General features: G+C 60.2%; 235 protein-coding genes, 21 pseudogenes and 1 riboswitch (2 of these 257 cut by a window edge). Of the genes and pseudogenes, 138 read left to right on the forward strand and 118 right to left on the reverse strand.

The window, feature by feature from the left end; all coding sequences use genetic code 11:
* The 3 genes and pseudogenes from HB778_RS30690 to HB778_RS30700 form a co-directional block, all read left to right on the forward strand.
* Positions 1–66 (forward strand): annotated as a pseudogene (locus tag HB778_RS30690) (DNA alkylation repair protein) (it extends 640 nt beyond the left edge of the window).
* Complete coding sequence (locus tag HB778_RS30695) at positions 26–604, forward strand: GNAT family N-acetyltransferase (RefSeq protein ID WP_183459353.1); 579 nt, start codon at positions 26–28, stop codon at positions 602–604. The pseudogene HB778_RS30690 and the gene HB778_RS30695 overlap by 41 nt, the downstream one beginning before the upstream one ends.
* Positions 605–649: 45 nt before the next feature.
* A complete protein-coding gene (locus HB778_RS30700) occupies positions 650–1,213 on the forward strand; it encodes a DUF3299 domain-containing protein (RefSeq protein WP_183459355.1) in 564 nt (187 codons plus the stop codon).
* Positions 1,214–1,219: 6 nt separating this feature from the next.
* Here HB778_RS30700 and HB778_RS30705 read toward each other — a convergent pair whose 3' ends face one another.
* The 4 genes from HB778_RS30705 to HB778_RS30720 form a co-directional block, all read right to left on the reverse strand.
* Complete coding sequence (locus tag HB778_RS30705) at positions 1,220–1,711, reverse strand: Lrp/AsnC family transcriptional regulator (RefSeq protein WP_006205209.1); 492 nt, start codon at positions 1,709–1,711, stop codon at positions 1,220–1,222.
* A gap of 107 nt (positions 1,712–1,818) precedes the next feature.
* Entirely contained in the window at positions 1,819–2,493 is a 675-nt protein-coding gene (locus HB778_RS30710) for a uracil-DNA glycosylase family protein (RefSeq protein ID WP_183459357.1), read from the reverse strand.
* Positions 2,433–3,044, reverse strand: coding sequence for a glutathione S-transferase (locus HB778_RS30715; RefSeq protein ID WP_183459359.1), 612 nt, complete (start codon positions 3,042–3,044; stop codon positions 2,433–2,435). The genes HB778_RS30710 and HB778_RS30715 overlap by 61 nt, the downstream gene beginning before the upstream one ends.
* 33 nt (positions 3,045–3,077) lie before the next feature.
* Entirely contained in the window at positions 3,078–3,701 is a 624-nt protein-coding gene (locus tag HB778_RS30720) for a thermonuclease family protein (RefSeq protein WP_183459361.1), read from the reverse strand.
* Between the two features lie 76 nt (positions 3,702–3,777).
* Here HB778_RS30720 and HB778_RS30725 point away from each other — a divergent pair, with 76 nt between their 5' ends.
* Positions 3,778–5,298, forward strand: coding sequence for a sensor histidine kinase (locus HB778_RS30725; RefSeq protein WP_183459363.1), 1,521 nt, complete (start codon positions 3,778–3,780; stop codon positions 5,296–5,298).
* A gap of 31 nt (positions 5,299–5,329) precedes the next feature.
* On the opposite strand, the gene HB778_RS30730 is transcribed toward HB778_RS30725, so the two are convergent.
* Positions 5,330–6,328, reverse strand: a complete 999-nt coding sequence (locus HB778_RS30730) for a nicotinate-nucleotide--dimethylbenzimidazole phosphoribosyltransferase (RefSeq protein ID WP_183459365.1) — start codon at positions 6,326–6,328, stop codon at positions 5,330–5,332.
* 196 nt (positions 6,329–6,524) lie between these two features.
* Between HB778_RS30730 and HB778_RS30735 the strand changes: the two genes are divergently transcribed.
* Together HB778_RS30735 and HB778_RS30740 are read left to right on the forward strand one after the other, a co-directional pair.
* Entirely contained in the window at positions 6,525–6,755 is a 231-nt protein-coding gene (locus HB778_RS30735; protein WP_010909481.1) for a DUF1289 domain-containing protein, read from the forward strand.
* 9 nt (positions 6,756–6,764) lie between these two features.
* Positions 6,765–7,472: a TIGR02281 family clan AA aspartic protease gene (locus HB778_RS30740; RefSeq protein ID WP_183459367.1), complete on the forward strand. Its 708-nt coding sequence runs from the start codon at positions 6,765–6,767 to the stop codon at positions 7,470–7,472.
* A 2-nt stretch (positions 7,473–7,474) separates the two neighbouring features.
* Here HB778_RS30740 and dusA read toward each other — a convergent pair whose 3' ends face one another.
* Positions 7,475–8,473, reverse strand: coding sequence for a tRNA dihydrouridine(20/20a) synthase DusA (gene dusA, locus HB778_RS30745; RefSeq protein WP_183459369.1), 999 nt, complete (start codon positions 8,471–8,473; stop codon positions 7,475–7,477).
* Positions 8,474–8,588: 115 nt separating this feature from the next.
* Between dusA and HB778_RS30750 the strand changes: the two genes are divergently transcribed.
* Complete coding sequence (locus tag HB778_RS30750) at positions 8,589–9,650, forward strand: site-specific integrase (RefSeq protein ID WP_183459371.1); 1,062 nt, start codon at positions 8,589–8,591, stop codon at positions 9,648–9,650.
* A gap of 115 nt (positions 9,651–9,765) precedes the next feature.
* Here the strand turns inward: HB778_RS30750 and HB778_RS30755 are convergent, their stop codons facing one another.
* The 5 genes from HB778_RS30755 to HB778_RS30775 form a co-directional block, all read right to left on the reverse strand.
* Complete coding sequence (locus tag HB778_RS30755; RefSeq protein ID WP_244661677.1) at positions 9,766–10,215, reverse strand: NAD(P)/FAD-dependent oxidoreductase; 450 nt, start codon at positions 10,213–10,215, stop codon at positions 9,766–9,768.
* Between the two features lie 754 nt (positions 10,216–10,969).
* A complete protein-coding gene (locus tag HB778_RS30760; RefSeq protein WP_183459373.1) occupies positions 10,970–11,239 on the reverse strand; it encodes a hypothetical protein in 270 nt (89 codons plus the stop codon).
* A gap of 531 nt (positions 11,240–11,770) precedes the next feature.
* Complete coding sequence (locus HB778_RS30765; protein WP_183459375.1) at positions 11,771–12,103, reverse strand: hypothetical protein; 333 nt, start codon at positions 12,101–12,103, stop codon at positions 11,771–11,773.
* 17 nt (positions 12,104–12,120) lie between these two features.
* The gene (locus HB778_RS30770) at positions 12,121–13,299 is read right to left on the reverse strand and encodes a porin (protein WP_183459377.1); all 1,179 of its coding nucleotides are present in this window, start codon (positions 13,297–13,299) and stop codon (positions 12,121–12,123) included.
* A 372-nt stretch (positions 13,300–13,671) separates the two neighbouring features.
* Positions 13,672–14,379 carry a hypothetical protein gene (locus tag HB778_RS30775; protein ID WP_183459379.1) on the reverse strand — a complete coding sequence of 236 codons (708 nt, stop codon included), beginning with the start codon at positions 14,377–14,379 and terminating at the stop codon, positions 13,672–13,674.
* A gap of 730 nt (positions 14,380–15,109) precedes the next feature.
* Between HB778_RS30775 and HB778_RS30780 the strand changes: the two genes are divergently transcribed.
* The 13 genes and pseudogenes from HB778_RS30780 to HB778_RS43140 all read left to right on the forward strand — a co-directional run bounded on the left by HB778_RS30780 (position 15,110) and on the right by HB778_RS43140 (position 29,136).
* Positions 15,110–16,084, forward strand: coding sequence for an ArdC family protein (locus HB778_RS30780; RefSeq protein ID WP_183459381.1), 975 nt, complete (start codon positions 15,110–15,112; stop codon positions 16,082–16,084).
* 141 nt (positions 16,085–16,225) lie between these two features.
* Positions 16,226–18,346 carry a ParB/RepB/Spo0J family partition protein gene (locus HB778_RS30785; RefSeq protein WP_183459383.1) on the forward strand — a complete coding sequence of 707 codons (2,121 nt, stop codon included), beginning with the start codon at positions 16,226–16,228 and terminating at the stop codon, positions 18,344–18,346.
* A 70-nt stretch (positions 18,347–18,416) separates the two neighbouring features.
* On the forward strand, positions 18,417–19,457 hold the full coding sequence (locus tag HB778_RS30790) for a DUF7146 domain-containing protein (protein WP_183459385.1): 1,041 nt from the start codon (positions 18,417–18,419) through the stop codon (positions 19,455–19,457).
* Positions 19,458–19,794: 337 nt separating this feature from the next.
* Positions 19,795–20,727, forward strand: a complete 933-nt coding sequence (locus tag HB778_RS30795; protein WP_183465275.1) for a DUF2493 domain-containing protein — start codon at positions 19,795–19,797, stop codon at positions 20,725–20,727.
* 302 nt (positions 20,728–21,029) lie between these two features.
* Positions 21,030–21,194, forward strand: a complete 165-nt coding sequence (locus HB778_RS30800; protein ID WP_183459386.1) for a hypothetical protein — start codon at positions 21,030–21,032, stop codon at positions 21,192–21,194.
* Positions 21,195–21,548: 354 nt separating this feature from the next.
* Complete coding sequence (locus HB778_RS30805) at positions 21,549–22,499, forward strand: MurR/RpiR family transcriptional regulator (protein ID WP_183459388.1); 951 nt, start codon at positions 21,549–21,551, stop codon at positions 22,497–22,499.
* Positions 22,500–22,545: 46 nt separating this feature from the next.
* The gene (locus tag HB778_RS30810) at positions 22,546–23,994 is read left to right on the forward strand and encodes an amidase (RefSeq protein WP_183459390.1); all 1,449 of its coding nucleotides are present in this window, start codon (positions 22,546–22,548) and stop codon (positions 23,992–23,994) included.
* A gap of 252 nt (positions 23,995–24,246) precedes the next feature.
* Positions 24,247–25,594: pseudogene (locus tag HB778_RS41795) on the forward strand (ABC transporter substrate-binding protein).
* A gap of 22 nt (positions 25,595–25,616) precedes the next feature.
* On the forward strand, positions 25,617–26,150 hold the full coding sequence (locus HB778_RS30820) for an ABC transporter permease (RefSeq protein ID WP_183459394.1): 534 nt from the start codon (positions 25,617–25,619) through the stop codon (positions 26,148–26,150).
* A gap of 86 nt (positions 26,151–26,236) precedes the next feature.
* Positions 26,237–26,605, forward strand: a complete 369-nt coding sequence (locus tag HB778_RS30825) for an ABC transporter permease subunit (protein ID WP_244661678.1) — start codon at positions 26,237–26,239, stop codon at positions 26,603–26,605.
* Positions 26,602–27,453 carry an ABC transporter permease gene (locus HB778_RS30830; RefSeq protein WP_210308051.1) on the forward strand — a complete coding sequence of 284 codons (852 nt, stop codon included), beginning with the start codon at positions 26,602–26,604 and terminating at the stop codon, positions 27,451–27,453. The genes HB778_RS30825 and HB778_RS30830 overlap by 4 nt, the downstream gene beginning before the upstream one ends.
* Position 27,454: 1 nt before the next feature.
* Positions 27,455–27,943, forward strand: a complete 489-nt coding sequence (locus tag HB778_RS43135; RefSeq protein WP_348524637.1) for an ATP-binding cassette domain-containing protein — start codon at positions 27,455–27,457, stop codon at positions 27,941–27,943.
* On the forward strand, positions 27,928–29,136 hold the full coding sequence (locus HB778_RS43140) for an ATP-binding cassette domain-containing protein (RefSeq protein WP_348524638.1): 1,209 nt from the start codon (positions 27,928–27,930) through the stop codon (positions 29,134–29,136). Before HB778_RS43135 ends, HB778_RS43140 begins: the two co-directional genes overlap by 16 nt.
* 713 nt (positions 29,137–29,849) lie before the next feature.
* On the opposite strand, the gene HB778_RS30840 is transcribed toward HB778_RS43140, so the two are convergent.
* Positions 29,850–30,092 (reverse strand): hypothetical protein, encoded by a 243-nt coding sequence (locus tag HB778_RS30840; protein WP_183459398.1) that lies wholly within the window; start codon positions 30,090–30,092, stop codon positions 29,850–29,852.
* 247 nt (positions 30,093–30,339) lie between these two features.
* Here HB778_RS30840 and HB778_RS30845 point away from each other — a divergent pair, with 247 nt between their 5' ends.
* The 3 genes from HB778_RS30845 (at position 30,340) to HB778_RS30855 (ending at position 32,489) form a co-directional block, all read left to right on the forward strand.
* Positions 30,340–30,888: a hypothetical protein gene (locus HB778_RS30845; RefSeq protein WP_183459400.1), complete on the forward strand. Its 549-nt coding sequence runs from the start codon at positions 30,340–30,342 to the stop codon at positions 30,886–30,888.
* A gap of 478 nt (positions 30,889–31,366) precedes the next feature.
* Entirely contained in the window at positions 31,367–32,110 is a 744-nt protein-coding gene (locus HB778_RS30850) for a hypothetical protein (protein ID WP_244661679.1), read from the forward strand.
* Positions 32,111–32,291: 181 nt separating this feature from the next.
* Entirely contained in the window at positions 32,292–32,489 is a 198-nt protein-coding gene (locus tag HB778_RS30855; protein WP_183459404.1) for a hypothetical protein, read from the forward strand.
* Here HB778_RS30855 and HB778_RS30860 read toward each other — a convergent pair.
* The 3 genes and pseudogenes from HB778_RS30860 to HB778_RS30870 all read right to left on the reverse strand — a co-directional run bounded on the left by HB778_RS30860 (position 32,486) and on the right by HB778_RS30870 (position 35,104).
* Positions 32,486–33,031 (reverse strand): SOS response-associated peptidase, encoded by a 546-nt coding sequence (locus HB778_RS30860; protein ID WP_183459406.1) that lies wholly within the window; start codon positions 33,029–33,031, stop codon positions 32,486–32,488. The two genes, HB778_RS30855 and HB778_RS30860, sit on opposite strands and share 4 nt — an antisense overlap.
* A gap of 445 nt (positions 33,032–33,476) precedes the next feature.
* Positions 33,477–33,952, reverse strand: a pseudogene (locus HB778_RS30865) (ferritin-like domain-containing protein).
* A gap of 186 nt (positions 33,953–34,138) precedes the next feature.
* The gene (locus HB778_RS30870) at positions 34,139–35,104 is read right to left on the reverse strand and encodes a DMT family transporter (protein WP_183459408.1); all 966 of its coding nucleotides are present in this window, start codon (positions 35,102–35,104) and stop codon (positions 34,139–34,141) included.
* Positions 35,105–35,206: 102 nt separating this feature from the next.
* On the opposite strand from HB778_RS30870, the gene HB778_RS30875 reads away from it, so the two are divergent.
* On the forward strand, positions 35,207–35,848 hold the full coding sequence (locus HB778_RS30875; RefSeq protein WP_183459410.1) for a CGNR zinc finger domain-containing protein: 642 nt from the start codon (positions 35,207–35,209) through the stop codon (positions 35,846–35,848).
* 109 nt (positions 35,849–35,957) lie between these two features.
* On the opposite strand, the gene HB778_RS30880 is transcribed toward HB778_RS30875, so the two are convergent.
* Together HB778_RS30880 and HB778_RS30885 are read right to left on the reverse strand one after the other, a co-directional pair.
* Positions 35,958–36,476: a DUF4112 domain-containing protein gene (locus HB778_RS30880; protein ID WP_348524639.1), complete on the reverse strand. Its 519-nt coding sequence runs from the start codon at positions 36,474–36,476 to the stop codon at positions 35,958–35,960.
* Complete coding sequence (locus HB778_RS30885) at positions 36,373–36,861, reverse strand: YidB family protein (RefSeq protein WP_183459413.1); 489 nt, start codon at positions 36,859–36,861, stop codon at positions 36,373–36,375. The genes HB778_RS30880 and HB778_RS30885 overlap by 104 nt, the downstream gene beginning before the upstream one ends.
* 239 nt (positions 36,862–37,100) lie before the next feature.
* Here HB778_RS30885 and HB778_RS30890 point away from each other — a divergent pair, with 239 nt between their 5' ends.
* Entirely contained in the window at positions 37,101–38,099 is a 999-nt protein-coding gene (locus HB778_RS30890) for a L,D-transpeptidase family protein (protein WP_183459415.1), read from the forward strand.
* Between the two features lie 85 nt (positions 38,100–38,184).
* Here HB778_RS30890 and HB778_RS30895 read toward each other — a convergent pair whose 3' ends face one another.
* From HB778_RS30895 to HB778_RS30905, 3 genes are all read right to left on the reverse strand, one after another.
* A complete protein-coding gene (locus HB778_RS30895; protein ID WP_183459417.1) occupies positions 38,185–38,541 on the reverse strand; it encodes a hypothetical protein in 357 nt (118 codons plus the stop codon).
* Between the two features lie 626 nt (positions 38,542–39,167).
* Complete coding sequence (locus tag HB778_RS30900; protein WP_183459419.1) at positions 39,168–40,226, reverse strand: YihY/virulence factor BrkB family protein; 1,059 nt, start codon at positions 40,224–40,226, stop codon at positions 39,168–39,170.
* An 842-nt stretch (positions 40,227–41,068) separates the two neighbouring features.
* The gene (locus HB778_RS30905; protein WP_432421276.1) at positions 41,069–41,629 is read right to left on the reverse strand and encodes an ABC-type transport auxiliary lipoprotein family protein; all 561 of its coding nucleotides are present in this window, start codon (positions 41,627–41,629) and stop codon (positions 41,069–41,071) included.
* Positions 41,630–41,814: 185 nt separating this feature from the next.
* Here HB778_RS30905 and HB778_RS30910 point away from each other — a divergent pair, with 185 nt between their 5' ends.
* On the forward strand, positions 41,815–42,450 hold the full coding sequence (locus HB778_RS30910; protein WP_183459423.1) for a DUF2062 domain-containing protein: 636 nt from the start codon (positions 41,815–41,817) through the stop codon (positions 42,448–42,450).
* Positions 42,451–42,791: 341 nt separating this feature from the next.
* On the opposite strand, the gene HB778_RS30915 is transcribed toward HB778_RS30910, so the two are convergent.
* Both HB778_RS30915 and HB778_RS30920 read right to left on the reverse strand, forming a co-directional pair.
* The gene (locus HB778_RS30915; RefSeq protein WP_183459425.1) at positions 42,792–43,067 is read right to left on the reverse strand and encodes a hypothetical protein; all 276 of its coding nucleotides are present in this window, start codon (positions 43,065–43,067) and stop codon (positions 42,792–42,794) included.
* Positions 43,068–43,237: 170 nt separating this feature from the next.
* Positions 43,238–43,447, reverse strand: coding sequence for a cold-shock protein (locus HB778_RS30920; RefSeq protein WP_010916200.1), 210 nt, complete (start codon positions 43,445–43,447; stop codon positions 43,238–43,240).
* A 905-nt stretch (positions 43,448–44,352) separates the two neighbouring features.
* Between HB778_RS30920 and HB778_RS30925 the strand changes: the two genes are divergently transcribed.
* From HB778_RS30925 to HB778_RS30970, 9 genes and pseudogenes are all read left to right on the forward strand, one after another.
* Positions 44,353–45,309 carry a magnesium transporter CorA family protein gene (locus tag HB778_RS30925; RefSeq protein ID WP_183459427.1) on the forward strand — a complete coding sequence of 319 codons (957 nt, stop codon included), beginning with the start codon at positions 44,353–44,355 and terminating at the stop codon, positions 45,307–45,309.
* A gap of 200 nt (positions 45,310–45,509) precedes the next feature.
* A pseudogene (locus HB778_RS30935) lies at positions 45,510–46,350 on the forward strand (PRC-barrel domain-containing protein).
* Between the two features lie 272 nt (positions 46,351–46,622).
* On the forward strand, positions 46,623–46,928 hold the full coding sequence (locus HB778_RS30940) for a GlsB/YeaQ/YmgE family stress response membrane protein (protein ID WP_183459429.1): 306 nt from the start codon (positions 46,623–46,625) through the stop codon (positions 46,926–46,928).
* 617 nt (positions 46,929–47,545) lie between these two features.
* Positions 47,546–47,992 carry a chemotaxis protein CheB gene (locus tag HB778_RS30945; protein WP_183459431.1) on the forward strand — a complete coding sequence of 149 codons (447 nt, stop codon included), beginning with the start codon at positions 47,546–47,548 and terminating at the stop codon, positions 47,990–47,992.
* A gap of 826 nt (positions 47,993–48,818) precedes the next feature.
* Positions 48,819–50,318, forward strand: coding sequence for an IS21 family transposase (istA, locus tag HB778_RS30950; RefSeq protein ID WP_183459433.1), 1,500 nt, complete (start codon positions 48,819–48,821; stop codon positions 50,316–50,318).
* Positions 50,308–51,084, forward strand: coding sequence for an IS21-like element helper ATPase IstB (gene istB / locus HB778_RS30955; protein WP_210308052.1), 777 nt, complete (start codon positions 50,308–50,310; stop codon positions 51,082–51,084). Before istA ends, istB begins: the two co-directional genes overlap by 11 nt.
* Positions 51,081–51,302: a hypothetical protein gene (locus HB778_RS30960; protein ID WP_183459435.1), complete on the forward strand. Its 222-nt coding sequence runs from the start codon at positions 51,081–51,083 to the stop codon at positions 51,300–51,302. The genes istB and HB778_RS30960 overlap by 4 nt, the downstream gene beginning before the upstream one ends.
* A gap of 91 nt (positions 51,303–51,393) precedes the next feature.
* Positions 51,394–54,633 (forward strand): CheR family methyltransferase, encoded by a 3,240-nt coding sequence (locus HB778_RS30965; RefSeq protein ID WP_244662017.1) that lies wholly within the window; start codon positions 51,394–51,396, stop codon positions 54,631–54,633.
* 13 nt (positions 54,634–54,646) lie between these two features.
* Positions 54,647–54,985, forward strand: a complete 339-nt coding sequence (locus HB778_RS30970) for a response regulator (RefSeq protein ID WP_244661680.1) — start codon at positions 54,647–54,649, stop codon at positions 54,983–54,985.
* Here HB778_RS30970 and HB778_RS30975 read toward each other — a convergent pair.
* Positions 54,975–55,949: a chemotaxis protein CheB gene (locus tag HB778_RS30975; RefSeq protein WP_183459441.1), complete on the reverse strand. Its 975-nt coding sequence runs from the start codon at positions 55,947–55,949 to the stop codon at positions 54,975–54,977. The two genes, HB778_RS30970 and HB778_RS30975, sit on opposite strands and share 11 nt — an antisense overlap.
* A 602-nt stretch (positions 55,950–56,551) precedes the next feature.
* Here HB778_RS30975 and HB778_RS30980 point away from each other — a divergent pair.
* Complete coding sequence (locus tag HB778_RS30980) at positions 56,552–57,646, forward strand: L,D-transpeptidase family protein (RefSeq protein ID WP_244661681.1); 1,095 nt, start codon at positions 56,552–56,554, stop codon at positions 57,644–57,646.
* A gap of 180 nt (positions 57,647–57,826) precedes the next feature.
* Here the strand turns inward: HB778_RS30980 and HB778_RS30985 are convergent, their stop codons facing one another.
* Both HB778_RS30985 and HB778_RS30990 read right to left on the reverse strand, forming a co-directional pair.
* Positions 57,827–58,837 carry a sensor histidine kinase gene (locus tag HB778_RS30985; RefSeq protein ID WP_183459445.1) on the reverse strand — a complete coding sequence of 337 codons (1,011 nt, stop codon included), beginning with the start codon at positions 58,835–58,837 and terminating at the stop codon, positions 57,827–57,829.
* Positions 58,838–58,988: 151 nt separating this feature from the next.
* Positions 58,989–59,195 carry a hypothetical protein gene (locus HB778_RS30990; protein WP_244662029.1) on the reverse strand — a complete coding sequence of 69 codons (207 nt, stop codon included), beginning with the start codon at positions 59,193–59,195 and terminating at the stop codon, positions 58,989–58,991.
* 455 nt (positions 59,196–59,650) lie between these two features.
* On the opposite strand from HB778_RS30990, the gene HB778_RS30995 reads away from it, so the two are divergent.
* Positions 59,651–60,151 (forward strand): DUF982 domain-containing protein, encoded by a 501-nt coding sequence (locus tag HB778_RS30995; protein ID WP_183459447.1) that lies wholly within the window; start codon positions 59,651–59,653, stop codon positions 60,149–60,151.
* Between the two features lie 1,854 nt (positions 60,152–62,005).
* On the opposite strand, the gene HB778_RS31000 is transcribed toward HB778_RS30995, so the two are convergent.
* Entirely contained in the window at positions 62,006–62,350 is a 345-nt protein-coding gene (locus HB778_RS31000; RefSeq protein ID WP_183459449.1) for a hypothetical protein, read from the reverse strand.
* A gap of 196 nt (positions 62,351–62,546) precedes the next feature.
* On the opposite strand from HB778_RS31000, the gene HB778_RS31005 reads away from it, so the two are divergent.
* Together HB778_RS31005 and HB778_RS31010 are read left to right on the forward strand one after the other, a co-directional pair.
* Positions 62,547–63,446: a transglutaminase family protein gene (locus HB778_RS31005; protein ID WP_183459451.1), complete on the forward strand. Its 900-nt coding sequence runs from the start codon at positions 62,547–62,549 to the stop codon at positions 63,444–63,446.
* Between the two features lie 69 nt (positions 63,447–63,515).
* Entirely contained in the window at positions 63,516–64,325 is an 810-nt protein-coding gene (locus HB778_RS31010; RefSeq protein WP_183459453.1) for a transglutaminase-like domain-containing protein, read from the forward strand.
* A gap of 304 nt (positions 64,326–64,629) precedes the next feature.
* Here the strand turns inward: HB778_RS31010 and HB778_RS31015 are convergent, their stop codons facing one another.
* Together HB778_RS31015 and HB778_RS31020 are read right to left on the reverse strand one after the other, a co-directional pair.
* Complete coding sequence (locus tag HB778_RS31015; RefSeq protein WP_244661682.1) at positions 64,630–64,806, reverse strand: DUF982 domain-containing protein; 177 nt, start codon at positions 64,804–64,806, stop codon at positions 64,630–64,632.
* Between the two features lie 83 nt (positions 64,807–64,889).
* Complete coding sequence (locus HB778_RS31020) at positions 64,890–65,330, reverse strand: hypothetical protein (RefSeq protein ID WP_183459457.1); 441 nt, start codon at positions 65,328–65,330, stop codon at positions 64,890–64,892.
* Here HB778_RS31020 and HB778_RS31025 point away from each other — a divergent pair.
* Together HB778_RS31025 and HB778_RS31030 are read left to right on the forward strand one after the other, a co-directional pair.
* Positions 65,329–65,634, forward strand: a complete 306-nt coding sequence (locus tag HB778_RS31025) for a hypothetical protein (RefSeq protein WP_183459459.1) — start codon at positions 65,329–65,331, stop codon at positions 65,632–65,634. The two genes, HB778_RS31020 and HB778_RS31025, sit on opposite strands and share 2 nt — an antisense overlap.
* Before the next feature lie 145 nt (positions 65,635–65,779).
* A complete protein-coding gene (locus tag HB778_RS31030) occupies positions 65,780–67,450 on the forward strand; it encodes a PAS domain S-box protein (RefSeq protein WP_244661683.1) in 1,671 nt (556 codons plus the stop codon).
* Between the two features lie 691 nt (positions 67,451–68,141).
* Here the strand turns inward: HB778_RS31030 and HB778_RS31035 are convergent.
* Positions 68,142–69,098, reverse strand: a complete 957-nt coding sequence (locus HB778_RS31035) for a PRC-barrel domain-containing protein (protein WP_348524640.1) — start codon at positions 69,096–69,098, stop codon at positions 68,142–68,144.
* A 177-nt stretch (positions 69,099–69,275) separates the two neighbouring features.
* Between HB778_RS31035 and HB778_RS31040 the strand changes: the two genes are divergently transcribed.
* The gene (locus HB778_RS31040; protein WP_183459460.1) at positions 69,276–69,527 is read left to right on the forward strand and encodes a GlsB/YeaQ/YmgE family stress response membrane protein; all 252 of its coding nucleotides are present in this window, start codon (positions 69,276–69,278) and stop codon (positions 69,525–69,527) included.
* 185 nt (positions 69,528–69,712) lie between these two features.
* Complete coding sequence (locus HB778_RS31045; protein WP_136619715.1) at positions 69,713–69,976, forward strand: YMGG-like glycine zipper-containing protein; 264 nt, start codon at positions 69,713–69,715, stop codon at positions 69,974–69,976.
* 835 nt (positions 69,977–70,811) lie between these two features.
* Here the strand turns inward: HB778_RS31045 and HB778_RS31050 are convergent.
* Positions 70,812–71,288 carry an Hsp20 family protein gene (locus HB778_RS31050; protein ID WP_183459462.1) on the reverse strand — a complete coding sequence of 159 codons (477 nt, stop codon included), beginning with the start codon at positions 71,286–71,288 and terminating at the stop codon, positions 70,812–70,814.
* 738 nt (positions 71,289–72,026) lie between these two features.
* Here HB778_RS31050 and HB778_RS31055 point away from each other — a divergent pair.
* On the forward strand, positions 72,027–72,338 hold the full coding sequence (locus HB778_RS31055; RefSeq protein ID WP_348524641.1) for a hypothetical protein: 312 nt from the start codon (positions 72,027–72,029) through the stop codon (positions 72,336–72,338).
* 422 nt (positions 72,339–72,760) lie between these two features.
* On the opposite strand, the gene HB778_RS31060 is transcribed toward HB778_RS31055, so the two are convergent.
* From HB778_RS31060 to HB778_RS31070, 3 genes and pseudogenes are all read right to left on the reverse strand, one after another.
* A complete protein-coding gene (locus HB778_RS31060; RefSeq protein ID WP_348524642.1) occupies positions 72,761–74,179 on the reverse strand; it encodes an OmpA family protein in 1,419 nt (472 codons plus the stop codon).
* 1,854 nt (positions 74,180–76,033) lie between these two features.
* Entirely contained in the window at positions 76,034–76,537 is a 504-nt protein-coding gene (locus tag HB778_RS31065) for a hypothetical protein (RefSeq protein ID WP_183459464.1), read from the reverse strand.
* A gap of 85 nt (positions 76,538–76,622) precedes the next feature.
* Positions 76,623–77,026, reverse strand: a pseudogene (locus HB778_RS31070) (host attachment family protein).
* A 215-nt stretch (positions 77,027–77,241) separates the two neighbouring features.
* On the opposite strand from HB778_RS31070, the gene HB778_RS31075 reads away from it, so the two are divergent.
* Positions 77,242–77,457, forward strand: a complete 216-nt coding sequence (locus HB778_RS31075) for a MerR family DNA-binding protein (protein ID WP_183459466.1) — start codon at positions 77,242–77,244, stop codon at positions 77,455–77,457.
* 16 nt (positions 77,458–77,473) lie between these two features.
* On the opposite strand, the gene HB778_RS31080 is transcribed toward HB778_RS31075, so the two are convergent.
* From HB778_RS31080 to HB778_RS43145, 3 genes are all read right to left on the reverse strand, one after another.
* Positions 77,474–78,280, reverse strand: a complete 807-nt coding sequence (locus tag HB778_RS31080) for a sulfite exporter TauE/SafE family protein (RefSeq protein ID WP_183459468.1) — start codon at positions 78,278–78,280, stop codon at positions 77,474–77,476.
* Between the two features lie 66 nt (positions 78,281–78,346).
* Positions 78,347–78,886 (reverse strand): cation transporter, encoded by a 540-nt coding sequence (locus HB778_RS31085; protein ID WP_183459470.1) that lies wholly within the window; start codon positions 78,884–78,886, stop codon positions 78,347–78,349.
* A gap of 372 nt (positions 78,887–79,258) precedes the next feature.
* On the reverse strand, positions 79,259–79,441 hold the full coding sequence (locus tag HB778_RS43145) for a hypothetical protein (protein ID WP_342633877.1): 183 nt from the start codon (positions 79,439–79,441) through the stop codon (positions 79,259–79,261).
* 168 nt (positions 79,442–79,609) lie between these two features.
* Between HB778_RS43145 and HB778_RS31090 the strand changes: the two genes are divergently transcribed.
* Together HB778_RS31090 and HB778_RS31095 are read left to right on the forward strand one after the other, a co-directional pair.
* Positions 79,610–79,876 carry a hypothetical protein gene (locus HB778_RS31090; RefSeq protein WP_183459472.1) on the forward strand — a complete coding sequence of 89 codons (267 nt, stop codon included), beginning with the start codon at positions 79,610–79,612 and terminating at the stop codon, positions 79,874–79,876.
* An 83-nt stretch (positions 79,877–79,959) separates the two neighbouring features.
* Entirely contained in the window at positions 79,960–80,172 is a 213-nt protein-coding gene (locus HB778_RS31095; RefSeq protein ID WP_183459474.1) for a hypothetical protein, read from the forward strand.
* Between the two features lie 102 nt (positions 80,173–80,274).
* Here the strand turns inward: HB778_RS31095 and HB778_RS41815 are convergent, their stop codons facing one another.
* From HB778_RS41815 to HB778_RS31110, 3 genes are all read right to left on the reverse strand, one after another.
* Positions 80,275–80,493 carry a cytochrome P460 family protein gene (locus tag HB778_RS41815; protein ID WP_244661684.1) on the reverse strand — a complete coding sequence of 73 codons (219 nt, stop codon included), beginning with the start codon at positions 80,491–80,493 and terminating at the stop codon, positions 80,275–80,277.
* 572 nt (positions 80,494–81,065) lie between these two features.
* A complete protein-coding gene (locus tag HB778_RS31105) occupies positions 81,066–81,371 on the reverse strand; it encodes a DUF982 domain-containing protein (RefSeq protein WP_244661685.1) in 306 nt (101 codons plus the stop codon).
* Between the two features lie 84 nt (positions 81,372–81,455).
* A complete protein-coding gene (locus HB778_RS31110; RefSeq protein WP_183459478.1) occupies positions 81,456–82,283 on the reverse strand; it encodes a class I SAM-dependent methyltransferase in 828 nt (275 codons plus the stop codon).
* A 182-nt stretch (positions 82,284–82,465) separates the two neighbouring features.
* Here HB778_RS31110 and HB778_RS31115 point away from each other — a divergent pair, with 182 nt between their 5' ends.
* Entirely contained in the window at positions 82,466–83,056 is a 591-nt protein-coding gene (locus tag HB778_RS31115) for a recombinase family protein (RefSeq protein ID WP_348524643.1), read from the forward strand.
* Positions 83,057–83,368: 312 nt separating this feature from the next.
* On the opposite strand, the gene HB778_RS31120 is transcribed toward HB778_RS31115, so the two are convergent.
* A complete protein-coding gene (locus tag HB778_RS31120) occupies positions 83,369–83,548 on the reverse strand; it encodes a hypothetical protein (RefSeq protein ID WP_183459480.1) in 180 nt (59 codons plus the stop codon).
* 43 nt (positions 83,549–83,591) lie between these two features.
* Positions 83,592–84,026, reverse strand: a complete 435-nt coding sequence (locus HB778_RS31125; protein WP_244661686.1) for a hypothetical protein — start codon at positions 84,024–84,026, stop codon at positions 83,592–83,594.
* Between the two features lie 189 nt (positions 84,027–84,215).
* Here HB778_RS31125 and HB778_RS31130 point away from each other — a divergent pair, with 189 nt between their 5' ends.
* Entirely contained in the window at positions 84,216–84,410 is a 195-nt protein-coding gene (locus HB778_RS31130) for a hypothetical protein (protein WP_183459482.1), read from the forward strand.
* A 527-nt stretch (positions 84,411–84,937) separates the two neighbouring features.
* Here HB778_RS31130 and HB778_RS31135 read toward each other — a convergent pair.
* A complete protein-coding gene (locus HB778_RS31135) occupies positions 84,938–85,222 on the reverse strand; it encodes a hypothetical protein (RefSeq protein WP_183459484.1) in 285 nt (94 codons plus the stop codon).
* A gap of 178 nt (positions 85,223–85,400) precedes the next feature.
* Positions 85,401–85,625, reverse strand: coding sequence for a DUF768 domain-containing protein (locus HB778_RS31140; protein WP_183459486.1), 225 nt, complete (start codon positions 85,623–85,625; stop codon positions 85,401–85,403).
* A gap of 684 nt (positions 85,626–86,309) precedes the next feature.
* Here HB778_RS31140 and HB778_RS31145 point away from each other — a divergent pair.
* The gene (locus HB778_RS31145; protein ID WP_183459488.1) at positions 86,310–86,576 is read left to right on the forward strand and encodes a hypothetical protein; all 267 of its coding nucleotides are present in this window, start codon (positions 86,310–86,312) and stop codon (positions 86,574–86,576) included.
* Positions 86,577–87,153: 577 nt separating this feature from the next.
* On the opposite strand, the gene HB778_RS41820 is transcribed toward HB778_RS31145, so the two are convergent.
* Positions 87,154–87,444 carry a hypothetical protein gene (locus HB778_RS41820; protein ID WP_244661687.1) on the reverse strand — a complete coding sequence of 97 codons (291 nt, stop codon included), beginning with the start codon at positions 87,442–87,444 and terminating at the stop codon, positions 87,154–87,156.
* A 479-nt stretch (positions 87,445–87,923) separates the two neighbouring features.
* Here HB778_RS41820 and HB778_RS31155 point away from each other — a divergent pair, with 479 nt between their 5' ends.
* Positions 87,924–88,226, forward strand: coding sequence for a hypothetical protein (locus tag HB778_RS31155; RefSeq protein WP_183459490.1), 303 nt, complete (start codon positions 87,924–87,926; stop codon positions 88,224–88,226).
* 111 nt (positions 88,227–88,337) lie between these two features.
* Here the strand turns inward: HB778_RS31155 and HB778_RS31160 are convergent, their stop codons facing one another.
* The 7 genes and pseudogenes from HB778_RS31160 to HB778_RS31185 form a co-directional block, all read right to left on the reverse strand.
* Positions 88,338–89,066 (reverse strand): ABC transporter ATP-binding protein, encoded by a 729-nt coding sequence (locus tag HB778_RS31160; RefSeq protein ID WP_183459492.1) that lies wholly within the window; start codon positions 89,064–89,066, stop codon positions 88,338–88,340.
* On the reverse strand, positions 89,066–89,197 hold the full coding sequence (locus HB778_RS43530; protein ID WP_432421277.1) for a hypothetical protein: 132 nt from the start codon (positions 89,195–89,197) through the stop codon (positions 89,066–89,068). The genes HB778_RS31160 and HB778_RS43530 overlap by 1 nt, the downstream gene beginning before the upstream one ends.
* A gap of 156 nt (positions 89,198–89,353) precedes the next feature.
* A pseudogene (locus HB778_RS43535) lies at positions 89,354–89,829 on the reverse strand (ABC transporter ATP-binding protein); the annotation flags it as partial.
* 2 nt (positions 89,830–89,831) lie between these two features.
* On the reverse strand, positions 89,832–90,791 hold the full coding sequence (locus tag HB778_RS31170) for a branched-chain amino acid ABC transporter permease (RefSeq protein WP_244661689.1): 960 nt from the start codon (positions 90,789–90,791) through the stop codon (positions 89,832–89,834).
* Complete coding sequence (locus HB778_RS31175) at positions 90,791–91,702, reverse strand: branched-chain amino acid ABC transporter permease (protein WP_109660147.1); 912 nt, start codon at positions 91,700–91,702, stop codon at positions 90,791–90,793. The genes HB778_RS31170 and HB778_RS31175 overlap by 1 nt, the downstream gene beginning before the upstream one ends.
* Positions 91,703–91,821: 119 nt before the next feature.
* Positions 91,822–92,904: a branched-chain amino acid ABC transporter substrate-binding protein gene (locus tag HB778_RS31180; protein WP_244661690.1), complete on the reverse strand. Its 1,083-nt coding sequence runs from the start codon at positions 92,902–92,904 to the stop codon at positions 91,822–91,824.
* Positions 92,905–93,090: 186 nt separating this feature from the next.
* Positions 93,091–93,726 (reverse strand): RraA family protein, encoded by a 636-nt coding sequence (locus HB778_RS31185; protein ID WP_183459496.1) that lies wholly within the window; start codon positions 93,724–93,726, stop codon positions 93,091–93,093.
* A 241-nt stretch (positions 93,727–93,967) separates the two neighbouring features.
* On the opposite strand from HB778_RS31185, the gene HB778_RS31190 reads away from it, so the two are divergent.
* Genes HB778_RS31190 through HB778_RS31210 form a run of 5 tightly spaced genes read left to right on the forward strand, consistent with a single transcriptional unit; the run spans position 93,968 to position 98,619 of the window.
* Complete coding sequence (locus HB778_RS31190) at positions 93,968–94,744, forward strand: SDR family NAD(P)-dependent oxidoreductase (protein ID WP_183459503.1); 777 nt, start codon at positions 93,968–93,970, stop codon at positions 94,742–94,744.
* 6 nt (positions 94,745–94,750) lie between these two features.
* Positions 94,751–95,413 (forward strand): 5-oxoprolinase subunit PxpB, encoded by a 663-nt coding sequence (gene pxpB, locus HB778_RS31195; RefSeq protein WP_183459507.1) that lies wholly within the window; start codon positions 94,751–94,753, stop codon positions 95,411–95,413.
* Positions 95,410–96,390 (forward strand): biotin-dependent carboxyltransferase family protein, encoded by a 981-nt coding sequence (locus tag HB778_RS31200; RefSeq protein WP_183459508.1) that lies wholly within the window; start codon positions 95,410–95,412, stop codon positions 96,388–96,390. The genes pxpB and HB778_RS31200 overlap by 4 nt, the downstream gene beginning before the upstream one ends.
* A complete protein-coding gene (locus HB778_RS31205; protein ID WP_183459509.1) occupies positions 96,387–97,550 on the forward strand; it encodes an epoxide hydrolase family protein in 1,164 nt (387 codons plus the stop codon). Before HB778_RS31200 ends, HB778_RS31205 begins: the two co-directional genes overlap by 4 nt.
* A 37-nt stretch (positions 97,551–97,587) precedes the next feature.
* On the forward strand, positions 97,588–98,619 hold the full coding sequence (locus HB778_RS31210; RefSeq protein ID WP_183459510.1) for an Ldh family oxidoreductase: 1,032 nt from the start codon (positions 97,588–97,590) through the stop codon (positions 98,617–98,619).
* A 54-nt stretch (positions 98,620–98,673) separates the two neighbouring features.
* Here the strand turns inward: HB778_RS31210 and HB778_RS31215 are convergent, their stop codons facing one another.
* The 6 genes and pseudogenes from HB778_RS31215 to HB778_RS31240 form a co-directional block, all read right to left on the reverse strand.
* On the reverse strand, positions 98,674–98,964 hold the full coding sequence (locus HB778_RS31215; protein ID WP_183459512.1) for a DUF1330 domain-containing protein: 291 nt from the start codon (positions 98,962–98,964) through the stop codon (positions 98,674–98,676).
* Positions 98,965–99,036: 72 nt separating this feature from the next.
* Positions 99,037–99,843, reverse strand: coding sequence for a LamB/YcsF family protein (locus HB778_RS31220; protein ID WP_183459514.1), 807 nt, complete (start codon positions 99,841–99,843; stop codon positions 99,037–99,039).
* 11 nt (positions 99,844–99,854) lie between these two features.
* On the reverse strand, positions 99,855–100,250 hold the full coding sequence (locus HB778_RS31225) for a biotin attachment protein (protein ID WP_183459516.1): 396 nt from the start codon (positions 100,248–100,250) through the stop codon (positions 99,855–99,857).
* A complete protein-coding gene (gene accC / locus HB778_RS31230; RefSeq protein WP_183459518.1) occupies positions 100,240–101,613 on the reverse strand; it encodes an acetyl-CoA carboxylase biotin carboxylase subunit in 1,374 nt (457 codons plus the stop codon). The genes HB778_RS31225 and accC overlap by 11 nt, the downstream gene beginning before the upstream one ends.
* Positions 101,614–101,618: 5 nt before the next feature.
* On the reverse strand, positions 101,619–102,059 hold the full coding sequence (locus HB778_RS31235; RefSeq protein WP_183459520.1) for an acetyl-CoA carboxylase biotin carboxyl carrier protein: 441 nt from the start codon (positions 102,057–102,059) through the stop codon (positions 101,619–101,621).
* Between the two features lie 8 nt (positions 102,060–102,067).
* A pseudogene (locus tag HB778_RS31240) lies at positions 102,068–103,269 on the reverse strand (pyridoxal phosphate-dependent aminotransferase).
* A gap of 183 nt (positions 103,270–103,452) precedes the next feature.
* Here HB778_RS31240 and HB778_RS31245 point away from each other — a divergent pair.
* Positions 103,453–104,631 (forward strand): NAD(P)/FAD-dependent oxidoreductase, encoded by a 1,179-nt coding sequence (locus tag HB778_RS31245; RefSeq protein WP_183459522.1) that lies wholly within the window; start codon positions 103,453–103,455, stop codon positions 104,629–104,631.
* Between the two features lie 106 nt (positions 104,632–104,737).
* On the forward strand, positions 104,738–105,391 hold the full coding sequence (locus HB778_RS31250; protein ID WP_183459524.1) for a GntR family transcriptional regulator: 654 nt from the start codon (positions 104,738–104,740) through the stop codon (positions 105,389–105,391).
* 54 nt (positions 105,392–105,445) lie between these two features.
* Here HB778_RS31250 and HB778_RS31255 read toward each other — a convergent pair whose 3' ends face one another.
* From HB778_RS31255 to HB778_RS31275, 5 genes are all read right to left on the reverse strand, one after another.
* Positions 105,446–105,895: a VOC family protein gene (locus HB778_RS31255; protein ID WP_183459526.1), complete on the reverse strand. Its 450-nt coding sequence runs from the start codon at positions 105,893–105,895 to the stop codon at positions 105,446–105,448.
* A 6-nt stretch (positions 105,896–105,901) separates the two neighbouring features.
* Positions 105,902–106,681 carry an SDR family NAD(P)-dependent oxidoreductase gene (locus HB778_RS31260; RefSeq protein ID WP_183459528.1) on the reverse strand — a complete coding sequence of 260 codons (780 nt, stop codon included), beginning with the start codon at positions 106,679–106,681 and terminating at the stop codon, positions 105,902–105,904.
* Between the two features lie 97 nt (positions 106,682–106,778).
* Entirely contained in the window at positions 106,779–108,257 is a 1,479-nt protein-coding gene (locus HB778_RS31265; protein ID WP_183459530.1) for an aldehyde dehydrogenase, read from the reverse strand.
* A gap of 8 nt (positions 108,258–108,265) precedes the next feature.
* Complete coding sequence (locus HB778_RS31270) at positions 108,266–108,853, reverse strand: thiamine pyrophosphate-dependent enzyme (protein WP_183465281.1); 588 nt, start codon at positions 108,851–108,853, stop codon at positions 108,266–108,268.
* Positions 108,854–108,858: 5 nt separating this feature from the next.
* Complete coding sequence (locus tag HB778_RS31275; protein WP_183459532.1) at positions 108,859–109,431, reverse strand: thiamine pyrophosphate-binding protein; 573 nt, start codon at positions 109,429–109,431, stop codon at positions 108,859–108,861.
* A 100-nt stretch (positions 109,432–109,531) separates the two neighbouring features.
* Between HB778_RS31275 and HB778_RS31280 the strand changes: the two genes are divergently transcribed.
* The 22 genes and pseudogenes from HB778_RS31280 (at position 109,532) to HB778_RS31380 (ending at position 129,671) form a co-directional block, all read left to right on the forward strand.
* The gene (locus HB778_RS31280) at positions 109,532–110,467 is read left to right on the forward strand and encodes a LysR family transcriptional regulator (RefSeq protein ID WP_183459534.1); all 936 of its coding nucleotides are present in this window, start codon (positions 109,532–109,534) and stop codon (positions 110,465–110,467) included.
* 104 nt (positions 110,468–110,571) lie between these two features.
* Positions 110,572–111,720 (forward strand): acyl-CoA dehydrogenase family protein, encoded by a 1,149-nt coding sequence (locus tag HB778_RS31285; RefSeq protein WP_183459536.1) that lies wholly within the window; start codon positions 110,572–110,574, stop codon positions 111,718–111,720.
* 11 nt (positions 111,721–111,731) lie between these two features.
* On the forward strand, positions 111,732–112,472 hold the full coding sequence (locus HB778_RS31290) for an NAD(P)H-dependent oxidoreductase (RefSeq protein WP_183459538.1): 741 nt from the start codon (positions 111,732–111,734) through the stop codon (positions 112,470–112,472).
* Positions 112,465–113,595: a CaiB/BaiF CoA transferase family protein gene (locus HB778_RS31295; RefSeq protein ID WP_183459540.1), complete on the forward strand. Its 1,131-nt coding sequence runs from the start codon at positions 112,465–112,467 to the stop codon at positions 113,593–113,595. Before HB778_RS31290 ends, HB778_RS31295 begins: the two co-directional genes overlap by 8 nt.
* A gap of 11 nt (positions 113,596–113,606) precedes the next feature.
* Positions 113,607–114,449 (forward strand): FAS1-like dehydratase domain-containing protein, encoded by an 843-nt coding sequence (locus HB778_RS31300; RefSeq protein WP_183459542.1) that lies wholly within the window; start codon positions 113,607–113,609, stop codon positions 114,447–114,449.
* On the forward strand, positions 114,443–115,279 hold the full coding sequence (locus tag HB778_RS31305; protein ID WP_183459544.1) for an HpcH/HpaI aldolase/citrate lyase family protein: 837 nt from the start codon (positions 114,443–114,445) through the stop codon (positions 115,277–115,279). Before HB778_RS31300 ends, HB778_RS31305 begins: the two co-directional genes overlap by 7 nt.
* Positions 115,280–116,653 carry an MmgE/PrpD family protein gene (locus tag HB778_RS31310; RefSeq protein WP_183459546.1) on the forward strand — a complete coding sequence of 458 codons (1,374 nt, stop codon included), beginning with the start codon at positions 115,280–115,282 and terminating at the stop codon, positions 116,651–116,653.
* A 57-nt stretch (positions 116,654–116,710) separates the two neighbouring features.
* Positions 116,711–117,460 (forward strand): electron transfer flavoprotein subunit beta/FixA family protein, encoded by a 750-nt coding sequence (locus HB778_RS31315; protein ID WP_183459547.1) that lies wholly within the window; start codon positions 116,711–116,713, stop codon positions 117,458–117,460.
* A gap of 20 nt (positions 117,461–117,480) precedes the next feature.
* Positions 117,481–118,419 (forward strand): electron transfer flavoprotein subunit alpha/FixB family protein, encoded by a 939-nt coding sequence (locus tag HB778_RS31320; protein WP_183459549.1) that lies wholly within the window; start codon positions 117,481–117,483, stop codon positions 118,417–118,419.
* A 79-nt stretch (positions 118,420–118,498) separates the two neighbouring features.
* Positions 118,499–118,594, forward strand: a pseudogene (locus HB778_RS41835) (carboxylating nicotinate-nucleotide diphosphorylase); the annotation flags it as partial.
* A gap of 100 nt (positions 118,595–118,694) precedes the next feature.
* Positions 118,695–119,696, forward strand: a complete 1,002-nt coding sequence (gene bioB / locus HB778_RS31325) for a biotin synthase BioB (RefSeq protein WP_432421213.1) — start codon at positions 118,695–118,697, stop codon at positions 119,694–119,696.
* Positions 119,693–120,831 (forward strand): annotated as a pseudogene (locus tag HB778_RS31330) (8-amino-7-oxononanoate synthase). The gene bioB and the pseudogene HB778_RS31330 overlap by 4 nt, the downstream one beginning before the upstream one ends.
* Positions 120,828–121,463 (forward strand): dethiobiotin synthase, encoded by a 636-nt coding sequence (gene bioD / locus HB778_RS31335; protein ID WP_183459551.1) that lies wholly within the window; start codon positions 120,828–120,830, stop codon positions 121,461–121,463. Before HB778_RS31330 ends, bioD begins: the two are co-directional and overlap by 4 nt.
* Positions 121,463–122,728, forward strand: a complete 1,266-nt coding sequence (locus HB778_RS31340; RefSeq protein ID WP_183459553.1) for an adenosylmethionine--8-amino-7-oxononanoate transaminase — start codon at positions 121,463–121,465, stop codon at positions 122,726–122,728. The genes bioD and HB778_RS31340 overlap by 1 nt, the downstream gene beginning before the upstream one ends.
* Positions 122,725–123,708, forward strand: coding sequence for a beta-ketoacyl-ACP synthase III (locus HB778_RS31345; RefSeq protein WP_183459555.1), 984 nt, complete (start codon positions 122,725–122,727; stop codon positions 123,706–123,708). Before HB778_RS31340 ends, HB778_RS31345 begins: the two co-directional genes overlap by 4 nt.
* Before the next feature lie 56 nt (positions 123,709–123,764).
* Positions 123,765–124,217, forward strand: a complete 453-nt coding sequence (gene panD, locus HB778_RS31350; protein WP_183459557.1) for an aspartate 1-decarboxylase — start codon at positions 123,765–123,767, stop codon at positions 124,215–124,217.
* Between the two features lie 104 nt (positions 124,218–124,321).
* Positions 124,322–124,438: riboswitch (TPP riboswitch) on the forward strand.
* Positions 124,439–124,542: 104 nt separating this feature from the next.
* Positions 124,543–126,378, forward strand: a complete 1,836-nt coding sequence (thiC, locus tag HB778_RS31355; RefSeq protein WP_183459559.1) for a phosphomethylpyrimidine synthase ThiC — start codon at positions 124,543–124,545, stop codon at positions 126,376–126,378.
* Positions 126,375–127,376: a glycine oxidase ThiO gene (thiO, locus tag HB778_RS31360; protein ID WP_183459561.1), complete on the forward strand. Its 1,002-nt coding sequence runs from the start codon at positions 126,375–126,377 to the stop codon at positions 127,374–127,376. The genes thiC and thiO overlap by 4 nt, the downstream gene beginning before the upstream one ends.
* A complete protein-coding gene (gene thiS, locus HB778_RS31365; protein ID WP_183459563.1) occupies positions 127,345–127,542 on the forward strand; it encodes a sulfur carrier protein ThiS in 198 nt (65 codons plus the stop codon). Before thiO ends, thiS begins: the two co-directional genes overlap by 32 nt.
* Before the next feature lies 1 nt (position 127,543).
* Positions 127,544–128,317 carry a thiazole synthase gene (locus HB778_RS31370; RefSeq protein ID WP_183459565.1) on the forward strand — a complete coding sequence of 258 codons (774 nt, stop codon included), beginning with the start codon at positions 127,544–127,546 and terminating at the stop codon, positions 128,315–128,317.
* On the forward strand, positions 128,314–128,919 hold the full coding sequence (locus HB778_RS31375) for a thiamine phosphate synthase (protein ID WP_183459567.1): 606 nt from the start codon (positions 128,314–128,316) through the stop codon (positions 128,917–128,919). The genes HB778_RS31370 and HB778_RS31375 overlap by 4 nt, the downstream gene beginning before the upstream one ends.
* A complete protein-coding gene (locus tag HB778_RS31380) occupies positions 128,910–129,671 on the forward strand; it encodes a hydroxymethylpyrimidine/phosphomethylpyrimidine kinase (protein WP_183459569.1) in 762 nt (253 codons plus the stop codon). Before HB778_RS31375 ends, HB778_RS31380 begins: the two co-directional genes overlap by 10 nt.
* 1,346 nt (positions 129,672–131,017) lie before the next feature.
* Here HB778_RS31380 and HB778_RS31385 read toward each other — a convergent pair.
* From HB778_RS31385 to HB778_RS31395, 3 genes are all read right to left on the reverse strand, one after another.
* Positions 131,018–131,164: a hypothetical protein gene (locus HB778_RS31385; RefSeq protein WP_183459571.1), complete on the reverse strand. Its 147-nt coding sequence runs from the start codon at positions 131,162–131,164 to the stop codon at positions 131,018–131,020.
* 385 nt (positions 131,165–131,549) lie between these two features.
* A complete protein-coding gene (locus tag HB778_RS31390) occupies positions 131,550–131,819 on the reverse strand; it encodes an exopolysaccharide production repressor protein (RefSeq protein WP_183459573.1) in 270 nt (89 codons plus the stop codon).
* A gap of 930 nt (positions 131,820–132,749) precedes the next feature.
* Complete coding sequence (locus HB778_RS31395) at positions 132,750–133,181, reverse strand: hypothetical protein (RefSeq protein WP_183459575.1); 432 nt, start codon at positions 133,179–133,181, stop codon at positions 132,750–132,752.
* Between the two features lie 67 nt (positions 133,182–133,248).
* On the opposite strand from HB778_RS31395, the gene HB778_RS31400 reads away from it, so the two are divergent.
* Positions 133,249–133,668: a hypothetical protein gene (locus HB778_RS31400; protein ID WP_183459577.1), complete on the forward strand. Its 420-nt coding sequence runs from the start codon at positions 133,249–133,251 to the stop codon at positions 133,666–133,668.
* A gap of 299 nt (positions 133,669–133,967) precedes the next feature.
* Here the strand turns inward: HB778_RS31400 and HB778_RS42915 are convergent, their stop codons facing one another.
* The 6 genes and pseudogenes from HB778_RS42915 to HB778_RS31430 all read right to left on the reverse strand — a co-directional run bounded on the left by HB778_RS42915 (position 133,968) and on the right by HB778_RS31430 (position 138,394).
* The gene (locus HB778_RS42915) at positions 133,968–134,549 is read right to left on the reverse strand and encodes a CatB-related O-acetyltransferase (protein WP_183459579.1); all 582 of its coding nucleotides are present in this window, start codon (positions 134,547–134,549) and stop codon (positions 133,968–133,970) included.
* A 70-nt stretch (positions 134,550–134,619) separates the two neighbouring features.
* Positions 134,620–134,955, reverse strand: coding sequence for a hypothetical protein (locus tag HB778_RS31410; RefSeq protein ID WP_183459581.1), 336 nt, complete (start codon positions 134,953–134,955; stop codon positions 134,620–134,622).
* Complete coding sequence (locus tag HB778_RS31415) at positions 134,945–135,385, reverse strand: hypothetical protein (RefSeq protein WP_183459583.1); 441 nt, start codon at positions 135,383–135,385, stop codon at positions 134,945–134,947. The genes HB778_RS31410 and HB778_RS31415 overlap by 11 nt, the downstream gene beginning before the upstream one ends.
* A 229-nt stretch (positions 135,386–135,614) precedes the next feature.
* Positions 135,615–136,379: pseudogene (locus tag HB778_RS31420) on the reverse strand (IS5 family transposase).
* Positions 136,380–136,493: 114 nt separating this feature from the next.
* On the reverse strand, positions 136,494–136,970 hold the full coding sequence (locus tag HB778_RS31425) for a hypothetical protein (protein WP_183459586.1): 477 nt from the start codon (positions 136,968–136,970) through the stop codon (positions 136,494–136,496).
* Between the two features lie 992 nt (positions 136,971–137,962).
* Positions 137,963–138,394 (reverse strand): hypothetical protein, encoded by a 432-nt coding sequence (locus HB778_RS31430; protein WP_183459588.1) that lies wholly within the window; start codon positions 138,392–138,394, stop codon positions 137,963–137,965.
* A 92-nt stretch (positions 138,395–138,486) separates the two neighbouring features.
* Between HB778_RS31430 and HB778_RS31435 the strand changes: the two genes are divergently transcribed.
* Positions 138,487–138,861 carry a hypothetical protein gene (locus HB778_RS31435; RefSeq protein ID WP_183459590.1) on the forward strand — a complete coding sequence of 125 codons (375 nt, stop codon included), beginning with the start codon at positions 138,487–138,489 and terminating at the stop codon, positions 138,859–138,861.
* Here the strand turns inward: HB778_RS31435 and HB778_RS31440 are convergent.
* The 4 genes from HB778_RS31440 to HB778_RS41855 all read right to left on the reverse strand — a co-directional run bounded on the left by HB778_RS31440 (position 138,828) and on the right by HB778_RS41855 (position 142,447).
* Positions 138,828–139,496 (reverse strand): class I SAM-dependent methyltransferase, encoded by a 669-nt coding sequence (locus tag HB778_RS31440; RefSeq protein WP_183459592.1) that lies wholly within the window; start codon positions 139,494–139,496, stop codon positions 138,828–138,830. The two genes, HB778_RS31435 and HB778_RS31440, sit on opposite strands and share 34 nt — an antisense overlap.
* Before the next feature lie 146 nt (positions 139,497–139,642).
* Positions 139,643–140,221: a glycosyltransferase family 25 protein gene (locus HB778_RS41845; protein WP_348524644.1), complete on the reverse strand. Its 579-nt coding sequence runs from the start codon at positions 140,219–140,221 to the stop codon at positions 139,643–139,645.
* Positions 140,137–141,387 (reverse strand): glycosyltransferase family 2 protein, encoded by a 1,251-nt coding sequence (locus tag HB778_RS41850; RefSeq protein ID WP_244662019.1) that lies wholly within the window; start codon positions 141,385–141,387, stop codon positions 140,137–140,139. The genes HB778_RS41845 and HB778_RS41850 overlap by 85 nt, the downstream gene beginning before the upstream one ends.
* On the reverse strand, positions 141,329–142,447 hold the full coding sequence (locus HB778_RS41855) for a glycosyltransferase (RefSeq protein ID WP_244661691.1): 1,119 nt from the start codon (positions 142,445–142,447) through the stop codon (positions 141,329–141,331). The genes HB778_RS41850 and HB778_RS41855 overlap by 59 nt, the downstream gene beginning before the upstream one ends.
* 1,088 nt (positions 142,448–143,535) lie before the next feature.
* Here HB778_RS41855 and HB778_RS31450 point away from each other — a divergent pair.
* Positions 143,536–143,850, forward strand: coding sequence for a hypothetical protein (locus HB778_RS31450; RefSeq protein ID WP_183459594.1), 315 nt, complete (start codon positions 143,536–143,538; stop codon positions 143,848–143,850).
* A 91-nt stretch (positions 143,851–143,941) separates the two neighbouring features.
* Positions 143,942–144,391: pseudogene (locus HB778_RS31455) on the forward strand (DUF4347 domain-containing protein); the annotation flags it as partial.
* Between the two features lie 320 nt (positions 144,392–144,711).
* Here the strand turns inward: HB778_RS31455 and HB778_RS31460 are convergent.
* The gene (locus HB778_RS31460; protein WP_183459596.1) at positions 144,712–147,813 is read right to left on the reverse strand and encodes a DUF4573 domain-containing protein; all 3,102 of its coding nucleotides are present in this window, start codon (positions 147,811–147,813) and stop codon (positions 144,712–144,714) included.
* 511 nt (positions 147,814–148,324) lie between these two features.
* On the opposite strand from HB778_RS31460, the gene HB778_RS31465 reads away from it, so the two are divergent.
* From HB778_RS31465 to HB778_RS31480, 4 genes are all read left to right on the forward strand, one after another.
* Positions 148,325–148,504, forward strand: a complete 180-nt coding sequence (locus HB778_RS31465; RefSeq protein ID WP_183465329.1) for a hypothetical protein — start codon at positions 148,325–148,327, stop codon at positions 148,502–148,504.
* A 283-nt stretch (positions 148,505–148,787) separates the two neighbouring features.
* Positions 148,788–151,082: a peptidase domain-containing ABC transporter gene (locus HB778_RS31470; RefSeq protein ID WP_244661692.1), complete on the forward strand. Its 2,295-nt coding sequence runs from the start codon at positions 148,788–148,790 to the stop codon at positions 151,080–151,082.
* An 86-nt stretch (positions 151,083–151,168) separates the two neighbouring features.
* Positions 151,169–152,530 (forward strand): HlyD family type I secretion periplasmic adaptor subunit, encoded by a 1,362-nt coding sequence (locus tag HB778_RS31475; protein ID WP_183459598.1) that lies wholly within the window; start codon positions 151,169–151,171, stop codon positions 152,528–152,530.
* Positions 152,531–152,556: 26 nt separating this feature from the next.
* A complete protein-coding gene (locus HB778_RS31480; RefSeq protein WP_244661693.1) occupies positions 152,557–154,725 on the forward strand; it encodes a tetratricopeptide repeat protein in 2,169 nt (722 codons plus the stop codon).
* A gap of 401 nt (positions 154,726–155,126) precedes the next feature.
* On the opposite strand, the gene HB778_RS31485 is transcribed toward HB778_RS31480, so the two are convergent.
* Positions 155,127–156,080 carry a transcriptional regulator GcvA gene (locus HB778_RS31485; RefSeq protein WP_244661694.1) on the reverse strand — a complete coding sequence of 318 codons (954 nt, stop codon included), beginning with the start codon at positions 156,078–156,080 and terminating at the stop codon, positions 155,127–155,129.
* Positions 156,081–156,239: 159 nt separating this feature from the next.
* On the opposite strand from HB778_RS31485, the gene HB778_RS43540 reads away from it, so the two are divergent.
* Entirely contained in the window at positions 156,240–156,365 is a 126-nt protein-coding gene (locus HB778_RS43540; RefSeq protein WP_432421278.1) for a DUF1127 domain-containing protein, read from the forward strand.
* A gap of 101 nt (positions 156,366–156,466) precedes the next feature.
* Here the strand turns inward: HB778_RS43540 and HB778_RS31495 are convergent, their stop codons facing one another.
* Both HB778_RS31495 and HB778_RS41860 read right to left on the reverse strand, forming a co-directional pair.
* Complete coding sequence (locus tag HB778_RS31495) at positions 156,467–157,036, reverse strand: type II toxin-antitoxin system VapC family toxin (RefSeq protein ID WP_183459602.1); 570 nt, start codon at positions 157,034–157,036, stop codon at positions 156,467–156,469.
* 1 nt (position 157,037) lies between these two features.
* Positions 157,038–157,448, reverse strand: coding sequence for a hypothetical protein (locus tag HB778_RS41860; protein ID WP_244661695.1), 411 nt, complete (start codon positions 157,446–157,448; stop codon positions 157,038–157,040).
* Between the two features lie 230 nt (positions 157,449–157,678).
* Here HB778_RS41860 and HB778_RS31505 point away from each other — a divergent pair, with 230 nt between their 5' ends.
* Complete coding sequence (locus HB778_RS31505) at positions 157,679–158,071, forward strand: XRE family transcriptional regulator (protein WP_432421214.1); 393 nt, start codon at positions 157,679–157,681, stop codon at positions 158,069–158,071.
* A 145-nt stretch (positions 158,072–158,216) separates the two neighbouring features.
* Here the strand turns inward: HB778_RS31505 and HB778_RS31510 are convergent, their stop codons facing one another.
* A complete protein-coding gene (locus HB778_RS31510) occupies positions 158,217–160,298 on the reverse strand; it encodes a sensor histidine kinase (protein WP_183459604.1) in 2,082 nt (693 codons plus the stop codon).
* 153 nt (positions 160,299–160,451) lie between these two features.
* Here HB778_RS31510 and HB778_RS31515 point away from each other — a divergent pair, with 153 nt between their 5' ends.
* Positions 160,452–160,724 (forward strand): hypothetical protein, encoded by a 273-nt coding sequence (locus HB778_RS31515; protein WP_348524645.1) that lies wholly within the window; start codon positions 160,452–160,454, stop codon positions 160,722–160,724.
* Positions 160,725–160,730: 6 nt separating this feature from the next.
* Here the strand turns inward: HB778_RS31515 and HB778_RS31520 are convergent, their stop codons facing one another.
* On the reverse strand, positions 160,731–161,036 hold the full coding sequence (locus tag HB778_RS31520) for a hypothetical protein (RefSeq protein WP_183459606.1): 306 nt from the start codon (positions 161,034–161,036) through the stop codon (positions 160,731–160,733).
* Between the two features lie 359 nt (positions 161,037–161,395).
* Here HB778_RS31520 and HB778_RS31525 point away from each other — a divergent pair, with 359 nt between their 5' ends.
* Entirely contained in the window at positions 161,396–161,617 is a 222-nt protein-coding gene (locus HB778_RS31525; RefSeq protein WP_183459608.1) for a hypothetical protein, read from the forward strand.
* Positions 161,618–162,516: 899 nt separating this feature from the next.
* A pseudogene (locus HB778_RS31530) lies at positions 162,517–162,938 on the forward strand (CBS domain-containing protein).
* Between the two features lie 145 nt (positions 162,939–163,083).
* On the opposite strand, the gene tnpC reads toward HB778_RS31530, so the two are convergent.
* From tnpC to tnpA, 3 genes are read right to left on the reverse strand one after another with little or no spacing between them, the layout of a single operon-like run.
* A complete protein-coding gene (gene tnpC / locus HB778_RS31535) occupies positions 163,084–164,655 on the reverse strand; it encodes an IS66 family transposase (protein ID WP_183454979.1) in 1,572 nt (523 codons plus the stop codon).
* A gap of 54 nt (positions 164,656–164,709) precedes the next feature.
* Positions 164,710–165,063 (reverse strand): IS66 family insertion sequence element accessory protein TnpB, encoded by a 354-nt coding sequence (gene tnpB, locus HB778_RS31540; protein ID WP_183454978.1) that lies wholly within the window; start codon positions 165,061–165,063, stop codon positions 164,710–164,712.
* Complete coding sequence (gene tnpA, locus HB778_RS31545; protein ID WP_183455045.1) at positions 165,044–165,493, reverse strand: IS66-like element accessory protein TnpA; 450 nt, start codon at positions 165,491–165,493, stop codon at positions 165,044–165,046. The genes tnpB and tnpA overlap by 20 nt, the downstream gene beginning before the upstream one ends.
* Before the next feature lie 761 nt (positions 165,494–166,254).
* On the opposite strand from tnpA, the pseudogene HB778_RS41865 reads away from it, so the two are divergent.
* A pseudogene (locus HB778_RS41865) lies at positions 166,255–166,398 on the forward strand (site-specific integrase); the annotation flags it as partial.
* 165 nt (positions 166,399–166,563) lie between these two features.
* Here HB778_RS41865 and HB778_RS31550 read toward each other — a convergent pair.
* Positions 166,564–166,794 (reverse strand): aminotransferase class V-fold PLP-dependent enzyme, encoded by a 231-nt coding sequence (locus tag HB778_RS31550; RefSeq protein WP_244661696.1) that lies wholly within the window; start codon positions 166,792–166,794, stop codon positions 166,564–166,566.
* Positions 166,795–166,947: 153 nt separating this feature from the next.
* Here HB778_RS31550 and HB778_RS31555 point away from each other — a divergent pair, with 153 nt between their 5' ends.
* Positions 166,948–167,355, forward strand: a complete 408-nt coding sequence (locus HB778_RS31555; RefSeq protein ID WP_183459610.1) for a hypothetical protein — start codon at positions 166,948–166,950, stop codon at positions 167,353–167,355.
* A gap of 250 nt (positions 167,356–167,605) precedes the next feature.
* Here the strand turns inward: HB778_RS31555 and HB778_RS31560 are convergent, their stop codons facing one another.
* A complete protein-coding gene (locus tag HB778_RS31560) occupies positions 167,606–167,950 on the reverse strand; it encodes a sunset domain-containing protein (protein ID WP_244661697.1) in 345 nt (114 codons plus the stop codon).
* Positions 167,951–168,111: 161 nt separating this feature from the next.
* On the opposite strand from HB778_RS31560, the gene HB778_RS31565 reads away from it, so the two are divergent.
* The 7 genes from HB778_RS31565 (at position 168,112) to HB778_RS43545 (ending at position 175,037) form a co-directional block, all read left to right on the forward strand.
* Positions 168,112–168,297 carry a hypothetical protein gene (locus HB778_RS31565; protein ID WP_111549063.1) on the forward strand — a complete coding sequence of 62 codons (186 nt, stop codon included), beginning with the start codon at positions 168,112–168,114 and terminating at the stop codon, positions 168,295–168,297.
* 695 nt (positions 168,298–168,992) lie between these two features.
* Complete coding sequence (locus HB778_RS31570) at positions 168,993–169,292, forward strand: VOC family protein (RefSeq protein WP_244661698.1); 300 nt, start codon at positions 168,993–168,995, stop codon at positions 169,290–169,292.
* Entirely contained in the window at positions 169,277–169,837 is a 561-nt protein-coding gene (locus HB778_RS41870; protein WP_244661699.1) for a PAS domain-containing protein, read from the forward strand. Before HB778_RS31570 ends, HB778_RS41870 begins: the two co-directional genes overlap by 16 nt.
* Before the next feature lie 119 nt (positions 169,838–169,956).
* Positions 169,957–170,454: a sensor histidine kinase gene (locus HB778_RS41875; RefSeq protein ID WP_244661700.1), complete on the forward strand. Its 498-nt coding sequence runs from the start codon at positions 169,957–169,959 to the stop codon at positions 170,452–170,454.
* A complete protein-coding gene (locus HB778_RS31580) occupies positions 170,451–171,557 on the forward strand; it encodes a YihY/virulence factor BrkB family protein (protein ID WP_432421215.1) in 1,107 nt (368 codons plus the stop codon). The genes HB778_RS41875 and HB778_RS31580 overlap by 4 nt, the downstream gene beginning before the upstream one ends.
* A gap of 501 nt (positions 171,558–172,058) precedes the next feature.
* Positions 172,059–174,389 carry a cation:proton antiporter gene (locus HB778_RS31585; protein WP_432421216.1) on the forward strand — a complete coding sequence of 777 codons (2,331 nt, stop codon included), beginning with the start codon at positions 172,059–172,061 and terminating at the stop codon, positions 174,387–174,389.
* Positions 174,390–174,599: 210 nt separating this feature from the next.
* A complete protein-coding gene (locus tag HB778_RS43545) occupies positions 174,600–175,037 on the forward strand; it encodes a PLP-dependent transferase (RefSeq protein ID WP_183459612.1) in 438 nt (145 codons plus the stop codon).
* A 295-nt stretch (positions 175,038–175,332) separates the two neighbouring features.
* Here HB778_RS43545 and HB778_RS31595 read toward each other — a convergent pair whose 3' ends face one another.
* From HB778_RS31595 to HB778_RS31605, 3 genes and pseudogenes are all read right to left on the reverse strand, one after another.
* Entirely contained in the window at positions 175,333–175,545 is a 213-nt protein-coding gene (locus HB778_RS31595) for a DUF982 domain-containing protein (protein WP_244661701.1), read from the reverse strand.
* Between the two features lie 229 nt (positions 175,546–175,774).
* Positions 175,775–176,208, reverse strand: a pseudogene (locus tag HB778_RS31600) (Hsp20/alpha crystallin family protein).
* Positions 176,209–176,339: 131 nt separating this feature from the next.
* A pseudogene (locus HB778_RS31605) lies at positions 176,340–176,790 on the reverse strand (Hsp20 family protein).
* A 227-nt stretch (positions 176,791–177,017) separates the two neighbouring features.
* On the opposite strand from HB778_RS31605, the gene HB778_RS31610 reads away from it, so the two are divergent.
* Entirely contained in the window at positions 177,018–177,275 is a 258-nt protein-coding gene (locus HB778_RS31610; RefSeq protein ID WP_183459614.1) for a hypothetical protein, read from the forward strand.
* A 204-nt stretch (positions 177,276–177,479) separates the two neighbouring features.
* Here the strand turns inward: HB778_RS31610 and HB778_RS31615 are convergent, their stop codons facing one another.
* Positions 177,480–177,701, reverse strand: coding sequence for a hypothetical protein (locus tag HB778_RS31615; protein WP_183459616.1), 222 nt, complete (start codon positions 177,699–177,701; stop codon positions 177,480–177,482).
* A gap of 700 nt (positions 177,702–178,401) precedes the next feature.
* Here HB778_RS31615 and HB778_RS31620 point away from each other — a divergent pair.
* Positions 178,402–178,690 (forward strand): annotated as a pseudogene (locus HB778_RS31620) (TCP-1/cpn60 chaperonin family protein); the annotation flags it as partial.
* Positions 178,691–178,884: 194 nt separating this feature from the next.
* On the forward strand, positions 178,885–179,088 hold the full coding sequence (locus HB778_RS31625) for a CsbD family protein (protein ID WP_183459618.1): 204 nt from the start codon (positions 178,885–178,887) through the stop codon (positions 179,086–179,088).
* A gap of 111 nt (positions 179,089–179,199) precedes the next feature.
* On the opposite strand, the gene HB778_RS31630 is transcribed toward HB778_RS31625, so the two are convergent.
* A complete protein-coding gene (locus tag HB778_RS31630; RefSeq protein ID WP_183459620.1) occupies positions 179,200–179,484 on the reverse strand; it encodes a hypothetical protein in 285 nt (94 codons plus the stop codon).
* 326 nt (positions 179,485–179,810) lie between these two features.
* On the opposite strand from HB778_RS31630, the gene HB778_RS31635 reads away from it, so the two are divergent.
* Positions 179,811–180,002 (forward strand): hypothetical protein, encoded by a 192-nt coding sequence (locus HB778_RS31635; RefSeq protein WP_183459622.1) that lies wholly within the window; start codon positions 179,811–179,813, stop codon positions 180,000–180,002.
* A 51-nt stretch (positions 180,003–180,053) separates the two neighbouring features.
* Here the strand turns inward: HB778_RS31635 and HB778_RS31640 are convergent, their stop codons facing one another.
* Positions 180,054–180,473, reverse strand: a complete 420-nt coding sequence (locus HB778_RS31640; RefSeq protein WP_244661702.1) for an inorganic diphosphatase — start codon at positions 180,471–180,473, stop codon at positions 180,054–180,056.
* 207 nt (positions 180,474–180,680) lie between these two features.
* On the opposite strand from HB778_RS31640, the gene HB778_RS31645 reads away from it, so the two are divergent.
* Positions 180,681–180,890 carry a hypothetical protein gene (locus HB778_RS31645; RefSeq protein ID WP_183459624.1) on the forward strand — a complete coding sequence of 70 codons (210 nt, stop codon included), beginning with the start codon at positions 180,681–180,683 and terminating at the stop codon, positions 180,888–180,890.
* A 195-nt stretch (positions 180,891–181,085) separates the two neighbouring features.
* On the opposite strand, the gene HB778_RS31650 is transcribed toward HB778_RS31645, so the two are convergent.
* Genes HB778_RS31650 through HB778_RS31660 form a run of 3 tightly spaced genes read right to left on the reverse strand, consistent with a single transcriptional unit; the run spans position 181,086 to position 181,999 of the window.
* Positions 181,086–181,292, reverse strand: a complete 207-nt coding sequence (locus HB778_RS31650; protein ID WP_244661703.1) for a hypothetical protein — start codon at positions 181,290–181,292, stop codon at positions 181,086–181,088.
* Between the two features lie 48 nt (positions 181,293–181,340).
* Positions 181,341–181,487, reverse strand: coding sequence for a hypothetical protein (locus HB778_RS31655; protein WP_432421217.1), 147 nt, complete (start codon positions 181,485–181,487; stop codon positions 181,341–181,343).
* Positions 181,488–181,522: 35 nt separating this feature from the next.
* Positions 181,523–181,999 carry a DUF982 domain-containing protein gene (locus HB778_RS31660; protein WP_183459628.1) on the reverse strand — a complete coding sequence of 159 codons (477 nt, stop codon included), beginning with the start codon at positions 181,997–181,999 and terminating at the stop codon, positions 181,523–181,525.
* Between the two features lie 272 nt (positions 182,000–182,271).
* On the opposite strand from HB778_RS31660, the gene HB778_RS31665 reads away from it, so the two are divergent.
* Positions 182,272–182,448, forward strand: a complete 177-nt coding sequence (locus HB778_RS31665; protein WP_183459630.1) for a Flp family type IVb pilin — start codon at positions 182,272–182,274, stop codon at positions 182,446–182,448.
* Positions 182,449–182,992: 544 nt separating this feature from the next.
* On the opposite strand, the gene HB778_RS31670 is transcribed toward HB778_RS31665, so the two are convergent.
* From HB778_RS31670 to HB778_RS31680, 3 genes and pseudogenes are all read right to left on the reverse strand, one after another.
* Positions 182,993–183,208 (reverse strand): hypothetical protein, encoded by a 216-nt coding sequence (locus HB778_RS31670; protein WP_183459631.1) that lies wholly within the window; start codon positions 183,206–183,208, stop codon positions 182,993–182,995.
* A gap of 150 nt (positions 183,209–183,358) precedes the next feature.
* Positions 183,359–184,626: pseudogene (locus HB778_RS31675) on the reverse strand (IS256 family transposase).
* Between the two features lie 38 nt (positions 184,627–184,664).
* Positions 184,665–184,820 carry a hypothetical protein gene (locus tag HB778_RS31680; protein ID WP_183459633.1) on the reverse strand — a complete coding sequence of 52 codons (156 nt, stop codon included), beginning with the start codon at positions 184,818–184,820 and terminating at the stop codon, positions 184,665–184,667.
* 351 nt (positions 184,821–185,171) lie between these two features.
* Between HB778_RS31680 and HB778_RS31685 the strand changes: the two genes are divergently transcribed.
* The 10 genes from HB778_RS31685 (at position 185,172) to HB778_RS41890 (ending at position 191,909) form a co-directional block, all read left to right on the forward strand.
* Entirely contained in the window at positions 185,172–185,393 is a 222-nt protein-coding gene (locus HB778_RS31685) for a hypothetical protein (protein ID WP_183459635.1), read from the forward strand.
* 9 nt (positions 185,394–185,402) lie between these two features.
* Entirely contained in the window at positions 185,403–185,642 is a 240-nt protein-coding gene (locus HB778_RS31690) for a DUF982 domain-containing protein (protein ID WP_183459637.1), read from the forward strand.
* Positions 185,643–185,808: 166 nt separating this feature from the next.
* Positions 185,809–185,970: a DUF982 domain-containing protein gene (locus tag HB778_RS31695; protein ID WP_244661704.1), complete on the forward strand. Its 162-nt coding sequence runs from the start codon at positions 185,809–185,811 to the stop codon at positions 185,968–185,970.
* 300 nt (positions 185,971–186,270) lie between these two features.
* Positions 186,271–186,825 carry a LytS/YhcK type 5TM receptor domain-containing protein gene (locus HB778_RS41880; RefSeq protein ID WP_244661705.1) on the forward strand — a complete coding sequence of 185 codons (555 nt, stop codon included), beginning with the start codon at positions 186,271–186,273 and terminating at the stop codon, positions 186,823–186,825.
* Positions 186,826–186,838: 13 nt separating this feature from the next.
* The gene (locus HB778_RS31700) at positions 186,839–188,110 is read left to right on the forward strand and encodes a diguanylate cyclase domain-containing protein (RefSeq protein WP_244661706.1); all 1,272 of its coding nucleotides are present in this window, start codon (positions 186,839–186,841) and stop codon (positions 188,108–188,110) included.
* A 77-nt stretch (positions 188,111–188,187) separates the two neighbouring features.
* Positions 188,188–188,475, forward strand: a complete 288-nt coding sequence (locus HB778_RS31705) for a PilZ domain-containing protein (RefSeq protein WP_183459639.1) — start codon at positions 188,188–188,190, stop codon at positions 188,473–188,475.
* 248 nt (positions 188,476–188,723) lie between these two features.
* Entirely contained in the window at positions 188,724–189,329 is a 606-nt protein-coding gene (locus HB778_RS31710) for a hypothetical protein (protein WP_183459641.1), read from the forward strand.
* A gap of 152 nt (positions 189,330–189,481) precedes the next feature.
* The gene (locus HB778_RS31715; protein WP_244661707.1) at positions 189,482–190,171 is read left to right on the forward strand and encodes an EAL domain-containing protein; all 690 of its coding nucleotides are present in this window, start codon (positions 189,482–189,484) and stop codon (positions 190,169–190,171) included.
* Between the two features lie 413 nt (positions 190,172–190,584).
* Positions 190,585–191,358: a hypothetical protein gene (locus tag HB778_RS42920; RefSeq protein ID WP_280515934.1), complete on the forward strand. Its 774-nt coding sequence runs from the start codon at positions 190,585–190,587 to the stop codon at positions 191,356–191,358.
* Between the two features lie 221 nt (positions 191,359–191,579).
* The gene (locus tag HB778_RS41890; protein ID WP_244662030.1) at positions 191,580–191,909 is read left to right on the forward strand and encodes a hypothetical protein; all 330 of its coding nucleotides are present in this window, start codon (positions 191,580–191,582) and stop codon (positions 191,907–191,909) included.
* A gap of 631 nt (positions 191,910–192,540) precedes the next feature.
* Here the strand turns inward: HB778_RS41890 and HB778_RS31725 are convergent.
* Positions 192,541–192,826: pseudogene (locus HB778_RS31725) on the reverse strand (hypothetical protein); the annotation flags it as partial.
* 946 nt (positions 192,827–193,772) lie between these two features.
* Here HB778_RS31725 and HB778_RS31730 point away from each other — a divergent pair.
* Positions 193,773–193,961, forward strand: coding sequence for a hypothetical protein (locus tag HB778_RS31730; protein ID WP_183459643.1), 189 nt, complete (start codon positions 193,773–193,775; stop codon positions 193,959–193,961).
* Positions 193,962–194,791: 830 nt separating this feature from the next.
* Here HB778_RS31730 and HB778_RS31735 read toward each other — a convergent pair.
* From HB778_RS31735 to HB778_RS31745, 3 genes are all read right to left on the reverse strand, one after another.
* On the reverse strand, positions 194,792–194,956 hold the full coding sequence (locus HB778_RS31735) for a hypothetical protein (protein ID WP_183459645.1): 165 nt from the start codon (positions 194,954–194,956) through the stop codon (positions 194,792–194,794).
* Positions 194,957–195,381: 425 nt separating this feature from the next.
* Positions 195,382–195,636: a hypothetical protein gene (locus HB778_RS31740; protein ID WP_183459647.1), complete on the reverse strand. Its 255-nt coding sequence runs from the start codon at positions 195,634–195,636 to the stop codon at positions 195,382–195,384.
* Between the two features lie 383 nt (positions 195,637–196,019).
* The gene (locus HB778_RS31745) at positions 196,020–196,382 is read right to left on the reverse strand and encodes a hypothetical protein (RefSeq protein ID WP_183459649.1); all 363 of its coding nucleotides are present in this window, start codon (positions 196,380–196,382) and stop codon (positions 196,020–196,022) included.
* 469 nt (positions 196,383–196,851) lie between these two features.
* On the opposite strand from HB778_RS31745, the gene HB778_RS31750 reads away from it, so the two are divergent.
* Complete coding sequence (locus HB778_RS31750; protein WP_183459651.1) at positions 196,852–197,406, forward strand: hypothetical protein; 555 nt, start codon at positions 196,852–196,854, stop codon at positions 197,404–197,406.
* Between the two features lie 488 nt (positions 197,407–197,894).
* Here the strand turns inward: HB778_RS31750 and HB778_RS31755 are convergent.
* Positions 197,895–198,767, reverse strand: a pseudogene (locus tag HB778_RS31755) (SDR family NAD(P)-dependent oxidoreductase).
* A gap of 390 nt (positions 198,768–199,157) precedes the next feature.
* On the opposite strand from HB778_RS31755, the gene HB778_RS31760 reads away from it, so the two are divergent.
* The 4 genes from HB778_RS31760 (at position 199,158) to HB778_RS41900 (ending at position 202,991) form a co-directional block, all read left to right on the forward strand.
* Positions 199,158–200,009 (forward strand): FMN-binding protein, encoded by an 852-nt coding sequence (locus HB778_RS31760; protein WP_183459653.1) that lies wholly within the window; start codon positions 199,158–199,160, stop codon positions 200,007–200,009.
* A 25-nt stretch (positions 200,010–200,034) separates the two neighbouring features.
* A complete protein-coding gene (locus tag HB778_RS31765) occupies positions 200,035–200,757 on the forward strand; it encodes an FAD:protein FMN transferase (protein WP_244661708.1) in 723 nt (240 codons plus the stop codon).
* Between the two features lie 447 nt (positions 200,758–201,204).
* On the forward strand, positions 201,205–202,119 hold the full coding sequence (locus HB778_RS41895) for an RnfABCDGE type electron transport complex subunit D (RefSeq protein WP_183465330.1): 915 nt from the start codon (positions 201,205–201,207) through the stop codon (positions 202,117–202,119).
* A gap of 92 nt (positions 202,120–202,211) precedes the next feature.
* Positions 202,212–202,991: an ATP-binding protein gene (locus tag HB778_RS41900; protein WP_244662020.1), complete on the forward strand. Its 780-nt coding sequence runs from the start codon at positions 202,212–202,214 to the stop codon at positions 202,989–202,991.
* A gap of 454 nt (positions 202,992–203,445) precedes the next feature.
* Here the strand turns inward: HB778_RS41900 and HB778_RS31785 are convergent, their stop codons facing one another.
* The 4 genes from HB778_RS31785 to HB778_RS31800 form a co-directional block, all read right to left on the reverse strand.
* Positions 203,446–204,111, reverse strand: a complete 666-nt coding sequence (locus HB778_RS31785) for a response regulator transcription factor (protein ID WP_183459657.1) — start codon at positions 204,109–204,111, stop codon at positions 203,446–203,448.
* Positions 204,111–204,437 carry a PepSY domain-containing protein gene (locus tag HB778_RS31790; protein ID WP_183459659.1) on the reverse strand — a complete coding sequence of 109 codons (327 nt, stop codon included), beginning with the start codon at positions 204,435–204,437 and terminating at the stop codon, positions 204,111–204,113. Before HB778_RS31790 ends, HB778_RS31785 begins: the two co-directional genes overlap by 1 nt.
* A gap of 80 nt (positions 204,438–204,517) precedes the next feature.
* Complete coding sequence (locus HB778_RS31795; RefSeq protein WP_183459661.1) at positions 204,518–205,060, reverse strand: cytochrome b; 543 nt, start codon at positions 205,058–205,060, stop codon at positions 204,518–204,520.
* A 949-nt stretch (positions 205,061–206,009) separates the two neighbouring features.
* Complete coding sequence (locus HB778_RS31800) at positions 206,010–206,525, reverse strand: LysR substrate-binding domain-containing protein (RefSeq protein WP_244661709.1); 516 nt, start codon at positions 206,523–206,525, stop codon at positions 206,010–206,012.
* Positions 206,526–206,803: 278 nt separating this feature from the next.
* Between HB778_RS31800 and HB778_RS31805 the strand changes: the two genes are divergently transcribed.
* The 4 genes from HB778_RS31805 to HB778_RS31820 all read left to right on the forward strand — a co-directional run bounded on the left by HB778_RS31805 (position 206,804) and on the right by HB778_RS31820 (position 209,716).
* Entirely contained in the window at positions 206,804–207,559 is a 756-nt protein-coding gene (locus tag HB778_RS31805; protein WP_432421218.1) for a phosphatase PAP2 family protein, read from the forward strand.
* Complete coding sequence (locus tag HB778_RS31810) at positions 207,556–208,467, forward strand: diacylglycerol/lipid kinase family protein (RefSeq protein WP_183459663.1); 912 nt, start codon at positions 207,556–207,558, stop codon at positions 208,465–208,467. The genes HB778_RS31805 and HB778_RS31810 overlap by 4 nt, the downstream gene beginning before the upstream one ends.
* 28 nt (positions 208,468–208,495) lie before the next feature.
* Positions 208,496–209,308: a metallophosphoesterase family protein gene (locus tag HB778_RS31815; protein WP_183459665.1), complete on the forward strand. Its 813-nt coding sequence runs from the start codon at positions 208,496–208,498 to the stop codon at positions 209,306–209,308.
* 144 nt (positions 209,309–209,452) lie between these two features.
* On the forward strand, positions 209,453–209,716 hold the full coding sequence (locus HB778_RS31820; RefSeq protein ID WP_095198530.1) for a YMGG-like glycine zipper-containing protein: 264 nt from the start codon (positions 209,453–209,455) through the stop codon (positions 209,714–209,716).
* Positions 209,717–209,801: 85 nt separating this feature from the next.
* On the opposite strand, the pseudogene dnaE2 reads toward HB778_RS31820, so the two are convergent.
* A pseudogene (dnaE2, locus tag HB778_RS31825) lies at positions 209,802–210,149 on the reverse strand (error-prone DNA polymerase); the annotation flags it as partial.
* A 27-nt stretch (positions 210,150–210,176) separates the two neighbouring features.
* Positions 210,177–210,968 (reverse strand): class I SAM-dependent DNA methyltransferase, encoded by a 792-nt coding sequence (locus HB778_RS31830; protein ID WP_244661710.1) that lies wholly within the window; start codon positions 210,966–210,968, stop codon positions 210,177–210,179.
* A 943-nt stretch (positions 210,969–211,911) separates the two neighbouring features.
* On the opposite strand from HB778_RS31830, the gene HB778_RS31835 reads away from it, so the two are divergent.
* Complete coding sequence (locus HB778_RS31835) at positions 211,912–212,076, forward strand: hypothetical protein (RefSeq protein ID WP_179297812.1); 165 nt, start codon at positions 211,912–211,914, stop codon at positions 212,074–212,076.
* Positions 212,077–212,089: 13 nt separating this feature from the next.
* Here HB778_RS31835 and HB778_RS43150 read toward each other — a convergent pair whose 3' ends face one another.
* The 4 genes from HB778_RS43150 to HB778_RS31855 form a co-directional block, all read right to left on the reverse strand.
* On the reverse strand, positions 212,090–212,779 hold the full coding sequence (locus tag HB778_RS43150; protein WP_183459667.1) for a hypothetical protein: 690 nt from the start codon (positions 212,777–212,779) through the stop codon (positions 212,090–212,092).
* Between the two features lie 113 nt (positions 212,780–212,892).
* Positions 212,893–213,213: a DUF768 domain-containing protein gene (locus HB778_RS43155; RefSeq protein ID WP_183459669.1), complete on the reverse strand. Its 321-nt coding sequence runs from the start codon at positions 213,211–213,213 to the stop codon at positions 212,893–212,895.
* Positions 213,210–213,377: a hypothetical protein gene (locus HB778_RS31850; RefSeq protein WP_183459671.1), complete on the reverse strand. Its 168-nt coding sequence runs from the start codon at positions 213,375–213,377 to the stop codon at positions 213,210–213,212. Before HB778_RS31850 ends, HB778_RS43155 begins: the two co-directional genes overlap by 4 nt.
* Before the next feature lie 688 nt (positions 213,378–214,065).
* Positions 214,066–214,230 (reverse strand): hypothetical protein, encoded by a 165-nt coding sequence (locus HB778_RS31855; RefSeq protein ID WP_183459673.1) that lies wholly within the window; start codon positions 214,228–214,230, stop codon positions 214,066–214,068.
* A gap of 256 nt (positions 214,231–214,486) precedes the next feature.
* Between HB778_RS31855 and HB778_RS31860 the strand changes: the two genes are divergently transcribed.
* On the forward strand, positions 214,487–214,720 hold the full coding sequence (locus tag HB778_RS31860; protein WP_095198534.1) for a hypothetical protein: 234 nt from the start codon (positions 214,487–214,489) through the stop codon (positions 214,718–214,720).
* A gap of 431 nt (positions 214,721–215,151) precedes the next feature.
* Positions 215,152–215,346 (forward strand): hypothetical protein, encoded by a 195-nt coding sequence (locus HB778_RS31865; RefSeq protein ID WP_183459675.1) that lies wholly within the window; start codon positions 215,152–215,154, stop codon positions 215,344–215,346.
* Between the two features lie 61 nt (positions 215,347–215,407).
* Here the strand turns inward: HB778_RS31865 and HB778_RS31870 are convergent.
* A pseudogene (locus tag HB778_RS31870) lies at positions 215,408–215,569 on the reverse strand (hypothetical protein).
* Between the two features lie 89 nt (positions 215,570–215,658).
* On the opposite strand from HB778_RS31870, the gene HB778_RS31875 reads away from it, so the two are divergent.
* Both HB778_RS31875 and HB778_RS31880 read left to right on the forward strand, forming a co-directional pair.
* On the forward strand, positions 215,659–215,922 hold the full coding sequence (locus HB778_RS31875) for a hypothetical protein (protein WP_183459677.1): 264 nt from the start codon (positions 215,659–215,661) through the stop codon (positions 215,920–215,922).
* Between the two features lie 282 nt (positions 215,923–216,204).
* Positions 216,205–216,450, forward strand: a complete 246-nt coding sequence (locus HB778_RS31880; RefSeq protein ID WP_244661712.1) for a hypothetical protein — start codon at positions 216,205–216,207, stop codon at positions 216,448–216,450.
* Between the two features lie 11 nt (positions 216,451–216,461).
* Here HB778_RS31880 and HB778_RS31885 read toward each other — a convergent pair whose 3' ends face one another.
* A complete protein-coding gene (locus tag HB778_RS31885; RefSeq protein WP_095198539.1) occupies positions 216,462–216,731 on the reverse strand; it encodes a hypothetical protein in 270 nt (89 codons plus the stop codon).
* A 141-nt stretch (positions 216,732–216,872) separates the two neighbouring features.
* Between HB778_RS31885 and HB778_RS31890 the strand changes: the two genes are divergently transcribed.
* Both HB778_RS31890 and HB778_RS31895 read left to right on the forward strand, forming a co-directional pair.
* A complete protein-coding gene (locus HB778_RS31890) occupies positions 216,873–217,154 on the forward strand; it encodes a hypothetical protein (RefSeq protein WP_183459679.1) in 282 nt (93 codons plus the stop codon).
* A 27-nt stretch (positions 217,155–217,181) separates the two neighbouring features.
* Positions 217,182–217,874 carry an SOS response-associated peptidase gene (locus tag HB778_RS31895; protein WP_183459681.1) on the forward strand — a complete coding sequence of 231 codons (693 nt, stop codon included), beginning with the start codon at positions 217,182–217,184 and terminating at the stop codon, positions 217,872–217,874.
* 67 nt (positions 217,875–217,941) lie between these two features.
* On the opposite strand, the gene HB778_RS31900 is transcribed toward HB778_RS31895, so the two are convergent.
* On the reverse strand, positions 217,942–218,430 hold the full coding sequence (locus HB778_RS31900) for a hypothetical protein (protein ID WP_183459683.1): 489 nt from the start codon (positions 218,428–218,430) through the stop codon (positions 217,942–217,944).
* Between HB778_RS31900 and HB778_RS41915 the strand changes: the two genes are divergently transcribed.
* The gene (locus HB778_RS41915; RefSeq protein WP_244662021.1) at positions 218,350–218,529 is read left to right on the forward strand and encodes a hypothetical protein; all 180 of its coding nucleotides are present in this window, start codon (positions 218,350–218,352) and stop codon (positions 218,527–218,529) included. The genes HB778_RS31900 and HB778_RS41915 overlap by 81 nt on opposite strands.
* Here the strand turns inward: HB778_RS41915 and HB778_RS31905 are convergent.
* Both HB778_RS31905 and HB778_RS31910 read right to left on the reverse strand, forming a co-directional pair.
* A complete protein-coding gene (locus HB778_RS31905) occupies positions 218,478–218,696 on the reverse strand; it encodes a DUF768 domain-containing protein (protein WP_183459685.1) in 219 nt (72 codons plus the stop codon). The two genes, HB778_RS41915 and HB778_RS31905, sit on opposite strands and share 52 nt — an antisense overlap.
* Before the next feature lie 322 nt (positions 218,697–219,018).
* On the reverse strand, positions 219,019–219,480 hold the full coding sequence (locus tag HB778_RS31910) for a YidB family protein (RefSeq protein WP_183459687.1): 462 nt from the start codon (positions 219,478–219,480) through the stop codon (positions 219,019–219,021).
* Positions 219,481–220,038: 558 nt separating this feature from the next.
* On the opposite strand from HB778_RS31910, the gene HB778_RS31915 reads away from it, so the two are divergent.
* Together HB778_RS31915 and HB778_RS31920 are read left to right on the forward strand one after the other, a co-directional pair.
* Complete coding sequence (locus HB778_RS31915) at positions 220,039–220,503, forward strand: Hsp20 family protein (RefSeq protein ID WP_183465294.1); 465 nt, start codon at positions 220,039–220,041, stop codon at positions 220,501–220,503.
* Positions 220,504–220,558: 55 nt separating this feature from the next.
* Positions 220,559–220,818: the 5' portion of a DUF982 domain-containing protein gene (locus tag HB778_RS31920; RefSeq protein ID WP_348524646.1), read on the forward strand. The gene runs 169 nt beyond the window's last position; 260 of the gene's 429 nt are visible here — the first part of the coding sequence; its start codon is at positions 220,559–220,561; its stop codon lies beyond the right edge, outside the window.

Here is a 220,818-nt window from a genome sequence, read left to right on the forward strand (position 1 = left end):
AAGGACGCCGTGAAGGAACTGTCGGATGCCAAAACGCTCGAACGCCTCGCCATCAGAAACGTTTGACCTTGCCAATATCCGCTTCATCGAGGTGACGCCGGCAACACGCCGCAATTTCGAGACTTTGTTCGAGCAGCCGGGTGCGCCGAAATACTGCTGGTGCATGGCCTGGCGGCACTCCGGCCGCGAGCACATCCAGAACGATGAAAAGAAGCGTCAGATGACAGCGCTCATCGATGCCGGAACCCCGGTCGGCATCCTCGCCGAGATCGACGGCAAGACCGTCGGCTGGTGCTCGGTTGCGCCGCGCGAGACTTATCGCAGGCTTTCAAAGCAGCAGGATGACAGTGAGACAGGCGTATGGTCGATCGCCTGTTTCTATGTGCCGAGGGTTTTGCGCGGCGTCGGCCTTGCATCTGCCTTGCTCGATGCAGCCATTGACCATGCCTTCGCCAAGGGAGCGCGCATCATTGAGGCCTATCCGGTGGCCGAGGCGTCGCCGAGTTACCGTTTCATGGGCTTTCGCGACATGTTTGCGGCGCGCGGCTTCCACGAGGCCGGCATGGCCGGTTCTCGCCGACATGTGATGCGTCTCGAGCATTGACCTCATGGACCTCGGCGTCTTTACTCCCAGGCAAAGGAAGCGGCCATGAACCATTTCAGATCAAGCTTCGCGCTCGCGGCCGCGCTGTCTCTCTCCGCCGCCGGCGCTTCGGCCGAGACCATGCACATATTCTGGAAGGATTTGCGGCCAGCGAGCCAGGCGGTTGCCGAAGACGCCGGCCTGCCGATGATCGCGGCAAAATTGCCCGATCATGGCGAAACGCTGTCCGTGGATTTGCAGGATAAGACCATACAATTAGCCGGCTATGCATTGCCGGTCGATCGTGACGGCGATCTCGTCTATCAGTTCCTGCTGGTGCCCTGGACGGGCGCGTGCAGCCACATGCCGACGCCACCGCCCAACCAGATCGTGCTGGTCACGCCAGCCCATCCCTACAAGATGTCGCAAGCCTACCAGTCGGTTGCCGTCACCGGTGCGCTGAAGCCGGACATGGAGAAAAGCCAGCTGTTCATTCTCGACGGCGTCAGCGTCATCCAGTCCGGCTACACCGTGCGCAAGGCGGAGGTGGTCGGCGTCGACAGCGTGCCGGACTCCGTCACCTTGCCGGTGAACTCACCGTGGAGTTTCCTCAACAAGAAGAAGAATTGATCGCGCTCAGGCCGCGTTGGCACCCGATTCCTTGTCCAGCACCATGTAGTCGAGCGGGATTTCGGTCGTGTATTTGATCTGCTCCATGGCGAAGGACGACGAGACGTCACGGATTTCGATCTTGGCGATCAGCCGCTTGTAGAAGGCGTCGTAGGCGGCGATGTCGGGCACGACGACGCGCAAGAGATAGTCGACGTCGCCGCTCATGCGGTAGAACTCGACCACCTCGGGAAACTCCTGGATAACCTCGGAAAACCGCCGCAGCCATTCATGGCTGTGCGAGTTGGTGCGGATCGAGACGAAGACGGTGACCCGCACATTGACCTTTTCGTGGTCGAGAATGGCGACGCGCCGCTTGATGACGCCCTCCTCCTCGAGCTTCTGGATGCGGCGCCAGCAAGGCGTGGTCGACAGGCCGACTTTCTTGGCGACATCGGCCACCGCGAGCGTCGCGTCCTCCTGCAGGAGGCGGAGGATTTTTCGGTCAAGGCGGTCCATTAGAGGCTCCTGGAGGAATGTTTATCTATACTCCCTCTTATTCCAGGCTTTCACAAGAAAGAAATTCTGCCAATCGCTACAAAAGCGAGTGATTTCTTGCTGAATGCCTAAGCGAGGCGATAGCGGATTTCCGAACGCAGGAAAGGCAGCAAATCCATTTCAAACCACGGATTCTGCTTCAACCAGCCGCTGTTGCGCCAGGACGGATGCGGCAGCGGCAACACTTTCGCACCGACGGAATTCTCCCAGATGGCGCGCCAGTCCATCACCGTTTCCGTCAGCGAGGGACGGCGCGCGGCGCCCATGTGCCAGGACTGCGCATAGATGCCGATCGTCAGCACCAGGTCGATCCGCGGCATCAGCGCCATCAAGGGCACGCGCCAGGCCGGCGCGCATTCGCGCCTTGGCGGCAGGTCACCGCCCTTGGCATCCTGGCCGGGAAAGCAGAAGCCCATCGGAACGATAGCGAATTTCTCGATGTCGTAGAATTCGTCGCTGGTCACGCCGAGCCAGCTGCGCAATCGGTCGCCCGAGGCATCGGTGAACGGCATGCCCGACAGGTGCACCTTGGTTCCCGGCGCCTGGCTGGCGATCAGGATGCGGGCGCCGGACGAAGGCCGCAGCACCGGTCGCGGCTCATGCGGCAGCGGTTTGCCGACGGGATTTTCGACGCAGATGCGGCAGGCCCGGACCTTTGCGGCAAAACTGTCCAGTTCCACGCTCAAGCGGCGGCACTCGGCCGGCTGGAGATCGCCTGATGCCAACGCAGCACATTGGTGCATTCTTCCGGCACCCTGATGCGCGCCGGCTTCATGAAGTCGATCGCGATCAGGCCGGTGATATCGGCAATCGAATAGCTGTCGCCGGCGGCGAATTCCCGGCTCGCCAACTCGCCGTCGAGGATTTTCAGGAATTCGATTGCCTTTGGTTTATTGGCCTCGCCCCATTCGGGGATCTGCGGAATTTCCCATTCCTTCATCGCTGGATGGATATGGCGAAAGGCCTGCGCGACGCAGCTCAGCAAATTGAACTCCATCCGCCTCTGCCACATCTCGACCTGCGCCTTGCCGAGCGCGCCACGTCCGAACAGGGCCGGCTCGGGATGCAACTCCTCGAAATAGCGGCAGATGGCGACGGATTCGGTGATGACGGTGCCATCATCAAGCTCCAGCACCGGCAGGCGCTGCAAAGGGTTGCGCGAGCTCACCGTCTGGCCCTTGTGCTCCAAAGCGCCCATGTCGACGGACACCAGCGGAACCGTGATCCCCTTCTCGGCAAGGAAAACACGAACCCGCCTTGGGTTGGGCGCCCGGCCTCCATCGAAGAGTTTCATTCGATCCTCCCTTTCCTTCCAAACCAATACGCCTCACCAGAAGCGAAAAATCTCCCGCACGGCGTCGCCGATCGACGCCAGCGTGCCGTGTTTTCGCTCCACGACCTCACCGTGATGGCTGTCGCGCCAGTCCTGCGGCTGGTCGAACGTACCTGCCCAGATACCGGCTTTTGCCGCGCGGGCAGCCGCTTGCTCACTTTCGTAGTCGCCAAAGGCAACGGCCCAGCCCGCCTCGACCTGGGCGCGGTTGAGGTCTATCCCGCCAGCCTTGCAGTCGCCGAGCAGCCGGCCATAGCGGTCCCGCTGCCAGCCGCTGCAGGTGACCGGCTTGCCGGCGATCAGGCGCACCAGCGATTGGCGCGCAAGCGTGCCACAGGCATAGTCAGTGCCGTTTCTGCGGCAGGTCTGGGTGTACTCCGGCGCGTCGATGCCGCGCATGCGGATGCGCTCGGTGCCGAGCGTGATCGAATCGCCATCATTGATGATGGCAGCACCTTGCGTCTGGCGCGTTTCCACCCGATCGAGGCGCGCCGCCAACAGGATCAGCAGCCCCAGTATGAGAGCAGCCAGCCCGTAGTCCAGCACTTTGCGCCACAGGCTTCTCGGGCCTGGCGCCGCGTACCGCCGACGCGATCTCGGCGACCAGGAACGGCTCATATGGCAAACGGTTGGTTAATCATTCGAACGTAGCTTAACACCTTGAAATCGCTGCGCGCATAAATTGAAGCTTTTGATGCCCTTGCAACGCTCGAACACAGCGGACAAGTTCATTGTGGACCGCAGGAAACCCCATCGCAACAGCGATGTGGCGCGCGCGGTGCGCAAGACGCGCGACCGTCTTTCGCAGCAGGCCGGCAATCTCGATTTCGACCGCGAACTGCTGAAACTCCACGCGCGCGCCATGACAAGCGGCGCCGTGGTCATCCCGCTGCTCGTCCTGGCGATCGCCGCGGCCGGCCGGCTCGCCGGCGTCGGCAACGAGATCGGGCTCTGGGCGCTGTTCACGCTCACTGGCTATACGATCGTCGTCTTCATGGCGCGGCGCATTGAGCGTACGGAAGCGTCCGAGCTCAACCCTTTGCAAGCGCAACGGGAATTCCTTGTCGGCCATTTCCTTTGCGGCCTCGGCTGGGGCTGGTTCGTCTGGCTTGGCTGCGGTGTCTGCCAGGTCGACCAGTTCCAGGTGGTCAAGGCGGTGGTGCTGCTGTTTGCCATGGCTGGGACCGCGGTCATGGCCTCATCCCTGAGCGGGGCGTTGCTGGCAACTTTTGCCGTTCCGGTCGCGCTCTATGCCTATGCCGGAGTCAAATTGTGGATGCCGGTCGAGGCGATCATGGCCGGACTGCTCGTCGTGTCGTTGCCTTTCTTCGCCTATATCGCCCGTCACCTCAACCGCTCCTCGCTGATGCTGTTGTCGTTCCGCTCCGAAACGGATGCGCTGATTGCCGAAGTCGAGACCGCGAAGTCGATGTCGGATGAGGCGCGGCGGCGGGCCGAGGACGCCAATCTGGCGAAGTCGCGGTTCCTCGCTTCGATGAGCCATGAATTGCGCACGCCGCTCAACGCCATTCTCGGCTTTTCCGAGGTGATGGCGAACGAGGTGTTGGGGCCGATGAGCAATCCCACCTATCGCGACTACGCCCATGACGTGCATGATTCCGGCCAGCATCTGCTCGACCTGATCAACGAGATCCTCGACCTGTCGCGCATCGAGGCCGGCCGCTACCAGCTCAACGAAGAGCCGGTGATGTTGCTCAACATCGTCGAGGATTGCTGCCACATGATGGAGTTGAAGGCGCGCAACAAGGATATCCGTCTCGTCCAGGATTTCGAACAGACATTGCCGCGGCTGTTCGCCGACGAGCGCGCCGTGCGCCAGATCACGCTCAACCTGTTGTCGAACGCCATAAAATTCACCGCCACCGGCGGCGAGATCCGCGTCCGCGTCGGCTGGACGGCAGGCGGCGGGCAGTACATCTCGATCAAGGACAATGGCCCCGGCATTCCCGAGGACGAGATCCCGATTGTGCTCTCGGCCTTCGGCCAGGGTTCGATCGCCATCAAGAGCGCCGAACAGGGCACCGGGCTCGGCCTGCCGATCGTGCAAGGCCTGCTCGCCATGCATGGTGGCGAGTTCGAGCTTCATTCCAAGCTGCGTGAAGGCACGGAGGCGATTGCCATCTTCCCGCTGAGCCGGGTGATGGAAGAGCTGCCGGCACTGCCGACCGCGGCGGTGGCGGCGCGACGGCGGTAGCACCTTCGTCAGCGCCCTGTGTGCCTCGTGCCTAGCCCCGCACAGCCGCCGCCATGCCCGAACTGGTCATCGCCGCCGCCTTGACCAGGCCTGCGCCAAGTGCTGCCCCTGCCCCTTCGCCATGGCTTATGCGGAGGTCAAGCAGCGGACGGAAGCCAAGCAGCTCGGCGGCCTTGGCGTGCGCAGGCTCCGGCGACAGGCTGGCGAGAAGACAATGGTCTAGCGCTGAAGGGTTCGCGGCATAAAGCACCGCTGCGGCAGCCGTTGCGGCAAAGCCGTCGAGCAGCACCGGAATCTTCTGCATCCGCGCGGCGAGGATAGCGCCGGCTATCGCCGCGAACTCGCGGCCGCCGACCCTGCGCAGCACCTCCAACGGGTCGTCGAGATGGCCGTGGTGAAAGGCCAGCGCCGCATCGACCACATCCGCCTTGCGGGCCTGCATCGCCGGATCGGCGCCGGATCCCGGCCCGACCCAATCGGCACCCCTGCCCCCGAACAGCGCCGCAAACAGGGCGGCGGCGACGGTGGAATTGCCGACGCCGAGATCGCCGAGGCAAAGCAAATCGGTGCCGCCGGCGATCGCTTCCATGCCGAAGGCCATGGTGGCCGCGCAACCGCGCTCGTCGAGCGCGGCGTCATCGGTGATGTCGCCGGTCGGGATGTGCAGGGCGAGATCGAATACCTTTAATCCGAGGTCGTTGGCGATGCAGATCTGGTTGATCGCCGCACCGCCGGCCGCGCAAAGCTCGACCGCGTTGGCGGTCGCCGCCACCGGGCGTGGCGAAATGCCATGCCTGACAACACCATGGTTGCCGGCAAAGACCGCCATCAGCGGTCTTGTCACGGCGGGCGGAGCCCGACCGCTCCAGGCGGCAAGCCACGCGGCGATGTCCTCGATGCGGCCGAGCGAATGCGCTGGCTTGTCGGCTTTGGCAAACAGTGTGCGCACCCGTGCCTCAGCTTTGAGGTCGGCTGCCGGCAGATTGTCGAGCAGGTTGCGGAAATCGTCGAAAGGCAGAGCGCTGATCATGTCGTGAGCAATCATTCCTGGAGTTGGGAGCGGCATAGCCGCGTTGCGTGATCGGCACAACCTCTCCCAAACATCCGCCTTGATTGCCGCAAAGATGGCCTGGGAAGGCGCGATCGCGAGGGCTTGCATTGGCTTTGCCGTTGCACCATGTGGAGATGGAACTCGGGATTCCGAATGGAATCCTCAAGAGAAAGTCATGACGGCCATCGAATCCCCCTGCATCCTTGTCTGTTCGATCGACATGAAAACCGGCTTCTGCTTCGGTTGCGGCCGCACGCGTGAGGAAATCGGCGCCTGGATGGGGATGACGCCCGAAACGCGCCGCAATGTGATGGCCGAATTGCCGGCCCGGCTGGAAACGGTCGAGCGCCGGCCGCGCCGGGAAACGCGCCGCACCCGCATGGCGCGTGAACGCGACGCACTTTAGAGGCACGAAATGAGTAGCCGGCTGTTCTGGATTTTGATGGCGGTGATCGGCGTGGGAGCGGTCCTCCTCATGCTCAACGATTCCGCCGGCAGCACGCTCGGCGTCGAGAACTACGATTTCGGCCGGCTGATCTGGCTTGGCGCCTTCGGCGCCCTGATCGGCGCCGGCCTGCTGCGGTCAGGCCGCCCGTTGGGTGCGATGGCCCGCAACCTTGGCGCCTGGGTGGCAATCGTGCTGGCACTGGTCGCCGGTTACCAATATCGTTACGAACTGCAGGACGTCGCCAGCCGGGTGACCGCCGGGCTTGTTCCCGGCAGTCCGCTGGCTCTCGGCGTTGAAGACGGCCACGCCACCGTAACCCTCGACAAAGCCGACAATGGCCATTTCGAAGCGCGCATCCTGGTCAATGGCAATCCTGTGCGGGCCGTTGTCGATACCGGCGCGACCAGCACGGTGCTGACGTCGGAAGACGCGCAAGCCGCCGGCTTCAACCCGGCCGCGCTCAACTACACGATACCGGTTTCGACAGCCAACGGCATGGCGCGCGCCGCGGCGGTCAAGACCGACGCGGTGGCGATCGGCGGCATCGTGCGCAAGGACATGTCGGTGATGGTCGCGGCACCCGGCATGCTGAGCCAAAGCCTGCTTGGCATGAACTTCGTCGGCTCGCTCTCGGGCTTCGACGTGCGCGGCGACCGCATGATCCTGCGGGACTGAGCTCAGGCCGCCTCGGCCGTCCCTCTACCGAATTCGACCGCGGCGAAAGCCGTCTTCAGCACGTCAGGCCCGGCACCGGGCCGGTTTGCGTCGGTCGACAGGATCTGGCGGTAGCGGCGTGCACCCGGCAATCCGTGGAACAGTCCGACCATATGGCGGGTGACATGGCCGAGCCGCCCACCCTGTTCGATGTGACGCGCCGCATAGCCGGCCATCGCATCGATCAGCGCAGCGAAATCGAAGGCCTCGGGTTTCGCACCGTAGAAGGCGGCGTCGACGCCAGCCAGAATGCCTGGTGTGTGGTAGGCGGCGCGGCCAAGCATGGCACCATCGACATGATCGAGATGCGCCCGCGCCTCTTCAAGCGACTGAATTCCGCCATTGATACCAATGAATTCGTTCGGTTTTTTGGCCTTCAGCCGATAGACCCTGTTGTAGTCGAGTGGCGGGATGTCACGATTTTCCTTGGGACTGAGCCCCTCCAGCCAGGCCTTGCGCGCATGCACCCAAAGCGCGTCTGCGCCGGCATTGAGAACCCCGTCCGCCAGCGCATCGAGCGCCGCCTCGGGATCCTGCTCATCGACGCCGATCCGGCATTTGACGGTGACAGGAATTTTCACCACCGCCTTCATCGCCGCGACGCAGTCGGCAACGAGGCCGGGCACCTTCATCAGGCAGGCGCCGAATGTGCCCGACTGGACGCGGTCGGACGGGCAACCGACATTGAGGTTGATCTCGTCATAGCCGAAGGCTTCGCCAATGCGCGCCGCTTCGGCGAGTTTTGCCGGATCGGAGCCTCCGAGTTGCAAGGCGACGGGATGTTCCAGAGCATCGAAGCCGAGCAGCCTCTCGCGCGCACCGTGGATGACGGCGTCGGCCACCACCATCTCGGTATAAAGCAGCGCACGGCGCGTCAGCTGGCGATGGAAGAACCGGCAGTGCCTGTCCGTCCAGTCCATCATCGGCGCTATGGCCACTCTATGGTCTTGATTTTTCAGCATTTTTTCTTTAACATCAAACCCTTAGAACCTGACGAGTGCACACGAATTTACGCCAGAATACGACCCTTTTCGCCACGTTTCGATCTCTCAGTGCACACGGAGCGCACACGAAAAAATGGCCACCTACACAAAACTCTCATCCGGTTCCTGGCGCGTGCAAGTCCGTCGCAAAGGTCGCTACGTCAGCGAGACCTTCCTGCGGAGAGACGACGCGCGCCGCTGGGCGACCGAAACCGAGCGCCAAGTGGATCGCGGAGAGACGCCGACCAAGTCCCGCATAGCCCGCCTAAAAACCTTCGGCGAGCTCATCGACCTTCATATCGACGACATGTGCGAAGTAGGCAAGTCCCCTCGCCGCTCCAAGGCTGCGGCCCTCGATATGCTCCGAAGACATCTGGGCAAATGCAGCATAGCGGCTCTCGATCGTGAACGGCTCGTTCGTTTTGGCCGTGAGCGAGCCGCCCAAGGCGCCGGGCCGATGACTCTCGGTATCGACATCGGCTTTGTAAAACTTATCCTGTCCCACGCTGCGGCCGTCCACGGTCTGCCGGTCAAGGTGGAACCCGTCGATCTCGCGCGTATCGCGCTTAAGCGCCTCGGCCTTGTCGGCAAGGGGTGCGAGCGCGACAGGCGACCTACCCAAGATGAACTCGACAGGCTGATCGCTCACTTCGATGCAAACCCTCTTCAGATAGCGCCGGTTGGCCGGATTATACGTTTCGCCGTCGCGACAGCGATGCGACAGGAGGAAATCTGCAAGGCGCGTTGGTCCGACCTGGAAAACCGCACGCGGATGCTTCTCATCCGCGACCGGAAAGACCCACGCAACAAGAATGGTAACAATCAGCGCATCCCGCTGTTTGCGGCAACTGGATACGACGCCTGGGCCATTGTCGAGGAGCAGCAGGCAAGGCGCAGCAATGACGATGATCGAATTTTCCCTTTCAATCATAGGTCAGTTGGCACAGCCTTCCGTCGAGGTTGCGCTGATCTCAGTATCCACGACCTTCATTTTCATGACTTGCGGCACGAAGGGACAAGCCGCCTTTTCGAGGCCGGATTCTCGATCGAACAAGTTGCGCTGGTAACTGGGCACAAGGACTGGAAAATGTTGAAGCGCTACACCCATCTGAAACCAGAGGCACTCCACGCTCTATCTCGAGCGCGCGCCGCTTAGGAAGTGAACATCTCGAAGCCCAAATTGAGTATGCATCGTCCGGAATCGAAAGTTGGGCCGGACCAGGTTCGAGCAAAGGATGAACGCCTCTCCGTCCTCGATTGGCGAGTGGCTGTTATCGACAGCAGCGGCACTCGGCTGGCCCGGTCGACATGCCTTGCGCTGCCTGGCGGCGCCCAGCCGTATCAGGCGCTAAACGCCGAAAGCGTTCTGCGCGAAAGAGCGACGGATCAACGAGTGGTTTCGCGCCAGTGATCAGGTCCGCCATCAGCGCCCCGGCGCCAGGTCCCAGGCCAAAACCGTGACCGGAGTAACCCGTAGAGAGGAAGAGACCCTCCACCAACGGCACAGCTCCTATGATCGGAACGGCGTCCGGTGTGACGTCCATCAATCCAGCCCATTCATGCGTTAGCTTTACGCCTTTGAAGGCGGGGAAAGCTTGCGCGAGATGCTCAAGTCCAGCTGCGACGATGCCCTTCGAAGGCTTTGGATCGAGAATTCGATTGATTTCGAAAGGCGTGATTTCGTCTGCTTGCCAATGACGTGGCATGTTCTGGCCGCCCACCGTCGACCTGTGTCAGCAGCCGGACCTAGCCGCGAGAACCGTGAGTGAAGCGATAACCCTACCAGTCAAAACAATCCAAACAAACAGTAAGACAGAAAAGCAACCAACGCATAGAAAATTACACGATCGAATGGAATCATGAACTCTTTTGCCAAAATATCGTAGATTGTCAGTAACATAAAGAGAATTATCGCAGCATATATCTTTCCCATAGAAACCTCGATTAGGTGGAGCGCTGACGCTTGGCATGCCACCCGAGATACGACCGGCAGCGGCTGCGAAACTGCCCCCATAGGTGCCCGAACAATTCGCGCCAAGCCCCGCTGCGCCTATCCGGGCGGCCAATAGGCTCGCCCCGCTACCGTGTGGCACAGGCCGTAGACGATCTGCGAGACGAACCGCTACCCCCGATCCCCCTGTCGCCTTGTGAGCGGCTGCCCGCCACCTGCCCTTTCGAAAGCCCATGAACGGCAATCAAAGCACCGCCCCCAGACACCGCAGAAACGTCCAGTTCTGCCAACTCTCGCATCGCCCTCCTCGCCGATTGGGATATCTCAATCGCAACAGTGAGGCCCACACCGATGCGGGTTCGGCGCCAGCGGTCGGCGCGGCGCTAAGAATGCTGCGATCGGGGTGAGACCCGATCGCAGCACGGCGCATCCATTGGGCGGGAGGATGTGGATGCGCAACTCTAGACGGGCACGAGCAACTACGGAGTTGCTTGGTTCCGAGGCCCGATAAGGCTGGTTCATTTTCAGTCTGTCCGGTCGCCTTTGTGCAAATCTTGCAGATCGAGAAACCACGGCGGCAATCCGTTCGGCTCGTTGCGAAACAGCCGAACAGATTGCCTCGAACTCGCGTTTAACGGCGGCTCAAGATCCCAGTCGCTGACCGAATCATCGACTAAAGACTCCGAAGAGGTTTCAGCCATGCCTCGGGCCCACCAGCCCAAGAGCAGGCCTGTACCGATGCCGATGAAGACCTCGGCAGCGAGCCAGATCTTGCCCCCGAAAAGGAACCCCATGACCACCCCAGAGAGTGACGCCACAACCCAACCAAATAGTGGTGCTCGTCGATCCACTTGCGGCACCGCGTCCGATCGACGAGATGCAAAGACATCGCGACATTTCCGCATCGAATAGACCCCGTCCGTACATCTCAAATTTGTCGCGAAGGTATCGCGCCCTGCATTCACCCACCGCGACCGATCGTGATACCGCTGCGATCCCCTCAGATGGCAGATCGGCTTTGTTTCCCACGACCCAGCGGCTTCTGGTCGTGCGATCTAAATTGCAATGGAGTATTCGCGACACTCCCAAAAAGGGAGAATTGCCAATAGCAATCAGCTTTCGAAATGGGTTTTCATATTGCACCCCTCGCCGGGGGCGGTCTGTCCCGCGTCCCGCCTTCGGCGGCGCTATGCTGACGCTCCTAAGGCCGCCCTGTTGAACCGGTCTCGGGGTCACGAACCGGCTCCGGCAACGAACTGACTTACGTCCGCCTTGGCGGACATTTCATTGCCTGCGCTTTGTACGCCCTCTTTCGTCTGGTCCGCTTACGCGGACAAGGGAAGCGATCCATCTCTGGTCTGAACTGAAACGGTCGCTTCGATGGCTACCAGTGCGCCGCGGGGCGGCAACACGCAGTAGGCCTTGGCGATCAGCATCTTCTTGTTCTCGAGATTCGTTCCCATCGTGATGATGTCTGCCTTGGGAAATTCATCCGAGAACGAGTCCATCGTATCGGCGGTGATCCGGCCGCCGAGATTGTATTGCCTCAAGCGCCGTTCGGCGATGGGCTGACCATCGGCGAGATCGAATGTATTCCGCTTCGCCGGTGCTGCAAATGGGCGGTCATAGCGCGCGCGTTCCGATATCGCGCGCGCCATGATCCAACGTTCGATCGTTAGAACGAGCGCTGGAAGCGCAGGAGACCGCCGACGCTGTTCTTCTTGTCGGCACCCGTAAACGAGGGGTTGACGTAGTTTGCGTCGCCAAACCGGCCTGCATGGAGGTAGTCGACTTCGGCTGTGATCGTGAAGCCGGGGACGATGTCGTAGGCGACGTTGGCTGCAACGGCGACGTTTTTCCAGTCGTCAGCAGAAACCTGCGCGTTGAACGAGGTCTTCTCGTTGAACTTGTAGGTACCGCCGCCCCAGACTGCCCACTTGCCGCCCCACTGCTTGTAGAAGCCGCGACCGTTGGCCGGGGTTGCGTAGCTGTTGTCCGTGAGGTTGTCGTCGGTGCCGTAGCCGCCCATGACGAACAGCGACACTTCGTTGGAAACGTTCACATCCAAGCGAACCTTGCCGGCCACTTCCTCGTAGTTGCTGTCGTAAGCGATGACGCCGCTGATCGCGCCCCAGCCCTGCGTCCACTTCAGACCGCCGACGACGTGCGGAACGTAGCTGTCGATCGTGTCGAAGCCCGAGCCTTCTTCGAGAGAGACCACGGCCGAGAAGCCGTTGCCCGCGTCGAAGTAGTACTGCACGACGTTGGTGTCGAAATCACCGTAGGGAACGAGCGTATCGTTGATGACGCTGCCGGCGTAGCCGATGAACGTATCGAAGGCCGATTCGTCCTTACCGACGCGCAGACCACCGAGCTGGATCCAGGCGAAGTTCAGCGAAACGTCCTTGTTGTGGGCGCCGTTCGGGAGAAAGGTGACGCTACCATCCGGATTGGTGACGGAGTCGGCACCCGACTGGTTGTTGCCGAAGTTGAAGCGGGTCTCGGTGTAGGTCTTCAAGGTGCCCAGCTCGGTTTCCTGGCCGGTCCAGGTCTGCAGCGAGAGGCGGGCATTCTTGTGCCAAGTGTCGTTCTCGCCACTGTCCTTGTGGTCGCCAGACCGTGCGCCATCGATCGAGCCGACGTCGCCGCCGCCGATGTCGTAGCGGACATAGCCGCCGATGCGCAGGCAGGTCTCGGTGCCCGGGATATAGAAGTAGCCAGCGCCGTAGACGTCGCAAATCTTGACGTATTCGGCCGGTTCCGGCTCGGCGACGGTCACAGCGTCGGCGGCGCGAGCACCGGAAACTGCGATCAGGGCCGCAGCTGAGCCGAGAAGAAGGCTCTTGATGTTCATTTTTTCTCCACACAAAGATTAAATAAGGGGCAGAGCTTCTGGCTGAACCAGAGTTTCCCCACCCATCCCTCGATAAAGCTGCGCGGTGCAACTTGATCACGGTGTAATGCTATTCACGACATCGATTTTGGCAAGCTGATTTCCAAGTTATACGGCAATATTGCGAAACAATTGTGGCAATTATACCATCAATTTTTACATTTTATCTGCACAAACTAAGCAACTTGCACAATACAGCTCAGAATGTTCAGCTCGGAATTATTGATGTAGGTGGAAATTAACATGGATAGTATCGCAATTTGACATGCGATCTCTCCGGCTTACCATGGTTTTTGATGAATTGTCAGCGAGACTAATTTGAAAATGGCTTGATCAGCTCGGCTTCATGTGGAGAAAATTTTGCGCGGCCAAGATGACTTCAGCAGCGAGATCTTGTCTTAGCATTTCTATGGGAATTCGGCCGTCAGGCCGAGGTAAAGGCGAGACCAGCCAAAGCCACGCCAGTCTGGAACTGGAAAACAAGGAGAGCACTTGTCGTATTCCCGGAACAGGTCTGCCATCGATGAACTGAGCCAAGGGGAACACATGCTTGCGAGAGCCTTTTCGCAATCCGACTACGTCGTTGTGCCGTTGCCACCAATTCAGTGTCGATCGCGGTATGCCGAAGTGCTCTTCCAGATATGTTGATCCTGCCACCTGGCCCGCCCAGTCAGCAATTCGCATGCTATCGCATTGCTGATCTCGTGCTCTTAGGACTGCAAACTCATGCGCACTGTCGGTTCGCGCGGTGGGCGGAGCCGCATCAGGGGCGTTGGCATCGAAACTTCGCGCTGCTCCATCTGCGAGCTTGCGGATAAATTCGATGGCCAGGGCGGTCAATTCTTCATGGACACCTTGTCGGCAAGGTGTGGAAGGCTGCCCGGCAGGAGCGACATTGCCTGCGCCTGCGATCGATGAGGTTGACCCGCGTTCCTTTATAACTTGATCGCATAGAGTCAGAACGCGCTGCACTTCTTCTGCAACCAAGCTTGAAAGGTCGCGGTGCTGAGGTTCATCTCCAAAACTAAAGGACTTGTTCATCTGAGGCTCCCCCGTCGCGACATGGCAGGATTTTCACCGAAGCCCGGCGGTGACTATCCGCAGCCTTACCTAAGGCGCCTGCTTTTCGCTCACATGTGGCAAATGGCATACACACGCCCCAATAGCGGGTCTTGGAGGCAACGGTCTGCAAACTCAGTTCTCACTCACTTACGGCCCAGTGGCCTTGATTGAACGTGCGCCTGGCGTTCAACGGCACTTCGGCGGCGATTTTGGTGGGTGCAAACCGGCTTCCATGTCTCGGCCACCGAAGTCTCCTGATGCCATTAGGGATGCATCGCAGCATTCGCGACACTCCCAAAAAGGGAGAAGTGCGAATGCCGAGCATCTTTCGAAATGGGCTTTCATAAGGCACCCCTCGCCGGGGGCGGTCTGTCCCGCGTCCCGCCTTCGGCGGCGCTATGCTGGCGCTCCTAAGGCCGCCCTGTTGAACCGGTCTCGGGGTCACGAACCGGCTCCGGCAACGAACTGACTTACGTCCGGCCTGGCGGACATTTCATTGCCTTCGCTTTGTACGCCCCTTTTTGTCTGGCCCGCTTACGCGGACGAGGGAAGCGATCCGTGTCTGGTCTGAACTGAAACGGCCGCTTCAGCGCGTTTAACGGCTCGCTCCGGAAAGGTCTCCGAAAGCAGAGTGAGAGGTGCGGACGATCTTCCGTGACGGGTTGAGGGTCGGGAGAGTGGCTTCCGGCGCCCGTCGCGGAGAACCGCGATGTCCAGAAGAACCGCAGGCTCAAGCGCCGGGTCGAGCAGGTCCAGCCTTTACGACGATATTACCAACAAGATCATCGCTGAACTCGAGGCTGGTCATGTGCCTTGGGTCCAACCCTGGGGCACTTCAGCTGCGAAGGCGCCGCTGGCTATGCCGAGAAATGCCGCCACTGGCAGGCAATATTCCGGGATCAACGTCCTGTTGCTCTGGGGCTCGGTCATCGAGCATGGTTTCCCTGGCCAGAGCTGGCTCACCTTCCGGCAGGCGCAAGCGCTCGGGGGCAGCGTTCGCAAGGGCGAACAAGGCACGACTGTCGTCTACGCCGACCGATTTGTGCCGAACGACGAGAAAAGGCGCGCGCGGGAAACCGGCGATGAAGCTCGACCGATTCCCTTCCTGAAACGCTTCACCGTGTTCAACGCGGCGCAATGCGATGGCTTGCCGGACGACATCACTCTTCTCGCGCCACCTGCACCGCCTGGCATGATCGAGCCCAGGGTCGAGGCACTGATCAAGGCGACGGGTATCGACTTCAGGATCGGAGGCAATCAGGCCTTCTACGATCCAGCCCATGACTATGTCGTGGTTCCGCCGCCGCAGGCCTACAGCGAACCGATCAATTGGCACCGAACCGCGCTTCACGAACTCGGCCACGCCACTGGCCATCGATCGCGTCTCGACCGCGATCTGTCGGCCTCCTTCGGCACCAGAAAATACGCCTTCGAAGAGTTGATCGCCGAGATGAATGCCGCCTTCTGTTGCGCATCGCTTGGCATCAGGCCAACCGTGCGGCATGCCGACTATATCGCCTCCTGGCTGGAAGTGCTGCGCGAGGACAGCCGCGCCATTGTTCGTGCAGCGTCCCAGGCGAGCAAGGCCGCGGACTATCTGCTCGGCTCCGTGCCGGACCATGGCGCGTCGGACAAAAGCGAAAGCGGTGGCCCGATGCCCGTCAATGCCAGGGCGGTCGCATGAGGTCGCCTACGCGGTTCGTCGCGCCGCGCCCGGATGGCGAGGCACAGCGCGCAGACCGAGAGTGACAGGAGGGACGGAATTTCGTGACGGGTTGGAGGCCAAGAGAGAGGCTCCTGGCCGCCCGTCGCGGAGTAAATCCCCATGGCTACTGCGTTCAAAAAGATCACCCTGTCGTCGTCGCGCGACATTCCCTTCAACCAGCTCGTCATTTCCCAGGCGAACGTCCGGCGGATCAAGGCCGGCGTCTCGATCGAGGAGTTGGCGGAGGACATCGCGCGACGGACGCTGCTGCAGAGCATCACCGTCCGGCCGGTGCGCGACGCCGACGGCGTTGAGACTGGCATGTTCGAAATCCCTGCCGGCGGTCGTCGCTATCGGGCGCTCGAGCTGCTGGTAAAGCAGAAGCGTCTCGCCAAGAACGCACCGGTTCCCTGCGTCGTGCGCGAAGGCGGCTTCGCTGAAGAGGACTCGCTGGCCGAAAATATTCAGCGCGCTCCATTGCACCCCCTGGATCAATTTCGAGCCTTCCTCACCTTCCGCGAAAAGGGCCTGTCGGAGGAGGAAATCGCCGCCAATCAGTTTGTCTCGGTATCGGTCGTGAGGCAGAGGCTGCGCCTGGCGTCGGTCTCGCCCAAGCTCCTCGACATCTATGCCGAGGACGGCCTGACCCTCGACCAGCTGATGGCTTTCACGGTCAACGCCGACCATGCCCGGCAAGAACTCGTGTTCGAGCGCCTTGCTCAGAGCTACGACGAGCAGCCGCACACCATTCGTCGGATGCTGACCGAAGGCGCCGTCCGTCCCGCCGACAAGCGTGCGCAATTCGTCGGCCTGGATGCCTATACCGAAGCCGGTGGGATCGTCATGCACGACCTGTTCCAGGGTGACGATGGCGGCTGGCTGCAGGATGTTGGCCTCCTCGATATGCTGGTGGCCGAAAGGCTGCGGGAGCAGTCGGACGAAATCTCGGCCGAAGGTTGGAAGTGGATCGAGGTCGCGCCCGATTTTCCCTACGGTCACACCTACGGACTGCGCCAGCTCCGTGGCGAGCAGCCGGCCCTCACCGACGAGCAACAAGCCACCCGCGACGCCCTTCAAACCGAGTTGAACGGCTTGCAGGAAACTTATGCCGAGGCCGAGGACCTGCCGGGCGAGGTCGACGAACGGCTCGGCGAGATCGAGGCCGCGATCACCGCGCTCGACGATCGGCCGCTGGTTTTCGATCCCGAGGAGATCGGCCGCGCCGGCGCGTTCATCAGCATCGATCGATCAGGCAACCTGCGGGTTGAGCGTGGATATGTTCGGCCCGACGACGAAGTTCCGATCGAAGCGGCAGTCGATGTCGAGACCGGGGACAGTGCCGGTACTATGCCGGCGCGGACTGAGTATGAGGCCGATGGTCTGAGCGCGGATATCGAGACCCCGATGGAATCCGAGGAAGACGACGGCTTGAAGCCGATCCCCGACCGCTTGATGACCGAGCTGACCGCCCATCGCACGCTGGCTCTGCGTCATGCGCTCGGCGAGCAGCCCGATGTCGCCTTCCTCGCGGCGCTTCACGCCCTCACGCTGCGCGCCTTCTATCGCTACGGCTCGGATACCTGCCTCGAGCTCGAGCTGAAAAGCGTTGGCTTCGGCGCTCAGGCGCCGGGCCTGAACGACAGCGGCCTGGCCGCCGCGGTCAATGGCCGGCATCAGAGCTGGGTGGCGGCGCTTCCGAAAGAGCCTGACGAACTGTGGGAGGCGCTGCAGGCGTTCGACGGCGACAGCCGGCATGCTTTGTTTGCCCACTGTGTCTCGCTGTCCGTCAACGCCATCTACGAAGCCTATAATCGCCGGCCGCGTGCGCTCGCGCATGCGGACCAACTCGCTCTGGCCGTCGATCTCGATATGGTGGTGGCCGGCTGGAAGCCAACCGTCGACACCTATCTAGGGCGAGTGACCAAGGCGCGGATCCTGGCTGCGGTTCGCGAGGCAAAGGGCACGCGCGCCGGCGACAGGATCGAGCATTTCAAGAAGGGCGATATGGCCGAGCAGGCACAAGAGTTGCTCGCTGGCACGGGCTGGTTGCCGGAGCCCCTGCGCACGTCCCAACTTGCAGTGGCGGACGCCGATGCTCCGGTCCCTGGGGTCGCCCTCTCCACCGATCGCGCATTCGAAGAAACGGCGGAAAATGACGGCGAAACGGCCATGGCGAAAACCGAGCCGCTGGCCGAAGATGACACAGCCGAGATCGCTCCTCCCTCGATCGCGGCGGAATAACAGACCCCCAACACCTCCACCCGGGGGCCTGCCGGCAACGGCAGGCCCTTTTTTCGTCTGGGAGTGCGCTATGGAACCAATTGCCGAACTTGCGCGACGGCTGGCCGCTCAGGCCGAGACCGTTTGCCGGCACTATCTCTCCAATGGCCGTCGCGAAGGCTGCTACTGGCTTGTAGGCGACGTTCGCAATACGCCGGGACGCTCAATGTTCGTGCGACTGAAAGGCGGTCTCTCAGCCAAGGGGGCCGCGGGCAAATGGACTGATGCCGCGACGGGCGGGCATGGCGATCTTCTCGATGTTATTCGTGAGAGCTGTGGCCTGATCGACTTCAGGGACGTCGTCGACGAGGCGCGCAGCTTCCTCAACTTGCCCCAACCGGAACCGGAGCGAACGGGTCACTGGCCCAAATCGACACCCGCTCCCTTGGGCTCGACGGAAGCAGCACGTCGATTGTTCGCAATGTCGCGACCGATATCGGGCAGCGCTGTCGAGACGTATCTGCGCAAGCGCGGAATTACGACTTTTCACGGCACTGGAAGCCTGCGGTTCCACCCGCGCTGCTACTATCGCCCTGACGAGCAATCGCCGGCTGAGACCTGGCCGGCCATGATAGCCGCCGTCACCGATCTCGATGGCCGTCTGACCGGCTTGCACCGCACCTGGCTCGACCCCTCCGGCATCGACAAGGCGCCGGTCGAAACACCACGTCGCGCTATGGGCGACCTCCTTGGGCACGCGGTCCGCTTCGGGTGGCCAAGCGATATCATTGCAGCCGGCGAAGGCATCGAGACGGTCCTGTCCCTCCAATGCGTCTTGCCCGGCATGCCAATGGCCGCAGCGCTTTCGGCTGCCCATCTCGCCGCAATCCTGTTTCCCGCCACGCTGAAACGGCTCTACATCGTGCGCGACGACGATCCGGCTGGCGATGGCGCACGCGACAGGCTGATTGAACGGGCGCAAATTGCCGGGATCGAGACCTTGGTCCTCTCGCCGGTGTTCGGGGACTTCAACGACGATCTGCGCCGGCTGGGCATCGAGCCTTTGCGAGCAAATGTCCGTGGCCAGCTTGCCCCGCAAGACGCAGGCCGATTTGCAGCGTTCGCAACATAGGCCGGAATGGAGGCGAGCTGCGTCCGGTTCTCTTCGCTCCTCTTGGATGCAGTGAGTTCGGAGAGGCCCGCACACCTGGCCTTCAAGAGGGCGATCGGCCGGCAAGCGGGTCGGACCTGCAATGGCTGCGGCCGGCTATTTTCCGGCGGCCCTCCCCCAAGCGACCCGTCACACGGGACGCCGGCGGGCCTTTCCATCGCGAGGCAAAATAGCCGGCCTTCACCCTCCTCCGCCTATGCTCCGGCCCTCCGCTTCGCTGCGGGTGCAGGTCCGACCCGCTTGCCGCCTTCGTCGCCATGAAGGCCGCGAGGGTCGCGGTCAAACCGACGGAGCATCCATGAGCGAGCAGGACGACGAGCCGCGGCACGCGGCCTCCCCCACCGATTACGTGCTCACCGAATTGCAGCTCTATGGCTACCGGCCCTTCGCGGATGAACCGGATCCCCGGCCCCTTCCCGACGGCAACAGGATGGCCAGCGCCATCGCCGACATCTTTGACGCCCTGATCGTCACTTTGGAGGACACCCGCCTCGAGCCCGACCTGCCTGGTCTCCTGTGGTCGACCGTCAATGTCTTCCACCGCGCGGCCGATCGGATCGAGCGCGAGCTGGATGACAACGAGCAGGCGCAGCGCAGAAGCCAGCGGGAGCAGGACGGCAGCGAGGTGAAATCCGTCGACCTGGAGCGCCTGACAGCCGAGGGGCAGACGCTGATCGAGCATCGAAACGCTTTCGAACAGATGCGAGACCAGGCCGCCGAGCTCTACGAGCGCCACACCGGATCAGCGTGGCGCCCGCGCAGCGGCTCGATGGTCAACCACAAAGCCATGACCTCGGCGATGATCGACAGCCGCGATTTCGTGGCCGCCAGGAAGCGCGCGGCTCAAGAGGTGCTGTTGCCGCCGGGACCGAAGATCGTCGTCACCGGAGGGCTCGACTTCAACGATCATCGGCTAATCTGGGCGACGCTCGACCAGGTTCGCGCAAAGCATCCGGATATGGTGCTCATGCACGGCAAGTCGCCAAAAGGGGCCGAGAAGATCGCTTCGTGCTGGGCAGATCACCGCAAGGTGCCGCAGATCGGTTTCGCACCGGATTGGACGAAACACGCCAAGGCGGCACCTTTCAAGCGCAACGACGCGATTCTGGAGGTCCTGCCGATCGGGGCTATTGTCTTCCCTGGCACCGGTATCCAGGACAATCTAGCCGACAAGGCTAAGCAGCTCGGTATCCCGGTCTTTGACTTTCGCTCCCGAAGAGGCAGCGCATAAGCGCCGTTGGTCGATTCCAATATCCCTGGCCTCCGACGCGAGCGGCACCCGCTCGGCTCGATTCTGACTAAGCGAAACCATTGGAGTCTCGCTGGCATCCTGTTGAAGCGAAATCCAATCCCCGCTCTCATTGCGCTGATCCTTGGTCTGGCCGAGGGCCTGACGCCATCAACCCTTGAAGGGTCGGCTACGCCTGCATGCCGCCGGTCGGCTTTGCCTCCGGTGATTGCAGCCCTCAACCTGACACATCGGGCGCCTGTCGCGCGGGGATGGTCCCCGCCTCCAAGACAGGAGCCGGTAAGATGTCTTCCAACGATGCCTACGCTTTCGCCTTCAGCCTCGCCACAACTCTAATGGCGGTCATTGTCATCTTCAGGGCCGGCGACGGAACGCTCTCCGTCGTGCCAGCCACCGAATTCGACGGCGACGCGGATGTGATCGCTGAAATCGATCCGTTCGACCCTTAGGGATATTGATCCCTCGAACCCAAGACTGACTGCCTTGCGCCGCATCTTCGTCATGGCGCCCGCCTCTGCCGCCTTTCGAAAACTGACGTCGTCAATGTGAACGCTGCAGGCGAGCTTGTGGCAGGCCAGTCTCGGCTCGCTGTCGGCTCAGCGTCGTGATCCGACCTTGAGGCAACCTCATCATCTTAGCAGGTAGTGAAATAAAAATACCGGAATTTCAGATTATCAAATTTATCTTTCACAACGTGTTTTCGCATGCTAGCGTCGTGTCCGTAGCTGGAATGAAGTGCGCTTCCTTGGGCGGCATTTTCCGGTCTGCTCCGAAGATAGGCCTCTCATGGGACGTTGCGGTTGATGAAGACGAAGGCGCCTGGCAATAAGGCTGTGTCTGATGAGACCGAAGTGGCCAGCGCGCTGGAAGCCAGGTTGCGTGAGGGCTGGCTGGATTTCGCCCGGACAGAGCAGGCAATCGCGCGATACCTTCTCGCCAACATCCGCGACATTCCCTTTGAAACCGGCGCCACCATTGCCGCTGGCGCTGCTGTGAGCGAGGCAAGCGTCACCCGTTTCGTGCGGCGTCTCGGCTACGCAGACCTCAAGGAAATGAAACGTGGCCTGCGCTCCGCGCCGAAAGTCGCTGGCTCAGGCCTGGATAGCGCCGAGCTGCGTTTTCGTATCGGCGGAGAGAAGCAGGAGCGGTTGGCCCGCAGCCTGGAGATGGAGCAAGAGGCCTTAGCCGCGGCCTATGGCCTTGCCCAGGGCGAGACGTGGTCCGAAATCGTCAATCTGCTCAGCACCTGCGAGCGCGTGAACTGCGTGAGCTTCCAGGCAGTGAAGGGATTGGGGCTCGATTTCGCGACGCGTCTGCGCTGGGTGCGCAGCGGTGTTCGCTTTGCCGAAGGGTTGGGCGGCACGTTCTCGGAAATCCTCACCGATGGCGGCGAGAATTCTTGCGTCCTGCTGATCGACACCGCGGAATACGCCGCAATGACCTTTCGACTGTGCACTCAGATCAAGCGCCGCAAGATTCCATTGATTATCGTCACCGACAAATACAGTCGCTGGGCATCTGAGTACACAAAGCTAGCGCTCGAAGTGTCGACACGCGTCGATCTGTACTGGGATTCGACGTCCGCGATAAGTTCGGTACTGAACCTACTCACGCATTCCGTGGCCGAGAAACTCGGCAAATCGGCTGAGACGCGGATGAATGAGCTGGAGGATATCGCCGGGATCCTGCGGACCTTTCACAAACCGCCACGGCGCATAGCGCGGCACATCAAAGAGGAAGAAGGCGAAGAATGACGATCGATCACCCTTTGCAGAATTCTTGGACGGTCAGGGCACGGGTATGAAGCTGACGGAATACGCCGCCCATGACGGGCTTGGTCTGGCCGAGCTCCTGCGCAAGCGGGAAATCACGCCGCGCGAGCTGGGAAACTGCATCCTTTCGGGGATCGCCGCGGTCAATCCGCGGATCAATGCCGTTATCGAAACCTATGCCGATGCGATCGAAGCGCTTGGCGAGGCTCCCGGACCAGCGCCTTTCTACGGCATGCCGACATTGACCAAGGATTTCCCCATAGAAGCCGGCCGGCCGGCCGAGTTCGGCAGCGTTTTCACCAAGGGTTTCATCCCGGAAGAGGATGATGCCTTCTGGGTGAAACTGCGATCCGGTGGCCTTGCCAATATCGGGCGCACCACCACCTCGGAATTCGGCATCGCCGCGGCAACGGAATCCTCGCTCTATGGCGCGACGCGCAACCCCTGGGATACCAGCAGGGGTGTTTCGGGATCGAGCGGCGGATCTGCCGCCGCCGTTGCCGCCGGAATCGTTCCTTTCGCGCAAGGCGGCGATGGCGGCGGCTCCATTCGCACCCCCGCTTCCTTTTGCGGTGTCGTCGGCCTGAAGCCGTCCCGCGGCCGGATCAGCGGCGCGCCGGACTCGAATGCGCCAATGCTGGGTCTCTCTATATCGTTCATGCTGGCACGCTCGATCCGGGACACGGCGGTGTTGCTTGATCAGGGATCCGGCGCGGTTGCCGGCGACGCCTATGAGATCGTCCATCCCGCCACCAGCTATGCCCAGGCGATCGAGACGCCGCCCAAGGCTTTACGCATCGCCCTTTGCACGACGTCCTGGTCAGGCTATCCGCTCGACGCCGAAGTTAAGGCGACGGTCCTCGACGTGGGCAAGAGACTGGAGCAGATGGGCCACAAGGTGGTCGAGGCCGGTCCCGCGTTCGACTATGAGCGCTATCTCGCGGCTCAGAAAGTGATCTGGGCAGCCTCCACGGCGCAATCGCTCGACGCGTTGGCGGGCCTGCTGCGACGGCCGGTCGAAGAGAGTGGCCTGCAGCAGACAACACTTGCGGTCTACCGCCATGGCCACACGCTAAACGCAGCGAGCTTGATCGCCGCGATTGCTGTTTATGACAAGATCACCCGGGTGGTTGGTGAATTCCTTGCCGTCCATGACGTGCTGGTGACGCCCACTTGCGCGATTTCACCGGAATTGCTCGGAACCTACAACCCCGATCGTCCTGGCCGCAGCATCGATACGGTGTTTGCGGACATGGCGCCGAAAGAGACTTTCAGCGCGCTCTTCAACGGCACCGGATCGCCGGCAATATCCCTGCCGCTCGGCTGGACACAAAACGGCCTGCCGATCGGAGTGCAGTTTGTCGCCGCATTCGGACGTGACGACCTGCTGCTGCGGCTAGGGGCGGTGCTCGAGGCCGAATACGCCTGGCACCACCGCAAACCATCCGCCCACATCACCCAAGACTGCTTGAACTAACCAGACTGCTTGAACCAACAAGCATGGATTGCCCGGGAACATCATCAACGCAAATGGGAGTCTGTCATGGACCGAAGAGTATTCCTCAAGAGCGCGGCACTTGCCGGCTTCAGCATCGCGACATTGCCGGCGACATTGCTTCGAGCCAATGCCGACGGCAGCAAGGTCCTGCGTATGGCCTACGGAGCCGAGGTTCTCACCCTAGACCCGATCAAGACCACTTATGGACCCGATATCCTCATCCAAGGCATGATGTACGCACGCCTGCTGCACGCCAATCCCGATCGCACCGAAGTCGGCCCGGGCCTGGCCGCGAGCTGGGACATCGGGGATGACGGCAAAACCTATACGTTCCACTTGCGCGAGGCCAAGTTTTCCGATGGGTCGCCGATTACGGCCGAGGACGTGGCGTTCAGTTGGAACCGCATGCGCTTCCAGAAGGACTCCGCCTATGCGGCCCCCCTTCCAGCCGCTGACCAAGATCGAGGCAAAAGATGCCAAGACGGTGGTGATGACGCTCGATCGCAAATTCACGCCTTTCCTGACCCTGACCGAAATCTGGAATACCGGCATCGTGCCGAAGGCGGTGGTCGAGAAAATGGGAGACGACGCTTTCGCCAAGGCACCCGTCACATCAGGGCCATTCAAATTCGTCGAGTTGAAGCCGGGCGACCGCGTGGTCCTTGCCCGCAACAAGCACTACTATCGCGAGGGCGAGCCGAAGATCGACGGCGTCGAATTCCGCTACGTCCCCGACGACAACACCAGGGTCTCGATGTTGCAGGCGGGCGAACTCGATGTCTGCCTCGGAGTGCCCGCCCCGCGCATGGCCGAATTGAAGGCCGCCGGCTTCCGGGCCGATCCTGAAGCTTCGAGCTCCACCTATGACATGCTGATCAACCATTCGGCCGAACCCTTCAACGACCTCCAATTCCGCCAGGCTGTCAGCTATGGCATCGACCGCGCCGCTATCAACGCCGCAGTCACGCTGGGCCTCGGCACACCGGCCAGTTCCATCATGAGCCCGGCGCTCGATTTCTTCGACAAATCGCTGCCGGTCATTGCCCGGGACGTCGAAAAGGCGAAGGCGCTGCTAGCCGCGTCCGGCAAGACCGGAGCCAGTTTCGAGCTCATCCAGAATGCCGGCAGTGCGGACGAGGAAAAGGCCGCTGTGCTGATCCAGGCGCAGCTGGCGGAAGTCGGCATTACCGTCAACATTGCCAAGATCGATTCAACCCAGGCCTGGACCCGTCTCGCCGACGGCGAATATCAGGCGGAAATGAACTGGTGGTACAACGAGACGCGAGACCCGGACAACGCCTTGCGCTGGTGCGTCTGGGGTGCTGGCGACAACAAATCCTATTACACCCGCTACAACAACGAGGCTGTCAACAAGCTGATCGATGAAGCTTCGGGCGAGGCGGACAATGCCAAACGGGCCGAACTTTATGCCCAGATCCAGAAGACCGTGGTCGATGAAGTGGCGCAGGTGGCGCTCTATCACCCGACGTGGCTCAACGCCTACGCTCCGAGCGTCAAGGGACTGATCCTGAACGTCGGCCTGCAGTTCTCGTCCATCGGCGGAACCAGCCTGGATTGATCGGCACTGGATGCGGGGCGGGATGAAGCAGTTCGTCCATGCCTCGCATCAATTTGAGACCAGGATCCCGACCATGAATCGATTCTCCTTCATCCTCAGACGGCCGATTCAATTGATCCCCGTGTTGCTGGGCATCAGTGTGATCACCTTCCTGCTGCTGCAAATGACGCCCGGCGACCCGGTTCGCCTCATGCTTGGCCCGAAGGCCAGCCAGGAGGCGATTGAATTCGTGCGGGCGCGCTACGGTCTCGATCAACCCGTCCCCGTGCAGTATTTCTACTACGTGCTGAATTGCCTGCGTGGCGATTTCGGTCAGTCGATTGCCTTTCGTGGCCCGGTCAGCGGTGTCATCGTCGCACGGATCGCGCCAACGATTTTCCTGATCCTTTATGGCCTCGTTATCTCGCTGCTGTTGACATTCGCGCTCGCGGTCACCGCTGCCCGGCAGCGCGGGCGATGGATCGATCATCTCATCCGTCTCGTCTGCGTTGCGGGTGTTGGCGTGCCATCCTACTTCGTCGGCCTGCTGCTGATCATGGCTTCTGCCTGCGACTGAAGATCTTCCCGGTATCCGGATACGGGCCAAGCTTCGCCAACAATCTGTGGCATCTGTTCCTGCCGGCCCTGACGATCGGCATCGGGGTGACGCCGATCCTCGCCCGCAATCTGCGCGCGACCTTCATCCAGCAAATGGACAAGGACTATGCGGTCGCTTGCCGCTCCAGGGGCCTGCCGGAGAGCTACATCTTTTCCCGGCACGTGTTCTGGAATTCCCTGCTGCCGACCGTCAATCTGCTGGGCGTCGTCGTCGCCTTCTTGATCGGCGGCACTGTCGTTGTCGAGAATGTCTTCAACATTCCAGGGCTCGGCAATCTGCTCATCCGCGGCGTTCTCACGCATGACCAGTTCGTTGTCCAGGCAGTGTCCCTGTTGCTGGCCGTCGGTGTCGTCATATCGAATTTTGCAGTCGACATCTTGACCGCCATTCTCGATCCACGGGTGACATTATGAGCGATCTGATGCAAGGCAGCCGCCCCTTGGCCATGGCGCGAATTCGGACCCTGCCGGCAACCCTGATCATTGGCGGTGCCGTCACGCTGGCCTGGATCATCCTGGCCACGCTGGCGCCGGTGCTGACCAGTTTCGACCCGATCAAGGTCGATGTGATGCAGGCTCTGAAACCACCCGGCGCCGAGCATTGGTTTGGCACCGACGCCATCGGCCGCGATGTGCTGGTTCGGACGCTGTTTGCCGCGCGCTGTGATCTCGCCATGGCCTTCTTCGGCGTGGTCGGGCCGATCGTCCTGGGGACTATCATCGGCCTTATCGCCGGCTATCTGGGCGGCAGGATCGATGCGGTGCTGATGCGCATCCTCGAAGTCACCGTATCATTTCCCTATTTCGTCCTGGTCATCGCCATCGTTGCCGTGCTGGGGCCAGGCCTCAAGAGCTACTTCATCTCGCTCACCTTGGTGAACTGGGTCAGCTATGCACGACTGGTGCGGAGCCAGGCGATGGTGCTGCGCGGCGCCGATTTCGTGCTGGCGGCGCGCGGTATGGGTTTTGGCCATTCGCGCATCATGCTGTTCCACATCCTGCCAAATGCCATCGTTCCATCAATTGTCTTCGTCATGACCGATGCGGTGCTGGCCATCGTGCTTGGATCGTCGCTGGGCTTTCTCGGCCTCGGCGTACAACCCCCGACACCGGAATGGGGCGCCATGATCGCCGACGGGCAGACCTACCTGACCACCGCCTGGTGGATTGCGATCTTTCCAGGCGTCGCCATCTGCCTTCTGGCGCTGGGCCTCTCGTTGACCGCTGATGGTCTCGCCCGCCTCTTGAACACGGAATCCTGAGATGAGCGACCTCGTCAACGTCGAGAACCTCACCATCGACTTCGCCACCAATTTTGGCGATGTCCAAGCCCTGCGCGGCGTCAGCTTTTCATTGAAGGAAGGCGAGGTCCTTGGAATCGTCGGTGAATCCGGCTCCGGCAAGACGGTGGCTTGCAGGGCCATCCTGAAGCTGATTGCCGGCAACGCGCTGGTGAAGTCGGGCCGGATCATGTTCGAGGGCAGCGATGTCCTTGCCATGAAGGATGCCGAGCTGGGGCGGCTGCGTGGCGGGCAAGCGGCGATGATCTTCCAGAATCCGTCAACGCATCTTGATCCCATCATGACGGTTGGGCGTCAGGTTGGCGAGGCGATGGTGGTCCATCAGGGCATATCCTGGCGACAGGCCAATGCGCGGGCGATCGGCCTGCTGGAAGACATGCATATCAAGGACGCGGCCAGGCGGGCGGTGCCTATCCACATGAGCTGTCGGGTGGCATGCGTCAGCGGGTGATGATCGCGGCTGCCCTTGCCTGCGAACCGAAACTGCTGATTGCCGACGAGCCGACGACGGCGCTTGATGTCACGGTGCAGGCTCAGATCCTCGACCTGCTCCGTGGCATCCGGCGCGAACGCAAGCTGTCGATCATCCTCGTCTCTCACGATCTTGGCGTGATCGCGGAAATGTGTGACCGCGTCGTCGTCATGAAGGACGGTGCGGTGCTGGAGATCGGATCTGTCAATCAAATCCTGCGTGAACCCGCCCATGAATACACGAAGCGCCTGATCGCCTCCCAACCCTCGCTGATGAAGCCAACCGCGCATGCCTGTCCCGTGGCAGCGCAACCGCATCTCCTGGTGAAGAACCTTTGCGTGAACTTCTATCCGGGGCAGAGCCTTGTGGCCTGGGCGACGCGCAAGCCGCAGCAGATTGTGCGCGCGGTCGACAATGTTTCGTTGGCGCTGCGTCGCGGCGGGGCGCTGGGGATTGTCGGCGAGTCCGGATCCGGCAAGAGCACCATCGCCCGGGCCATTGCCGGCCTGGTGCAGCCGCAACAAGGGGAGATCGAGGTGGACGGCCAATCGCTCGATCGCGCGCTCGCAAGGCGCCGGCCCGAGCAGGTTCGCAAACTGCAGATGGTGTTCCAGGACCCGTTCATGTCCCTCAATCCAGCCTTTACGGTTGCACAGACCCTGGCCGAGCCGCTGCGGCAACTGAGTGTCTGCCCGGAGGCGGAAATTCCGGCACGCATCCGCGACCTCATGGAAAAAGTGGAATTGCCGCGTCAACTGCTAGACCGCCGCACGACGCAACTTTCCGGCGGCCAGCGGCAACGCGTCGGCATCGCTAGAGCCCTAGCGCTGGAACCGGAGATTTTGATCGCCGATGAAGTCACCTCGGCTCTAGACGTCACCATTCAGGCCCAGGTACTCGACCTCTTTGTGCGGCTGCGCCGCGAATTGTCGCTGACACTAATCCTGATTTCCCACGATCTGGGCGTCGTGCGCTACCTGTGCGAACACGTTGGGGTGATGCAGCATGGTAAGCTGGTTGAGTATGGCAACACGGAAGACGTTCTGGATCGACCTCAGCAGGCCTATACTCACGAATTGATCGCCGCCATCCCAAAGCTCTCGCGTCCAACGAACCGCCGCGGTAGTGCGGATTCATTGAATGACCGGCCCGTTGCGACACCATCTTTTTAGTATAACAGTGAGACGTACTGGGTGGAGATGCACGCAGTCGATGTCCGAGGTCAGTGGGAGGCGAAAGTCCGCATCAGCCAAATGCGTTCCGGAACCAGGCCGCCCGCTTCCCGCCCACACGTGCCAGTCTGCAATGCGCCTAAACGCGGACATTATCGGCCGATCGGCCCGCCACCGCTTGTCGGCAGCGATGCCACGACTTCAACGATCAATGAAACGATCGACGGCAGCGTTTTCGACCGTTGGCGCGCCGAGCCTCACTATAGACCTAAGAATTTGCAGGATTGGGCCGCCAGAACTGGTGTTGATCCGACAACCATCAACCACCCGGTGCTGGCGAACAACCCGCTTAGCGGCGAGCCGAACTTGGGGTGAGCCGCGGACGCCAACCCCACCTTCGCATGAAACCAGCCATTACCTAGAAGATGCCGGAAGCGTGAAGTTCGCTATCGACCCGCATCGTAAGGAGATAGCCTTCCGTCACTCGCATCCGCCGGGATCGAGCACGCCGGAGATCGACACAAGCAAGACCGCAGCGAGTCCGAGACTGATCTCGAACAACGTCCCGGCTCGAATTGCGGCAATGGCAACCGCTTGGCTGCGGGGTATGCGAGGCACGAACCAATGGCGATCAGGACCGCCAATGCCGTCATGGGCGAAACAACAACAACCTTCGCCATAAGCACCGCCCGCAAGCCATTGCCGGTTCGGCATCAGGCGAGCGCCATCCGGGTTGGCGGCGCCCTCGGCGGCCTAAGCACGGCAAAGAAGGCCGGGATGGCGATGAAATAGGTGATCGCTGACCATTGCAGCACGGCACCGAGGCCGAAAGAGGTGGCGATGATCGGTACGGAGGCCGAGCCGATGACGGAAAAGCAGCCATTGATGCCCCAAGCCCAGACAAACAGATGCTCCTTGTCGAGCCTTGCCAGCTGGTGGACAAAGCACTGCGGCAAGGGTGCCTTGATGACTTGAGCGCAACCCTTTCTATCCCGCCGAGCCAGCCATACGAGGTCGCGAACTGCCTCCGAATGGGGTATTTATCCGAAGCCGAGGTGAAACGTCGGGAGGATTACCTTGGCATCCCACTGCGCTAGACGCAGGCATTTTTGGTCCAGCAGTCCGATGATAAATGAACGCCGCTATGTTGATCCTAGTGACACCAGTCGCTTTGATCAGATGCTAACGTGAGGCTGGCGAACGATGCCAAACAAGCTTGTAATGATCATCCGCCACGCCGAAAAGCCGATCCCAGGCGGCCCGGATCTCGGGGTCACCGAGCAGGGCGAGAGTGATCCCGCATCGCTGACAGTGCGTGGCTGGCAACGCGCGGGTGGCCTTTGCCGCTTCTTTTACGCGCCGCCTCCACCTCTGGGCAGACCTGCAACAATTGTGGCATCGGGCATGATCAAAAGGGACGATTCCGGCACTCGGAGCAAGCGGCCGAGCCAGACCATAGCTCCACTGGCAAGGCGCCTTGGCCTCGAACCTGATGTCACTCATTCAAAGGGCCAAGAGCAGCTGGCGGCGGATGCCATCCGCACTGCCCAATCACCGGTGTTGGTTAGCTGGCAACACGAGTCCATTCCTGCTCTGACGGCTGCGCTTGTCGGTGGTACGGAGATCGCTCCGCAATCATGGCCCGATGATGATTTCGACAGCATCTGGGTGCTGGAAGCAGACGAGGCGAATCTCTGGTCCTTCTCGCAGGAACGCCAAGCGCTTCTGGATGGTGATGGCACCGCAAATTGAATTGGGTGACTGCCTTTGAGTCAAACAGCAGAAACGGCAGCCTCTAAACGCATGCTACTGGCAAGCTGACGGACCGCTTTCGTCTCAACTCGATCATTCGACAACTGGCAACGGATGATCGCTTGAAGCACCTTCCTGGCGAGAGCGATGCCAGTATCATTGAGCGAAACCTCGACACGACCAATCATCACGTGCACGTCGTGAACTGAAACCGTCGGCCCCCAAGTGGATTTTGGAGCGCGACTTGGGAGCCGGCATTCGAATTTGACAATACCAGACACAGATCGTGTGGCCGTTGACAACGCCTCCAGTCTTGTCGGTCACGACCAGGGTTGCCACCTTCTCCGTTAACACCTCTGCGTAGGTCAACCGCTCCAAAACGGCCTCTTCAATGGGCTGATCTGGCCGAAGGTCGGCTGCGCCTCGATCGCCTATGCCGCAATGGCGCCGATCGACTTTCTTCCCCTGCCGGCAAAGCTTGAACATTGAGGACGCCACACCGCAAGAGCTCGCACGCGGGATCGCGGCAGCCGAAAGGGTGTTTGCACGCGCCGGCATTACAGCTTTGCAAGGCGCGGAAGGACTGTTCGCGTTGGAAGGCTGGGACATCAAGGGCTTTACAGAAGACGACAAGCCTACCGAGGACGAGGATCGGGCTGCCACCGTCTGGTTGGAAGCCGAGGAGGCTGCGGCGGCGGCATGTTGTGCGGGCTGGCCGGAGGAAAAAGTCCCGCACCATCAGGTCATGGAACTGGTCAATGTTCCCCGCACGAAGCTGCAGGCCGAGGCCATTCCAGACACCTGGCCGGAGCGGAAGCAGCTCTATCCTGAGGTCGTCAAGCGGCTGGAGATCACGACCGGACCGGACCGCCAGATCGATTTCGATATTGCCTTCGTTCTCGGCTGGGTTCCCGAGCGGCCGACGCTGGATCGGGTTGAGCCCCTTTCGGAAGATGGTGACCGTATCCCCTTCTTCACCAGCGACCTTGCCCAGGTCGAAGAGATGGCTCGCAAGGCGCTCAAGGACTGGACAATCGAGATTGACCGGGATCCCTGCGATGCCCACGTTTTCGACCCGGTGGCCGGCGATGACGATGATGAACTGCGCATGGCGGCATGGCGTGATTTCGACGGCTCCTTGCATATGGAAAAGGCGCCGGCAAATCCTGCGATCGCGCTGACGCTGGCAATGATGCGCGGCCAGTCAATGCATTTCGAATAGTGGTCAAGCGCAGTCGGGGCTCACCGACGCCATCGGTGATCGACCGCGACTGGCCACACCAGTGTGCTGCCGGATGACCTCTGCACCGACCGAAACTTCACCATGATCGCGAAGTTCTGCCAGGAACGAGGACTTAAGCACCAGACGCGGCAAGTGCAGGCGATATGGCCGAACGGGAACTATGAAACCTATCGGCTCCATTGCTTCAGATGCGGCATCTGCAAGGGCGTTTCTTCATCACTACTTCGAGGGGCTGATGTTCGATCCGAGGCGAGATCGGGAGAATGGAAAAGTACGCGGCGTTTGGCGCCGCACCGGCGAATACACGCCAGTGCTCGATCTCGGTCCTCTCAGCGTGCCGGAGATTTTGCGCAGCTAAGACCTTTCAGGGCGAACTGTCTCCGCCGAGAGCGATCCCGCCGGCAGCGGCCGCAAAAGCTCGGCCTCAGGTTTTGTCAGATTGATCCAGGCCGCCCAATTCTCGGGCCGAAGAACGACCACCTGACGGTTGTGATATGGCGCGATATCCGGCCCGGGATCGGTCGTCAGCATGGTGAAGGTAGGCGGCTTGTTGCCCACGGCTTCACGCCAAAGCCCAGCGACGGCCATGAATGAAGAGCCGTTGAGCGTGAAGTGATGTTTCTCCTTCGGATATTTCGTGCCTGTGAATTCGAAGAACGCGGACGCAGGAATGAGGCAGCGCTTGCTGTTGCCGAATTGCCGGCCTTCGGAGCGGAAGTTGAAAACAGGCCCGCCCTTTGGTCCGGCAGGCGGAAATCCGAACGTCATCGAGGCCAGTTCGATCGCATCGCCGGCAGCGCGCATTATGGGTGCTGGGTCATTGATGCGAATGTCGTTCGCTTGTGGGAAATCGAGTTCGGTCTGGTGCATCGGGATCTTGAGCGCCAGCGACGCCATCATCCGGCTATATTCAGCCCAGAGTACATGCTGACGTGGGCGACCTGTTTCAGTGAGGCTATCAAGGGCACGATGAAAAACGAAACGGCGCTCAACTGGTTCGCGAGAAGTTGACAAGTTCACCGACGTTGCGATCTCTGATGTCGGTCGAGCGCCCACGGAATCGACAGAGGCAAAAGACTACGCCGACTATTGAAAAACAATCGCCCCGGGTGGTAGGGATCAGCGCACGGCGCCGCTCCATTTATCCATCGTGGGCGTATGACTGCTCGCCGCGTGCCACCGTCTGGTAAGGGTTTTGAAATGATCGGCCGCAGGGCGTTGAGATCGTCGGCCGCAGGAGCTGCGAACCGTTGCTCTCCGCAGCCGACCTGTCGTTGAGGCCGCGACGTTCATCCTCCGAACCGTAGGCCAGGATGGCTGTCGCGGGGGACCTAAGGTCGAGTGATCAACTTGTCCTGTTGATTGATGTAACCGCAAGGTTCGTCAGCTTGTTGTTGGTGGCTTTCTCCTCGTCAAGAATCTCGCTGAGCAGCTTGTGCGCCTCGTCGTGCCCGAGTTCCTTGGCCCATTCCCGCAGAGAGCCGTATCGGGAAATTTCGTAGTGCTCGACTGCCTGGCATGCCGCCAGCAGGCCGGAATCGAGGGCCGTCCCGGACGCTTCCTCCATCAGGCCGTCGGCCTCCTTGATGAGCCCCTCGATAGCGTCGCACTTCTCACCAGACGCCTTCTTGCCAATCGACTTGAACACCTGCTCCAGTTTCTTGATCTGCCCCTTCGTCTCCGCAAGGTGGTCGTCGGCCGCTTTCTTCAGCTTGGCGTCCTTCGCGGCCGCGCCACTTTGGGCAGGGCCTTGGTAATCGCGTTCTCGGCGTAATACATGTCTTGCAGGGTATGCTCGAAAATATCGGCCAGCGTCTTCATCATGATGCTCCTTTTGCCCGAATTGGCTTCGGGAGAAAGTGCGAGCGAAGCCAATGGTTCCGTGTTTTGACGCCGACCTGAGAGACAGACAGCCTTTAGGCCGGGAGCCCCCTGTCGCTTATCGGGCGCTGAACGTCCTCCCGGCTGGAGAATTGGTTAGTCGACGTTCGATCAAGCATTCATTCTTCAATATGCACGAGGCGCGGGAACCAACGGGTGGGCAGGAAGGGATGTTCGCTGGTCTTGCTTGCGCTCGCGCAAAGCGAGAAAGGCCGCGGAGAGCATAACAGCCATGCCGGTGACGTCGATCAGGCTGACCTCCTCACCGTAAGTAACGATGCCAAGCAAAACGGCGATCACGGGTGAGACGAAGGCAAAGGCTCCTGCCCGCGAGCTACCGATGTCGTGCAGGAGACGCATAAACAGCGTGTAGCCTATGAACGAACCAAACAGCACAAGGAACAGCCACCCGACCCAGGCCTGCCAGCCCCAATCGCCTGTGAGCGCCGTGGCCGCGCCTGGCTCCACAACGAGTGAGACGAGGATCAGGAAAGCGCCCCCGAAAAGGGTGGTGAAGCCCGCGATGAAGTCCGACGAATATACCTCAAGAAGCGGTCGAGCGAGCACCGAACCCCAAGCGTAGATTACGGCGGCCGACGCCACCGCCGTCATGGCGAATAGCTGGGTGGTCCTGCCCTGCTCGTCTGAGTGTGTCCATCCTGCAAAGGCCTCGGGACCGAACAAGATACCGAGGCCGACCACACCGAGCAGGATCGCGAAAAGCCTTTGGCTGTCATACCGTTCGTCGCCCAGAAGCAATGCAAAGGCCAGCAGCGCGACGGGTGTCAGCGAAAGCTCGAGCACGGCAGCGGTGCCCGAATCGACATAGCGCATGCCCCAGAAAAGAGGCCCATAGCAAAGCGGTATCATGAACAAGGTAACGAAGAAGAGACGCGGCCAATTCCTCGTCGCCACCCGCGGCAGCGCAGCGCCCCTGAGGCGCGCGGCAACGAGGATCAGCAATCCGGCTACGGCAAAACGCGTGCCTGCAAACATCAGAGGTGGCACGGTGGCGACACCCGCCTTGATACCGATCCACGTCATGCCCCAGATCAAACATAAGACCAGAAAGATCGCCGTGTTGCGCTTCATGGGGAGCCCCTGCACGAGCGTGGATCGTGTAACGCTCAAAAATTGTTTATTCCGTTACAACGTCCTCTTGCCAATTCGGTTCCGCCGACCGATCTTCCGGGCATGGATAGCGTCAAGACTACCGCCGACATGCGTCTGGTTGGGGGGCACGCCTGCCTCGACTTTGTCAACACGGTCGACGCGCGGCGCGAGCGGTGGGGGCCAGACCTCTTGCAGACCTACGCCGATCTGGTCGTCTGGGCCGGACGGGTCGACTTGATCGAGAACGATGAGGCGCGCGGACTGCTCGCCGAAGCTTCCGCTAGGCCAGCCCTGGCGGTGGAGGCGCTGAAGCGTGCCAAAACCTTGCGCGAGGCGCTTTACGCCGCTCTTCATGCCGAGGCGGCAGGTGCAATCGTGCCGGAAGACGCCTTGCAAACCATTCGCGACGCTGTCGCTCAGGCCATGCCGAAGCGCTCGTTTTCCAACGTCGGTGACCGGCTCGCCTGGCAATGGACGGAGAGGAGCAACCTGAACACCATCAGCTGGCGCGTCGCCTTTGGGGCAGCTGAGTTCATGGTGGCGAGGCATGACCGCCGCAGTGTGCGCGAATGCACAGGGCCGAACTGCGGTTGGCTTTTCATCGATACTTCGCGCGGCGGGCGCAGGCGGTGGTGCTCGGACGAGAGCTGCGGCGCACACACCCGCGTCAGGCGCTTCAGGGCAAAGGCGGATGCCGCACGAAGCGCGATCCGCAGAAACTAGCGTCGCAAATTTGCAACAGGCTCAGCTGCCATACGAGGAGCAAGCTCGGTGGCAACATGAGCGACTATGTTTCCGGGAACCCGTGCCACCGCATTCAAGGCTGCGGCCTTTACCTCTGGAGGTGACGGCGAAGTAGTCGGATGTTGCGGTTGTTGGCTTTAAAATAAACGTCGAAGATCGACCCGAGAACAGGAACGCTTCCTACCACTGTATCAAGCAGTACGTTCCCTAACATGCGGCCGACCAAGCCATTTCCAGCCCCGCAGTTTCGGGCTCGCAAGACGATATAGGCCGAGACCAGGCCCGTCGCCACATCTCCGAGTACGGGCACCAGACCCACCAGGGCATCCAGTCCATAGCGAACTGACGTCCCGGGAATGCGCCAGCGGGAATCAAGTAAAGCGGCTAATAGATCCAGCTCGGCGATTGCTTTTTCTGCCTCAGGGTCGCGATGGCCCTGCCCGCGCGTCCCAGCCGCCGGGCGTGTGCGATTTACCAGACCTCCCCGGTCTAGAGTTGTCACTCTAGACATCGCCGGCTGAATTCTTGGCTTGCGGCCAACGGGGCACGTCGTCGAGCAGGGTGGTCTCATCCGAGCCTTGGGCTGGCTCAGGTGGCAAATTGCCATTTGGCGTCATCTTGTTGACAGCCTCGGGCAAATCTCGCGTGATCCTGCGTAGGAGGTCCTCGCGCGAAAGACCCGTCTGCAGCGAAAGGGAAGTGAGCGTGTCTTCGTCTATTGCCGCTTCCACGTCGCTTGGCTGGATCGGCTCGTTCGGCCCGGTGCCAACCCAGGAGTCGACCTTCGATCCTGCCCCTGCCCCTCTGAATCGGTCGAGGATGTCGCCAAGGGCCGTCCCCGACACCCCTTTCGATATCTGATCCAGAATCCCGCCTTGCGGGTCGTTGGGATTACGATTTCCCGCCCCACGGATCATGTCGCCGATCTTGTCGCGATTTTGGTATGCCAGGACGCCAAGCATCGCGATCGCCAATTTTCCCAGATTTGCCATTTTGATCCTCCACGGTTCACATGGAGGAAGGGCTCAGCTTCACAAAAGTTCCGCGAGATCTAATGTGTCGTTGCGGCGCTGTTCGGAGGGTTCGACGAGTCTATCCGACTGGGATGTGAGGACCGTTGCGACATCAAGGTTGTACTAAAGCGTTGAATCACAATGCCTTGCGCCGAGATAACGGAACCAAATAGGCCGTGTCGCGTCATATAGGCAGGTTCCCGTCCGGAGTGAAATTAATGATCAGGCTCCTTGTTGTCGCCGCAGCGTTCCTCCTCGCTTGTGGCGGGGCGGAAGCGGCTAAGCTGGACTTGGCTGCCGTCAACCAGGCGAAATTCGCATCCGACACCCCAAAGGGTTTCAACCCAGCCGTTCTGAAGGCACAGATTCTCTTGGATCGCGCGCGCTTCTCGCCAGGCCTGATCGACGGCCACCTTGGAGAGAGCTTCACCAAAGCGATCAGCGCCTTCCAAACGGCGAACGGATTCCCGTCCGATGGCAAGCTCACCCAGGAAACCTGGGACAAGCTGCTGGCTACGTCCGCGAGCCCGGTCCTGGTCACCTATGAGCTGACGCGCAAGGATGTGCGCGGACCTTTTACAAAGCGAGTTCCGGCTCGCCTGGAGCGCATGGCCCGGCTGTCGAGGCTCGGCTATCGCAATGCGGCCGAGAAGCTGGCGGAGCGCTTCCATATCAGCGAACCCCTGTTGCAAAGGCTCAATCCGGGCATCGGCTTAAGAAAGGCCGGCACGAAGTTGCTGGTCCCTGATATTGGCCGGGGCAACCCTCCCGCCGCCATTGCCGAGGTTGAGGTCGACAAGGAGGCTCGCGTGCTACGCGCGCTTGACCCTTCCGGTAAAGCGCTCGCAGTCTACCCCGCCTCGATCGGGAGCGACGAAAAGCCCGCGCCGAGTGGCCAGGCAGAGGTCAAACGCGTGGTGCACAATCCGACCTATCACTACGATCCCCACTTCGCTTTCAAGGGCGTCAAGACCAAGCGCCCCTTCACCATTGCTGCCGGCCCGAACAATCCGGTGGGGTCTATATGGATCGATCTGTCGATCGAAAGCTACGGCATTCACGGCACGCCCGAACCCGGCAAGATCGGCAAGACTTTCTCGCATGGCTGCATCAGGCTGACGAACTGGGATGCCGAAGACCTCGCCTCGATGGTGCAAAAGGGGACGAAAGTTACCTTCAAGGACGAAATGGCGGACGCTGGCGACACACCGAAGTAGGCATACCGCACCAATCGGGTTGACCTGAAAGTCAGAACGCCTCTACCGTGTCGGAGTTTGGTGCACCGACGCGACGATTTCCGGGCTACTTAGAGAACCATCGGTCTCGACTAGACCCACTAGCGTTGAGGGCGACCCCCAGTAGCAGACCCATCGCGGCGCCGAGAATGAAGGCGGTCGACACAGTTCCAGGATTATCCTGGACGGCCCCCGAAACAGATTGAGCCCCGCTCCGAAGCACCTGAGCTGTACGGCCGGCCCCATCGGCAGCGCTGTCATACCAGCCTCTGGCTTCCTCGACGACCTCTTCTGCGCGCTCTGCCAGCGTCCGATTGATCTTGTTGATCTCGCGCTTCAGTTGAGCAACCTGCTTCTCCAAGGCTTCCTGAGCTTCGCGCTGCGTCGGCCTCGGTGTCGCGGCTTCGTTTGGATCATCGGCCATCTTCGGACTCCTTGATTGTGAACGCTCAACGACTAACGGCCGCGTAAGGTTCCTATCGAAGAAAACGCCGGACCGCGGCGGACCTAAGTGTCCGCTTCGGCCGGTGCCTTTCGGGCAGCCTCCCAGCAGCCGGCGCCGCCTTTTTGCTCGACTGTCGCCCAGCATCCGGTGGACTTTGCCGTAACGGACGTAAGCGACAATTTGTCCTTACGTTAGCTTGCTCATGGATGCGGTTGGCTGCATGGCCACTGCCCGCAGCCGGTCTGGGCACGGAACGGCCCAGAGCCCTGCCGCGTTGGTTACAGTGCCGCTGATTAGGAGATCAAACAAATGTCTGTCCCTTCGGACTATCGAACCAACAGAGCCGACTATGCGATTGCTGCGCGACGTGGCCGAGCGATCACAAATGATGATGATGATGGCGATAAGCTACTGGCAAGAAAAAAGTCGCTTTGGCTAAAAGATCGGAGATTCGCCAAATTGGCAGAAAATCCGGCACAAAGCGCTCCACAACCTAAAGCCAGACCGCGGCTAGGCGAACAACCAAGCGGCAGGAAGTAAAATTGAGCGAATCAGCAGAATACCAGCGCCCCCGCAGGGCGCGGCGATTCAGATTTGGTAGTCACTCACTGAGCGACCTTGCCAAGCGTATCGGCAACAACCGCCCCTCGCTGGCCCATCGGCAATGGCGGCCCGGTGGTTGAATCGCGCGATGTCTGATGTTCCATTTCAGCGTTGATCGCGGCGCCGACAATGAGAATGACGACCGAAATCCAGGTCCACATCATTAAGCCGACCATGGCGCCTAGTGATCCGTATGTTACGTTGTAATTGGCGAAATGCTGCAGATAGAATGAGAACAGCCACGACGCGACCAACCAGACCAGCGTTGCCATCACGGCACCCCAACTCAGCCAGCGCCATTTGGCTTTCGCCCGGCTCGGGCCGAACCGGTAAATGAGCGATATCCCGGTGAGTACGGCCAGCATGAGAACAGGCCACCTCCCTAAAACGAAGAGCAATTCTGCCCATTTGTCGAGATACAAGTACGACAAGACGGCGGGAACCACACCGACGGCCAGGAGCAAAACGATGCCGATCATCAAAGCACCCATGGTGAAGGCGATCGACATGATGTTTAGTCTGAGAAAGCTGCGTTTTTCAGGCTCCGCATAGGCGATGTTCATAGCGTCGAAAAGCGCCTTGATACCGCTGTTGGCGCTCCACAGGGCAATAGACAGGCCGACGAAAAACCCTACGCCAAGAGCGCTGGTGTTCTGATGTGCCAGCGCCTGTAGTTGCTGACGAATGAGATCGAGTCCGGTCGAAGGAAGCAAGCCAGCGAGATAGGAAACGTGATCGGCTACGCTTACTGGATCAGCTACAAACCCGTATAAAGAGATGAAGGCCGCTAAAGCCGGAAACAGAGCAAGCAGCAGGTAGAACGTAGCCCCAGCCGCCACGAGCAGCATGCGATTCTTGTTGAATTCCTCCCACACGCGCCAAGCGATATCCTTCCACCCCAGGGCAGGAATCTGGGATGGCCATTCAGCCTCCCTGCCTCGCTCTTGCCCGACCTCACCTGCAGTCGTTAAGCGAGCCTTCGACGAATTTGCCGCGTGCCGTTCCGCCTCCCTGTCAATAAGAGATTTGCCTTCTGTGTGCTCAAGTGGTTTTGCTGGCATTTCGAACAGTTCGCATCGTCCATTAATCGGGGTTCAATCTTCGACGTTGCATCGGACTTAACGCAATGGCGCGGTGACCGAATGGGAGGCTGCTAGCGTGTCCTGGATAATTTCCACTACGATGTAACGCGTCAAAATCCACCGAAGTTCCAGGAATGAGACGTGGGGTTCGATCCAGAACTTTCCGGCTCGGGTTTTGAGCTCGGCGCGCCCAACGATGTCGCTGTGCCTTGATAGGATGGAATGTGCCGCCAAGGCGAACGATGACCGAACTGGTCGAACACATGGAGGATCGGTGCTGGTAGCCTCAGTGAAAATCAGAAATCGGTCGCCGCGCTATCCCGGGCTTACGACTTCTCTGACTGGGGTGGGTGTGGAGTGCGAACGAGCTTTGGAACATTAGTGGTTGTGGACTGTTGAGGTAGTTCTTCGGATGCCGCTTCTTAGCGTAGGAGGCGGGGCGTGCCGTGCCATCCGTCCCTCATTTGGCGGGCTCCTTTAGCAGAAAGCGAGAGATGATGAATCGGATTATTTGGGTTGTTGGCGCGATCGTAATTGTCCTTTTTATCTTAGGCTTCCTAGGACTGAGATAACCCTGCGCGATAAGCCGTCCGCGGCAGCGCGGTCACGCTGCACTTGACTTGCACATCCTGCCAACGTCGCCTTTGGGGAGGGCAAGCCGCTTTTTGCTTTCAAAGTAGCTGGTGTCTTCGGATTACTGGATCCTCACCTTGGCGCAGCACCTGACGCTCTGGCGAGTCTCACTTACCAATCCAGATGCCAATCCGCTCATACGACGCATATTTGCTTCGGACGCAGCCGCAACCGTTGGCTCATCCGGATCAGATCACCGTATCCGTCCAGCGCACGATATCCTTCGCCGCCTCGCCGAATGCGCTGTTGAGCGCGCTGACATAGGCGGGATTGCCGCTGCCCGAAACAGGGGCGGATGCGGCGAAGCTTTTCGAGGCGCGCACCTCGCCGTTGCGGTCGTTCAGGATGCGCACGAAGAGGTTGACCTCGGCGTGCTCGCCGCCATTGACGCGGACTTCGAAGGAGCGAACCTCCACGATGACCTGATAGTCGATCGCCAGCCCCTCGCCCGGCTTGCCGACGCCGGCAAAACTGCCGGAGCGTTGGAAGGTTTCGGCCAGCCGTGCTTGCACGATCAGCGGCAGCCGGTCGGCCCATTGCGCGCCCTTCAAATACTGGATCGAGCGGTCGGACGGCTTGATGACGATGTTCTGACTGTCCAGCGCCTTGAGCGCGGATGGCTGGGCGATCAGGATCTGGCGGCGGCTATGACCATGGGCGTCGATCGACGGGGCGGAAAGCTCGAATGTATCGAGCGGCGCTGGTTTCCCTCCCAATGCCGCGCAACCGGCAAGCGTCAAGCCAAGCAACGCCAAACCAGCATTCAGGGCGTCCGATTTGACCCCAAGCGATTTCACACGCGATCACCCTTTATTCCCAATATTTCTAAACCTGACAAACCGGAACAAAGCAACACAGTCCGCGTTTTTTGTAGCTAGAGCCGATTACATTCCGACGGACAAGTCACCCAGCGTGGGCGGAGTTAGGAACGAGAGTGCTCTTTCGACGCCGGAACCCTGATGGTTTCTTCGAGCGCTTACGCACCTATATGTGGCCGCGCAGTTCCTTCTCGCGCTCGCTCCAGTACTTTTCAAAGCGCATCCTGCGGCTGAACGCCACTCCACACGCCGTGGCGGCAGGGGTCGCGGCGGGGGTCTTTGCCTCATTCTTCCCGGTGGGTTTCCACTTTGCCATTGCCGCCGTCCTGTGCTGGCTTATCGCAGGAAACCTGGCCGCGGCCGCACTTGGCGCAGTTGTTTTCGGCAATCCGTTTACGTTTCCCCTGTTGTGGGGCGCCTCCTGGGAGACCGGCAAGATCATCTTGCACGACCGTCTGCCAAGTCACGGCCCGCCTGCGCATCTGAGCGAGATGTTGCATAACCTTTCGTTTTCGCAGTTGTGGGGACCGGTGCTCAAGCCGATGCTGATCGGCGCGGTGCCGCTTGGGCTGATCTTTGGTCTGTTGTTCTATGGCATCACGCGTTGGTGCATGATTGCTTTCCGCGAACAGAGGCGCAAACGGCTGGCCGAAAAGGCGAGTCGACTTCTTCAGGAAGAAGACAACGCAATACCGCCCACTCTCCCTAGGCCGCCTGGAAGGCTATGGTGGAAGAGACCCCCGCCGGCTTGATGCAGGAAAGCGGCGACGAAGCTCTTGATAAGGCGCATGACGATTTCCGCGAGATGACCAAGCAACTCGGCGGCGTAACTTTGGCGTAGCTACATTCTTGCAGGAGAAGGGCAGCCAACTCCTGTTCAGTCAGGCGCTGCCGGCGAAGCGAAGGCCAGCTTCGCGGCGCACAGCACGTTGAACGGCGACATGCCCAAACGCAATGGGAGCGAGTGCAGGCGCTGCGGTGGTGCCGAAGGGTGGCGGAGTGGATCAGCCAGGTTGCGCGCCAATCGAAATTCTCGAAGGCGAGGAAAAGCTGGGCCACGCCTCGCGCGAGTTCGCGAAGACTGGCTTTGGTCTCAAACCCTATCGAAGGTGAAGGATGTCAGGAGCGTAGTGACGAAATTGCTGGCTTTTTCCTTGACGAGCAGTTCGGTCCATTCGTCCGTACCTCGGAGCATCAGGCCAGTGTAGATGCTGTCTACCGCAGCCTCTTCTATGCGCTTGATGTGCGACTTGAACACGGTTTCGTCGTCTGTCCTGTAAATATCCCGCACGACCATTCGCAGGATTTCCTGGATGGCGATCTGCCAGGCGGTATTGATCGTCTGAAGCTCACTCGTCTTTTCGGTCATCCAGCTCTCCTTGATCTTGACGGCCATCGACAAGAGGCGGGGATACACGCGCAAATTTGTGGTTCGGTCGGCCAGACATAAAAAAGGTCAGGCAAATTTTGCCTGACCTCGCTTGGCCTCACGCTTTCAACAGTGCCAGTACATCCGTGGTCAAAGGAAAGCTGAACCGATCAGACGGCCTGCAGGTTGCAGGCAGACATTTTGCCCGACTTGCTGTCGCGCTCCATCTCATAACCGATCTTCTGACCTTCGACGATTTCGCGCATTCCGGCGCGTTCGACGGCAGAGATGTGAACGAAAGCGTCGGCGCCGCCGCTGTCAGGCTGAATGAAGCCGAAGCCCTTGGTGGAGTTGAACCATTTAACTGTGCCAGTGGTCATGATGAACCCTTTTCATAGCAATATTGGACGACGGCAACGCGAGAGCGTTGCCGATTGTGACGATGACGATTTTGAAGGGAAGGTTCGTTCAGGGCGCGGTGCCAAACGCGCGATAACCAAAGCTCAGCAAGCAATATCGACAGCCAAATTCATATCCTACCGCAATGGCGACGTCAACTTTTGGTTTTGGAAATTGTGACTTCAACTCTCTTGTAAGATGCATTCGGCTCCCTGCCTCGGGCCAGTGACTGGGTAGCAGCGCTATTGCGAACGGCGTCTGGTTCCTCACGGCAGCCATGCAAAATTGTGCATTGCACAACGCCTCGCATCACTCGATGTTAACCAGGTCGGCCATCTACTCCTCCCAGATGCGATGCCGATCCAAAGTGAGCCACACCTCCTCCCGTGGCAAGCTTGATATCGAACCCGCTGCCACCTCCTCCCGGCAGCGGGTTTTTTCATGCCAACAATACGGCCCGACAGGCAACCGCTCTCATGTTGGCTGCCATAGTCACAGCATGGAGGGCTTTAAACTCTCCGCCGCTGTACGCCCGCCGCCCCACCAGGACTGGGACGTCGGGAGTTGCGGTGACGGACTTCTGGAGCGCGATCAAAGGCGTATGCTCACGTAGTGATAGCCGCATCTTTCCGCGACCTTCTCTCAAAGTGACGCGTTCCAATGACGATTTACGCCGCACTTACAACTTCCGAGTTGAGAGGATCTGGAACATAACCCGCAACCGCTCGTTCAAATAGTGGCAGTGCCCAGCGGAATTGGTAATCGGCCGGCACGCAAAGGGGCCCACAAATGGCTAGAAGCCTGCCTTGGAGCACTGACCTCCAGTTCGATTTGGCTTACTTGCCCGACGGTCCACGCAAGCCGACCCTTGCGAGCATTCCCTGAAATGTTGAGCGTCTACCCGCAGCCCAACTCCCCAAAAGCGAAGAAAGAGGCGCTGTGGCTGGATCTATGCGACCCCGATGCGGTTGAGATCGCAGAGGTCGAAGGGTTGGCCGGTGTAGCTCTGCCTACCCGCGAAAATCTCAGCGAGATCGAAAGTTCCAGCCGACTAAAAGCCCGCGACGGCGTGCTTACCATGAGCGTTCCGATAGTCACCCATGTCGAAGGCGGCCCGCCGCTGGTTGCTCCCCTCGGCTTTGTGCTGTCGCGCGACCGCTTGATCACCGTTCGCTTCTCGGCTTTGCCGGCCTTCGACGCGGTTGCTGGGCGCTTCACCGATTCCGGCGAGCCGCCGACCTCGAGCCTTGGGGTATTCCTCGATCTCTGCGATGAGCTTGTCGACCGCCTCGCCGACGGCCTTGAGCAGGCAGCGACTGACCTGCGCACCCTCTCTGCAACCGCCTTTCATGTCCCGGACAGCCAGGGCCGTAAGGCGATCCGCTCAAACAATGTCATTCGAGCCCAACTCCGCCATGTCGGCAGGCTGGGTGACGCTCTCTCGGAAAAGCGCGATGCGTTGCTTGCCCTTGGACGCGCCATCGATTTCGCATGCGGGATGACCGCAGGCTGGGGCGATGGAGAACTCGCGTCACGAATGGACGGCCTCAAGCTCGACGTAGCGTCGCTCGACAATTACGAGGTTCATCTCTCCGACAAGGTGCAGTTCTTGCTCGACGCCATGGTTGGATTGATTGGCATTGCGCAAAACGACATCTTCAAAATCCTCACCATCGTCTCGATCGTCGGCATTCCTCCCACCCTAGCGGCGAGCATCTACGGCATGAATTTCAAGCACATGCCCGAATACGACTGGGCCTTCGGCTATCCCTATGGTTTGGGGATGATCGCTCTCAGCGCAATTATTCCGCTGGCGTGGTTCAAATGGCGGGGTTGGTTCTAGGGGTCGTCGTCCATTCATGCGGAGGGAGTGGCAAGGCTGTCGCTCCGCCGATATGGCGTGGTTTGAGGATCTCGCCCCGCGTGACATGGCGAAGTCAGAAAATGTTCTGTCACTCAATCATAGCTGCCGGAACCGAAATGCATGCGGTCCGTTGTTTCAGGCTGATACAAATGTCTTGCGGTACATTTCCACCTGATTGCGTGCTCCAGGCACGAAGTCAAGGAAACGGTCGCCATGGGGAATGTCAATGAGATTGGTTTGGATCGCGGCGCCGGTGGCGTTGTTGCTGGGGCTTGGCGTCCAACCGGCGTTCGCCGTCTGTAACATTTCCGATGCCAAGCTCGAAGAGGCTGTCCTCAAGAGCCCGGAATTGCGCAATCCGGAAAATCGCTATCTCGTTCGTGACCTGAGAACCCTTCGGGATGCCGCGTTCCTGCTGTGGTCGTATGGCCTGCAGGACGATTGCGAACGCCTGCTCGCCAATATCCGACAACTGATTGCCGCGCCATCAATGGCGAAGCTTGGGGGAACGACGAGGACCTGGCCGATGAACAGGTGGCCGCCGAAGAACCACAGCGACATCAGGGGGGTAAAGTTCAGGGCAATCGCGATGCTCCAGGCGCACGTCCCCTTATTAATATCGACGACCTTGGACCCGGTCTGCGTGTCGACGAGATCGTCGGCTCCGAGGTTCGCAGTTCAGACGACAAGATCGTTGGCGAAGTTCGCAACGTCGTAATTGGAACCAAGGACCGATGGGACTACGCAGTCATTGCCTCGGGCGGCTTTTTCATCGCCGGGAAAGACAGTATCGTCGTCCCTCTTCGCTATATGCAGGTCAATCAGGAGCGGAACAGCTTTTACCTTCGCATCTCCAGCTCCGATGTGAAAGCCGTCCCGTTGATGCCCGACCAGGAATATCTGTGGCTCGCAGATGAAGCATGGCGAGCGAAGAACGATGCGATCTTCCAGAAGTTGATCCCTGACCCGGTTCAAGACGGCCCTCCCGCGGCTCAGCAACCGACGACTAAAGTTCAGTGACCGGTGGATAGCGCTTGTCAACATTGTGGCGATAGCGGCTGCCCAGCCTTTGCGAGTTCTGGATCTGATTGCGCCTCACCATGCTCGAGACTGGAACTCACAACAGGAGTGGTAGTGGCCGCAACTGCTGACCATGTTATCGAGAAATTGCTTGGTCGCCGCCGCTCAGCGGTCGCGTCGAACCACCGACGTGTGGGAATAGGGATCGGCAGAACTAGGCGCTGGTTTCCACACCAATCGCGCTGCGAAAACGAGGATCGGAAGGAATCACCATGCATCTGACGAACGAGAGCATCATAGTTATATTGGTAGTCGGCCTCATTGCCGGATGGCTGGCCGGCAAGATTGTGCGGGGGGCCGGTTTTGGTCTGATCGGGGACATCGCAATCGGAATCGTCGGAGCGTTCATCGGGGACTGGCTGCTGCCCCGCTTAGGCGTCCATCTCGGGAGCGGAACGATCAGCTTGATCGTAAACGCCACCGTCGGCGCCATTGTACTTCTCCTAATCATCCGGTTGGTTGCCGGTGGCGGTCGTTTCGGGGGCGGTTGGAGGGGTCGATCTGGTCGTTGGCGGTAGCCCGGTTCCGAACCATCGTTCCAAAGGATGGCCGCAATCGGGTTGCGCCGAAGCCGGGCAAGCGCGGTCCTTACAAGAAGCGGGTGCCATAATGTGCCTTGGAGGACATCGGCCTCTGGCAATCTTTTTCGGATGGGTTGCCGTGATGCTGTCCGCTGGACTCATTCGCGCGTTGAGGGTGAAGCGCATCGAGTTTCGTGGGCAACCGTCGATCGAACGCGCGGCGCAACCAAAACTCTATTGGCAATGGATTAAGGTAGCGCTCCTTCTCGACGGGATACCATCGTGAGTTCGTTGGCTCTATCTCTATGCTGAGGCCGTCAAGGCGTAGATATTCAAACGGAGACACTACCCTGGAACCCCATCGCTTGACAGGAGTTAGGTAGCGATCCTCCGGCGCCTCAGGCGGCATTCCACCCCGGTAGTACCCACCCCATGCGCTTTTTAGATGCTGTTCGGCGGTTTGAGACCGGCCGATCTAGCTAAGCGATGCCTACGCGCGCCGCGCTTCTCCAAATGAGATATACCTATGCGATGGTCGTGAAACCTTCCACAATCCAGCCCTTGAGTTTCGCCCCTTCAAAGCGCCACGACGTATCGATGGGCGTGAGGTTATTGTGACAGACGACCCTAATGAAAAAATCGACCGGCCGGTGCCTAAGCCGAACCAGCGGCGATCACCAATACGCACCAAGAAGGGGGGTCAGGTGAAGCATAAGCGCACTGCCAGCACCCTTGAAAACATGTCCGCCAAAGTTCCGGTCATTGGCATCGGCGCGTCAGCGGGTGGTATCGAAGCGCTAGGCCAATTCTTCGACGCCATGCCGGCGGACAGTGATTGCGCCTTCGTGGTCGTTTTGCATCTCGACCCAAAGCGCGAAAGCGAAATGGCGAACGTTCTCAGCGCCCGTACGGCGATGCCGGTCGTTCAGGTCGCGGACGGGATGCGGCTTGAAGCCAACCACGTCTACGTGATTGCGCCAAATTCCGACTTGCGGATCGGCAACGGCGCCTTGCACATGTCAAAACCGGTAGCGCTGTCGAAGACGGTCGAAAACCGCTGACAAACGACGACACGAGCTGAAGCGCTGGAAAGAGCAAAGGCGGCCGCCCGCGCGCTCTTCAACTAGCGCTGTAGCGGGCGGCCGCCTTTGCGGCGCGGTGCTGATCACGTGAGGTTGAGAAGGCGGTAGACGCGGGGCACGTCTCCAGGCGCCCTGAGGCGGCTTTCGACGTACCCCGCCATGCGCCTGCCTTGTGGTATCTGCGGGTAATCAGCGCCGCAGAAACAATCCGGCGTAACACCGATCTCAACTGGCAAGTCCGGGCTCGGTGTCACGCTCCACTGACGGTGCGCGACCTGCATTATCGCATTGTCAGCGCATTCCGTCGACCTTTTCCCCGAACTCCCAGCGGCGCTCCGAAAGGACCGTCGCGGATGCTCACGGGCCGCTTCTTTCTGTGCGGCCACTGCCGTTCGCAGGTAACGATCTGCCGCAGCTGCGACCGGGGACAGCGCTACTGCGGCCAGGACTGCGCCCGTGCTGCCCGCCGCGAGAGTGTGCGCGAGGCGGGGCGACGTTATCAGCGCAGCCGCCGTGGACGCCTGGCTCATGCGGTCCGGGCCCGACGATATCGGGCTCGGCACAATAAAGTGACGCATCATTCTCCACCTGCATCTCCTGCCGGTTCACTACTGGTCAGTCCCTCGAACGATGTCGTCGCTGCTTTTGCTGACGTCGTCGGGCGGGCGACGACATCGGTCATGCCCACGCCGTGCTGTCGGCGCTGCGACTGTCGACTGTCGCCGTTCGTTCGCACCGGCTTCGTGCGTCGCCGGGGGGCTCGTTATGCCCGTGAAGCTGACTACGCAGACGGAGAGCCCGCATCATGACCATCAGCCCCGAACTGGAAGCGCAGATCCTGCGCCTGTATCACGCCGAGAAGTGGCGCTGCGGCACCATCGCCAGGCAATTGCATGTCCATCACACGACGGTGCATCGCGTTCTGGCCCAGGCGGGATTGCCCCGGCACAAGCCGCTGCAGAGAGCCTCAATCATTGAACCGTATCTTCCATTCATTGAGCAGACGCTGGAAAAGTTCCCCTCGCTGACCGCCAGCCGCCTTTATGCGATGGTGCGCGAGCGCGGCTACCGGGGCTTGCCGACGCACTTTCGGCACCTGGTTGCCCTGCACCGTCCCCGCAAGCCGGCCGAGGCGTTCCTGCGGCTACGCACATTGCCGGGCGAGCAGGGACAGGTCGACTGGGCCCACTTCGGTCACATCGAGATCGGCAACGCCCGCCGGCCGCTCATGGCGTTCGTGATGGTGCTTTCCTACTCACGCGACATCTACCTGCGCTTCTTCCTCGACGCGCGAATGGAAAACTTCCTGCGCGGTCACGTCGGCGCGTTCAACACATGGTGCGGGCTGCCCAGGGTCCTGCTCTATGACAATCTCAAGAGTGCGGTGCTCGAGCGCCAGGGCGATGCGATCCGCTTCCATCCGACGCTGCTTGCCTTCGCCGGCTTCTATCGGTTCGAGCCACGTCCTGTCGCGGTTGCCCGGGGCAACGAAAAAGGCCGCGTCGAGCGCGCCATACGGCATATAAGGGAAGCATTCTTCATCGCCCGCAGGTTCACCGATCTCGACGATCTGAATGCCCAGGCCGAACAGTGGTGCCGCAACCAGGCAGCCGACCGGCCATGCCCCGAGGACCGGACGATGACGGTCCGCCAGGCGTTTGCGCAAGAGCAGCCACTGCTTCTGCCGCTGCCCGCCAACCCATACCCCGTCGAGGAGCAGGTCGCCGCCAAGGTTGGCAAAACGCCCTATGTGCGCTTCGACCTCAACGATTACTCGGTACCGCATGCTCATGTCCGGCGCACGCTCAGCGTGCGCGCCGATCTCGGCCTGGTCCGCGTCTTCGACGGCGCAAAGATGATCGCCAGTCACCGTCGCAGCTATGATCGTGACCAGCAGATCGAGGACCCTCAGCACCTCAAGGCTCTCGTCGCAATCAAGCGCGAGGCGCGCCAGCATCGCGGCCTCAACAGCCTGACGCGCGCCGTGCCGGCCTGCCAGACCCTGATGATCCGGGCCGCCGAGCGTGGCTCCAATATCGGTGCGATCACAAACGCGATGCTGAAACTGCTTGACCTGTACGGCGCGCAGGAACTGCAGGCCGCCGTCGAGGAAGCTTTGCACGCCGGCGCCTCCCATTCGAGGTCGGTTCGCGACGTACTGGAACGCCGCCGGGTCGCCCGTGGTGCTCCGCCGCCGGTCGAAACGAGCCTGCCCGAACACGTGCGGCGCAAGGATACGACGGTACGGCCGCATCGCCTCGACAGCTACGACCAACTGACCCTTGGAGGCAAAGATGATGAATAATCCCGACATCCTGCTCAACCGGGCCAAGGCGTTGCGCCTCAATGGCCTGATCACCCATTGGGACGAAATCGCTGACGCGGACTGGCTGGCCGCCGTCCTTCAATGGGAAGAAGAGGAGCGCTCCGACCGTTCGATGCGGCGACGCATGCGTGCCGCCAGGCTCGGCCACTTCAAGCAACTGTCCGATTATGACTGGCACTGGCCGCGCCGCATCGACCGCGCCGCCGTCGAGGATCTGATGACCCTGTCCTTCATGAACGATGCCGCCAACATCGTCTTTATCGGCCCCAACGGCGTCGGGAAATCGACACTTGCTCGCAATGTCGCTCACCAGGCGCTCATCTGCGGTCACACCGTCCTCTTCCGAACCGCCAGCGAGATGCTCGGCGAACTCGCCGCCCTCGACAGCGATGCAGCCTTGCGCCGACGGCTTCACCACTACGCCGCCGCCGACGTTCTTGCGATCGACGAGGTCGGGTATCTGTCCTACTCGAACCGTCATGCGGACCTGCTGTTCGAGCTCATCAGCCGGCGCTACGAAAAACGCTCAACCATCATCACCACCAACAGACCCTTCGCTGATTGGTCGGAGGTCTTTCCCAATGCCGCCTGCGTCGTCAGCCTCGTCGACCGCCTCATGCACCGATCCGAGGTGATCTCCATCGAAGGCGATTCCTATCGCTTCAAGGAAGCGGCCGAGCGATCAAAGGCACAGCGCGAAAAACGCACCAGCCGCTCCTCCGGCGAAAAGGTGCCCGCGGCATGAAACCAGATCCTCAACCGTCCGGCCTCAGTCGTGGAATCCACTTCCTCATCAATCCCGAATGGACACCCGAACAGGCGCTCGCTGTCTTCGAGCTCCTCAACGATCTCGCCGATAGCATCTGGTCGCACTACGGCGTCCAACTCCAGGAACTTATCCAGGAGCAGCAACGAACACCGACCAATCACAGCGATATCGAAAAAGCCCCGTCCTCGCTCTGAAGCACACATCCTCGACACTCGGCGGCCTGCGAAGGCCGCCTTTTTGTTCCGTCCACAAGCACCAAACTCTTGTCGTCGTTTAGCCGCGCTTTTGAAAAGCCATCAACAAGCGCCGCGCGGGCAAGGGCATCCTGTCGACGTCCTATTCAGTTCACTCGCTGCGGACCAGCACCAAAGAGCCGTCGCCATCGTACTCTCGGGGACAGGAAGCAATGGCACCGAGGGTCTCAAAGAAATCAGGGCCGAGGGCGGCATGAGCCTGGTTCAGGCGCCCGAGACGGCCAAGTTCGACGGTATGCCCCGGAGCGCCATAGCAGCGGGCATGGCCGATCATGTTCTTCCTCCGGAAAAGATGCCGGAGGCCCTGCTTGCGTACATCCGCCACGGCTACGTCGCCCGGGAGGCAGAGATCGAGGCTACTTGGCCAGGCGGCCGCGTGACGCTAGAGCAGGTTCTGGACTTAGTGCGGGCTCATGGCAGCCCCGATTTCCGCAGCTACAAACGCAACACGCTCAAGCGTCGCGTTCACCGCCGTCTGGGCCTCCGGAACATCGAGACGCTGGACGAATATATTGACGAACTGCGCACCAACCCGGAGGAAGTCCGCACGCTGGCGGCGGACCTGATGATCAGCGTCACCGCCTTTTTCCGCGACGCCGAAGCGTGGAAGGCTCTCGCCGAACTGGCAATCGCGCCGTTAGTCGCGGAGCGCACCTCAGGCGCTCCGGTCCGGATCTGGGTGCCAGCCTGCTCCACTGGCGAAGAAGCCTATTCCGTTGCAATGCTGGTGACCGAACTGGCTGAGGCTGCCGGAAAACACTTCGACGTGAAAGTTTTCGCGACCGATGCCCAGGAAGACAATCTGCGCAAGGCGCGGGATGGCATCTACCCAGCCGCCGCCACGACGGGTTTCTCCGTGGTACGCCTGCGGCGCTTCTTCGAAAAACTTGACGCAACCTGGCAGGTCAGCAAGGCGCTTCGCGATATGGTTGTGTTCGCGCCCCAGAATCTGCTGCGCGACCCGCCGTTCTCGCGCCTCGACCTGGTGTCATGCCGCAACGTCCTGATCTACCTGGAGCCAGAGGCACAGCAGAGGATTATCGCCCTTTGCCATTTTGCCTTGCGCCCGGGCGGCCATCTTTTTCTTGGCAACGCGGAGACTGTCGGCCGGCACGAAGACCTGTTTGAGACAGTATCGAAGAAATGGCGTATTTTCCGCCGCTTGGGGCCGACCCGGCACGACCTCATCGACTATCCACGGTCGGATCGACCCATGGAGCGCCAAGCCATAGACAAGACAATATTGCCAGAACCTGAGCAAAACGTCTCGGCCGCCGAAATCGCTCGTCGCGCGCTGCTCGAACACTACGCGCCGGCGTCAGTGTTGATCGACCAGAAAGGCCGTGTCCTCTATTTCCACGGAACGACCCGAGACTATTTGGAGCAACCCCCGGGCGAACCGACCCGAGATTTGCTGACCATGGCCCGGGATGGGCTAGGGTCCAAACTTCGCGTGGCAATCCGCGATGCGGCCAATGAAGACAAAAGCGTAACCGTCAGCGCTCGCATGCGGGAGAGCAAGCCGGGTCGATCTGTTGCGATGACGGTCGTGCCGGTGCCGGCTCCCTCCCGCGCTGGTGGCTTTTTCCTCGTGAGTTTTGCGCCTGTCGCGCAGCGGCAAGAGACCACCGAGACCGCTACGCGCGAGAATCCGGGGGATGCATCGTCCGGCGAACAGGCCCTCCAGGAGGAGTTGAAGGCGGCCCGCGCCGAATTGCGGACCACCATTGAACACATGGAAACGACCAATGAGGAGCTGAAAGCTTCGAACGAAGAAGCTACCTCGGTGAACGAGGAGCTTCAGTCTACCAACGAGGAACTGGAGACTTCGAAAGAGGAACTCCAGTCGTTCAATGAAGAGCTGAACACCGTCAACGCCCAGCTTCAGCACAAGGTCGCCGAACTTGAGCGTGCCACCAACGATTTGAACAATTTGTTGGCCGGGTCCGATACTGCAACGCTTTTTCTCGATACCAATTTCCGGATCAAATGGTTTTCTCCCGCCACCAAAGGGCAGTTTGACCTGGTGTCATCAGACATTGGCCGTCCGATCGGACATTTCGCCCGGAAGTTTTCCGACGAAAATCTCTTGTCGGATGCCGAGACGGTGCTCAAAAAGCTCACCCCGATCGAGGTCGAAGTACGAGGTGATTCCGGCCGTTGGTATCTGAGGCGTATGCTGCCCTATCGCACACTGGACAATCACATTGCCGGGGTTGTCATTGCGTTCACTGATATTACCGAGCAAAAACGTGACGCCGACATGATCGACGCCGCCCGCATCTATTCCGAAACCATAGTGCGCACGGTTCAGCATCCCTTGCTGGTTCTGGATGGCAGTTTGCGCGTGCAAACCGCCAACACTGCCTTCCGCGAATTGTTCGCTGTTTTCGACGAAGAACCCAAAGGCCGACTTATCTTTGAACTGGGAACCGGCGAGTGGAATGATCCGCCACTTCGGGCGCTTCTGAATGAAGTGCTTTCGAAGGACGAGGAAATCCACAATTTCGAAATCGAGCAGGATTTCCGCCAAGCCGGGCGACGATCCATGCTGCTCACCGCCACCAAGTTGCCACAAGAAGGAGGCCGCGCTGAATTGATCCTGCTGGCGATCGAAGACGTCACAGAACGCCGACGTGCCGATGAGCATCGAAAAATCCTCATCGGCGAACTCAATCATCGTGTAAAGAACACGCTGGCGGTGGTCCAATCTATAGCGAGCCAAACCCTTGGTCATGCTTCAACCATAGAAGGGGCGCGGCAGGCGTTTGGCGCTCGTCTAATCAACTTGGCGCAGGCGCATGACGTGCTGACCCGGGAAAGCTGGACGGGGGCCGATCTGACCGAAATCATCCATGATACAGTCAAGCCACATGCAGGCGGGACAAACCGTTTCCAAATCGATGGTCCGCCCATCCAACTCGCGCCGGGCGCAGCGCTCGCAGTCTCGATGGCACTGCATGAACTGTCCACCAATGCGGCGAAATATGGCGCCCTCTCGAGCGAGGAAGGTCACGTCGGCATCGTATGGCAGCTCCAAAGCCAGGGTGAGGATCGCCGCCTCCTCCTCAGTTGGACCGAAGCCGGTGGCCCGCCCGTTATCGCGCCGACGCACAAGGGCTTTGGGTCGCGATTGATCGAACGTGCACTCGCGACGGAACTAGGGGGCAAGGTGCGCGTTTCCTATGAATCGTCAGGTGTGGTGTGCACGATAGATGCCCCGATGCCCGAGCGACCTGAACAGGCGGGGACCTCGGGTGCTGAGCCATAAGACCAGACGAATCTTGATCGTCGAGGATGAATTCCTGCTCGCCATGGACCTTGAGTATCTGTTGATGAAAATGGGGCACATCGTTGTGGAGGTCGCCATTCGCGTGCCAGAGGCCATCGAGTTTGCCCGGGACAGCGACATCGATTTCGCCATACTCGACATCAACGTGTCGGGAACGCAGTCTTTTCCTGTCGCGGAAATCCTGAGACAGCGAGGGATTCCATTCGTGTTCGCCACAGGCTATGGTTCGGCCGGGTTGGTGGATGGGTACCGCGATGAGCCGACGCTTCAGAAGCCCTATCACCCTCGCGAACTTGAAGATTTGATCGCAGCGACGCCGATCATTCGCTAACCGCCGCCAGCTCGTGGTCATGGGGCGAGGCAATCCGGCCAGCTTCCGGCGTGATCCAATCCTGCTCGACCAGATCGCGAAGTTTGTAAGCTCGATCCAACGCCTGCTTGCTGGCAGCATGCCAATCTGAAGCGATGCTCGCTTCAACCGACTGGCTATGCTCCGCCATCTGGAGGCAGAACTCCGCACGCTCGTTGAGGAACCTGACAGCGGCGCGCATCACCTTTTCCAGTTCCTCGAACTGAGCCGAGGCCATCACCTCAGCTGTGTAGGTATGCCCGACATGGCAATCGAATTTTATGATCGACCCAACCTTACGTCTTTTCAGGGCACCGCCGCAGTCTGGACAAGTGACCGTCAAAGGCCGTTCAAAAGTTCTGCCGCCGGAAATTATGAGCTTTTCCGCCGCGCGCGGTTGCGAAGGGGTGATTGGCATGACCACTGCCTTTCCATCTGTTCCATTGACCAGCTTAATCAGTAGTTTCGGAATGTCCGCGAGCGGTAGGCAATAGTCGAGACTGACATGCGCAGCGGCGCTCCTTGGCATGTCCGGATGGGCCGCGTCCTCTGGATCCTGGGCCACAGTGAGGCCGCCGTGCTGCTTTATCTGCTCAAGGCCGAGCGTCCCGTCATTGAGATTGCCCGTCAGGATCACCCCTATGGCATTGGAACCGTAGGTTTCGGCGGCGCTCCGAAACAGTGGATCGATGGCCGGCCGAGCGCAGTTTTCCTTAGGCCCACGCGATAGGTGAACCCTGCCCTCGACGACGGTTAGATGACGATCCGGGGGAGCCACATAGATACGCCCAGGCCCGATCGATTCGCCGTCTTCTGCGTGTTTTGCAGGGAGCGGCCCAGCTGCCGTCAGAAGGGCTGGGAGCGAGCTTTTGTAAGCGCCAACGTGTAGAACGAGCATAACAGGCGCGGAAAGGGTGGCGGGCAGCGCGCCAACGAGAAACTGCAAGGCACTTACGCCGCCTGCCGAAGCGCCTATGACGATTATGGCGGAGTGCGTCATCAGAAACCTGTGTGCCTGGCTCAATTGAAGGTTTGGACATCAATGCGCCAGACTGACAAAAGTTCGTTTTTTGAATGGCACGGCGACTCAGCCCACTCGCTTTGACAATCGGCCGTCCACTTACTTGCGCATTTTGTTTTGGCTTAGGTGGCCGCGCGCCTCACGCGCCGGTCGCAGTTCTCAAGCGTGCGGTCTTGACGCCCCGCTCAACGCGTCCGTTGTGACAGCAGGTCGAACTGCGCGTGGTTCGATTCTGCCCTGATGGACGCGCGTGCCGTGCGTGGTGCTTCTAAGCCATAAGTTGACAGCCCTCTTTGATGAATCAGCAAGTGCATTTGCAAGGCCCCGACGTCCGGTTCTCAATCCTCTTGCCGCCGGTTTCGAGGGCTACGATCATACGAAGCCGCATAGGCAGACTTCGATTCCTATCTGGCTCAACGAGTTTTCCTGAGCCGCGCCCACGGAGCCGTCGATGTTAAGAAAGCGGTAACCAATCCGGGAGAATGTCGCTTGCCAGCCTTTTTCGTTCGCGGTCAGGAGCATTGCCCATGCGTCGCGCCCCCAGCCTACCAGGTCTCACCTTTGCGGCCAGCACGGTCATTGGCATTTTCGCGGCGACATCCGTCATGTCACAGGCAACAGCCTCGTCGTTGCTTACCCCCGACACCATCAACGCGGCACCACTGGACGCGGTGCCTGCGCGCTACGAGCCGATGTCTTCAAAGGTCGATCCGCTGACAACCAGCAGTACCTTCCAAATCGGAGTGGCCACCCCGTCGACGGAGTTCAGCCAACCCCCGGCGGGAGACAAGCCCTCACCGTCGATTGTCCGGTTGCAGATATTGCTCGACCGCGCCGGGGCCTCGCCAGGAGTGATTGATGGGCTCGATGGAGGAAACCTACGGCATGCCATTGCGGCCTTCGAACTGATGCGTGGGCTTCCGGTAGACGGCAAGATTGGGTTGCAGGTCATTGGCGCTATCGACGCGGACAAGCAGGTGATCGGCAGCTATGTCATCACGGCCGACGACCTTTCGACGGTGGTGGGTGCCATTCCCAAGGACTACGCCAAAATGGCCGAAATGAAGTACCTAGGCTATGCCCGTGCGAGCGAAGCACTTGCCGAACGCTTCCATATGGACGAGGATTTTCTGAAAGCATTGAATCCGAATGCGACTTTTGCCGAGCGCGAAACGATCTCCGTGGCTGATCTCGGCTTAGGCAAACGTGGAAAAGCCATCAGGTTGGAAGTGGACAAAGCTGAAGGTCAGCTTCGCGCCTACTCAGAAAGCGGCTCTCTTCTGGCAGCATTTCCCGCCACTATTGGCAGCGAGGACAACCCATCACCCTCGGGTACGCATACGGTCAGGGCGGTTGTTGACAATCCCACCTACACCTACAATCCCAAGCTCAACTTTAAACAGGGTAATAACGACAAGGTCCTGACCCTCCCGCCTGGGCCCAATGGTCCCGTCGGGGTTGTCTGGATCGACCTGTCCGAACCAAGCTTCGGGATTCACGGTACGCCGGAACCCGCTCGTATCGACAAGACCGGCTCGCATGGCTGTGTTCGCCTGACCAACTGGGACGCTCTTGAGCTTAGCAAGTTGCTCAGCCCCGGCGTGCCGGTACAGTTCCTGTGAGCAGCGAAGCAACTGTTAGGCGTTAAGCCTTCAGTCTTCTCCGGAACGGCCCAAATCATCAACGAAGGCTAAATCTACTCTCAACCATATACCGCAATAGTGATTGGCCGCCCTGCCCTATCTTGCATAAGTGCGTGGTGCAACGACCGGCGTGTTGGCTGCTGACGGCGAGCGGGGTGATTATTGTGCGAGGCGCTGGGGAGGGACTTTCAGCGTGACCACCAGACCCTCTTTTGACCAATCATAGCTAATCGAGCCGCGCAGGTGACCGGTTACGCTGCGCTCGACCAATTTGCTCCCGTAGCCTGGCGCAGCGGCAGGCGCCTCGACGACCGGCCCGCCACTTTCTGTCCAGACGATCATCACGGCGTCATTCTGCGCCGCGCATGAAACATCTAATGTCCCTGTCTCGGCTGACAGGGCGCCGTATTTGAGAGAGTTGGTTGCAAGTTCGTGGATGATCAGCGCGAGGACATTTGCTGAGGACTCGCCGACACTCATCCTTGGCACCGACACCCGGATTCGTCCGCTGAAGGCGCCCAGATCGTCATAAGGCGCAAGCAGTACCGTCAAGAGATCCCCAAGCAGGGCGGAGGCGTCCTCGGTCTGGTTGGGCAGCGGCCGCACCAGATCATGGGCGCGCCCCAACGCAGTCAGCCGCTGTGTAAGCTCGCGCGCCATATCATTGGTCGTGGACGTCGAGCGCGAGGTGATAGCAGTGAGCCCGGAGGCTATGGTCAGCAGATTCTTGACGCGGTGGCTCATCTCGCCCGCCAGAAGCTCGCGGCCCTCTTCCGCCTGCTTGCGGCCGGTCACATCTATAAAAATGCCGAACATGATCCGCTGGACCATCCCTTCGTCGTCGCCTTGTCCGCGGGCGGAGATCCATTTGAGTTCGTCGCCGATCATTATTCGGAAATCGATTTCGTACGGACCCACAATCGCTCGCGTGGCGTTGAAGGCCGCCCGCACTCTGTCACGGTCGGCAGGATGGATGTGCGCGGACAGGTCTTCAAACTTGACGTCTGTGTTGCGTGGTATGCCCCAAAGGTCATAGGCCCGGTCATCCATCGCCAGCGCATCGCTATCCACGTTCCACGAAAAAAGGGTTACCCCTGCGGCTTCGACGGCACGGATCAGGTTCTTGGGTTCCCATAGGAGGGGCTTTAGATGTTCCGCTGTCGTCGTCATGGAAACTCGCAAAGGGTCGGAACAAAACGGCTTCGATATTGTAAACAAGATGCGGGCGGTGTTGTCAGCTTATTCATTGCATATCTGAGGAAAATCGCAGATCAAATCCGCGATTCGACTGCCCCGAAATTCATCATGTGCGCGGCCGTTTTCACCGCAGTCGTTTTAAGGTCGTCCCGATCGCCAGAAGGTCAACCATCCGGGCGAACTTGATCATGAGTTCGCGGTCGCCCCTCGATTCCTCAATGGGGACCTGCAGAATGCTCTTTACGCGGGTCTGTATGCTGTCAGGCGACGCCGCAGGGGTACAAATCGCCGCGAAAAATTGCTCTCGCGCATTGGCGCGGGTTTTGTCCATGTGACTACTTCTTCGCCTCCAGGTAGGCGTGAGGCGCGAGCGCCCAACCACGCGCCAAGCAAGCTACCGGCAAGCAAATTAATGATTACTGGCAATTGAGCTGCAAGCGCACTGAACGGAATGGTTCCCGCGCGGAACGGAAGTGAGGTCGTACCACAACCATGCTTATCACCTCGTTGAGGATGACGGCCTCTAGGGAAGCGAAATTGAAAACTCCAATCGGGAGATGGAGGCGGAACTCCGTTCCCACGAAGCCCCATCAGACCTCCGCGCTCCTAACACCGAACCCAGCGACGGCAGCGGAGTACGGCGCGCTCGACAGTGCCTTCGGCGACGCGGCAAGGCAGAACGTGCGCTGGACTGATTCGGTGATTTCAGCCGCCTGATCGAGCCGGCAAATACTGCCTTGCTTCGTCATGGGAACGAATGGCGTCGCAAGCCGTTCGCTGAGTTGGATGGATGTGGGTGACGCGATGCACGATGCCTTCTTCAGGACTCCAGTGACTGTTCAGTTGCCAACTGGCGATACACGTAGGCTGTGCAGCGCTGCCGAGGCTGCCATCTTCATGATGGAGAAATGGCCCGAGGACCATGGCACAGGCTACCGGTACGCCCTTCAGGCCTGCACTGGCTCACTGTCTACTGCGGACGATGCTGAAAATGCCCGTCGCGCATTTTTGGCGGCTGCGCAGGAGGCGGGCCTCGACGTGCAACGCGTTCAAAGCGATGGGGACGCCCCATCGCTCCGTTCGGTAGAGCAGCCCAAGTCGTCCTACATCGCCGACGAGAAAAGGCGGGATCGTGGACACAGGGAAGAGCAAGAAGATTTTCTTGCCCGTTTCCTGGCACGCGAGACGGGCATCACCGAGGCTCAGGCTCGCGACCTAATCGATATGGTTGGGTCTGATCGTGCTTCATTGTTGCGAGAGGCCAGGATCTTGAAGGCGCAGCATTGAAACCTCCGGCCGGGTGGACCGTTACGCTGGCGGCGTCGGTCCCGGCGACCCTGCGCGGGACCTCGAGCTTGCGCAGCGAACTGGCTTCTTTTAGCGAACATCGTCAACCGGGGGACGCCATTCCCGTCGGCGTATTTCCGCCACCCGTTCTTGCGCGTCGACGCATAGCCGCAACGCGGCATCAGCCAGAGCGATAGACGGAGCTGCCCGCGCGACAGCGACCATTCAGGCAGAGCCGGAAGTCAGTCCCCAAGCGTGCTTGCTTCAGCGAACCGGACCAGCATCTGTTCGACTTTGCCGGCCGCTGTATCCGTACGCTCGAAATGGCGCATCATTTGCTGCCTCAGGAGCTCAAGCCTTGCGGCGCGATAAACGGGCCCACTTTCGCAATTTCAGCGTGGAAGGTGACGATCATCACGGGCAGTCCAAAATCATGTGCCACTTGGCGGATCGATCTGCCTATGGCGCCTTCTTGCCTCTGCCACGCATTGTTGCGCAACCCTGACTCTGTCGCACAGCGTGAGATTGATAGCGACGCCATACTGCTCTTCCAACAATTCTTCGGCTTGTTCGAGGGCGAGTTCGGCTCGGTTAACGCGCTGTCTGGCGGTAGCTAGCTATATTCAAAAGTTCGACCATTGTTCCACTTCCGTAAATGGTCCCTTCGAGAACTAACCGCCATCGACCCCTTTGGTTCCGGCACCAAGCCGCTGGCCCGCACCGCATCCCGCTGTCGTCTGGAACTATCGGGCCATTCGCTGGGCTTCCGGCCGGCACGAAGCCGGCCAAGCCTGGCAAGGGGCATGAGCGCGGTTCGTTTCGCTGGCTTTGACTATCGCGCGCGTTGGCCATGGGCATCGCTGCCGACGATCCCGATCATCGTGAGAGATGCACGATTTATCGGCACCTTAAATGATGCGCCATCTGCGCAAACACGTCTGCGACTCACCTCCAAGTGATCGCCGATCGCTCCAGCACCTATCTCGCTGAACTGGCGATTGAAGACACCGCAGGCCTTGAATGCCGCGATGAGCAAGCGCCGGATCATAGACGAGATCTCCCAGGATCGGTCGGCTTGGTCGCCCGATCGCGGAGAAAAAGACTACCTCTCGACGTGGACCAGAAGGAGCACGCGCCCGACCATGACCCGGATTTGCACACCAGGCTAAATCAGCGGATCAGGGTGCGCAGCCTCGTCGACCAGAAGCACAAGAAAGCTCAGCGTCCTCGCCAGATTTCCCGGGCCGAAACCTCCAGTGGTCGGAGCGGTCGTGATCGTCATTTTGATACTTGGTTTCCTTGGCTTGCGACACCCGCACCTGAGGGTTTGGCCGCGCCCCAGGATTGTCCCGGGAAGCATGCGGCGCTAGCCCAACAGGACGACTGCGTTCATGCTTTTATCTTATCCTTGGCGGGGTGCGCGCTCAGTGCCTGATGCCGCCACCGTGCCGTGTCTTAGCCAGTTGATTGTTAAATGCCGAAGCCTCTTCGAGCGTCTCGAAGGGCATTGCGCTGACAGTGCCGTCAGTTGCAAGAACAACCGCCAGATAGGGAAAGCCGCGGGTTGGCGGAGAGTAGACCATGTAGACAGGTTGTGAGTTCTTCATCGCCCGTTGTAGAGGGCGCGCGGCTCCTCGCCAACCGGGGAATCAGTTGGCGCTCGCTACACGCACAAATTGGCAGCGATCTCTGGGAGTTCGTCCTTGACGGCAGGTATTGACCCCTCGCCCTGTACCGAAAATGATCGCCCGCCCACCTGCTAGAGACGGGCTACCCAAAGGCTTCGGCTAAGGAGTCAGGGCAGAAGCATTGGGGTGGCTTCTCTCTTATAGACCCGACCATGATCTGGAACGATCAGTTGGTGCCTGCTTGGCTAAATACAACCGTGCCGTCGTCCTTGCGAACCTCAACCGCTACAATGCCTTCCTGGGCTCGAGCGGGAAAGCTCGCCATGGCGTGGTCCCGTGCGGCCTTCTCGGCGTCGAACGGCACCTTTTCTATGATGCCCTGTTTGCCATACCAGATAAGCGTGTAGGCCACGTTGGGGGCGTTCCTTTTTCTGCCGTTGTTTCCTCGCGGACTGGCCAAGGTGTCGAAAAAGACGATCTTAGGGACGGCATGCTCTCGGCGGGATATTACTAATCTGGAGACATATCTCAACGGGAAACAGTCGAACCGCAGGGCGAGCAGGTATTGCATCGCAGATCCAATACTCAACGCCGCCTTTGCGTGGCTAGTTTTCTGGCCCCTTCTACCCGAGTCGGGCGTTGTGTCTTTGGCGAGGTATCTGAGAGATCTTCATGGCGGATCTGCCGCCTTGAGGTCGACACCACGCCGAAGGCACAATCAATTGTGCCGCAAACCAATGTGTATGTAGAAGGTGGTACTCGACGCTATGCCTATTTTTTCAGTGAGGCACTCAACCGTCTACCGGTACAGCCGACCGGTAAGGTTCGGCGAACACCGGTTAATGTTCAGACCTCGCGACAGTTTCGATCAAAGGCTTCTCGACCACGCCCTGATTATCGATCCAGAGCCGAAGGAGGTCAGATGGATTCACGACGTTTTCGGAAACTGCGTTGCGGTGATCGATTTCGTGGAGTCTGCCAAGACACTGCACTTCGAAACCGCTATTCGGCTTGATCACACGCCTCAGCTTACGCCTGATTTCCGGATCGACGAGGCGGCACTCAACTATCCGTTTTCCTATGAGCCTGACGAAGTCCTCGACCTCTCGCAGACCATCGAACGCCAGCATCCAGACGAAGGCGACGAAATCGGAAAATGGGCGCGCCAGTTCTTGAGCGCCGCCGGGCAGACCGAGACAGGCAAACTGTTGATGACGCTCTGCTATGCTATCCACGAAAGCTTTGTCTATTCCCGTCGGACTGAACCTGGGACGCAGCCACCCTTGGTCACGCTCCATCTGCGGCGGGGCACGTGCCGTGACTTTGCACTTTTCATGATGGAAGCAGTTCGATCGCTTGGCTTCGCCGCCCGCTTCGTGACGGGATATGTCTATGTCCCAACCCGAGATAGTGCGGATGTGCGGGGCGGAGGCTCAACGCATGCCTGGTGCCAAGTCTATTTGCCAGGAGCGGGTTGGGTCGAGTTCGATCCGACCAACGGCATTGTCGGCAACCGGGAACTGATCAGGGTGGCAGTCGCTCGTCACCCACGGCAAGCCATTCCTCTTTCCGGCAGCTATTCTGGTCCCGCATCAAGCTTCTTGGGGATGCACGTCGAGGTGAAAGTGACCAAGGAAAAAGAGCAGACCAAAGTTGCAACTCTTTGATATTTTCTGGGAACCGTTTCTTCAGAGCGGAGTTTGCACCGCTCCTGAACAAGGATCGTCGGAGCTTTGATGCGAATACGCGCTGGTTATAACCTCACTTACGAATGTTCCCAGCCAACACCGATGTTGCTGGTCCTTGAAATCCACCCGTCGCGACGCGTCGACCTTCTGACTGACCAGGTGATTGGATTTGATCGGCCCATCGAAGCCAGGGGCTACATCGACAGTTTCGGCAACGCATGCACGAGGATCGAAGCTCCTGCCGGACTGACGACGATATCGACCACATTTGAAATCTATGACAGCGGGAAACCTGATATTGTTGCGCCCGATGCCATACAACACGATATAAAAGACCTGCCGGATGAAATACTGAGTTTTCTTCTAGGCAGCCGATACTGCGATACCGATCGACTGGGTGATTTCGCTTGGGCGACCTTCGGCAACACTAAACCTGGATGGTCTCGCGTTCAGGCCATCTGCGATTTCGTTCACAATCACATAGCCTTCAATTATCAAAATGCCGACGCATTGCGCACCGCGCATGGCGGCTTCACGGATCGAACCGGCGTTTGCCGGGACTTCGCCCATCTGGCAATCACTTTGTGCCGCTGCATGAATATTCCCGCGCGCTATTGTACCGGTTATCTCGGCGATATCGGCATCCCGCCGGTGGCGGATCCAATGGATTTCAGCGCTTGGTTCCAAGCCTATCTCAGCGGTCATTGGTTCACATTCGACGCAAGGCACAATCACCCGCGCATCGGAAGAATCCTGATGGCGACCGGCCGGGACGCGATTGATGTCGCCCTCTCGACCAGCTTTGGTCCGTCGAGACTGGCAAACTTCGAAGTTATTGCCGAAGAGATTGCGGCCTAGAAATCTTGCAACAGCCCAAAGAGATTCTGTAGCCGGATCCTACCGGCAGTCTGCGCCGGCTGAGGCAAGGTGCTGCCAGCCCCACCACCATGACCGCTGACTAGCGGGCAAGTCGCAGTCGACTTTCGAGGTCCAGATTGTCCCCTATCGGTGAAGGAGGACGGCTTCGGCGTGGCGACGGATCCCGAAACCATGGTGGCCGGTCTGCGTTTAGGGCCGACAGGGTAACCCTGGCAAAGTGTCCCGGAAAAATGCGACCGATTGACAAAGATAGAGACGCTAAGCAACGGGGCGATTTCCTGCTTCAATTCTGCAAAAAACTTTCTGGCAGCACATTCGCTTCCATGGCGGCAGAAATGAACGCAATTCTCACATTCGAGTCGCTGCATCGCCCTATCCGCGCCTCGACGAGGGCAGCCAGTGCAGCAAGGAACTTGGGTCCATCCGACGGCCAATCACCATTGGTGAGGACGTCGCTCATATCGACGTTCGAATACACCACGCGGATTCCATGCTTGGTTTTGACGGGGATGCCGGATCGAACTCGGTTCATCAGTCACAACGTCAATGTATTTTCCAAGTTCCTCTCGCTAGTAAAAGCACTCCCAAGTGTTCGAGCCAATGAACGAATGTTTTGCGCTGGTGCGAATCAAAAGGATTAGGCACAGGATCGGGTAAACGAAAGATATTCGCCGAGATGCGGCCATTGCGGTGGTTCAGGATGCGTACGGAACAGGTCGAATGAACGGATCTCGACATCACCTGATAATCGATCGCGACGCGCTCGCCGGCTTGCCGACGCCGGCAAGCTGCCCGAACGCTGAACGTCTGGGCCAGTAGCGCCTGCACAATCAAGGCAGCGTCAGCCCGCTGCGATACTAGACGGCCGATATAGACCGGCAGTCCGTGCGCCATCACCGTAGACGCGTGACGCAGCGGTTTCGTTGTTATCGAAATCGGAAAATCGCTTGACGACCGGCCTGACCGCTCCAGAGTCATATTCATGGCATGGGACATCGAGATCGGTGATGAGATTACGTTGACAGCCACCATCGTAAAGGTGCTGCCAAGCGGCCGCGCCAGCGTCAGTATTCCGACCTATAACTTCCCCTTCGCGATCGATGCTCCCATGAAGAAAAGGTCGGGTGACAAGGTTAGTCTCGTCGGGAATGTCATCCGCGTCGATGACCAATGTGGGAAGGTGACCGTTAAGGTTGGCGGTCTGGTCACGGTCGACATCGCCTCGATAATCGCGCACGGAAAGAGGCGAAAGTCAAAATCCCCACCGTCCAGAGATTGGCCCGACTAATCGCTTTTGCTGGGATGACGGAAAGGCCTGCGCACCCCCCGAACGACGGCCACTGGAGTCGTGCAAACCATCGACGGAGCGACTGTCGTGGAACGAATTGCCATGAACCACATTTAGGTCGGTTAAGTCGCGATCGGGGACTCGGATGAATGAAGTAACGCAGGAGAACGTTGTCGTCTCCAAGAGTCCGGAACTGTCCAGTGAGGATAGTAGGTCGTTCGATTATCAGGATTTCTTCGAGAACGGGGCCGTCGCGCTCCATCTGGTAAGCGCGGATGGGGTCATCCTCCACGCAAATCAGGCTGAGCTTGACCTTCTCGGCTTCAGTGCAGAAAAATATGTCGGCCGCCACATTGCCGAATTCTATCCCGACCGCGACGTAATCGATGACATTCTGTCACGGCTGACCCGTGGTGAGAAGATCACGCGATATCCGGCGCGATTGAAAGCCTGTAACGGATCGATCAAGCATGTCGAAATCACGTCGAGCGGCCATTTTCGGGACGGCAAGCTGATCAACACCAGGTGCTTCACGGTCGATGTTTCCGACCTGGAGCGGACACGCATGGAGTTAAGACAGCAGGGCAGCACCTACCACCAGATCCTCGATGGCCTTCCGGTTGCCATCTACACGACCGACCAGCACGGCACGATCACCTACTACAACCGCGCCGCCGCCGATCTTGCGGGCACAGAGCCAAAAGTCGGCAAGGACAAATGGTGCGTGACGTTCAAGCTGTTCACTCCCGATGGCAAGGAATTGCCGCATGACCAGTGCCCGATGGCAATTGCGCTCAAGGAAAACAGGCCGGTGCGCAACCAGGAAGCCATAGCGCGCCGTCCGGACGGATCCTTCTTTCCGTTCCTGCCATATCCCACACCGCTGCGGGATGAGCACGGTAATCTGATTGGTGCCGTTAACATGCTGCTGGACCTGACGGACCGCCAGCGTGCCGAAGAGGCAAGGCAGCATCTCTCAGCAATTGTGGAATCCTCGTTCGACGCGATTGTAAGTAAGGATTTGGACACGATCATCAAGAGTTGGAACCACGGCGCCGAACGGCTGTTCGGCTACAGCGCCGATGAAGCGATCGGTCGGTCGGTGACCATGCTGATCCCCGACGACCATCAGGACGAGGAACCCCGCATCCTCGAACGCATCCGTCGCGGCGAGCGGGTCGAAACGTACGAAACCGTCCGCCAGCGCAAGGATGGCAGCTTGGTTCCTGTCTCGCTGACAATATCGCCTGTTCGCAGCGCAACGGGACAGATCGTCGGCGCATCGAAGATTGCTCGCGACATCACGTCGGCCAGGGAAAGCGAACAACGTATTCGCATGCTGATGCGCGAGGTCAACCACCGGGTGAAGAACCAGTACTCTGTCATCCTGTCTATGATCCGCGAGACCAACAAACGATCGGAGACGCCTGACCAGTTTGAACGCCAGGTGCGCGAGCGCATCATGGCGCTGTCGCGATCCCACGACCTGCTGGTATCAGCCGACTGGAAGGGCGCAACAATCAATGATCTGTTGGTCGCCCAAGCTAAGCCTTTCCCACGGGGGAGGTTATCGCCATGTCCGGCCCACCCTTGGTCCTCAGTCCCAATGCGGTGCAGTATCTCGGGATCGCCTTCCACGAACTCGCGACCAACTCGGCCAAGTACGGCGTGCTGTCAGGCGATGACGGCGAGATCTCGGTTACATGGAACACCGCTGGTTCCGGTGCTTCAAGGCTGTTTCACCTTAACTGGGCCGAAACAGATGGTCCGCGAATCCAGACGATCGGACATGGCGGGTTTGGAACCGTGGTGCTGAAGCGGGTTGCGCCCAACGCGGTTGGTGGGCATGGAAATCTCGAGTACGGCGCGCATGGGGTCACCTGGAGCCTGGAAGCGCCCCTGGCTGCCGTGGAAGCCTCTGTTGCCAATGGAGCTTAGAAACCCGCAGGCCGCGTTCTACAATACGCCGAGTTCGGCGAACGGCGTAGCCTAAGTCGCGTTTCACGGATTATAATCGCAGTAAAACCGGGTTGGAGTACAGCGACCACGGCGCCGCTGTCACGATCGTGGCAGAAGGAACGCGCCTCCGGGTCCACTCGGCAATGATTTGGCCGAACTGCTCTGCGAGCAAACGCAACCGCGCTTGAAACGCCGCTACAGCAATCTCGATTTGCGGTACCATTTCACGTTGAGCCCGAGTTTGCCGTCTAAAGGGGATGGCTGTCGCCGAAGTCCTTGAGACTTGCCCGCTGCGGCCGTCCGCCTAGCCAGCGGGCCACCCTCCGCCACCGCCGCACAGCGCCTGCAGCCCCCATCGCTCTGAGAACCGACGGACGGGCCTTTTCGACGGCGCCGTTGCGTGGAACCGACAAGCACCTGAATGTGCTACGTTATTTAGCCGATGGGCAGATCGAGATGATCTTCTCTAGTGATAATCTACCCGGGTTGTCAGATCATACGATCGAAAACCGATGGCCCGCGCCTAACAGCGCGGGCCACGTTGGGGTCTACTGGGCAACAATGATCCGCTGTTTGTCGCGATTCTGCGCGTAGGTACCCTTGTCATAGGCAGTCTGCGCCTCAAGCTGAGCCTTGGTGAAGTTGGTGTAGAGATACCGGTTGCCATCCTTGTCGGACAGGAACTTCAATTTCTCCAGGCCAACAGCAACTGGCTTTTCGCCCATGCCGAGGAAGCCGCCGACGTCGACGACGACGGCATCAACCTTCTTGTCGCCGCTCAGGACGACATCTCCAATCTCGCCGACTTTTGCATCGTCGGCGCCATAGACCGTGGTGCCGATGAAATCCTTGGTGCTGATTTTATCCATCGGCATCTCGGTCAGCGAAGACTTGTCGATTGCCGCTGTGGCCGTGTTGTCCGTCGTGGCTGGCGCCGCTTCATTGTTGGCCGCGGTAGCTGCGGCATCAGTGGTGTTCGAGGCCGTTGCCGTGTCGTAGACCTTCAGGTCAAAATCCTTTTGCGCTTGAAGGTCTTCCTTGGTGGTTTTCGCGACCAGCCAGCGCTCACCCTTCTTCTCGACCCACTCGGCCTTGCTGAAATCGTAGGCGACGTTCTTTTCCCCCAGGCCCAGGAACCCGCCCACGCCGATGATAATGTACTTGGCCTTGCCGTCCTTCGAGAGGACGATGTCTTTGACATCGCCGATCTTCGCGGCATTGTCCGCGGCGCTATCATAGACGGCGGCGCCTATGATCTTGGTGACGAGGCTGCCGTCTGCAACGGCCGCCGGCGCTGTCGCCGCAGTGGTCGTAGCGGTGGCAGGTTTGGTGGCATCTTCAGCGGCGGCCCCTGATACCCACAGGCCAGACGACAGCAGGGTTGCTATTGCGGTGGTAGCCAAAAGTTTGCCGATCATGGTACGTTTCCTTTGTGCGTTAGTGTTGATGCACGCCGCGTTCGGCCGAACCATTGCAGGGAGGCTGAACGCGGCACGGTTTGCCACCACACAACGGGCCGCACGATGCGAAGTTCCCCTTGGAATTTGGAAGTCGCCTGAGAGGGCTAAACCGCTGCGATCTCGCATTTTTTTGAGCTTGCACGGCACTGTATCGCGGGAACCTTGTTGGCTCCCGGACGTTCCCCCGTCGAACCAATTGCGGTTCGCGGAAAGGGGAAAACTATGCAGAATCCTGGCGTCGGTTGGCTGGCGGCGATCATCATCGGCGGTATCGCGGGATGGCTCGCTGAGATGTTCATGAAAAGCAACATGGGCGTGCTCATGAACATCATTTTGGGGATCGTGGGAGCGATTGTCGCCAACCTCATCCTTAGCGTGCTTGGCATATCGTTGGCCGGCTGGCTCGGCTATTTGGTCGCCGGCTTCATCGGCGCGTGTATCTTGATCGCGGTGGCCCGAGCAATAAAACGCTAGTCCGCGAACTATTGCGGTTGCCCTCAACCTGAACCCTTCGTCCGACGAAGGGCTCAGGTGCTTCAGCCTATGCAGTCCGCCCATGGAGCGGAGACGACCTGTTCCATGAAGGCAACACGGCCATGGATCGAAAAACCCCTTGGCGCATTTATTCTCCGGCCAATCGAGGCTTCAGGAGAGAACCCATGAAAAAGACACTGCTCATTTTGAGCCTGCTTATTCCGCTCGTGGCATGTTCCCGTACGGAACAAGGCGCTGCCGTGGGCGGCTTGGGAGGTGCCGCGATCGGTGCCTCGGTGGCCGGCGATCCGGTACAAGGGGCCGTCGTTGGTGGTGCAGTTGGCGCGATCGCCGGTGCGGTGATCGGGCACGCCAGTGAGGCCGGCCAGTGCCGGTATCGCGATCGTAATGGGCGCGTTTACATTGCCCGGTGCCCGGACGGCTACTGATACCTCAGGCGCGTGATCTGTTGCGATCACGCGCCTTAACCTGGCTAGGACGATTGGATGGCCTATAGAGTCAAAACACTGCTCATTCTCTGCTTCCTCTTTCTGAGCTCTGCTGCGACAGAGCCTTGAGGAAGACTGTGAAAAAGCCCGCGCCTCTGGCGGAGAGCGCGGGCTCCGATCGAGTTTGCGAACCCGATCTTAGCAGATAGCGAGGGGTCGTTATCTGTCGTCGATACGAACTCTTTGCGCCAGCTAATGTTCCAGGAACGGGCGCAAATGGAAGCCGCACGTATCACAAACTCGGTGGCCCACCCCTCAGACCAATGCCGGCTCCAGGCAGGCGGTCGCCCCGCCCCCACCTCTTGTTGGGGAGATTGCGCCATACGCAGGACAGGGTGGAGGATCATCGTCTTCATCCCGCCGACGACGATGCGGCCAAGGGGCCCATGCGCTTTGACGTCGGCGACTATACGGCTTTCCCCAAATCGTGCCTTTCCGATTTTGGCCTTTGTCGTCCGGTGTGCCCTCCAGAGCCTTCAGAGCGCGCAGGATGTCGTCGATCGTTGCTATCGTTCCGTCATCCCGCTGACGCAGCAGAGGTATGCCGGGAACCGCGCAGGCGTCGGATGCCCAGGAAGCCAAAAGAGCACGCTTCTCTTCGACACTCAGTTCGGGGAGGCCCACGACATCAGCTGGATGAGTAATCCCTTGTGGAGGAGTCTTGCATTTCCGCTTTGATAAAAATTCGAATCCGGTTGTCATCTCCATTCTCCGCAATCTGTGCCTCCCGGCTGAGCCTGGAGGCGGGACCGCAGTTTGCGCATCTTCCGAGCAGTCAGGCGACCTTGCGCTGCCGCTGCGTATCCTGGCTGATCTGCTGTTGCTGAGACGGAGCTGCATTGCTCGACGACTCGAGACCAATGCGACGAGGCTTCAATTCGTCGGGGATATCCCGGACGAGATCTACAGACAGCAGGCCATTCTCGAGAGAGGCTTTCGCGACTTTCACGTAGTCCGCCAATTTGAAGATCTGCTTGAAGTTGCGGGTCGCCATGCCGCGGTGCAGAATCTGCCGATCGCTCTCGTCGGCCTGCTTTTGGCCGACCACGATCAGTTCCGGCCCGTGCTGGGTAAGCTCAACTTCGTCAGAGCTGAACCCGGCGATGGCCATGGTTATCCGGTAGTCATTGTCGCCGGTCTTCTCGATATTATAGGGCGGCCAGTCCGAGCGCACGCTGTTGTCGAGCATATCAAAGAGACGGTCAAAGCCGACCGTGGAGCGATAAAGGGGGGCATAGTCAGAGCTTCTCATAGCCATATCCTCCGTAAAGCAACATGGGTTACAAGCGGCGCCGCAGGGCCATCGCGACGCCTGTTCCGTCGAGCCTAAGCCTCGACGGCAATCGATTTGGGAATGACCAAGAAATCGTTCAAGAGCAGCAACGAATTTTTTTGCTCGGCTTCTGGCACCTAGAATTCGAACAAAAAGTCGATTTCCGATTGCTACTGACGCGGGAGAGGTAGCCGGCTGAGCCTGGGCGTCCCTGCCGGCTAGGCCCGAGTTTCGATCGCTGTTTTGTCAGTATCAGGGACCGCAATGACAGCCTCGGTCTTTTGGGCGTGGTTCGTAGCGATTTTGAGTAGAGTTAAAGCCGTTTCATTGGGCGTCCACCCCTGGCCTTCTGCGGCAGTCACCAAGGCCGCGAAGGCGGCTTCCAAGGCGACCTCGCAGTTCACCTCCCTGTCTGGACTATTCTCGGGCAAGATAGGTGCTTCAACGGCTTGGGACATGCTCAGAAAGCGGCTCGCCGACAAAAGGTTCCCATCTCTTTCAAGGCTTCCGCCGCAGCGTTCTTTCGTATCGGTTGGCACGATGCTCTATCCAGGGCTGCGGGGTGTGCGGATGAAGAGGAACGTCGGTCTCCGCACCTGGAATGACACTTCCTGACCAAAACGCGGGCAAGGGCGGCACCGGCTATTTTGTAGGGAACAACCTCCGCTCCAGAGCGTTTTTGTCCCGACGGGACACTCTCAGCTCAGGAGAGTTGTGATGATAAGGAAGCTAGTCCTCTCATCGGTGATTGCAGTCACTTGTGCCGCTACCGCCTTTCCGGCAAACGCCGGTGGCGTCATTATTGGTTTTGGTGGTGGTTATGGCGACGACGATTACGACTACTACCGTCGTGATCGGTATCCAGACTACTACGGTCAAGGCTATTCCCAATACTACGACATGTATGACAACGGCTATAGGCCCCGTTATTACCATCGGCATCATCGGCACCATTGCCGCGTCGTGCTAATCAAGCATTGGCGTCATCACCACCGCGTCATCGAGCGAGTTCGCATCTGCAGGAGGTAATGGTACAGGTCCGGCCAATCTGGCCGGACCTGCGCCTTCGACGAGCGCTCGGTACGTACTCCAGTTCTCGCAGTCGATACGGTACTTAACGCGGGTGGTCTATTTGGCGACTCGGCCGCGCGCCGTTTCGGCTCTAAGCCCTGCGCGAGCCACGCAGTCAGTCGGGGGACATATTCCGGGCCGGCGGCCAGCCTACATAAGCCGTCCATCCTGACAGCCGGCGGCTTGTGCTAAGGCAGGTACCCGTCGCTCTTAGGTGGACTGAGAGCGACGGCGGAACTGCAACTTTAGCCGCAAGTGGGACGCTAAAACCGCCCGGTAAATCAAGTCTTAAAATCATCTGGGTCGGCCGGCCATAGGGTCCCTTGGCTGGCAATGGTCTCGCGATCCGGCGCGCTTTACCGGATCGCGAGATGCCTTGGTCAGTTGGCGCTGGCGACGGGCGCCACAAGCGGCGTGATGCGGCGGATAGCGACGCGGCGATTCTGTCGTTCGGGCCCCGTCGTATTCACCTTAAGGTAGCTCTCGCCGTAGCCTTGGGTCGTCAGGTTCTCTGGCGCGATGCCAAAGGCGTTGGTGAGGGCCTCGGCAACTGCCTCGGCTCGCTGGTCGGACAATGCCAGGTTTGCATTGTCGCTACCGACCGCATCGGTGTGGCCCTCGATCAAGAAGGTTTCCGCCGGGTTCTTCTTCAGCAGCCGCTCCATTGCGTCCGCCACGCCTTGCAGTTTTTTGACTTCGCTGTCCGAGATCGCCGCCGAACCGGTCTCGAAATTCAACGTGTCGAGATCAACCCGCCGGGCGATGTCGCGCACACGCGCCGAGCGCTTGACCTCGTCGACCGAATAGAGGCGCTGGACCTTTTCCACCGGCGGTTGCTCGAGGAAGGTGTAGTAGTCGCTCGCATCCTCTACCAAATCGGACTCCAGGATGTATTGCTTGCGCGGGATGTTGAGCCGCATCGGTGGCAAGTCATCTCCAGGATCGCGCCAATCCTGCACGTCCTGGTAATACCTCTCGTCCACATAGCTCAGCACATACTCGCGGCCGTCGGACGTGATGCGAGAGCGCTGGATGACGTCGCCATAGCGGTTGCGGATGGTGACGATTTGGTTGCCGTTGTCGCGAACGATCGTCTCGCGTGTGCGGCCGCCCGGCAGATCCTCGTAATACACATCCTTGGCACCATGGTTCATTCGCGGCGCTTCGTCGCTCTTCACTATCGTCCGGTTGTTGAACTGGATGATGATCCGGCCGCCAATTTCCGTGAGGACATCGGCGCCTTTTGGGCGTTCCGGCGGCTGACTACCTGGCGCCTGGTCACGGCGAGTACCCTTTTCCTCCGTCACCGGAACGATCTTCTCAGGCTTGATCTCCTGCTGCGCTGCCTTGTCGTCCGCTGGCGGTGGTCCGGCGTCTACGGGGGCAACCGCAGGCGCGGCGGCCTGACCGCCATCGCTCTGCTGAGCAGCGGGGTTGGCGTCCTTGCCCGGACGTTTTGCATCCTTTTCGCTGTCGAGGACTGGTGCGGCGTTAGGATCCGCTGGCGCCTCGCCCTGGACTGGCTTTTCGCTTTGGGCCGGCGCCGCCGGCTCACCATTGGCTGGCTTTTCGGATGTTGCAGGCTGCTTATCGGTTGAAGGTTGTTCTCCAGTCACGGGCTGCTTTGGTGCAGGCTGCTCGGTGGCAGGCTGCTCGGCGGCAGGTTTCTTTTCGGGTTTGTTCGTCGGTTCCGCCGGCTGTTCGCCGGGGGGCCGGGGCAGGCTCGCCAGCCGGCGCAGGCTCGGACGAAGGCGCGGGCGCGGCCGGTAGAGCAGGCTGTTCCTTCGCGGACGGTTCAACCGGTGGGGTAGGTTCTGGAATTGGAGTTGCCTCAGACGCCGGGGCTGCCTCGTTTGGTTTTGGAGTAGGCTGTGGTTCGGTCGCTGGAAGAGGAGCAGCATTGTCGGACGGAGCCTGTTGCCTCAGCGCGCAGGCTTCGGCGGACTCGCCCTCCTTACATTTCAGCTTGATAAAAATAGGCGGTGCAGATGCGACGAACCGTGCGGTACCGAAGGCTGCGCTGCTGAGTGCTGCCCCGAACGGTGCTGAGGCGATCAGCAAACCCAGTGCGGTGCTGGCCAAAATCTTTGGTCGGCGTGTCATTTGAATTCTCCGTGTGGCGTCCCGTCGCTATCCAAACTGGGCACTGCCACATTCGTTCCGCTCATTCCGAATGATAAGCTCCCCAACAGAAACGACGGGGATTACTTCGGAAGAGGGGCGGCAAGTTGCCGGGCTTGGCCGGGGATTCAGTCGAAGGACGGCCGCCTGTTCCCGGGCAATCTGTGTCTGTTATATCAAAAACGCCCGCTGGCCGGGAGCCAGCGGGCGACGGGCCTTCCGGCCCTTTTGACCGCTTGGAGGGACCCAGCGGGCAAATGGCTTCGGCGCCGCGATCAGACTTGCGGGCAAACGACTTTAGTCAATGTCAAGAAATCGGTCCGGTTCAAAGTGGCGTAGATTGCGAGCTGGAAGCTGTTGCTTGTGCCGGTCATCGGTCTTGATCGAACCTCGAGGCGCCTCGGACAGACTGGCATGGTTCAGATGTGTGCAGTGCTCATAACTATGGTCGCGCGCTCCGCAGCGAGAACAACACATGGGGATTTGGTCCAACAGCATTTACTAAAATGCGCGACTTGAGTTTTGGTTGCCGAGCCCAACCAAACGGGTGCTTGATTAAGGTGACGTGGCGCGGTTCAACGTCTAGGGCGAACAAGAATGGCTGTTTGGCGCCTCGCGATGGACTTATTACAAGCTTGGTCGATAGGCGCCGCCGCCGCCAGCACCGCGCAGGCTTCGGCCTAGCGACGGCGCACAGATTACGCGTATCGGCCCAGATGCGGTTTTCCTCCCACCGGATGCGTATCTGTACTACATCTTCCTGATCGGTCACGAAATTGCCGGCGCCAGTACTATTAGCTATCCCGCGTCTGTCTCCAACGCCGCAGCCGATGAAAAGTGGGAGAGCTCTGAAAATCCCGATGTACTGTAACGACCAGCAAAACCGCGAATAACAAGACGAGCGCAAACGCTAACCCAAAAACCCAGCCCATTGGACCTCTCTCCGTTACCCCCGACAACGCGCTGCCGGACACAAAGTTCGCCATCCATGGGCGCGGCGATGGATGGTTAGGTCGCTACAGGAATTCCAATTGTCCGATTTCGATCGTAATTTGCCGTGTCAAGCGAGGCGCAGGCCCATGTTCGGCCGGTCACATCGTTGACTCCGGCCATCCCGAGAGCGTTAGCCGGGCCGCACCTCACGTCCAAGGCGCCGCGCTTCACCCAAAGGTATCAACATGGACGATAAATATTCCAATGCGCGAGAGCACTTTTTCGCAGCACTTCGCACGCTGGCAGCGTCTTCCGACAGCATACAAACGCGCTTGATCGATGCTAATGTGAACATTTTGCACGTCACGATCGATGAGTTCGCTGGGGACCGGGAACTCAAGTTCAAGTTTGCAAAAATACTGATCTTCTGGCCGTCGACCAGGACGATATGGAAACGGTCGCTATTGAGACAACCGCGCATATGACGGATTTTGAAGCCGTCAAAGTCGCAGACCTCATCTGCGATTTTTACTACGAACTCACATAGAGCCCGGCGGTATGGGTGGATGATTTCCGCTTCATCCACCGCGTGGCGCACGCTAGGGACGGCTGAGGTTGATCTGGCTGATCACAATGTTCTTGCCGGTCGCCGGGTCCTTGTCGATCGTCGTCAAACGCATCCCATCGTCTCCAACCTTTTCCAGTCTCAGCTGGGCGGCCCGATCGCCATTGACTTCTTTTGCCCAATGAATGCCAAGGACCAGGGCGTTGCCGGAACGATTGCCACTGAGGCCGGCAGGGCCGGTGCTCGATCCAGTGTATGTGCCGGTATATGTTTTGCCATTGGTCTTGACGTCGGCGCCGATCGCTCGCGAGAAGACCACGTACCCTGTACATTTGCCATCAAGTGACAACGAACTGTCGGTTGCGTTGGACGCGAATTTGCAATTGATTTTGATGGGCTTGGAATCAGCGTCGGTTTTGACCGTGCCCTTGCCAACCCAACTCCCCGCGAATGATTTCAGAAAGGCGCCGTCGGCGGCCTGCGCAGATCCCGCGATGCAAAGCATTGCGGCGGTCAGTAGCCCAAGGTTTTTTGTCATGATCAAATCCTTCAGTTCACCGCAAGCGCGATAGAATGCGCCAGCGCAATGGGGTGCAGATATGGGTTCGCAGCAAATTGCCCGTCTATGCGCTGGCAACTGCCTTCTCTATCTCTTGGGCCGAATGGCCCGTGAGATCCTTGGCGATTTCGCCAACAAGCACGGCCGATAATTTCTGATGATAATGCTTACGCAGTTCCCAAGCGTTCGAGGAGCGGCGATGATGATCAGATTGTCGATTTGTCCGCCGAGAACCTGTCGGTTGAGCAAGTCGGCAGTTCCGGCTGCGAAACTGTCTTCCTCGATTTGACTGTTGTCAGGATTGGCGGAGCTGCTCTGATGACGCGCGCCGGACCCCTTGTTGTCGTTGGTTACGTCTTCGACCGTCGAAGCCGTGAGTTTGGGATTGGCTTCGTCTCCTGAGTTGCGAAACAGGTTGAGCCTCTCGCCGTCAGCCACTGCAACGGTGGCACCTCTAGGAATATCCATTTGGGAGTCTCCGAAATTGCGCCAATCGTCGACTACCCAATTCGATAGATAGCGTGCTGACGTGAGCCTCAACGTCTCAAGTCGCCATTGGATGCTTTGAGAAGAACCTTTTCATTGAGGCCAGCCCACATCTCGCCGGAGAGACCCTTCGTGCCAAGCACCTTGGAGACGAGGGAAACAGCCATGGCAGTTCCATTCAGTTTTAGATTTGGCTAATGATCGGGCTACGGGGGCGCGGCAGCATCGATCCGGTGCGCGTGCTGCTGGACCTGCCCATCAGCGCCAGCCGCGACTGCATAGAGACGCGCGACATCGCTCAGTTGCAGCTCAATCAGGTGCGAGAGAAGCTTGCCGCGCTGCGTTCGCTTGAGCACCGGCTCGAGTTCAAGGATATGGCCTCGCCGGCCAAGGCTGGAGGTTGCTGTGGTTGATTGCAGAGCCCTTACTTTAGCGATGGTTCCAGATCTTCACAGCGGATAGCAGCAGAATGGCAGCGAGCGCTGGCAGGAGTAATTCGTTAGGCACGAGGCCGAGCAGCCGGCCGCCGATGAAAGTGCCAACTATTGAGCCCGCCGCCATGATCAATAGAAACATGCGATTACGGCCGAGGACGGAAAAGCTTTGGTCGCGACTATATCGGGTAAAGCCAACGAGCATAGTCGGCAGGCTTACCACAAGCGACAGGCTGCCAGCGAGTTTGATATCGGCGCCAAACAGGAGGATCATTGTCGGAATGAGGAGCTCGCCGCCGGCGACGCCGAGCAGGGATGCTACAACGCCGATGATCAAGCCGGCGACGACACCGGCGACAGCTTGCGCGGTGCCGACCAATAGAGGCTCTCCCGCTCTGGCGTTATGACCAACCATCAGGATGACCGCGATGGCGACGAGCAAGATGGCAATCACCCTGTAAAGCGATTCAGACTTGAGGCGGGTCGCCCACCCCGCCCCCAGCCATGCGCCAAGGAGGCTACCCGCGAGCAGATTGACGATGATCGGCCAGTCAGCTGCAATGGTACCAAAGGATACCGTGGCCGCCCGGAACGGCAGCGCCGTGGCGACCACAACTAGGCTCATCGCCTTGTTAAGGATGACGGCCTCCAGCGCCGCGAAATTGAAAACTCCAATCAGGAGCGGCAAGCGGAACTCAGCTCCACCAAGCCCAATCAGACCGCCTAGCGCTCCTATCAGCGCTCCCCCACCGAAAGCACCGGAATTGCTGCGGTGTTCACTCGGTTCCTTTGCCAGTGTCATGGGTCCGCTGAGTCTCCGGCCGGATCAGGCGGCAGCACGGTGTTCGTCGCGAGCAGCTTCCCACACTTAACGTGCCGCATCGGCGTTCAATGCCGCAATCCCCAGACCCACCATCAAGTCTGGCCATGCCGACCGCCAGAGGAATGCCGTGACCAGTCCGGCGGCAATAATGGCTATGTTGGCGAACGCATCATTACGGGCCGAAAGAAATGCAGCCTTTGTCAGACTGCCGCCATGATGTCTGTATGCGGCGAGCATGTAGGCACAGGAAAGATTGACGGCGAGTGCACCAAGCCCCGCTTGCGTCAAGGCGACCGGCTGTGGCGGCACGGGCATGTTGAACTTTTGCCAGGCCGTCCAGAGCGTAGCCAGACCCGGCACGAGCAGGATGAGGGCGAGCGCCATACCTACCCGCGAGCGCGAGCGCAACGACCAGCCGAAGGCGAGTAATATGAGGAGGTTCACGGACGCATCTTCGAGAAAGTCGATGCTATCGGCGAACAATGACACCGAGCCTATGGCGAGCGCCACGGCGAATTCAATGCCAAAATAGCCGAGGTTGAGCAGCGCGACGATGAGGACGACGCGACGGAGTGCTGGATTCATTCTCTGAGCGTATCTGAGCTCAGAGCATGGGCCAATAGATTTGCCGTGTCCTGTAAGCGACCGTTTTCTGGATATGAGGCCGAGGTGCCATCGAAAAAGCAATTCAAAGGCCAACTTTTATACGGAAACTGTTTGTGATCTCGATTGCAGACAACAAATCTTCGAACGCGATGCTGGTACTACCGCGAAATAAGACAGCGTCTGCCTTGAGTAGAGAGCGCTATTCAAAATGTACCCGCATCCAAGACAACGGAGCAGGAACCGCCGATCTGATGAGTGGGCGGAAAAGTCGGTAACGCTCTCCCGCCACCAAATTTCATCAAATGAAATTAGTCGCTTAAGTGCCATCCCAATGCACCTTGGCGGCTGGTTTCATGTCGCGCCATGTTGCAAGCCACTACCGTTGATTTCCAAGGGTTTCCTGCGACTATCGGCAAGTCCGTGCGACATGGACGCGACATGGGGCGATGGAATGGGCAGTTTTACGATCGGCATGTCATCGCAATCGCAAATCGAACGAAGGCTTTCCCCGTCTGCAATTCTCTCGCAGATCACGTCGGCGAGTTAATAGGGTCGGTCGTGCCATTCTTGGTCCTCAACGGCATCAGCGGCCTTTCGGCAAGCTGTCCGTGTTGGTTAGCGGTCTGAGCGCATGCAGGTCGGCTAGTTTTGGTGAGGAACAAAGTACGCCCTTGGGAGGTTAATATATTAGCGGAGGCTGATATGCTTGCGACTGTAGGCGCGGTGTTGGCTGCCAGGAATGACGACGCGGAAATTCTTGGGGTGCTTGACCTCACCAACAGAACGGAAGCCAAGCTCGGTGCCATTCGCCTCGGGAACGCCATCCAGTTCGTCGCCAATGCCTCGGTGCTTGGATATGACGTCCGCGCAGCGATGGTTTTCTATGGCGAACCGGGAACGCCAAGCCTGAGGGCAAAAGACTGCGAGCAGTTGTGGGCGCAATACGGAGTTGCCCTGCTTCAGCCATAGGGGCGCCCCGTCAGTTCTGGCACTTTGCATAGAAGGAACTGGTCGGCAATCGCAGCGTTAGCCAAAGCAACCGGAGGAATGTCATGGACGACGATCTGCGCCTGAAATTGAAGGAACTCGGCATCAGCATGCAAACCAGGGCGGCAGAACTCGCATTGCCCGGCGGCAACACCGATATTTCCGCGCTGATGTCGGGAATTGCAGTGACCCTTGAGGCTCTGCTGGTGATAGCCGAAGAGAGCAAGACGCCACGGTCCGGACCGTCAGTTGAGCCTGTGACTTCGCTATCTGATTGAAGCTAATTGGGTTGTGACTGAATTTTATCGCGACCACGTTCGAAGGGAAGCAGTTTCGAGTCGCAGCGAAAAACGCTCGCTTGTCTACCGTCGTGGACCAGCTCAATTCCAAGGGTTATCCGCAGCCCAGCGGCGGATTTCGCCCATCCTGTCGCGAGTGAACATGAAATCGCTGGGCGCTGCGCCTAGGTGGCACGATTGGCAGCGTTCGGCGAACGACGTCCGCAGCACCTGCATACCCGCATTGAACTGCTGGAAATGCCAGTCGCCAGTGCGCTGCTCGGCCGAAAAATCGAGACCCCACCCCTCCCCCTTTTCCATGACGAAGTAGTTCAGTCAGGGTGTGGTCGTTATAGATGCCCAGGACGAGGCGGGTGCCGGCCAGGGAGCGGCTGCCCAGCCTTCGACAGCGCGATCGTTTCGGGAAGCGCAAACGCCTCATCCCAGGAGGATCCCCGGTCATACTTCGCATACATCACGAAGTCCTTGAAATTCTCCGGGAACGTGACGCGGATTGGGCCTGGTGGCCGCTGAAAACAACAAGCCCAGTGAAACGAGGGCGGCGACCAGGGGAACGCGGCGTAGGCCGTTGAACGCATGCTAGACCACCTGCTTCCAACCCGAGCACAAACAGGTACCCCTCCTCACCCAATGTTCGCCCGCCATCTGCTTCCCCAGCGCGTCACTCGACCGAGGTCCATCGCGTGGCACGGACATGAAGCCAACTGTCCGGCTAATGGCAGATCACTGGAGAAGATCGCCCAAGTGGAAGGAATCCGCGTCCATGAAGTCGGGGAAGCTCGATAGCACCATCACATTCGTCACAACATATCAGCAGCGCCAAATCCTCTGACGAATGGCAGGAGCCAGTCTAGCCCGAACTCGCCGAGGGCTCATGAGGAGTGCTCGGATACTGGCAGGTTAAGGTCGATCACATCATTTATATGGTCGGCATCGCCCAGGAAGATATTTGCGTCCTTGGCTGCAACGATGAACGCAGCTCGCGCCGATCGCGGCGGCTTCCGGCCGTTGATCACCTCAAGGCAGATTTTCATGGCCTTGAGGCGCTGTTCCGATCCCGGTGACGGCCAGGCACGCAGTAGCAACTCGGCGGCTTCGGCCACGGTTGTTACGACCCTATCTCGGTCGATGCGCCCCGGCTGGATGATTACTGGCTTGTGAAAACGCTTGGGCGCCAAACTATGCATTCCTTCGCAATCTTGGGCTTACGGCAAGTGCGCTCGAAACGTCAACCAACCAATTTGGTTCCCCGGCAGCCGTTTCTAGTCCGCCCTGGTGGCCTTTGCTAGTTCAGCTACGGTGCCACGACACGCCCTCGCAACCGAAACGAATGAACGAGATCCATCTGGGCGGCCTGCTTCGTAAGCGTCCCGCACGGCAGCGTCTGCCTTGGCTCGCATCGCAGGTTCAAGCCCCGCAGCGTACTTGCCAAGCGGCCCCTCTCCCGAAGTGATCGGCTGCCAATAATCATCGAAGGACTCATAATCCATTCGGATCAAAAGCTGGGTTTCCTCAACGTCATGAAGTCCTTGTTCGATGAAGCTCTGCTTCATTTCATTGGGCTGCATCATGGGCTGGAAGCAATACCGGCTTCGTAGCGCTCGCGCGTTTTCATCGATTACCGCGAGGGTGTCCAACATCATGCGCATAACCGGCATGCCGCCCAGATGGTCCCACACTGCGGCCGCGACGACGCCTCCTGGGCGGACCACTCTGCGCATCTCACCGATTGCCCGGCCTGCTTCCGGAACGAAGTGCAACACAAGCAATGCAAGTGCCCGGTCGAAATATGCATCCGGAAACGTAAGCGAGGTTGCATCGCCCTGCTGAATCTGGATTCGCGGGTCAGTGTTGAGCCTGTTGGCCTCATCGACGAACACCGACGAAAAGTCGATCGCAGCCACTTCACGCACATTTGCCACTTGCGGCAGCGCGAACGTGAGGCTCCCTGTACCGCATCCAACATCCAGGATGCGTTCTCCATCTGCCAAGCCGGCGAAATTGATGAAGAGAGGGGCGAGCCGTTTGCTCCACCGGCCCATAAGCTGCTCATAGCCAGCGGCTTTTCCGACATTGAAAGTGGAAGTCATGAAAGCCTCCAGATTTGTGCCGCCTTACGCAGCAGAGGCTATTGGAATGCCTGCCGCTTGGATAGTGGAGCTGTCCGACACTCTTTCACCAACGACAATTCAAGAATGCGGCTATCAATAAATAATCAACTGGATCAGACGGTTAGCTTGCTATCCAGAGCGAACCGAGCAAACTGCAAACGGTGGTTTGCAGTTTGAACACCCGCAGAGGATCGGACCATGTCCAGCGCTGTTGCCTACTATCGAGTTTCAACCCATGTCGTTCGGGGCTTGGCATCGATGCCCAGCGCGCGGCCGTCGCCCGGTTCGCCGAAACCGAAGACATCGCGATCCTCCACGAGTTTACCGAGGTCGAGACCGGCAAGGCTCCGACCCTGGACCGGCGCCCACAGCTGGCAGCCGCCCTCGCCCAGGCGCGACAGGCAAAGTGTCCGGTCATTGTTGCTAAGCTCGATCGGCTGTCGCGAGACGTTGCCTTCATTGCCGGACTTATGGTTCAGCGCGTCCCATCATGGTCGCCGAACTCGGAGCCGATGCCGACCCTTTCATGCTGCATTCTGTGCGGCCTTGGCCGAGAAGGAGCGGCGTCTCATCTCGGAGCGCACCAAAGCCGCCCTCGCCTCTCGCAAGATGACCGGGAAACTCGGCAATCCAACCAATTCCGCGCAGGCGGCCGCCACGGGGCGACAGATCTCGGTGGAGGCCGCCGATCGTTTCGCGAGACGATCCTTCCGGTCATCGAGTCCATCCGTCGCTCCGGCATCGCCCCTTGAACAACCGAGGCGTTCGAACAGCCCGCGGCGGACAGTGAAGGTTTCGAACGTGCGAAACATCCTGGCGCGCTCAACAAACGAGCTTTGATAAGCGGGAAAAACCACGCCGGGACGGTATCAGCGTGAGAAGCGCCGCGCCTCTTGTGGCACGGGGCCTCGATACCGCCGCGGGGGCGCAGCGCCTACGAAGTCGCGGATTGGCGGTTGCTGTTCAACTGCACGCACGTCCACCTCGGCTGACTTTCGCACCAGTCAAGCCGGAAGGAGTTCCTTGATCACCGATTTGAGATAATCCATCGCAGCGCGCCCTAACTAATGTCGCTCGGACGCAGCTGCATCGAGCAATTCCGCCAGCGCTTCCTCGACCTTGCCAGCTGCAGCCGCGGTCATATCCATGTGGAAAATGACTCTGTGTGTCAGCATCGCGATCTTGGCATCGCGAAACAACTTGGTGTGCCTGAACGGCGTGGTGTCGAAATCTCCGACCAGCATGGGGAGTTAACCGAAACACGCCGCCTTGGTTCCCAGATCGCTGTCAGCCGGCGATATCATCTTTAACGTTGAGGTCGAAGTCATCGATTGATGCGCAGGAGCAACACCAAGGCTCCCAACCCGGCCGATCAGCGACGCGGCCACAATCTGAAAGGCCGGCCTCGTTGAGCACGACAATTTCGCCGTCGATGAAGGCGCTCTCGACGCCGAGCCGTTTCGACGCCCCGGCCAGGTCCCGATATTTCGCGGTCCAGTTATAGCCGTTTCGGGTGAAGATACGGACGTCGTGATGAATGATGATCTGCGATCGATAGCCGTCGAACTTGACCTCGTGAATCCATTCTTCGACAAGGGTCGGCAACAAAGGCTCGACGAACTTCAAACGCATGAACACCCCTACACCCAGCCATTCAATTAGCAAGCGCTGAAATAGTTCCCGCTTGGAACCTTTACGCCGCGGCCGGGTTCGATCGGTCATGACCAGAATCGCAGATCTCGGACCGCCACCTTTCCCCGGCAAACCTCAGAGGCCCGGCAACGGCCACGACCATTTTCACGAATGCCCAATATGCGGTCAGCGCGTCGACCGCCGCGACATTCGGCAAGCGTTGTGGCACGAGCAGCCCGATCATGAGCCACTTGAGCTGGACAATTAGGAGCGGCCGAGTTGCCGAAGTATCATATCGAGGAAATGAACGGCGATGCCGTCACCGCCACGCACGTCGTCAATGCAACGACGCCATTGAGGGCTGCGCAGGAGGCAACCGAGAGAGGCGTCACGCTGCGCACAAACGAGAGCGTATGGATCAGGGTGACCGACGAGAAGCGCGGCCACATTTTCGAATACAGCTTCAGCCTTTAGAGCCGATTATGCATTGACCATCTCGATGGAAGATTTAGGGCGCCAAAATAGACAGCTTTTTGGTTTATATCCAATGGACAGCGAGACGCATTTCATCCCGCCAACCTTGCGGAACTGACTGTAGAAATCGTTTCAGCATTTGTGGCAACAACTCCGTCCCTGTGGGCATCCTGCCTGGATGGATTTGCTCAGTGCATGCGCCGCTTTCGGGCCTGGAGACCGCTGTGACGCCTGCGGGACAACCTCAGACGCCAGCGGTCAATCCCAAAAGGTCCGTCACGCACAGGCTGCCCGCGCCCCTATTGCGATCCGCGCCCGCCAAGAACCGCTCTTGGCCAGCCGCTAAACCCCGGGAGGGAATTTACCGCTGCAGATCAACATGCTGCGGCATGCGAAGTTCCTCCCTCTCGCGAAAAAGCCCTCTGTCGCATTCCACTGCCTGATGCGGCATCGCCGCTGCCCTTGGTTCCCGGCTCAAAGAAAAAGCCCGCTGGCTCGCTCCGGCGGGCTTGTCTTTTGGGTTGGGCCTATTTGCCCATTTGCATTGCCATTTTGCAGAAATCTGCATGCGACTTCGCGACTGCTTCGTCGGCACACTCCTTCATAATTGCGGCCCGGTCGTCCGCACTCATGGCCGTCCACGCGGCTTTCGCATCCGCTTCCGACTTCATGGTCTTCATGCCGGCGTCGGTGAAGAAGGGGGACATTTTCGCCGGATCATCGAGTGCAGAAGTGCCGGTGGAACTTCCGGCGAAGGCCGAACCGGTCATAAGAGCGAGCGATGCGCCGAGAACGAGCATTTTCGAGTTCATCAAAATTCCTCCTGATCTTAGCTGCTCGAATGCAGCCGTGCTAATGCAATGCCGACTAGGAGAAAAGGTTTCCAATAGATCCTGAAATTGTAGCACTCGCTATGCGCCGACCGCCGCTTGGCAGAACCAGAGCGAAATTGTTCAGAATCCGAGGGTGTTCGACCGTGGGGTGGCGACTTTAAGTTTTCGGCATCAGCAGATCGGCTAAAGCCGAGTAGCGAGTTTCGTTAAAGGCTTCGGTGAGATCGATTTCACTGATTCCTTCTGCCTCTGCGTCGGCAATAAGGCGGCGTGCCAGCTGCTCAATCTGTGTCTGGTCCCGGCCGGAGCAACCTTGAATCAGGTCGTATTTCTCGACCCATTCAACCAAAAAATTCTCGGCACGCTGTCGTCCGAGGATCATGATAATACCCTAAAATGGGACTGGCCCGGGCGGCGCGGGCCAACCAAGATCCGCACCGTGGTCAGCGCCAGTCCCGGCCGGAGCATGCTGCTGTCCTCTCAACATTGCCTGTAAACCCAAAGTTCCTGCCTATCGCGAAAAAGCCCGCTGCCGGGAGTTCGACGCGGGGCCGCGGGCTCCGACCGTCCATGGAGTCACGATCTAACAGCGGACGGGGAAGCCGTTCCACTCCACTGCATCATCGCAACATCGCCTATGGTCCAAGGTTCCCTACGCCCAACAAAAAGCCTGCCGGCCGAAGCCAGCGGGCATTTGGTCTGGAGTAGTTGGAGCGAGCCAGCAAAGGTCAACGAACGGCAGAGAGGTTGGGCCGCTACGCTCGGGCGATGTTCAGCACCGTATGAGGCCCATGCGTCTCCTGGCGCCGATAACGCCAGGGTTCGATGCCGGCGAGATCCGATCCGTCAAACCATCATGTCACGTTGAGTTTCGCAAAATGCAACTGTCGTGCCGCCACCAGACCTTATCGATTTCGAGGTAGACTGGACCTTCCTTCCAAGGCGTCCAGCCCTTGCCAGGCCGCTCCATAACCTCGCTGTCGCGCATCGCGTGTCTCGGGATTCGACAATCTGCCTACAGATATCGCATTATCACAGCCCTTGTGGGGATATGGGGGATTACAAAATGTCATTTCCAGACGGACATGACCGGCTTTGCGCGATCGAATGGCTGGTCCAGAGATTGGCTGTCGAGCACTGCTTGCGCACGCCCGATCCGATCGTTGCCGCCGAGCATCTCAAGGCAGCCGGGGAGGACTATGGCACGCTGGTTTTCACCAGCGCCATCAAGGCCGGCACGGCGGAAGGGATGACTGGGCTGGATATCAGCACCGCACTAGCGTTCTTGGTCCAAAATATTCCAGACGATGTTCGTGCCGCGCTTGGCACCTAGATCGGCCATCTGGTGGACTAGCTGTGGGATAACTCACCAAGTCATGGCTCTTACCGCAGACTCCTTTGCCGCGCTCGAAATCGGATGTAGTTCCGAGCGCGCCTGTGATCTGCGAAAATTAAGCCGGATCACACACCGCTTCCACGATGCATTTGTCGCAGACGGCCATTCGCCTCTAGTCGTAATCCAAGAATTGACGCGGTGAGCAGCTATCATCCAACGTCCATTACTGAAAACCCGCCGCCGCCCGGGCGAAGACCCCCACGACCTCAAGCCCGGCGAGCCTTCGCCGGCGGCTTCATACCTCTCGGGGCCGGTCCGGCGCGCTCCTGAACGCGCCTCCATAGGCGGTCTCGGATCGCGCCACGGGAGTTGATGAAAGCCGAGCCGACATATCTCCCGGTAGTGCGGTCAGCCATCAAAGCGAAGGCCGGCTTCCCCGGTTCGCGCTCGACGCCGAGCAGATCGTATTCTTCGACCATGCAGCTCTTGATCTTCAGCCAAGCTGTTGAGGGGCCGCTGCGGTATTTACGGTAGCGGGGCTTCGAAACCATGCCTTCTAGGCCGGCATTGTCGATCAGGTGGAAAATGGCTTTGGCTTCTCCCGGCAGCGCCTGCCTAACTGGATTCGGTCATCAGGCAGTATGATGCTTTCCAGGATCTCGCGCCGGTCTTCGAGATCCATATCCCGCAGATCGTAGCCGTTGAGGTGGAGCAGATCGAAGGCGACGAAATAGAGGTGGTGTTGCCGGCGGGTGATGGCAGTTCGCAACGCCTGGTAATCAGAAAGGCCTGCTTCGTTGAGCACCACTATTTCACCGTCGATGATGGCGCTCTCTACCCCGAGCCGTTTCGCTGCGCTGGCCAAGTCCCGGTAATGACCGTCCAGCCCCGGCCGTAGCCAGCGGCAAATTTAGACTGGAGTAGCGAGATTCCGTGTGGGCCCGCCTTAAATGGGGAGCAAGGCGGGCCCGACCAAGGGATGCGGACCTTGGCCAGCAACAGTGCTGCCGCGTAAACAAGCTACGCCCCTATATGCTGTTCCTCTAATTCAACAAAAAAGGCCCGCCGACGCAAGCCAGCGGGCAATTGGTCTGGAGTAGCCGGAACGAGCCAGCAGGAGTCAACGAGTGGTGACGGGGACGATTGCGTGGCGGCGCATCCGAACGCTCTTAAAGCCAGATCCTCGTTTCAACTGCGCAACTCATCAGTGTCTCCCTTCATGTCCTGGACTACGTCACGGGTGCCGTAGACGGGGCAGAAGTTTGTTGACTCCGACACTACGGGACGCATAAGTCCCGGCTGCGCCCCACGTCCAAGGCGCTATTTTACCCGAGAGGTACCGAAATGGACGAAAAATATACCAATGCGCGTGAGCACTTTTTTGCGGCAATCCGCTCGCTAGCAGCCTCTTCCGACAGCATTCAAACGCGGTTGATAAACGCGAACGCAAACATCTTGAACGTCACTATCGATGAATTCGACGGTGACCGAGAGCTAAAATTCAAGTTTGCTAAATTGCTGGATCTTCTCGCCATCGATCAAGATGATATGGAAACGGTCGCGGTGGAGACAGCGGCGCACATGACTGATTTTGAGGCGGTTAAAGTCGCGGACCTGATCTGCGATTTTTACTACGAGATCACCTAGGGTCCGCCCACTCCTCCCCCGCGCAGAACGCGCCAGATATCGGACCAATATGCCGTCACCGCCAGCGAGCGTTCAGCCTTGCCCGCTGTTCACACCGTGAGGCAGTGTAAGCTAGGCAGCGACACCACCTAAATAGGCGCTGATGACCGCTTCATTGCTTGCAAGATCACTGCCTGGCCCCTCAAGGACAACGCGCCCGGCCTTGAGAACATAGCCGTAGTCGGCGAATTTCAAGGCGACTTTGCTGTTTTGCTCCACGAGCAGGATGGTCACGCCTTCGCGGTTGAGGCGCTGGACGATGTTCATGACTTCCTTGATCAGTTGCGGCGCCAGGCCCATTGACGGTTCATCGAGCAGGAGCACTTTGGGCGCGGCCATGAGGGCTCTGCCGATCGCGAGCATCTGCTGCTCTCCTCCAGAGAGGTTCCTTGCATCGCCATTCTTTCTGCGCGCCAGGATGGGAAAGAGTTCAAAAACGTGATCCAGCCGCCGCCGGCGCTCGGCGTCGTCGGCAAGCGTAAACGAGCCCAGGTCAAGGTTCTCCTTGATCGTCATGTCTCCGAAAATACGCCTGCCCTCCGGAACGTGGACAAGCCCGCGATGCGGCAGGCGGTGGGCAGGGACCTTGGTTATGTCCTCGCCCAGGAAGCGGACATTTCCAGAGGACGCCGCAATGAGGCCGGACAACGTGCGCAGCACCGTGCTTTTGCCGGCGCCGTTCGCGCCAAGCAGGGCGACGATCTGGCCGCGTTTGACCGAAAGGCTGACGCCATGAAGCGCTTCGATGGCGCCATAGCGGGCAACGATACGGTCCGCGCTGAGAACGATCTCGGAGTCCATCAATCCTCCGTGCCGAGATAGGCTTCGATGACCCTGGGGTCCGCGCGGACGGCCTCCGGCGCACCATCGGCGATCTTCTGACCGTAGTCGAACACGACGATCTTTTCCGACACTTGCATGACCAGCCCCATATCGTGTTCGATCAGCAGGACGGTGACGCCGGTTTCATCGCGAATGCGGCGGATCAGGTGGACAAGGTCCAGCTTCTCGCGCTCGTTCAGGCCGGCTGCGGGCTCGTCGAGAAGGATAAGCTCGGGTGTCGACGCCAACGCCCTCGCGAGTTCGAGCCGCCGTTGATCGCCGTAGGAAAGGCCGCCGGCATGGCGATGCGCATGCTCGGCAATGCCGACGAAATCAAGCCAGCGCATGCCGACCGCGCGGATCGCCTCTTCCTCGCGCCTCTGCGACGGCAAGTGCAGCATGGCCGACACCATGCCATGACGGCTGCGGCAATGCTGGCCGGACATGGCGTTTTCCAGAACGGTCATCTCCTTGAACAGCCGGATGTTCTGAAAAGTGCGGGCAAGCCCGAGCGCGGTGATGCGATGCGGCGGCAAACCGGTAATTGGCCGGCCGCCCAGGCTGATCGAGCCCCCTTCGGCTTGTAGAAGCCGGTCAGGCAATTGAAGAGCGACGTCTTGCCGGCGCCATTGGGTCCGATGAGGCTGTTGATGGCGCCTTTCTCCACCGAGAACGAAATGTCGTGAAGGACCTTCAGTCCCCCAAAACTGAGGCGCAGATCGCGGACTTCGAGCAAGGCCATGGTCAAACCCGCTTGTCCGGCCAGAGCCCGTTCGGCCTGAAGAGCATGATCGCCAGCAGCGCAACCGCGGTCACCAGGGGGCGATAGGTACCCGCGCCGCGCAGCACCTCTGGAAGCAGGGCCACGAGAATGGCGCCCAGGACGACGCCAGGAATGCGGCCCATGCCACCCAGGACGACGCCGAGCAGGATGAGAAGCGATTGGTTGAAGGTGAAACTCTCCGGCGAGATGGCCGTCATTTTGGCAGCATAGAGGCATCCGGCCACGGAAGCGATCACCGCCCCCATCATATAGGCCTGCAGCTTGGCGGTGACACGGTTAATCCCGATACCGGCGGCAGCGTCCTCGTCATAGCGAACGTAGAGCCAGGCTCGTCCCATCCGCGACCGCTCGACGCTGAGGCAGACGAAGGCGGTGAGCAGCGCCAGCACCAGGAACGCATAGTAGAAGTGCTGCACCTGCATCAGCTTGAAGCCGAAGATCTCCGGCCGCTCGATGCCGATGAGGCCGCTGGCGCCACCGGTGATGTCGAGGTTGCGGGCGATGATGCGGACGATCTCGCCGAACCCCAGCGTCACGATCGCCAGATAGTCGCTGCGCAGCCTCAAGGTCGGAGCCCCGATGATGATGCCAGCCACGCAGGCCGCCGCCATCGCGACCGGGATGGTGAGCCAGAAGTTGAACCCGAATTCTGCGGTCAGGATCCCTGACGTGTAGGCGCCGACCGCGAAGAAGGCGGCGTAGCCGAGGTCGAGCAGGCCGGCATAGCCGACGACGATGTTGAGGCCGAGGCACAGAACGACATAGAGCAGCGCCGTGGTCGCCACCTCCGTCACATAGGCGTCGGCGAACTGCGGCAACACCAGCGCGACGGCTAGTGCCGCCAGGCCGGGCAGCACGACGGACCAGCGCATCAGTCGCGGTTGCCCGGCGGCCGGCACGGTTCTCACTTCGTCGATCATCACACCCGCTCCACGACAGAGCGGCCAAGAAGGCCGGTCGGCTTGAACACCAGGAACAGGATCAGGGTCCCAAAAACGAAGACGTCACGCCACTCCGATCCGACGAAGGGCAAGGACGAACCGAAAGCCTCGAGCAGGCCGAGCAGCAAGCCGCCGAGCATGGCGCCCGGCACGCTGCCGATGCCGCCTATGACGGCTGCCGTAAAGGCCTTGAGCCCCATGATAAAGCCCATGAAGAAATGGACACTGCCATAGTATGCGCCGGCCATGACCCCGCCGCCGGCGGCGAGCGCCGAACCCATGAAGAAGGTCAGTGCGATCACCCGGTCGACATCGATGCCCATCAGGCGGCTCGCCCCCATATCGATGGACACGGCGCGCATCGCCTTGCCGTACATGGTGCGTGAGACAAAGGCCTGCATCCCGGCCATAAGAGCGATGGAGGCGGCCACCAGCACCATCTGCGTGTAGGTGATATGAACGGTGGAAATGTCAACACCGGCAAAACCGAGGTCCGTGTTGAAGGCATAATGCCGCCCGCCTGTCAGGGCGAGTGCGGTGCCGTTTAGCACCATCGACGCACCGAGCGCCGTGATGAGGATGGAGAGGCGCGGCGCATTGCGCATCGGCCGATAGGCGAAGCGCTCGATGACGACGCCGAGCAAGCCGACGACCAGCATCGACACTAGCAGGGCGCAGACCACGCCCAGCCAGCCGTTGCCGACCCATATGCCGACGAAGGAAAACACGATGAGGCCGACGAAGGCGCCATTCATGTAGATGTCGCCATGGGCGAAATTCAGGAGCTTGATGACGCCGAAGACCATGCTGTAGCCGAGCGCGATCAGGGCATAGAAAGAGCCGACGATAAGGCCGTTCACCAATTGCTGAATAAGCAGGTCGAGCGTCATTGATGCTCCGAGGGCAGAATTGAAAAAGTCTTGTCTGGGCGCAGCGTCGGTGCGCCAGACAATCGGCGATGACGCCGAGGCCGCCACAAGGGCCGCCCCGGCATCAATCCGGTTGGCCTTTATTCGACAGCCACCCACTTGCCGCCCTTGGCGATCACTGGGCGGAAGTTCGAAGTCTGGAGCGTGTTCTTGTCGGTGAACTTGATTTCACCGGCAAGTCCCTTGAAGTCGCTAGCCTTGAGCGCCTCGATGATTGCCTTTTGGTCCGTCGACTTGGCCCGTGTGACAGCATCGACGATCAGGTCGCCCACGTCATGGGACAGCGCCGCATAGGCGCCGGCGTCGCGGCCATAGGTTTCCTTGTACTTGGCCTTGAAGTCGGCGGCGCCAGACAGGAGGTCCACGGTGGGCGGGGACAACAGGTACACGCCCTCACCGGCCGAGCCGGCGATCTCCAGATATTCCGGCGAATTGTTGCCGTCGCCGAGTACGATGCCGCCCTGGAATCCAGCCTGTCGAAGCTGCTTGGTGAGCAGGGCGCCACCGGCATGGTAGGCGGTCCAGAAGACCGCGTCCGCGCCGCTCGATTTGATCTTGGTGACGACCGCCGAATAGTCCTGCTCACCGGCAGTGGTCGTCTCCTTGGTGGCAATCTCGCCGCCGGCACCCTTGAAGGCTTCGGCTGTCAGCTTGGCCAGGTCAGACGAATAGGCATCGCCTTCGTCTATGACCGCGATCTTCTTGTAGCCGTTCTTCTTGAAGAGCTCGACAGCCGTCGTCGCCTGCATGTCGCCGGTTGAATTGGCGAGGAAGGCATTGCCCTGATTGGCGGCAACCAGCTTGGTCGAGTTCGCTCCGATGATGACGAACGGAATGCCGGCGTCGCCATAGATCTTCAATGTCGGCAACACGGCGCCCGAGCAGTAGCCGCCGACGATGGCGGTCACGCCCTCCGAGACAAGCTTGCTGCCTGCGGTCACCGCCTGCTGCGGATCGCAAGCGTCGTCGGCGGTCGTGGTGATGATCTTGTCGCCGTTGACGCCGCCTTTGGCGTTGACGGCATTGATCGCCATCTTCACGGCGTTCTCCATATCCTGCCCCTCACTGGCCAGTTGGCCAGTCATTGGAGCAACGATGCCGATCTTGATATCGGCAGCCGCGCCATCGTGGTCATAGCCAGCCCGGCAAGGGCGGTGGCACAAGCTAGCCTCTTGGCAAGCCTCTTGAAGGAAACAACCATTATTCTCTCCATTTTCCCCTGTTGGTGCATCCAGGCGGCGTGCCCGAAATGCATTGTTTCGCCCCTCCGTTAGCTGCGGAGCGGTTATGTTGAGCAAGATCGCCAGCCGGCCATGCGATTTCTCACCGGCAGGCTCCTGATCCGCCGATCAGTGACTGCCGCTGGAAGCCCGGGCATAGGCTCCCTGATAGCGGTTCTCCTGGATGCTCTGCATGATCTCGGCCTCGCGGGCTTCCTGCGCCCGGACGGCGGCCAGCAAGGCCGCGGCACCGTCGATTGGAAATGCCACGACGCCATCCTCGTCGCCGACGACGATGTCGCCAGGACCTACGACCATGCCGCCTATGCAGACGGGAACATTGATGGCTCCCGGGCCATCCTTGTAAGGTCCGAGATGGATGGCTGACCGTGCAAAGCATGGAAACGGATTGCGGCTGATGGCACCGGCATCGCGGATGGCGCCGTCGATGACAATGCCCGCAGCGCCGCGTGACGCCGCGACACTTGTCATGATCTCGCCGACCAGCGCACGTCCTTCATAGCCGCCGCCATCGACGACGATGACGTCTCCGGGCCGCAACAGATCGAGCGCACGATGGATGAACTGGTTGTCGCCGGGGCGGGTCCTGACCGTCAGCGCCCTCCCCGCCATGACGCCGCTCAACCGATGGAACGGCCGCAACCCGACAGCGCCGGGGACACGAGCGAGATTGTCGCTGATCAACGGCGTCGCAAGAGCGCGGAACGCGTCGATCAGTTCGCTTTCCTGTGATCCATCCGCCATTGCCTGCACTCCCCGTCGTCGGCACTTCTTATGAATATAGTATCCAATCACACTTAATTCGGTGGAGTCAACCGACCTTGCGATGGTGGGCAGAAAAAAGCCAAAGCGGCTTCGGAATGGCGCCGAGCTGGCCAGAATGACCCCAACCGCTCCACCCATCCGGGCTTGCAATGGCGTCGAAGTTCAAGATAGATTGGATAACATATCCATAAATGTCATGATTGTGAAAAGGGATTGGGTTGTGAAGCACGCAGGAAAAGTCGTGATCGTCACCGGGGCGGCACAAGGCCTGGGCCTTGCCTGCGCCGAGCGCTTTCATGCCGATGGCGCCAAGGTGGTGCTTGTCGACGTGCAGGCCGATCGCGGACGCGAGCATGCCGAACGTCTTGGCGAACGTGCCGCCTGGCTATCGGCGGATCTCTCCGAATGCACGCAGGAAATGGCAGCCGATGTTGTTGCCAAGGCCACGAAGCGATTCGGCAGTGTCGACGTCCTCATCAACAATGCCGGCATTATCCATCTGGACGATTTCGTTGACTTCCCCGAGGAAGCCTTCGACCTGGTTCAGCGCGTCAATCTCAAGGCGCCCTTCCTTCTCGGGCAGGCCGCGGCAAGGGCCATGATCGCGCAGGGACGCGGCGGCTCGATCATCAACATGTCGTCGATCAACGCCATCCTGGCCATTCCCAATTCCGTCGCCTATGCCGTGTCCAAGGGTGGCATCAAGCAGTTGACGGCGGTGATGGCCGTCGGATTGATTCGGCATGACATTCGCGTCAACGCCATCGGCCCCGGCACCATCCTGACCGACATGGTCAAGAGCTCGGTCATGGCCAGCGAAGCGCAGCGCCAGACCATCCTGTCGCGCACGCCGAGCGGCCGCTGTGGCGAACCTTCGGAGATCGCCAGCGTCGCATCCTTCCTGGCCAGCGACGACGCCTCCTACATTGTCGGCCAGACCATCTATCCGGATGGCGGCCGCCTGATCCTGAATTATACGATGCCGGTGAAGGACTGACCGCCAATGGTTTTCGGTACGCCCCACATCAGTCTTGCGGGATCAGCCGCGCTGCTGCTCGACGGCGCGCAGGAGGCTTTCGATGATGCCACCCAGGAGTTGGTCTGGGCGGTAGCGAATGCCGCGCTGAGCCTCGAAGGGGTGCGCGAGACCGTTCCCGGCATGAACAACCTGCTGGTGGTGTTTGACCCGCTCGCCACGGACGCTCACAGCGTCGGCGATCAGCTGATGTCGCTCTGGGCCAGCACCGATGCCCATGCGGTGACCGGCACGCATCATACCATTCCCGTCAGCTATGGCGGCTCGCGCGGCGAGGACCTCGCCGGCTGGGCCGCGCATTGCGGCCTGTCTGTCGACGAGACCGTCAGCCGCCACGCGGCAGCCGCCTACACCGTCGCCGCCATCGGCGCCATGCCGGGCTTTCCCTATCTGTCCGGTCTCGACCCACGGCTTGCATGGGCAAGGCGCAGCACGCCTCGCCTGAAGGTCACTGAGGGCGCCGTCATCATCGGCGGTGCGCAGGCGGGCGTCATGCCGATGACTGCGCCGTCCGGATGGCACATGATCGGCCATACCGACGTGAAGCTGTTCAACGCCGAAGCGGAATTGCCCGTGCTGCTCCGGCCCGGAGACACGATCGGATTCACGATCGCGGGGATTGAGGCGTGATCGAGATCCTCACCACCGGCCTGCCGAACACGATCCAGGATCTCGGCCGGCCTGGCCATCTTGCGCTGGGGGTCAGCCATGGCGGCGCCATGGACAGGCAAGCGCTTGCAATGGCCAATCTCATGCTGGGCAATGATCCCTCGGCTGCCGGGATCGAGGTAGCGCTTCATCCGTTCCGGCTGCGCACGAATGTCGACACCGCGGTCGCTGTCACCGGCGCGGATTGCGTCGTCAGCGTCGGTAACCGGCCCTGCCCGCCCTGGTGGGCCATGACGATCCGCGCCGGTGAGACCCTTGTCCTCGAAGCACCGCGCACCGGTGCGCGTTCCTATGTCGCCGTTGCCGGCGGGCTCGATCTGCCCCTCGTCATGGGGTCGCGCGCGACGGATGCGAAGGGTGGCTTCGGGGGGCTCGGCGGGCGCGGCCTGTCGCGCGGCGACCGGCTTGCGCTCAACCCGGCGCAATGCCGGCTTCCCGCAGGCGGCATCGGCGCAGCGCTGGAAGAGCGACGCGGCGCGGTGGACGGCTTTGCCTCGGCAATCGAGTTGCGGGTTCTGCCGGCCGCCGAGTTCGACGCCTTCACCCCTGAGGCCCAGGCAGCCTTCACCGGAAGCGAATGGAACATCACCAGCGACGCCAACCGGATGGGATATCGCCTTTCCGGAGAGGCGCTCTCGCTCGTCTCACCGATGGAATTGCTGTCGCACGGCATCGTACCCGGCACTGTCCAGGTGCCGCCGTCCGGCCAGCCGATCATCCAGCTTGCCGATGCCAACACTTGCGGCGGCTATCCGAAGATCGCTACGGTGATCGAAGCCGACCTGTGGCGGCTCGCACAAGCGCCTGTCGGCGCGCGCCTGCGTTTCTCAGCGGTCTCGATCGAAGCGTCGACGGAAGCGCTTCGCATGAACCGGCAGCGACGCCGCGACTTTATCGCCGCCCGGAACCTCATGGTCGGCGAGCAGAGGAGGCCATGAAAATTCGCCCCTTCACCATCGAGATCGCCCAGTCTGAAATCGACGATTTGAACAAGCGCATCTCGAACTGGCGCGGGCCGGACCAATTGCAGGCAATAGGCTGGGCGCAGGGAACGGAGCAAGAGGAACTGCGCCGGCTTATGCAGCACTGGCGCACCGGCTTCGACTGGCGCAAGCAGGAAGCCGCCTGGAACATCCATCCGCACTGCCAGACGGATATCGGCGGCCAAACCATCCATTTCATCCATGCGCGCGCCGCAATTGCGACTGGCAGAACGATCATACTAACCCATGGCTGGCCAGGCAGCGTCTTCGAATTTCATGAGCTGATCCCACTTCTGACAGACCCACTTTCGCATGGCGGAAGGCAGGAGGACGCCTTCAACGTCGTGGTCCCTTCGATTCCTGGCTTTGGCTTTTCGAGCCGACCGACCAAGTCTGGTCTCAACCTGTTCACCGTCGCCGACCTTTGGGCCGAGTTGATGAGCCGTCTCGGCTACAAACGATATCTCGCGCAAGGTGGCGATCTGGGCGCCAGCGTGTCGACATGTCTGGCGCACGCGCATCCCGACAGTCTCGCCGGCGTGCATCTCAATTTCATCCCCGGCTCATTCTCACCGCCTCACGATGCAGGCCCAGACGGTGACTTGACGTCGGAAGAGCGCGCCTTCCTGGAACGGAAAGCCGGATGGGCGGATCTTCATGGCGCCTATGCTCATATTCAAGCGACGCGCCCGCAAACACTTGCCTATGGGCTGACGGATTCACCGGTCGGACTGGCAGCCTGGATGATCGAAAAGTTCCGCGACTGGAGCGATTGCGGTGGCGATCTGGGCAATGCTGCTTTTTCGCCCGACGACATGTTCGCCGACATCTCGCTTTATTGGTTCACCCGGACCGTCGCTTCGTCGATGCGGCTCTATTGGGAAACGCGCGCCCGCCCGCTTGCATTCCCGCCCGGCACGGCGATCGACATCCCGCTTGCGGTGGCTTTGTTTCCCAAGGAGCTACCGATGCCGCCAAGGAGCTGGGTCGAGCGTGTCTTCAAGGACATCCGCCGGTGGACAGCGATGCCGCGCGGGGGTCATTTCGCAGCCCTCGAACAGCCCGCTTTGCTTGCACAGGACCTAAGGGCCTTTGCCGGCGGTCTGGATTTTTAAAGGCAGCGTTTCTTCGCAACCAAACCTGAAGGCAGAAATGACCAACACCGCGATCACCGTCGATGCCCTGCATGAGCGCGTCGATGCAATTTTCCGCAAGGCCGGGCTGAACCCCATCCAGGCCGGCGCCATCACCCGGGTCATCGTCGCGGCGGAACGCGATGCCTGCAAGTCGCATGGTGTCTACCGCATCGAAGGCGCCCTGCGGACAATCAAGGCCGGAAAGGTGGAGCCAAACGCGCTGCCCGAGTTGTTGCCGCAAGACGCACCGGCCATCGTCAAAGTGGATGCGAAGCACGGCTTCGCTAACCCGGCCATCGAACTGGGCCTGCCGGTGCTGGTCGAGCGGGCACGCTCGTGCGGCATTGCCGCGCTCGCGATCAACTCGGCCGTGCATTTTTCCGCCCTTTGGGTGGAGGTCGAAAGCTTGACGCAGACAGGCCTTGCCGGCCTGGCCATGTGCCCGAGCTATGCCACGGTCGCTCCGACTGGTGGCAACGGACCGCTGCTTGGCACCAATCCTTTTGCCTTTGGCTGGCCGCGCGAAGAGCAGCCGCCTTATGTTTTCGACTTCGCGACGTCGGTTGCCGCGCGCGGCGAGATCGAGCTCCATCGCCGGGTCGGCAAGAAGCTGCCGGAAGGCTGGGCGATCGATGTCGACGGCAGGCCGACGACGGATCCGGAAGCTGCCCTCGCAGGCGCCATGCTTTCTTTCGGCGGGCACAAGGGTTCTGCTATCGGGACGATGATCGAGTTGCTCGCCGGCATCATGATCGGCGACCTGACCAGCCCCGAGGCGCTCGATCTACTCGGCACCACGACGCTTTATCCGTCGCATGGAGAGTTGGTCATCGCTTTCTCGCCGCAAGCTTTTTCCGCCGGCCATCCCGGCAATCCGCTGGGTCGTGCCGAAGCCCTGTTCGAGGCGATCGTCGGTCAGGGTGCGCGCCTGCCCTCGCAGCGGCGGTTCCTTGCTCGTGCGGCTTCGGAGAGAGACGGCATCAGTCTCTCCGCCCAGGAAATCGAACAGCTCGACCGTTTTCTCGAGCAAGGGCTGGGCGCCGTTTGAATCGTGAGCCAGCCGGTCGTTTTGGATGCGGCGAAAACGGCACTGGCATTCAAATCAGTCGGTACCCTCGATGAGGATGAAGTCGCCATCGGCGGCGCCTGCCCGCAGAGCCTTGGCCTCGGCATATTCCGGGCTGTCCCAGAATTCCTTTGCCTTGTCGAAGCTCGCAAACTCGAAGATCACCGTGCGGGCTTTGGGATTTCCTTCCTTAATCAAGGCGGTCTCTGGTTTGACGACGACGCGGGCGCCATATTGTTTTAGCAGATCGCTCGCAACCTTGGCGTAGTTGGAGTAGGCGTCCGAATTGGTGACGGTGACTTGCGCGATAAGATATCCCTTGGCCATCACGACAGCTCCTTGAAAATAGACGAAGTCCGACCTCGTCGCCTGCACAGGCCCCTCGGCGGATAGTGTTTATCAGACGATTGCCGCGAATGCTCTGACGCTGATCCCGTCCTCTTCCAGGCGGGCCCGGACGCGCGCGGCAATTGCGACTGCCGCCGGCGTGTCGCTATGAACGCAGATCGAATCGATTGGTGTCTTGAGCGCCTGCCCGGAAATCGTCTCGATGGCGCCTTGCTTGACCATGCGGACGACCCGTTCCGCCGCCATCTGCGCATCGTGAATGACTGCACCTTCCAGCTTGCGCGAGACAAGAAAGCCTTCCTCCGTGTAGGCGCGGTCGGCGAAGATTTCGGACCTGACCGTCAGGCCCGCGTCGCGCGCGATCCTGTCCTGGAAGCCGAGCGCAATGGCGAGGCAGATCAGGCCGGGATCGACGGCCTTGACTGCGCGGGTCACGGCTTCGGCGACGCCACGGTCTGTCTGGGTAAGGTTGCCCAGCGCGCCATGCGCCTTCACGTAGCGGATCGGATGGCCGGCATAGGCGGAAAGCGCCTGCGCCGCGCCGATCTGATAGGCGACTAGCCTTTCGATTTCATCCATGGAATGCGGGATGATGCGGCGTCCGAACCCCCACAGATCGGCGAAGCTCGGATGCGCGCCAACGGCGACGCCCTTATCGCGCGCCATCGAGAACGTGGCCGCCATGATCTCGGGGTCACCGGCATGAAAGCCGCAGGCCACATTGGCGGAACTGACGATGTCGAGGATAGCCGCATCGTCGCCGAGCCTGTAGGCTCCAAAACCCTCGCCCATGTCGGAATTGATATCGACCTGTAATCCTTCGGCCGCCCCGGCGCTTTCCTCAGTGGTTCGAACCATCGCCTTTGCCTTCACACCAGTTCGTAGAGCGGCGTGCCGTAACCGACGACCGCTCCGTCCTCTATCAGCGCCGCGCCCAGCACGCCGTCTGCCGGCGCGAGCACGGCCTTCAGGCATGGGCCGACCTGCAGGACGCCGACCGTCTCGCCCTTGCGGACCATCTGGCCAGGTCCGGCAACAGGGTGGCCGGTCGTTGGATGATCGATACGGAACACGCCGACGCCGGGCGCACGCACGCCCTTGAAGACCGTTTCCGCCTTCAGCGCTTCGGCGCCAGCCCTAGGTGTTTCGGCAACCACGGCCTGCATATGCAGGCGCAGCGAAAAGCCGGCCTCGGCCAGCGCGATCTCCCCTATGCCGGCACTTGCGCACCAAGCGGCCAGCCTTTCGATCTCCTCAAGCGTCATCGCCGCCTCGCCCCTCGAGCAGACCGCCTTCAATGAGATGTTCGAGATGATGAATATCGAAGCCTCCGGCAGCGAAGCCGGGCTCCTCCATCAGGATACCGTGCAGCGGTGCATTGGTGGCGATGCCGACTGCCTCCATCTCGCCCAGCGCCCCGCGCATCCGCCGGATCGCCTCGGCCCGCGTCGCGCCATGCGCCAGGAGCTTGGCCACCAGCGAATCGTAATGCGGCGGCACGGTGTAGCCGGAGTAGAGATGCGATTCGACACGGATGCCGGGGCCGCCGGGCGGCGTCCAGCGCTCGACCCGGCCCGGATGCGGCCGAAAGCTGTAGGGATCTTCAGCGTTGATGCGGCATTCGACAGCGTGGCCTTGAATGCGGATGTCTGCCTGGCTGAATGACAACGGTTCGCCGCGAGCGATGCGGATCTGCTCACGCACGATATCGATGCCGGTGACGAGCTCAGTGACGGGATGCTCCACCTGCACGCGGGTGTTCATCTCGATGAAAGAGAAGCGCCCGTCCTCATGGAGGAATTCGAACGTGCCGGCACCTGTATAGCCGATGGTCAGGCATGCGCGGGCACACAGGTCGCCTATGTCGGCGATCGCCTCGCGGGCGATGCCAGGCGCCGGCGCTTCCTCGATGATCTTCTGGTGACGGCGTTGCATGGAGCAATCCCGCTCGCCGAGCCAGACAGCCCTACCGTGCTTGTCCGCCAGGATCTGGATCTCGATATGCCGCGGCTGCTCAAGGAATTTTTCCAGATAGACTTGCGGGTTGCCGAAGGCCCGGTCCGCCTCTTTCACCGCCATGGAAACGGCTTCCATCAGGGCCTGCTCATCGCGCACGATGCGCATGCCGCGCCCGCCCCCACCACCCGCTGCCTTGACGATGACGGGATAGCCGATGGCCTCGGCAATGGCGCGCACCTCTTGCTCGTCCTGTGGCAGCGCACCCTTCGAGCCCGCAACGCACGGAACGCCGGCGGCGATCATCGTGCGCTTGGCGGAAACCTTGTCGCCCATGGTGCGGATCGCCGTCGCGGACGGCCCGACGAAGATGAGGCCGGCGTTTTCGACGGCCTCGGCGAAGGCGGCGTTCTCCGAAAGGAAACCATAGCCCGGATGGATCGCGCCCGCGCCGGTGAGTTGCGCGGCCGCGATGATCTCGGCGATGTTGAGATAGCTCTCTGTCGCGGCAGCCGGTCCGATGCAGATCGCCTTGTCCGCTAGCGCGACATGGCGAAGGCTCGCATCGGCCTCCGAGTGCGCCGCCACCGTTCTCAATCCGAGATCGCGGCAGGCGCGCAGGATGCGTAGCGCGATTTCACCGCGGTTGGCGATAAGGACGGTATCGAACATCGCCCTCAGCCCTCGTCTTCCAGCACGAACAGCACGTCGCCGGACTGCACCGCTGCATGGTCGTCGAACGCGATCTGGACGATCCGCCCAGCGCGATCGGATTCCACGACATTGAACGTCTTCATGGCTTCGAGGACGCCGATTTTCTGCCCCTCCGCGACCACATCGCCAATGGCAACCAGCGGCGGTTCGCCTTCGGTGCCGGAGCGGTAGAACACGCCCGTCAGCGGCGCGCGGATAGAATGGCGTGCGATGGGCGGAGATGTCGACGTCTGATCTGGGGAACGTGCGGTTACATCAGGCCCCGGCTGCACCTGCGACGCGGATTGCGCCGACGCCGTATGCCTGGACACGCGGACGCGAACGCCGTCGCGCTCGATCTCCAGTTCGGCAATGGGCGAACGCGAGACAAATTCGATCAGCTTCTGGACGAAGTCGAGATCCATCGCCGGCCCTACCGCAGCGCGTCGACAGCCTCGGCGATGCGCCCGATCGCTTTTTCGATCAGGTCCATCGACGTGGCTATGGAAATGCGGAAATGCGGCGACAGGCCGTAGGCAGAGCCCTGCACCACCGCGACCCGCGCCTGATCGAGCAGGTAAAGCGAGAAGTCGTCGTCGCTGCCGATGGGAGTGCCGTCGGGGCGGCGACGGCCGATCAGGGCCGAGCAGTTGGGATAGAGATAGAAGGCGCCCTCGGGCGTCTGGCAGGTGAGGCCGGGAATCTTGCGCAGCAGCTCCAGAGCGCGGTCGCGCCGAACCTGGAATTCGAGCGCCCGAGGGCGAAGAAAGTCCTGGGGACCTTCCAGAGCGGCAATGGTCGCGGCCTGCGAGATGGAAGACGGGTTCGACGTGCTTTGGCTCTGCACGGTCGCCATGGCGCGGATCAGCGCTTCCGGCCCGCCGGCATAGCCGATCCGCCAGCCGGTCATGGCATAGGCCTTCGATACCCCGTTCACTGTCAGCGTACGGTCCTTCAGCCGCGCGCTCGACGCCGGCGATGGTATGGAAGGTACGTCCATCGAACAGGATATGCTCGTATATGTCATCGGTCAGCACGTGGACGTGGCGCTGGTCGAGCAGCACTTCGGCCAGGCCAGCGAGTTCGTCGCGGCTGTAGACGGCGCCTGTCGGGTTGGAAGGCGTGTTGAGCAGAAGCCACTTGGTGCGCCCGGTGATCGCGGCTCGCAGGGCTTGCGGCGTCAATTTGAAGCCCTGCGCCTCCGTGCAGGGAACGACCACGGGCTTACCTTCGCCGAGCAGGACGATATCGGTGTAGGAAACCCAATAGGGCGCTGGGACAACCACCTCGTCACCCGGGGCCAGCGTTGCCAGCAGGGCGTTGTAGATGATCTGCTTGGCGCCCCCGCGACGCTGATTTGCGAAGGCTTGTAGTCGAGGCCGTTCTCGCGCCTGAATTTTTCGGCCACCGCCTTCTTCAGCGCGGTGGTGCCGTCGACCGCCGTATAGCGCGTCTCCCCCTGCGCATCGCCTCGTAGGCCGCCTCGACGATGTGCGGAGGCGTAGGAAAATCCGGCTCGCCGGCGCTCAGGCTGATAACGTCGATGCCGGCCGAGCGCATTTCGATTGCCCGCGCGGTGACCGCCATGCTGGGACTTGGCTTGATGACGTCGAGACGGGGAGCGATGAGGCCCACGGAACAATCCTCGGCATGTATGATATTTGCTACAGATTGGATAATGTATTCCGATTTTCGCGTCAAACCCCTTTTTCTGCGTCGAAGACCGGGTTATGTCTCATTCTGGAGGTGGGTCGATAGAGGAAAGTATCCAATCCTTCGTCGCCACGGATGATATTCGAGATAGGGAACACGATTGGAATGGGCACAAACTATGATGTGGTGATCGTTGGCGGAGGCGTTGTCGGCAGCTCGATCGCCTACTTCCTGTCAGCCAACCCGGATTTCGATGGCAGGATCGCGGTGATCGAGCGGGACCCCTACTACACGGCCTCCTCGTCTTCCTTGTCGACCAGCGCCATCCGCCAGCAGTTCGGCACGGCGCCCAACATCGCCATGTCGAAGTTCAGCATCGACTTCCTGCGCCAGGTGAAGACACGGCTTGCCATTGGTGATGAGCTTGCGGACATCGGGCTGCATGAGCCTGGATATCTCGTGCTGGCGACGCCTGAGCGGGCCGACGCGCAGCGTGCCAAGAACCGCGTTCAGCGCGGCATGGGTGTCGACGCCGAATTGATCGAACAAGCTGATCTGGCACGACGCTTCCCCTGGCTCAACACGGACGATCTCGCGCTCGGCTCGCTCGGCCTTGGCAGCGAAGGCTGGTTCGACGGTCCTGGCCTGATGCAGGCATTCCGTCGCAAGGCGCGCACACAGGGCGTGGACTATCTTGCCGCGACAGTGACCGGACTGACCATGGCGTCTTCCGGCAAGGTGGGTGAAGTGCTGCTGGACAATGGTGAGAGGCTTGCCGCCGGCACGGTGATCAACGCGGCCGGGCCATGGAGCGCGGGCATTGCCAGGATGGCCGGCACCGACCTGCCGGTCGTCCCGAGTAAGCGATGCGTCTTCGTCTTCGAAACGCCGGCAAGAATCGACAACTGCCCCTTCATCTTCGACACAAGCGGCCTCTGGCTGCGGCCGGAAGGTCAGCTCTTCCTGTGCGGTGTTCCGCCGGTGCGCGAGAACGAGCCGGACGATTTTGGCCTGGATGTGGACTACGACCTGTTCGACGAATTGATCTGGCCGGCGCTCGCCCATCGTGTGCCCGGCTTCGAACAATTGCGCATGCTGCGCGCCTGGGCGGGGCTCTACGAGTACAACACCTTCGACCACAGCGGCATCATCGGCCGGCATCCGGAGATCTCGAACTTTGTCCTGGCCACCGGCTTCAGCGGCCACGGCATGATGCATGCGGCGGCAACCGGGTCGGGCGTCAGTGACCTCATTGCCTATGGCGAGTACCGCTCTGTCGACCTGTCGGCCTTCCGCTACGAACGGATCGCTGGCAACCAGCCCATCGAGGAACATGTCTACTGAAGCGAAACGGGCGACATGGCATCGCAGTGACAACGGTGCTATGCGTCCACTTCTTCAATCAAAACGGCGCCAGTCGACAAACAAGGCGGCCGCCCCAGGCTGATTCATGCTCGTACAGAAGAAAACCATCTCGACCCAGGTCGCCGATGCCATCAGGCAGAAGATCCTGATCGGCGAATACGAGGCCAATTTCCAGCTACGGCAGGAGCATCTGGCCACCGAGTTCGGCGTCAGCCGAATTCCGGTGCGAGAGGCGCTGCATCAGCTTCATTCGGAAGGCTTCGTCACGCTGGTTTCCCACAAGGGCGCCGTCGTCACCTCCATTTCCCTGGACGAGATCCTCGAGCTCTACGAATTGCGGGCCCGGATCGAAACATGGCTACTGGCCCTGGCCATTCCAAGGATGACAGAGGCCGACTTCGCGCTGGCCCGCGAGCGCGCAGAGCAGCACCAGGAGCAGGGCAAGACCGGCGAGTACTCGAACCAGCTCAACTGGAATTTCCACGCCGCGCTCTACCAGCCGTCTGGCCGCAAGGCGACGATCGAACTGGTGGGGCGCATCTACCAGCAGCTGGAACGCTACACACGCATGATGGTGACGCTCACCGAAATCCAGGCCCAGTCCGACCGCGACCACTGGCAACTCATCGACCTGTGCGAAGCCAAGGATACGCTGCGCGCCGTCGGCCTGTTGGAAATGCATATCATCACCAGCGGCAAATTCCTGGTCGACCGGCTTCAGGAATTGCGGGGAAGCTGACGGACCAGTTGTTCCTGGGCCTCATCGACCTCCCCAATCCTTTGCGTTGGTGGATCATTTGCCGGGCAGATTGGTCGCCCGCGTCAGCAGGATCACGCCTGCCTTTTCGGCTGTGTCGTAGTAGGTGAAGCCGGTGCGGTTTTCCCGGCGCCCGCGCATCAGCACGGCAAGTCCGTCAGTTTTCGCCTTGGCTTCGGCTGCATCCGCATCGCGGACCTCAAAGCCGATATGGAAGACGCCTTCACCCTTGGTATCGAGATGAATCCGCTGCGGTGAAGGATCGCTGTTCGGCTGGCACAGCTGCAGTTGAACGTTCGGCAGGTTACAAATCCGGTACTGCATCGCCTTGAAACCCTTCGGACTTGGGACCTCAAGTTCTTCGTACTCGGCCAGCGGCGGATAGGATTCCCATGGCCCAATGCCGATGGAGTCGTAATAGGCCTGCGCCTTGTCGATATCGTGCACGACGATGCAGAGATGATGCAGCTTGTCGAAGTTACCCATATCCTCTCACTCCTTGATCGGGACCGTATAGTTCAGAACGCGGCGACCCCCGTCGGGGTAGATCGTCTCGCCGGTGATGTAAGAGGCGTCGTCGCTGGCCAGGAACGCCACAACAGAGGCGATCTCGGCAGCCGTGCCGAGGCGTCCGAGCGGTGTGCGCGAAAGAACCGCCCGTCGCATTTCTTCCGAATCGATGAATGTCCCGTCCATGACCATGTCCGTGGCGATGGTGCCCGGGCCGACACCGACCACGCGGATGCCGTGGGGAGCGAAGGCAACAGCCGCGGTACTGGTGACCTGGTTCATGCCGCCCTTGGAGATCGCGTAGGTGGCGACGCGTGGATTGGCGAGGCCCGAATTGATCGACGACATGTTGATGATGACACCGCCTCCACCCTGCGCGATCATCTGGCGGGCTGCGGCCTGGGTGCCCATGAACGCGCCCTTCAGATTGATGGCGAGAACCCTGTCGTAATCCGCCTCGCTGATGTCGAGAAAATCCTGGACCGGAGCGATGCCGGCATTGTTGACCATGATGTCGACGCGGCCGAACCTGGCGACCGCCGCCGCGACCAGTGCATCGACCTTGTCCTTCTTGCTGACATCAGTGACTACGGCCAGGACGCTGTCGGTCGAGCCGATTTCAGCGGCACATTTTTTCAGTTCCGCGGCATCGATGTCGCCGAGCACGAGTTTCGCGCCTTCGGCCAGAAAGCGTTCCGCGCAAGCTCGTCCGATGCCGCGTGCCGCTCCCGTGACAACCGCAACCTTGCCTGTCTGTCTCATGTCCAGTCCTTCGATCATTGTTAGTCGACCACCGTCTCGGGGAGCGATGTGCTGAGCTTGGCCACGGATAGGGATAATTCTCCCACCGAAGCCAAGCCTAGCGGATAACGAAGGGATTGGCGGTCTTGCCGGCTGTGTCTATCCACACCGTCTTGGTTTGCAGATAGGAATTGATGGCCTCCTGTCCGCTTTCACGCCCGATACCGCTTCTCTTGTAGCCGCCGAACGGCGCCATGTAGGAGACGGCGCGGTATGAATTGATCCAGACCATCCCCGCTTCCATTGCGGCCGCGCCGCGCAGTGCCCGGCCCATGTCGCTGGTCCATATCCCCGCCGCCAGTCCGTAGGGGCTGTCGTTGGCAATGGCGAAAGCCTCATCCTCGTCGTCGAACGGGATGACCGAGAGGATTGGCCCGAACACCTCTTCACGTGCGATCCGCATGCTGTTGTTCACGCCGGTGAAGATGGTGGGCTCGACGAACCAGCCCTCGCCCAGTTCGCCGGACGCTGGCTTGCCGCCGCCCAGCACGCAAAGCGCACCCTCGCGGCGCGCGATGCCGAGGTAGGACAGCACCTTCTCGCGCTGGGCTTGCGTGGTGATCGGCCCGACCTGCGTCTCGGCCAGCGCCGGATTGCCCAATCGAGCACTGGCCGCCAGCGTTATGACGCCCTCCACGAACCGGTCATGGATCTTGCGATGCACCAGCAGGCGCGAGCCGGCGATGCAGGTCTGGCCGCTGGCCGCGAAAATGCCTGAGATCGCGCCGTTGACCGCGCTCTCGATATCGGCGTCGTCAAAGACGATGTTGGCCGATTTGCCGCCAAGCTCCAGCGTGACGGTCTTGAGCTGTTCGGCAGCCGCTCGATAGACTGCGATCCCGCCGGGCTCACCGCCGGTGAAGGCTATCTTGGCGACGTCGGGGTGGGCAACGAGCGGCACGCCGACATCGAGCGGCATGCCGGTAACGGTGTTGACCACGCCTGGCGGGAACCCAGCCTGCGCAAACAGTTTCACGAACTCCAGCGTCGAGGCCGAAGCGTGTTCCGACGGTTTGATGACGACGGTGTTGCCGGCCGCCAGCAGCGGCGCTAGCTTCCAGGTCAGAAGCAAAAGCGGCGAATTCCAGGGCACGATGGCTGCAATGACACCCAGCGGCTCGTGGCGGGTGAAGGCGAACATGCCAGCCTTGTCGATCGGCAGCACCGCCCCTTCGATCTTGTCGGCAAGACCGCCGAAATAGCGGAACCATTCCGGGATATAGCGCAGCTGCGCCGTCATTTCGGTGAGCAGCTTGCCATTGTCGCGCGTCTCGATGGCGGCAATGCGCTCCGCGTTGTCGGCGATCAGGTCGGCCATCCGCACGAGCAGCTTGCCACGCGCAGTGGCGGTGATGCCGGCCCATTCCTTCGACCGGAATGCCGCCTTGGCGGACGCCACGGCGGCGTCCACCTGGGCTGCTCCCCCGCGCGGGATCAGCGCCCAGGGCCTGCCGGTGAACGGATCATGGCTCTCGAATGTATCGGCTGTCGATTGCAGCCGACCGCCGACCGTGTTCTGGAAACTGACCAGCGCCATATCGGTTCTCAACAAGTGGCAAAGCCCAGATGGGCGCGAAAGCGGTTCTTGACCTCGACCGCGTCGCGCGGTGGCAGCGAGCGCGGCAGGTTCTCGGCGGTGATTTTCAGCACGAAAAGGCGTGGACCTTCGGCCGGGCGACGCAGCTCTTCACACAGCGTGTCGACCTCCTCCAGCGAGCGCAACTCGGCGGTTTTCGAAAACCCGCAAGCGGCCGCGACTTTGTCGAAACCGATGCCTTTGCCCGTATGGCTGGACTGCATGCCGGTCTCGCCGAAGTGCTGATTGTCGAGCACGATCAAGTCGAGATTTTTCGGCCGCGCCACCGAGATCGTCGCCAGCGAACCGAACGCCATCAGTTGTTCGCCGTCTCCGGTAATCACAATGACCCGCTTGTCGGGCTGGGCCTGGGCAAGCCCGAGGCCGATCAGCGCCGCACCACCCATCGCGCCCCACAGATAATAGTTGTCGTTGCGGTCACCGGCGGCATGCACGTCGTAGCTCGGCGAGCCGAGACCGGTCACGACCAAGGCGCCGTCGCGGGAGTCAAGGAGCTTCTTCACCGCGACTCTGCGGTCCATTGTCGGTAACGTCATGTCGTTCACCACTTCTTCTTGCCGAGCAGCCGTTGCCCGATCAGCACTGCGATCTGCTGGTCGGCGTCGAAAGCCATAGCAGCCGCTTGCGCGACCGTTTCCACCAGGTCGTCACCAGTCTCGGCGCGCAGCACCCTGAGGCCGATTGCCTTCAGCGAGGCCTCCGTCGCCTGCCCCATCGGCACCTGCCACGGGTTGAACTCTGCCCACTCGCCTCGCATCGTCACCAGAACGAGCAAGGGAAAGCGCGCATGCACGGGAAGCGAAAGCATATTGATACAGTTGCCAACGCCGGAAGATTGCATGAGCACGACGCTCCGCTTGCCACCGAGCCAAGCGCCTGCAGCAATGGCGATGCCCTCCTCTTCGGTCGTCAAGACATTGGTGACGACCTCAGGATCCGCACCGAAGAGGCGGATCAATGTGGTATGGCCAGCATCGGGCACATAGGACATATGGCTGATGCCGGCAGCCTTGAGCACATCATAGACGTGGTCTGGCCAATGCCTTTCTGATGCCGCCGGGGCAGATGCAACCGCAGCTGTTTCCGGGTGTTTCGCTTGTACGCTCGCCGTCACCTTGGACCTCCGAGAATTGAGTTGGCATTAGATTACCTCAGCTATCCGATCTAATCTTCGTCCCTTTATTGTGATCAGATATAATGATATTCGATAGCTCATGGAATTATCGCAGCTACGGACTCTGATCCACGTCGCCGAACTCGGTAGCCTCAGCAAGGCTGCCGACCGGCTACACATTGCGCAGCCAGCGCTCAGCCGGCAGGTGCGCATGCTGGAGGAGGAATTGGGCTTTGCCCTTTTTCTGCGCCACGGACGCGGCATGGTGCTGTCCGAGCAGGGCAAGGAGGTTCTGACACACGCCATGCGGGTGATGGCCGAGATTGACGAGATCCGAGCCACAGCCACGCCCGCCGACGCGCCGCTGACCGGCGAAGTGGCCATCGGCCTGCCACCCACCGTTGCGGACATTATTTCGCTGCCGTTGGCTGCCGCATTCGGCAAAGCCCACCCCAAGGCGAAACTCAGACTTGTGAGCGCCTACACCGGCTATTTGCTGGACTGGATGCACCGTGGCGAGGTGGACGTCGCGGTGCTCTACGACCCGCGCATGGCGCGTTCGTTGCGCTCGCACCCGCTGCTTCTGGAGAACCTCTTCTTGATTGGACCGCCAGACGCGGGATTTTCAACCGTGCGCGCCGTGTCGTTCACCTCGCTCGCCGGCAAGCGCCTGCTGCTGCCCAGCATCAAGCATGGGCTGCGCATCATCGTCGAACGCTGCGCCACTGATGCCGGCATCACGCTGGACGTCGGCATCGAAGCGGATTCGTACTCGGCGCTGAAGGACCTGGTGCGCAACGGCCATGGCTGGACGATCCTGCCGCTCGCCCCTATCCATGCCGACGTGGTTGCGGGGCAGCTCACGGCTGCGCCGCTTATCGATCCCGTGCCCGTGCGTCGCCTCATCCTTGCCTACCCGGCAGACCGGCCTGCCTCGCGGCTGGCGCGGTTTGCCGGACAAGCGATAGAGGACATCGCCAAGGACCTTGTCGGGCGCGCCGTCTGGGTTGGCCAGCTTCTTGGCCCTTCATCGTAAGCATTTGAATTACGTTATATCTGGTCACGCCTGCCTTGCATTGCTGATAGGACATAGAGGCGCGATAGTGAGGCCCGCAGTTAGACGAAGGCCGGACAAACATTATGGAACACTATCAGGACATTCGCGATGCCGTCGCCAGGTTGTGCGCGCGCTTCCCCGGAGAATACTGGCGCGCACTCGACAGGGACATGGCCTATCCCCGCGAATTCGTCGAAGCATTGACGGAGGCTGGTTGGCTCTCGATTCTGATCCCGGAGGCGTATGGCGGCTCGGGCCTGCCGCTTTCGGCCGCCGCCTCCGTGCTGGAGGAAATCCAGCGCGCCGGCTGCAATGGCGGTGCCTGCCATGCCCAGATGTACACGATGGGCACGCTTATTCGCCACGGCTCGGAAGCCCAGAAGCAACGATACCTGCCGAAGGTCGCCGCGGGAGAATTGCGTCTGCAGGCCTTCGGCGTCACCGAACCGACCAGCGGCACCGACACCGGCGCTCTCAAGACCACTGCTCGCCTCGACGGCGATCATTTCGTGGTCAAGGGCCAGAAGATCTGGACCAGCCGCGCCGAGCATTCGGATTTGATGCTGCTTCTGGCGCGGACCACACCGCTCAAGGATGGCATGAAGAAGACCGACGGGCTCTCCGTCCTCATCGTCGATATGCGCGAAGCCGTTGGCAACGGCCTCACCATCCGGCCGATCCGCACCATGATGAACCATGCCACCACCGAAGTCTTCTTCGACGATCTACGCGTGCCGGTCGAAAACCTGATCGGCGAAGAGGGAAAGGGATTCCGCTACATCCTCTCGGGCATGAACGCCGAGCGCATCCTGATTGCAGCCGAATGCGTCGGCGATGCGAAATGGTTCATCGAAAAGTCGAGCGTCTACGCGAAGGAAAGGCATGTGTTTGGCCGAGCGATCGGCCAAAACCAGGGCATCCAGTTTCCAATCGCAAGGGCCTACGCCAACATGCGCGCGGCCGAATTGATGGTGCGCGAGGCGCTGAACCTCTACGAGGCCGGCAAGAACCCCGGTGCCGAAGCGAACATGGCCAAGATGCTGGCGGCCGACGCCTCTAACGAAGCCGCCAATGTCTGCATCCAGACGCATGGCGGGTTCGGTTTCGCGGAAGAGTACGATGTGGAGCGCAAATTCCGCGAGACGCGTCTCTATCAGGTCGCGCCGATCTCGACCAACCTCATCCTGTCATACCTTTCCGAGCACGTGCTTGGACTGCCGCGTTCCTACTAGGAGTTGCCGCCGTGAACGTCCTCATCGTCTACGCCCACCCGGAAGCAAAATCCTTCAACGGCGCCATGAAGGATATGGCCGTGGAAATATTGACCCGCGCAGGCCACGATGTGGTCGTCAGCGACCTCTATGCGATGGGCTTCAATCCTGTCGCAGGGCCGGGCGACATATCAGGCGAGCGGAACGATCCGGACTTTTTCAGCCTGCCGCGCGAGCAGACCGCGGCGTACGAGGCCAACGCGCTCTCGGCCGACATCATGGCCGAGATCGAAAAGCTGAAACAGGCGGACTTCGTGCTGTTCCAGTTCCCGGTTTGGTGGTTCGGAATGCCCGCGATGCTCAAGGGCTGGGCCGACCGTGTGTTCGCGCGTGGTTTTGCGTATCTGCCGGGGCGCAAATACGACACCGGCATGTTCAAGGGAAAGCTCGCCATGGTGGCCGCCACCACGGGCACTTCGGCCGACACCTATGCGCCCGATGGCATCGATGGCGACATCCTCACGGTGCTGTGGCCGATCCACAATGGCCTGCTACGCTACTCCGGCTTCGACGTGTTGCCGCCCTTCGTCGCGTATATGCCGGGCCGTGTCGGCGACGATGGCCGCAAGGCCTATCTGGAAGCCTATAGCAAGCGGCTCGAGGACATCGACGGCACGCCGCGGCTTTTCTTCCATGCCGCCGAGGACTACGGCAAGGACGAGCGGCTAAAGCCAGGCGTGCTGGCGCGCTCGGGGGTACAGCGCAATGTCTGACGGCGCCCGCCCGCTGGAGGGTCTGTTCGTCGTTTCGATCGAGCAGGCGGTCGCCGCTCCGCTCTGCACGGTCCGCCTCGCCGATGCCGGGGCGCGCGTCGTGAAGATCGAGCGCCCGGAAGGCGAAACCGCGCGTCATTACGATTCCACCGTTGAAGGCATGTCGGCTTACTTCGTCTGGCTCAACCGCGGCAAGGAAAGCGCGGTTCTCGACCTGAAAGCCGAGCACGACCTCGCTCTCCTGCACCGGATGGTGGCGCGCGCGGATATTCTCGTGCAGAATCTCGCGCCGGGCGCCATCGACAGGCTCGGCCTCTCCGCCGATGCAATCGCGGAAAAATTTCCTCGGCTGATTGCCATCAACATCGTCGGCTACGGACAGGACACGCCTTACGCAGCTATGCGCGCCTACGACATGCTGGTGCAGGCGGAAAGCGGCATCTGCGCCGTCACTGGCACGCCGGACACGCCGAGCAAAATCGGGGTTTCCGCCGCCGACATCGCCACCGGAATGAATGCCCATGCAGCGGTCCTTGAAGCCTTGTTGGCGCGCGAGAAGACCGGACGCGGTCGCATTGTCGAAATTGCCATGTTCGACGCCATGGCCGACTGGATGACCGTGCCGCTACTGCACTACGAATATGCGGGCCGCGAGACGCAGAGATATGGCCTGGCACACGCTTCGATCTACCCATATCGACCTTATGCCTGTCGGGATGGCAGCGTGGTCGTGTCCATTCAGCAGAACAATGAATGGAAGCGCTTCTGCACCATCGTGCTGCAAAGGCAGGATTTGTTCGCCGACGAACGCTTCGCCACCAATGCCTGGCGGGTGGCCAACCGCACGGCGCTCGACGCCGAGATCGAACCGATCTTTGCGGCAATCGACTGCGAAGAGGCTATCGACCGTCTCAATGGTGCGCAGATCGCCTGGGGCCGGGTGAGCGCAATGCACGACCTGCCGCGCCACAAGGCATTGCGCCGGACAGAGGTGGCGCTGCCGGACGGCAGGCGCATCTCCGTGCCGATGCCGGCAGGGCGGTCGGAGGGATTCGCATCCGTCCCCAGCGTTCCCGCCCTTGGCGCCGATACGGACCGGATCCGTTCCGAATTCGCCGCCTGACGAGGAAACTCATGAGCCCGGACACGAGCACGCTGCAGGAATGGGTTGGACGCACACACGAGGTCGAGGACGTTGTGACCTCGCGCCTGCTGGCCAGCTTTGGCGCCACGCTTGGGGACTACGCAGCGCAAACTGCCGAGGGTGCGGCAGCGCCCGGCCTGCACTGGTGCCTGACGCCCGATATTGCCGATCGGCGCGAACTCGGACCTGACGGGCACCCGGCCAAAGGCCACTTCTTGCCTCCGGTGCCACTTCCGCGCCGCATGTGGGCCGCCAGCGATGTGCGTTTCATGGCGCCGATCCGCTCCGGCGACCGCATCCGCCGCTGCTCGACATTGACCGCCATCGAGGAGAAACAGGGCCGCACCGGCCCGCTCACCTTCGTCACGGTCCGGCACGACATCGCCAACGACGCCGGCCCGGTGATCGAGGAGAACCAGACCATTGTCTATCGCGCCGCCGGCGCTACTGCGGCGACCCCTGCCCCGCCGGGAACTCCACCCCCGGCCGCATCGCACGAGCGCTGGGTTGACGTGGATCCGGTGCTACTCTTTCGTTACTCCGCACTGACGTTCAATGGGCATCGTATCCACTACGACGCGCCTTACGCCACAACGGTCGAGGGTTATCCCGGGCTCGTCATCCATGGCCCGCTGCAGGCGACGCTGCTCCTGAACTTCGCCACAGCCATTTGCGGCTCCTCGCCGCGCCGTTTCTCGTTCCGGGGCGTGCATCCGGCGACCAGACCGCAACGCCTGCTTCTGAGCGCAACGTCTCCGGGCAATGACGGCATGGCTCTCGAGGTACGGTCGGCCGACGGCCATGTGACGGTGAAGGCCACGGCGCAATGGTAGGCTTCGTCACGCCTGTCGTGCCGCTTTTCGTGCCGGGCTCGCGGCCGGAGCGGTTTGCCAAGGCCGACAACAGTGGCGCGGATGCGGTCATTCTCGACCTCGAGGATGCCGTCGCCCCTGGCGACAAGGACCGCGCTCGCGAAGTGGTCGTTGCTCAGGCGGCCATGCTGAAATCAGCGATCGTGGTCCGCATCAACGCCGCCGGCACACCCTGGCACGAAGCGGATATCGATGCCGTACGGCGCCTCGACGGCGTCTCCGTCATGCTGCCCAAGGCCGAACGTCCAGAAGACATTGCTGATATGGCCAGGCACATGGCACGCAGCGTTTCCGTCATCGCGCTGGTCGAAAGCGCTGTCGGCCTTGCCAACCTGCCGGCCATACTGGCCACGTCCGGCGTCGTTGCCGTCGCCTTCGGCTCGGTCGACTTCTCGCTCGATCTCGGTTGCGCGCATGATCGGCTGACTCTGCTTGCGGCCCGCAACGAAATCGTCTGGCGCTCGCGCGCGGCTGGCCGTGCCGCGCCGATCGACGGGGTAACGACCGACCTGAGCAGTCCTGAAATCACCGAGGATGACGCCCGCCACGCCATGAAGATGGGCTTCGGCGGCAAGATGGCGATCCATCCGAGGCAGATCGAGCCGATTCGCGTTGCTTTTCGCCCAAGCGACAATGAAATCACTTGGGCACGGGACATCGTCGGCGCAGCTTCGTCCGGCGAAGCTGTCCAGGTGAACGGCGAAATGGTGGACCGGCCAGTCATCGAGCGAGCAAGGCGGATCCTTCGCCGGGGCCGCCTTGGTCTAGAGGGCGCAGAGAAGGAGCGATAGGTGAGCCTGGACACCGCCGATTGGCCGACAGCCAGGCTTTGCGCCTTCATCGCCGAGCTCGACTTCGAGCAAATTCCGCCGCGCGTCGTACATTTCGCGAAAGGACTGATGATCGACTGGCTCGGCTCAACCCTCGCCGGCAAGGGCGCGCGCCAGGTCGAGATCATCGACGGCTTTGCTCGTGCAATGGGGCCGGCGGACGGTCCAAGCATCGTCATCCCGACTAGACGACGCACGAGCCCCTACTTCGCGGCGATGGTCAATGCCGCGGCCTCCCATGTGGTGGAACAGGACGACGTTCACAACGGCTCGGTCTTTCACCCAGCTGCGGTGATCTTTCCAGCCGTTTTGGCGGTTGCGGAAGCAGAGGGGAAGACCGGGCGTGAAATCCTGACTGCTTGCATCGCCGGCTACGAGGTTGGCATCCGGGTCGGAGAGTTCCTGGGGCGGTCACATTACCAGATCTTCCACACAACGGGTACGGCCGGCACTGTCGCCGCGGCCGCCGCTGTCGGGAAGTTGATCGGGCAGGACGCGGCCGGCATCAACCATGCACTCGGCTCCGCCGGCACCCAAGCAGCGGGGCTCTGGGAATTCCTGCGTGATGCCGCCGATTCCAAGCAGCTTCATACGGCGCGAGCCGCCGCCAACGGCGTGTTTTCTGCCTATTTGGCGCGCGATGGCTTCAAAGGCGCTGCCCGCATCCTCGAAGGAAAAAAGGGCATGGCCGCGGGCATGTCCAGCGACGCCGATCCGGCCCGCCTGACGGACGGGCTCGGCAATCGTTGGGCAACGGAGGAGACGTCCTTCAAATGGCACGCCGCCTGCCGACACACTCATCCCGCCGCTGACGCGCTGCAGTCTCTCATGCGTCGCGAAGGGCTCGGTCCGGACGACATCGCCGATGTGGTGACCCATGTCCACCAGGGAGCCATCGACGTCCTGGGCGCGGTGGTCATTCCGCAAACCGTGCACCAGGCGAAGTTCTCCATGGGTACGGTGTTGGGGCTGATCGCCGTCCATGGTGTCGCCGACCTTGATGCGTTCGAACGCCACGCCCTTACCGATGCCCGCGTTGCGCGCTTCCGCTCCAAGGTGCGCATGGAACTTGATGCCGAAGTCGACACGCTTTACCCCCGGCAATGGGTTGGCAAGGTGAGTGTCGCGACCGTTGACGGCCGCAAACTCAATGCCCGCGTAGACGAGCCCAAGGGCGACCCCGGCAACACGCTTGCGAAGCAAGAATTGGAAGCCAAGGCCATACGCCTTGCCGAATTTCGTGGCGGGGCCACCGCTGATGAGATGCGCCGCTGCATAGCCCGTGTCTGGAAGCTCGATCAGCCCGGAAGCACATCGGACGTCGTGAAATTCTAGTCTCGAATTGACATCAACCAAGGCCGAACGTCTTGGATCTGCTAAGGAAGAAATGAAATGAAGATCCTTGTGCCCGTGAAGCGGGTTGTGGATGCGAACGTCAAGGTTCGCGTGAAGGCTGATGGTTCGGCGGTGGAACTCGCCAACGTCAAGATGGCGATGAACCCGTTCGACGAGATCGCGGTGGAAGAGGCGATCCGGCTGAAGGAAGCCGGCAAGGCCGAGGAAATCATCGTCGTCTCGATCGGCCCGCAGCAGGCGCAGGAAACCTTGCGCACCGCGCTCGCCATGGGCGCCGACCGCGCCATCCTGGTCAAGACCGACGAGCAGACCGAGCCGCTCGGTGTTGCCAAGGTACTGAAGGGTGTCGTCGATGCCGAACAGCCCGGCCTCGTCATCCTCGGCAAGCAGGCGATCGATGACGACTCGAACCAAACCGGCCAGATGCTGGCGGCCCTGCTCGGCTGGGCGCAAGGCACGTTTGCCTCCAAGGTGGTGCTCGACGGCGACAAGGCCAAGGTAACCCGCGAAGTCGACGGCGGCCTGCAGACGGTTGAGCTGAAGATGCCGGCGATCATCACCGCCGATCTTCGCCTCAACCAGCCGCGCTATGCCTCCCTGCCCAACATCATGAAGGCCAAGAAGAAGCAGCTCGACGAAAAGACCCCGGCGGACTACGGCGCCGACGTCAAGCCGCGCCTCAAGGTCATCAAGACCGAAGAGCCAAGCGGCCGCAAGGCAGGCGTCAAGGTCAAGAGCGTCGCCGAACTGGTCGACAAGCTCAAGAACGAAGCCGGCGTGCTCTGAGATCGGAAGGAACAGATAAAATGACCATTCTCCTCATCGCAGAACACGACAACGCCACCCTTTCCGACCAGACCGCCAAGGCGCTCTCGGCGGCCCTGCAGATAGGCTCGGACGTGCATGTGCTGGTGGCCGGCAAGGGCGCCAAGGGTGCGGCCGACGCCGCGGCCAAGCTCAAGGGCGTCAGCAAGGTGCTGCTGGCCGAAGCCGACGAACTCGCCGAGCGCCTCGCCGAACCGACGGCCGCACTGGTCGTGTCGCTCGCCGGCGGCTACGACACCATCATCGCCCCGGCGACCTCGTCGGGCAAGAACGTCGCACCGCGCGTGGCGGCCCTGCTCGATGTCGCGCAGGTGTCCGAGATCATCGAAGTGGTTTCGCCGGACACGTTCAAGCGGCCGATCTATGCCGGCAACGCCATCCAGACCGTGCAGTCGACCGACGCCAAGAAGGTCATCACCCTGCGCACGGCTTCCTTCCAGGCAGCGCCCGAGGGCGGCTCGGCCGCGGTCGAGACCGTCAAGGCAGCAGCCAATCCCGGCCTCTCCACCTTCGTCGAGAACAAGTTGTCGGAGACGGACCGTCCGGAACTGACCTCGGCCAAGATCATCATCTCGGGTGGTCGTGCGCTGGGTTCGGCGGAGAAGTTCCAGGAGGTCATCCTGCCGGTTGCCGACAAGCTCGGTGCAGCCGTCGGCGCCTCGCGTGCCGCTGTCGATGCCGGTTATGCACCGAACGACTGGCAGGTCGGCCAGACCGGCAAGGTCGTCGCTCCGGACCTCTACATCGCGGTCGGCATCTCCGGCGCCATCCAGCATCTCGCCGGCATGAAGGATTCCAAGGTGATCGTCGCCATCAACAAGGACGAGGAGGCGCCGATTTTCCAGGTTGCCGACTACGGCCTCGTCGGCGATCTCTTCGTCATTCTGCCGGAGCTCGCAATGCACATTGGCGATACTTGATCGCAGAAAGATGCGCTCTGCACATTATCTAGTATTCGATAGGCGGTTTCGCATTCTGGGTGCAAACGGAAGTCTTTGTGCGCGTTCTACCTCATGTGTCGATCTGATTTCGGTCGGCTGGTTGACTCACAGCGCCCCGATCCTCGATATCGGCCTCGATTACCGTGAGCTTTGATCGTGAGACCCTGACCATCTACGCTCGACCCAGCTCCTCCCGACGGGGCCGCCAGTCTGAAAGGCGCTCATGTCGCCACAACGCAAGGAACAGGATGGAAATGCACGCAGCGATTTCGGAAAAGACCACGCCTGAAATTCAATCCCTCGGCGACCGCCGGATGTGGAGCCTTGAAGAGGCCCAGTCTCTCCACAACGCGCCCTTCAACGATCTTTTGTTTCAGGCGCAGACCGTGCACCGCCAGAATTTCGATCCCAACAAGGTCCAGCTCAGCCGGCTTCTCAGCATCAAGACCGGCGGATGTCCGGAGGATTGCGGCTATTGCAGCCAGTCGGCGCATCACGAAACCGGCCTGAAAGCGTCGAAGCTGATGGAAGTCAGGCGCGTCATCGCCGAAGCGACCAAGGCGCGCGATGCCGGCGCCACCCGCTATTGCATGGGCGCGGCCTGGCGAAACCCGAAGGCGCGCGACATGGATGCAGTGGTGGCGATGGTCGAAGGCGTCAAGGCGCTGGGCATGGAGACCTGCATGACGCTCGGCATGCTCGATCTTGAGCAGACCGCTCGTCTGAAACAAGCAGGTCTCGACTATTACAACCACAACATCGATACGTCGGAGCGCTACTACAACGAGATCATCAGCACGCGCAGCTTTGCCGACCGGCTGGAGAGGCTCGAGCAGGTGCGCCAAGCCGGCATCAAGGTTTGCTGTGGTGGCATTGTCGGCATGGGCGAAGAACCGGTGGACCGGATCGACATGCTGGTGACGCTGGCCAACCTGCCGGAACATCCGCAAAGCGTTCCGATCAACATGCTGATCCCGATCGACGGTACCCCGCTTGCCGACGCCAGGCCGATCGAGCCGATCGAATTCGTGCGCGTGATCGCCCTGGCGCGCATCATGATGCCGAGATCGCATGTCCGTCTCTCCGCCGGCCGCACCGCCATGACCGACGAGATGCAGGCGCTGTGCTTCTTTGCCGGCGCCAACTCGATCTTCGTCGGCGACACGCTGCTGACCGCGGACAATCCCGGCGAGGATAAGGATAGTCTGCTGTTCCGGCGCCTCGGCATCGAGCCGATGGAACTCGAGGCGCAATGAACGGGGCAACCCTCGCCCGCTATGACGCGACCTTGCAGGGGCTGGCGCGCAAGGACCGGCTGCGGACGCTGTCGCCGCGCGCCGGCCTCGACTTCTCGTCGAACGATTATCTCGGACTTGCTGCCTCCAAAAGACTTGGCGAGGCGGTTGCGGCGGCAATTGCGCGTGGCACGCCGGTTGGCGCCACCGGGTCGCGGCTGTTGCGTGGCAACGCGCCGGAACACGAGGCACTGGAGGCGGACGCGGCGGCCTTCTTCGGTGCCGACCGCGCATTGTTCTTCGGCAGCGGCTACATCGCCAACTTCGCTCTCCTGACCGCGCTGCCGCAAAAGGGTGACCTGCTGGTCCTCGACGAACTCGCCCATGCCAGCATGCATGAGGGTGCGCAGGCCGGACGCGCCCAATTCGTGCTGGCCGCGCATAACGACGTTGATGCGGTCGAGGATGCGATCACGCGCTGGCGAGCCGGCGGCGGCACGGGGCGCGTCTGGATCGTGGTCGAAAGCCTCTACAGCATGGATGGCGACCGCGCGCCGATGGAGAGCCTGATCGCGCTTGCCGATCGGCACGAAGCATTCATCGTCGTTGACGAGGCGCACGCCACCGGCGTCTGCGGATCGGACGGCCGGGGTTGGCCGCCGCATTCGAGGGCCGCGACAATATCATTGCGCTCCACACATGCGGCAAGGCGCTCGGCGCGTCCGGAGCGCTCGTCACCGGGCCGGGACTGCTGTGCGACTATCTCGTCAACCGCTGCCGGCCGTTCATCTACTCCACCGCGCCATCGCCGCTGATGGCAGTGGCAGTGCGCGAGGCGATTGCCATGCTGTCCGATGAGCCCCAACGCCGTGTCCAGTTGCAGGAGCGCGTTGCCTTCGCGGGCCGCCAATTGGCCGAGCGCTGCGGCGTGAAGCCCAGCGGCTCGCAGATCCAGCCCTTTGTCATCGGCGACAACAGGCGCACCATGGCGGTGGCGGCGGCACTGCAGGCCCGCGGCTTCGACATCCGCGGCATTCGTCCGCCGACCGTGCCCGAGGGCACGTCGCGCCTGCGCATTTCGCTGACGCTCAACGTCGACGAAGCCGACATTTCCACCATGGTCGAGGCCCTCGTCGAAGTGTTGGGCACGGCATGACCAAGCGCATCGTCATCACCGGAACCGACACCGGCATTGGCAAGACAGTGTTTTCGGCGGGGCTCGCCGGCCTGCTCAATGGCTTCTACTGGAAGCCGGTGCAATCGGGCCTCGACGAGGAGACCGACAGCGAGGTCGTTGCCCGGCTTTCCGGCTTGCCTGCTGGGCGCGTCCTGCCGGAAGTTTACCGTCTGAGGATGCCGCTTTCGCCGCATCGGTCAGCCGAAATCGACGGCGTCGCGATCGAGGCGGCCAAGCTCTCACTTCCAGTCCTACCGGGTCCGCTCATCATCGAAGGCGCCGGCGGGCTCATGGTGCCGCTCAACCGGCAGACAAGGTTCATCGATATTTTCCGGGAATGGCAACTGCCGGTCATCCTTTGCGCGCGCACCGCGCTCGGCACCATCAATCACACCCTGTTGTCGATCGAGGCGCTGCGGGCCCGCTCCATCCCGCTCATCGGCCTCGCCTTCATTGGCGAGGAGGTGGCCGATACGCAAAAAACAATCGTGGAATTCAGCGGCGTGCCACAGCTCGGGAGACTGCCCCTGCTCGATCCGCTGACGGGTGAAACGCTGAGGGATGCGATGGTTGCCGGCTTTGACCTCGCCTCGATTGCGGGAGGCGAATGATGTCGCAGTCCAGTGTGTGGCATCCGTTCACGCAGCACGCGCTTGAGCCCGTGATCCCTGAAATCGTCCTGACGGAGGGAGCCTATCTCCAAAAGGCCGACGGCACGCGTATCCTGGATGCCATCTCCTCCTGGTGGGTCGTCACCCATGGCCACCGCCACCCTCGCATCATGAAGGCTATCGAGACGACCGCGTCGAGCCTTGACCAGATCATCTTTGCCGGCTTCACGCATGAACCAGCCGAACGTCTGGCCAAGGCGCTAGTCGGCCTCGCTCCCTCCGGTCTCGACTGGGTGTTCTATTCCGACAGCGGCTCGACCTCCGTCGAGGTCGCGCTGAAGATGGCGCTCGGGTATTTCGGCAACATCGGCGCACCGCGCTCGCGCATCGTCGTCATGGAGCACAGCTATCATGGCGACACCATCGGCACGATGAGCGTTGGCGCCCGCGGCGTGTTCAACGCCGCCTACGAGCCTTTGCTGTTCGAGGTCGACACCATCCCCTTCCCGGCCGCCGGGCACGAACAGGAAACGCTGGATCGTTTCGAGGCCGTCAGCCGCGACCGGTGCGCCGCCGCGCTGATCGTCGAACCGCTGGTGCTTGGTGCCGGCGGCATGCTGATGTACCCGGCTTCGGTTCTGACCGAATTGAAGAAGATTGCCGAAGCCTCCGGCACGCTGCTGATCGCCGACGAGGTGATGACAGGCTGGGGACGAACCGGAACCATGTTCGCCTGCGAGCAGGCATCCATCTCTCCAGACATCCTGTGCACCTCGAAGGGCCTGACTGGTGGCGTGATCCCGCTGGCGGCCACGCTTGCCACCGACGCCATCTTCCAGGCTCACTATTCCGAGGACCGGAAGAAGACCTTCTTCCATTCGAGCTCCTACACCGCCAATCCAATTGCCTGTGCGGCCGCACTCGCCAATGTCGAGATCTGGCGCGACGAGCCCGTGGCCGAGCGGATCGCGGCGTTGAGTGCGATGCAGGCCGCCGGGCTTCGGCGCTTTCGTGACAATGCCAACTTCGCCGACAGCAGGACGACCGGCACGATCGCGGCCCTCGATCTGCGCACCGGCTCGGCCGGCTATCTGGCCGAGATCGGACCGAAACTGCGCGCTTTTTTCCTCGAGCGCGGCCTGCTCGTGCGCCCGCTTGGCAATGTCCTCTATCTTCTGCCACCCTATTGCATCACCGGCGAGGAACTGGACGGACTCCATGACGCCATCGAGGAGGCCGGCGAACGCTTCGGTTCGAGGCCATGAGCAGGTCGTCGTGCATTCTCGGGTTTGGCCATCATGCGCCTGGTCGCAAAGTGCCAAATGCCGAGATCGAGAGCAATCTCGGCCTCGAGCCGGGCTGGATCGAGCGGCGTACCGGGATACTGTCGCGCTTCTGGGCAACGGACGAAGACACGCTGTCTGGCCTTGCCGCTCATGCCGGCGACATGGCGCTGGCGAACGCCGGCATCGACCGCAGCGACATCGGTCTGCTGTTGCTTGCCACCTCGACGCCCGACCACCTTCTGCCGCCAAGCGCGCCGCTGGTCGCACACCGGCTCGGACTCGGCCGAGCCGGAGCGGTCGACCTGACCGGCGCCTGCGCCGGCTTCATCTATGCGCTGATGTTCGCGGATGGATTCACCCAGCTGCACGGCAAAGCGGCCCTCGTCATTGCCGCCAACATCCTCAGCCGCCGCATCAACCCGGCCGAGCGCGCCAGCGCCGTGCTGTTTGCCGATGCCGCCGGCGCCCTGGTGATTGGTCCGTGCGAGGATGCTGATCGGGGGATTCTCGGAGCCTCGGTGGATTCGGACGGCTCGCGCTACGGGCTGATTCAGATCCCGGCGGGCGGAAGCAACATCCCGTTCCATGGCGACCTCGACCTCGGGCAAACCCGCATGACGATGACCGACGGCCGCGAAGTGTTCGCCAAGGCCGTCGAGATGATGACCGCCTGCTCGCAGGATGCATTGGCCACAGCCCGGACGCGGCCGCAGGACATCGATCGGTTCGTGCCGCATCAGGCCAATGCCCGCATCTTCGATGCGGTCGGACGAAACCTCGGCATTGCCGATCAAGCAATCGTCAAGACGATCGTCGATTACGGCAACTCTTCCGCCGCGACGATCCCGCTTTCGCTGTCGCTAGCCCATCAGACGGAGCCATTCCGGCAGGGTGAGAAGATTCTTCTGGCGGCGGCGGGTGCGGGTCTTAGCGGTGGTGCTCTCGTCGTCGGCATTTAGCCGACCAAGCGAGCGCGCCAGGACGGATCATGAATGATCTATGGGGCAACAGAGCAATGCGAAAAATAGTCGCCGGCAAGCTGCACGGTATCCACGTCACCGAAGCAAACCTCAACTACCACGGTTCGATAACGCTGGACCCTGACCACTGCGAAGCAGCCGGGATACTGCCGATGGAATTCGTGGAGATATGGAACAAGAATTCCGGTGCGCGGATTTCAACGTATGTGATTCTGGGCGAGCGCGGCTCGCGGTGCTGCATCCTCAACGGTGCTGCCGCCCGCACCTGCCAGCCAGACGACCAGATCATTGTCTGCAACTCCATCTACCTGGACGAAGCGCAGATCACCTCGCTGAAACCGAGGATCGTCACTTTTGACCAGCACAACCACATACGTGACCGCCTGAGCTACTCGGTCGATCTCGACGCACATGGCCGGTACAGGTTTTCCATCCTCGACGAGGCGAATGCGGCTTCGGCCATTCCCGCCCTGGTTTCAGGAGCGTGATTTTGTCCCCGATGCATGCGGGGGTTTTATGCTGGGTTTCATTGGCGGCCGGTCGAAGGCGCCCGAATGCGCTTGACAAGATTGCGCTGGCCCGTCCAACTTAAGGCATTCACCAGGGGAGTCCCGGCAAGGGGCTGAGATACTGCTGGCTTTCGCGGCGCAGTGACCCGTTGAACCTGATCCAGTTCATACTGGCGTAGGGACGGTGCAAGCGCTTTGCGGGAGTTCACGCCCGTGGTCCTGTTTTGAACAGGTCGACAAAAGCGTCTTTTCATCCTTCCGGCACAGAACTGGGTCTCCAATGCATGAGCAAAGGAGCCTCAAGATGAATGCCCTCACCCCCGCCGTGTCGACGGGACCGCTGCCCGCCTCACGAAAAATCCACAAGCCCGGTGCCATCCACCCCCAGATCAGGGTGCCGATGCGCGAAATCTCCGTCCATCCGACAGCCGGCGAGCCGCCCGTCATCGTCTATGATCCGTCCGGCCCCTATACCGACCCGACCGTCGAAACCAGCATCGAAAAGGGCCTCGCCCAGCTTCGCCATGAATGGATTACGGCACGCGGCGATGTCGAAGCCTATGACGGCCGCCATGTCCGGCCGGAAGACAACGGATTCGCGGCGGGCGAGCGCCTGACACCGGAATTTCCCGTCCGCAACCGGCCGCTCAGGGCCAGATCAGGCAAGGCGGTGACACAGCTCGCCTATGCGCGCGCCGGCATCGTCACGCCCGAAATGGAGTTCGTCGCCATCCGCGAGAACCTCGGCCGCGAGGTCCTGCGCGGCAAGCTGCAACGCGACGGCGAAGCCTTCGGCGCATTGATACCGGATTTTGTCACGCCGGAATTCGTGCGCGACGAAGTGGCCCGCGGGCGGGCGATCATTCCAGCCAACATCAATCATCCCGAGAGCGAGCCGATGATCATCGGCCGCAATTTCCTGGTCAAGATCAACGCCAATATTGGTAACTCCGCCGTCACATCGTCGATGGCCGAGGAAGTGGAAAAGATGGTCTGGGCGATCCGCTGGGGCGCCGATACGGTGATGGATTTGTCGACCGGCCGCAACATCCACAACATCCGGGACTGGATCGTGCGCAATGCGCCGGTGCCGATCGGCACCGTGCCGCTCTACCAGGCGCTGGAAAAGGTCGGCGGCATCGCCGAGGACCTGACCTGGGAGGTCTACCGCGACACGCTGGTTGAGCAGGCCGAACAGGGCGTCGACTATTTCACCATCCACGCCGGCGTGCGGCTGCACTACATCCCGCTGACCGTTGACCGCGTCACGGGCATCGTCTCGCGCGGTGGCTCGATCATGGCCAAATGGTGCCTGCACCATCACCGGGAGAGCTTCCTTTACGAGCATTTTGCGGAGATCTGCGACATCTGCCGCGCCTATGACGTGTCTTTCTCGCTCGGCGACGGTCTTCGTCCCGGCTCAATCGCCGATGCCAATGACGCAGCGCAATTCGCCGAACTGGAGACGCTCGGCGAGCTGACGCAGATCGCCTGGGCGAAGGATTGCCAGGTGATGATCGAAGGTCCCGGCCACGTGCCGATGCACAAGATCAAGGAGAACATGGACAAGCAGCTCGCCGTCTGCGGCGAGGCGCCCTTCTACACGCTTGGACCGCTGACCACCGACATCGCGCCGGGCTATGACCACATCACTTCAGGCATTGGTGCTGCCATGATCGGCTGGTTCGGCACCGCCATGCTCTGCTATGTCACGCCCAAGGAGCATCTCGGCCTTCCCGATCGCAACGACGTCAAGATTGGCGTGATCACCTACAAGATCGCCGCGCATGCCGCCGACCTGGCGAAGGGGCACCCGGCGGCGAAAGTCAGAGATGATGCCCTTTCCCGCGCGCGCTTCGAGTTCCGCTGGGAGGACCAGTTCAACCTGTCGCTCGACCCCGAAACCGCACGGTCCTTCCACGACCAGACCTTGCCCAAGGAGGCGCACAAGCTGGCACATTTCTGCTCGATGTGCGGGCCGAAATTCTGCTCCATGCGCATTTCCCACGACATTCGTGCCGAAGCGCAGAAGGAAGGCATGGCGGCGATGGCGGCGAAATACCGCGAGGGTGGCGATCTCTACATGCCGGCTGACAAGACCGGCGTACCGGTCGTGCCAGAGGCTCCCAAACCATCATGAGGGTGCTCGTCAAAGGGGCCGGTGTTGCCGGCATCACCGTCGCTTTCGAACTCGCCATCCGAGGCGCGGCGGTGACCGTGGTCGAGACCCGGCATGGCATCGGCGGCAATGCGTCGTGGTTCGCCGGCGGCATGCTGGCGCCATGGTGCGAGCGTGAAAGCGCGGAGCAGCCGGTGCTGGATCTCGGACGCGACGCTGCCGACTGGTGGGATGCGGTGCTGTCGGGTCAGGTGACACGGGCCGGGACACTGGTCGTGGCCGCGCCGCGTGATGCCGGAGAGCTTGACCGGTTCGCAAGTCGCACGTCGGGGCATCGGCGTGTCGATGAAAGCGAAATTGCGCTCCTGGAACCCGACCTCGCCGGCCGCTTCCCGCGTGGATTGCTCTTCCCCGACGAGGCTCATCTCGACCCACGCCTAGTGATTGCAGCGCTTCATGACAAGCTCGCCACCATGGGTGTCGAATTCCACTTCGGCTGCGATGCCACGCAGGTTTCCGGTTTCGATCGTCAGATCGATTGCACTGGAATGGCAGCGAGCGATGACAGGCTGCGTGGTGTTCGCGGTGAGATGCTGATCCTGCGCACGCCGGACATTTCGCTGTCACGCCCAGTCCGGCTGCTTCATCCGCGCTTTCCACTCTACGTGGTGCCGCGTACCGATCACCGTTTCATGATCGGCGCGACGATGGTTGAAAGCCAGTCCGCCGGACCGGTCACGGTGCGTTCCATGATGGAGCTTTTGGGCGCGGCCTATGCTCTCCATCCGGCCTTCGGCGAGGCTGGCGTCATTGAGACCGGCGCCGGTGTTCGTCCGGCCTTTCCCGACAATCTGCCGCGTGTCGAAATGAGCGGAGACGCCGTCGCGATCAACGGGCTTTATCGCCATGGTTTTCTCCTCGCCCCCGCTATGGCTCGCCAGGCTGCCGACCTGGTTTTCAATCAAGACAGAACCAAGGAGCTCGCTCATGAAACTGATCGTCAACGGCGAAGCGCTTGAGATTGCCGCCACCACGTTGGCGGCGCTGCTTGCCGCGCTCGACTATGAGGGCGATTGGCTGGCGACGGCCGTCAACAGCGACCTCGTGCACAAAGCCAACCGCGCGGAATTCCGATTGAGCGACGGCGACCGGATCGAAATCCTCTCGCCCATGCAGGGAGGCTAGCATGTTCGAGCTTTATGGGACCGAGCTTTCGTCGCGCCTGCTTCTCGGCACGGCTCAATATCCTTCGCCGGCCGTCCTTGCCGATGCAGTCAGGGCGTCGGGCACGTCGGTGGTGACCGTCTCTTTGCGGCGTGAGATGGCGGGCGGCAGGGCCGGCGAAAAATTCTGGTCGCTGATCCGCTCGCTCGGCACGAGAATCCTGCCCAACACGGCCGGCTGCCACTCCGTCAAGGAAGCGGTCACTACCGCGAACATGGCGCGCGAAGTCTTCGGCACGACCTGGATCAAACTCGAAGTGATCGGCAACCACGACACTCTGCAGCCGGACGTGTTCGGCCTGGTCGAAGCCACCCGTATCCTGTGCGAGGACGGCTTTGCGGTATTCCCCTATACCACCGACGATCTCGTCGCCGCCGAGCGGCTGCTGGAAGCGGGCTGCAAGGTCCTGATGCCGTGGTGCGCACCGATCGGTTCCGCCTTGGGACCGGTCAACATGACGGCGCTGCGCTCGATGCGCGGACATTTCCCAGGCGTCCCCCTGATCGTGGATGCGGGGCTGGGACGGCCGTCGCACGCGACCACCGTCATGGAACTCGGCTTTGACGCCGTGCTCCTGAACACGGCGGTGGCCAGGGCGGCCGATCCAGTCGGCATGGCGCGTGCATTTAGCAAGGCGGTCGAGGCCGGCCGTGAAGCTTACAGCTCGGGAATGCTCGAACCGCGAGACGTCGCCGTGCCGTCGACACCGACAATCGGCAGGGCCGTTTTTTCATGAAGCTCGATCCCTTCTATCTGATCGTCGACAGTGCTGCCTGGATCGAACGGTTGGTGCCGCTTGGCATCAAGCTGATACAGCTTCGCATCAAGTCGATGGACGAGGCCGGCTTGCGCGTTGAGATCCGCAAGGCAAAGGCCTTGTGCGCCCAGCACCACTGCCAACTCATCGTCAACGACCATTGGCGCCTGGCAATCGAGGAAGGCTGCGACTTCGTCCATCTTGGCCAGGAGGATTTGCAAACCGCCGATCGTTCGCGGATTCGGGTAGCCGGCGTGAGGCTCGGACTGAGCACCCATGATCATATCGAGCTGGAAACGGCGATGGCCGCCGAGCCAGACTACATCGCGCTCGGCCCCATCTACCCAACGATCCTGAAGAAGATGAAATGGGCGCCGCAAGGAATCGAGCGGATCAGCGATTGGAGGCGCCGGGTCGAGCCGATTCCATTGGTCGCCATTGGTGGCCTGAACCCTGACCGGCTCAGCCGTGTCTTTGCGGCTGGCGCCAGCAGTGCAGCGGTGGTGACTGACATCACGCTGAACAAGGACCCTGAAGCGCGCGCGCGCGAATGGATCGAAAAGACGGACCAATGGCGCTGAGGCAAGAACCCTATGTGCTTGTCGTCGGTGGATCCGACTCCAGCGGGGGCGCCGGAATTGCCCGCGATATCGAGACGATCTCTTCAATTGGCGTGCGCACCTGCCTCGCCGTTACCGCACTGACTGTGCAAACCCACGACGCCGTCATGGATATCAGTCATTCGCAGCCCGATCTTGTGGTCGATCAGATGCGCGCTGCGCTGCAGGCCAACAAGGTAGCGGCCATCAAGATCGGCATGCTCGCGACGGCTGAGATCGTCGTTGCGGTTGCCGCCGTGCTGCGCGAAAATCCGCAGATGCCGGCAGTACTCGACCCGGTATTGGCCTCCACTTCAGGCGGTGCGCTGCTGGAAGCAGGCGCCATCGCCGCCATGAAACGCAATCTGATGCCGCATTGCCGTCTCGTCACACCCAATCTCATCGAGCTGGCGCTCCTTGTCGGCACGGAACTCTGCGTCGACGAGGATGGCGCAGTCAGGCAGGGCCAGGAACTGCTGGTCGCGGATGCGCAGGCCATCCTGATCAAGGGCGGTCATGGATCCGGACCCCGATCGACCGATATTCTGTTGCGCTGCAATCACGAACCAGTCCGCTTCGACCCACCGCGCCTTGCTACGTCGATGCGCGGTACGGGGTGCATGCTGGCCAGTGCGATTGCGGCGCATCTGGCGAAGGCGAGCCCACTCGAAGACAGCGTACGCAAAGGCAAGCGGTTTGTTTTCCAGAATCTGCGGAAGAATGCAGCCCCATGATAGCGATAAATCAGCGGGCAAACGATGAACATCAATGGCCGCTGGCCGTAAGCTCCTGATGGTTTCGACTGTCCGTACTCGTGGACGAGGAGTATATTAGTTCCTGCCCCGCAAACGGCCTCGGTCGACAGTTTCTTCAGTTGTTTGCGGTTCGGCCCTCGCGTCTCTCATCCGCGCGACGGAATTGTGCCTTACCGCGGCCGCCAAAGGATGAACGCCGAAGGAGCTAGCAGGATGACGTTTAGCGGCACGACCGAGGCCTCACCATCGAGACAAATGAAAGATTATCGCAGCGGCGCTCGGTATTTCTAACTGGCTTTTCGAGGCGCCCGCCTGGGGCATATGATCTTGATGCCTAGCCGTCAAATTTCAAACTGAGACAAGATGCTGACCCGAGGGGTGCCCGTACAATTCCTGTGAAGACCACGCGATTATTGCGCGAGGCGCTCTGGAGGCACGACCAGCGTGACCACCAACCCATTTCTTGACCAGGCATAATCGATCGAGCCGCGCAGGTGCCCGGTTACGCTTCGCTCAACCAACCTGCTCCCGTAGCCTGGCGCGGCGGTAGGTGCCTCGACCGGCGGCCCGCCATTTTCTGTCCAGACGATCGTAACGGTCGCGCCGAGCGGCATGGCCTATGATGGGAGCATGTTCCCCGAATGGCAGCAAGCATCCTCGTCGGGGGGCTGTCCCACGCCTTGCGCTCTCGGCTGGCCGCGTCGCCGGCGAGGCTCGCTATCTGGAAGGCACCGGCCGCATTCGCGATGCTGTAGCAGGTGACGGTTCGATATTGCTTTTGACTGACGACGGCGGACAGGTTCTTCGCGTGACACGCGGGAACTAACTCAGCATAGATGCGCCTCTGCCATCATGAAATCCGCATATGACCTTAGCGGATCTATGAGCTAAATTGCATCTTCACCGACGCACCGTCGCGGCGCGGCGATTTGACGAAAAATCCGACACCGGACATTAGTCTTGCCCGGGGTGAGCCTTGGGGATCCTCAGCCAAGAGCGCAGTCTGCTCCGGTCCAACTGTCGCATTACCGGCGTCACCATTACGCCGTGCATAACAATCGAACTCAACACGGCTAATCTGAACGCGAGTTCGCCTCGCTGCAGGATTTCAGGGAAGAGAGTAAGGGCCAACGCCTGCCGGATTTAAAGTTGGCACCGGCCACTGCGCGAAGTCCCGCAATAGTGAATGGTCCAGTGCCACTCGGTCCCGTAGGGCTCTCGGAACCGACCCCATGCGCAGGCACTTCGTCGTTAATATCGATGGCCATTCGGAAGACGTTCGCTCGCCCCACCAGACAGATATGTAGCGAAGGGAGCGTTTCGCATCATATCCAGCGAGGATGGTTGGCGCCCTGGGCGTGTTCCTCGTCGACCGGCCGGTTGGCGGCGTTGTTGGCGGTGGCGTAGACGGACAACGGCTCCGACTTGCTGTCACGGCGTATGTCGACGATAGCAAAAGAACGTCTCCTCAATAGCGAGCCTTGCGATGTAGCGGTCTACCGATACCACCCCCCATAGATGCTTGGATCAAGGCTGAACCACAGCGGATCCAGACGCCCCCTCCTTCAGAAGCGCGCGCATCTCAATGGGAGCCGCAAGACAGAAAGTTCGAAAAGCTTCCAGGAACCCCAGCCCAACTGCATGACCCGTGGACGGTTCGATTCTCCAGCCATTTTTCAGTCGGCGCTCGTCCCGCCGCTACCGCAACCGGATCAAAGGTTTCACTGCAAGTGCGCCGACGTCGCGTTAGTTCGCTTCGCAGTTAGATAGCATCCCAGTTGTCGATAGCGTCCGACGCTTAGGCTTCTCGAGGAGTGCATCAGTCAGTTCTCTCACCGCCACTGAATCGCATAACCTTTATCGGCGATCGTCTCTTTGCAGCGGCTGACCGGTAACGACCTGGTGTTCGGTGGATTCGGGATTAGCTTCCTTCTTCTGCTCTTGCTTCATGTCTCGCCGCCCATAGACCAGCCTGAACACAAGCGCGAAGTACCCAACCTGCAATACAGCCGCAGCGATGATGCCCCAGGCAACAGCCCTCCACATAGATCCCGTGGCCACATAGGCCCAAGCCCCTACGACGCCCGACGTCGTCAGCATTCCCAGCAGAAACTGCGGAAAATACATCTTTCAATCCGAGAACAAATAAATAAGTTGTCACTAATTTAGCGACTTTGCAAACACAGGCCCAAACCCCGGGCCCGGCTTAGCCCCCCGACCGCCTTGGCCCTATCTTCGGTGGTAAGCACCGGGCGCCAGTGCGGCGCTTCGAACACGCTCACGATGTGATAGGTTGTGACCGGCTTGTCAGTCACCCCTTCCCCTGAGCATTCAAGGCCGGCGCCTTAACGCCAATTCAATTTGTCATATATTAGAAGACGCTCATGCGCTTCTCCATTCTGCTTTTTGCTTGGGGGCCTTCTTCTGTTGGGATTTCGCCGCCAACAATGGCGAATTCACCACTAGGCTTGGTATGCGAGTTGCCAACCTGATCCAGACGTCAGGGCTTTGAAAGGTTTCGAAATCTCGCGCGCGCTACATGACTTATGACGGGTTAAAACGACACCAAGGTCCGTCTAGAAGGCCGCCAGCGTCATTGCACAATCGCCAGGCGCGAACGCATGGCCGACGATAAGGAGTCGACGATCCGTATGTGCGAGGTGCGGCGGACCTGAAAAGCGGGCCGTCCGTCGGACGCCATTCCGGGCAACCTCCAGCGGATGATTGAATGACGTGGCAACAACTCGCCGGGCGAAGACCCCAGCACCCGGTGCCTAGTCCGATGCAAGATCGCTGCCCGCACCTCTGTCCCGAAATGGGACGGCAGCGCCATATCGAGCGCCTCTGCTTGTGTTGGTGGTCAACAGCACGGTTAACGGTGGAAAACCATGCTCGCTTTGGGTGGCAAGGCTGAACTGAAGCCCACCCCAGACAGTTTGCCCTCGTCCGAGGCGGGCCGTGGAAGCGCGCTCGACACGAGCCCTTTCCATCGTCGCGAAGCCTTTGCCTCGGCTCCGTGCGGCTTCCGGAGATCACGGGTGGCGGGTTTGCTGCTGATCAGACGATGCGCAACAGCTCGCGCAGGCGGACCGCTAATCTGGGCGAGGCCTGTAGCTCGGCGCAGCTCGTCTCCCATTGCCGCAGATATTTACCAATGGCCAGGCCGCTGCGGCCGGGCCAGCGGTTGAGTGCCCCCAGCGCCTCGATGCAGTCCGACGCGCTGTCGTATTCGGCGAGGATGGTCAGTGACATAGCCTGGGCGAACGGATTAAGGGCGGGCATTTCGATCTCGCCGCGATGATCGGTGAACCAAGCCGCAGCGTCGTGGGTGAGCCCCTGGCTATCGGCGAGAGCCGTATAGCGGTCGATGATATCCTGGCGGTATCGGGCGATGGCATCGCCGAAGGCGTTGTCGCCGGCGAAGGGCGGGGCCTCCTTCCAGCTTCTCGCCAGGTGCCCGAGCCCGCGCAGCGAGTGGGCCTCCACCATGGCTTCCTCGAGCCATTGGCAGGGGGGGCGCCGGCCTAGCGTCCGGTTGCCAGCTGTTGCAGAGCACATGGCCGAGCTCGTGGCCGAACTGGTAGGCGAGCTTCGACCAATCCCGCTCGCCGATGTCCACGATGATCCAGGCCATGCTGCTGCCGTCCGGATGCAGCCAGATGGCCGGCGTGCCAGAAGTGTGTTCGTCGACACGCAGCCGCGTCGGCTGGCGGTCGGAGACGAGGCGGACGCCATCGAGGCAGGCATGTCGCATTCGCTGGACGACCTGATCAGCCGCGCCCTCAAGCATGCGGCCCCAGTCGCCGGCAAGCTCGATGGGCGCGGTGAGGAGGGTTGGCGGTTGGCGGGCCGAGGGAGATTTGGGAGACATGGCTGCGTAGGTTTTCCGCGAGTGACCCCCAGCGTAGCTGGTGCCAAGCTGGTAGCCAATGAGACGGCAGCTAGTATGCCAAACTTTCGCCTGTTCGTCAGCTGATGCTCCTTTGTCCAAACATACTTATCGAGATATGGCCGGAGCGTCATCGGGAACTTTCTCCTGGGGACGATGCGCTTCTGTCCAACAAACTTTTCCGTTGGACAACAATTACTTCTTGGCGCCCATCGCAGGGCGTGCCGCAGTGCGGACAGCGCATGTGGCGAACAACATCGAGATCGGGAGGACTCTGCCGCACGTCCAGAGCATTGTGCGGACGTCAAGCTCTTTGACCTCGCAAGGACCTCGGCTAAACCTGCGAAAGCGCCATTGATGAATCGTGGGCTTGCTAGCGAAGCAGACTAAGAAACGAACTCCTTTGGGATGCCGCACGCATCGAAGAACAGCGAAATATTTCCTGATAGGAGAAAGGGAAGGGTTTCACGGATTCGTTCTTCCTCCCAATCCCACCAGCGAATCTTGAGTAAAGTTGCGACCTCCCTCTCGGAAAAACGCAGTCGCACAGTCTCTGCGGGATTTCCCGCAACGAGTGCGTATGGCGGAACATCACGCCGGACTACGCTTCCTGCCCCTATGACGGCTCCGTCCCCGATCCTTACACCAGAATGGATCATGGCATGGCTCGCGATCCAAACGTCATTTCCGATAATGACATCGCCCCTGGTCGCTGGGTGTCCGAGTATATTTTCGGCCTCGGGCCAGTGGGCGATGGCCGAAAAAGGATATGTTGTTATCCAATCTGAGCGGTGGTTCCCTCCAAGAAATATTTCAACGCCGTCTGAGATAGAACAAAATCTACCGATCTTTAACGATGCTTTTTCACCCCACCATCTGACAGTAGGAACTCCATAGCTATATTCTCCAATGTCAAAACCTCTTCCTTCCAACGCAGATCGAGTGAATATTGGAACGACCTGAGGCATCTATTTCGACTCCTGGGCCTTAACGCGGAGATGACCTTCTTCCCGAGATCTGCCACGGGGTCGAACTGGATCAAATCCAAAACTTCGTCGCCAAATGCTGAGCTGTGGAGAATTCTTTGCTCTTCTCAATGGATAGAGTCGTCCAGTAGTTGTCGTAAGCCTTTCGATCGATATCTTTTGAGGAAAAGCGACCAACAATCTCGACATATGCACTGTCAAGCCTTTGGCTAGCAGGGTCGAGATTGGTGATGGAAACGAGCCCTGTCGGCGGGCAGTCGAACATCGTTATGGAGAGATCGGGGCGGTAACTCCGAAGCACGGGAATGACCTTCCAAACATCTCCTGTCCACCATTGCGCAAAGCGAGATTTGGCCCACGTAGGGTCAGAGCGATCTCTAACCGTCATAAAGAACCCCGGGGGAAGGCAATCGTGTAGAAGGATGATCGAATTCTTGCGGCAATGCTTTTCTGTGTTCATAAAATCGCGGAGCAGGAATTCGAAAAAGATGCATTCCATCAAGGAACGCAAGATCGATTGGAGCGCCGAACAATTGACTGGCGTTGTGAGTCGCGAAAAAATCGTCGCTAGATTGCTGAAACAGCATACAACTCGGTTTTTCACCCATTATGTCGGCATCGATCTGGAATTGGGGGTCGACCGCTATGCTGGCGCCGTTGGCCAATCGAAGTGTCGCGCCGCTAAGCGTGCCAATTTCGAAGTACGTCTTCGGTTTAAGACATAGATGGAGAGTGTTGAGAAATGCGGAATAACTCACACCGCAAATAGCGGCTGAATGATCAGCATCATCATTCGTACTTGCATTCTCGATATTCAACCTAGGTTCTCATTTTCAATCTAAAAATGAACAGCCGGCCGCGATCTTAACTATGGTATCTTAACTGCAAACCGCTGGACCGACAAGAGCCGGTGTCGACTGAAAGACAGTCGACGCATCGATTGCGGAGAGGGCGATTGGGCCGCCGTTGACGCTTCGACCATCAACCAGCCACGCCCGCGTCCTCAGCCGAGGGCGCCGGTAATGGCCCCTGCGCAGAAATGGTAACCTAGGCCGTAGACTCATAGGCGCGGAGCCACAGTCGCATTGAGGCGAGCTGGACCATGGCGAGGAAGTTGGCGGCGAGCTTGTCGTAGCGGGTGGCCACGCGGCGGAAGTGCTTCAGCTTCGAGAAGAACCGCTCGACGTGGTTCCGCTCTCGGTAGAGGCGCTTGCTAAAGCAGGGCTTCCACTTGCGATTGCTTTTCGGTGGGATATTGGGTGTGGCACCCTGCTCCTGGATCAGTTCGCGGATGCGATCGGCATCATAGGCCTTGTCGGCGAGGACGATGGTGCGCGGGCCGAGGTGGTCGAGCAGCGTGTCGGCGATCCCACCGTCATGCGCTTGTCCTGCCGTCAGGCCGAGCCGGATCGGGAGGCCTTGCGCGTCGACGACGACATGGATCTTGGTCGTGAGCCCACCTCGGCTGCGACCGAGGCAATGATCTGGCCCCCTTTTTTTGCCGTCGCAGCCTGCTGGTGCGCTCGGATGGAAGTGCTGTCGATCATCTGGATGGTGCCATCGTGCGCGGCACTGATGGCGTCCATCAACTGGTCCCACACGCCTGCCTTTCGCCATCGATTGAAGCGGTTGTAACAGGTGGTGCGCGGCCCATAGCGCTCGGGCAGGTCACGCCAAGGCGCCCCGGAACGCAGCACCCAGAAGATGCCGTTCAGCACCCGCCTGTCGTCGACGCGGGACGCCTCGCGGCTTGTTGGGCAGCAGCGGCTCGATCATGTGCCATTCGAAGTCGGTCAGATTATATCGGCTCATGCTTGGTCTGAATCAGAATCCGGCGCGATATGAAAGGTAGGTCGGAAAATGACCTCGAAGCGGACGTGGGTAAGCCAAAGCCGATCCGGGTAGCCGGGCTAAAGGTCCGCTTGCTCAGTCGCGCGCTACGGGCTTCGGCGTGAAGCTGAATTGAACCTTGTCGTTCAAACCTATGGCGACGTGGACATTTGCAGTGTCTGATAGGCTACTAAACGTCATCTGTCTGAAGTCGGTGGTTCTGCGCGGACCGAGGCCAACGGGTTCTGTGGAGCTGAATCCGGCTGGATGGTCAAAGTCCGGTGGCCCCAGAGTTCCCACAACATCTTCCAGCGTATTTAGACCGCTTGTCGTCTTCCTAAGCCTTTCGAACTCTTCACGGGTCACATGCATGAAAAGCTCATCTCTTCGAGAGGCTGGCGTTTGGCCGCCGCAGAAGATGCAGTGATAGATCAGGACCTGCTGTTGAGCAGTTCCAACGATGTGATACTCATTTAGCTCGGCATCGAACACAATGGGAATCGAGGGCTCCTTGGAAAGTGCCTCAAGTGTCCCACATTCACATCTGGGGGCCTCAAAATTGGGTTTACTCACCGACTGATCCCTTGTGCGATCGAACCATAAGGTAGGACGCTGAGAAGCCCACCTACCAAACTTCTAGCACAACGGGCGTTTGCAGCGTAACCGTCCGCTTCTATTCGCATTTAGCATTTATGAGTTCACGACCTAGATCCGAAATCGCTGGCCAATCCTACCCAAGCATTCTCGTTTTAGCGCGATAAATCTCGCGTGACCAATCCTATGGGAGCGCTTCCGCATAACGTGCCGGCCAAAAGTAGACTCGAAAAGGTTCAGATATCGGCTCCTTAACCGCGCAAGGTCGCTCATCTGTGTCTCCACACAAATAAATGCGATTGAATTGTGGCTTACTAAAACGCTCTTGTCGACGGAGCAAGCTGCCCCATCGCCGGCAAACTTGATGGCGTTGAGGAGGAGGATCAAGGTGTTCGAAGTGGCGAGGTGCGTCATCATGGCCCGGCCATCCTTCGCCTTCAGCGCCATGCCTGAGCAAGCAAACCTACATGGCTAGGCACCAGCTTTTCCCAACCGCCTTACATCTTAGCAAATGTCCGTCGCCACTCGTCGACCGTCAAGATTATCACATTGGCTCCGGGCGTAAATCCTCCGATTTTTCTGACTCAGTAAGATTGGTCCCTCGTCCCAAAATCCGTGACCACCTCACTATCCTCGGAAAAAGTATGTATGATAAACAAACTGTATCGGTCTGACCACATAGGGATTTGCATCAATTATAGTAAGGATTGACTTCAGCTCTCCACTGGGATTAACGCCAATACCTTTAAGATAGTCGTAAAACGGTCCTGAATCCGGATTGCATTCGTTCGCATGTCGGATGAGGAAATTGTCAACGATGCCTGCGCGCCAACGCTCTTTCAGATGATGACCCCAATATATATCGAGTCCCCACCCCGAAATTGACAAATCAAATGAGTGAAGCATCTCTCGCAGAAAGTCACGTCTGAAGAATGGTGCCATCACCTCGACCCAGTTTGTTGTCCGTAGTATTAGACCAGGGTGATGGCGCGTAAGCGCGATGACACAGGAACTGTCAGAGGTGAGAGACGGTTGCGCGATATCCAGTGAATATTCTTCGCAAAGTTTGAAAAAATCAACTGGATCAAATAGAACTTCAATGTCATCGTCCAGAAAAAAACTCCCTCATAGATATTATGCAATCCCGTCGCCTCGAATAGCCGTTTGGCGCCATGCATCTTTGAGAGACCGCCGCCAAAAATGAGCTCGGCTCCGGTGCGGAAAGCGTCATCTGGGTGCGGGTCTGCATAGTAGTTTATCCCGACATCGTACTCCCGGCGCTCACTCAGGGGCTCAGAAAACAAGGAGGGGCGGCGCTTGGAACCGGCGCGTATCAGAATCAAGTACCGCCTTGGTTCACGCGGGACAGTTAGTATCTGGATGTCGTCCGAGTTCTGAAACATTGACGATTCTCCGATATCACGGTGGCGGTCTTCGGCCTCAAATTTTGCCGATGAAGGGACGTGGCGCCGACCGCCCAGTGACGAGGTGAAGCATGGTGTATTATGACGCCTTGATTTCCAAATGGGCAACGCTCACGACGTCCGGAACCACGGCAGCGGAGCAGGTCAATGCGATGACGGTAACCGGCCCAGCCGTGCCGATGATCATCCCGACCTATCGGATTTACAACCTCATCGTTGACAGCGAGTTCGCAGCGCTCAGCGAGCAACTCATCCGCAACATTCTCAGCATGGCTACTTTCTCCTGGACTGATGCGCTTCATTGTTCTGCCAGCAACCTTTTCCGCTGGATAGCACTTACTTTTCGGCACCCATCGCAGGGCGTACCGCAACCCATGACCATCGAACAAAGCTTGACGCGGTGTGTAAGCTGTTATGTTGCTTTCGCAGCGGTGACGAGCATTTGAACCGGTGATTGCAATGGGTTTCTCATGCACCGATTTGCGCCATGTCCCACAGACACATCGCCTTCGATGCGTAGTGTTCCTCCGGCATGACCAGGAGTGGCAGGGGCAATGAGAATGGCGGTTGCTGTAAGTTGAGAAATCCGGATCCGCCCGTTTCCCGGGCAATGTCCTGTGCCGAGGTCGAATGGCTTGAGGTGAACAGCCAGCGCGCGCCGGACTTCTTGAAGTTGCGTAGCACGCGCCAAATATCGGGCTCGGTCAGATGCTGCAGACAGTCGCGTGAAAAAAATGAGGTCAACGTTCGGCAGTGGCTCAGCAGCAAGATCGAGCGCGTGAAATTCGCGATCCGCATATCGCATGCCGTTCGTTTCGATGACCTCCGGCACGATATCGCAGCCAATGTAGTGCGTTTTGCCCAAGTCGACGAAGCGCATCCAGTTGAAGTCACCGCAGGGCGCATCGAGCATGGAGTTCACATCCAGTGCGCGCAAAAGCATCGGCAGTACGGTTCGGACACGATGCGTCGTTGCGTATGCTGAACCGAGTCCGGAGCGCGATTCCGCGGAGCCCCACTCGTTGCTTTGGTAAATGCGCGCGAAAGCTTCGCGGGAATCATCGGGCGTGCTTTGCGTCATCGAGTGCACCTCATGTTACTCGTCGCATCGACATTGGCGCGCGACAACATCAAGATCCCAACGCCCCGTGGGCGGGCTTTGTCAGTGTCTTCACCTTCCCTTGCACGTGCGCGCGTCGAGCCAATGCTGTCTGTTGTGCTGACAAACTAGCTCGGCTCTCGGTGATCTGTGTCTGCCCGGTCTGACGGCGGTTCGGTATCGTGAATGACGAGTGGTGGCATGCAAACGTAAGCTTGCATCGAGCCATATGCCGCACACATCGCGCAATCGATGCCCGTGTCATCGAGGATGACGGCAGTTCCAGAAAAGGGAATTTGTCTGCTTCGTAGCGGCAGACACTTTTCCAGAAGTATTCGCGCGCCTCGTGGTGTGACTGTGTAAGCCTGAGTCCCAAATGAGTGCTCTACCTTGATGAGGGATCGAGAAAATTTCTCGGCCTGAAACAAGGTGGGTTTATTATTATATCGACGATCGTAAAATTCCAACTTGGCTTTGGAGAAGCCGAGATTTACCCAAAGAAACAACGGGTCGTATATATATCCCCACTGTATCAAGTCCCAGCTTTCCGGTGCTTGAGATAGTATATTGGCGGATTCCTCCACAAATCGAAACGATGCTCGAACGTCGTCTTCAAAAATAGTTATCGTCTTGTTCTCTGAAACCGCCAGCTTCCATAAGCCGATATGGGATAGAGCGCATCCCAAAGTGCCCGGGGGTACGCACAATCATTGGTGATCAGACCTTCCTTTATGAGCGCCTCCCTGTCGAGAGAAGTGCCGTCAACGGCCGACACACGAACCGTATTGTGCGTTAGGTGCCAGTTATTGCTTTGATATCTGCTCCAGCGCTCGACGCTGCGGTCGAGGTTTATCAGGTGTATTTTCGGCGGATCCTTCGGCTCGACATGTCGATCTGGCATCGGTACGGCGCCCGGGGGCGTGGCGGCAGTGAATACCGGCGTGTCGCCGGCACCGTGCAACAGCGCTCGGGCGCGCTCGATCCCGTCACTCACATAATATTGGCCATCGCCGAAGGTGATGTAGCCATAGACTTGTCGGTTATCCATATACTGGACGATGCCGGCTTTGCGGGCGCTGTCGGCAAAGATCACGTACTCGTAGCGTGATGTGGCGTCCTCGTATGTCAGTTCGGTCAGTACGTCGGCGCGGACAAGATACGTGCAGTGCACAAGCGGCATCTCGATAATGCCGCGCACGTGGCGGTTGAGCACCCAGCCATATTGATCGCACTGCATATAGTAGCCGTTGGCGTCGATCTCAGCGTGGTAATTCGAATAATACTGCCCGGGCGAGATGGAGCGAAGCAGGGGAGCGACGATCGGCACGTCGAGCGCGACAAGCTCGCGTAGCGTGGCCGGTCGCACGAAATTATCGACGTCGACAACGAAATAGAAATCGCAGCTGTGTTCGAGAGTTTTCCGCAAACTTATGTTGCGGATTCGGCCAAGCACCCTGAAGCGCGTCTCGTTCCATTCGTGTTCGCCAAACTGTTCGACTCTATCGGCCACGTTGGAGGCATCGAATTCAACCGCGGCATAGAGGTGACCAACGCGCTCCACCCATTCGCGCAGTATGTGCTCGGTCCTGTCGGTGTTGTTGTTTGTCCTGATGTACAGGACGATCGACGCCTTCGGGTAGTCGAGCGCCTGGATGCACTCAAGGTACAGCGGCAGTGCCGGCTCTTTCTGCTTTGCCAGGATTGTCACCAGGATGCGCGGCGTGCCCTCGATGCGCGACCGCAACGAACGCTGCCGGACAAGCCTGTGCTGGTCGATCAAGCTCTCGGTCCCGAACGCCCCAAGTTTCGGCGGCTCATTGACCGGAAGCTTGCCGGTGGCGAAGCGCGCGTTGGCCACCACACGCTTCGCCATTTCCGCAGGCAATTTGTCGGAGGCGAGCAATTTTAGACAAGCGTCGAGCGATTCCCGGTAAGCGCCTGCCCAGTAGGCATTGATGGCAAACTCGTCGAGCACTCCGTAATCGTAGACCCAGGGCTGAATGAAAAGTCCGGCGGGTTGAACAAGGTCGAGCCCTCGACGCGCAAATTCCGTTCCTTCTGCATTCCGGCCCTGGTTGCGGCAATAGAGGCTCGCGGCGTGTAGAGCCTCCGCGCGGGCGGGGGACGACCTGCGCCGCGCGCTCAAAGGCGGCAACGACCTCCTCGAATGGCCGCCCCAATGCTGCCATCAGGTTGCCCGCTTCGAGCAGGCTGACATAGACCTCCTCGTCCCAAAAACCCAACTCGGCGCGCTTCAGATAGTTCGCCAGTGATTTTTCACGCTCGCCGGAATCTTTGTAGCTTTGCGCCAGATAGAACGTGTAGCGCGAAACAAGGAAGGGGTCGGTCTCCGTTGCAAGCGCATTTTCAAGAACGGCCGAGTCGTCCTGGTACTTTCGTGGGTTTTGACTGCGTGCTCCGCCACGCCCCGTCGCCACGCGAAAGCCCTTGGCGGTCTCCCGCGTGAGATGGCCAGGAGGCGCCTCCAGATATTCGTGCAGAACGCCCTTGAAGGCGAACGGCAGACAGTTGCGGCAGATCTGCGGGCGATAAAACGAAATGCCACCATGTAACACCTCGACGTCGTATAAATCGTGTTCCATCTGCGACTTGAACCTGATCGGATCGAAGTCGGCGTCCCGGATCAGAACATCGTCCGCGTCGATGATCATTGCATAGTCGACAGTCTCGACTTTACGCAATCGTTCAAGAGCGAAGGTACGGTTGTACGCGAAGTCCCGCCACGGCTCGTCAATGACAGCGCCTTGGACATTGTGATCGGCGAGGAAGCCGCGTATCAGGTCCTGCGTGCCGTCCTCGGAACCCGTGTCAACGATGAGCACGTAGTCGACAAGAGGGAGCACGCTGGCGAGGCATTGCAGGATAACCTTCGTCTCGTTCTTGACAATCATGCACAGGCCGATGGTGCTCATGCGGTTCCTTCAGCTGAGCGGCGGACGTTGCGCGCCTGCTCGAAATTGTGGAATGGGAATTCGTGCAGCTCGCCCGAAAGGTTGCGGGCAGCGAAGAACGATTTGACGAAATCCTGGGTCCCGTCGGTCGAGCCTGTATCGCCGAGGATCCAGCAGTCGATGCGGTCGACAACCGCCCTGAGATTGAAAGTTCGCCATCTCGTTCTTGACGATCATGTTGAGGCAGAGCCGCTTGCCGTTTGTCATTCGTGATCCATCGGCCCTCTATGTGACTGTCGGCGATAGGGACGGTTCGCGTGTCGCCGCGCCTTGCCGGATCCGTTTCGGTGCGGATTTGCCAAGCCTCGATCGCTCATGCCTTCCCCGCTGTCGCTGTCCACTTGCCAGTCCGGCGGCGCAACAGGTTCTATTTCCAAAGAGCCGATCATTCCTTCTCACGGATCTCACAGGTCGTCCTCTGGAAACCGCGCTTAACCATATCCATCGTGGTTAGCAGCCAGCCGTCGTGCCAGCAGGCGGCAACCGCGATCGTGAAAGGACCCTGCCCCAACTGCAACCGCCGGCATTCACCGCTCCGTCCGGTCTGGCCGGTTTAGGTTCCGTATTTCGCCGCCATTTGCAGGCTGCCGTCAAGGTCGAGGCACCCGCATCCGCTGACACATTGCCAACCCGTCTGGCGGCGCCATCGTCGATGGGTTTGCATGGAAGATGGAGCCCTTCAATTGCTGTCTGAAGCAGGCAGGATTGCAAGTAATCCTATTAAACATCTGACTTTCATAACGATTCTCCTCCCCAGCCCCTTGCTATTGCTAAAGCGGCCCTATCCTGTTTTCTGCTAATTTAGCAATAGCTGATTTTATAGTTTACAATTTGCTAATTTTCGAATTTACTAAAACTCGGTGTTGAGGGGCGCCCGCGGATTGGACGGCCGCATCCGGCCGCGCGGCCGGCGCCCGGAACGAATTTCATCGATGCACCGTCACACGGACTTCGAATACCAGATGCGCTGACCTGGTCGGGCGGGGGGCATTTGGCGCCAAATGGCAATTGGCGGCGCGGCGCGGTGGCCGCGGACCAAGGAGGATAGAATGAGCTACATAGCAGGGTTTGCAGTCATGGAAGTTACCGTTAGAGGCGTCTTGCCCATCGGCGACACGACCGAAAATGTGCCTTATTTCATCCTGGACACCGCCAAGGGCGCCATCGTCGGTCAGGTCATTCTTCCCAAGGCCGTCAAGCGAAGCCTCGCCGTCGCTGTCACCGTGAAGGTTCCGGCCGCAGCCGGCTCATTTGCGATTGGCACGTTTGACGATGGCGGGAATTTCCAGCCCTGCAGCTTCCTGCGCGTAGAGAGCCCCGCTGTCGAACGGCCTGACGGCGCCGTCGGCCCGTCAGGAAGATGACCGCGCCCAAAGCTCCTTCTCCCGACCGCTCGCCGGCCAGCCGATGGGCGGCTTTCCGTTGAATTGAATTCAAAGCCAACAGGAGCCAGTCATGGCCCGTGCCTCTGAAATTCTCTTTGTCGATCCTTCAGTCTCCGATCTCCAGACGGTTCTCGGCAACGTGCGACCCGAGGTTCAAGCGATTGTGCTCGACGGCCGCCTGCCGGCGGCGCGGCAGATCGCTGCCGCGCTCGCAGGGCACGCAGGGCTCGATGCGGTGCACGTCATCGCACATGGCGCATCTGGGCTGATCAGCTTCACTGCGGGGGAGTGGTCATCAGCCACATTGAAGGCAGAGGCTGAGGATCTTGCCGCAATCGGCCGGGCGCTTGCCGCGGACGGCGAACTGCGGCTGTGGAGCTGCGAAACGGCATCGGGGAATGCTGGCGAGACCTTCGTGGCGGCGCTGGAAGAGGCCGTCGGCGCGGACGTCTGCGCTTCGAGATCGCTGGTTGGCGCAGCGGCCCTCGGCGGCACCTGGCAAATATCCGCACGCGCGAGCGCTCCCACGCCCCGGCCGCCGCTGACCTCAGATGGAATGGCAAGTTACGCCGGAGTGCTTGCATCGGGTGATCTGACACTCAACGGCACGATACAGGGAAACGGCAACGCAAGTTCCGTCAACACCTATTACCTAGTGGATACAACCGGAGGTTCTAACGTAGTAGTTGGCAGCTTTCAACTTCCAAACGCTACTAATGCCGGCCTCGCACTTGCTTTTTCTGTGACTATAACAATTCCCGATACGACCCATAGTTATACTATTTACAACGATAATTTCAATGTATTTGGTACACTTACGCCCCTCATCCTTGGTGTTAGTTATACGTTCGCGGCCGGTGCTGCTAACGGCACACACAACAATACCTTTACGCCGGCGACTCTCAACCTCACGCAGGCAGGCGCCACAGGCCCGGCTGGCGCGACGGGCGCGACCGGAGCCACTGGTGCGACGGGTTCGACCGGAGCAACTGGCTCGACTGGTGCGACCGGCTCAACCGGCACGACTGGCTCGACCGGCGCGACGGGTTCGACTGGGGCAACTGGCTCGACCGGTGCGACTGGCGCAACTGGCTCGACCGGTGCGACTGGCGCAACTGGCTCGACCGGCGCGACGGGTTCGACCGGAGCGACGGGTTCGACCGGAGCGACAGGCTCAACCGGCTCTACCGGTGCGACAGGCTCGACCGGTGCGACGGGTTCGACCGGAGCGACAGGCTCAACCGGCTCTACCGGAGCGACGGGTTCGACCGGAGCGACAGGCTCAACCGGCTCTACCGGTGCGACAGGCTCGACCGGTGCGACAGGTTCGACGGGAGCAACTGGCTCGACCGGAGCGACCGGGGCAACCGGCTCGACCGGGGCAACTGGATCGACCGGAGCCACTGGTGCGACAGGCTCGACCGGAGCGACAGGCTCAACCGGCTCTACCGGTGCGACAGGCTCGACCGGTGCGACAGGTTCGACGGGAGCAACTGGCTCGACCGGAGCGACCGGGGCAACCGGCTCGACCGGGGCAACTGGATCGACCGGAGCCACTGGTGCGACAGGCTCGACCGGAGCGACGGGTTCAACCGGAGCAACTGGCTCGACCGGTGCGACAGGCTCGACCGGAGCAACTGGCTCGACTGGTGCGACCGGCTCTACCGGAGCGACGGGTTCGACCGGAGCAACTGGCTCGACCGGTGCGACTGGCTCGACCGGAGCGACAGGCTCGACCGGTGCGACAGGCTCGACCGGTGCGACAGGCTCGACCGGCGCGACGGGCTCGACCGGCGCAACTGGCTCTACCGGAGCAACTGGATCGGCTGGATCGACCGGAGCGACGGGCTCGACAGGCGCCACCGGCTCGACCGGAGCAACCGGCTCGACCGGAGCAACTGGCTCGACTGGTGCGACAGGCTCTACCGGCGCGACGGGTTCGACCGGCGCGACTGGATCGACCGGGGCAACCGGCTCGACCGGGGCAACCGGCTCGACCGGCGCCACTGGTTCCACTGGGGCAACAGGTGCGACCGGAGCCACCGGCTCGACCGGAGCAACTGGCTCGATTGGTGCGACAGGTGCGACAGGCTCTACCGGCGCGACGGGTGCGACCGGCGCGACTGGATCGACCGGCGCAACTGGCTCTACCGGCGCAACAGGCTCTACCGGAGCAACTGGATCGACTGGATCGACCGGAGCGACGGGCTCGACAGGCGCCACCGGCTCGACCGGAGCAACCGGCTCGACCGGAGCAACTGGATCGACCGGAGCGACAGGCTCGACCGGCGCCACTGGCTCGACCGGCGCCACTGGCTCGACCGGCGCCACGGGCTCGACCGGCGCCACGGGTTCCACCGGGGCAACTGGTGCGACAGGCTCGACTGGAGCGACAGGTTCGACCGGAGCGACAGGCTCGACTGGCTCGACCGGGGCAACCGGCTCGACCGGTGCCACTGGCTCGACCGGCGCAACTGGCTCTACCGGAGCAACCGGAGCGACTGGATCGACCGGAGCGACAGGCTCGACCGGAGCGACAGGCTCGACCGGCGCCACTGGCTCGACCGGCGCCACGGGTTCGACCGGGGCAACTGGTGCGACAGGCTCGACTGGAGCGACAGGTTCGACCGGAGCGACAGGCTCGACTGGCTCGACCGGGGCAACCGGCTCGACCGGCGCCACTGGCTCGACCGGCGCGACGGGTTCGACCGGCGCCACGGGTTCGACCGGGGCAACTGGTGCGACAGGCTCGACTGGAGCGACAGGTTCGACCGGCGCCACGGGTTCGACCGGGGCAACTGGTGCGACAGGCTCGACTGGAGCGACAGGTTCGACCGGAGCGACAGGCTCGACTGGCTCGACCGGGGCAACCGGCTCGACCGGCTCGACCGGAGCGACCGGCGCCACTGGCTCGACCGGCGCCACGGGCTCGACCGGCGCCACGGGTTCGACCGGGGCAACTGGTGCGACAGGCTCGACTGGAGCGACAGGTTCGACCGGAGCGACAGGCTCGACTGGCTCGACCGGGGCAACCGGAGCGACTGGATCGACCGGAGCGACAGGCTCGACTGGAGCGACAGGTTCGACCGGAGCGACAGGCTCGACTGGCTCGACTGGATCGACCGGGGCAACCGGCGCCACCGGCTCGACCGGCGCCACTGGCTCGACCGGCGCCACGGGTTCCACTGGGGCAACTGGTGCGACAGGCTCGACTGGAGCGACAGGTTCGACCGGAGCGACAGGCTCGACTGGCTCGACCGGGGCAACCGGCTCGACCGGCGCCACTGGCTCGACCGGCGCGACGGGTTCGACCGGCGCCACGGGTTCGACCGGGGCAACTGGTGCGACAGGCTCGACTGGCTCGACTGGATCGACCGGGGCAACCGGCTCGACCGGCGCCACCGGCTCGACCGGCGCGACGGGTTCGACCGGCGCCACGGGTTCGACCGGGGCAACTGGTGCGACAGGCTCGACTGGAGCGACAGGTTCGACCGGAGCGACAGGCTCGACTGGCTCGACCGGGGCAACCGGCTCGACCGGCTCGACCGGAGCGACCGGAGCGACAGGCTCGACCGGCGCCACTGGCTCGACCGGCGCCACGGGCTCGACCGGCGCCACGGGTTCGACCGGGGCAACTGGTGCGACAGGCTCGACTGGAGCGACAGGTTCGACCGGAGCGACAGGCTCGACTGGCTCGACCGGGGCAACCGGAGCGACTGGATCGACCGGAGCGACAGGCTCGACCGGCGCCACTGGCTCGACCGGCGCCACGGGTTCCACTGGGGCAACTGGTGCGACAGGCTCGACTGGAGCGACAGGTTCGACCGGAGCGACAGGCTCGACTGGAGCGACTGGATCGACCGGCGCAACCGGAGCGACTGGTGCGACTGGTGCGACCGGGGCAACCGGCTCGACTGGTGCAACTGGCTCGACCGGCGCCACGGGTTCGACCGGAGCAACCGGCTCGACCGGCGCGACAGGTTCGACCGGAGCAACCGGCTCGACCGGAGCGACAGGTTCGACCGGAGCAACTGGCTCGACCGGAGCTACGGGCTCGACCGGCGCGACTGGATCGACCGGAGCGACGGGTGCGACCGGCGCGACTGGATCGACCGGACCAACAGGCTCGCCTGGTCCGACGGGGTCGACTGGAGCGACTGGCCCAGGCGGTCAGACCGGTGATCATGGTCACGACAATAACGGCCACGGCAATGGACAGCAGGACGCGCCGGGCAATTCCGGGGACCATAACAATGCCGACAACAGCAGCCATCAGGGACAGGGCAACTCTTCCGGAGGCCAAGGCAACGGCGGGCATAACGCCAACGTCACGGCCAGCACGCTGGGGCTCAAGGACACCACACAGTTCCTGCAGTCCGGCTCGCCCGACGGCAACAGTGATCCCGGCAAGCATGCGTCGTTCGGCCAACTGGTCGGCCTTGCGGCCACTTCGGTGACGACAGACCTGCTGAACGTCCTCAAGACAATCACCGGATCTGGCAACAACCAGAACAAGCCTTCCGGAGCGAGCACGGATCTCACCTCGGATCAGACCAAGGCTGGCGCCGGCTACGCCAGCAACGACCACACCGTCAAGACGTCCCTGAAGGATCTCTTGAAGCCGCACGAATGAGCCGTAAATGGACCTGGACGATAACCGGTCCAGGTTTGACAAGGGGCGCGCGGGTTTCGCTGGAAAGCGGACCCCGCGCGCCCTCGCAAGAGATCACCGAAGGGAACCGCGCGAACGTCGCGGGAGCGCGAAGTTCGCGCGTTAAACATCCCGGGACACGGATTGGCAGAAGAGTCGCGGGGCCGATCAATTCGGAGTACGATGGCGGCATGATCGAAACCCTCGGCAGAGGCACTTCGGCCTGGGAATTGTCGAGTTCGCTTGCGTGCCGGAAGACAAGTCCATGGTGAACATCCCCGTGAACGCCGAAATCCAAGCGGTCCCGATCGACGCTGGTCCCGCGCAAGGCGAGGCGGCGGGCGGCGAGAGCACTGTGGCTCGGATCCCTGGCGGTCCCGCCGAATTCGACAAGATCGGGCCCCGCCTGAAGGCGATGCTGCGCGCAGCCCGCTATCACGGTGTCGAGCTCGACCCGAACGAATTCAGGGCCGCGAGCGCGGTTCCCGCCGCCGCCGATCTGTCGCAGTGGGCACAGGACGCCGGCATGTGGTCGCGCGCCGTGCGCATCCGCTGGTCCCACCTCTTGCGCTTCCAGGACGCCGGACCTGTCGTCCTGTTGTTCAACGATGGCGGCGCGGCTCTCCTCACCGGGGCGAGCGCCGAGCGAAACGTCGTCTTCCTGAAAAGTGCGGATGCACCCGAAGATGGTGAAGCCGTCGCCATCGATGAGTTGCGGCTGTCGCAGGTGTGGACGGGCGAGGCACTGCTGCTGCGCGCCACACGATCCTATGTCGCGGCGGACGCGCCCTTCACCCTTCGCTGGCTCGCCGAACTGGTGCGGCTCGAAAGTCACGCCCTGCGCGATATCACCATCGCCTCGTTCACGCTGAGTGTCCTTACCATCCTGCCGCCGCTCATCGTCATGACGGTGGTCAACAAGGTGCTGCAGTTCAACAGCATCTCGACGCTGGTGTTGTTGTCGGCGGTGATCGCCGTGGTTTTCGCCTATGAGACACTGCTTGGCCATGCACGGCGGCTGATCATCAATGTCGTCGGCGCCCGTCTGGACACCAAGTTGCAGCTGCACGTCTTCAGCCGGCTGTTACGCCTGCCGCTCGACTATTTCGAACGGCATCCGGCCGGCGAGACGATGTATCACCTCGCCCAGGTCTATCGCATCCGCGAGTTCCTGACAGGAAAACTCCTTAGCACGTTCCTGGATATGATCACGCTGTGCGTGCTGGTACCGGTCATGTTCTACATCAACACCGCCCTCGCCTGGATCGTGCTGGCCTGCGCGGTGGTGATCCTGCTGATCATCCTCGCCTTCCTCAGGCCACTGCGCCGCAGATACCAGCGGGTGGTCGACGCCGAGACCTGGAAGTCGGCGGCGCTCGGCGAAACAGTCGTCGGCATCAAGACGGTGAAGGCGCTCGGTCTCGAGCCGCAGCGCAAGGCGCTCTGGGACGAGCGGGTGGCGGAAGCGGGAAAGGCGCGTCTTGCCTTCGGACAGCTGGCAAGCTGGCCGCAGACCCTGGTCACGCCGATCGAACGTGTGATGGTGCTCGGCACCATGCTGATTGGCGCCTATCTCGCGATGAACGACCGCACCGGCTACATGGTCGGCGGCTTGTTCGCCTTCATGATGATCGCCCAGCGTGTAGCGCAGCCGCTGGTTGGCCTGGCCCGGCTGGTTGAAGACTACGAGGAGGTCGGTGCGGCGATCGGCGAGGCAGCGTCGGTCCTCAACCGGCCGCTGGAGAGCAGTTCGAATTCCACCGGCCTGAGACCCAGGCTGGTCGGCGAGGTCGTGTTCAGCGACCTGACCTTTAGCTATATCGCCACCAAGACACCGGCGCTCGACCGGGTCAGCTTCCATATTCCCGCCGGCAGCATGTTTGGCATCGTTGGGCGCAGCGGGTCGGGAAAATCGACAGTCGCCCGCCTCCTGCAAGGGATCAACCGCGACTACAGTGGTTTCCTTAAGCTTGATGGCGTCGACCTCAAGGAAATCAACCTGCGCCATTTGCGCCAGGGGCTTGGCGTGGTGCTGCAGGACAACTTTCTGTTCCGCGGATCGATCCGCGACAACATCATCGCCGGGCGCCCGGGCCTGACGCTTTCCGACGCCATGCGCGCCGCGCACCTCGCCGGCGCCCAGGAATTCATCGAGCGGATGCCGAATGGCTACGACACCTACATCGAGGAAGGTTCGCCCAATCTGTCAGGCGGTCAGAAGCAGCGGCTGGCGATCGCGCGCGCGCTCATCCACGATCCGACCATTCTCATCCTCGACGAAGCGACCAGCGCACTCGACCCGGAGAGCGAGGCGGTTGTCAGCGCCAACCTCATGCGCATCGCCAGCGGGCGCACGATGATCATCGTTTCGCACCGGCTAGCCTCGCTGACCGAGTGCGACAACATCCTCGTCATGGATCAGGGTAAGGTCCTCGACGTCGCGCCGCATGCGACCTTGCTCGAACGATGTGCGCTCTATCGCCAGTTGTGGTCGCAGCAGAACCGGCATCTCGACGGCCGCCACGGCCGCCCGGTCGCCGTCCCGCCGCGGTTGGTTTGATCATGTCGCGCGCCTCATATTCGCATCAGGTCCGGTAACCCATGAGTAGCACCTCTCTCACCGCCCTTCCCGCTCGGTGGCACCGGATGGAAACGAGAGATCCGACGACGCCGGCCATACTCGAGTTCCAGTGGCCGTCGACGGCCGTCGCCAATGCGCCTATTCCGCGGGCGGCGCGCGGCATCGTCTGGATCGTTTTCAGCCTGGTCATCGCACTGATCGCCCTGGCGGGACTGATACCGGTCGATCAGGTGGTGACGACCAGAGGACTGGTGGTCTCGCAATCTCCCAACATCGTCGTGCAACCGCTTGAGACAGCGATTGTCCGCTCGATCGAGGTGCGGGAAGGACAGCGCGTCCAGGCCGGCCAACTGCTTGCCCGCCTCGATGCGACCTTTTCCTCAGCCGACCAGGCGGCACTGGCGATGCAGGTCTCGACGCTTGAAGCCGAGGTGGCGCGGTTGAAGGCGGAGGCCAACGGCCAGGCGTTCACCTATGACGGCCTCGACCCTAGTTGGACCCTGCAGGTGTCGATATTCGAGCACCGCAAGGCGGTCTACGATGCCAAGGTGGAGAATTTCGAACGCCAGCGTGACGAACTCAGCTCGGTGATTTCGCGATCGCAATCCGATGCCGACGGCTACCGCCAGCGGCTGACGGTCGCCGACTCGATCGAACAGATGCGCAGGCAGCTCGAGGCAAGGCAGGTAGGAAGCCGCCTCAACACGCTCCTGGCCGAGGACAACCGTGCGGAAATGTCCCGGGCGCTCGGCAACGCCGAGCAGACCGCGGAAGCCGCCAAACGCCAACAGGCAGCGGTGGCCGCCGAGCGCGACGGCTACATTCAGGGCTGGCGCGCTGAAGTCTCGCAGAGCCTGTCGGAGGCAAGCACGCGGATCTCCGACGCCCGCGAACTTCTTAACAAGGCAAAGCTTCGAAACCAGTTGGTCGAGTTGAAGAGCCAGTCAGACGCCATTGTCCAATCGGTAGCAAAAGTCTCTGTGGGCTCGGTCATGCAGTCAGGGGAGCGCTTTATCACGCTGGTGCCGGCCGACGCGCCGCTCGAGATCGAGACAAACATCGTTGGCAGGAGCAGCGGTTTTGTGCATGTCGGCGACCCGGTGATCATCAAGTTCGACACCTTCCCTTATTCGCAGTACGGCCTTGCCCATGGAACTGTGCGGGCACTCAGCCCAGATTCCTTCTCGGCACAGGAGCAAGCGCGCGATCCGAACAGTTCCTTGGCCATGCTACCTTCCGACGCCGAGCCATTCTATCGCACGCGGATCTCCATCGACCAGGTCGCCCTCCACGGCGTGCCCGCCGGTTTCGCCGTCAGCCCCGGCATGCCGGTGACCGCCGACGTAAAGGTAGGCCGGCGCACGATACTCAAGTACATTCTCGGCGTCATGCTCCCGGTCGGCCAGGAGGCGATGCGGGAGCCTTAGACTGGACGAATCAGAGGCTCGGATCGATGACAATCCTGGATCGGCTGACTGGTCTGGCCTTCCCGTCGGCGATGTTGCGTCGGGCGATCCAGCTTGCGGACAGCGGCAAGGCAGCTGAAGCCTTTCCGCTTATGGCCAAGGCGGCGCGCGCGGGGATCGTCGACGCCGAGTACCGGGTCGCGCGTTGCTATCTGGAAGGCGCCGGTGTGCCACCGAGCCGTATGGAAGGCGCGCGATGGCTGCTGCGGGCAGCCAACCACGGGAGCGCGGATGCGCAGGCGCTCCTCGCCGCTCTCTACGTCACCGGGCTGGTGACGGCGGAAGCCGACGGCAGGGGACCCTCGGAGCACTTGTTCAAACCTGATTCCCCGGGAAAACCAGACTTCACCGCTGCTCTCGACTTTGCCAGCAAGGCGGCCGAGGCAGGCTCGGCCACGGGACAGGCGATCCTCGGTTATATCCTTACGAGCGGCCCCGCATCGATGCGCGATGCCGATGCCGCACACCGGTGGTACGAGAAGTCGGCTTCTGCCGGCTGCGCCGAAGGGTGCCTTGGCTTTGCCCTGTCGCTGGCCCGCCGTGGCAAACGCGAAAACAGAGTTCGGATTGCGGAAGAGGTAAGGCGTGCGGCCGACGCAGGCCTGCCGACCGCGACCTATCTTCTTGCGGTCCTTACCGAGCACGGGCTCGGCGTAGCACGCGACATCGCAGCAGCCGCTCAACTGTATCAGGCTGCGGCAGAGAAGGGCCTGCCCTCCGCCCAGTTCCGGTTGGGATTGGCACTGATTGACGGTGCACTCGTCGGCCAAGATGTCGCTGCCGGGGAGGCGTGGATGCGGCGTGCTGCTTTGGCCGGCAATATCGAAGCAGCCTATATGCTGGGCGATCGCTATGCGAAGACGCAGCGGCCGGATTTTGCAGAAGCCGCAAACTGGTATCGGCGGGCAGCCGAAGCAGGCCACCAAGCCGCTGCCCGCGCTTTGGCCTCGCTCTATTTGACGGGAAATGGTGTGGCGGAGGATGTCGAGGAAGGAGCACGCTGGCTGCGCTCTTCCGCAAACGGCGGCAATCAGCAGGCACAGACAGACCTCGCCAATCTTGTCCTCGGAGGGGCCGGCGAGCCGGGCGACGGTGCAAGCGTTGCCGGATGGTTCGAGGCGGCCGCATCATCGGGCGACCTGATCGCGGCATTCAACCTTGGGCTCTGCTTCACCAAGGGCGTCGGCGTCCGCCAGGACGAGGAGCAAGCGGCACACTGGCTGCGGCGCGCGGCCGAAGGCGTCGCCGAGGCGCAATACATGTACGCCCGCCTCCTCCAGGATGGACGCGGCGTGGCGGCCGACCCAACTCAGGCCCGCGTGTGGTTTGCGCGGGCGGCCGACGCCGGCGTGCTCGACGCACGCGTGGCGCTTGCCGAGATGCTACTCAATGGGCGCGGCGGCATGCCCGAGCCTGAGGCTGCAATGCAGATGTTTGAGCAGGCCGCCGCCGACGGTCACGCCGGGGCGATGTTTGCGATTGGCGCGCTGTACGGAGCCGGCCACGGCCTGCCGGTCGACCAGACAACGGCGCAGAAATGGTACGCTGCCGCTGCCGGACGTGGGCATAGCCAAGCCCAATTCATGCTCGGACGTTATCTCTTGAAAGGCCTCGCCGGGGAGCGCGACCCGATTGCCGCTCGCCTGTGGCTCGAACGCGCGGCTGCGCACGGGATCAGTGAAGCCGCCGACGAATTGGGGCCGCGGGCGGGTCCAACTAGTGCTGCTGTGGCCGTTGGAGTGAAGCAGCGCCAAGAAGGCTGGGGGACCATTCGAAATCCGCTGACCGACTGGCTACGCCATGAGCCATATGCTCATTTGACGCGGGAATCAAAGGCCCGGCACCCAAGCGCCGTATTATTCCTTGTCGAGCCTGGCATATGTTCTGGGGCCGCAACAGTCACAGGTCCCAGATTGAGTGGTTCAGTAAGTTTGCACCACGGCGGATCCACACATCCCAACTTCCTTCATAAGCGCGCTCAATTCGGCTGGAGTCGCAAGGCACGGATATCCCGGCGAACGTCCGCATTGGAGAGGTCAATATCGTCGGCAGAAGAGCCTGCGAAAAGGGCTTTCGGCGGCTCCGTCGTGGGAACGAAAAAAGAAGAGAAGCAGAACCTTCGTGTGCGATATTTGCACACGACATCTCGTAACTAGCTGATTATATTTAAGTATCTGCCCCATCCATCATGGGCGCAAGAGCAAGATGTCGATCTATCTTATTCATTTCATTACTTTTTTTCTGCTCAAGTCCGTCCAATACCCGGTTGGAACGACTGAGCAATTTGGCCCTGACACACCCGCCCAAACGTAGCCCAATTTACGATTATTCCGCCGCAACGGAAGGCCACCCGGCTATATCTTAGTTCTCATTGCACACATAGTGCACACGAAAGCGGTTGGTCTAGGGCTACCCCGGAGTAGCCAGCGACGCAGCACAATGCTTGAAGCTAGATTGTCGACTGGGCCGGAATAGGAGACAAGGCACAGGCACAGGACCGCCCTCCCCGCCTTTGAATACCCCCCTACGGGACATCGCGATCTGAAAGACGCTGGACCTATGGACCGAGCGTGTCGAGGCGGCGCACATCATCGGCGGCCTCGGCCAACAGCCAGTCGCGGAATGTCGTGATTTTGGGGAGCATCGACGTCGCCTTGGGGCAGACGATCCAGTAGGTCTTGGACAATCGCAGAGCCGTGGCGAACGGTCTTACGAGGCGGCCGTTGATGAGGTCCCAAGCCGCAAGCGTGGTGCGGGCGAGTGCGACGCCCTGGCCGTCGATAGCGGCGTCTATGACCATGCTGGCGCGGTTCAAGACCGGTCCGTGGGAGCGTTCGGCATGGACCACGCCAGCGGCCTCGAGCCATTCCGACCAGTCCTTTCGGTCATCAAGATGCAGCAACGGAAATTTCAGCACATCGGACGGCTCGCGCATCCGCTGGTGAAGTTTGGGACTGCATACCGCGAACAGTTGCTCGGAGCACAGGCGGACAACATCATGCCCCGCCCAGTTGCCATCGCCATGCCGCACGGCAAGATCGACGTCCTCTCTTGCGAAGTCGACGTGATGCATGGTTGCGGAAATCCTAAGATCGATGTCCGGATGCGTCTCTGCAAACCTGCCAAGGCGGTTTACCAACCACTTGGCGGCAAAGTCGGGCGACGTGCTGACCGTTAGCGCTCCGGCCCTAGATAGATGCTGGATGCGTTCCGTGCCGAGGGCGATACGGTCGAAGGCATCGCGCACCACCTCCAGGTAGGAAAGGCCAGCCCGTGTGATGCTCAGCTTTTGACGTTCGCGATCGAACAGCCTGATGCCCAATTGGAGCTCGAGCGCCTTCACCTGATGGCTCACCGCGCCCTGCGTCACGGAAAGTTCGTCCGCCGCCCTGGTGAAGCTCTCGTGGCGCGCCGCCGCCTCGAAGGCTTTGAGGGCGTTGAGTGATGGCAGTCGGCGGGCCAATTTCGCACCCATGTCATGAGAAAAATTGGGCCAAGCACGAGAAACCATGCTTTGCGCCCGTGGACAGATTGGAGCATTTCCGCAGCACACGTCAACCAGAGCACTGCGGAAGGATGAGAAATGTTGAACCCCCTGCTGATTGAGACGCCGAGGCGTTCATCGTCACCTGGAAGTGCCCATCGCGTGATGGAAAGTGTAGTTCGCTCGATGGCATCGGTGGCGCGCTGGATCGAACTCCATCGCCAACGAGAACAACTGGCCGAACTCGAAAACCATCAATTGGCAGACTTGGGTCTGTGTATGGTGCAGTGCAAGAAAAGACCTACGCGCTGACATTCTCGTCAGGTGATGTGCCCATTCGCCCAAGACCCGTGCTGCTTGGCGCCATGCATAACGCTGCGCCCTCGGTGTGAACAATGACATGCCAGGAGTAACTATCCTGCTTGGCGATAAAACAGCGCCCGTCCAGCCGGGATCAGCTGAAGAAGATAATCGAAGTCGCCGATGTTCCCTGTGAGTATCGTGAACCCTAGCTTCTGCGCCTGCAGGAACAAAACACAATCCTGAAGGGCGCGGAGCCGAGCATCTTTCTGGTAACCCTGAAGGCGACACAGGATGCCTGAGAGTAGCGCGGCTTTTCCAAGCACATCCGGATCGGGTGCGAACACGCGATGCGGGTGCATGTCGCCAATGGTAGTGCCAATCTGTTTGATTGCCATCTTTGTGCCGGAATGCTTCGGGTCTAGCACACCAACGGTGTGCATGAGTTCCTGGATGGCAACCGTCGAATGGTTGCTGAGCCTGAGATCGAGCAGGTCGGCGACCACATCCGGGGCGCGTCCCTGCAAACCGTCAATATAGACACAGGTATCGAGCATGAGTTCTTGCCCCGCCTCGGCGGCATAACCGAGGAAGGGTAGTTCGTCATCTTTACGACGAGATAGCGTCTTCCGAGGATCGAATCGTGCCCAGCGGACAGACCCGGCGAAGTCGAAGTCCGTCAATTCAGAACCCTAGCTTAAGAGACGGATCTACGGTTCCTCTCGTCTTTCTGAATGTCTGTCCGAAATTGTCATCGAGTGCGACATTGGCGAGGGCGAATTCGATCAAGTCGGTGTCAGTCTCGATCCCGGTTTGCTTCTTGGCTTTTTCGATCAGCGCCGGACTGATACGACCACCGATCCGCGTGCTCTTCTCACCCAGCAGACCAGAATGTTCCGCCGCCTTCATGACGGCCTCAAAACGGGTTCTGCTGATCGCGACAGACTTGCCGGTCTTTGTTGCCCGACTAATCTTCGGAAGTGGCTCGCCGGCCTTCGTCGTCATTTCGATCATACCGGCGCGCTTCTGAATGGCAAATCTGCCTCGCCGTTCCGCGCCACCACCCGTGTGTTTCTTCCTCGCTGCCTTCGCCATGACGCAGCCTCCAATGTCTGACATTTCGCGATTTCGTCAAACATAACACGGCCACGGCAATTTTCAAGGACCCACCGAATTGCGGCAGCCAGTCGCGGAATGTCGTGATTTTGGAGAGCATCGACGTCGCCTGTGAATCAGCACCGAAGGTTGCCCCCGCCCAAATGCACCAAGTGCATGAATTTGCAGAAAATTCGCAATCCGGGTGGGGGTAATCATCGGCGCCGATCGTGACCCCGCTCAATTTCCATTTCGTATATGTAAATCAATGGATTACGCAGCAATTGCATGAGGGTCAACCTTCGTTGCTGATTCACACTCAGGCTGACATCGCCTCCGCCCTGAACATCAAACAGCCATCGGTGTCGAAGATCGAGAAGCAGGCCGACATGTATCTTTCGACCCTGCGCAACTACGTCGAGGCGATCGGCGGACAATTGGAACTGACCGTCAAACTGCCGGCCCGCCCTGCCCTCAGGCTTCAGAGCCTCGGCGACGTCGCCACAACCGCCGATGCGTCATCGACGCCGATCGTCGCCCGGCGGCACACAAGGCAGCCACCTCGCAGCCCCTTTGTGAGACCGTGCGCGCCAGCCTTGGCCGTCATGTATGCGGGGGAATGACCGGTCCCTCACTGCTCCTCCCGATTAGCGCTGGTCTGCCATTGGAGGACGACCAGGAAGGCCCAACCTCCCATCGCACGTCCAGTGCCTAAGTCTTCCTCAAGAGTTCCGCCGTAACCATACGCGCGAAATAACCAGCTCGACCTTAAGCAGAAACCATGGCTGCCACTTGAGCGCCATTCAATCCAGACAGATTCACCCGAAAATCGCAAGTCAGTCCTGACCGTTCGAACGTCAGGACGATTTGGCCTGCCGAGTCGGAGGCGAATATGCGCTCCAGAAGCAGCGTGCCAAACCCCTTGCGCTCGATAGGGCCGACGGTTGGGCCGCCCGTCTCTCGCCATTCGAGTTCAAGTCGGCGTTGCTGTTTTTGACCAACAAGCCTCCAGGATATCGAAACCCTGCCCTTTGCATTCGACAGCGCCCCATATTTGATTGCGTTTGTCGTAAGTTCATGAAGCGCGAGAGCAAATGAAAGGGCGACGTTTGGCGGAAGCCAGACCTTGTTGCCGCTGATTTGAAAGCGCTCGGTCGGTGCATGCGGCTTGATCGACGCTGTGATCAGATCATTGAGATCGGCACCGCTCCAGTTCTGCTGCGTAAGGATGTCGTGCGCCTTTGCCAGCGAGATGAGCCGGCTGGACAGGGTCCGTCCTGCTTCGGGCAACGTCGTAGCGTTGCGGATCGTCTGGCTTGCGATGGATTGGACCACCGCAAGCGTGTTCTTGACGCGGTGATTCAGTTCATTGACCAGCAATTTGCGGTGCTCTTCGCCGCGTTTACGGTCAGTGATGTCCAGGCTGATTTGCACGGCGCCAATAATGTTACCGCTTGGGCTGCGGATCGGACGCGCGCTCGACAGCAGGAAGCGCTCCACGCCTGATGGAAGGGTGTAGGCGAACTCTTCGTTGTCGGTCAGCTCTCCGCGCATTGCCCGGCTTAGAGGTCGGTCTTCACGGCTTACCGTGTGGCCGTCCTTGACTGCGATGGTGTCGATCACCAGATCGGGCGTCCCAAAGGATTTACGGACGTCCGTCGGCAAACCCATGAGTTCGGCCGCGAAGCGATTGCGGATCACCTGAAGCGCTTTCGGGTCATAGGTAAACCAAACCGCCGCTGGTACCGTCTCCAGCACCGCTTCCAACTCATACCGGCGTTCGGTGATGGCACGCTCTGCGTCAACCAGGGCCTGCGCGATAGCAGCGAACTCGGTAACCGAGGTTGACATCGGTTCAACGGTACGGCCGTGGCCCAGCGCCTCAGCGCGAGCGGCAAGGTCGGCGGTCGCTCCAGTGAAGCGCTTTCCAACGACGTACCCGAGGGCGATTGACACAAGAAGCGCTAGGAGGCCTATCCCGCAAATTGCCGCGAGGGAGCGCCACAGCGGCGCCTGCACCTCCGAAAGCGGCATGTTTGCGGTATAAAACCAATCGGAATATGACGATCGGTAGTAGCCTGCCAGCAGCGTGGTGCCTTCGTAGTTGCGGGATGTGAAGCTGCCGGAGCGGCCAACGATTTTTTCAAGATATTCTGGCAATCCGGGCTTGCCGGTCATCTCCTCATGCGACCTGGAACGTGCCACGTAATTTCCGTCGCGATCTCCAATACCCACCGTCCACCCCTCAGGCACAGCAGGCATCATCACATCGCGAATGCGCGCGGTAGGGACAGAAATCGAAAGGACCAGGTCTTCGCCCGTCGGAGCCGGCACCTTTGTGACAACGGCGATGCGGTAGGTTTTGGAATCCTTGCTGGCGAAGACATCGCTGACAAAAATGCCAGACGCTCTGAGTTTCTCCCGATCCGCCGCCGACATCGGTTCGACCGGCGGCAGATCCGCACCGTACCCGATCTCTGTATTCAACAGTTGATTGCGCCCTAAATCGCGCAGGACAATGATCCGGTCCGTCCCTTCGACCAGGTTGAGCGCCTCGCCGCGAAAGGCCTCCAGATCGCCACTAGCGAGAGCAGCCGATTTCGACAGGCCGTTGAGAGTCGTTTGGAGATTGGCTAGTTCGCCCTCGACTACGAGCGAAACCTGCCGGGCGGTCTGCAGTGCATCCTGCTCGAAGCGGGATCGCTCATGCAGCGCATATTGGACCAGCAGATAGGCCGCGAAGAGCCAGACGGGTATCACCGCGGCGGCGATCAGACCAAGCAGGTGCGATCGAGCTGATCGACGAGGCAAATCTATTTCCCCTGCCGCCCCAGAAAACTCGCCAACCATAATCGCACGCCGGGGAACAGCAAGGGTTAGTTGATGCGAACCGTTGCAACGGCGCCGGTGACTGTTGACGATGCGGCTGCCAGCGAAGGGAACCAGATCCGCTGTGCCGCGTCATAAAAGCTGGGTCCCGTTGCAGTCCAGGGAGTGACATCGATGATCAGGCTCCTTCTTGTCGTCGCCGCGGCGTTCGCCCTCGCATGCGGCGGGGCGGAAGCGGCCAAGCTGGACCTGACCGCGGTCAATCAGGCCCAATTCGCCGTCGGCGAACCGAAGGGCGTCAATCCGGCCGTTCTGAAGGCGCAGATTCTTTTGGATCGCGCCCGCTTCTCGCCGGGCCCGATTGACGGCCGCCTTTCAGGTGGTGCGTATTCCGATCTACGGCAGCAATGGGGTGAGTATCGCCTGCCGCAAGCGAGAAACTTTTAGAAGTCGCTAATGTTCCATCGGCCCCTGCCTTCGATCGAAAGTCGGCTTCCAGTCGCGGTTGCGCTCCCGTTGCTGGCCCTCGTAATCGGGAATGACGGTGAAGAAGGCGGGCCGGCGGTCGCGGCCGGCGGTCTTGCATGATGCGCAGCCGAATAGCCCCACCAGGTCCCAATGCATGGAACCATGGTCAGGCCCGAGCTTGTCGATCAGCGCCTGGATATCGAGCTTGGTCGACTTGCAGCACATCGGGTGCCGGCAATTGACATAGACGGTTTTGCGGGCGGCCAGGGTGTCGGCTAGGGTCTTGGACATGGCGAACTCCATTGAAGGGGTCGCCGCAACGAAGGATTATATTCCTGATCTCGATGGCGCCGGCAAGGGGGACTTGGGTGTCGGAGACGGTCCGTACCTACGCAGTGGGTCGCCGGCAGCTTCATGCCCTTTGGCGCCGGCCCTGAATGCTCCTGGACTTGCATCCACAGCCGTTCGCGCATTTCCCGGTTCAGCGTGACAAAGGCCGAGCCGACGTAGCGGCCGGTGTCGCGCCCTGCCATCAGGGCTTCCTTCTTATTGATGATGCTGTGTTTCAGCTGGCAGTTGTATAGTGGTCTCGGTCATTTCAGTGCGATAAATTCGGGAAGCAAGGTTCGGGTGCCACGGGAGGGTGTGCCATGCGAGAATTGCCATTCGACATCGATGCAGATGCCGTGATTGAAGTGGGCCGATATCTGGATGATCACGCGAAGACCACCGCAGTTTCGATATCTGAAGCGCTCCGTGTAATCAGGCGTCGCGTCAACAAATCGCGCGCCGGCGACAGCGGTTTGGAGGAACTGATTGTAGAAAGCGCCGCAGCCAGAAAGCTTGCCCTCTTGTTGGACAACCACAATTAAGGGGCGCCGGCTTGCATCGTATTCCTAGCTAGAACACAGGCGGGCGCCAGGACGCGCAAAGGCGCTTCGGCGGCGCAGGAGGAGCGGCCGGCGGAAACGCGCGCTGGTGAGGCTCTATGCAGTCGGTCAACTCGCGCACCAGAAGCATGGCGAGTCATTTAAATTAGCGACGGAACCCTTCCCGGATGGTCGCGTTGCCACCGTTAGATGGATTCTGCAAATGGCCGACGAACAGGACAGAACACCCAGTGTGCCTGACAACTCTGTTGTTCGGCGCTTGGTTAGGGAGGCGCATATCACCGAAGAGCAGGCCCGCGAGCTTATCGCCTTGTTGGGGTACGATTGGCGTTCGCTTATGCGAGAGGCCCGTTTCCTAACCCGAAAACGCTAGTCCCCGCCTGGTGCGGCTCTGGCAACGTTCCAAACACTGATCGACGAGAAGATGACGTCGCAAGCGGCCGGATATATCTTTCAGCCGACGGAACGTTTGTACCCGCCCGCCGTTATTTCCATGGTCCCCGCCTAGGGATCATAAAGGGCCTTGCCCCTCTTGGCCTTGGTTTGAGTCCGCTGTCTCCCGGAAGTGTCCAGCCTGCGCAACGTTCGCGCTTTTGGAGCCGTCGACAGCGGACCCGACGCATTTTACGCGCCTTCCGGGAGAGGTAGGCCCGCCCGCCTTTGGATATGGGTCTTTCTAACCCCGAAGCATGGAGCCGGAGGGTGCCGAAGAAAATAGCGGCTGGACCGTTCGAAGAGAAAGGCGATCGGTACGCACTCAACGTACTCGTCGATGCTCCACCGGTTCTGGGTCGGAGAGCCTCTTGGTGTTTCCAGAAAATCCAGTCCGCGGTAAGATGAGACAGAGGGGCATGCACCAACCTCAGAAAGGGAGGTCCGCCATGAAAGTCAGAGACGCAATGCACAAGGGTGTCGACTGGGTCAGCCCCGAAACCGCTGTCACCGAACTGGCGAAATTGATGCGAGCCGAGGATATCGGTTCGATTCCCATCGGAGAGACGACCGGCTGATCGGAATGGTGACCGACCGCGACATTGTCTGCAAAGGACTGGCGGAGGACGGTTTCGACAGCCGCACCGCGACGGCGCGCGATGTCATGACGACCGGCATTCACTGCTGCCGCGAAGACGACGATCTGGCCAAGGCCATGCGGCACATGGAGGAACTGAAAATCCGTAGGTTGCCGGTGATCAACAAGAGTATGCGGATGGTCGGCATCCTCAGCGTCGGCGACGTCGGCCAGTCGGCGCCGAGGGAACTTATGTCCGAATACGTCAAGACCGTATCCGCCCATCACCACTGAAGGGCGGCTACGGTCTTGACGGATAGTCGATATCCGTCGGGCTTTGCCCATGCTCTCGATCGAAGACCTCAACCGTAAGCGCTCATTTCCATGCGCGTTGACGCGGCCCGTTTGACCGGGGTCGTTGTCGGCCAGTTGCATCGGATCAAGTAGCGGCGGTTTTGGCGAAGTTGAATGGCAAGAGATCGGTGATGTCGGCATTGTCCGCGCGCTGCGGCAATTCCGTGAGGACGTGGCGCAAATAGGCCAAGGGCTCGATGCCGCATGCTCGGCATGTCAGCATGAGGCTGTAGACGACGGCACTGGCCCTGGCTCCGTCCACAGTGTCGCTGAACAGCCAACTCTTTCTTCCAGTGGCAAAAATCCTGATGTCGCGCTCAAGCAGGTTGTTGTCGATCGGCATCCTGCCGTCTTCGGTGTAGCGCGTCAGGTACTCCCACTGGTTCAGGGTGTAGGACACGGCGTCGCCGATCTTGCTGTCGGGCAGGACCTTCGGGGCTATGTCGTCGAGCCATGCCTTGAGAGCGTTCATGATGGGGACGCTGTGTTGCTGGCGGAAACGGCGGATGCATTGATGTCGCGTTTCGCCCTTGTCCGGCTTTTCGTTGCGCGTCTGGCTTTCAATCCGGTAGAGCTTTTCGAAGAACTTCAGCGCCTGCTCCGGCGGGCCGCCGCCTTTCTTTCTGGTCTTCAGTGCATCGACGAAGCGACGTCTGGAATGGGCCATGCACCCCAGATGGGTCGCTCCTGCCAGCGTGCGCCAGGCGGTATAGCCATCGCTCATCAGGATGCCGCGGTAATCACCGAGGAAGGCCTGCGGATAGATCTGGCCGCGGCCGGGCTGATAGTCGAGCAGCACGATCGGTTCGTCGCTGTCCTCTCCACTCCGATACGCCCACATGAAGGATGTGCTGGTGGCTTCCCTGTCCTTTTCCTTCAGGACCTGGACCGTCGTCTCGTCACCATGGATGAGCGGTTGTGACCGAAGCCGTAGCTTCAGGGCATCATAGATGCGGGAGAGATGCCTCTCGCTCGATCCGATCACCCAATGGCCCAGAGCGCCGCGGCTGACGGGAACGCCGGCACGCTCGAAGGCCTGGGCCAGACGGTAGAGCGGCGTGCCATCGACATATTTGTGGACGAGCGCAAAGGCCAGCGTCGAGGCCGTGGCGATGCTGCCCGGCAAGGGCTGCGCGGGCATCGGGGCAATGACAACAGGCGTATTGATGCCGGTCCGGTCGCAATGGCGGCATGCATACTTGAACCGCACATTCTGCAGGACCTTCGCCTTCACCTCGATATGGAGCTGCTCGGTGACGGCCTCACCCATGCGATGCATCTGGTGGCGGCAGCAAGGACAGGCCTTCTGACCGTCGGCAAGGTCATACTCGACGCGCTCGCGCGGCAGGTGTTCCGGCAGAGGCTTGCGGCCACGCTTCTTTCCCTCCGGCTTTTCGGTGGACGGAAAGCCGGTGTCCGGCAGGTCGACGACATTGCCATCTTCGCTGCCGGCGTCGTCTTCATCGGCAATCTGTTCGGCTTCATTGAAGAGGCGATCAACGTGCTTTTCGCTCTTCGGCGCAAAACGATGCAGCCGCGCTAGCGCCAACTCTTCCTCGAGCTTGGCCACGCGTTCTGCGAGCTGGCGGTTCTGCGCCTGCAGCGCAGCAATGCGCGCCATCAACTCCTCAACAGTCGGTTCGCCAGGTCGATTCATCGTAGTTTTGAATCTGAACCGCACCGACGCGTCAACCGCACAATTCGGGAGCCGTCAGCCCGCAACCTGATATTGCCGCACCGGATGGCGCACCATTGCGTCGATGTCGATGCCGTCGAGAATCCAATGGAGCTGCTCGGTCGTCAGCGTAACCACCGCCGTCTCCCGGCGCGGCCACCGGAACTTGTCCTCGGTCAGCCGCTTTAGAACCAGCACGAAGCCGGACCGGTCAAAGAACAAGAGTTTCATCCGGTCGCGACGGCGATTGCAAAAGGCAAAGACCGCAGGCGCAAACGGGTCGAGCTCCATCACCTCCTGAACCAGGACCGCAAGGCTGTTGATGCCGGCGCGGAAGTCGATCGGTTCGCGATGCAGGTAGACTGTCAGGTCAGCGCCCAGTCTGAACATGACCCAGTGCTCCGATGATCGCCGTCAATGCATCCACATCACCGCATTCCAGCGTCAACTTCACGCCGTTCGGCAAAGACGCGCTCACCTTGGCTGGGAGTGGCGACGACTTCGACAGCCGCTCTTCACCACGCGTGGCAGGCCTCTCTACCGAATTGCCCTGCATAGGCAGGCTGTACTCCGCGGCGCTGACTTGAACTGGAATGAACGCCGACGGCGCAGGTGGCGGCAAAGCAACGGCGTCTTTGGTCGTCTTTATCCACTTCCTAAGAAGGTTGGCATTGATCCCATGTTCAAGCGCAAGTCCCGATACCGACACGCCAGGCTCAAGGCAGGCCGCAACGAGCCGCTCTTTTGACGCCGCGTCGTACCGCCGGCGGCCGTTACGCAAAATTCGCCTCACCAGCAGTTTCTGTTCATCGTCCTCAATCACGTGGTGTCCACCTCCAAAGTGGACACTTCATGCCAAAACACGCTCAATGGAAAAAGGTGCAGAGAAATTCGCGCTTTCCCTCAACCGGCAGAAATGTCCGGTCCTCGTGGCCAAGCTCGACCGCCTCGCGCGCGACGTCGCGTTACTGCCGACTTGATGGCCCAGCGTGTCGTTCATCGTCGCAGAACTCGGGGCCGACGCCGACCCTTGATGCTACACCTCTACACCGCACTGGCTAACTAGGAAGGAGCGCCGGAAAATTTCCGAACGGATTCGGGCCGAACTGGCAGCCCGGAAGCAGCGTGGCGAAAAGCTGGGTGATCCACGAAATGCCAGCGATGCGGCTGCGACTGGTCGCCTGGCCCAGGTTGAGGCGGCGAGCAGTTCGCCCAAATCGAGTTGCCGCAAAAACCGCCCCGGTTAGACCGGGACGGCTAGGGTATTATGACGAAACTGGTTGCGGGGAGGCGCAACCACCGATACCGACATTCGCTGATCGTGGCCATCTGAATGGAGAATTCGTCTCGAAGCAAAACAGCACAATAATCCTGGTGCACAACCATCCCACTCATCCTATTTCTATCACGTAGGATCACGCTGTTACACATTGAATCATCGACATTTTTTACTTGTCGAACTCCCGGATATTGTGGCAGGCTGGGGCCTGTTTTAAGGGGGACTGCAGCCCTTGTGATCCCGGTCGCCGACCCCTGCTTACCCGTCTGACGACCCCACTTGAGAGCCGACAGGAGAGCCCTGTGCCTAGCCTTACTGATGGAGAAATTCGCCGGGCATTGAAGCAGGTGGAGCAAACCGGAAAACAGCTAAGCCTCGTCGATGGCGAAGGACACGGCACCGGCCGTCTTGTCTTGGTCCTAAAGCCTATGCCAACGCGGGTCACTCTGATTTTGCCCATCTTTGCTTGCCATTAGCGCCCCAGCTTTCCCTGGTGGTCGGCTCGAAGAGGATTAAAATATCTTGGACGCGATGTTGCATCCGATCCAACCTTTTTACAGAACACGCGCGACAGCCCGCAGGTCAATTCCTTTTTCTTCCTTCCCTGACAACTAACATGCCGTTGCCACCGGCGCGCCGAGCCATTTATGCAAGCTCGTCACGAAGATGTCGCAGTCGAGCTTTCGGAAGCTGAGCGGCATCTGGGCGAAGGTCTGCGCTCCGTCGACCACGGTGATGATGTCATGTTCGCGTGCCAGGGCGCACAGATCCTCGACCGGCAGAAGCCGGCCGTTCCAATGGTACATATTGCCGACATCGCGCCCAATCTTCCACATCGTCATCAGCTCGTCCTGCGCGAATAGCCGGAGAACTAGGCGAATAAATGCCACGGTGAATGCGGCCAACCACTCATACCCGCGGATACTGCTGCCCGCGCGCGTGAGGGAACCCTCAACGTGTATGCACCGTTAAGACGATTGCCAGGGAGAATCGCCATGAATAGCGCGGACCCGACCCACCGAATTCAGCCTGAAGTGCGCGCCGCAATTAGCGCCTTCCTCAACGAGGTCCAAAGAGACCCGAAATCATTTGCTCTCTCGGAAGCCCTAGCAGCAATAAGACAGATCTTTCCTGAACTGGAAATCTCCGACGCCGATCTTGCCGACGCCATCGCGAGCGAAGCTCTATCGGCTGGCGTCGGCATCGAGTTCGACGTGCTTAAGACGCGTAAGGCGCTCGAACGGAGGGCGATCGAGCGATGGGAGAATGAAGGCGGCGCTAGCGGAAGGAAGAAGAACACAGATCGGGCTCAAAGCGACGCGGCGCATCGAGCTAAAACCACTGACACCAATGGCACGAGGCGACGGGCAAACGAATCTAAGGAGCGGCATCGGTTGATCTAGCCAAGTCACTTCCTTAAGCCGCCTCTTTCTTCCGCCGGCGTTCGTTGCGCTTGGTAGCCAAGGGCGGTCGCCGATCAAGAACTCCATCAACGCAATAGCGCCCCGTGTCTGACTCGAACTACCTCACTCTTTAAGACGTCATCGCTCACTATCGCGGACAGTTGAGCGAAGAGACGCTTCGCAACTGGCGTTGCATGTGGATCTTCAGCTCAGCGTCGTAGCACTGGGCGAGCGCGTCTTCGTACTGGGCTCATATGCTCAATAAAAAGGCCGGTCTCGATTTCCGCCAGCCAGCTTTGCGGGCGGCCGCTTCAGAGCAAAACCACCGCTCCCCCTTCCAAAGGCTTATACGTGTCTGCCAGTAGTATTGCCGGGGAACATGGTAGATGCGCTCGCCTGTGTTGTAGCTGATATTGCCCTTGACGTTGCAGCCTACGAGAGGTGGGCCGATTTCAAGGGTCAGCAAGCCGGCCAGGAATGCGCCGCCCGCAAAGATGGACACCCACCACGACGGGTTGCCAGAACGACGACGGCGTTTGCCGGCGGTACCCTTGCGCCACTGTCCAGAGCGATTGTCGTAGGGGTGCTTGTCCACGCCCCTCTTCCCCCAGGGCAGAATGCGACCTCTTGCCGTTTGGAGTCCAGATGCGGCTAGTTCACCGGCCTTGTGGAGCGCCAATGCTTGAATGTGGCACCGTGCTTTCATCCCCTACCGCCCTGAATTCCTGTATGCTTGGCGCAAAGGAACGACCAAAAATGGCCTTCACTGTCATCTGGTACGGAAGACAGGGCATCGTCGACAAGGAGACGTTCGACGCCGAGAAGACTGCGAAAGACCATGCAATCTCGATGTTCCAGACCCGAAAAGGTGACGATGGAATCGTCGCCGTTGAAGTTCGTAACGACAACGGCGCTGTGGTCTTTAGCCATGCGGAGAGCTAGCGATGGCCATCCGGTCTCGCGCAGTCGCTACCCAACCGTAGGGGCGGCTTCACCGGCCCCGTAGAGCCCTACAAGATCCAAGGGGCGGTCTGGGGACTTCCTTCACCGTTTGCAGAAGCACCTGATTCAGAGCCACCTGTGCACGGTGGCGATCTGAACTGGACGAAATTCTCGGCTACTCTGTTAGCTTGATTTGCCTGCCGGCTGAATGTCGACTTTGACCCAAGCGGACATCGGTACTCATGCCACGACCACCCTACGCGGTCGCGACGCACCACCTCCACGATGCGGCATTGGGGCGGAGAGCCAGCGGTCGGCCTCAATATGTGCTTAGGCTCGGCGATCACGACTCACCGATGTCGACGACGGTCGCTAGGTCGCAGATCATCTGAGAATGGAACATCACGGGCCGGCCGTCCTACGGATCAATTCCGAAGGAATGCGTCATGACGGGCTCGAAGGCGCCGAGCGCATCCTGCTCCGCGTTGAGCTTGTCCCAGTCATCGTAGCGGTGCTCCCCGCTTGCCTTGTCCATCTGCTCCCCATCCGCCGGCTATCGCAAAATGACAGCAAGGGCGGCAACGGCCCGGCTACCACAGTCGAATACGCGCCCGGGAGCGGTCGACCCGAACTAAGCGCAAGACAGGCATATGTTTCGCAGCTAATGTTCCAGCGCTGCAGGGAGACAACGGCCGATGAAGAGCCAAGAAATTCTGGCCAGCACCACCCATCTCGGCCCGGTTCATCTGCGCGTCGTGGACATTCCAGCCGCCTTACCGGTCTGGCGTGACGTGGTCGGCCTCTCGACCCAGACCAGGGACGGCGGGATCGCCGAACTCGGGGTCGACGGCAAGATCCTTATTGTGCTGCACGCCGGGGCAACAACCGTCCTGCCGTCAAAGTCCCGCGATCTTTTTCATGTCGCCATCCATGTCACGACTCGGCAGACGGTGAGGAACTGCCTCACGATGAATGCCCCATGGCCATTACCCTGAAGGAAAACCGTCCCGTCCGCAATGTCGAGGCGATTGCTCAATGCCCGGACGGATCGTTCTTTCGGTTCCTGCCCTTTCCGACACCGCTGCGTGACGCCGAGGGGAATCTGACCGGCGGCGTCAATATGCTCCTCGACCTCTCAGACCGCAAAGCCGGTGAGGAGGCGGCGCAGCACTTGTCGGCGATCGTGGAGTCATCCTTCGACGCGATCGTGAGCAAGGATTTGAATGGCATCATCAAAACGTGGAACAGCGGCGCACAGCGTCTTTTTGGCTACCGGCCGGAGGAAGCTATTGGCCAAAATATCACCTTGCTCATTCCTCCCGAGCATCAGGATGAGGAGCCGCGGATCATCGAGCGCATCCGGGCCGGTGATCGGGTCGAGAGCTTCGAAACCATCCGCAGGCGCAAAAACGGTGAGCTGGTGCCGGTGTCCCTCACGATCTCCCCGGTCCGCAACGCCGCCGGCCGCATTGTCGCGCTTCGAAGATTGCCCGCGACATCACGGCCTCCAAGGAGAGCGAGCATCGCATCCGCATGCTGATGCGCGAGGTCAACCATCGCGTTAAAAACCAGTATGCGGTGATCCTGTCGATGATCCGTTAGACCAACAAACGCTCGCAGACACCAGATCAGTTTGAAAGACAGGTCAGGGAGCGGATTATGGCGCTCTCCCGCTCCCACGATTTGCTTGTATCAGCCGATCGGAAGGGCGCGACGCTGAAAGACCTTCTTGAGGTGCAGGCCAAGCCCTTTCCGCGCGGCGAGTTGATCGCCATGGCGGGACCCGACCTGATCCTCAGTCCCAATGCCGTGCAATACCTCGGCATTGCCTTCCATGAGCTATGCACCAACTCGGCCAAGTACGGCGTCCTCGCCGGTCACCGGGGATTGTTGCAAGTCACATGGGACATCGAGACCGTCGGGGACCTGCGGCTCTTCAAGCTGGAATGGCTGGAACGCGACGGGCCAAGCATCAAGTCCATCGGCAAAGCCGGATTCGGCAGCGTCGTTCTCAAGCGGGTGGCCCCCCAGGCTCTTAGCGGCGTTGGCGAGATGAAGCACGCGGAGGGAGAAATCGTCTGGCGTCTGAACGCGCCGCTGTCGTTCGTGAAGGCTGGAGCGCGCGAGGACCAAACTGTACGCGCAACCATCCCTTGAACGGTGCGCTTGCCAAAATGCCAACAACCGGAACATTGGAGGTCCTCGCGCATTGCCAATGGGCAAAGTCGCCGCTCATTGCCAACGGTCTCAAAATGCGACCCGTGATCAGAGATGGATGGGACTTGGTGCGAGAAAGCGTCGTTGGCTTTGTCAACGACAATGCACTTAGCCATGGCGCGGCAATGGCTTTCTACGGAACCACATCGTTGGCGCCAATTCTCCTCATCGTGGTCGCAATCGCAGGGCTCGCTTTCAGTCATGAAGCAGCCCAATTGGCTTTGTCTGCCCAGATCTCGGGCTTGATGGGTCCAGAAAGCGCAAGTCTCCTTCAGACCGCGCTCGAGAGCGCATCCGGCAAATTATCGGGGACCTGGGCAGCGGTCATCGGCATTGTCACCTTGTTCGCCACCGCCTCCGGGGTATTTGGCGAAATGCAGCAGTCGTTGAACACAATATGGAAGGTCGAACCCAAGGGCAGTTCGTTGTCGCGGCTGGTGCGCGCACGTGCAGCAAGTCTGGGTTTGGTCGCTGCACTCGGTTTCATGTTGCTCGTATCTCTCGTTGCCAGCGCAGCGATCTCGGCGCTGGGCAACATCATCAACGCTCACATGCCGTTCGGCACAATCGTCCTCGGCTTGATCAACGCGGTTGTTTCGTTTGCCCTGATCTCAGGGATGTTCGCTGCCATTTACAAAGTTTTGCCCGATCGAACCCTCGAATGGCGCGATGTGGGGATTGGTGCTGTAGTGACCGCTGCCCTGTTCACGCTCGGAAAATCGCTTATCGGCTGGTATATCGGCTCCAGCGCGATCGCGTCCTCATATGGGGCCGCCGGCGGCCTGCTCGTTATACTACTATGGGTTTACTACTCATCGGAAATTTTCCTTCTCGGCGCGGAATTCACTCGCGCCTATTCCGTTCGACACGGCAGCAGGTCTGATCTGGACGCGCTGGTTCACAGTGCTTTGCCTGCAAAACACGTCGTCCCATTTCGCGCAGAGCAAAAGTCCAACTCTGCTGGCGTTGTCGCGCTGATAGCGATGGCGTGCGTGAGTGCAATGATGACCATCTTTACGCTGGGTCCTCGGCGTCGCCCGTAAGTTCAAAGCCGGAGAAGTCTCATGACAGTCAACTATACCGAGGAGCACATGATCGATCGGAATGCGGTCCGGCACTCGATTTCGACGGACGCTGTTCTACAGGCTCAACTCCCTGGCTGTTGAGATGAACATAAGGCGTTCGGATCTGGACCGGATCGTGCTGCGCGAGTGGCGGGAGACCAACAACCCCCATTTGCAGATGCGAAAGATCGGCGAGGCAGGGAAGTGGTACACATCTGTGCTGCCGCGGTCAGATCAGTCATTTGGCAGTGACATGCGAGGCCAATACCAGGTCTTGAACCGCCTTTCGTTACACAAAACGTTGCACACGGGCCGAAGATTCTCTAAATATGTGTTTGTTAACAAAGGGATGTGGTAAGGTAATTCGGTCTCCAAATCACGGACTTCTCGGCTCTCCCACGGCGACGTGTACATTTAGAGCGGCAACGCAAACCCCTGTCGCGCGTTGTTCGGCAACCACATAGTACAGCGGGGGGCTTCATGAATTCTCAGGCGTCGACGCGGCCAATCGTGAAGGCGTTGTTGTTTTGTGCGCTCGGCCTGGTCGTGCCGACCGCTAGCTGGGCGGCGGAAGCGGCCGCCGCCGGCGCCAAGACGTCTGGTATGGGTGGTTCAGCCGAAGGCACGTTCGTCGCCGAAATCGTTCTCCTGCTCCTGGTCGGGCGTGGCCTGGGCGAGCTGCTGCAGCGCTATGGCCAGCCGGCGATCATGGGCCAGCTGATCGGCGGCATCCTGCTCGGTCCTTCGCTGTTCGGCTGGCTGTGGCCGTCGGCGCAGCATCTGATCTTTCCAAGCGACCCTGCACAGAAGGGAATGATCGACGCCGTCTCGCAGCTCGGCATCCTGATGCTGCTTCTGCTGACCGGCATGGAAACGGATCTGCGGCTGGTGCGCCGGGTTGGCGCGGCCTGTTTCTCCATCTCGGTCACCGGTGTCGTCGTGCCCTTCATCTGCGGCTTCGCCCTAGCACAATTCCTGCCGGACAGTTTGCTGCCCGACCCGACACAACGCATCGTCGCTGGCCTGTTCCTAGGCACCGCACTGTCGATCTCGTCGGTCAAGATCGTCGCCATGGTGGTACGCGAGATGAACTTCATGCGCCGCAACCTCGGCCAGGTGATCATTTCCTCGGCGATCATCGAGGACACGATCGGCTGGCTGATCATCGCCGTAACCTTCGGCATCGCCACCAACGGGAGCCTGCAGCTTGTGCCACTGGTGACCACCGTTGCCGAGGTTGCGGTGTTCATGGTGTTCTCCTTCACCATCGGCCGGCGCCTGGTGTTCACCTTGATCCGCTGGACCAACGATGCCTTCCGCAGCGAATATGCGGTGATCACCGTGATCCTCATCATCATGGGGGTGATGGCGCTGATCACGAATCTGATCGGTGTCCACACGGTGCTCGGCGCTTTTGTCGCCGGCATCCTGGTCGGCGAATCGCCAATTTTGTCCAGCCACATCGAGGGTCAGCTTCGCGGCGTTATTACCGCGCTGTTCATGCCGATCTTCTTCGGCATGGCCGGGCTTTCGGCCGACCTCACCGTGCTCGCCGATCCAACGCTTGCGATGCTGACGGTTGCACTCGTCGTCATCGCCAGCGTCGGCAAGTTCAGCGGTGCGTTCATCGGCGGCAAGTTCGCCGGCATGTCCTTCAAGGAAGCAACCGCCGTCGGCAGCGCGATGAATGCGCGTGGCTCAACAGAAGTCATTGTCGCCAGCATCGGCCTGTCGATGAACATCCTGTCGCACAACCTTTTCACCATGATCGTCACCATGGCAGTCATCACCACCTTGGCCATGCCACCGATGCTACGCTGGGCGCTTGGCCGGCTGCCGCTCGGCCAAGACGAGAAGCAGCGCGTTGATCGCGAGGCGCTGGACGAACATGGCTTTGTCTCCAAGCTGGAGCGGCTCCTCGTGGTGGTCGATGACAGCAGAATCGGCAAGTTCACCGCCTATCTCGCCGGGCTGGTCGGCGGCAGCAGTGGCATGCTGACCACTCTGCTGCACCTGAAAGACGGCCGGATCGACAGGCCGACCGACACAAAGGGACCGGAGGGGGCTCTGAGGGAAATCAAAAAGGGTGCGGAAAAAAGCGCCCAGGCCGTAAAACGGACCGAAGACACGCTGGTCGACAAGGTGCACCTGACCGCGCGCACGGAATCCCAGGCGACCGGCGAGACCATCGCCGAAGAGGCCCTCAAGGGCTACGGCATGCTGCTGGTCGGCCTCGACAATGTGCTGACGGAAAAGGGCTCGTTCACGCCAGCACTCAACGACATCACTGGCGGGTTTGAGGGTCCGCTTTGCCTGATCCTGAATGGCGGCGAGACCGCCGACAAGATGCCGACTTTCAAAGCCGGCACCAGCATTCTGGTGCCTGTCAACGGCACGGAAGTGGCGCGTCGCGCTGCCGACTTCGCATTGGCGCTAGCCCGTCCAAACCGGGCGCGGGTCAAGGTCCTCTACGTCTCGCAAGGCGCAACCAGAGGCCGCAAGCCGACATCCGTTTCGCATCGGCGCGAAGAGGCCGTGCTCAAGGATATCGCCGATCTCGCCGCTCGTTACGGCGTGCCTGTCGACACCGCGATCCGCACCCGCGCAACGCCCGACAAGGCGATCATCAGGGAGGTGGCTAGCGGTGCGGCGATGGTGGTGATGGGCGTCACCCAGCGCCCGGGCGAAGAGCTGTTCTTCGGCGACACCGCCAGCGCCGTTCTTGCGGCCTGTAACTGTCCAATTGTGCTTCTGGCCAGTGAGCGCATCAAGCGCACTATCATCACTGGTGCGGAGCCGGTAGCCGCCTGACATTGAAGCAAATTCACAAACAATGTGGACAAACTGCCATCTACCGTGATGATCATATCCCATTTCGTAATCGAAGGGAGAACCGCAGCTTGGTTTTTGGCCTTGGCGCCTTCAAAGAACACGGACCGGAATCACGTCAAAGCGCACTGGTCTCGTGTGCGTCGAGACGCCGTCAAACCCAATGATCCGCGTTGTGGGGCGGATGCGGTCATGCATTCGGCGACAAAGTATATTGGCGGCCACTCGCGCAGCACCCTTCGACTGTTGGTTGGCACTCCGAGGGCTGCAGACACGCTGCCCTTGTGTTTCTGGACCAGTGGCGGCCGACCGAGCGGCGACGAATACGGGACCTTGCCGATCCGCATGCCCGCTCATTGGGAAGGCGCCCAGAAGGTTGCGCAGGCCCTGGCGTCTCATCCACGCGTCGAGAAAGTGCTCTTCCCAGGCCTGCAAGATGATCCGGGACACGAATCTGGCTACGCGGCAAATGAGCGGTTAGGGAGCGATGCTTTCCTTCATCGTCGAAGGTGGAACCGATGCCGCGATGGCCGTGGCCAGCCGCCTCGAGCTTGTCGTCCGGGCGACAAGCCTGGGCCGAACGCATTCCCTGATCGAGCATCGCCGGTCCGTCGAGGGTCCCAGGTCTAGAGCTCCAGGCGGCTTACCGAGAATGTCTGTGGGCCTCGCGCACCCTCAGGATGGAGGCCCTCAATACGACGTCTGGAGGTGTAGTACCCGAAATGAATCAGGGTGAGAGGCCAGCGAAAGATCCAAGATGCTCGACCACCTGTACCCCCTGCTAATTGCTTATCCGAGCGGCGCGGCCGGCCGCCCGTCGTACACCGGAATAGCGCACGGCATTCCTGCCGAACCTCCCATATGAGTAGCGAGCTCCCGCGTGCTGAGATGCCCGCCGCCGTTCAGGATGGAATATCGACAGGCTCTAATCTAAACCGCGCCCAGAAACGGACAGCTTTTGATCGACGCCGCCCAATGGCGAAACATCGGATTTGGCCAGCACCCCAGCTGTCCTGGCAAAGCCGGCAAATGCCTGTCGCCCCTGTTCGGTTGTCATCTGCCCGGCGATTGCGGCATTGCAGCTCCTCAATGCGCAGCAGTATACCGGTCCCCGACGGGCCTTCGGCCATTGATTCAAGAATACGAGCGCCTCCCCGCACCGAATTGATGTCGTGTCTCACGTCATTGGTCTTAACCTGCACGGGGGCAAGGAAAGCCAGACTGGTCATTTGTTATCTCCCAGTGATTGCAATGTTGATTCAGCATCCCATGACGACTCTTTAGTTCGAGGCTGTTGGACGTCACTTAACCGTCCTCGCCATCTGCGAGGGCCAGGCTTGACGAGCCCCGGCCCTCTTTCGCGACCGTCATTTGCTGCCGTTGATTGCAATGCGCTTGGCGTTTGCCTGCGCCTTTTTGGTGTTCGGCAGTGTCACGGTGAGCACACCGTTCTTGAACGTGGCCGCCACCTAGTCGTCTTCAACTTCACGGCCGAGACTGAAGCGCCGCTCGAAACGTCCAAGTAGCGTTCGCTGAACTGGCGGTCCTTGTCCTCGGTCTCTGCTTTCTTCTCGCCGCGAAGAAGACACCATCATCCAGCATGAACCTCGATGTCATTTTCATCGAGGCCTGGGATTTCGGCCGTCACCCGGATTTCATTATCGGTTTCCGAGAATTCCACGCTTGGCCAAGTACCGTTGAACGGAGCCATGCGGCCCAATACCGAAGACGTGTCAAAACCGCGGAACGCATCGTCGAATAGCCGGTTGACGTTACGATGCAGCGACAGGAACGGATCCATGTCTTCTCCGCGGTAGCCACGGCTCCAGGGAATCAAGTCACGTACGCATTTGTCCTTCTCCTTTCGTTAATTCTTTCGTGTTGGGTCACGGTTGGCCCACCCACGACACAACGGGGTGGGGCCGCAGAAGGTCAGGCCGCCGCGCTTTCAATGCGCTTGGACGCCGCGTTCTGCCGGCATCGAATCCGTCGCGGCTTCATCTCCTCAGGAACCTCTTTCTTGAGGTCGACGATCAGCAGACCGTTTTCGAACTTCGCCCTGACTATGATTACATGATCGGCCAATTCGAAATTGACGCGCGAACGATCTCAGCGCCAGACCATGATGGAGGTACTGGACGTCTTCGTTCTCTGTCTTGGCGCCCTCGAGCATATTTGGCTGATGCGTGAACATCAGCTCGTATTCGCCGAAACCAGCGACCGCAAGGATAATGCGGTAGGTGTCTTCGCCGAGCTTGGCGGAATGGTAGGGCGGCCAATTGTCCGCGTTTTGCGGCCGACTGGCGTTTTCGAGCAGATTGAACATGCGGTCAAAGCCGATGCTCGACCGATAGAAGGGGGGGAAGTCCAGGTTCGCTCTCATAACTACATCCTCCTTGGAGCAACATAGATACGAGTGAACGCCAAGAAGCATGGCGCTCCCCGACACATCGGCCCCTTACGCGGCAACCGGTGAGAATGAGCTGGGAATTGATTTCCGCTGCGTCAAGAGGGATCGGTAACGCCGTTTCGGGAAGGTCTTCAATACCTAGTGGCAAGCGCTCCATTGAATGCCCATCTACATCGCGGGTATTTCGAACGGAGGAAAGGATGACCATGACACGCCAGGACGTCGTCTCGGTCCTCGGGCCCATAGACGACGTGACAATTGCGGAGATCATCGCGTCCGGCGCCTCGCTCAAGGAGTTGAGAGCGGCATGGGCCTGGGCCTTTGGCGACGAGGCGCTAATGAGCCAAGGGCGACCGTTGCCGGGAACGCGGGTCGCAGCGCTAATCGACTTGATCGAGCCCGACGACGAGGGCGACCTAGCAGATCAGGCCCAGATGCATCCGGACGTCGACAATTGAGCATGGATCGCCACGATATTTCGACGGTTCAAAGCGCGCCGTTTAAGATCTTGAGGATCGTAGCAGAGTTGCGCGCCCTAGCCCAACAACTGCGTGTCGTCCGCATGACAGTTCGCGAGGCCGTCGTAGGTGCCTTGCCAGCTACGATTGGGCTCAGTGCAGGCCGCCCATGAGCAGGCCGGGCGGCCTTCACTAGCCTGTCAGTTATTTACAAGCAGCCAGTTCCTTTAATGCTTTTTCGGCATTGGCCTTGCTTGTATATGTCTTGTTTCCGGCATCGGTCAGTTTTGTGCCGTCAGGTTTTTTGGTCACCACCTCACACTTCTTGGTCGCTGCATCCTTGGCCACCCAGTACTCCGTGGCTGCAAACGCGGGGATGCTGAAAATGGCGACAAGTGCACTGGCGATTCCGACTTTGCGGATCATTGCTAACCTCCATTCAATGTCAGCCCAAAAGGGCACGTGCATTTTGATCGCCAACGATTTTGGCGCCATTTTGACATCACGACCTATGCCGACGCCGTCGTGTGGCCCCCAGGCGATGACACGCTAAGCAACGACCGGAAGCATCACGCGCTTCATGGGGGCGTCTTTATCCGTCGCCCTGCCGTGCTGTAGCAGTGGCCTGCCTCGATCCGACTTCAGGAGCAAGCACAATCGCAAAACGGCTACTAGTCCTTGGCCGGGGGTAGTTTTGGCACACAGTCAACCGCTTCGCCGCAGCGCGAGGCATCGGGCAACGATCTGAAACTTGCCTTCTCTGACTGGCGGACCAGTTTCGCAAACAAGAGCGCGAAACATGCCATCATGACGACAATGATGATCAAGCGAATAAACGGCAATAGCGAAGTCTCCGCTGGTCAAGCCCCGTCAGCCGCCCCACGCTGCATCTGTCTCGGTCATCACTGCAACCGGTACGGTAAGCGAAGGGCAACTGCCGACGATTTTGGCCAGTTCACCAAGCTTAATTCGACCCGACATCCGCCAAGCTGCGCTCGACATAGAAAGAGATTGGAAAACCTCCTTTAGGTTCAAGGGGTGTCAGGCAACCTGACAGCCAGGACCTCCTTTAATCGGGTGCCGTGGCGGCTAAAGAGGCGTTCCCTGCTTGGCCAAGTCGCATCATGTTCAGTATAATGTGCGGCAGATCGCCGAGAACGCCGGTGCGGAACTCCATCATCGTCGGCAAGCTACGTGAGAAGCCGGAATTCGGCTGGCGCTGGAACGCACGTACCAACGCGTTCGGCGACCTCTACAACGAGGGCGTCATCGATCCGGTCAAGGTGGTGCGGACCGCGCTCCAGGACGCGGCCTCGGTCGCCGGCCTACTGGTGCCACCGAAGCCATGGTGGCCGAGAAGCCGAAGAAGGAGCCCGCAGTTCCGGCAAACGCCGGGTGGCGGCATGGACTTTTGATGGCAACGGCAGTGTCCGCGCCCATGGGCGCGGACAAGCGTTTCACTGTATAGCTATCCCGTGGATTGCGGCCGGACCTGATGTGTCCGCTTGAGCGACACGACCCCAATCGGCAACGGTGATAATCCCCGACTTTTTGTCTGGAACCACCCTCGCCGGACGACGTTTCAGATTTTTCAACGAAGGAGGTTGCCATGGACTGGAATCGCGTCGAAGGAAACTGGAAGCAGGTAAAGGGTAAGGTCAAGGAAAAGTGGGGAAAACTCACTGATGATGACCTTGACCGCATCGCCGGTAAGCGCGACCAACTCGAAGGCAAAATTCAAGAACGCTACGGCATCGAAAAGGATCGGGCGCGGCGCGATATTGATGACTGGTATGGAAAGCAACGTTGGTAGAAGGTCAAGTTCCAATGGCGCCGCGCAGCCCGTTGCCATCCGGATGAGAGGCCAAGGCTAAGAAAGCACCGGAAGCGGGTACAGAGTCCGCCTCCGGCGCTCGGCTTAGGTTCAGCCGCCCATCTTCTTTGCCATTGCGCAGAAGTCGGCGTGCGTCGTCTTGTTAATTTTGGTATCGCCGCAGTCTTTCAACACCGCCTTCTGCTCTTCGGGTTTCATCGCCATCCACGCGGTCTTGAAATCCTTTTCCGACCTCAATGTTTTCATACCGGCATCGGTAAAGAACGGCGACATCTTTGCCGGATCGTCGAGGGCAGAGGTGTTGCCAGCGGCGAGTGCTGAACCAGTCATCATTGCGAGCGCCATTGCGCCGAGCGAAAGCATCTTGATGTTCATCTGAGTATCCTCCTGTCAGGTCATTGAACAAAATGCGACCTGCAGGAAAAACGTGCGCAAACTTAACTGGTTCCCCGACGCTCGAACGGCCGCGCGACGACGGCCAGACGCCCCCCAAGCCACTGCGGAATTCAGGCAACTTTTCCACGGCAACGGCGCTGGCCACAACCCAATTCCCGCCTGGCCAGCGCCATTCGGGCAATGGAGGGACCGGCCGGCTCTGCCGCTCGCATTAGCAAAAAGCGTACAGAATTTTGGTCTTGAATCGCTGATTTCCGCCGTCATATATATTCGCTGTTGTCCCTTTTTTGCATGAGGCAATTGCGATGGACAGCACGGTCTCTAACGGCACGATTCCTACGGTGGTTGAAGTTGTTGAGGCTTGCGGCGAATGGTTCGTCCGCGTCGTTGAGGACGGGAAGGAATACAGCCGCTCGTTCGAGCTTGAATCCTACGCCCTAGCGTTTGCAGAAGGGCAGCGGATGCGCCTGCATCTCGATAAGGTTGTGCGCCTCTAGTGCGGTTTGGCAGGGCGATGGATGGGATCGCCCTGCCCCCACACTGCCACGTCAACCCCGCCGAGCAGTGAAGGCCTTCATACCCCTCCTGATACCTTCTAGAGCTTGGTCTGCGCCCTGCCAGCCCTTGAATTTGATGGTTTTGCCGGTGCCAACCACCGAAGAAAGAAAAAATTGCTCGATTTCCCGCCTGAGGTGGTCGGGCACTTGGCCTGTGGTCACGGGTTCGTCTTCTGCATCCTCCTTGTGAGGACAGAAGATAAAGCGGTCATTGCGCAAGGCCTCGCCACCCTGATCTTTCTGCTTGACGCGCAACGCACCAACCAAGTGGCATTTGATGACTACGCCTGGCGCGGTAGCAGCCTGATGAATGACGAGTCCATCTAGGGGGTCACCATCCTGGCCCAGTGTGGAGGGGATAAAGCCCCAGTCGTATGGGTAACTCATCCCAACCGGCAGGGGGGCGGACATAGCTAAAAACCTGACTCGCTGGGTCAAAGGCTAATTTCGCAGCTGCGCCACGTGGGGTTTCGACCACCACGCTGATCAGACCATCCGTCATCGTTGGCAGCTTTAGAAAGTGTGGCATTCGAGGCGCCTCGCAGATGTGAGCCGGCTCTGGAACTTCGGGAGATCAAGAATGTTCCAAGGGAGCGGCCGCCAAAGGAGATTGCAGACATGACAAAAACTGCTCTGCACATGCTCAAGGGCTTGGGCTATTTTATTTCAACAGTTAGCGTTGTCCTGCTCGCCATCGTGAGTTGGAAGAGCGCTTCGCAAAGCCCGCTGCTCATCGCCTGCCTGCTGGTCGGCGTCGCAACGTCAATTGCTGGCATGTTCTGTCGATGGCTCACGTACGAAATCGAAAAGCGTCAGGAAGGGAAGTAGACGAAGCGCAGCCCAGCTGCCCACATCACGGGGAAGGCGTCGGCGTCGCGCTGTCTAGCGCTGCCCTGGAATCTCTGGATGGCCCGTGAATGACAGATTCTGGTCCTCGCGACCGGCCTGGGGGCAAGGCTTGCGGAAAGCGTAGCTCACCCATCACGTCAGGTAAGACCAAAATGGAAACGGATTGTGAACGTCTCAACCCGTTGGGCCGCCGTGGCGTTGACGCATCGCCTCGAAGATGACTTCGGAAACGCTCCAGACCTCTTCATTGATCTCGTCAGGCTTGATCCCTGATTCCTGGGCGGCTTTCATCATTTGATCTGCCAAGTCTCTGGCGGCAATTGGGTCGCCTTTCCTGGCAATCGGCAAATGTTCAGCCACCCAATTGTTGAGGAAGTCCATCCCACGGGCGCTCATTCGGGCAGTCCCGCATCGTAGTGCACGATAGAATCAAGTATGGGAGAGACTGTTGACCTCTTCATCGATCTCGCCGCGCTTGATACCGACCGCCTTGGCATCGGAAATCAACTTGTGAGTCAACTCGTCGACCGATAAGACTTCTGCCTTCGCAGTCTCGGAACGTTGTTGGTCAGCCATTGGTCGAGAAAGTTGATCCCGCGTGTAGTCATTGACTAATATAGACCCTTCAATACCCTGGCCTCCCGTAGCAACGAGGAACGGTCAGTGCCGACTATTTTGATCAGTTCCTTGGCCTGCGCCTCGGTAATTCCGGTCTCGCGCGCGAGGAATCGGACGAGAAAGTCCTCCTCTTCTTCCATCCGCGCCCGGTTCTTCCGTTTTCCATCCCCCGCAGAGTTCAGATTTGATGGCGTCCCACGCGGCGACCGGGGCCTTGGTTCAGATTGCAAGACCAGCAGGCCCGCTTCTTGTGCCGCAGCGAGAAAGGCCTGGCGGGCCATTTCGATCTCCGCAGTGGTGGTGATCCGGCCTGTACAAGCTTGCAGTGCAGCAATATAGAGCGTCCCGTGCTCGGCGGGCCATCGCTCCATCATAAAAATCGCGGCCTCAGACACGCTAACGATTGTGCGAAATGCACCCGGCTTTCGCATCTCAATGATCACGGGTTCCCCAAAGAACGGATCGCGCATGCTGTGGCCCTAGTTTTCACAAGCGAACGAAGGAAGCGACAACTCGTTCCATCCACTTCTACGTACGTGGCCCATGTTGCTGCCGTAGTGGCCGAGCAACGCACTTCCCCCACGTATGCGCCGCCAAAGCCTCTCAGGCTTCAAACCCCAACGAGGTGCGCAAAAGCTCGGCAAAAATTCACTATCTCGAAACCTCAAAACTTAACTGACTTGCAACTTGCGGTGAGCTATTAGAATTTCATTAGCGTTTAGGGCTGAAACGGGGGCTGAAGATGAGAAAAATAGTCTCCCGTTTCATCCGGGATCAATCCGGCGCAACCGCGATCGAGTATGGTCTTATCGCCGCCTTGATCGCACTCGCCATCGTCGCCGGGGCCGGCGCGCTTGGCAATTCGGTCAACGCCAAGTTCAAGGCGATTGGCAACACGGTCAACGGCAGCGGGTCGTAAAATCTCTGTTAGAGTTAGGTTCCAACCTGCGCGACTATCAAGGGAGCGTTTCGTCTCATTCGGCGAGCATCCCCATCAGTCGAATGACCCGCAGCACGGGGGCCGACTTGCAGGAGTAATAAATGGTTCTACGGCTCCGCCTTCGAGTGACGAACCCGAGAGTGCGCAAATCCTTGAGCTGGTAGATAGAGCGCTCTGGCAAATACCCACCCGCTCCGCCAAATCGCCGACTGATAGCTCACCTTCGGCCAAATGTGGCCGCGCCTGTTGCGCATACGCGGGCCGACCAACCTGCGCCGGCGACGCGTGCAGGAGACACCGTCGCCATCGGCAAAACCTGCGGAGTCGTCGGAGGTTCCGCTCACCCCGAGGAAACGGCATCAACGCGTAGGCGACGCGCTGGTCCTTCTTAACACCCCCGTTTCGTGCTCCTTCGGGAATATGCCAGCGAGGCATGGCCGTCAATCCTCCTCGCCACGTAGCAAAGCAGCCCCGGCTTGACTTATTGCGTCGCGGGGCCGAGCCTTCGCTCTCGCCGACCAAGTCAGCCTTTCCTGTGCTTGAGGTCCGGCAATTTTTTTTGTGATCCAGTTACGATCGCCCCTACCTTCACGGTGCCGTCGTTTAGCGAAATATCGGCATGACGGCGCGCGGCGGCAACTAGGGCATCTGACTCTCGTGGCGCTGTAACTGACTCACGAGCGATAACCCTACCGTGCCGCTCGAAGGTCACCAGATAGCGATTAAATGGAATTGCCATGCTCGTAGCCGACGGTCCCGATCTGATGTCACTTCTTGCTCACATGATCGAGCTTATCAAGCAGCACTCTAAGTCTCGCGGATAAACTCTTCTCCACTGGCAAGTGCAGAACCTTGATGAGCTATGCTGCAATTTGGGTGACGAGGCTGATCAAGCGGCGCTCTGCGGCTTCAGTTCAATGACCTCGATTCCATCCTGGAACGTTGCACCTGCGATGAGTTTAGGCAACTGATTTTGTCCTTTCAGTCGTCGCCACGTCCTGGCCGCGCCATGACCAGCTTGAAGACCATCAGCCTGGCGGTTTTCGAGGAGAGTGAGCCCTTGGTACGCACCGTGCGATGGCGAACGGTCGCAAAGACGCTCTCGATGGGATTGGACGTTCGCAGATGATCCCAATGTTCGGCGGGGAAATCGTAGAACGCCAGCAAGGCATTCTGATCTTTGGTCAGGCAGTCGACCGCCTTGCCGTATTTCGCATCATATTTCTCGACAAAGACGGCAATCGCCGTCTCGGCTGAGGCTCGGTTCGGGGCGGAAAAGATTTCGCGCAAGTCCGTCTTCATGGCGGCCTGCACCGATTTCGGCACCTTGTTGAGCACGTTGGCTGTCTTGTGCACCCAGCATCGCTGGTGCTTGGTGCCGGGAAGGAGCTCATCGAGCGCTTTCCAGAAGCCAAGCGCGCCGTCGCCGACGGCAAGATCGGGCGCGATCTGCAGGCCACGACGCTTGACGTCGACCAGCAGCTCGCGCCAGCTCTGTGCGCTCTCACGAATGCCGGTCTGGAAGCCGAGCAGCTCTTTCTTGCCCTCGGGCGTGGCGCCGATCAGGACCAGCATGCATTCGGCATGATCTTCCATCCGGGCCTGCAGGTAGACCCCGTCCGCCCACACATACACATAGCGGCGCGCCGAAAGATCGCGCTTTTGCCAACGATCGTATTCGATGCCCCACTCCGCCGTCAGTCGCGTGATCACCGAGGGTGAGAGGTTCGGCGCCTCCTTGCCCAACAGAGCTGCCAGAGCTTCCTGAAAGTCGCCCGTCGAAATGCCGCGCAGATAGAGAACGGGAAGAAGCGCATCCAGACTTCGTGTCCGACGCGCCCATTTCGGCAGGATCGATGAGGAAAAACGGATGCGCTCCGCTTCACCGTTCGCGCCGCGATCCCGGACCTTCACCCGGCTGACGGGCACCGCCCCGATCCCCGTCTGGATGCTCCGCTCCGGCCCGTGACCGTGCCGGACCAGCCGGTCACGTCCGTCCGGAAGCTTGAGATCCCGCATCTCGGCAAGAAACGCTTCGGCCTCCATCTCGATCGCCTGCGCCAGCAATTTGCGCGCGCCGGTGCGAAGCACATCCGTCAGGGGATCATCGATTTCGTCGGGCTGACGAAGGCGAACAATGTTGATAGTCTCGTTCATGGCGTATCGCTCTCCTTGAGAGGTTCTGGCAGGCTTCATCACCCGCCTCGATACGCCGCCCTTCTCAAACCGTCATCACCCAGTTTCAGCCATAGCTCAACCTTGATCAGGTAGAGGCGGATCGCGTCGCTGGAAAGCCATTGACGCACAATCTTAGCGGTGGCCTTCTGTGTGTCCTTATTGATGTCGTCCATGTTCGGTGCCTGTCTGCATGTAAGACCGAACTCTTGGGTTATCTGTTGGTTCCCTATTCGTGAGATCAAAAGGACTGCGCAACCGCCAATCGTGGCGGTTGCAAAATAGGCTCGATCAACTTGGTATTCGTCTCAGTGAGTGAGGGGCGGAGCGATGCTCCGTATCGAAAACGGGCAGCGATGCCTAAGAAGCGGTACTGTAACTTAGCCGTCCGAAGCGAAAGCAAAAAACGACAATGCAGCGGGGGGTCGCGGCGAACCTCACGGAAATTTCTTGCAAACCTTCCCCTTGATTTTTTCCCTTTGTGATTCAAAAAATGATCCTTGGGTTTCTCCCTTGGGGAGCGTCGGGTGAATGCTCAAACGAACTACAAACCCATAGCCAAGGGGTTGGTGGAACCGACCATGCTGCACGACCCAGTTGGCAGCGCTGTTTCAGTGAAGGAAACCGTGGCGGCAGTTCGTAAAGAAGCCCCTCATTTAGAAGAAACCGACTGTGATCTGGTTGAGATCATCGTCGACCTAGCCACGGTCTATGGAATGGCCGTCCTGTTTGACCTGAAAAACCCCTAATGGCACTCCATGGGTTTCAACCCTCCGGTCACCGTCTCAACTGCCAAGCCAGGTGGTCGGTTCAGATGCAACAACGTCGAAGGTGCCGCTCGGGAACTCATGGAGTGGCAAAATCGCGGCGTCATGTGGAACCATGCGGTTCGAGCGTGCACGTCCTGTCTTGCCGGCGAGATGACAACCGAGGATGTCCGTAAGGCGTTCATTGCGGCTGCCGACGAGGAAGGAAAGCTCCTCGCGGATCAGCACTGAGACCTTGTGCCCCTTGGCTACTTCCTATGGAGACAGAGGGAGCGTGAAAGGCCTTCCCTACCCAATTCCAACCTCACTCAGTTTCCCAAATGACCCTCTACCGGTTCAATCCTCCGGTCTACGTTAGGATGATCGCCCTGGCATTCGCGTTGGGTTTAGCGACGTATTGGGTGCAATCGAGCAGCTGCAAAAGTGGACCAAGCACGGCCTTCATTGGAACCGCGCGATGCGCGTATGCATCGCTGCACTGGCCGGTGAGGCTTCCCCTCAGGAGGCACGAAGGTGCTTCCGATTGGCTGCCAAGGAGGAAGGAAGGGGTTCTTCCTGAACTGGGGGATGACTAGGCACCTGTGCCCCTCGATCACACCCTGGGACTGTGGGGGGCCGAGAGGGGAAGAACCTTGATGGCGCCCCGCCGGGGCCTCACCCGTCGAGCACATGCAGCAGCGAAGAGGGGTAGCGGGCCGTGGGCTCGCGCCAGTGCCGGGGCCGCCCAATCAGAGATCATGGGGTCATTGAGGTCCAGTTAACCAATCAAACAGAATAATGGGTCGAGGTAACAAATCGGCAGTCCGTCATCGCAGAGAATGACAGCTCGATTAACGTCGAAGGGTTTCCCTTGGTGGCCATGTGGCAGCCTCTCTTTGCAAATCTTGCCGCTGCCGCTGTCATGCTGGTTGCCTGGAGTTCTGTTGGCGATTTCGTGGGCCGGCTAAACGAAGCTCGCCAACGGCTGCTGTTTGGCGCGGTAATGACCGCCGGCACCATTGGCTCGATGATGATGGCTTTCGAAAGCTCTCCCGGTGTTTATAACGATCTTCGCGGTCCGTTGATCGCCATCACGGGGTTTTTCGGCGGCGTGACTGCCGTTGTCATGGCGGCCGGGGCCGCGCTGATCTATCGCGTCTATCTCGGCGGAGCGGTATCGACGGGCGCTTTGAGCATTATGCTCGCGACTACCATTGGACTGGTTGGGTATTTTCTCCGCCGGTCGCGGCAACCCCGGTATACGGACCTTGTAATGATGGCGGTAGCTGCCGCGCTGTGTAGCCTCCTGGTCGCGCTAACGCTGCCAATTGAGAGGCAAGCCGCGTCGGCCCCTGTAGCGATTTCGTTTGTCGCCACTCTTCGGCGTTCTGCTCCTCCAGGAAGAGAAAAGCCGCGAGCTGTCCGTCGCGAATAAGCTCTTTCGATCAATGGTTGATGCACTCCCAGATTGTCTGAACATCAAGGATGTTGATGGCCGGTTTCTGGCGGCAAATCCGGCCACGGCGCACCTAATGCGGGCTGCGACCGTGAAGAACCTTCTTGGCAAGACCGATTTCGATTTCTTTCCGCTAGACCTCGCGAAACAATTTCGGGACGATGAACTGGCGGCACTCCGAGATGGAGGACCAGCCACCATTGAACAGCCGGGGCTGCTTCCCGATGGGTCGACAGGCTGGTTGTCGACCTTGAAGGTGCCGGTCAAGAACGATTTAGGGGACATCGTCGGGCTGATCACGCACAATCGCGACGTTACGCTGCATAAGACGCTGCAAATTAAGCTTGAGCAGACCCAAGCCTATTTGGATCAGGCTCTTGAGAACATGAATGATGGCCTGGCGATGTACGACGCAGATGGCTTCGTTCTGTTCTGCAACCGCCGCTATCGCGAACTGTTTCCGCGCACCGCGCATCTGCGGGTGCCGGGGATAAATTTCGCTGATATCATTCGCGCGTCTGTGAAACTTGGAGAGGAGCCGATTGCGCTCGGCAAAACCTTTGACAGCCATCTCGCTGAAAAACTGGCAACGCTCCGCGAGGACGGCGAGAGGCTGATCGAACTCGTGGATGGGAAGGTATTTGCCTCCCGCACCAAACTCTTGGCCAATGGCTGCACGGTGCGAATGATGTCGGACATCACAGAGCGACGCACCTTCGAGAAGAACCTCGAGCACCAGGCGCTCCACGACCCTCTGACGGGCCTGCCAAACCGCACATTCTTCAACAGGGAACTTGAACGGTTGGTTGAGAAAGCCCGTTCCGAGGACGGCGAGCTTGTTGTCATGCTTCTCGACCTCGACCGTTTCAAGGAAGTCAACGATAATTTCGGGCATGCCGTTGGCGACATGCTTCTGGTCGAAATTGCACGCCGTCTTGAAAAAGCGATCAGGCGTGGTGACATGGTTGCGCGACTGGGTGGCGATGAGTTTGCAGTGCTGATGTATGGCCCGACGGACGGGACTGGCGATGTCAGCTTGGCGACGCGGATTATGAAGAACCTCGTACAACCGCTGAAGATGGACGACGTCACTCTGCTTCCAGGCGGGACCATCGGCTATACCGTCTATCCAAAGGATCAAGCGGACCCCGAAGGGCTGCTCAAGAATGCCGACCGGGCGCTCTATCAGGCCAAGGCAAGAGGACGAGGCACGTGGAAAGCTTATGACTCAATTGTGACGGCGACCGCCGCTCGGCTTGGATAACAACGCGGATCGACCTATTCCGGCTGGGGGTGTCTGGGTTCTGATGTGAAGGGTGGGGTGGCCGAACGGAGGGCACAATGGTCGAAGGAACCGACAATCGCCGCGAGCGGCGACAGCGCGTGCTGAAAGGCGCGGCGATCATCAGCGGCATCAGCAACTCCGAAATCAGCTGCACCATACGAAACCAGAATGATGGCGGTGCCGAACTCCGGGTGTCCCCCGAAGCGCGGGTGCCTGAGCATTTCGTTCCCTACGTGCCGACCGATGGTGTTGCCTACCAGTCCGTTTTGCGCTGGCGTAGGAACGATCGGATTGGTATTCAGTTTACGGGGATCGTGCCGAAGCCCCGTCTTCACTACGGTTAGAAATCCCGCCAATAGTCGACATGTTAACACCCGGACGGTAGCTCCACAGCGCGAAGTCCAACGTAACCGGCAATAGGAAGCTTTTAATTCCACAATACATAAATTTTTAATATTAGCGAATAGCGGTTGGCAACTACGTCACTGAAGATCCCGTAATATTAGGAAACCCTAACATCTCCTCGCGCGTACTGTATGTACAACCGGCTGGTGCTTGTTGTCCTTATTTAGGCAACCACGAGGAGAGTGTCATGGCTAGTATCTTCGAGAGAACCGCCAAAACATTGGCGAGTGGTGTAATTATCGCAGCCCTATGCATGCCAGCCAGCGCCGCCGGAATCGGCGTCGGTGCCGGCGCATCTGTGGGCGGCAGTGGTGGAGTTAACGCAGGGGCCGGTGCTTCTATCGGCGGGTCGGGCGGAATAAACGCGGGCCTTGGCGCCTCCATCGGCGGGTCGAACGGCGTTGATGCTGGCGCAGGCGCATCAATCGGCGGGACTAATGGCATCGATGCAGGTGCCGGCGCGACGGTCGGTGGCTCTGGAGGCGTTACGGCAGGTCTCGGCGCGACGGTTGGGGGTACCGGTGGAATCGGCGTCGGTGCAGGTGTCGGGACCGGCAACGGCATCGGAGCGGATGTCGGTGTCGGAGTCGGCGGGGTTCCCGGTATTCCTGCTACTCCTGCTACTCCTGGCACCCTTGGCATCCCGGGTACTGCTCGCGTTGCGGGCGCCGTCGCGAAAATGTCGAGCGCGCAGTTGTCGCGGATGAAGAAGCGTTGTGCGGACGTGCTTGGCAACCAAGACACATATGACCGCGACCTGCGCCAACTTTGCCTGCTGATCGCGGGTCGCTAGCGCCCTTCGCTCGCATAGGAGAACGTGTCGATTTGGCCGTGAGGCTATAGTTTTGCTCTCCTGGCCTCCAGCCAGTCAGAAAGTCCGTCACCCACAATGTGGCGGACTTTTTGTAAGCGAAAAGGCCACGCCATCTGGCGCAGGAAGCGCCGGTGCGATGGGACCATCCGCGCCTCGGCCTGCTGCCGCCGTTGGAGTTCATCCAACTGGCCGAGGAGACGGGTGTCATCGACGCGCTTCGCGAGTGGATCATGCGGCGTGCCTGCGCCGACGCCGTGAAATGGCCCCTGCCCGTCAAGGTCGCGGTCAATCTCTCGCCGGCCCAGTTCAAACAACAGGGGCTGCCGCTCCAAGTTGCCGCGGCGCTCGCGGCTTCAGGCCTGCTGTCGTCACGGCTCGAGCTGGAGATCACCGAGTCGGTGCTGCTGGCGAACAACGAAAACACGCTAAACACGCTGCACAGCCTGCGCGACCTCGGCATCTCCATAGCCATGGACGATTTCGGCACCGGCTATTCCTCGCTGAGCTATCTCAGATCGTTCCCGTTCAACCGCATCAAGATCGACCGCAGCTTCGTCAGCCTGATGTGCGAGAGCAGCGAAAGCCGGGCGATCGTCAAGGCCGTCGCCGAACTCGGCACCACGCTCGGCATGACGACGACCGCCGAAGGCGTCGAGACCGAGGACCAGTATCGCCTGGTCCGGGAGAATGGCTGCACGGATGTCCAGGGCTGGTTGTTTGGCCGTCCAATGCCGGTGTCCGAAGTCAACGTACTTTTCGAACAGCCGAAAACTTTGACCGGTAGGCTTCGCCTTTCGGTGACGGCCGACGCGCACGACTAATCTGTCGAAAAGTTCAACCGCCTCGCTCATCATGCCGAACGCAGTATTCAGATGCCTGGCGCGGTCATGACAATAGCCCCAACTGAGGAAGACGGAACATCCCGACGCGGGCGCTCTCTTTGAAGCCAATCAGCTGCCGTGGCTGAGCCTCTCCCTTGACGTCATGGGACCTTGGACGACTATTGTCCGAGACAGTCGCAAAAAGTCAGTTGGCTCGACGCCGAGCGCAACGACAACCGAACGCGTCAACACGCGTCCGCGTCCCTTCGATGCTCGCACCTAGCGCCTATCCTATGGCGATTCCCGTCTATGATCAATGATTCTGTCAAAGAGTGCCTGTATTTGATTGTGCGCTAATATACGTTTTCAGCTAGGCAGGCACGGGGGCTATCGAATCGGACGAAGGAAGTTGGATGGCCACTCTCCATTATGCATCCGGCGGATCAGCGACGGACGTCGCAACCGCCGGATTCAATCTTGTCGACGTTTCATCCGTGGACGAACTCAACGCCTTGCCAGCCGGCACGAAAGGTCTGGTCTGGCTCAATGAAGCCAATGGCGCAACGTCGTCTTTCATTCAGAAAGTCACCCCCTTCATCGGCAATCCGAACGTGTTTGGCTTCTTCCTCGTCGATGAGCCGGACCCCACGGGCAAATGGGGAACCTATGCCACCGCCGCGGATCTGAAGGCGGAATCCGACTGGATCCACACAAACCTGCCCGGAGCCAAGACCTTCATCACCATGATGAACATGGGGTCTTCCGCAAATCCCGATTTTTCAAACACTTTTAATCCTGCCAACACGCATATCGACTATTACGGCGTGGATCCCTACCCGGTGCGTACCGGCACAAGCACGGTCGACTACAACATGATCGACAGGAGCGTGGCGCGGCTGTCGCCTCGGGTATCCCGGTCAGCCAGATCGTTCCGGTTTACCAGACGTTTGGGGGCGGCAGTTTCACAACCGATACGGGCGGCCAATATGTCCTTCCCACCGTCGCCCAGGAACAGACCATGTTGGACCACTGGGCCAAGGTGGCGCCATCGCCCGCCTTCGACTATGCCTATGCTTGGGGTTCTCAACAGGGCGACACCGCGCTTGGCAACTCGTCGGCGCTGCAAGCCTTGTTCCAGCAACATAATCTCAGCAGCGCGGCAAGCGCCCCCACCACCCCTCCCCTGAGCACCTCTGGTGCTGCCTCCAGCACTCCCAGCAGTCCAGGTACCTCCGGTACCCCCGCTACCCCCAATACCCCCGGGAGCCCAGGCACCGCTGGTACACCGATCACTCCAGTTGTCGCCAATCCCAGCGATGGTAGACATCATCACACCAGCGGTGCCGATTCGATCCACAGAATCGACGGCGCACATCATGTCGCCGATGCCAGCCTCGGGGTGACAGAGTTGGCTGGTGGCGCCGGGGGCAAAGGACTCGCCTCACTGGCCAATGTCGGCAGCGATGTCTTCCTATTCAACACCGCTCTTGCGGCCGGGAGTGCCGACAGGCCTACGGACTTCAGCGTCTCCCAACAAAAGATTCATCTCGATCACGCTTTGGGTCTTCACACGGGCGCTCCGCCACATGGGGCTCTCTTGGCCGGCATGGGCACGCATGATGGTGACGACCACATCATCTACAACAGTTCAACCGGTGCGCTCTCTTTCGACAACCACGGCACGGAAGGCGCGCATCACATAGAATTCGCCCATTCTCCTGGTGCCTTTGTGACTTGAAAGGGCCTTTGGATGTTTGATCCCAGGCTTTGATGGGGCATCCTTTTCGTCGAGCGATACGACATAGCCATGTCGGGATGGCGCCCGCTGATCAAGGGTTTGTTTTCAGCGACGGGACGGTCGCGGGTGCGGTCACGTCTCCGCCCTGTTGCTGCGGCGCTATAGCCGCTGGCCCTGATGGTATCCGCCGTCTGTCCCGATCGTCATTGTCACCCTCGATTCCGGTTCGCGGCCTTGCCGATGCTGTTGTTACGCCCGGTGTGCCGGCATAGTCTGTTGCGTCGCGCATAAGTGCGAAGACTATACGGGCGAGCTTGTTGGCAGTCGCCACGGCGACAAGTTTGAAGGGCTTGGTCTCCATCAGGCGATCCGCCCAGTTTCTCAACGCATCGCCGGAACGCTTGCGATGGAACAGAACGGCATGAGCGCGGACTACCAGCGTGCGCAAATATCGGTTAGCTGTTCGATGGCAGATACAAAGGTTGGGGCTCGCAAAGATCCCGCGTCTTCCGAGCCAAAGGCCTTACTCTACCTAGCCTGCACTCGCGGCAGCGTTTGCCGCTGACTGATCAAATGCCAGCCGCAATCGCTCCATTTCCGGGCGACTGTGTTCGCGGGCGGCAAGGATCTGGGCTCTTGTCAGCTGCACATTGACACGCAACCGTTTGTTGGATCGTCGGGCGCTACCCTCGAGAACATATTTGACGCCCAGATCGCGAAGCGATCTGACGGACGTCGGTGGGCTTGCCCTTGTAGGCAAAGGTGGAGTTGCGGGCGATGACGAAAAAGCCGGACACATTTGATAGATCGGTGATGATGTCCTCCGTCAGCCCATCGGTGAAGAACTCCTGTTCGGCATCGCCACTCATGTTGACGAAGGGCAGCACGGCAATCGAAGGCTTGTCAGGCAGCGCGAGCGGCTGCGAAAACTTCTCCAGCACAAGGGGCTCAGTTGGTGCCGCGGGCTTGGCCTTGGTGGGAACGCCGACCTGTAGCGAATAAACCCGGACCGACGCACATACCAGATTGCAGTAGCCGCTTTGCTGGCCAGTGCTGTTGAATCTCAAGCTGACACGCGCCGTGGGGATTTCAACAATGCTCTTTGGTATTCGTCCAAGTGCATAGCCTATGAACTCGACCCTGGTATAGCCATGACAACTAGCGTCATACGTGCGGCCTTGGCGTCGGCATTGGGGTGGCTATCGCCGGCTGAACAAGAGGCTCCGGCGGCCGGCTGGCGCAAGGCTCGGGGATGATGGACACCAGTCAATGGCCGGCCGCCCCGGTGTACGATCTCGTGATTACGCACTCATTCTAAAGCTTTCGGAAATCGGTGATCTGGTTTCAAAGCGTCTGAAGCCGAGCAACGTCGCCAAGGCTTTCCCGCCATCAGAGTGCGCGTCCACGCCGGCAAATTCAAAGCCTGACTCCAAGACAACTCGCTCTCGTCATCTGAACAAACCCGGCAGCAATTCGCTCAACAACGGCTGGATATGAAACGAGCCCGGAAGGCAGAGCGTGCGGGATCACCATGGACAGCGTGGACGCAGGCGCCGGCCCTTCCAACGCACTGGACGCATAGGCCCTTAGAGGTGCTAGCCTATCTCCTACTGGCGATCGCGATAGGCTCTTTGCTGATCGCACTGTTTGACACCATTCGCGCCGACGCATGCGGCCCAGCGTCGACCGGCCCGAGCTTTACGAACAAGCGATGCAGCGCGACCTTTGGCGCCTATGGCACAAATCCTTTCCCAAACTCTCGTGAAAACGGCACAGCGGTTTTCGCCCCATGTCTGGGCAGAGATGTAACCGCCCCCTCAGGCCGGCTCGGGAACCAAGCGCGTCATCTACGGTTATTTCCTCATGCAGATCGGAGATTTCGACACAGTGCCGCTCAGGCACACCCAGTTGTTTCGCGATGCCAAGATCGCGATGCTGACACACATGGTGCTTTTCCGCATGGAGATGACCGCGGCTGCGGCCGCCGAGGTCGAGGAAGCGCTCGCAGACTTGATTGAGGCAAACCAAGCCGACATCGCTGCGCGTCAATGACGCTGATCTCAATCACATCGCTCCGACAACGATGGCGAGCGTTGGCCTGGCTGTCATTCGCGGCCATCCAAAAACCGCGCCAACATTCGCGCTCCTTGGCCACCATATCGACGGATGGCGAGCGCGGCGCGTCATTCTGGTACCGCGTCGTCGGCGAGCGTAAAGGGGCGATATACGAGTTTAGCGTAGCTGAAACACCGAAAGCCCGGGACTTTGCAGAATGAGGAAGCTTTCAGATGGTACCCATCGCTGGCAAGCGCCACGGCAGCGAGCCGGCACGATCAGCGCGATTTTACGCCAAGTCCACAATCATGAAGAGTCCGGGCATGAACCGCTTGCCCCAAGAAGACGGCGCGTCCCCGGGCGTCCCAAGATAACGACTTTGTGCGGCCCGGAAATCCGCGCCTCAGCCGGCCAGGCTAAGTGATCTTCTGCCTTGCTGTTGTGGTTTGCAATCTTGGTCTTTGGTGGCGGCTTCATCTAACGATGATGCGCCTTGCGGCGGCATCGGTCTACCGCTCAGTATGTTTCTTAAAATTCTTGCGGAACAAGCGCTGGATGAGGGCGTTTGGCCGTCTAGGGGAGTTGTGCCGATGGTCGACAAACGGGACGAAGCATGCACCAAACCGAACGATTTTATCGTTAAGCGGTTAGTCGCTGGGGCCGGCATCACCGAGGCGCAAGCCCGCGAGCTTATCGCAATTCTTGGCGCACACAGTTGGTCTTCGTTGTTGCGAGAGGCGCGGATATTGAAGGGGCGGTGACCTAGCGCCCGATGGTTGATCATGGTTTCGTCCGGCTCGCGGTCGGTCAAGTCCTGAAAGAGCGATTTAATCATGCGCCGCCCAAAGCTCTTCCGCCAGATTTAGCTCACGAACCGACTTCCTGAAGGCTTCGCGTATAATATCGAAATCGAAAGCCGAAAAGTGCGCGCCTGTGTAGCTCTCGTTCACAATGGCAGCCCCATACGCAACCAATTTGAAGCGCAGATTCATATCCCGATCCATCGCGGGCACAATGAGATTCTACTGTACGATTAAATACCATGGTTCTGGGGAAGCAGGGCGGCTTGACGGAACATTAGCAATCTCTAACCAATTGTGCTTGCGGCAACGATGGTCACCCCATCACTGCCGAAGATCGGGATCCCCGATCGGCCCGCGCCTCCCGCAAGTGGCGCGGGCTTCAATTCCGTACTGGAGATGCAATGCCCGACCAGCCGGTCACAACCTACGTCGTCACCGTGTTCGAGAAACCGCAGTGGCGAACGGTGCTGATACGGTGCTGATCACCGAGGTTAAGGCCGAGGCCTTAGCCCGGGCGAGAGAGATCGGCGGCAAGGTTCGCGTCCAGACGATCACGCCGGAGGTGAAGCGCTAGGACCGAGGCAGCGGCTCCCTCCACCTGCCCGATCAGTGTTTCAATTGAGCCGGCGAACGTAGACTATCGCGGCAGGGCTGCTATCCTGGTTGTTCAGTTCCTCATCCCCGCTCTCTGGGACCGTCCTTAGAGGACGATGCAAGACCCATGTGACTTCGAAAACGTCGAAAGCCCCAGGGTGGCTGAATTCAACGCGATCACCGACACAGGGCGGCATGTGAAAATCAAACATACCGAGCGATGTTTCTTTTGCGTCGCGCTGAGTCTCTACCGCTTCAAATGTGTTGATCATCATTCTCCCCCTTCCGCAGCCTCACCCCAGCGCCGCCGCCATTCTCGGGGATGAATTCGACGCCAATCGCGCCACGTCTCTAATCTGGTCGGCGCTCTCAAGCTCTTCGGCGAAGGATATACGGCTCATCTGAAACTCAAATCACCTTTTGTTGCCTCCACTCAATTCCCGTCGACTTTTCCCAGCCTGCGGGAGTCGGAGAGTGCCGAAAAAAGGCGCTGCCGTAGCTGTAGATCTGCGTCAGACTTTACCGAAGCGGTGGGTGAGTGGAACCGGAGATAACGATGCACGGTAATTGCCTACTTTCCGTCGCGCTCGCATTGTGCGCCGTGATGAAGCTTGGGAGATTTCAATTCATTGGTCCTGCAACCCGGCAAACATTTGATCTAAAAGGATTTGAGGATTTCCTCGGCAAAAGCGCATTTGCGTCGGATCAGATCGATATTCAAGTGATTGGTTGCCATTCGGCTTTCGCGGCCTAGTGGCGCGACCGTGCAAGCGGTGACGTGATGCATAGGGTGTTGACGTATCGCGCGCCAGCTGACCTGCTGCGAAGCACCTGCAGGAGCCGTGCCAACCGCAACAACGGCCCCGATTGCAACCACTACTGGGTTCAGGAACGCCCGGACCTCATCTGCAACACCGATCGGTGCCAACCAGTTCTCGACCGAGGGCCAAGCGGCAGCCGGAGGTTTGACCGGCATGGATTCACCGGCGACCAGCAGTCGCAATCGCGCGTTATTGGGCATTGGCCCTCCGCGGAGCAGCGCAGCATTTCAGGCTACCGGGCTTGGTCAGGGTGCTTTCGCAGCCATTATCGTCGGGGTTGGTATTATGTCCTCGACGAACATCGATCACACCAGCAAGGAAAGGAAGCGACGTTGCAGCAACTGGTGGACAAAGCACTGCGGCAGGGGTGCCTCGATGACTTGAACGCCACGTCTTCCATCCCGCCGAGGCACTCATAGGAAGTCGCGAACTGCCTCCGAATGGGGTATTTAAGCGAGGCCGAGGTGAAAAGCCGGGAGCGTTACCTTGGCATCCCGCTGCGCTAGACGCAGGAAATTTTGGCCCGGCAGCCCGATGATGAATGCCGCCATGTCGGGTCTAAACAGGTGGAACGAGCTTGCATCAAGAGCGATCCCTGACGGCACCAGGAAGGCCAACCAATAGAGAATAGTCGACTTAGTCCAATGCTAACCCAAGGCAGGCGAAACGATGCCAAACAAGCTTGTAATGATCATTCGTCATGCCGAAAAGCCGATCCCAGGTGGTCCGGACCTCGGGGTTACCGAACAGAGCGAAAGCGATCCCGCGTCGCTGACGGTGCGCGGCTGGCAACGCGCGGGAGGCCTTTGCCGATTTTTTTACGAGCCACCTCAACCTCTGGGCAGACCTGCATCAATTGTTGCGTCGGGCATGATCAAAAGAGATGATTCCGGCACACGGAGTAAGCGGCCTAGCCAGACAATCACCCCACTGGCAAGGCGCCTTGGCCTTGAGCCGGATGTCACTCATTCAAAGGGCCAAGAGCAGTTAGCGGCGGATGCCATCCGCACAGCCCAATCACCGGTGTTGGTTAGCTGGCAACACGAGTCTATTCCTGCTCTGGCAGCTGCACTTGTCGGTGGCACAGGGACCGCTCCGCAATCATGGCCCGACGACGATTTCGACAGCATCTGGGTCCTGGAAGCAGACGAGGCAAATGTCTGGTCTTTCTCGCGGGAACGCCAAGCACTCCTGGATGGTGATGACACCGGTCAATTGAGTTGAGTGTCTAGTTTGGATCGATATTGCTGATTTAGTATCCGTCGGGACGGCAGCATGGCTCTTGGAGGGATCAACCCGGCCAGACTTGCCGCAGCCTCAAAGTTAGGAGAGCTGAGACGTTTCACGTCGGTGAAAGAGTGATCGTCACCTATTCGACGAAGGCCAGCAAGCTGGCGGCTTCGAGTATTCACCCTGCCAGCGGGTGCTCCGAAAGCTGCCAAGAAACCCTGTGACGGCAAACCGCCAGGCGGCAGGCATCGGCAACATCGCTCTGTTCGCCGCAGCGGCGGCGAGCAGTCCAATCACGAAAGCACCGCCGCTACGCGCTCTAAATGCTACCGGCAGCTCCCCCAGGCATCCGCCTGAGCGCGTCAAGGAGGCGGCCAATGCCCCACCCAAACATGCATCTATTAATGAGGCATTATCGCCGCAACCCGAGCCACATTATCGATCATTCGATCGGCGAACGCCGGGTCTGTTTGAGATTTGCTTCACGGAGTGTCGCCGACCATGCCTGAAAACAGCACTGAGCCGCGCTGCTCGAGAAGCGACAGCGAGGTGTAATCCAGGATCGATAGGCCCCCGTCGGCGACCAAGGTTTGGCCCGTGATGAACGAAGCCTCATCGCTTGCTAGGAACGCGACTGCCGCAGCAATTTCGGCCGGGGTGCCCATCCGGCCGAACACGCTTGGCGCCACGGCCCAGTCGCCGGTACCAGATGCGGGCGCCGCTGCATCGGTTTCGGTGGCAATTCAGCCAGGACTGACGCAATTCGCCCGGATACGATGCGGAGCACCTTCGATGGCCAACGATCGTGTGAGCGCCTCAACCGCCGCCTTGGCGACGCAGTAAAGGCCCCAGTTGCCGTGTAAGGTAGCCGTGGACGATATGTTCACAATCGCACCGCAGCCGGAATCTCGCATCACCGGCAACGCGTAGGAGGCTACGAAAAAGGTGGAGTCCAGGTTGGCGCCGCGCATCTTGTCCCATCTCGCTCCGGGGCGATCGCCCGGTTCGATCCCGCCCCGGCGCGAACCGGCGCCTGCGTTGTTGATCACAACCCGCAGCCGCCCCCAATGGCCGATTTGGCCGATCATATCCTCGACTTGGTGCTCTTCCGATAGATCGCACGGGAAAAAGCGGGCTTCGCCCTTAATCTCCTTTGCTTCCGCTTCAACGGCGCGGCCCTTCTCGCGATCGCGGCCTGCGAACGCCAGCCGGGCTCCCTCTTTCAGGAAATAGCGGACGATTCCGCGGCCTATCCCCGAATTCCCGCCGGTCACGAGAACGTCCTTACCTTCAAACCGCATGATACCTCGTGCAGACGGTGCAGATGCGCGCAAATTGCGGCATCTTCGATCCATTGCGCCTGAGAAACGGTGGACCGAAACAGGGATATGCCTCGCTATTCAATTCAGCGTCAGTGCCACAACGGGTAGGGGATTGGACATCGACTCTGCACGGTTCCGATGTGGTGAGCGGGTCTTGATCCAGTCGTTTTATCGCGGCCACGGTGTCGCGAGTCTGGCGCACCGCTTCAAGCTCCGTTCGCGCCTTGTCGAGGACGACACGACCGGTAGGCGTAAGCCGAACCTGTCGCGTACTGCGAATGAAGAGCTGAACGCCGAGCGGGATCGACGCCGCGCAATATCCGGTCTCGCTGACAGCCAGTTGTCAGCTGTGTCGTGAGACATTGTTTCCGAATAGCCGCAAAGCCGATTCGCCGGCGCAGGATCCAGTGTGGAACGCAGCCCATGAAACAGATTGCCCTGTCGCTTTTCGTGATCGCGTCTTCGGGCGCCTACGTCTGGGACCAAGCGGGCAAGGGGCCTACCGGCGACGTGATCGACACCGCAGGCCCCGCCAGTGCCGCCGAGAAGAGCGTGCTGCTGCCCACTGCTCCGGTCGACCCCGTTCCAACTGGTCCCGTTCCGGCGCCTACCCCGCCATCGCCTGGAATCTCCCAACGGAATGTGCGGCTCGAGCCTCCAGCGACCACGCCGACCATGGTTGGCAGTGAAACCACGGCGGCGATTGCTGCTCCCGCCCAAGAGCAGCCGGCACAAGAGCCGCCAGCTCCCGAAAGGCCATCGCTTGCAGTCGACCGCCCGCAGGTTTCCCTGGCGCCCGCCCCACCGCCGGAACAGGCGCCGGCCAAGCTCGTCATCGATGCCACGCCGCAGACAGCGGCCTTCGCCATAACCCCGGCGGTCTACATCCCCGTTCCCCAACCGAGGCCGAATTATCCGCAAGCACCAGCCCGCGTCATCAAGGCCGGTATGAAGCCGCCCGTGAATCCGGGTACGAAGCCGGCCAGGCACGGCTTTGCCGACGGCACCTACATCGGCCCCGTCACCGATGCCTATTACGGCCTCATCCAGATTCAGGCTTCCATCCAGGGCGGCCGTCTCACCGCGCTCAAAGTGCTGAAATACCCGAATGACCGCCGCACTTCGATCAACATCAATCGGCAGGCGCTGCCCATGCTGCGTGACGAAGCGATCAGTGCGCAGAGCGCCAATGTCGACATCGTTTCGGGCGCCACGCTGACCAGCAAAGCCTTCATCCAGTCGCTTGGCGGCGCGTTGAAGAAAGCGTCGTCCTGATTCGATGCGCGAGACTCGGCTTCTAATGGGCATGCCCATCACCGTCGACATCGGCGGCGCCTTGGGCGCGGCACTTGTCGACACGGTCTTCGACTACTTCGGGCATATAGACCGGCGATTCAGCACCTATAGGGCTGACAGCGAGATTTCGGCCATCAACCGGGGTGACCTTCCGGTCCGTGACTGGAGCGGCGAGATGATGGACGTTCTGGCCCTCGCCGCTCAGACGAAAAACCAGACGGATGGATATTTCGACATCCGCAAGCCAGACGGTTCGCTGGACCCGTCCGGCATCGTCAAGGGCTGGGCCATTCGCAACGCGGCCGGAATCGTTCAGCGGGCCGGCGTCGGCGATTTCTTCATAGAGGCGGGCGGCGACATCCAGTCCTGGGGCAGGAATGCTTCGGGCCTCGACTGGAGCGTCGGCATCCGCAATCCCTTCAATGCCGATGAGATCATCAAGGTCGTCTATCCGCGCGGGCACGGCGTCGCCACCTCCGGCACCTATGCGCGCGGACAGCACATTTACAATCCGCTTGGAGTTGGCGGCCCGATCACCGAGATCGTCAGCCTCACCGTAATCGGGTCGGATGTGTTCGAAGCTGACCGTTTCGCTACTGCCGCCTTCGCCATGGGCCGCGATGGCATTCTCTTCATAGAGCAGACGCCGGGCCTCGAAGGTTACGTCATCGGCAGCAATGGCCGCGCCACGCCGACAAGCGGCTTTGGAGCCTTTAGCCGGCCATGATCAAGACCATCGACCGGTTCCTCGACCATCAGACCATGTACCGGCTGGTCCTCTACTATCTGATCGCGTTGCTGGGCACGGCCTTCGTGCTCGGCTTCTTCAAGCTTGTGCCGCATGATCCGGTCATGCTCGCCTTCACGACGGGGCTGATGCTGGCCGCCTGCTGGATCGCCAACAGGGTTTTTGCCGCCGTCTTCAAGGTTCCGGCCAACAACGAGTCGGTCTACATCACAGCCCTCATCCTGGCGCTCATCCTCGATCCGGTGGCCGCCACGGACCTCAAGGGGATAGGCGCGGTGGTGTTCGCCTGCGTCTGGGCGATTTCATCCAAGTTCATCCTCGCCATCGGCAGGAAACACCTCTTCAATCCCGCCGCACTGGGCGTGGCGCTGACCGCGCTGCTTCTCGACCAGCCGGCCACCTGGTGGGGTGGGCGGCAATTTGCCATTGCTTCCCGTCGTCCTTGCCGGCGGCATCCTCATCGTGCGCAAGCTGCGCCGGCTCGATCTGGTCGCCACCTTCGGTGTGGTCGCGCTGGCGACAATTCTGGCGACCACCGAGCCGTCGCAATACGCCACCGCGTTGACGGAGACGCTGGGCTCATCGCCGCTGCTGTTCTTCGCCTTCGTGATGCTGACGGAGCCGCTGACGGCGCCAACGACACGGTGGCCGCGCATCGCCTTCGCCGCCATCGTCGGCTTCCTGTTCGCGCCCAACATCCATGTCGGTTCGCTCTATTTCACACCGGAACTGGCGCTTCTGACCGGCAATCTCTTTGCCTACGCCGTGAGCCCGAAAGGACGTTTCGTGCTGACGCTCGAACGCATCGAGCAATCGGCCGTAGACAGCTACGATTTCATCTTCAGCTCACCGCGAAAGCTTGCCTTCCAGGCCGGCCAGTATCTGGAATGGACGCTTGGTCTCGACCGATCGGACAATCGCGGCAACCGCCGCTATTTCACGGTCGCATCGGCGCCCACGGAGCAATCCATACGACTTGGCGTCAAGTTCTACCCGCAATCGAGCGCCTTCAAGCAAATGCTGGGCACGATGAAGCCGGGCAGCACGATCCACGCCTCCCAACTGGCCGGCGACTTCACCCTGCCGGCCAATCCCGAGACCAAGATTGCCTTCCTGGCCGGCGGCATCGGCATCACGCCATTCCGCTCGATGCTGCAATATCTCATCGACAGCCGTGAAAAGCGGCCGATCGTCGTCCTCTACGGAGCCGAGACCCGGCAGGACATCGCCTATCGCGATGTGCTCGGCGAGGCGAGGCGGGAACTGGGCATCAGGACGGTGTTTGCCGTGGCTCGGGGGCCGAGCGCGGCCAGTATCCCGGCTACATCGACGCGCGCCTAGTGCGCCTCGCCATCCCCGACTATCTGGAGCGGACCTTCTACATTTCCGGGCCCCAGGCCATGGTCAAGGCGCTGCGCGACACGCTGCTGGCCATGGGCGTTCGCCGTTCGAAGATAAAGGTCGACTATTTCCCCGGCTTTGCCGAAACCGAGCTGGCCGACGAGATCGAGAAGAGCGCCGGAGCGATCCGACGTCATGTCGAGCGGGAACTCGCGCGCGCCCGTCTGGCGCCCGGCGTTTCCGGCAAGGCATCGTGCCGGGTCAGGGAAGCCGCGGCCGGCGTCATCGCCGTCATCAAGCGCACGCCGGGCGGCAAGCAGCTCTCGTTCCTGATCGACGTCGCGGAGGATTTTGTGGCGCCGGTCGAAGAAGGCGACCTTTCGGAGATCCTGGGCAATCTGGTGGAGAACGCGGCGCGCTTCGCAAGATCCTCGGTTCAGGTCAATGCGTGGGCAAGCGAGGGCGAGGTGTCGATCGCCGTCGCCGATGACGGCCCGGGCATCCCTAATGCGGACCGGGAATCCGCACTGTCACGCAAGGCCCGGATGTCGGCCGACAGCACCTGCAGTGGCGTCTTGAGGCCGTGCGCCAGGTCGGTGGCGCGCGACCGGGCGCGCGCAAGGGCCTTCTCCTGCGCATCGAGCAGGCGGTTGATTTCGTCGGCGAGCGGCTGCACCTCGCTCGGCGCCGCCACGTCAAGCCGCGCGGTTCGCTGCGCGATCACGTTTCGAACGGCGACCCTCAGGTTTTCCAGCGGCGCGAGGCCAACGGTGATCTGGATGAAGAAGGCCGCCATGAGGGCGGCGGCAAGCAGGACGAGCGCGGGGACAAGATCGCGGACATATTCGCGCACCGACACTGTGACGCTGTGATGGTCTTCCGCCACGATGGCGCGAAAGGAGCGGCCATCGGGATCGGTGATGGTGCGCACGACGGCCACGGTGAGTTCGCCGCCCGGCCCCTTGAGCTCCTCGATCTTTCTCAGTTCTCCGCTGGCCCCCTGGTCGGGCAAGGCAAGCGTTGCATCCCACAATGAACGCGAGCGGATCAGGCTATGGCTGGCCAGGTCTTCCACCTGCCAGTAATGACCGGACAGCGGGTTGGCGAAGCGCGGGTCGGTCAGGTCCGGCGCGACCGACAGCCGGCCGTCGGCCGCGAAGCTGGTCGCGCCGATCAACTCGTTGAGATCGACGGTCAGTTCGCTGACGATGCGCCGCTCGACATTCTTTTCGAACAGATAGCGCAGCCCGACCCCGGCGATGGCAAGGGCGACGAGGATCGAGATGGTTGCCGCCGACCAGAGCCTGAAGCGGATCGAGTTGCCCATCAGGGAGGCCCGTCGGGGACGAGATATCCGAACCCGCGCCGCGTTTCGATGACATCGTTGCCGAGCTTGCGGCGCAGGCGCGCGACGATGACCTCGATTGCATTGGGATCGCGATCATTGCCGGAATCATACAAATGCTCGGCGAGTTCGGTCGGGGCCACCACGCGCCCGGCATGATGCATCAGGAACGCCATCAGCCGGTATTCCAGCGGCGACAGCGCGACGGGAACGCCACGCAGCGAAATGCGCATCTGGCGCGTGTCCAGCAGCAAGGGGCCGGATTTCAACACCGGTGCCGACTGGCCCGTTGAACGGCGTAGGATCGCGCGCAGCCGCGCCAGCAGTTCTTCCATTTCAAACGGCTTGGGCAGGTAGTCGTCGGCGCCGGCATTGATGCCCTCGACGCGCTCGGTCCAAAGCCCCCTCGCCGTCAGGATCAGGACCGGAAAGCGACGCGAATTGGCCCGCCAGCGCTTCAGCACCGTGAGACCATCGAGCTTTGGCAGTCCGAGATCCAGGATCGCGGCGTCGTAATTCTCGACATCGCCCGCGAACCAGGCGGCTTCGCCGTCGCGCACGGTATCGACGGCCATTCCCGCGGCCTTGAGCACCGCCGCGATGTCGCTCGCGATCCTCGGCTCGTCTTCGGCAAGGAGGATCTTCATCAGTCGCCGCCCCTGCTGCGCATCAGCACTCCGGTGCCGGCGTCCACGTCGACGACCCTGCGGCGGCCGTCGGCGGCAACGATCTGGAACCGATAGACCCATCTGTTGGCTATCCGGATAAAATCGACGGCCACGATGTCGCCAGGCGCTTCAGCCTGAACCAGCCCAAGGATGCTGTTCAGCCCTTTGATTTCGCCACGTTCATAAAGGTCACGCGCCCGGTCATGGTCACCGTCATCATCGACGTCCGCGCGCGCGGCGGAAGGGCCGGCGAGAATGAGCCCGCACAGACCAAGCACCGCCAGGCATTTCAGCATCGCTTTCATCCATGGACCACGTGCCTTGAGTCTAGACACTGCAAGCGGCACCACCCTGCATGCATTGGCCTGTCTAGACCGAACCGCGGTCAGGGGCCACTTGTCCCCGGTAGCATTCGCTTGAGCACATCGTCCTTCCAGACATAGTGATGCCAAAGGGCGGCAGCCGCATGCAAACCGGCAAGGATAAGGATCAGATTGGCGCAAAGGCTGTGCAATTCCCTGATGAAACCGGCCGTGGCGCGGTCCGCGGAAACCGGAGCCGGGATGGTGAAAACGCCAAAGAAGCTCAAGGCATCGCCCCGGTACCAGGTCAGCAGGATGCCGAGAACGGGTATGGCCACAAGCAGCGCATAGAGCAGAAGATGCGCGATCTTGGCCATCCATCGTTCAAGCTGTGACATTTCCAGCGGCAGCCCCGGCGTTCCCAGCGCCAGCCGCAAGCCGATGCGAATGACCACCAGCGTGAAAAGCAGCAGCCCAAATGAAATGTGAAGCCACCAGACGAAGGCGCGACCGGGGTCGCCGCGCGGAAAGATATCGGCGACGTAGGTCAGACCATAAAGGCCGATGACCAACAGAAAGACGAGCCAGTGAATGGCTTTCTGAGAACTGGCATAGTTGGGATTCACTCGAGCAATCCAGTTTTGAGCATTTCCAAGCCAACCGCGATCTTGTCAAAGCTTTGTTGGGGCCAATACCCATCGACGATGTGAAGGTATCACAACGAACTTATAAGCCTGCGCGCCGTGGCATCCGTGACGGATTTCCCGCTTCAGGAAGAGTGATGACCAAAGTCGGCGGCACGGTGACAATTCCGCTGATGACGGCATCTTAGATGTGAACTTTCGTGGGTTTGGTTGGCGCACACTGGATCGGAGAACCTGTCAGCAAGCTGACAATGCCAAAGAACTCACGAGTCTGGTTTGGATCTCGCTAAACCGTCCGATAACCTTGCTATCTATGAACGGAGAATAGCCGAACTTCTGTTCGGGAGACGACCATTTTCCGGCATCGCATAGGGTTGACATCAAGGTGGTAAATCCGAAGGCCGCCTTTTGTACGGAAATCGTTTGCAGATTTCTAATGTCCGCAAATTGGCGACTGCACGAGTTGCGTTGGGAGACCAGGTAAGACGATCGAATTAGCCATCCCACTAGTTACTGGGATGCGTATTGGCGGGATCACCAGCTTCGAGCGACATCCATGGAGCGTTGCCAGGCGGCATACTCTAAACACGGATATCCCGGAGCACAGGCGCAATGCATTGGCGATATCCGCAGGCAAAAATACGCTTCGAGAGGCCACACGGCTACCCCTTCGCAGGAACGAAAATAGAAGAGAAGCAGAACTTTCCGCCGCAACGGAAGGCCACCCGGCTATATCTTAGTTCTCATTGCACACATAGTGCACACGAAAGCGGTTGGTCTAGGGCTACCCCGGAGTAGCCAGCGACGCAGCACAATGCTTGAAGCTAGATTGTCGACTGGGCCGGAATAGGAGACAAGGCACAGGCACAGGACCGCCCTCCCCGCCTTTGAATACCCCCTACGGGACATCGCGATCTGAAAGACGCTGGACCTATGGACCGAGCGTGTCGAGGCGGCGCACATCATCGGCGGCCTCGGCCAACAGCCAGTCGCGGAATGTCGTGATTTTGGGGAGCATCGACGTCGCCTTGGGGCAGACGATCCAGTAGGTCTTGGACAATCGCAGAGCCGTGGCGAACGGTCTTACGAGGCGGCCGTTGATGAGGTCCCAAGCCGCAAGCGTGGTGCGGGCGAGTGCGACGCCCTGGCCGTCGATAGCGGCGTCTATGACCATGCTGGCGCGGTTCAAGACCGGTCCGTGGGAGCGTTCGGCATGGACCACGCCAGCGGCCTCGAGCCATTCCGACCAGTCCTTTCGGTCATCAAGATGCAGCAACGGAAATTTCAGCACATCGGACGGCTCGCGCATCCGCTGGTGAAGTTTGGGACTGCATACCGCGAACAGTTGCTCGGAGCACAGGCGGACAACATCATGCCCCGCCCAGTTGCCATCGCCATGCCGCACGGCAAGATCGACGTCCTCTCTTGCGAAGTCGACGTGATGCATGGTTGCGGAAATCCTAAGATCGATGTCCGGATGCGTCTCTGCAAACCTGCCAAGGCGGTTTCATGCGACCTGTTCTGTTTTCGTAACTAGCTAATGCACGGCGTCGAGAAAGTTCCGGAACGATCACCTGCACCCATGACGCTCGAGAAGCGCAATAGTTGCAACCAAGTTGCCGCGGAACATGAGCACGCATCTCGAGCCTATCTCGTCGCCTATTGCGCACGGACGACACGGGAACTTCGTCCTCACAATTCCGTTGTGGCCTCGGAAACGAGGTCGTGCGCTTGCGTGAATTAACCCCAACCAATGAGCGCGAATCCTTCGAGCGTCGCGCCCGTCGTTCGCTGTCCGGCACGGCATGGCCCAGCGCGACTTGGCCGTTTGCGGCGGGGCTGGTTGTTGCAGTCCTCATACTCGTGTTCGGCGCGCTTACTGAAGAAGTCCTGGACGGCGACACCACCGTGTTCGATCTTGCCATCCTCTCGACCTTGCGTAGCGCAGCCGATCCGGCCAATCCGATTGGACCGCCGTGGCTTCACGAAGCCGCCCGAGATGTGACATCCATCGGCAGCGTGGTGTTTCTTGGATTCGTGCTGCTGGCAGGGGTCGGCTATCTCCTTCTTATCCATAAGCGGGCTCTCGCGATCTTGATGGCTGTTTCGGTGGTCGGCGGCGAACTGCTCAGCACGATCCTCAAGAAGAGCTTTGATCGGCCCAGGCCCGATATTCCTCACGTCACCCAAGTGTTCACCGCGAGCTTCCCGAGCGGACACGCAATGCTTTCAGCGATCACCTTCCTCACAGTGGGTGCCCTGCTTGCTCGTGCCAACGCGGACCCACGCGTCAAGGTGTATTTCATGGGGCTCGCCGTCTTCCTGACGGTCGCTGTTGGCGTAAGCCGTGTCTATCTCGCGGTCCATTATCCCACGGATGTGCTCGCGGGATGGTGCATCGGTTCTGGCTGGGCAATCTTGTGTTGGACGGCCGCGTCGTGGTTTCAGCCGACCAGAGTCAATCAGGAGCTCGAACCTTGAGGACTTTGGCGCTCATCAACCAAAGCGCGGGCGCTGCCGCGCGCAGCGGCGATATCGAAAAGCTCGTCCGTGATGGGTTCGCGAAACGCGGCGTAGATGCCGATGTGAAGTTAGTGGCTGGGCACCAGATTGGCGAGATGGCGCAGGGGTTCGTCGCTGAACGCCCAAGATCGGGCGATCGAAGAGTGTTGGTGGTGGGTGGTGGCGATGGTACGCTTGGAAGCGCGGCGTCGGCGCTCGCCGGGACCAAGGTAGCACTGGGCGTCCTGCCGTTAGGCACACTGAACCACTTCGCCAAGGATCTTGGTCTGCCGATCGAACTTGATGCGGCGATGGATGCGATCGCGGCGAACAATCGTGTTGCTGTCGATGTCGCCGAGGTGAACGGTCGCGTTTTCCTCAACAACTCGTCGATTGGCATCTATCCCTTCTTTGTTGCAAAACGCTCCGCCGAGCAAGAGCGGCGCGGGTTGGGAAAACTTGCAGCCATCGGTCCTGCTCTTGCAAGAACAGTGAGGTCCGCGTCCTGGCAGGCTGTCCATGTTGCCGCTCAAGGCAACCGCAAACGGCTGCTGACGCCCTGCGTGTTTGTCGGAAACAATTTCTACGACATCGCCGACCTTGGCCGTCGCAAGAGCCTGTCCTCACATGAGCTCTGCGTCTATGTCGTCAAACAGCAGTCATGGTTCGGACTGGCGTTGCTCCCATTCAAGATCGCGCTTGGTCTCATCGACGCAACTCGAGATGTGGAGACGTATCGAACAATGGCCCTCCAGATCACGTCGCATCGCGCCGCCATGCTGGTCTCGCTGGACGGTGAGGCGATTAGTATGGACATGCCCCTGAACTTTCGGGTTCGCCCAGCAGCCTTGCAGGTTCTGTCATCTGCCAAAATGGAAGGGAATTAATGGCCAGCCCTGTAGCCGGAGCAATTTCGTGAAGACCCTCGTCCATCTCTCGGATTTGCATTTCGGAAAAACAGATAGCCAGGTCGTGGCAGCCATCGCGGCTGAGGTTCGCGACATCGTTCCCGATTTGCTCGTCGTTTCCGGGGATTTGACGCAACGTGCTCGCAAAGTTGAGTTCCTGCAGGCGCGAGCGTTCCTCGATTCCTTTCCTGCCCCTCGCATTGTGGTGCCCGGCAACCATGATGTACCGCTGTGGAATGTCTTCGCCCGTACCTTTACCCCTCTATCCCGCTACAAGCGGTATATCGAGGCGGACACGGATTCATTCTACGCGGATGCCGAAATCGCTGTTGTCGGTATCAACACTGCACGATCCCTGACGATCAAGGACGGCCGGATCAATGTCCGCCAGCTCGAGGCGGCAGAGGAAATATTCGCGCGCTTATCCGATAAAATCATCCGCATAGTGGTAACGCATCACCCGTTCGAAGGACTGGATTTCGAAAGCGATGATGGTGTCGTCGGGCGGGCCAGCCTTGCAATGGATGCCTTCTCGCGCAGTGGCGTAGACATGATCCTGTCTGGTCATCAGCATCTTCATCGCGCCGGTTCCAGCGCCAGGCGGTACCTTATCGACGGGTATGCGGCATTGCTTGTTCAGGCGGGAACAGCGGTCTCATCGCGACTCCGCCAGGCCGCAAATTCGTTCAACATCATTTGCGTCGATGGTCCGGAAATATCCGTGGAATGTCGAGGCTGGCGGTCGCCTCGGGGCGGCTTCGAAACCTCGGCGAGATATTCCTTTCGGCATGGCCCAGACGGATGGCGCCTGCTTGATTAGCACAGATCAATTCAATTCCAGGGGCTGCGCGCCCCGACTAGCAAGGAGCGGGTGCAAATGTGTTGGTTCTTGGCCGGGTCGATGGATCGAAAGACTCCGTGGCGCATTTAAGCTTCGGCTAATAATGGCCTCAGGAGAGAACCAATGAAGAAGACGCTGCTCATTTTGAGTATACTCATTCCGCTCGCCGCATGCTCCCGCACAGAACAAGGTGCTGCCGTCGGCGGCTTGGGCGGCGCAGCTATTGGCGCAGCCGTGGCCGGCGACCCGGTGCAAGGAGCGGTTGTTGGCGGGGCGGTCGGAGCAATAGCCGGGGCGGTCATCGGGCACGCCAGCGAAGCCGGTCAGTGCAGATATCGCGATCGGCATGGCCGGGTTTACGTTGCACGGTGCCCGGACGGATACTGAGATCTGAGGGCGCGTGATCTCATTCGATCACGCGCCTCTTCGGGATAGGACAAGTGAATGGCACGTAAGGCTGCAAGGCCTCGCGGTCGCTCCGCAGGAAGGACACAGGATATCGCGCAGGTCAGCCCGACATGCCCGTAGTCTTCAACGACCTCGCCGCCTGATGTCATGGCCCGTAAAGTGACGCTCGGCTCCTGTACCTCCGGCACCGTTGTTGCTCGCGAGTTGAGGCGGCCGCAAACAGCGGCAGCGGCTCGTCGCGCAGAGCCTTGATCGCCCACAAAGCCTCAGGCCTCGCCAGCGACAATGAGGGTTCAAACGCGTGGGCCTGGGCGAGCTCGACCAGGGAGGCAGCAGCAACACCGGTGTGACGCCAGAGATCATCAACAGATGCGAAGGGCTGGTCGGCACGTGCGGTGACGATCGTTGCCGCCGCATGAAGGCAAGCTCGGATTTGCGACTATCGCTTTCTGGCGACCACTAAGAAATTCTGAGCAAAGCGTGCCGGGATACCAGCTCGCCAGCATATCGTGTCAACAGGCCCGACCAACATTTCGCAAAGCCTTGGCAGCAGCCACCCGGGCCGCGGCAAAAACCCATAGCCGATGACCCGTTCGACGACAAACCCGTTGGAAACGAGCATCTGGCGATATGCGTGGATGCTCAACGTACTGCGCACGACGCGCCCCCGAATTCGGTTGAGAAAGCGGCAGACAAGCCCCATTGGCGAGGTTGCGTTCATGTGGATGTTCGAAACCAGCAACCCACCGTCGTTCAAATGCTCATGAATGGCCGACAGTGCGTCCCGCCTAAGAGTGTCTTCAGCGTTCAAGAAGAATCGAAAAGCTGTAACCACGTCGAATCTTCTGAAAAGGGGGGCAACCGTCAGATCGGCTTTCACCAGTTTGACGTTGCTCGGAACCCGCGCGCAAGCAAGCATGGATTGAGAGACGTCGACGCCAACGACCTCACCGAACAATGGGCCTGCAACAGTTGTGACGCGCCCCGTGCCGCACGCGAAGTCGAGGCAGCTGCGATCCGGCCCGCCAAGAGGCCTGAGAATGCCTTCCACAAGGGGGCGTTCGATACGCAACCACAAGGCAGCATAGTAGCCGGAACAGAAGGTTTTGGTGTAATCGGTGCCGTAGCCTTGGGTCTGATGGCTCGATCGGTAATCGCTATAAGCGCTCCCCTCGAATGACCGCTCGGTCAACACATCACCTCGAGAACCGCCCATCACAACAACCTCCATTCTGGGCTTGCCAATAGATTTCACTCGTCCCGATCGATCTTCATCCGATCACATGACGCAAACCTTACAAAAAATTATAGCAGGGGGCAGAATTCCGATCATGCCGAGAGGGGCGTCAGTTCAGGGTGCCCGCTTCTCCACTTCGCTGATCATGGCCTTTCGCTCGTGCCTGGACGGCGTCACCACCGCGCGTTTCCGGCTGGCCGCTCTGCTACCGCTCCGACGCTTCTCGCGCGGTCGTCGCCGGCCAATCCATCCGCTGAAAGCTCCTCGTCTTACGACTTTGGTCGGGCTGTTGTGCGCAAAGGTCTGAGGCCTGCAACCCGAATGACCGTGCGTGGTTAGGACATCGATCGCCGAGTAAGTGCCCTTCTTCATCGCCGGTCAGATCGATGCCCGCCAACTCACCGGAGGTGGCGGGCATCGGATTGAGGAGCAATGACGAAATGCCTTTGTCCGATGAACTGCGCGACGTTATGGTCGAATTTTCATGCCCGGTCTGTTCGCATCCTATCGTGAAGCCAGGGTCTTGGCTCCGAACGATCGGGGTCTTCAATTGCGAAGGCTGCAAGGATAGGGTGCGTATTGGCTATGAAGAGAAGCTAAAGATCTTCGGGCGCTATCTTCAGAAGCCGACTAGAGGCCCCCAGCGCCGCGCCAAGCTGCGCTATGCCGGAGGATAGGTGACGGGTGCTACCGGCACGTGACCTATCGCTTGGTTAGTGGGTCAGTTGGAAATTTGAAGCTTCACTGCGGCGCGTCCCGAATTTCATGCATGGCGTCGATAAGCAGACCCAATTCGGCGACGTCATCACGCTCCGTTTTTAGGCCGGAGTGGGATTTCTCAGCACTAAGGGGCAATGTCAGTGTCAATCTTCTTCCGATCAGGATCGGCCTTTCAGTCAAGTCCCGCAATGTGCGATAATTCGCTATGGGAATGAAGGTGAAGGAGAAGACCAAGCAGGCGATTTATGCGCCGTTAGAGGGCGGGCTTGGAGCGGAAGCCGTATACTATGCCCGCAGGGTCGGCATCACTAGAGACGAAGCCGCCAAGATCATCAGGGAAACTCACGAACTGTATAATGTCCGCAAGGAAAAGACCAGATAGCTTCGCTCATGGTTCAAGGCAGCGATGGCCAATACCGGCCAGGAAAGTTGGTATGCAGATCCGTGCAGATATCGTTGATGATGTGCTGGAGGGCAAAGGCCAACAGCACGGCTAGTGTGGCCCTAAACGACCGACGCGCCGTGTGCGGGAACAAATTGCTGGATGCCGAGTTGACCCCCCGAAGGGTAACACTCAGGAGAATCAAATGAAAATCATCCTCGCCGCACTGGCGATTTGCATCGCCGTGCCTTCGATTGCCTCGGCCGATGCGATCGTTCTGACCACGAACCAGCATCGTCATCACCGCCACCATCATTGGAACAACGGAGAGGTTATCATCAATCGGGATGGGGGGCGCCTTCATCACCGCCGTCACGGCCAAGAGGCCTTCTACGATCACGGCCGCCGGCATCATCACCGCCCGGATGTCGTCATCGTGACCAGGAAGCACCACCGTCATCATCACGTCGTCATGGATAACGGCGGCTACTGATTGGGCCGACTTGGGCTCGGGGCTCGGCTGCTCGACAAGAGAGAGCCGGGCCTGTTGCCGGTTAAAGCCGGGCGGTTGACTGATGCAGCCCTGTCCGCCATCTCCATCATCCTGTCGCTCTAAAGCCCGCACCCCTCTGGCGGAGAAGAGCGCGGGCCCGATCGGAGTTCCGATCTTCGGCAGGAGATGGAGCGCACCAACCTGCCGCACGCAACAACCTTTAGAGATAGCTAATGTTCCGTCAAGCCGCGGGCGGCAGTACCGGTCCTGTGGTGTACCACTGGATGAACGGGACTTCGTTCCCGGTTACTCCCGAACGGCTTTCAACAGCGCCTCATACGGGGCACGCGTTGCCCGGTAGTCATCGCATGTAGGTGATATGAGCGGCTCACGATGCTCTTGTGCAGCGCTTCGGCTGCCACCAGGAACGTCTCGATGTCAGCCTGCGACATCTGCTTGTAAGGTTTGGTTCTGGCCATTTGGTCGACCTCTTCGTCGATTTCGCCGCGCTTGATCCCAATGGCATTGGCATCGGCAATCAACTGGTGCGTCAACTCATCGATCGAGATGACATCTGCCTTCGTCGTCTCGGGGCCCTCGTTGGCAAGCCATTTGTCGAGGAAGTCTACGCCGCCCGTGCTCATGCCTCACCCTTCTTCAATATCCGGGCTTCCCGCACGATGGAGGAATGATCGTAGCCGAGCATCGCGATCAGGTACCTAACCTGCTCCTCGGTAATGCCGGTCTCGCGTGCCACATTGCGCACAAACTCGGCTCTCGGATCGAATGGTTTCGGTTCCTCCGCCATAGAACCAAATTCGCCACCCGCGCAAAAGTTCAATGTCTGAAACGTACCAATGGATAGCGCCTGCCTAGTATGATTTTTAGAACTTCTTCTTTACGCGTGCTCGATCACCTTTGACCAGAATCGCGTTCTGGACGAATGCTTCGCCTGAAAGTCGCGCCTCGCGCAGGCGCGCTGTCTTGGCGTCTCTTGCCGCTCGCTCCGCCTCGATCGCCAGCTTCGATTCTCGATCTGCCCGCTCGATCCGGTCTTTGTCGATGCGCCGCCTTACCACAGCTACCTCCCATCACATATGCGGCATGAAGGGAAATCAGGGCAAATGGTTCCGAAAAGAAAGCGCATGTTCGCCTCGTCGCCCTGGAACATTTCGACCCACGCTGGGTTAAGAGGGCATCCGATTGGTTTGCAGCAGGCGCACAGTGTGGATTTCGATAACGCCCGATGTTCCAGAGGAGAAACGCCCACGGTGGGGCATTCTTACAATCTTCGCGGCCACCCTTTTTGTGATGGCCGTCGGATGGTCTATTTTTGAGTTGTTCTTCGAGCTGCCAGCGACGCAAGTGGAACGTACGGCAGGGGAAAGCCGCAACTCGGCGTTCAATGGCGTGCCGGACGACCAAAACCCTAAGCCTGGCAAAATACCGTCCGCTCATCGAGATGCTGCCGAGAAGTAGGGCTGCAAGTTCCCTTTTCAGCGCTTCTTCGGCTTCGGAGTGATTTCCTCCACCCGCACCTTGTCGCCGATCTCCTTGGCCAAATCCAACGCCTTCTGCTTGTCCTTGGTGGTAAGCACGGTCCGCCAGTGCGGCTTCTCGAATACGCTGACAACGTAGGTCGTTGCAGGCTTGTCGGTCATCAACGGCCGTCGTGTCCTTCGTTCGTACGCTGCGCCTATATTAGCATGAACGTATGTATTGCCCAGCCGACGTCGCTACCGCTCACAAATAGCCCGCCGGTTAGGCCCGGCGTCCTATTCACATCCCAATCTATAGGTGCCGGGCCGCATTTGCCGATCGGATAGGCCAGGGTCGTAGCGTCCTTCGTTCGCACGTTTCGCTTATATTAGCGGCACCGCATATACTTGCCATGCGGCGCCTAGAGCGGAGGCCCAAATGGGCGGCTTTAAGCCTTGGCATGATGCTATTCACGACCATCAGGTCGAATGTTTCGCTTCGGAGAACGGTTTGCCTGCCGACCTGGTCTGGGAGTTGATCCTAAAACACGGAAACAGCCGCAAGGCCGTGATCAAAGCTGCGCAGGGTTGCCGGGCCGCTCTCGCCACTGAGAATGGAAACCCGCCGGGCGAAGACCCCAACCACCTCAAGCCCGGCGAGCCTACTACCTGATCAGGTACGCGATCAGGGCCGGGATTAGCCGGCACACTATCTGACGCAAGAGCAATGCCAGAACGCCGTCCCAAAATGGGACGATACCGGGGGAAAACGCCCACGCAGGGTTATGTTGCAGACCTGCTAATATTACGGTCGCGCCGGTCGGCTCGCCGCGGATGAGTCGGCCAGGCCCGGCGGCCAGTCAATACAACACCCCAACGACGGCTGCCGGGCCGCATCGAAGGCCCTAGCCATTGTGCCGCCTGTAGGCACTACCCCAGCCGTAGGCGGCCGCACCGGTCCTGTGTTGTTCCTGACAGGCCGGCACTAATTTGACTCGCTAACCAATTGTCGGAAGCGTACAAATCTCCTGTCGCCCGCCTTATCCGGCAAACGGGCGCTTGGAAGCCAACTCAGGTGCTCCCGCCAATACGCGGGAGATCGAAATGGCAGACGACCATTCAGACAAAAGGATGACGTCTTTAGACTGCGACATCATTCGCAGCGCCTTCAGAAAGTCCATTGTGGAAAGGCGCATTTCCGAAGGTGAGCGCCGCCAGTATGCGAGACTTCTCGCGCTCGAACTCACCGAGCTTGATGAAATTGATCCGGACATTATCGACTGGATTGTAGCCCGCTAGATCACTAGGCCGAGCCCCCTCCAAACCACCGGATGAACTCCACTTCCTTTCCGGTGATTTCTCATACGGCCTTCAACAGCGCCTCATGCAGATCCGCGTAGAGCGGTAATGGTCGCAATGGTGCGATATGAGCGGCTTCACAATGCTCTTGTGCTTCCGCTGCCACCAGGAAACGCTCGATCTCAGCCTGCGATAACTGTTTGGAAAGTTTTGATCTGGCCATTTGGCGATCTCCGTTTTTGAGGGTTTCGCCGCAACGTGGGATTATATTCCTCGACTGGATCGAGGCATGCAAGAGGGAGGATGCAGAAAATGACAACCGACGACACGGTAAAGCAAGAGATGCGCCTCGTGGCGATCGAATACATGCTCATGGAAATCTACAATCTTGTATTGGTAAGTTCTGATACGCCGGAGCCTGTCGTCGAAGGTTTCGAACAACGCTTGCTGGAAAATGTGGACAGGATAACCTCTGTCGTCGCGGATGATCCGGCGATGGCCGACCATGCCGCTGCGGAACTCAGAGATGCGCTTGCGGACCTAATGACAGGCGCGAGGCAGATGCGCCTTCAATAGCCCTTTTGGCCAGCCTGTCCAGCCGATCGTCGAGAAACTCAGGGCGCGAGCGCTCATTCCGTTAGACCCGGATCATAATGCACAATCGCGTCGAGGATAGGCTGTTAACCTCTTCATCGATTTCGCCGCGCTTGATACCGAGCGCCCTCCTATCCAGCAATCCAGCGTGCCGAGCGTGTCGATGACGTGCCCAACGTGCAGGCTAGAAATCTCCAGTCCATCCAGGCGGCCCTGATTGCCGGTGGCGTGGAATTTACCCAATGGTGTGACGCTAAGTGAGCAATGAGCAAGGCAGCCGGATATATTTTTCACCCTGAGGAACGTTCGCTGCCGACCCGGTGTTTTCGTGCCGGGGGCAAGAAAGCAAAGCAGCGCCGCGAAGAGCCAATCGACCGCGAACGCGTGGCCGAAGCTGACTTTTATGCCCGCAGGTGCGGTCTTACCCGCGAGGAAGCTCTGAAACTTCTCAAAGAGGCCAGCCCGTCAAGGCCGGTGATCCATCTGGTCGGCAAGGTTAAGGGCCGCTAGGCAGCTATCCTTCACTCATCCTTCCAGATCACGCGCTTTTCCCATCGGATCTCAACCAGGCGCCGGAACCGGATCGTTTCAAGCTCTTGGCCGACCGGATGAAATAACTCAGCGCTCATCGATTCTTTGCGCTTGCATTTTTCGCAGCGGACCTTTGTCCTTAGCTGATCGGCGGTGACGTTGCCGATCACTTCCCGCAATTCCAGCGGCTTATAGAAGCGCTTAATGTTGCAATGGCCGCACCGGATACGCGCCACCTGCCCTGCATTGTGGGCATGCATCAACGTCCAAGGTGCGCCCTTCGGCCACTTTTCTGGTTGCTCTGGCATACCTTGAAATGAGGAACATATTCCTGTCAGGTCAAGGGGTATTGACTCTCGTGTTCTCATTTTGTTCACTGTTGGCAAATTGGAGACACAACAATGAAACCGATCATTGCTACCGAATGCGAACAGCCCGAACTCTATGCCATCGTAAAGCGCGAGCGGCCCGTCATTCATCGAGCCGTCAACAAGATGGCGAAGCAAATGCGCGGCCTCACCGATGTCAGTCAAAAGCAGGCCATTGCCGAACTGACGGCCATATGGACTTTGGCGAACTATCCGGAAGACCTCGATCTCGCTTTGTCGCTTTCGGAGGCCATACGCCACCAGATCGACATCTATATCCGGGAGAGCAAGAACGCTGGCCGCGTGCGCCACTGATGCCGAAACACGACTAGGGGCAACGCTATGTGTGGTCGCTACACCAGATATCTGTCCTGGTCGGAGATCCACCGGCTCTACCGGTTGACGGCGCCGGCCGAAATCGGGCGCAACGACGCCCCTCGCTACAACATCGCTCCTACTGATGAAGTCCCGTTCATAACGGCTGGGGAAGATGGCAACCACAAGCTGCGCACTGGTAGATGGTGGCTGGTACCGTTCTGGGCGAAGGAAATGCCAAAGGGACAGATGTTCAACGCTCGTATCGAAAGCGTCGACACAACGCCGGCATACCGTGACGCCTTCAAATCAAAGCGTTGCCTGATCCCGGCCGACGGCTATTACGAATGGACGATATCGCCCGCCGACGGCAAGAAGGATCCGTGGTTCATCTTCCAACCCGATCACGCGCCATTCTCGTTCGCAGGCCTATGGGCCCACAATTCGAATCTCGAAATCACCAGTTGCACGATAATCACAGAACCGTCGGCGGCGCCGGTCAACCAAGTCCATGATCGCCAGCCCCTCATCCTAGACCCGGCCTACTATGACGCCTGGCTTGACCCCAAGACGCCTGGTAGCGGCCTGAAGGACATCCTCAGCCACGACGTCGACGGGCAGTTGCAGTTCTACCGCGTTGGCCGTGACGTCAACGCCGCCGCCATCAACAAGCAGCCCAACGATCATGCCGGGCTCATTGAGCCGATCAAGCTGCTATGAGCGACGAACCGATCAAGCTTGCCGAAGGCATGACAGCATTTCCACACGAGCGCGCCAGGATCGAAAATCATGTCTGTGAGTTTCTGGATGCGCCAAGCGCGCACCGTTTGGTTTTGCCCGGCCGAGAAAGCCATCGCATTGGTATTGCTTCGAACACCGCGAGCATGGCGATCGGCGCCTTTGAAGGAGGAAGACCATGCCAGATAGACCACCGTACATGCCGACCGGCATTGGGATGGGCATGTTGATTGACGACGAGACCAAGGTGGGAGTTCTGATATTCGAGACGGCAGAAGGTAACTTCGACTTCGCCATCAATTTGCAGGCGGTCGAAGTTCTGACCAAGGCGCTCAACAAGATCGAACTGGAGCTGCGCTCCGGTAAGACGCACTGAATGTCGGATCACGTCCTTCCCGGCCAGAAGAAACCGAAGCTGATCGTCGTCGTGGCGTTCGACCGCGACGAAGATGGCGAGTTGTTCACGGCGTATGGTCCGACTGATCAGCAGAGCGAAGAGCGCGCCATCCGCACCGCTATGGCGCTTGCTGGGCAACATGTCGGCGTCATAGCTTGGTGCCGTGACGCCGATCCGGCGTTGGGTGATTATGGGCCACCGACAGTGCTATTTGCCGGCGGCGAAGTATTCGTGCGGTAGAGGCTGTCGACCTCCTCATCGATCTCGCCCCGCTTAATGCCGAGTGCCTTGGCGTCGGCGATGAGCTTGTGCGTAAGTTCGTCTACCGAGATGGCATCTGCGTTCGTCGTCTCGGGGACGTTGTTGGCGATCCATTGGTCGAGGAAGTTGATTCCGCGCGAGCTCATGTCGCGATAAGCTCGCCCGCAGGTTTAAGTTCCGCCTTACTCAACCTCGATAATCTTTCGGGCTGGCTTCTTCGGGGCTGCTCGACGACGCTTGACGGGAGCCGGCTTATCGACGGGTGGTGCCGCCAGCAGGCGTTGTGCTCGTAGTCGCTCAGTCTTCGCACTTCTGGCTACGCGCTCCGCCTCGATTGCCAGCTTCGCCTCGCGATCTGCACGCTCGATTCGTTCCTTATCGATCCGCCTTTGGGTCATGGAAAGCCTCCGTTGGCTGACCGACCTTGAATGCTGCCCCGATAGAAATGTTCCGTCGCAGGGCGAAGGTTTAGGTTCGTGCGGTGGGATGTGGCGGGACCTGATCGAGGAGTGTGATCTCATCGCTCGCCGCAGGCAGTTCGCCGCGTGGCGTCAGCTTATCGACCGCCTCGGGCAAGTCTTTCGTAATCCTGGCAATCAGTTCATCGCGAGACAGGCCAGTTTGCATCGAAAGCGAGGTGAGTGTGTCCTCGTCTATGGCCGTTTCGACATCCTTCGGTTCGATCGGCTGGTTCGGGCCGCTGCTGACCCACGAATCCACCTTCGACCCTGCTCCCGCATTTCTGAAGCGGTCGAGGATGTCCCCAAACCCCGTCCCGGAGACATTCTTGGATACCTGATCCAAGAGCCCGCCTTGAGGGTTGTTCGGATCGGTATTTCCCGCACCGCGGATCAAATCTCCGATCTTCTCACGATTTTGGTAAGCCAGAATGCCGAGCATAGCGACAGCCATTCTTCCAAGATTTGCCATTGGTCTTCCTCCCTGATGTCATAGGGAGAAGGTTTCGTGCCCGCAAAGGTTCCACCTGCAGGGGCGACCTGATAATGCGCCAGGTGTTTTGGCACGAAGAGCCAGGACACGGGCTGCCCGGGGCGACGATCATCAAGTTCCCTGTTAGGAAATAAGTGGCCCGCCGCTCCATTCACGGCAGCGGCGGGCCGACCGATGCTTAGGTCTCGGTCAACAGCGCTACCCAGGGAAGGGACGCTGCATGCCTGTGAACTTGCGAATGATTTTGCGGTTCCATGAGACGCGAAAAGCCCGCCGGCCGAAGCCAACGGGCAATTGGTCTGGAGTAGCTGGGAACGAGCCAGCGCATGTCGAACGTTCAAGATGTCGGTTGCTAGAGCACAGAGTGCGCTTTCCGTTGATGCCAAGGGTGGACGCCAAAAAATTTCGAGTTGCTCTTGAACTCATTTGGGACGATTCCTAATTCGATTTTCGCCGAGGCCATAGGGGCTCGGCAAAAGTGGCGGCGCCGCATGGACGGCGCCCTTGTACCCATGTTGCTTCAAGGAGAATGTGGCTATAAGAACCTTTGACACCCTCTATCGCACCACGGTCGGTTTCGACCGCCTTTTCGACATGCTCGACAGCGGCACGCGCCCAGACTGGCCTCCCTACAACATCGAGAAGGTCGGCGAGAATGACTACCGCATCGCCATGGCCATCGCCGGCTTCAGCCAGGACGAGGTCGAGTTGACCCAGCACGGTCCCGAACTAGTCGTGGTTGGCCAGAAGGCTGATGACCAGAGTGGGCGCCAGCTTCTCCATCAGGGCCTTGCCTATCGCAGCTTCAGGCAATCGTTCAGGTTAGCCGACCATATGAAGATCAAGGCAGCCAACTTGGAGAATGGCCTCCTCACGATCGACATTGTCCGTGAGATTCCCGAAGAGCTGAAGCCGCGCCGCATCAGCATTGGCGTGGGTGACACGCCGACGGCCGCCACTCAGATCCAGCAAAACACGGACCGCGCGCGTAAAGCCGCGTAGCCCTCTGTCACTTTGAACTGCGGTCCGCCTCCCGGCCTCGGCTGGGAGGCTCCGATTGCGGAGAAAAGGAAATGATCACTTTACGGCAAAAAGTAACTGGCGCGCCTCTATCGCCTGCGCGCAGTCGGCCTGGACCCGCAAAACCTTAAAACTTCATGGTTCGTTCGATTTGGAGGATCATATGAACGATCGGATGTTCGACGGCGCCGTCTTCGTCAAAAGCGGCAACAATCTTGTCCAGGAAATCGCCTGTCTCGAGGACGCGCTGGAATTCCTCTATGAATGGCCGAAGGACAGGCGTGGCCCTATCCACCA

The organism is Mesorhizobium huakuii, assembly GCF_014189455.1.
Taxonomy (GTDB): domain Bacteria; phylum Pseudomonadota; class Alphaproteobacteria; order Rhizobiales; family Rhizobiaceae; genus Mesorhizobium; species Mesorhizobium huakuii_A.

Excerpts from the sequence above, each read along its gene's own strand:
- HB778_RS30695 (WP_183459353.1), top strand. The coding sequence starts at position 26 with ATGCCAAAACGCTCGAACGCCTCGCCATCAGAAACGTTTGACCTTGCC.
- HB778_RS30700 (WP_183459355.1), top strand. The coding sequence starts at position 650 with ATGAACCATTTCAGATCAAGCTTCGCGCTCGCGGCCGCGCTGTCTCTC.
- HB778_RS30705 (WP_006205209.1), bottom strand. The coding sequence starts at position 1,711 with ATGGACCGCCTTGACCGAAAAATCCTCCGCCTCCTGCAGGAGGACGCG.
- HB778_RS30710 (WP_183459357.1), bottom strand. The coding sequence starts at position 2,493 with ATGCACCAATGTGCTGCGTTGGCATCAGGCGATCTCCAGCCGGCCGAG.
- HB778_RS30715 (WP_183459359.1), bottom strand. The coding sequence starts at position 3,044 with ATGAAACTCTTCGATGGAGGCCGGGCGCCCAACCCAAGGCGGGTTCGT.
- HB778_RS30720 (WP_183459361.1), bottom strand. The coding sequence starts at position 3,701 with ATGAGCCGTTCCTGGTCGCCGAGATCGCGTCGGCGGTACGCGGCGCCA.
- HB778_RS30725 (WP_183459363.1), top strand. The coding sequence starts at position 3,778 with ATGCCCTTGCAACGCTCGAACACAGCGGACAAGTTCATTGTGGACCGC.
- HB778_RS30730 (WP_183459365.1), bottom strand. The coding sequence starts at position 6,328 with ATGATCAGCGCTCTGCCTTTCGACGATTTCCGCAACCTGCTCGACAAT.
- HB778_RS30735 (WP_010909481.1), top strand. The coding sequence starts at position 6,525 with ATGACGGCCATCGAATCCCCCTGCATCCTTGTCTGTTCGATCGACATG.
- HB778_RS30740 (WP_183459367.1), top strand. The coding sequence starts at position 6,765 with ATGAGTAGCCGGCTGTTCTGGATTTTGATGGCGGTGATCGGCGTGGGA.
- dusA (WP_183459369.1), bottom strand. The coding sequence starts at position 8,473 with ATGCTGAAAAATCAAGACCATAGAGTGGCCATAGCGCCGATGATGGAC.
- HB778_RS30750 (WP_183459371.1), top strand. The coding sequence starts at position 8,589 with ATGGCCACCTACACAAAACTCTCATCCGGTTCCTGGCGCGTGCAAGTC.
- HB778_RS30760 (WP_183459373.1), bottom strand. The coding sequence starts at position 11,239 with ATGGGGTTCCTTTTCGGGGGCAAGATCTGGCTCGCTGCCGAGGTCTTC.
- HB778_RS30765 (WP_183459375.1), bottom strand. The coding sequence starts at position 12,103 with ATGGCGCGCGCGATATCGGAACGCGCGCGCTATGACCGCCCATTTGCA.
- HB778_RS30770 (WP_183459377.1), bottom strand. The coding sequence starts at position 13,299 with ATGAACATCAAGAGCCTTCTTCTCGGCTCAGCTGCGGCCCTGATCGCA.
- HB778_RS30775 (WP_183459379.1), bottom strand. The coding sequence starts at position 14,379 with ATGAACAAGTCCTTTAGTTTTGGAGATGAACCTCAGCACCGCGACCTT.
- HB778_RS30780 (WP_183459381.1), top strand. The coding sequence starts at position 15,110 with ATGTCCAGAAGAACCGCAGGCTCAAGCGCCGGGTCGAGCAGGTCCAGC.
- HB778_RS30785 (WP_183459383.1), top strand. The coding sequence starts at position 16,226 with ATGGCTACTGCGTTCAAAAAGATCACCCTGTCGTCGTCGCGCGACATT.
- HB778_RS30790 (WP_183459385.1), top strand. The coding sequence starts at position 18,417 with ATGGAACCAATTGCCGAACTTGCGCGACGGCTGGCCGCTCAGGCCGAG.
- HB778_RS30795 (WP_183465275.1), top strand. The coding sequence starts at position 19,795 with ATGAGCGAGCAGGACGACGAGCCGCGGCACGCGGCCTCCCCCACCGAT.
- HB778_RS30800 (WP_183459386.1), top strand. The coding sequence starts at position 21,030 with ATGTCTTCCAACGATGCCTACGCTTTCGCCTTCAGCCTCGCCACAACT.
- HB778_RS30805 (WP_183459388.1), top strand. The coding sequence starts at position 21,549 with ATGAAGACGAAGGCGCCTGGCAATAAGGCTGTGTCTGATGAGACCGAA.
- HB778_RS30810 (WP_183459390.1), top strand. The coding sequence starts at position 22,546 with ATGAAGCTGACGGAATACGCCGCCCATGACGGGCTTGGTCTGGCCGAG.
- HB778_RS30820 (WP_183459394.1), top strand. The coding sequence starts at position 25,617 with ATGAAGCAGTTCGTCCATGCCTCGCATCAATTTGAGACCAGGATCCCG.
- HB778_RS30830 (WP_210308051.1), top strand. The coding sequence starts at position 26,602 with ATGAGCGATCTGATGCAAGGCAGCCGCCCCTTGGCCATGGCGCGAATT.
- HB778_RS43135 (WP_348524637.1), top strand. The coding sequence starts at position 27,455 with ATGAGCGACCTCGTCAACGTCGAGAACCTCACCATCGACTTCGCCACC.
- HB778_RS43140 (WP_348524638.1), top strand. The coding sequence starts at position 27,928 with ATGCGTCAGCGGGTGATGATCGCGGCTGCCCTTGCCTGCGAACCGAAA.
- HB778_RS30845 (WP_183459400.1), top strand. The coding sequence starts at position 30,340 with ATGCCAAACAAGCTTGTAATGATCATCCGCCACGCCGAAAAGCCGATC.
- HB778_RS30855 (WP_183459404.1), top strand. The coding sequence starts at position 32,292 with ATGAAACCTATCGGCTCCATTGCTTCAGATGCGGCATCTGCAAGGGCG.
- HB778_RS30860 (WP_183459406.1), bottom strand. The coding sequence starts at position 33,031 with ATGATGGCGTCGCTGGCGCTCAAGATCCCGATGCACCAGACCGAACTC.
- HB778_RS30870 (WP_183459408.1), bottom strand. The coding sequence starts at position 35,104 with ATGAAGCGCAACACGGCGATCTTTCTGGTCTTATGTTTGATCTGGGGC.
- HB778_RS30875 (WP_183459410.1), top strand. The coding sequence starts at position 35,207 with ATGGATAGCGTCAAGACTACCGCCGACATGCGTCTGGTTGGGGGGCAC.
- HB778_RS30880 (WP_348524639.1), bottom strand. The coding sequence starts at position 36,476 with ATGGCAATTTGCCACCTGAGCCAGCCCAAGGCTCGGATGAGACCACCC.
- HB778_RS30885 (WP_183459413.1), bottom strand. The coding sequence starts at position 36,861 with ATGGCAAATCTGGGAAAATTGGCGATCGCGATGCTTGGCGTCCTGGCA.
- HB778_RS30890 (WP_183459415.1), top strand. The coding sequence starts at position 37,101 with ATGATCAGGCTCCTTGTTGTCGCCGCAGCGTTCCTCCTCGCTTGTGGC.
- HB778_RS30895 (WP_183459417.1), bottom strand. The coding sequence starts at position 38,541 with ATGGCCGATGATCCAAACGAAGCCGCGACACCGAGGCCGACGCAGCGC.
- HB778_RS30900 (WP_183459419.1), bottom strand. The coding sequence starts at position 40,226 with ATGCCAGCAAAACCACTTGAGCACACAGAAGGCAAATCTCTTATTGAC.
- HB778_RS30915 (WP_183459425.1), bottom strand. The coding sequence starts at position 43,067 with ATGACCGAAAAGACGAGTGAGCTTCAGACGATCAATACCGCCTGGCAG.
- HB778_RS30920 (WP_010916200.1), bottom strand. The coding sequence starts at position 43,447 with ATGACCACTGGCACAGTTAAATGGTTCAACTCCACCAAGGGCTTCGGC.
- HB778_RS30925 (WP_183459427.1), top strand. The coding sequence starts at position 44,353 with ATGTTGAGCGTCTACCCGCAGCCCAACTCCCCAAAAGCGAAGAAAGAG.
- HB778_RS30940 (WP_183459429.1), top strand. The coding sequence starts at position 46,623 with ATGCATCTGACGAACGAGAGCATCATAGTTATATTGGTAGTCGGCCTC.
- istA (WP_183459433.1), top strand. The coding sequence starts at position 48,819 with ATGACCATCAGCCCCGAACTGGAAGCGCAGATCCTGCGCCTGTATCAC.
- istB (WP_210308052.1), top strand. The coding sequence starts at position 50,308 with ATGATGAATAATCCCGACATCCTGCTCAACCGGGCCAAGGCGTTGCGC.
- HB778_RS30960 (WP_183459435.1), top strand. The coding sequence starts at position 51,081 with ATGAAACCAGATCCTCAACCGTCCGGCCTCAGTCGTGGAATCCACTTC.
- HB778_RS30980 (WP_244661681.1), top strand. The coding sequence starts at position 56,552 with ATGCGTCGCGCCCCCAGCCTACCAGGTCTCACCTTTGCGGCCAGCACG.
- HB778_RS30985 (WP_183459445.1), bottom strand. The coding sequence starts at position 58,837 with ATGACGACGACAGCGGAACATCTAAAGCCCCTCCTATGGGAACCCAAG.
- HB778_RS30990 (WP_244662029.1), bottom strand. The coding sequence starts at position 59,195 with ATGGACAAAACCCGCGCCAATGCGCGAGAGCAATTTTTCGCGGCGATT.
- HB778_RS30995 (WP_183459447.1), top strand. The coding sequence starts at position 59,651 with ATGGATGTGGGTGACGCGATGCACGATGCCTTCTTCAGGACTCCAGTG.
- HB778_RS31000 (WP_183459449.1), bottom strand. The coding sequence starts at position 62,350 with ATGCAATACCTGCTCGCCCTGCGGTTCGACTGTTTCCCGTTGAGATAT.
- HB778_RS31005 (WP_183459451.1), top strand. The coding sequence starts at position 62,547 with ATGCCTATTTTTTCAGTGAGGCACTCAACCGTCTACCGGTACAGCCGA.
- HB778_RS31010 (WP_183459453.1), top strand. The coding sequence starts at position 63,516 with ATGCGAATACGCGCTGGTTATAACCTCACTTACGAATGTTCCCAGCCA.
- HB778_RS31015 (WP_244661682.1), bottom strand. The coding sequence starts at position 64,806 with ATGAGCGACGTCCTCACCAATGGTGATTGGCCGTCGGATGGACCCAAG.
- HB778_RS31025 (WP_183459459.1), top strand. The coding sequence starts at position 65,329 with ATGGCATGGGACATCGAGATCGGTGATGAGATTACGTTGACAGCCACC.
- HB778_RS31020 (WP_183459457.1), bottom strand. The coding sequence starts at position 65,330 with ATGAATATGACTCTGGAGCGGTCAGGCCGGTCGTCAAGCGATTTTCCG.
- HB778_RS31030 (WP_244661683.1), top strand. The coding sequence starts at position 65,780 with ATGAATGAAGTAACGCAGGAGAACGTTGTCGTCTCCAAGAGTCCGGAA.
- HB778_RS31040 (WP_183459460.1), top strand. The coding sequence starts at position 69,276 with ATGCAGAATCCTGGCGTCGGTTGGCTGGCGGCGATCATCATCGGCGGT.
- HB778_RS31045 (WP_136619715.1), top strand. The coding sequence starts at position 69,713 with ATGAAAAAGACACTGCTCATTTTGAGCCTGCTTATTCCGCTCGTGGCA.
- HB778_RS31050 (WP_183459462.1), bottom strand. The coding sequence starts at position 71,288 with ATGAGAAGCTCTGACTATGCCCCCCTTTATCGCTCCACGGTCGGCTTT.
- HB778_RS31055 (WP_348524641.1), top strand. The coding sequence starts at position 72,027 with ATGATAAGGAAGCTAGTCCTCTCATCGGTGATTGCAGTCACTTGTGCC.
- HB778_RS31065 (WP_183459464.1), bottom strand. The coding sequence starts at position 76,537 with ATGACAAAAAACCTTGGGCTACTGACCGCCGCAATGCTTTGCATCGCG.
- HB778_RS31075 (WP_183459466.1), top strand. The coding sequence starts at position 77,242 with ATGATCGGGCTACGGGGGCGCGGCAGCATCGATCCGGTGCGCGTGCTG.
- HB778_RS31080 (WP_183459468.1), bottom strand. The coding sequence starts at position 78,280 with ATGACACTGGCAAAGGAACCGAGTGAACACCGCAGCAATTCCGGTGCT.
- HB778_RS31085 (WP_183459470.1), bottom strand. The coding sequence starts at position 78,886 with ATGAATCCAGCACTCCGTCGCGTCGTCCTCATCGTCGCGCTGCTCAAC.
- HB778_RS31090 (WP_183459472.1), top strand. The coding sequence starts at position 79,610 with ATGCTTGCGACTGTAGGCGCGGTGTTGGCTGCCAGGAATGACGACGCG.
- HB778_RS31095 (WP_183459474.1), top strand. The coding sequence starts at position 79,960 with ATGGACGACGATCTGCGCCTGAAATTGAAGGAACTCGGCATCAGCATG.
- HB778_RS41815 (WP_244661684.1), bottom strand. The coding sequence starts at position 80,493 with ATGGAAAAGGGGGAGGGGTGGGGTCTCGATTTTTCGGCCGAGCAGCGC.
- HB778_RS31110 (WP_183459478.1), bottom strand. The coding sequence starts at position 82,283 with ATGACTTCCACTTTCAATGTCGGAAAAGCCGCTGGCTATGAGCAGCTT.
- HB778_RS31120 (WP_183459480.1), bottom strand. The coding sequence starts at position 83,548 with ATGCTGGTCGGAGATTTCGACACCACGCCGTTCAGGCACACCAAGTTG.
- HB778_RS31125 (WP_244661686.1), bottom strand. The coding sequence starts at position 84,026 with ATGACCGATCGAACCCGGCCGCGGCGTAAAGGTTCCAAGCGGGAACTA.
- HB778_RS31135 (WP_183459484.1), bottom strand. The coding sequence starts at position 85,222 with ATGAACTCGAAAATGCTCGTTCTCGGCGCATCGCTCGCTCTTATGACC.
- HB778_RS31140 (WP_183459486.1), bottom strand. The coding sequence starts at position 85,625 with ATGATCCTCGGACGACAGCGTGCCGAGAATTTTTTGGTTGAATGGGTC.
- HB778_RS31145 (WP_183459488.1), top strand. The coding sequence starts at position 86,310 with ATGTCATTTCCAGACGGACATGACCGGCTTTGCGCGATCGAATGGCTG.
- HB778_RS31155 (WP_183459490.1), top strand. The coding sequence starts at position 87,924 with ATGGACGAAAAATATACCAATGCGCGTGAGCACTTTTTTGCGGCAATC.
- HB778_RS31160 (WP_183459492.1), bottom strand. The coding sequence starts at position 89,066 with ATGGACTCCGAGATCGTTCTCAGCGCGGACCGTATCGTTGCCCGCTAT.
- HB778_RS43530 (WP_432421277.1), bottom strand. The coding sequence starts at position 89,197 with ATGGGGCTGGTCATGCAAGTGTCGGAAAAGATCGTCGTGTTCGACTAC.
- HB778_RS31170 (WP_244661689.1), bottom strand. The coding sequence starts at position 90,791 with ATGATCGACGAAGTGAGAACCGTGCCGGCCGCCGGGCAACCGCGACTG.
- HB778_RS31175 (WP_109660147.1), bottom strand. The coding sequence starts at position 91,702 with ATGACGCTCGACCTGCTTATTCAGCAATTGGTGAACGGCCTTATCGTC.
- HB778_RS31185 (WP_183459496.1), bottom strand. The coding sequence starts at position 93,726 with ATGGCGGATGGATCACAGGAAAGCGAACTGATCGACGCGTTCCGCGCT.
- pxpB (WP_183459507.1), top strand. The coding sequence starts at position 94,751 with ATGGTTTTCGGTACGCCCCACATCAGTCTTGCGGGATCAGCCGCGCTG.
- HB778_RS31205 (WP_183459509.1), top strand. The coding sequence starts at position 96,387 with ATGAAAATTCGCCCCTTCACCATCGAGATCGCCCAGTCTGAAATCGAC.
- HB778_RS31210 (WP_183459510.1), top strand. The coding sequence starts at position 97,588 with ATGACCAACACCGCGATCACCGTCGATGCCCTGCATGAGCGCGTCGAT.
- HB778_RS31215 (WP_183459512.1), bottom strand. The coding sequence starts at position 98,964 with ATGGCCAAGGGATATCTTATCGCGCAAGTCACCGTCACCAATTCGGAC.
- HB778_RS31220 (WP_183459514.1), bottom strand. The coding sequence starts at position 99,843 with ATGGTTCGAACCACTGAGGAAAGCGCCGGGGCGGCCGAAGGATTACAG.
- HB778_RS31225 (WP_183459516.1), bottom strand. The coding sequence starts at position 100,250 with ATGACGCTTGAGGAGATCGAAAGGCTGGCCGCTTGGTGCGCAAGTGCC.
- accC (WP_183459518.1), bottom strand. The coding sequence starts at position 101,613 with ATGTTCGATACCGTCCTTATCGCCAACCGCGGTGAAATCGCGCTACGC.
- HB778_RS31235 (WP_183459520.1), bottom strand. The coding sequence starts at position 102,059 with ATGGATCTCGACTTCGTCCAGAAGCTGATCGAATTTGTCTCGCGTTCG.
- HB778_RS31245 (WP_183459522.1), top strand. The coding sequence starts at position 103,453 with ATGGGCACAAACTATGATGTGGTGATCGTTGGCGGAGGCGTTGTCGGC.
- HB778_RS31250 (WP_183459524.1), top strand. The coding sequence starts at position 104,738 with ATGCTCGTACAGAAGAAAACCATCTCGACCCAGGTCGCCGATGCCATC.
- HB778_RS31255 (WP_183459526.1), bottom strand. The coding sequence starts at position 105,895 with ATGGGTAACTTCGACAAGCTGCATCATCTCTGCATCGTCGTGCACGAT.
- HB778_RS31260 (WP_183459528.1), bottom strand. The coding sequence starts at position 106,681 with ATGAGACAGACAGGCAAGGTTGCGGTTGTCACGGGAGCGGCACGCGGC.
- HB778_RS31265 (WP_183459530.1), bottom strand. The coding sequence starts at position 108,257 with ATGGCGCTGGTCAGTTTCCAGAACACGGTCGGCGGTCGGCTGCAATCG.
- HB778_RS31270 (WP_183465281.1), bottom strand. The coding sequence starts at position 108,853 with ATGACGTTACCGACAATGGACCGCAGAGTCGCGGTGAAGAAGCTCCTT.
- HB778_RS31280 (WP_183459534.1), top strand. The coding sequence starts at position 109,532 with ATGGAATTATCGCAGCTACGGACTCTGATCCACGTCGCCGAACTCGGT.
- HB778_RS31285 (WP_183459536.1), top strand. The coding sequence starts at position 110,572 with ATGGAACACTATCAGGACATTCGCGATGCCGTCGCCAGGTTGTGCGCG.
- HB778_RS31295 (WP_183459540.1), top strand. The coding sequence starts at position 112,465 with ATGTCTGACGGCGCCCGCCCGCTGGAGGGTCTGTTCGTCGTTTCGATC.
- HB778_RS31300 (WP_183459542.1), top strand. The coding sequence starts at position 113,607 with ATGAGCCCGGACACGAGCACGCTGCAGGAATGGGTTGGACGCACACAC.
- HB778_RS31305 (WP_183459544.1), top strand. The coding sequence starts at position 114,443 with ATGGTAGGCTTCGTCACGCCTGTCGTGCCGCTTTTCGTGCCGGGCTCG.
- HB778_RS31315 (WP_183459547.1), top strand. The coding sequence starts at position 116,711 with ATGAAGATCCTTGTGCCCGTGAAGCGGGTTGTGGATGCGAACGTCAAG.
- HB778_RS31320 (WP_183459549.1), top strand. The coding sequence starts at position 117,481 with ATGACCATTCTCCTCATCGCAGAACACGACAACGCCACCCTTTCCGAC.
- bioB (WP_432421213.1), top strand. The coding sequence starts at position 118,695 with ATGCACGCAGCGATTTCGGAAAAGACCACGCCTGAAATTCAATCCCTC.
- bioD (WP_183459551.1), top strand. The coding sequence starts at position 120,828 with ATGACCAAGCGCATCGTCATCACCGGAACCGACACCGGCATTGGCAAG.
- HB778_RS31340 (WP_183459553.1), top strand. The coding sequence starts at position 121,463 with ATGTCGCAGTCCAGTGTGTGGCATCCGTTCACGCAGCACGCGCTTGAG.
- HB778_RS31345 (WP_183459555.1), top strand. The coding sequence starts at position 122,725 with ATGAGCAGGTCGTCGTGCATTCTCGGGTTTGGCCATCATGCGCCTGGT.
- panD (WP_183459557.1), top strand. The coding sequence starts at position 123,765 with ATGCGAAAAATAGTCGCCGGCAAGCTGCACGGTATCCACGTCACCGAA.
- thiC (WP_183459559.1), top strand. The coding sequence starts at position 124,543 with ATGAATGCCCTCACCCCCGCCGTGTCGACGGGACCGCTGCCCGCCTCA.
- thiO (WP_183459561.1), top strand. The coding sequence starts at position 126,375 with ATGAGGGTGCTCGTCAAAGGGGCCGGTGTTGCCGGCATCACCGTCGCT.
- thiS (WP_183459563.1), top strand. The coding sequence starts at position 127,345 with ATGAAACTGATCGTCAACGGCGAAGCGCTTGAGATTGCCGCCACCACG.
- HB778_RS31370 (WP_183459565.1), top strand. The coding sequence starts at position 127,544 with ATGTTCGAGCTTTATGGGACCGAGCTTTCGTCGCGCCTGCTTCTCGGC.
- HB778_RS31375 (WP_183459567.1), top strand. The coding sequence starts at position 128,314 with ATGAAGCTCGATCCCTTCTATCTGATCGTCGACAGTGCTGCCTGGATC.
- HB778_RS31380 (WP_183459569.1), top strand. The coding sequence starts at position 128,910 with ATGGCGCTGAGGCAAGAACCCTATGTGCTTGTCGTCGGTGGATCCGAC.
- HB778_RS31390 (WP_183459573.1), bottom strand. The coding sequence starts at position 131,819 with ATGTATTTTCCGCAGTTTCTGCTGGGAATGCTGACGACGTCGGGCGTC.
- HB778_RS31395 (WP_183459575.1), bottom strand. The coding sequence starts at position 133,181 with ATGGTGGAGGCCCACTCGCTGCGCGGGCTCGGGCACCTGGCGAGAAGC.
- HB778_RS31400 (WP_183459577.1), top strand. The coding sequence starts at position 133,249 with ATGGCCGAGCTCGTGGCCGAACTGGTAGGCGAGCTTCGACCAATCCCG.
- HB778_RS42915 (WP_183459579.1), bottom strand. The coding sequence starts at position 134,549 with ATGCCTCAGGTCGTTCCAATATTCACTCGATCTGCGTTGGAAGGAAGA.
- HB778_RS31410 (WP_183459581.1), bottom strand. The coding sequence starts at position 134,955 with ATGACGGTTAGAGATCGCTCTGACCCTACGTGGGCCAAATCTCGCTTT.
- HB778_RS31430 (WP_183459588.1), bottom strand. The coding sequence starts at position 138,394 with ATGTTTCAGAACTCGGACGACATCCAGATACTAACTGTCCCGCGTGAA.
- HB778_RS31435 (WP_183459590.1), top strand. The coding sequence starts at position 138,487 with ATGGTGTATTATGACGCCTTGATTTCCAAATGGGCAACGCTCACGACG.
- HB778_RS31440 (WP_183459592.1), bottom strand. The coding sequence starts at position 139,496 with ATGACGCAAAGCACGCCCGATGATTCCCGCGAAGCTTTCGCGCGCATT.
- HB778_RS41850 (WP_244662019.1), bottom strand. The coding sequence starts at position 141,387 with ATGGCGAAGCGTGTGGTGGCCAACGCGCGCTTCGCCACCGGCAAGCTT.
- HB778_RS41855 (WP_244661691.1), bottom strand. The coding sequence starts at position 142,447 with ATGAGCACCATCGGCCTGTGCATGATTGTCAAGAACGAGACGAAGGTT.
- HB778_RS31450 (WP_183459594.1), top strand. The coding sequence starts at position 143,536 with ATGAGCTACATAGCAGGGTTTGCAGTCATGGAAGTTACCGTTAGAGGC.
- HB778_RS31470 (WP_244661692.1), top strand. The coding sequence starts at position 148,788 with ATGGTGAACATCCCCGTGAACGCCGAAATCCAAGCGGTCCCGATCGAC.
- HB778_RS31475 (WP_183459598.1), top strand. The coding sequence starts at position 151,169 with ATGGAAACGAGAGATCCGACGACGCCGGCCATACTCGAGTTCCAGTGG.
- HB778_RS31480 (WP_244661693.1), top strand. The coding sequence starts at position 152,557 with ATGACAATCCTGGATCGGCTGACTGGTCTGGCCTTCCCGTCGGCGATG.
- HB778_RS31485 (WP_244661694.1), bottom strand. The coding sequence starts at position 156,080 with ATGGTTTCTCGTGCTTGGCCCAATTTTTCTCATGACATGGGTGCGAAA.
- HB778_RS43540 (WP_432421278.1), top strand. The coding sequence starts at position 156,240 with ATGGCATCGGTGGCGCGCTGGATCGAACTCCATCGCCAACGAGAACAA.
- HB778_RS41860 (WP_244661695.1), bottom strand. The coding sequence starts at position 157,448 with ATGGCGAAGGCAGCGAGGAAGAAACACACGGGTGGTGGCGCGGAACGG.
- HB778_RS31510 (WP_183459604.1), bottom strand. The coding sequence starts at position 160,298 with ATGGTTGGCGAGTTTTCTGGGGCGGCAGGGGAAATAGATTTGCCTCGT.
- HB778_RS31515 (WP_348524645.1), top strand. The coding sequence starts at position 160,452 with ATGATCAGGCTCCTTCTTGTCGTCGCCGCGGCGTTCGCCCTCGCATGC.
- HB778_RS31520 (WP_183459606.1), bottom strand. The coding sequence starts at position 161,036 with ATGTCCAAGACCCTAGCCGACACCCTGGCCGCCCGCAAAACCGTCTAT.
- HB778_RS31525 (WP_183459608.1), top strand. The coding sequence starts at position 161,396 with ATGCGAGAATTGCCATTCGACATCGATGCAGATGCCGTGATTGAAGTG.
- tnpC (WP_183454979.1), bottom strand. The coding sequence starts at position 164,655 with ATGAATCGACCTGGCGAACCGACTGTTGAGGAGTTGATGGCGCGCATT.
- tnpB (WP_183454978.1), bottom strand. The coding sequence starts at position 165,063 with ATGTTCAGACTGGGCGCTGACCTGACAGTCTACCTGCATCGCGAACCG.
- HB778_RS31550 (WP_244661696.1), bottom strand. The coding sequence starts at position 166,794 with ATGACGATGTGGAAGATTGGGCGCGATGTCGGCAATATGTACCATTGG.
- HB778_RS31555 (WP_183459610.1), top strand. The coding sequence starts at position 166,948 with ATGAATAGCGCGGACCCGACCCACCGAATTCAGCCTGAAGTGCGCGCC.
- HB778_RS31565 (WP_111549063.1), top strand. The coding sequence starts at position 168,112 with ATGGCCTTCACTGTCATCTGGTACGGAAGACAGGGCATCGTCGACAAG.
- HB778_RS31570 (WP_244661698.1), top strand. The coding sequence starts at position 168,993 with ATGAAGAGCCAAGAAATTCTGGCCAGCACCACCCATCTCGGCCCGGTT.
- HB778_RS41870 (WP_244661699.1), top strand. The coding sequence starts at position 169,277 with ATGGCCATTACCCTGAAGGAAAACCGTCCCGTCCGCAATGTCGAGGCG.
- HB778_RS41875 (WP_244661700.1), top strand. The coding sequence starts at position 169,957 with ATGGCGCTCTCCCGCTCCCACGATTTGCTTGTATCAGCCGATCGGAAG.
- HB778_RS31585 (WP_432421216.1), top strand. The coding sequence starts at position 172,059 with ATGAATTCTCAGGCGTCGACGCGGCCAATCGTGAAGGCGTTGTTGTTT.
- HB778_RS43545 (WP_183459612.1), top strand. The coding sequence starts at position 174,600 with ATGCATTCGGCGACAAAGTATATTGGCGGCCACTCGCGCAGCACCCTT.
- HB778_RS31610 (WP_183459614.1), top strand. The coding sequence starts at position 177,018 with ATGACCATGACACGCCAGGACGTCGTCTCGGTCCTCGGGCCCATAGAC.
- HB778_RS31615 (WP_183459616.1), bottom strand. The coding sequence starts at position 177,701 with ATGATCCGCAAAGTCGGAATCGCCAGTGCACTTGTCGCCATTTTCAGC.
- HB778_RS31625 (WP_183459618.1), top strand. The coding sequence starts at position 178,885 with ATGGACTGGAATCGCGTCGAAGGAAACTGGAAGCAGGTAAAGGGTAAG.
- HB778_RS31630 (WP_183459620.1), bottom strand. The coding sequence starts at position 179,484 with ATGAACATCAAGATGCTTTCGCTCGGCGCAATGGCGCTCGCAATGATG.
- HB778_RS31635 (WP_183459622.1), top strand. The coding sequence starts at position 179,811 with ATGGACAGCACGGTCTCTAACGGCACGATTCCTACGGTGGTTGAAGTT.
- HB778_RS31640 (WP_244661702.1), bottom strand. The coding sequence starts at position 180,473 with ATGTCCGCCCCCCTGCCGGTTGGGATGAGTTACCCATACGACTGGGGC.
- HB778_RS31645 (WP_183459624.1), top strand. The coding sequence starts at position 180,681 with ATGACAAAAACTGCTCTGCACATGCTCAAGGGCTTGGGCTATTTTATT.
- HB778_RS31650 (WP_244661703.1), bottom strand. The coding sequence starts at position 181,292 with ATGGACTTCCTCAACAATTGGGTGGCTGAACATTTGCCGATTGCCAGG.
- HB778_RS31655 (WP_432421217.1), bottom strand. The coding sequence starts at position 181,487 with ATGGCTGACCAACAACGTTCCGAGACTGCGAAGGCAGAAGTCTTATCG.
- HB778_RS31660 (WP_183459628.1), bottom strand. The coding sequence starts at position 181,999 with ATGCGCGATCCGTTCTTTGGGGAACCCGTGATCATTGAGATGCGAAAG.
- HB778_RS31665 (WP_183459630.1), top strand. The coding sequence starts at position 182,272 with ATGAGAAAAATAGTCTCCCGTTTCATCCGGGATCAATCCGGCGCAACC.
- HB778_RS31670 (WP_183459631.1), bottom strand. The coding sequence starts at position 183,208 with ATGGCAATTCCATTTAATCGCTATCTGGTGACCTTCGAGCGGCACGGT.
- HB778_RS31680 (WP_183459633.1), bottom strand. The coding sequence starts at position 184,820 with ATGGACGACATCAATAAGGACACACAGAAGGCCACCGCTAAGATTGTG.
- HB778_RS31690 (WP_183459637.1), top strand. The coding sequence starts at position 185,403 with ATGGGTTTCAACCCTCCGGTCACCGTCTCAACTGCCAAGCCAGGTGGT.
- HB778_RS41880 (WP_244661705.1), top strand. The coding sequence starts at position 186,271 with ATGTGGCAGCCTCTCTTTGCAAATCTTGCCGCTGCCGCTGTCATGCTG.
- HB778_RS31700 (WP_244661706.1), top strand. The coding sequence starts at position 186,839 with ATGGTTGATGCACTCCCAGATTGTCTGAACATCAAGGATGTTGATGGC.
- HB778_RS31705 (WP_183459639.1), top strand. The coding sequence starts at position 188,188 with ATGGTCGAAGGAACCGACAATCGCCGCGAGCGGCGACAGCGCGTGCTG.
- HB778_RS31710 (WP_183459641.1), top strand. The coding sequence starts at position 188,724 with ATGGCTAGTATCTTCGAGAGAACCGCCAAAACATTGGCGAGTGGTGTA.
- HB778_RS42920 (WP_280515934.1), top strand. The coding sequence starts at position 190,585 with ATGGCCACTCTCCATTATGCATCCGGCGGATCAGCGACGGACGTCGCA.
- HB778_RS31730 (WP_183459643.1), top strand. The coding sequence starts at position 193,773 with ATGCAGATCGGAGATTTCGACACAGTGCCGCTCAGGCACACCCAGTTG.
- HB778_RS31735 (WP_183459645.1), bottom strand. The coding sequence starts at position 194,956 with ATGAATCTGCGCTTCAAATTGGTTGCGTATGGGGCTGCCATTGTGAAC.
- HB778_RS31740 (WP_183459647.1), bottom strand. The coding sequence starts at position 195,636 with ATGATGATCAACACATTTGAAGCGGTAGAGACTCAGCGCGACGCAAAA.
- HB778_RS31745 (WP_183459649.1), bottom strand. The coding sequence starts at position 196,382 with ATGCCCAATAACGCGCGATTGCGACTGCTGGTCGCCGGTGAATCCATG.
- HB778_RS31750 (WP_183459651.1), top strand. The coding sequence starts at position 196,852 with ATGCCAAACAAGCTTGTAATGATCATTCGTCATGCCGAAAAGCCGATC.
- HB778_RS31760 (WP_183459653.1), top strand. The coding sequence starts at position 199,158 with ATGAAACAGATTGCCCTGTCGCTTTTCGTGATCGCGTCTTCGGGCGCC.
- HB778_RS31765 (WP_244661708.1), top strand. The coding sequence starts at position 200,035 with ATGGGCATGCCCATCACCGTCGACATCGGCGGCGCCTTGGGCGCGGCA.
- HB778_RS41900 (WP_244662020.1), top strand. The coding sequence starts at position 202,212 with ATGGGCGTTCGCCGTTCGAAGATAAAGGTCGACTATTTCCCCGGCTTT.
- HB778_RS31785 (WP_183459657.1), bottom strand. The coding sequence starts at position 204,111 with ATGAAGATCCTCCTTGCCGAAGACGAGCCGAGGATCGCGAGCGACATC.
- HB778_RS31790 (WP_183459659.1), bottom strand. The coding sequence starts at position 204,437 with ATGAAAGCGATGCTGAAATGCCTGGCGGTGCTTGGTCTGTGCGGGCTC.
- HB778_RS31800 (WP_244661709.1), bottom strand. The coding sequence starts at position 206,525 with ATGCATCACGTCGACTTCGCAAGAGAGGACGTCGATCTTGCCGTGCGG.
- HB778_RS31820 (WP_095198530.1), top strand. The coding sequence starts at position 209,453 with ATGAAGAAGACGCTGCTCATTTTGAGTATACTCATTCCGCTCGCCGCA.
- HB778_RS31830 (WP_244661710.1), bottom strand. The coding sequence starts at position 210,968 with ATGGAGGTTGTTGTGATGGGCGGTTCTCGAGGTGATGTGTTGACCGAG.
- HB778_RS43155 (WP_183459669.1), bottom strand. The coding sequence starts at position 213,213 with ATGAGCACGGGCGGCGTAGACTTCCTCGACAAATGGCTTGCCAACGAG.
- HB778_RS31850 (WP_183459671.1), bottom strand. The coding sequence starts at position 213,377 with ATGGCGGAGGAACCGAAACCATTCGATCCGAGAGCCGAGTTTGTGCGC.
- HB778_RS31855 (WP_183459673.1), bottom strand. The coding sequence starts at position 214,230 with ATGACCGACAAGCCTGCAACGACCTACGTTGTCAGCGTATTCGAGAAG.
- HB778_RS31860 (WP_095198534.1), top strand. The coding sequence starts at position 214,487 with ATGGGCGGCTTTAAGCCTTGGCATGATGCTATTCACGACCATCAGGTC.
- HB778_RS31865 (WP_183459675.1), top strand. The coding sequence starts at position 215,152 with ATGGCAGACGACCATTCAGACAAAAGGATGACGTCTTTAGACTGCGAC.
- HB778_RS31875 (WP_183459677.1), top strand. The coding sequence starts at position 215,659 with ATGACAACCGACGACACGGTAAAGCAAGAGATGCGCCTCGTGGCGATC.
- HB778_RS31880 (WP_244661712.1), top strand. The coding sequence starts at position 216,205 with ATGAGCAAGGCAGCCGGATATATTTTTCACCCTGAGGAACGTTCGCTG.
- HB778_RS31885 (WP_095198539.1), bottom strand. The coding sequence starts at position 216,731 with ATGCATGCCCACAATGCAGGGCAGGTGGCGCGTATCCGGTGCGGCCAT.
- HB778_RS31890 (WP_183459679.1), top strand. The coding sequence starts at position 216,873 with ATGAAACCGATCATTGCTACCGAATGCGAACAGCCCGAACTCTATGCC.
- HB778_RS31895 (WP_183459681.1), top strand. The coding sequence starts at position 217,182 with ATGTGTGGTCGCTACACCAGATATCTGTCCTGGTCGGAGATCCACCGG.
- HB778_RS31900 (WP_183459683.1), bottom strand. The coding sequence starts at position 218,430 with ATGTTGCCCAGCAAGCGCCATAGCGGTGCGGATGGCGCGCTCTTCGCT.
- HB778_RS31905 (WP_183459685.1), bottom strand. The coding sequence starts at position 218,696 with ATGAGCTCGCGCGGAATCAACTTCCTCGACCAATGGATCGCCAACAAC.
- HB778_RS31910 (WP_183459687.1), bottom strand. The coding sequence starts at position 219,480 with ATGGCAAATCTTGGAAGAATGGCTGTCGCTATGCTCGGCATTCTGGCT.